Source organism: Amycolatopsis sp. NPDC102522 (assembly GCF_055584485.1).
Window position 1 is genome coordinate 287,945 of the sequence record NZ_JBVJLY010000004.1, and the last position, 226,069, is coordinate 514,013.

A 226,069-nucleotide genomic window follows, 5' to 3' on the forward strand; every position below is an offset into this window, starting at 1 on the left:
GGACCGACCGCACCGCCGAAGGACTTCCGTTGCTGCGCAGCACGATCAGCGGCGGATGCGACTCGGTCGCCCAGTTGCCGGCGGACCGGCGGCTCGGCGTCGTCGTCTCCCACCCCGGCAAGAAGGGCGATCCCTGCAAGGCCGCCGACGACATGCTGACCGCCGCCCTCACCCGGCTGCGCACGCACGAGGTCGACCGCCCCGGCGAGCCGGTCAGCATCCTCCCGCTCGACCCGTGCACGGTCGGCGATCCGGCTGTGCTCACCAAGAACATGCCCAACACGCAGCCCGCGCCGCGGACGTTGCGGATCTGCGAGTGGGTGGGCGGCGGGGACACGCTGACCGTCGAGTTGCGGCGGGGCGCATACGTGCCCGAGGGTTCGCCTGTCGACCTCGGGAGCGGCATCACCGGCGACGTCCGGGAGTTCGGCGGCTCGAACTGCGCCGTGACCTGGCAGCACCGCGCGCTCTCGGATCGCGAGGCCGAACACGTCGCCGTCCGGTTGCTCGCGCGTGAGGGAAGCGGAAGCCCCTGCGACCGGGCGAAGGAGATCGCCGGCTCGATCGCCTCGCGGCTGCCGAAACCCTGAGCCGCCTGGGCTTCCGCGGGGAAGGGGAACCCCTGTGCGAGCCCGGAACAGGGTCCGCTAAGCTATCGCCAGTACGAACAACACCATAACGCGCGTTTAGCTCAGCGGGAGAGCGCTTCCCTGACACGGAAGAGGTCACTGGTTCAATCCCAGTATCGCGCACCAGGTTCACTTCCCCAGTGAGCCGTGGTTCGTACAGCGGGCGATTAGCTCAGGGGGAGAGCGCTTCGTTCACACCGAAGAGGTCACTGGTTCGATCCCAGTATCGCCCACCGCAGTAAAGGCCCCATCCGGCAAGCGTGGGGCTTTTTCGCGTTTTGCCACCGACTTGCCGGACCCTTAGCGCAACGCCTCGATCATCGGTGTGAGCGTGTCCATGGTCGCGGCGAGGTCGGCTTGGGGGTCGGGGGAGTGGGCCAGCCAGACGGCGGCCTCGTTCATCGCGCCGGAAAGCAGGCGTACCAACGGTTCGACTGGGCGCTTCGTCAGAACGCCCTCGGTCATCAGTCCGGTCAGTGCTTCGGCGAGGTGCCGGGCGGAGGACTCGGCGTCGAGTTCGCGCCAGTCCTGCCAGCCGACCACGGCCGGACCGTCCAGCAGCATGACCTGCTGGGTTTCCGGATCGGTCGCCGCGGCGAGGAAAGCACGGCATCCCGCCAGCAGTCCTGTCCATGAGTCGGGCGCGGCGTCCGCGGCCCGCGCGATCTGCTCCCCGACGCCGTGCTGCACGACGCCGAGTACGTGCCGGAACAGTTCCGCCTTGCTGCTGAAGTGGTGGTAGAGCGCGCCTTTGCTCACGCCCGCGGTCTGCGCGATGGTCTCCAGCCCGACCTTGCCGTACCCGTGTTCGGCGAACAGCCGCCGGGCGGTGGCTGTCAGGGCCTCCATCGTCTCCTCGCGCTGCTGCTGCTTCGTGCGGCTCATGTCCGGAATCTTGACATACCGACCGTCGGTTGGCTAACTTCGAAGAAACAAACCGACGGTCGGTATTGTTCGCGAGACAAGGGGCATCATGCGTCTGACCAGCTTCTATCCTGTTCTCATGACCGAGAAGATCGCCGAGACGCGGGACTTCTACCGCGGCCACTTCGGCTTCGAGCTCACGTTCGAGGCCGACTGGTACGTCAGCCTCAAACGCGACGAGTGGGAGCTCGCGATCCTCGCCCCCGGGCACGAAACCATTCCCGCCGGGTTCGGAAAACCCGTGCAAGGGCTGTTGCTGAACTTCGAGGTCGAAGATGTCGACGCCGAGCACCAGCGGCTCGTCGAAGAGGCGGGTCTGCCCGAGGCGCTTTCCTTGCGCAGCGAGGAATTCGGGCAGCGGCACTTCATCGTCGCGGACCCCAACGGCGTGCTGATCGACGTGATCCAGGAGATCCCGCCGACGGGGGAGTACGCCGGGCAGTTCACCGAGGAGGCCCGCCTGAGCTCGTGAACCTGCGCTCGGGCAAGGTCAGCCGACGCGTTGTCGGTGAACTCCGGAGAAAAGCACGGCCAGGACGAAGAACCCGCAGGCGACGGCCGCCGACACCTGGAGCCCGGTCGTGCAGGCGGCCCGAGCGGCATCGAGCACTTCGCCGACTAAACGCGACGAAAGACCCGCGGTAGCCGCTTCAGCTTGAGCGGGGCCCGACAGGGCGAGTCGCCGGGCCGCTTCGGGCAACGCGGCCGGGACGGCCAGGTGACCCGCGTACACGGCGGCGGCCAGGGAACCGAACACCGTCGTCCCGAAACCGGCGCCCAGTTCGTAGCCGGTCTTCTCCACCGCCGCGGCGCCGCCCGCCTGGTCGGCTGACGTCGCCGAAAGCAGAGTGTCGGTGCTCGACGTGAGCGCGAGGGCCATCCCCAGCCCCAGTCCCGTCAGCCCGACACCGAGGAGCACCGGCGACGTCAGCGCCGCCGACCCCGCCGCCGGGACCAGCAACGACACCGCCGCTACCGCGAACCCGGCCGTGCGGACCCGCGCGTTGCCGAACCGTCCCAGCAGGGAAGGGGTGACCACGCTGCCGACGGCCGACGCGCCCAGCACCAGGAGCAGCCGGGCCGCCGCCGCGGTCGGGGACAGACCGAGCACCACTTGCAGGTACTGGGCGAACAGCAGGCCGAGCCCGACCAGCGTGCTCATCACCAGCAGCACCCCGCCCACCGCGGCCCGCACACCGGGCAGCCGGAACAGGGTGAGGTCCAGCAGCGGCGGATCGGTCCGGCGCTGGCGGCGCAGGAACAGTCCGATGAGCACACTTCCGATCGTGCCCGAAGCGACGGCAGGCAGCCAGGACCCCGGGTGCCCAACGGCGAAAGCGATCCCGAGGACACCGCCCGCCGCGAGGGCGGCGCTGAGCGCGTCCCACGGCCGCCGCCCCGGCGGGCTCCGGGGGAGCCACCGCAGGGCCAGCACGACCGCGGCGAGGATCACCGGCGGGTTCAGCAGGAACGTCGCCCGCCAGCCCCACGTCTCGACGAGCACCCCGCCGAGGATCGGCCCGAACACCGAGCCGGTCCCCGCGATCCCGCTGCACACCGCGATCGCCGTGCGGCGATGCCGCTGCTCGGGGAAGAGTTCCCGGAGCAGCGACATCGTCACCGGCATGATCATCGCGCCGCCGCAGCCGAGCAGCGCGCGGAAACCCAGCAGTACCGGCACGTTCGGCGCGAACGCGCAGCCGAGCGACGCGATCCCGAACACGACGTACCCGCTGACCAGCACGCGTCGCCGTCCGTACCGGTCGCCGAGGGTGCCGAACGGCAGCAGCAGCGGCGCGGCGGTCAGCGGATAGATCGCCACGATCCACACCTGGGCCGCCGCGCCCGGCCGCAACTGCCGGACGAGGTCGGGCAACGCGACATGCAGCACCGTCGCGTCGACAGCCACGAGGAAGAGCCCGGCGCCGAGCACCGCCAAGAGCGGCCAGGCGCGGTCGACCGCTCGCTCGGCCCGGGCCGTGGTCACAGGAGCCCGGCCAGATGCCACGCCACGACATCGACGTGAGGCGGGTCGACGACCGACAGGTGATGTGCCTCGACCGGCACGATCTCCAGTCCCGGGCACAACTCCGCCCAGCCCGCCGCGAGATCCGTGCGCGAGTACCGCGGTTCCATCGCCAGCCCGGCCTCGTACTGTTCGACAGCCCGGTACAGCACGACCCTGCCTTCGTAACGGCGTGGCGTGGCGCGTTCGGCCGCCAGCGTGTCCAAAAAGGACTGACGCTGATGCCGGAGCACGCCGGGGCTGAGCAAGCCCGCGTCGGCGACCCGTCGCATGGTCAGCTCGATCTGTTCCTCCTCGGGCAGCGGCGCCAGTTCCTCGTGGCCGAGCCGGACTTCGCGGCCGTAGGTCCCTTCGACGTAACCGGTGAACCGGAGGAATCGCCTGGCGGACGACGCGCGCGGATCGAGGTCCGGCTCGGGGAGCGGGAGCATGGTGTCGATCAGCGCGACGAACTCGACCTCTTCGCCTTCCTCGGCGAGCCGCGCGGCGACGCCGTAGGCCAGCGCCCCGCCGAAAGACCAGCCCGCCAGCCGGTACGGCCGGTCGCGGCGCTGTGCCCGGACCAGCGGCAAGAGGTGTTCGACGCGTTCCTCGATGCTGACTCCGGGAACGCGTTCGAACCCGACGCACGGCACCGCGGTGGGCAGCCGGTCCAGCAACGGCCGGTACACGGTGCAGGTGCTGCCGCCCGGGTGGAACAGCAGCAGCGGCGCGACCCCTGTCTCACCTGGGGCGAGAACGTGCACCGGACCCTGTTCCTCCCGCGTGTCGAGGACGGCGCGGGCGACGTCGGCGATGGCCGCGAGGGAGTCGTGCCGGCGGAGTTCGGCGGCGTCGACAGGCGTGTCGAGTTCGGTGCTGAGCCCTTCGGCGAGCAGTTCGGCCAGCCTGTCCGGTGTGGCGGTCTCGGTCAGCCGGACGTGCGTGGCGCCCGCGTCGGCGCCGGTGTGCTCCTGCCACAGACGCAGCACCAGCCGGTCGGCCGCGTCCCAAGCCCTGCCGGGCGAGGGGAGCGGATCCTCGTTTTCGCGGGGCGCTAGGTCGCGGTTCAGATCGGCGAGGGTGGCGCCCCGGAGCACGTCGGCAGTGTCGGGCTCGGTGCCGAACTCCCGGCGGACGGCCTCCCGGATCCGGTTCGCCATCAGGGAATCCAGCCCGAGGTCCACCAGCGGGACGTCGATGTCGATGCGGTCGGGACGCAGTCCCATGACGGCGGCGACGATCTCGGTCAGCCGGTCACCGCCGCTGCTCTTCGCCGGTTCGGGCTCCGGGACGCGCGCCGCGAACGACGGCGGCTCCTCGGCGGTGGTGTACCAGTGCCGTTCATGCCGCCACGGCATCGGCGGGACGTCGACCAGCCGGGCGCCGTCGTCCGGAGCGGCGGTGGTGATCCGCGTACCCGCGCAGTACAGCTCGGCCGCGGCGGCGCCCAGCGCGCGGACCTCATCCTGACCCCGGCGCAGCGTCCCGGTGACGACGGCGTCGTGGATCCCCTCGGCCGCGAGCGTCCGTGCGACCGAACCCCGCAGGATCGGATGCGGTGACACCTCGAGGAAGACGCGGTGCCCGTCCGCGGCGGCGGCCGCCACGGCTTGCCGGAATCGCACCGGACGGCGCAGGTGCGTGGCCCAGTACCCGGCGTCGAAGTCGGGCAGCTCCCGTGGATCGGCGAGAACCGTGTCGTACCAAGGCACCGCCGGGCGGCGGCCGCCCAGTTCGACGAGCGCTTCCCGGAGCGCGGGCAGCACCGGGTCGACGCGGGCGGAGTGCCCGGCGACCTCGACAGGCAGCCGTCGCGCTGTCAGCCCGGCGGCCTCGAGTTCCGCGACGAGCAGGTCGAGCACGGTCGCGTCCCCGGCCACGGTCAGCTGACCCGGCGCGGATTCGACGGCGAGTTCGATGTCCGGGTACAGCTCCAGTTCCTCCGGCGCCAGCTCCACCGCCGCCATCGCGCCGCCCGGCTCGATGGTGCCCAGGAGCCGGGCCCGGGTCGCGACCAGATGGACGGCTTCGTCCGGGGTGAGCACGCCGCTCACCACGGCGGCCGCCGCGGAGCCGAGGGAGTGCCCGACGACGGCCGCGGGCCGGACGCCGAGTGCTTCCCACTGGGCGGCCAGCGCGATCTGCGTCCCGAAGATCGCCGTCTGGGTTTCGGGCAGGGACAAGGGATCCTCGGTGGTGAGCAAGGCGCGCAGCGAGCGGCCGGTGTGCTCGGTGAACAGGTCGTGGAGCTTGTCGACCTGGGCGGCGAAGGCGGGTTCGGCGGCCAGCAGCCCCCTGCCCATCCCCGGCCATTGGGAGCCGTGGCCGGAGAAGACGAACACCGGGCCGTCGGTGCCCAGGGTGGTGCCGGTGACCGCGCCCGCGGGCAGCGGATCGGCACCGGCACCGACGGCTCGCAGCAGGACCGCCAGCTCGGCGGTGTCCCCGGCGACGACGGCGGCACGGTGCGGTCCGCCGTTGTCTCGCCGGAACAGGGTGTGGGTGACGTCGGCGAGGGAAGGTGACGGTGTGGATTCCAGCCAGCTCGCCAGTTGCGTCGCGCGTTCGGTGAGCCTGTCGTGGGTGCGGGCGGACAGCAGACCGATCCGGACGTCCGCGCGCTCCGGTGCCGGGTCCGCCGCCGGGGCCTGTTCGAGGACGACGTGCGCGTTGGTCCCGCCGAAGCCGAACGCGGACACCCCCGCCGTCGCGCGGCCGGACCGGCGTGGCCAGGGCGTCGGTTCGGTCACCACCTTCAAGCGCAGGTCGTCGAAGGGGATGTGCGGGTTGGGCGCGGCGAAGTGCAGCTGGGGCGGCAGTTCGTCACGGGTCATCGCGAGTACGACCTTGATCAGCCCGGCGATCCCCGCGGCCGCCTCCGCGTGCGCGATGTTCGTCTTCACCGAGCCGATCAGCAGCGGGGCGTCGGCCGGGCGGTCCTTGCCGAGAACCGCGCCGAGCGAGCGAGCCTCGATCGGGTCGCCCAGCAACGTGCCGGTGCCGTGCGCCTCGATGTAGTCCACGGTGGACGGATCGAGCCGGGCGCCGTGGTACGCCGTGCGCAGCATGTCCTGCTGGGCGACGGGGTTCGGCGCCGCCATGCCCTGTGACCGGCCGTCGGAGTTGACCGCGGTGGAGCGGATCACCGCCAGCACCCGGTCGCCGTCGTACTCGGCGTCCGCCAGCCGTTTGAGCACGACGACGCCGCAGCCTTCGGCGCGCGCGATGCCGTCGGCGCCCGCGGCGAACGTCTTGCACCGGCCGTCCCCGGCGAGCAGGCCCGCCGCGGCGAACGCGGCCGTCGGCCCGGGCAGCAGCATGAGGTTCACCCCGCCCGCCAAGGCCAGATCCGCCTCGCCGTCGCGCAGCGCGCGCACCGCGTGATGCACCGCGACCAGCGAAGACGAGCACGCGGTGTCCACCGCCATACTCGGTCCGCGCAGGTCGTAGACGTAGGACAGCCGGTTGGCCGAGATGCTCCCGGCCGCGCCGGTGGCGGTCCACAGGTCCACGTCGCCGCCGGACATCGTGAGGTGCCCGTAGTCGTGGGTGGAGATGCCGGTGAACACGCCGGTCCGGCTGCCGCGCAAGGAGATCGGGGCGATCCCGGCGTGCTCCAGAGCCGCCCAGGCGACCTCCAGCAGCATCCGCTGCTGTGGGTCCATTGTGGACGCCTCACGCGGGGTGATGCCGAAGTGTTCGGCGTCGAAACCGGCCACGTCGTCGAGGAAGCCGCCGACGATCGGCGCCGCATCGGCGTTCCACCGGCCCGGCGGCGCGGTCCGGACGGCGTCCCGTCCGCTGCGCAGCAGGTCCCAGAACTCGTCGAGGCCGTTCGCCCCCGGCCAGCGGCAGCCGAGGCCGACGACGGCGACCGGATCGGTCTGGCGGCGGTCCGTGCCCACCGGTTCCGGCTCCGGTTCGGCGCCGCCGGTGAGGGACCGGGCGAGGTGGTCGATGGTCGGGCTCTCCCACAGCAGGGTGGCCGGGAGCGGGGTGCCGAGCAGGTCTTCGAGATCGGCGGCGATACCGACGGCCTGACGGGAGGACAGGCCGTAGTCGCTGAGCGGGCGGTCGGCTTCGAGCCGGGTCGCTTCCACGCCGGTGTGCTCGGCGACCGTGTCGAGCAGCCAGCGGCGGAGCGCGGGGGTGTCGAACGACGGGTTTCTCATCGCGCCAAGGCCTTTCCGTAGTCGCCGGCGAGGTAACGGTCGCGGCAGGCGCTACGCGCGATCTTGCCGCTGGAGGTCCGCGGGACCAGGCCCGCCGGGACGAGGACGACGTCGCGCAGCGCGAGGCCGTGCGCGTCGGAAACCAGCCGCCGGATCGACACGGCGAGGGCTCGTTCGTCCTCCGTGGTCAGTGCGGTGTGACCGCGGTGTTCGGCGACGACGACCGCGGCTTCCGTGTCGGAGCCTTCGATGGCGAACGCGGCGACACTGCCCGGACGGATGTCACGGTCGGCCGCGGCCGCCGTCGCTTCGACGTCCTGCGGGTAGTGGTTGCGGCCGTCGACGATCAGCAGATCCTTGATCCGGCCCGCGATGTAGACCTCGCCTTCGTAGCGGACGCCGAGGTCTCCGGTGCGCAACCAAGGCCCTGCCGGGAGCCCGTCGTGGTCGCCGGTCAGCCGGGCGCCGAAGGTCTCGGTGCTCTCCAAGGGTTTCTGCCAGTAGCCGGTACCGACGTTGGGCCCGTGGACCCAGATCTCGCCGACCGAGCCGTCTGCCAGCGCGACGCCGGTTTCCGGGTCGACCAGCGCGACCTGCTGACCCACCGGGACACCGCAGGCGACCAGCCGGAGCCCGTCGTCGGCCTGTCGCGCCGTCCCCGCTCCCAGCGCGACGCGGTCGAACGTGGTGACGCGCGGCGGTACACCGGTGCCGGTGGTGACGAAGACCGTCGCCTCGGCCAGCCCGTACGAGGGGCGCGTCTTCTCCGGCAGGTAGCCGGAATCGGCGAAGGTGGTGTGGAAGCGGTCGAGGACGTCGGGGTTGATCGGCTCCGCGCCGTTGACGATCGCGGCGACGCGGTCGAGGCGGAGCTTGGCGCGGTCTTCCTCGCGTACCCGGCTCGCGGCGTAGTGGAACGCGAAGTTCGGGGCGGCGCTCCAGCTTCCGTCGAAGTCGCCGAGCAGTTCCAGCCAGCGCACCGGGCGCTCGATGAACGCCAGCGGATCCATCAGCGCCGACCGCATGCCCATCGCCAGCGGGGTGATGAGGCCGAGCACGAGACCCATGTCGTGGAACAGCGGCAGCCACGAGACCGTGGTGCCCGTCGCCGGGTCGATGCCGAGTCCGTGCACCGCCTGGCGGACGTTGGCCAGCACGTTCGCGTGGGTCAGCACCACTCCGGCCGGGCTGCGGGTCGAACCGGAGGTGTACTGCAGGTACGCCACGTCGTCCGGCACCGGGTCCGGGGCGGGCCACGCGCGGGCAGGACCTTCGGCGGGCTTGTCGGCCGCGACGACGGCGACGCGCTCGCCGCCGGGCAGTCCGGCCAGGAACTCGCGGACCGCGTCCTCGGCCGCGGCGGTGGTGACGACCGCGGTGGGAGAGCAGTCGGTCAGCACCGCGGCGAGCCGTCCGGCGTGGCCGGGCAGTCCGGGATCGAACAGCGGCACGGCGATCGCGCCGGCGGTGATCGCGCTGAGGAAGGCGACCACGTAGTCGGCGCTCTGCGGGCACAGCACGGCCACCCGGTCACCGGGCCGGACAGGCAGCGCCCCCGCGACGGCGTCGACGCGCTCCCGGAGCTGCTTCCAGGTCAGGGTCCGCCGTCGCCCGGCGCGATCGGTCGAAAAGTCGGCGAAGGTCAGCGCGGGCCGGTCGCCGTCGGTGTCCGCCCAATGCCGGAGGCAGGCGGGGAGGGTGGGGCCGGCCGTGGCGGGCAGGTTTTCGGGGGCCAGGGACATGGCTTCTCCTCGGGGGTTCAGGCGGGGGTCGTACGGGGATCAGCGGCCGAGCGGTCCGGCGGCGTGCTGCCAGGCGGCGACGGCCAGGGCGTCGAGGTCGAGGCCGGTCGTCCCGGCGTCACGAAGCACGACCAAGACGTCGTCGGCGACGATGGCGACGGTGCGCAGACGCAGTCCGGGCAGCTCGGGGGGCTGTCCGGGCAGCGTCAGGAGTTGTTCGTACGAAAGGGTTTTCGCGCCCGGAACGATGGGTGCGGGGTGGACGGTGACGGTCGACAGCGCGGTACCGGCCGCGTCGTCGACCGTCACCTTCGGGCACCGCCCCGCCTGCGCGGCCCACGCCGCCAGATCGGGCGGGTTCGTCATACGGGCGACCAGTTCGGACACCTGGCCGCCGGGCACGGCGGACTGGAAACCCTGGCCGGCGGCGTTGTCGCCGACCAGCCTGCCGTGGACGACGTCCTCGCAGCCGCCGACGTCGATCCGGCTCTCCTTGTGGTCTGAGGTGGACAGTGCCGAGGTCAGGTCGAAACCGTCGCGCGCGGACGTGTGCGGGACGGTCTCCGGAGGTAAGAGAGCAGCGGGCGGAACGGTGGGGGAAGGCGGTGCCGCGGCCGCCTGAATCGATTCCCCGGGCACGCCGGAAATGGTGGCCACGGCAGCGGCGGAGACGACGAGCGCACGAATTCGGGCAGTCATGAATAGCCCTTTCGGAAGGGTCCTGAGGGGGTCACGGTCCCTTCGGTGGGACGCAAGCACCGGGGTCGCTTCAGGGGACGCCGAACCCGGGCGGCACGACGAAGGCTACGGCGGGAAATCGAATACCGGAAGGCGTCAAGAGAACGTAAATGTCCTTCGTGTACTGGGTGTGACCTGCTGCTTCGGGACTTTTCGCAGGTGTGCGACACAGTCTGGTACTGCCGTGCCAGTGTCGTTCACTGTCCGTGAGCGATGGGTCACCCTGATGGGGGAGGTGGAAGGTTTTCTTGTTTCCCTGGCATTCACATTGTCCTCCCGGATTGTGGACAGGACAATTGCTTGGAGAGGGCTCTTCCGCTTAACGTGGCGGCACCTCCGGATTTCTTTCGCGAGTAATCGCCGTCACATTTTCGAATTCTGTCGAACGACCGGGACAAAGGATCACGTATGCGCATTACTTCGAGGCGGCCGCGGGTCGTCGCGGTGCTGGCGGCCGTGGCGTGCTTGCTGCCGAGCGTCGCCGTCGCCCCGGCGCGGGCCGAGGGCGGTGTCCCGGACGCCCGCGCGGACGACGGCTCGCACGTCGTCGCCCAGACCACTGTGGACGGTGACCCGCGGATGCTGGATCTCACCGTGCGCTCGGTCGGCGTCGGGAGCTACGCGATGGTCCGGCTGATCCTGCCGTCGCGGTGGGCCGCCGAACCGGATCGGAAGTGGCCGGCGGTGTACCTGCTCGCCGGGGAGACGCGGCTGCAGGACTATCGCGGCTGGACCGCCAACACCGACATCCGGAAACTCGCCGACGACTCCGGCGCTTTGGTGGTCATGCCGGGTTCCGGTTCCGCGGGGTTCTTTTCCGACTGGTGGAATTACGGCAAGAACGTCGTCCTGAATCAATGGGAGACCTTCACCGCCGTCGAGATCCCGCAGCTGATCGATCGCGGCTATCGCGGCGACGGGCGGCGGGTCGCGGCCGGGCTCTCGCTCGGTGGCTACGGCGCGGTGGAGTTGGCGGCTCGAAGGCCAGGGGTGTTCCGGTTCGCCGGTTCGTTCAGCGGCAACCTCAACCCCACCGGCCCGTACGGCGAGCTGCTGACCAGCGCGATCGTCGCCTCGGCCCGGCAGGATCCCGAGGCGCTCTGGGGTGACCGGCGGCGCGAGGCATCCCGCTGGGACGCGCACGATCCGCTGGTGAACGCCGACCGCCTGCGCGGCACGGAGCTGTATCTATCGACGGGCAACGGCCTGCCCGGGCCGTTCGACGGGAAGCTCCCGATCGACGTGCTGCCCGGCGCGATGCTGCTCGAATTCCTGTGCTCCGGCCAGACCACCGCGATGGCGGACCGGCTGAACCGGCTCGGCGTCCCGGTCATGACGGACTTCTACGGACCCGGCACGCATCACTGGGCGTACTGGCAGGACCAGCTGCACAAGACCTGGCCGCGGATGCTGCGCGCCCTCTCGGCGCCGGTGAAGGCGGGGGAGGCGTCGTGACCCGTCCGTCCTTTGTGGTCACCGGGGCTTCGAGCGGGATCGGCCGGGCCTGCGTGACCGAACTCGTCCGGAAGGGCGCCCACGTGTGGGCCAGTGTGCGCACCGACGCGGACGAAGCGGATCTCGCCCGCGCGTATGGCGAAGCGGTCACCGTCCTGCGGATGGATCTCCGGGACGCGGCGTCGATCGCGGCGTGCGGGGAGAAGGTCGCGGCGGCGGGGCCGGTGCGGGGTCTGGTGAACAACGCCGGGATGGCGCGGCCAGGGCCGCTGGAGCATGTCCCGCTCGAGGACTTCCGGCAGCAGTTGGAGGTCAACGTCACCGGTCAGCTCGCCGTCACGCAGGCGATGCTGCCCGCGCTGCGGGCCGCGTCCGCCGCCAGAGTGGTGACGGTCGGCTCGATGGGCGGGCGGATCGCCGGACCGATGGTCGGGCCCTATCACACGTCGAAGTTCGCACTGGTCGGCTTGACCGACAGCCTGCGCGCGGAACTGGCGCCGTCCGGGATCGATGTCGTCCTCGTCGAGCCCGGCGCTGTCGCCACCGCGATCTGGCCGCGCGCCCGCGCCGCCGCCGAAGAGGTGCGCGCGGCTTTGCCCGAAGCCGCGCGGGAAAGGTATGCGGCGCAACTGGACGAAGCCGAACGCAGCGCGGAGCGGTCCGCGCGCGACGGCGCACCGCCCGAGCGGGCGGCCCGGGTCGTGGTCCACGCGTTGACCGCCCGCCGGGTCGCGCCGCGCTACCTGGTCGGCCGGGACGCGCGGATCGCGGCGGTGCTGGCGAACCTGCCGTTCCGGCTCCGCTACCGGTTGACGGCGGCGAAGCGGTGACCCGGCTGGTCGTGATCGTCGCTCCCGGTTCGCGGGGCGACGTCCAGCCGTGCATCGCCTTGGGGCGCGGTCTCCACGGCGACCGGGTCCGCGTGCTGGCGGCCGAGCGGTTCCGGGCTTGGGTGACCGGGCACGGTCTGGAGTTCGCGCCGCTCTCGGCCGATCCCAGTGAGATCCTCGGTTCGGACGGCGGCCGGGAATGGACCGAGGGCGGGCGCAATCCCGCGACCTTCCTGCGCGGGCTGCGAGGCGCGCTGGCTCCCGTGCTGGAGCGTCTGCTGGCCGATGTCCACCAAGGAGCGACGGGGGCCGACCTCGTGCTCGCCCCGACGCTGGGTTTCCTCGGCGCGCATCTGGGCGCGTCACTCGGCCTCCCCGAGGCCGGGTGGCGCGGACCCCGGCGGGCGGAAACCCCGGTGCTGTGCGGATTTTCCGGCGCCGTCGTGCCCCGGCCGGGGGATTGGCCCGCCAGGGTCCACGTCACCGGGTACTGGTTCCTCGAAACCCCCGCCGCGTGGCGGCCGGACCCGCGGCTGCGGGACTTCCTCGCCTCAGGGCCGCCCCCGGTGTACGTCGGTTTCGGCAGCATGCGGCCGTCGGAGGCGGAGCGGACCTTCGACGCCGTCCGCACGGCGTTGCGGCGAGTGGGGCTGCGGGGCCTGCTCGGTGCCGATGTCGAGTCCGATGACGATGATTTGCTGACGGTGCAGGACGTTCCGCACGACTGGCTCTTCCCCCGTACGGCGGCGGTGGTGCACCACGGCGGCGCGGGCACGACCGCGGCGGCGTTGCGCGCAGGGGTTCCGGCGCTGGTCTGCCCGGTCTTCTCCGACCAGCCCTACTGGGGCGATCGGGTGTCCCGCCTCGGTGCCGGACCGCGTCCGCTGCCGCTACGTGAGCTCACTGCGGACGCATTGACCGCGCGGCTGCTGGAACTGTCCGGCAATCTCCTGTTCCGTCGCGGGGCGCAGTACGTCGCCGGGCGGCTACGCGAGGAGGACGGGGTGGCGCGAGCGCGTGAAGTGCTGCAAGGAGTGGGCTAGGGCGTGTTTCACAAGTCATGTTCGCGGTCTTCGCGCCCAGGTGGTTCCTGACGGCACGGGCGGATGCGCCCGAGTACGAACCCGGTACGAGGGCGATCCGCCCGCACCGCCAGGAACCACCTGGATCACGAAGCCCATCGAACAGACTTGTGAAACACGCCCTAGCTGTCGAGATCTATGCGTTTCGCATACACTTGCGGCATGGAATCGACCCTTGAGGCAGCGATCAACGAGTGGCACGAGAGCGTCAACGACGGCGACCTGAGGCGATCGGCGGGAGCCGTCGGCGATCCGGTCGTCGTTCTCGGGCCGAAAGGGGCCGGGCCGATCACGTCCGAGCAGTTCGCCGACTGGGTGCACCGCTCGGGAATCAAACTGGACCCGCGATCGTGGCATCCGGTCAGCGATCGGCTCATGGTGGTGGAGGAGGACGCGACCTGGCCCGAGAGCAAAGGGCCGACTCGGGTGGCGACCGTGTTCCGGGTGGCCGAGGGCAGGGTCACCGCGGCGCTCCGGCTTCCCGACCTGAAGTCGGCGCTCGAACTGGCCTACCTCTGTCGCGAGATGGCGGCCACGGAATGAGTACTCCGGGTCCGGGGCAGGCTCTGTTCGCCTTCGTGCGGCACTGGGCGCGCCGGTCGACGGCCGATGACGCCGCTGATCAAGGCCGGCTCGTCCTCGTCGGCGAGGCCGTCCACTCCCTGGCCGAACGCGGGGTCCCGGCGACGGTCAACGCGATCGCCGTTGAGATCGGTATCGACCAAAGCGGTGTATCTCGGCTGGTCAAGGCCGCGATCGAGGCGGGCTACCTGGCCATGGCGGCGTCCCGGACCGATGGGCGCCGTCGCGAGGTTTCACTGACCCCGGCGGGCCGGGTCATGCTCGACGAGGCTCACCGTTGGCAGGAGCAGGTTTTCGCTCAGCTGACCGTCGGATGGAGCGCGCGGCGGCGCCGCGACTTCCAGCAGGCCATGGGCGACCTCATCGAGCGCTCCCGCTCGCTGAACGCTCCGTGAGATAGGTGGAGAGGCGGCCGAAGCAGGACTGCCAGCCTTCGACGTGGCTGTCGCGCTCCGCCACGGTCTCGAAGATCGCTTGGTGGAAGGACATCTCGGTTTTGTCGTCGCGGTCGGAGAGGATGATCGTGACGAGTGTGTCGTGGCCCCGCGCGCCTTCCGGCTCCTCCCAGGCGAAGCTGAAGACGAGCCGTTCCGGCGGCACGATCTCGTGGTAGACGCCTGAGGCCCACAGGTCGGTCTCGCCGTCGCTGACGCAGATGCGCCAGCGGCCGCCTTCGGTCAGGTTGACCGTGCAGGACTTGGCGGTGAACCCGGCCGGGCCCCACCAGTGGGCGAGATGGTCCGGATCGGTCCAGACCCGGAAGGCGAGCTCGCGGGGTGCGTCGAGGAGGCGCGTGATCGTCAGGTCGGGCATCGGTTCTCTTCCGCAGCGTATTCAACCGGTTGGTTGAACTCTAGTGCCGCTGTCAACCGCGGCGTCAAGTCGCGTCAGGGCCGACGGTGTCTTCGGTGCCTGCTGGGTGCATGCCACGGACTTGCGGATCGCCACATGTGCCCCACGCGCACCATTAGTCACACCTTCCCCAGTACGTGAAGGACCCCTTCATTGCGCCTGGCGCAATGAAGGGGTCCTTCACGTACTTCAGGTGGCCGGACCCACCGCCCACCGGCAGCATGAAGCGGAAACTCGCCACAACTGTCGGTGCGGGCCCGTACGGTCGCGTGATGAACCTGCGCTCAGCACTCTGGCTGCCGATCTTCGACGAGCTCGCCGACCCGGTGATCGTCGCGCGCCTCGCCGCCGAGGCCGAAGAGGCGGGCTGGCACGGCCTGTTCGTCTGGGATCACGTCCGCTGGAGTGAGCCGGTGCGCGCCATCGCCGACCCGTGGATCACTCTCGCGGCCGTCGCGTCCGCCACCGAGAACCTCGTCTTCGGTCCGATGGTGACGCCGCTGGCGCGCCGCCGTCCGGTCAAGCTCGCCCGCGAGACGGCCACTTTGGACCGCTTGAGCGGCGGGAGGCTGATCCTCGGCGCGGGGCTCGGCAGCGACCGTTTCGGTGGAGAGTTCTCGAAGACCGGCGACGAGCTGGACGATCGCAAGCGCGGCGAGATGCTGGACGAGTCGCTGGAGATCCTCACCGCCGCCTGGTCCGGCGAGCCCGTGCGGCATCACGGCGAGCACTACACGGTCGACGACATCACCTTCCTGCCTCGTCCCGTGCGCCCGGTTCCCGTGTGGCTGGCGGGTTTCCCCGGGAAGACGAAGCCGATGCGCAGGGCCGCGCGGTACGACGGGTTCTTCCCGGTGAACCTGCCGCACGCGGACGAGTTCGCCAAGGCGGTCGAGACGATCACCGCGCTGCGTGAAGACGATGGGAAGCCGTACGACTTCGCGATCGGCGTCCCCGCGGGCACGGATCTCGCGCCGTACGAGCGGGCGGGCGCGACCTGGTGGATGGCCGAGTTCCCGTGGGACGACCTGTCCGTCGACGCGGTGCGCGGCGTGCTCAGGGAGGGGCCCGCTTGACCCGGTCTTTAATAACTCTTTACCGAGTGCGATACTGGACCGACGAGGGGAGTACTTCCCAAGGGTCTGCCCGGTCAGTACGGACGCTCCGCCAGTGTCCCCGGGAGGCCGCCCCACAGGGGTGAAGGAGACCTCGAACTTCGAGTTCGAGGAGGCTCCATGTCCGAGTCCGTGGGATCGCCGGGGTTGTGGGCGGTCAGCATCGCCGTCCTGCTGGCCCTGCTCGTCGCCGATTTCGCCGTCACCCGCAAACCGCACGAGGTGTCGATGCGGGAGGCCGCGGGCTGGTCGGTCTTCTACCTCGCGCTCCCGATGGTGTTCGGGCTCTGGCTGTGGCTCGAATTCGGTGGTGGCCAGGCGATCGAGTTCATGACGGGGTTCGTCGTCGAGAAGTCCCTGTCGGTCGACAACCTGTTCGTCTTCATGTTGTTGCTCGCCGCCTTCGCGGTCCCGTCGGTCGTCCAGCAACGCGTGCTGCTGTACGGCATCGTGGGCGCGCTGGTGCTCCGCGGCGTGTTCATCGCGGCCGGGGCCGCGATGCTTTCGGCAGGCACCTGGGCGTTCCTCGTCTTCGGCGCGATCCTGCTCGCTTCGGCGGTCAAGATCCTGCATGAGGCCATGTCCGGAGGGAGCGCCGAGAAGGATCTCTCGCAGCTGCGGTCGGTCCGGTTCCTGCGACGGCTGATGCCGGTCACCGACGACTACCGCGGCACCCGGCTGACCGTGCGCGAACACGGGCGCCGCGCGCTCACCCCGCTGGCCGTCGTGGTCGTCGCGGTCTTCGCCACCGACGTGGTGTTCGCGGTCGATTCGGTGCCCGCCGTCTACGGCATCACCGAGGACCCGTACCTCGTGTTCGCCACCAACGCCTTCGCCCTGCTCGGCCTGCGCGCCCTCTACTTCGTGCTCCACTCCGCGCTGGCGAAGCTGGTCCACCTGAACCACGGCCTCGCGATCATCCTCGCCTTCATCGGGGTGAAACTGGTCCTGCACTGGGCACACGGGATCTGGCCGTCCGTGCCGCAGGTCCCGACCCCGGTCTCGCTGGGCGTGATCATCGCCGTCCTCGTCACGGTTTCGTTCACCAGCCTCTACGCGCGCCGTCGCGAAGCGGCCAGGGCGGCGAAGGAGTGAGCGATGATCACCGGACTCGTCGTCGGCTTCCTGATCGACGTGGCGGTCGCAGCGCTCTTTCTCGGCGCGTTGCTCCTGGTGTTCGCGGCGATGCGGCCGCCCCGGCCGCCGCCGTGACCCGGCGCGGGCGCGTGTCGGCGGCGGCCGAACCGGCGGCGTGTCCGGTAAGGCCGGTACGCTCCCGGAGGTTGAGAAGACAGCCGTCTTCTGCTCACGCGCCGGGAAACCGGTGAGGAAAGGTGGCTGTCCGTGTCCAACGCCGTGCGTCACGGCGAGCAGTCCCCACCTCGTAGACCCTCACCGCAGCTGGATCGCCTGCATGTCCTGCTGGTCGAGGACGACGACGGCGACGCGCTCCTGGTCGAAGAGATGCTCGCGGACGCGGCGGAGAGCCTCGAACGGGTCGTCCTCGACAGGGCGACCACGCTCGAACAGGTCCTCGCGCGGCCGATCATCGCCGACTGCGTGCTCCTCGACCTCCAGTTGCCGGACGCGACAGGCTTGACCGGCCTGACCCGGCTGCGGCAGCACGCGCCGTCGACAGCGGTGATCGTCCTGACCGGCCGCGAGGACGAGGCGCTCGGGGTGTCCGCGCTGGGTGCCGGCGCGCAGGACTACCTGGTCAAGCACCACGTCGACGGCCAGCTGCTGGCGCGGACCCTGCGCTACTCCTGGGAACGCAGCCGCGCCGAACGCGTCGAGCAGCAGTTGATGCAGCATCAGCTGCTGGCCAGGGAGAACTCGCGGCTCGAACGCGGCCTGCTGCCGACGCCGCTGGTGACCGACCCCCGGCTCGGCCTCGCGGTGCGGTACCGGCCCGGCCGCAACGGTGCGCTGCTGGGCGGCGACTTCTACGACGCCGTCGAACTGCCCGACGGCACCTTGCAGCTGGTCATCGGGGACGTGTGCGGGCACGGCCCGGACGAGGCGGCGCTCGGCGTCGCGCTGCGGATCGCGTGGCGTTCGGTCGTGCTCGCCGGGTTGCCGATGGCGGAAACGCTGGCGCTGGTCGAAAAGATGCTGCAGCACGAGGCGCTGGGCCCGCTGTTCGCCACCGTCTGCATGATCACGGTCGCGCCGGACCGCCGGTCGCTGCGGATGAGCCTGGCCGGTCATCCCCAGCCGCTGCTGATCGACGACTCGGGCGGCAGGCTGCTGTCCAGGGAGGCGCTCGGTCCACCGCTCGGCGTCGCGCCGGGCACCGGGTGGCGGGAACTGACGGTGCCGATGGGGCCGCGCTGGTCGCTGCTGCTGTACACCGACGGCCTGTTCGAAGGACGCGTCGAGGGCAGCGGGGAACGGGTCGGGCTCGAACGGATGGCCTCCGCGGCCTTGGCGACCCTGACCGCCGGGGGCGGCTCCGCGACGGCCCTCGACCACCTGATCAGCGAGATGGACATCCTCCACGGCGGGCCCCTGGACGACGACGTCGCGCTGGCCCTGCTCACGTTCGATTCCGGGGAGCCGCCTCGATGAAGCCCGTCTGGTCGATCAGCCGCTGGGCCGCGCTGTCCGGGGTGATCACCACCCTGCTGCTCGGCGGCGCGATCGTGGCCGGGTCGCTGGCCTTGGCGAACCTCACCGATTCGCGCGCCAGGCTGCTGGACGTGACCGGTCCGCAGGTGCTGCAGTCCACTTCCCTCTCGACGGCGATGCTGAACCAGGAGACCGGTGTCCGCGGCTACATTCTGGCCGGGCGGCGCGAGTTCCTGGAGCCCTACCGGGACGGGTTGAGGGCGCAGGACACGGCCGTCGCCGAGTTGAGGCGGCTCGGGGCCGTCCCCGGCACCGTCATCGGCGATGAGCTGGACCGCGTGCTGAGCGCCGCCACGACCTGGCGCCGGGCGGTCATCGAACCCGTCCTCGCCGGCGCTCCCGCCACCGGCGCGCAGGTGGACGCGAGCAAACCGCTGTTCGACGAGGTCCGCGGTTCCCTGGGCGCGTTGCACGACCGCCTGGAAGTCGAACGGCTGGACGCGCGGGAGGACCTGTCGTCCTCGGCCGACGTGCTGCGTGCGATGTTCATCGTGATCGCGATCCTGCTCTGTGTCGCGCTGGCGTTGGTTTTTCTTGTCCTGCAACGGAAACTGGTCAGGCCGATCCGGCGGCTGGCGGTCGAGGTGCGGGACGTCGCCACGACCGACATCCACCGTGAGGTCCGGGGCTCGGGGCCCAAGGAGATGCGCGAACTGGCGTCCGATGTGGAATCGCTGCGGTCGCGGATCCTCGCGGAGGTCACGGATCTGGAGCGCGCGCAGGAGACGATCGCCGTCCGGACCCGCGAGCTGGAGCGGTCGAACTCGGACCTGGAGCAGTTCGCGTACGTCGCCTCGCACGACTTGCAGGAGCCGCTGCGCAAGGTGGCCAGCTTCTGCCAGCTGCTCCAGAAGCGCTACCAGGGGAAACTGGACGAACGTGGCGACCAGTACATCGGCTTCGCCGTCGACGGCGCGAAACGGATGCAGGCGCTGATCAACGATCTGCTCGCCTTCTCCCGCGTCGGTCGCCGTCCGGGGGAGAACGTCCTGCTGGAGACCGGGAGCCTGCTGGACACCGCGCTGGGCAACCTCGACGACGCCATCAGCGAGTCCGGCGCCCGGATCACCCATGGGGACCTTCCCGCCGTGCTGGGGGAGAAGTCCCTCCTGACGGCGGTCTTCCAGAACCTGGTCGGCAACGCGATCAAGTTCCGCGGGGAGGAGCCGCCGGAGATCGACATCTCCGCCGAACTTGCCGGCGCGGAGTGGCGATTCTCCGTCACCGACAAGGGAATCGGCATCAACGACGAGTACGCCGAGCGGATCTTCGTGATCTTCCAGCGCCTGCACGGCCGCGGCGACTACCCGGGCACCGGGATCGGCCTGGCCCTGTGCCGCAAGATCGTCGAACACCACGGCGGGAGGATCTGGCTGGACACCACCGTCGCGGCCGGGACCCGGTTCAGCTTCACCCTGCCCGCAGCACCGGCGCCGGAACCGGCGACGGCCCGGAACCCCAGCGAAGGAACCGAACGAGCATGACCGAATCCCTGGAACCGATCCACATCCTGCTGGTCGAGGACGACCCCGGCGACGTCCTCATGACGCAGGAGGCGTTCGAGCACCACAAGATCCGCAACACCCTTTCCGTCGTCTCCGATGGCGAGCAGGCACTGCAGTTCCTGCGCCGGGAAGCGCCGTACGAGGACGCGGAACGGCCGGGGCTGATCCTGCTCGACCTGAACCTGCCCCGCAAGGACGGCCGCGAGGTGCTCAGCGAGGTCAAGGCGTCGCCGGACCTGCGCAGCATCCCCGTCGTCGTGCTCACCACGTCCGAAGCCGAAGAAGACATCCTCCGCAGCTACGACCTGCACGCCAACGCCTACGTCACCAAACCGGTCGACTTCGACCGGTTCATCGACGTGGTGCGGCAGATCGACACCTTCTTCGTCACCGTGGTGAAGCTTCCCCGCTGACCTCAGGGGAAGCGGAGCACGGTGATCCCGGCCAGCACGAAGAACACCAGCACCACCAGGGTCCCGCTGTGCCCGCCGGAGGAGCTGGTCACGACCTGCTCGACGGCGCCGGTCAACCGCACGCCGCAGTCCGCGACGACGGTGTGCCTGCCCGCCTCGATCCGCGTGAACTCGACAGCCGTGGTGAAGGCCCCGGTGACGTCGGCGTAGGCGCTGCCGACGCGGTCGCCGCCCGAGGTCAGGGTGACGTGCTCACCGGGCAGACAGCCCTTGCCGGTCGCGGACAGCCTGTCGCCGGGCTGCACGCTCGACCGGTCGAGGATCAGGTCGTCCGGCTTCGGCGGGGTGCTGCTCGACGAAGGGACGTCCGTCGGCGGCGGGGGAGTGTCCGTTGTGGACGACGGGGTCGTCGTCGTGGGTGGGGTCGTCGTGGTGACCGGCGTGGTCGGCGTGGTGGTCGTCCCCGGCCTGGTCGGGGTGGTCGGCGTGGTCACCGGGACGGTCGGCTTCGTGGTCGGAGGCACCTTCGTCGTCGGGGGCACCGTGGTCACGGTCCCGGTCACGCGGAAGGTCGCGTTCCCGGTCAGCGGTCCGCCGGTCCGCGCGTTCGTGCAGGTGCCCGAGACGGTGTAGCTGCCCGGCGTCGCGTTGCCCGGCACCGTCGTCCCCACCTGTCCACTGGGGGCACTGACCGAGGTGATGGTCGCTCCCGCCCAGGTGAAAGAAATCGGTCCTTTGCACGGGGAGAAATTCCAGGAAATGGTGAAAGAACTCCCGGCGGGACCGCTCGAAGGTTTCAAACCAACCGTCGATTGATAAGGGGACTGTTGCGCGTTTCCGGCTTCCACAAGGGAAAGCAGGAACAACAAGCCGGTCACGGTGCCGAGTATCAGGCGAACCACGATACGCATTGGGACGTCCCTCTCCGGTAAGTACTCGCTGTAGCATTCCGGACCAGTCGGCTCAGGAAAACAGGGGATGCGCAAAATGGGACGTGTCATCGCGGCAGGGGTTGCGTTGGGTCTGTGCGCGGTCCTTTGGGGATCGCCACCGGCCACTGCGGACAGTGTCGATGGTGCCGGTAGCGGAAGGCTCGACCTCGCGGTCACCCTCGACGACAAGCCGATCACCAACGCCACGGTGATGATCGATCCGGCGAAGCAACTCGAACTCACCGTCACGGCGACCAACAGCGGCGGGACGTCGGTCAGGGTCCGCAGCGTGCGGGTGTCCGGCGTCGCGCTCGCCCTGACGTTCTTCGCCTACGACACCACGGCGCCGTTCGAGGTCCCCGCGCACAGCCGGGTCACCAGGATCTTCGTACTGGACATGGCCGACCTCTCCGGCCAGGCGATCGGGCTGCTCCCGTCCACGGTGGAACTGCTGGACGCCCAGCGCGGCACGCTCGGCGAGGCCGCCACGGTCGCCGACATCCGCGGCTCCTTCTGGTCCGTCTACGGCGCTTTCGGCCTGGCGATGCTCGTGCTCACCGTGCTGGCGTGGCTGACCGCCCTGCTCGCGCTCGCCCGCCATCGTCTGCCCGCCAACCGCTGGCGCCGCGGCCTGCGCTTCCTGCCCGCCGGATTCGGCACCGGGCTCGTCGCCGTCGTCTCGCTGTCCGTGCTGCGGCTCGTCGCACCGGAGCCGGCGATCGAGATCCCGGTGGTCCTCGGCGCCGCCGTCATCGCGTTCCTGCTCGGCTACCTGACCCCGCATCCGGCACCCGGGCCCGAAAGTGACGAGACTGTCCGCTTTCCCGACGCCACCACGGAATTCAAGCGATGAGCGCACCCGCCGAGGTCGTCGCCGCGCTGCCGCAGTACGAGATCGGGGCCGCGATCGGCCAGGGTGGGATGGGGGTCGTCTTCGCCGGCGTCCACCGTTCGCTGCGCCGCGACGTCGCCATCAAACAGCTGCCGTGGGACGTGCTGAACCACGCCGTCAGCAGCGAACTCTTCGACCGCGAAGCGCGTGTGCTGGCCAGCCTCGACCACCCGCACATCGTGCCCGTGTACGACTACGTGCGCACCGGCCGCGAGCACCTGCTGGTGATGGAACGCCTCGACGGCGGCACGGTGCACAGCCGCTTCCGGAGCGGGGGAGTCGGCGCGGAGGAGGCCTGCGCGATCGGGCTGGCGATGCTCGCCGGGCTCCACGCCGCGCACGAGGCCGGTGTGCTGCATCTGGACGTCAAGCCGAAGAACCTGCTCTTCACCACGCAAGGCGTGATGAAGGTGGCCGACTTCGGCATCGCGAAGGTGATCAGCGAGGGCGCCACTCTCGTCACCCACGGTGGTGAAGTCCTCGGCACGCCCGCCTACATCGCGCCGGAGCAGGCGCTGGGCAACGCGCTGAGCCCGGCGGCCGACGTCTACTCGGCGGGCACGGTGCTCTACGAACTGCTGTCGGGGAAGCTGCCCTTCGACAACACGCGGGGCGCGATCAGCATGATGCGCCAGCACATGTTCACCGATCCGCGCCCGATCGACGGCGTGCCCTCGCCGATCGCCGTGGTCGTCATGCGCGGCCTCGCGCGCGAACTCGACTCGCGGTACCGCGACGCGGAGACCTTCGCGGCAGACCTCGCCTCGGCCGCCACCGCTGTTTACGGGCAAGGCTGGCTGGAGCGTTCCCGAGTCCCGGTTCGCCACCTCACGCCGCGGGTGATCTCCGCGCTGAGCACGCCGGTCGCCGCGCCGGTCCCGGTGCCGGTGCCGGTCGGGGACGGTCCGACCCGGCCGGTGCACCGGCCCGCCCCGGATCCGACGCTGTCGGCGACCCGCGCGACGTTCGAGCCCGAGTCCCAAGCCACTGGCAGTCCAAGCGCGGTGCTCTGGTTCCGGCTGGCCGCCGCGGTCGCCGCGATCACGCTCGTGGCGCTCGCGCTGCTCACCCCGGAACGGCTGCCGCACGAAGCCACGACGCTGAAGATCGACGGCGCGGCGGCCTCCTCGACGCCCGTGGACCTCAGCAAGACGTTCGCGGTGACCGGCGAGGGCCGCCCACAACAGCTGACACTTGACCTTTCGGCGGCGGGGATCCCGCTCGGTTCCGCGTCGGGGGTGCCGAAGCCCGACGGTGACGGCTTCCGCGCCGATCTCCGGTTTCCCGGGCTGACCCGGTGGATCGTCGGCGGTGCCGTCACCGCGACGGTGACGGCGGACGGCGTTCCCCAGTCCTTCACGGTCGTCACCCGGCAGCATCCGCTCGCGAGCGCGCTCGGCGCCGGCAGCCTGATCTTGGCGCTCTTCGCCTTGGCGTACCTGGAATCCGGGCTGCGGACCCTCCGCAACGGCCATCGCTGGCGGGGCGCGCTCGTCGGCGGACCGGTGCTGGGCCTGCTGTTCGGCGCGACGGCGTGGCTGTGCGTCTCGGCGCTGCTGGTTCACGAACCCTCGGTGCTGTTCGGTGTCGGCTGCTCGATCGCGGGCGCGGTGGCGACAGGTTTCGTGGTCGCGGCCGCCCGGGCCCGGCGCACGCGCTGAAACCCAGGGGCGGCCCGTCGGCCGGGCCGCCCGCGTCCGGGTTCAGGACTTGCGGTGCTTGCCCTCGTCGTCCGTGACCTCGAACTGCTCCTTGCGGACCTTGCCGGAGATCGTCTGGTCTTCGGTGACGGTCTCGGTCTTGAGCCTCGCCCGCTCGACCGCGACGGTTTCCTTGTTCACCACCGGCTTCTCGGCGTGCAGCACGACCTCCTGCTCGTCCTCGGCGATCTCGGCCTTCCCGCCGGAGGCACCGGCGATCGGCTCCCGCTCGATCCGCACCTCTTCGTGGCTGACCGGCACGGTGACCTGCTGTTCCTCGGTGACGACGTACTTGCGCAGCCGGACGTGACCGGTCTCGACCTGCTCGGTGCCGACGTTCAGCCGCTCCTCGGAACGCGTCATGGTGTGCTCGGCGTCCTGGTCCCGCTGCTTCCCGGCGGCCGCGTCCGTTCCGGCCTTGCCGCGACCCGTGCCGCCCGTGCCGCCCTTGCCCGTCCCGGCTCCGGCGGTGTCCATGCCAGGACGGCCCTGGGTCTTGTCGTCCATTCGCCCGTCCGGCGACGTCCGCGGCATCGGCAGCCCGTAGTGCTTGTACAGCTGCGCGCTCTCCTCCTTGGACAGGTGCCCGTCGGCCTCGATGCGGGGCGCGTCGGAAACGGCATCCTTGTCGACACGGACGTGCAAGCCGTCCTGGTCCGCGTGCGCACCCGAAAGCGGCACGAAACTCTCCTTGGTGCCGAACAGGCCCGTCTTGACCGTGATCCATTCCGGCTGGTGCGTCGCGTCGGCGAGGTAGACGTTGCCGACCTTTCCGAGCTTGTTGCCGGTCGGGTCGACCACGGCACTGTCGATGAGTTCCTGCGGCTGCATGGTCTTCGCCATCGGTCCTGCTCCTCTCGAACGATGCTGCTGAGAAACCCACCGTCGGCCGGACGGATGATCACGGCAACCGTCGTGGTGCACCTGTGGGTGACCCCGGAAAGTGCGGGTTTGAAGCCGCGCTCGCGGGCTAGGACCGGCGTGTCGTCGCAGGTGGAAGCGGGTGCCCGTGGGGTGACCGGCCCGCCGGGGGGATGGTGCGAAGGTGTGGACATTCCGTCTTCCGAAAACCGGATGCGCGGATCCCGGGTGTGTCCTACTCTCGTGCTCGTGATGCAGCACCTGCTGTTCCTCTGAGGGACGACGCCTCCACCGGTACCGCGAGCCGCGGTACCGGGGTTCGTTCTTCCTGCTCATCACTTTCGCTGGAGGCAGTTCCTTCATGTCATCCCCTCTTTCGCCCGCGCTTGTGCGCACGGCGCACCTCCGCCTGTCCGGCGTCCACCTCTCCTTCGGGGGACGGCCCGTGCTTTCCGGGGTCGACCTCGTCGCCGCGGCCGGTGAGCGCGTCGCCGTCGTCGGGGAGAACGGTCGCGGCAAGACCACCCTCCTCCGGGTCCTCGCCGGTGCGCTGACCGCCGATCGCGGCGAGGTCCACCGCTCGGGTTCGGCGGGCGTCGCCGACCAGCAGATCCCGCTCGGCGCGGCGGACACCGTCGGCGCGCTGATCGACCTCGAGCTGGCCACCGTCCGCGGTGCGCTGGCGCGGCTGGAAGCCGCCACCGAGGCGCTCGGCGCCGGCCGCCCCGGTGCGGACGACTTCTTCGCCGCCGCGCTGGAGGAGGCCGAAGCCCTCGACGCGTGGGACGCGGACAGGCGGGTCGAGGTGTCACTGGCCGCCTTGAACGCTGTCGACGACCGTGATCGTCCACTCGGGACACTGTCGGTCGGGCAGCGCCACCGGGTCCGGCTGGCGTGCCTGCTCGGCGCCGGGCATCCCGTCCTGCTGCTCGACGAGCCGACCAACCATCTCGACGCCGCCGGGCTCGAGCACCTCACCGAGCGGTTGCGCGCCCAGCCGGGCGTGGTCGTCCTGGTCAGCCACGACCGGGCGTTGCTCGCGGACGTGGCCACCACGGTGCTCGACCTCGATCCGTCGAGCGACGACCGGCCACGGGTCTACGGCGGTGGCTACGCCGCCTATACCGAGGCCCGCCTGGCCGAACGCGCTCGCTGGGAATCGGCGCACGCCGAGCAGATCGCCGAGCGGCAACGCCTGGCCGACGACCTGTCGGCGGCGCGGAACCGGCTGCGCGACAACTGGCGGCCGCCCAAGGGCACCGGCAGGCATACCCGCGCCACCCGGGCACCGGGGCTGGTCCGCGCGGTCCACCGGCGGCAGGAGGAGCTGGCCGGGCACGTGGTGGCGGTCCCGCCGCCGCCCGCCCGGTTCGCCATGCCCGAACTGCCCGAACGCCGCGGCGCGACCTTGCTGCAGGCCACCGGTGTGACGGTGGCCGGGCGGCTCAGGCGTCCGGTCGATCTGGCGCTGGAAAGCGGTGACCGGCTGGTGATCACGGGTGCCAACGGCGCGGGCAAATCGACGCTCCTGACCGTGCTGGCCGGGGAGCTGGAGCCGAGTACAGGCACGGTCGCCTGCTCACGGTCTGCGCGGATCGGGCGGCTGGGACAGGAATCCGACCTGCCGGGCGGCCGGACGGCGGCCGAGCTCTACGACGAACAGCTCGCCCGGGCGGGGATTCCGGGGCCGGGCCTGGGCGAACTGGGCCTGCTCGCCGGATACGACCGGCACCGGCCGGTGGCCGAACTGTCGGTCGGGGCCCGGCGGCGGCTGGATCTGGCACTGGTGCTGGCCCGCCGTCCGCATCTGGTGCTGCTGGACGAGCCGACCAACCACCTGTCCGCCACGCTCGTCGACGAGCTGACCGCCGCGCTCGGCGCCACCCCGGCCGCGGTGGTGATCGCCACGCACGACAGGCAGTTGTCGCGGGACACGGAATCCTGGCCGAGGCTCGCGCTGTGAGCCGTCAACCGCGGTGGGCGACGGTGTAGCGCACGGTCTGCGCCAGCACCACGCTCCCGTCGGGTTCGCACAGCGGTTCGAGCTCCGCGAGCACGGCTTGGCGCACGGCGTCGAGGCGGTCTTCCGGGATCAGTTCCCAGAACATCCGCTGGCCGTGCGACCAGGACCAGGTGATCCAGTGCCCGGGGTCGGCGAACTTCACCGGACAGACACGTTCCACGGACGTGACACCGGTGAAGCCCGCCGACTCCACGGCCTGGCCGAAACTCTCGACGGTGGCGAACAGACCGGATCGGACGGCCAGGGTCCAGGCCAGCTCCGGCGGCACGAACGGTTTGAACACCTCGCGCACGGACGCCCACCGGGGATCGTCGGCGCCGAACGTGGTCACCCCCGCCCGGCCGCCCGGCTTGAGCACGCGGTGCCACGATCGCAGGCCCGCGACCGGATCCGGCAGGAAGAAGACCACGAAGGACGCGAGGACCACGTCGAAGGCGGCATCGGGTAGCGTCGGTTCTTGGGCGTCCATAAGGGAAACCGAGGCGTTGACTCCGCGGTTCTCGATGTCTTTCGCGGTGCGCTCGATCATCTCGGCGGAAAGGTCGATGCCCAGCACCGATCCGCCCGCGCCGACCTGTTCGGCGGCGGGGAACAGCACCGCGCCGCGTCCGCAGCCGACGTCCAGCACCCGCTCCCCGGGGACGAGCCCGACCCGGTCGAGCAGTTCCCTGGCGAACACGCCGAAGAAGTCGACTCCGAGGACGTCGTAGGTCTTCGCCGTCCTGTCGAACAGCAGCGCCATCGCCTGCCGGGTGTACGCGCTCATGCGCAGGACGATGGCCCGGCGAAAACGGTGTTGTCAAACGGAATCGCGGGATTTGTCACGGCGCTCCGAGTAGCGGCGGCCGCGATTCGTGCCGGGGTCTCAAGTCTCCTTCAGCCGCGCTAGAAGACGCGGGAAATCTGGGAAAGGACGATCAGTCCGCAGATGACGAGGTTCTTGATCTTGTGGTCGACCAGGATGGCCACGAACTCGCGGAGGGTGGCGCTCGGCCAGAAGTACCAGGCCGTCGGTGCGCCGATGACCTGGCCGTTCACCTTGGCGCGGCGGGTGATGAGGGCGGCGCGGAGGACGTGGAAGTTGTTGGTGACCACCGTGCACCGGTAGTCAGCCTTCCGCTCCCGCATGATCTCGGCGCTGAAGGTGAGATTCTCGAACGTCGTCCGCGACCGATCCTCCAGGAGGATCCGCTCCCTCGGCACCCCCTTCTCGACCAGGTAATCGGCCATGGCCTGGGATTCCGGCAGGTCCTCGTCGGGCCCTTGCCCGCCCGAGGTGACCACCGTCGTTTCCCCGCCGCGGCGGGCCTCCGCGTCCACGACGCGTTTGGCGCGGTTCAGGCGGCCGGCCAGCAGCGGCGGCACCTGGTGACCGTCCAGCAGTCCCGAGCCCAGCACGACGACGAAGTCCACATCCTTTTCGGTGCGGATGCGGCCGTAGACGATCGAGTACAGGAGGAAGCAGACGAAGAGGAACGAGACGTAGACGAGGATTCCGTTGAGGCTGCCCCGGAGGATGTCGAGGGGTTCCCAGGCCAGTTGCGTGACCGTCGCGTTGAACACGATCAGCGCGCAGATGCCGATCCCCGTCAGCAGGGACAGCACGTTGGCCAGCCGGCGCCCCTCGCGGCGGAGCATGGTGATCCCGTTGCAGATCAGGAAGACCGTCAACGCGAGAACTGTCGGGATGATCAGCAGGATCACGCCGAGCGCGACGAAGCCCGCCGCCTCGGGTGACACCGAGGCGAGCAGTGCGATGAAGGTGATGCCGAGGAACAGGAGCGTGAAGAAGAGGTAGAAGCCGTTCCTCAGCCGACGTCGGTCGCGAAGGAAGCTCACCAGGAACGCCGCGCAGCACAGGGCGGCGATGGCGAAGGGAATTGCGGCGGCCCTCACGGGATCTCCAGCTTCGAACGGGTTCGGCGTGGTCGCCGTCGGACGGGCACGCGGTGCGGCGGCATTGAAACACACGGCTGAGCCGCCGGAGGTGCCTTCGGTCGGCGTGTCGCCTTTCCTTGCCCGACAGTGGTTATCGCGAGTGAGGTGAAGATGTCTTGCCGGGCAGTGGGTCGGGGTGGTCGTGAGTGGCATTGAGGGGTAGGGCAAAGGTGCTGGCCTGTGTGTCGGCTTCGGGTGTCGCGAAAGCCACTTTCGGGACGTCTGGTGTCGCGAAAGTGGCTTTCGCGACACCAGCGTGGCGGTGAGGTGTCGGTCCGGGGGACGTGGGTGGCGTTTCGGGTTATTGAGGGGTAGGGCGAACGTGGCGTGCTGTTGAGGTGTGCGCCGAATGTGGCATTGGGGACGGTGAGTGTCCCCAATGCCACATTGGAGGCACTCTGGGGTTCGGTGACTTGATGTCGTGTCGTGAAGGGGGCCTTCAGGACGCTCCGCGTCGCGGTTCAGGGCGCCGGAACCCTTGCGGACGTGACCTGAAGGCCACTTTCCCCGCATGCGATGCGACGAAAGTCCCCTTCACCCCGACCGACAGGACACCTTTGCCTTACCCCTCAATAGAACCCGAAACGCCACCCACGACCACCCCGACCCACTGCTCACCCCCGGGGTCATCGCTGGCGCTGGACCGGCCGCTCGTCCCAGACCGGTTCCGGGGTTTCCCGCACCCGCCCGTCCGAGCCGAACACGAGGTACCGGTCGAAGGAACGCGCGAACCACCGGTCGTGCGTCACCGCCACCGTGGTGCCTTCGTACGCTTCCAGCGCCTGCTGCAACGCCTCCGCCGAAGCGAGGTCGAGGTTGTCGGTCGGCTCGTCGAGCAGCAGCGCGGTGGCGCCGCCGATCTCCAGCAGCAGGATCTGGAACCGCGCCTGCTGGCCACCGGACAGCTTCTCGAATCGCTGGTCGCCCTGGCCGTCGAGTTCGTAGCGGCGCAGGATGTTCATCGCGGGCCCGCGGCTCCGCGCGTGGCCGGTCCAGAGGATGTCGACGAGCGTGTGCCCGAGCAGTTCGGGATGGGCGTGCGTCTGCGCGAAATGGCCGGGGACGACCCGGGCGCCGAGTTTCCACAGTCCGTCGTGCGCGACGTCCTCACCCGCCAGCAGCCGCAGGAAGTGCGATTTGCCGGAGCCGTTCGAGCCGAGCACCGCGACCCGCTCGCCATAGAAGATCTCCAGGTCGAAGGGCTTCATCAGGCCGCGGAGTTCGAGCCCTTCGCAGGTGACGGCACGGACGCCGGTCCGGCCGCCGCGCAGGCGCATGGTGATCTTCTGCTCGCGCGGGGGAGCGGCGGGCGCTCCGGCCTCCTCGAACTTGCGCAAGCGGGTCTGGGCGGCGTGGTAGCGCGAAGCCATCTCGTCGCTGCGCGCGGCGTACTGACGCATGTCGACGACGAGTTTCTTGAGCTGGGCGTGCTTTTCGTCCCAACGACGGCGGAGCTCCTCGAAGCGTTCGAACCGCTCCGTGCGCGCCTGGTGGTAGGTGTCGAAGCCGCCGCCGTGCACCCAGACGTCGCCGCCGGCGGGCCCGGGTTCGACGCTGATGATCTTCTTCGCCGCCCGCGCGAGCAGTTCCCGGTCGTGCGAAACGAACAGCACCGTTTTCTGGGTCTCGCGCAGCCGCTCTTCCAGCCACAGCTTGCCGGGGACGTCGAGGTAGTTGTCCGGCTCGTCGAGCAGGAGGACGCCGCAGCCGCCGAGAAGCAGCGCCTCCAGCACCAGCCGCTTCTGTTCGCCGCCGGACAGCGTGCGCACCTCGCGCCAGCGCGCCTTCTCGTACGGCAGGCTGAGCGCCGCCGTCGTGCACTTGTCCCACATGACTTCGGCTTCGTAGCCGCGAGCGTCGCCCCAGTCGCCGAGCGCCTGGGCGTAGGCCATCTGGGCCGCTTCGTCGTCGCGTTCCATCAACGCGAGTTCGGTCTCGTCGACAGCGCGGGCGGCGACGCGGAGCGCTTCCGGCGACACCGACAGGAGCAGGTCCCGCACGGTCCGTTCGTCGCGCACCGATCCGACGAACTGGGGCATCACCCCGAGCCCGCCACTGATGGTCACCGAACCACCGTCGGGGGCGAGCTCGCCCGAGATCAGCCGCAGCAGGGTCGTCTTGCCGGCCCCGTTGGCCCCGACGAGCGCGCACACGGAGCCCTCACCGACCCGAAACGAGACGTCGCCGAGCAGCAGTCGCCCGTCGGGCAGGTAGTACTCGACGTGCGCGACTTCCACATGGCCCATTTCGACAGCCTGCCCGCGCCCCGGGAAATCACGCAACGCAATATTTCCGGTACTGTCGCCGACGTGGAGCGAACCTACTTCGGCGTGCGGCTCAAGCTGATGCTTGCGCTGTTCCTGCCGGAATTGTTCGTCGTGCTCCCGGTTGTCGGCGGGGTCAACCCGCTGAGCCTGGCCACCGCGGTGACAGCGTCGGTCGCGGTCGCCAATCCGCTCGGGCTGGCCGCCGCCCTGACAGCGTCCCTCGCCGTCGTCCTGCTCGCGCTCGCGGCGCATTTCCGCCTGGAACCGGCGGCCGCCGCGATGAAGGTGCGGGCCATCAGCCTGCGTGAACGCGCCCAGCTGTTCCTGAGCCTGCGCGACCCCGACGCGCGCGGCCGCGTCCGGCCACGGGCTCCGTCACCGGGCGTCGCGGCTGCCTGACCTCTCCTCGTTCGAAGGTGAGGCAGTCACTTCTGCCCACGCACCTTCAAACGACGGAGTGACCCGTTCATGTTCGATGTCTTTCTGTACCCCGTTTCCGCCATTCTCTGGTTCTGGCACAAGGTTTTCGGCGCCGTATCGAGTCCTGACTCGGGTCTGGCCTGGGTGCTGTCCATTGTGTTCCTCGTCTTCACCCTTCGCCTCCTGCTGGTCAAACCCGCGCTCAGCGCGCTGCGCGCCGGCCGCCGCATGCAGGCGCTCGCTCCGCGGATGCGAAAGATCCGGGAGAAATACGGCAAGGATCGCCGCCGGATGGCGACGGAGATCCAGAAACTGCACGCCGAAAGCGGTTCCAGCCCGTTGGGCGGTTGCCTCCCGGCACTGATCCAGCTGCCGGTGTTCTTTTCGCTGTACTGGGTCCTGCGCGATTTCACCCCGGGTGCGGAGTCGAACCACGTTTTCGACCGCGCCGGGGTGGAGTCGTTCTTGAACGCCGACCTGTTCGGCGCGAAGCTCGGCAACTGGCTTTCGCAACCGGCGGCGGAACTGGCCGCGTTCGGCACGGACCACGCCCACATGATCGCGGTCGGGGTGCCGCTGATGCTGATCGCCGGCCTGGCCACGTTCTTCTCGATGCGCTCGGGCCTCGCCCGGCAGACGGCGACCGCCCCGCAGGCCGCAGGGATCACCAAGCTGATGATGTACCTGGCGCCGCTCGGCATGCTGGTCTCGGGCTCGTTCTTCCCGGTGCCGATCGGCGTGCTGCTGTACTTCCTGGCCACCAACGTATGGGCGCTGGGCCAGCAGCACTTCCTCAGCAAGGTCGTCGACAGGGAAGAGGAGGCGAGTCAGGGACCGGTCCCGCCGGGCGGCTCTACCCTCACCGCATGACGAGCCAGACAGCGGCGCGCTTCGGAGTGACAGCGGCGGTCGCCGGCTTCCTGCTCGCGGGTTGCGGCGCCAATCCGCCGGAGCCCGCCTCCCCGCAACCCTCGGTGGCACCGTCCCCGACCGGCCCGGATCCGGCGCTGGTCTCCTGGGCGGGCGGGTACTGCGGCGCTGTCAAGGACATGAGGTTGATCGTCTACGGCCTTGCCAAGAGCTACGACATCGAGACCAAGGCGGATCTGCCGAAGGCGGCGGCGTCGCTGGAGAAGCTGGACACCGCACTGACCGCGGCGAGCTCCGGACTCGAGAAACTGCCGCAGGTCGCGCCGCCCGCGCAGGAGGCCAACACGCTCGCGTCCGGCGAGCTGGCCTTCTACCGGAAGCTGCAGGGGAAGGTGACCGAGTACCGCACCCTGCTGCCGAGGGGCGGTGTCGAGTACGCCAAAGCCGCCCTCAACCTGAGCGGGGCCGACCTGGTTACGCACGTGCCCGCGGTCAAGACAGACAAGGTGCCGGGGCTCGACCAGGCGATGAAGGCGAACAAGGCGTGCGAGCTGGTCGGCTAGATCACAGAGAATCGGTCGAGGAACTGTTCGGTACCGGCGTGTCGGGCAAAGCTCGATCGGGAATCATCTCGCTCTGCCCGGGAACTGTTCCCGGGCGGGTGGGTGTTCCCGGCGCCGTCCTGGCGCCGGGAACGCGTTTTCAGCGTTTCCGCAGATGACGGCCGGTGAGAGACGCCTTGTGCCCGGCCAAGGCTGACGGCGTGCCCTCGAATACGACCTTCCCGCCGTCGAAACCCGCGCCCGGCCCGATGTCGATGACGTGGTCGGCGTGCGCGATCACCTGCTGGTCGTGTTCGATCAGGACGAGTGTCGCGCCGTCGTCGACCAGTTCGTCGCAGAGGGTGAGCAGGCGGTCGACGTCGCTGCCATGCAGCCCGGCGGTGGGTTCGTCGAGGATCAGGCGCAGTTCGGCGGCGGCGGGACCCGTGTCGGCGAGGTGGCGGGCGAGCAGGAGCCGTTGCCTTTCGCCGCCGGAGAAGGTGTCGAGGCTCTGCCCGATCGTCAGGTAGCCGAGTCCGACCCGGTCCAGCCAGCGCAATCGCCGCGCGATCGGTGACTCTTCGCCGAACAGGGCGGCGGCGTCCGCGGGGTTCATCGCCAGGACGTCGGCGATGGTCCGGCCGTCCAGGCGCGCGGCGAGCGCTTCCGGGTTGAACCGGGTCCCGCCGCAGGCGTCGCAGGCGGTCTGGACGTCGTCCAGGAACGCCAGGTCGGTGACGATGACGCCCTTCCCCTTGCAGACCGGGCAGGCCCCTCGGCCGTTGGCGCTGAACCACGACGGGTGCTTCCCGGTGGCCTTGCCGAAGGCGTCACGGATGGGTTCGGCGACACCGAGCACCGTGGCCGGGGTGGACCGGATGCCGCCGCGCAGCGGAGCCTGTTCGACGACGACGAAATCGGGATGCTGCCGGGGGAGTTCGCCCGTGATCAGGGTGCTCTTGCCGGATCCGGCGACCCCGGAGACGACGGTCAGGACACCGAGCGGCACATCGACGGTGACGTCGCGCAGGTTGTGGTTCCGGGCGCCGGAGATCGTCACGGTTCCCCGGGCGGCGCGGGGCCGCTCCCGGAAGCGAAGCGGGGCGCGGAGGGTCCGTCCCGTTTCGGTGCCGCTCGCGATGAGTTCGGCGGGACTGCCTTCGAACTGCACGCGGCCGCCGCCTTCGCCGCCGGCCGGTCCGAGGTCGATGACGTGGTCGGCGGCCGAGATGACCGCGGGGTGGTGTTCGACCACGAGGATCGTGTTGTGCGCGTCGCGGAGCTTGGTCAGCAGTTCGAGGAGGCGGTGCACGTCGTGCGGGTGCAGGCCGGTGCTGGGCTCGTCGAACACGTAACAGACGTCGCTGAGCGCGCTGCCGAGGTGACGGACGATCTTGACGCGCTGGGCTTCGCCGCCGGACAGCGTCCTCGATTCCCTGGACAGGCTGAGGTAGCCGAGGCCGACGGACGTCAGCGCGTCGAGGCGTTCCCGGATCGCCTGCAGCAGTGGCGCCACCGTCGGATCGCGCACGGCCGCGACGACGTCGCGCAGGTCGCCGACAGGGAGCGCCGACCAGTCCGCGATGGAACGGCCGTCGATCAGGCTGCTGCGAGCTGCCTCGGCGAGGCGGGTCCCCGCGCAGTCCGGGCAAAGGCCGCTGGTGACGACTCCGTCGAGCCCTTCCTGTTCCTCGGCGGTGAGGCGCGACGGCGTCTTGCGCAGGTACGAGTCCCGTAGCCGCGGGACGATGCCGTCGAAGACGCCGTGCTTAGGGTACTCGGAGCCGGGGTCGTCGAGGGGAAGTCCTTCGGCGTGCAGCAGCGTGTCGACCGTCGACGGCGGCAACCGTCTCAACGGGACGTCCGGGTCGGCGAGTCCGGAGTGGACGAGCCGTTTCCACCGGTAGGTCCCGGGTGCGAACGTCGGGAAGCGCACGGCGCCTTCGCGCAGGCTCAGCGTGCGGTCGAGCAGCCGGTCGAGATCGATGTCGTCGACCAGGCCGAGTCCTTCACAGCGCGGGCACATCCCGCTGGGATCGTTGAACGAATAGGCGGGCGAGAAGCCTGCACCGGGCTTCCCGCGGCGGGAGAACAGCAGGCGCAGCAAGGGGGCGATGTCGCTCGCCGTGCCCACAGTGGACCGCGCGTTCCCGGTGAACCGCCGTTGATCCACGATCGTGGTGAAGATCAGCCCGTCGATCCGGTCGACGTCGGCGGGCGGATGCTGCGGGAGCCGGTTGCGGACGAAGGCGGGGTACGCCCCGGTGACCAGGCGCTCGGCTTCGGCCGCGATCGTGTCGAACGCCAGCGACGACTTCCCCGACCCCGAGACGCCGGTGAACACCGTCAGCCGGTGTTTCGGCACACGCACGGACACCTCGCGGAGGTTGTGCGTCCGGGCCCCTTCCACCGTGATCCATCGTCCGCGCTCATCTTTCGCCATGACGTCACGCTACGATGAGATGTGGCCGGTTTACGGCCACAATTAGTGAGGAGGCGCGGTGACCGCACCACGGGAACGGATGTTGCGGCTGCTGTCGCTCCTGCAGACCGGCCGGGCGTGGCCCGCCGCCGAGCTCGCGACGGCCATGGAGGTCCCGCCCCGCACCCTGCGCCGGGACATCGACCATCTCCGCGGCCTGGGCTATCCCGTGGAGAGCAGCCGAGGTCCGGGCGGCAACTACCGGCTTGCCGCGGGCGCCGCGCTGCCGCCGCTCATGCTGGAACACGACGAGGCGATCGCCACCGTGCTCGGACTGCGTCTCGCCGCCGCGGGCGGAACAGGCGTCGACCTGACCGCCGAATCGGCGGACCGCGCCGCCGCGAAGCTCCGGCGTGTCCTCCCGGCGGCGCTGCGGCGGCGGACCGACGCGATGCTCGCCGCTGTCGAGTTCGGGAGCGGTGAACAGGCGCGGGTTACTCCTGACGTTCTGAACCTCCTCGCCGCGGCCATCGCGGCTCGCCGGTGCCTCGAATTCGCGTACACGGCGAAAGAAGGCTCGTCGTCCCGGACGGTCGAGCCGATGCGCCTCGTCCAGCTCGGCAGGCGGTGGTACCTCTACGCCTGGGACGTCGGCAGGCGGGATTGGCGGAGCTTCCGCCTCGACCGGATCGCCGCGCCGAAGACGACCGAGGTGGCGTTCGAGCCCCGAGACCTCCCGTTCGCCGACGTCGCGGGTCATCTCCAGGAACGCTTCCACAGCCCGAAATCGCTCCGGATCACGCTGACCCTCGAGGTCGGCGCGAGCGAGGCCGCGGCCCGGCTGCACCGGGTCGACGGGAGTTTCGAGGCGCTCGGCGAGGACAGCTGCCGGTATGTCGCGTACGTCGATTCCTTCGAGTGGCTGGCGGTCGTCCTGACGCTCACCGACATCGAGTTCACGGTGGAGGAGCCGGCGGAGTTCGGCGAGTACCTCGCGCGGACCGGGCGGCGACTGCTGCGGGGGAGCGGGCCGCTTCGGTCTCGTGAGCGGTAAGGCTGGTTCTAACCGTCGTTGCCACTCACGAGGTCCTGGGCTCCGCACGGCGCCTCACCGCCGCATCAGGCGTCGCGAAAGCCACTTTCGCGACATCTGACGTCCCGAAAGTGGCTTTCGCGACACCCGCCAGCCCGCGCTTCGCAGCGGACCGGGCGGCGACTGCTGCGGGGGAGCGGGCCAGAACCTCGTGAGTGGTAACGACGGTTAGAACCAGCCTTGCCACTCACGAGGTCCTGGGCGTACGGCTCAGTCGTCGTCGTTGTGGGGCCACTGCTGCCCGCGCGTCCACGAGTCCAGCACCATCAGCGTCTTCGTCCCCGTCACCTGGTGATGCCGCCTGATCTCGTCGATGGTGCGCTGCAGGTGGCCCATGTCCCGGACCCGCAGCCAGACGAGCGCGTCGGGGTCGCCCGCGATGGTGAACACCGCCTGGGCCTCCGGCATCCGGGTGGTCGTGCGGACGATCTCGCCGACCTTGGTGGTCCCGGTGAACCGCAGTTCGGTGAACGCCTCGATCGCCCAGCCGAGTTTGGCGTGGTCGATCTGGACGGTGTAGCCGACGATGACGCCGTTCTCCTGCATGCGGTCGATGCGGCGTTTGACCGCCGCGGTGGACAGCGTGACGCGGGCGCCGATGTCCCCCAGGGTGCGCCGGGCGTCTTCCCGGAGCAGTTCGAGGATTTCACGATCGGTCTCGTCGATGAGCTGGTCCGCCATGAGCCAGGATGGTACGCAGACGCAACAGATATCGGCTACTGGTGAAGATAGGTCGAATTTTTTGCGCGATCGGGAGCAATAGACTGCCGCTTGTTGCGGCGGCTCGGCGAGGTCGGGTCTCCTGTCGTGACGTTGTGGGGGTGCCGAAGGAGGCAGGTCTGGTGGAGCAGTTCACGTTGGAGGACCGGTATCTGCGGGAAGACGGCACCGTCTACCTCAGCGGGGTCCAGGCCCTGGTCCGGATGCTGTTCGACCGGGTGCGGCACGACCGCGCGGCCGGGGCGTCCCCCGCGGTGTTCGTCTCCGGTTACGAGGGTTCGCCGCTGGCCGGGTACGACCTCGAACTCGGCCGCCGGTCCGTCCTGCTTGACAAGCACGACGTGGTGCACCGGCCTGGCCTCAACGAAGAACTCGCCGCGACAGCGGTCATGGGCAGCCAGCTGACCGCGTCGGTCGGCTCCTCGCCCGGCGGGGTCACCGGCTTCTGGTACGGCAAGGCGCCCGGGCTGGACCGGGCGACGGACGCCCTGCGGCATGCCAATCTCGCGGGGACCGATCCGGCGGGCGGCGCGGTGGCGTTGGTCGGCGACGATCCGAACGCCAAGTCCTCCTCGGTGCCCTGCGCCTCCGAGCTCGCGCTGGCCGACCTCGCCATGCCGGTGTTCTTCCCTTCCGATTCGCAGGATGTGCTGGACTTCGCGCTGCACGCCGTCGAACTGTCCAGGGCGAGCGGGCTGTGGTCGTCGATGAAACTCGTGGCGAACGTGGCCGACGCCGCGAGCACCGCCCGTGTCCGGCCCGGGTGGACGGCGCCGGAGCTGGCCAAGGGTTTCACGCCCTACCGGCACAAGCCCAGCTCCCGGCTGCTCGGAACCACGCTGATGGCGCTCGAACGCAGCCTCTACACCGAGCGCGTGCCGCTGGCCGTCGAGTACGTGCGGGCGAGCGGGGTCAACCGGATCGTCCAGGAAGGACCCTCGGACCGTATCGGCATCGTCACCGCGGGAAAGTCCTATTTGGACCTGATGCAGGCGCTTCGGCTGCTCGGACTGGACTCCGAGGCGTTGTCCCGGCACGGGATCCGGATCCTCAAACTCGGCGTCATCCACCCGCTCGAACCGTCGATCGTGCGCCGGTTCGCCGACGGCCTGTCCGAGATCGTCGTGGTGGAGGAGAAGCGTTCCTTCGTCGAGTCCGCGATCAAGGAGGTGCTTTACGGCACCGCCGGGGCACCCGCCGTCTACGGCAAGACCGGCCCCGACGGCCGTACACTGTGCACCGAACTCGGCGAACTCGACCCGGACGCCGTCGCCAGGGTGCTGGCCGGACGGTTGAGCGAGCACCACGAAATCCCATCCGTGACCGCGTGGCGGCAGCAGCGCCGCCGCGAGCGCATCTCGATCCCGCTGCTGACCAGGACGCCGTATTTCTGCTCCGGCTGCCCGCACAACTCCTCGACCAAGGTGCCCGAGGGCACCGTGGTGGGTGGCGGCATCGGCTGTCACGCCATGGCGCTGTTCATGGAGCCGGACCAGGTCGGCGACGTCGTCGGCCTGACCCAGATGGGCGGCGAGGGCGCGCAGTGGCTCGGGATGGAGCCGTTCGTCGAGGCCACGCATTTCGTGCAGAACATCGGCGACGGCACGTTCACCCATTCCGGCAGCCTCGCGGTGCGGGCCGCGGTGGCCGCCGGGGTGAACATCACCTACAAGATCCTCTACAACGCGACCGTCGCGATGACCGGCGGCCAGGACGCCGTCGGCGGGCTCCCGGTGGAGCGGCTGGCGTCGCTGCTCCTGGTCGAAGGCGTCGCCAAGGTGGTCATCACCAGCGACGAGCCGAAACGGTTCCGCGGGGTGAGCCTGCCCGGCGGTGTCGAGGTCCGGCATCGTGACGAACTGCTGAGCACACAAGAGGAACTGGCCGCCGTCCCCGGGGTGACGGTGCTCATCCACGACCAGGAATGCGCCGCGGAGAAGCGCCGCAAACGCCGTCGCGGAAAGCTGGAAACCCCGGCCGCCAAGGTCGTGATCAACGAGCGCGTCTGCGAGGGCTGCGGCGACTGCGGCGAGAAGTCGAACTGCCTGTCGGTACAGCCGGTCAGCACCGAATTCGGCCGCAAGACCACGATCCACCAGTCGTCGTGCAACGTGGACTATTCGTGCCTCGCGGGGGATTGCCCCTCGTTCATGACGGTGCTGCCCACCGGCCGGAAACACCGGAAGCGGGCCGGGGAGATCACCGCGGCCGAACTGCCCGAGCCGGTGACCGGCGGTACGGACTTCACCGTGCGGATCACCGGGGTCGGCGGGACCGGCGTGGTCACCGTCGCGCAGATCCTCGCCACCGCCGCCGTGATCGAGGGCAGGCAGGTCCGGACCCTGGACCAGACCGGGCTCGCGCAGAAGGGCGGTGCCGTCGTCTCGGATCTGAAGATCACCGCCGGGCCGACGCCGCAGGCCCCGAAACTCGCGGCCGGGGAATGCGACCTCTACCTGGCCTGTGACGTCCTCGTCGGCGCGGACCCGGCACATCTGGCGGTGGCGGATCCCGGCCGGACCACTGCCGTGGTCTCGACGACCGAAGTGCCGACAGGCCGGATGGTCGTCGACACCACCGTGTCCTTCCCCGACGCGGCGGCCGTGCGGGGCGCGATCTCGGAGAACGCGGCGAGGACCGTGGCGCTCGACGCGCGGGCGCTGGCGGAAACCCTGTTCGACGACGACCAGTTCGCCAACATCCTGCAGCTCGGCGCGGCGCACCAGACCGGCGCGATCCCGCTGGACGCGGCCAGCCTGGAACGCGCGATCGAACTCAACGGGGTCGCCGTCGCCGGCAACCTCCAGGCCTTCCGGCGCGGCAGGCAGCTCGTCGCCGATCCCGGCGGACTGCAGGCCGCTGTCGCCCCGCCCGCCGTCGCCGTGACGCCCGCCCCGTCGGCGGCCGCTCTCCGCGCCCGCGCGCTCGTGCACGCCGAGCCGGGTTCGGAACTCGCGCGCCTGCTGGACATCCGCGTCCCCGAACTCGTTCAGTACCAAGACGTTCGCTACGCGCGGGAGTACGCGGAGTTCGTCGAGCGCGTCCGGGTCCTGGAAGAGGACTCGACCGCCGTCACCGAAGCGGTGGCGCGCAATCTGCACAAACTGATGGCCTACAAGGACGAGTACGAGGTCGCGCGGCTTTCGCTCGATCCCGCCGTGATCGCGGGGATCGAGGCGGAGTTCGGCGTGGGCAGCCGCTACGCCTACCGCCTGCACCCGCCCGTGCTCCGCGCGCTCGGGATGAAGCGGAAGATCGCGCTGGGCCCGAAGTTCCGGCCGGTGTTCGTCGCGCTGCGCGCCGCGCGGAAGCTGCGGGGCACGCGCTGGGACCTGTTCGGCAAGGCACACGTCCGCAAGGTGGAGCGGGAGCTCGTCTCGCAGTACCGGGAAACGATCCTCACCGCGTTCGGTGCCGAGGCCGCCGATCGCGGCAGGCTCCTCGCCCTGGCCGAGCTACCGGACCTGGTGCGCGGTTACGAGGACATCAAACTGGCGAACGTCGAGGCCTACCGCCGGGAACAGTCCGCGCTCCTCGCCGATCTCGTGCCGGGGGACCGGCTCGGCGTGAGCAGGTGATCGAGGACTGAGCCGGGTTCCGGCATCGCCGCGATCCGCGCGGCGAGAGCTTCAGCGGAATCGCGGTAGGCGGGGTCGGCGAGCACCGTGCGGACGGCGTCGCGGATCCCGCTCCGGGTGGGGGAGCCCGGACCGGCGAGCACTCCGGCTCCGGCCTCGGCGACTTGGGCGGCCATGTCGAACTGATCGGTGGCCAGCGGCGAGACCACCAGTGGCACGCCGTGCGCGAGCGAGCCCAGTACGGTGCCCGCGCCCGCGTGACAGACGATCGCGTCGACATACGGCAGTATTCGTTGCTGCGGAAAGAAGTTCTCGATCCGTACTTCGGCGGGCTGTGCGCCGAACCGGTCCCGATCGCCGTCCCGGCCGATCGTCGCGATGACGTTGACCCCTTCGCCGTGCAACGCGGAGATCATCGCCTCCAGCACCCCGGGCCGGGTGTTGTGCGAGGTCCCCGCCGTGACGTAGACGGTCTTGCCGTGCGGCAGTCCTTCGAAGACGGCCGGGCGTTCCCCGGCGGAGGGGAGCACCCCCTCCGGGCGCACCGGCAGGCGAACCGGGTGATCCCAGGTGACTCCCTGCGGCCGCAACGCCTCCGGCCAGATGTCCAGATACGGGACGGTGTCGTGATCGGGGAACCGGTCGAGGCCGAAGCGCCGCACGATCGGGTCGAGAGTCTGCCAGCCGCCCGCCATGATCGAGGCGGGTTTCGGCGGCCCGATCCCGTGCACCACGTAGGGCAGGCCGGCGATCGCCGTCGCCGCGGGCGCGGCGAACTCGGCCATCACGGTGACCACGTACGCCAGCTTCTCGTCCGCTGACATCACGGCCAGTTCGGCAGGCGAGTACCTGCCCCAGGCCTGACGGGCGGCCGCTTCGTCGACCGGCCCGTCCACCCCGATCGTCGGCAAACCGTGCGCCCGCGAGTGCTCGCCCGCTTTCGATCCGGTCGCGAACACGGCGTCGTGGCCCCGGTCCCGTGCCGCCACTGCCAGCGGCAGCAAAGGGGCGATGTGGCTGTAACCCGCTCCGGCGGAGAAGAACAGACGCATCACCGAAGGCTACGGCTTGGCCGGCGGCCGGAACGCTCTTTTTGTCTTTATCGACGAGGTTTTCCGAGTCGCCCCGTTTTTTGTGTCACGAATGTGCTCGATTTCGTCGGAGCGCGGACTCGGCCTGCCCGATAGTCGCCTTTCTGTTGGGCTACAAGGACTAATGCCGCCACGGAGAGATCAGTCGGCTGTTCGTGTGGAACGCCGTCTCGGCGGGAGCTATTCGTGAAGGGATTGCATTACTGTCCACTCCGGGGGCTGCACATCGCACACCACTGGATCAGGATTGGGGAGTCATCGTGATGAGGAATCGTGTGCCCGCGGGGCGAAGACGAATGGTGTCCTTGGTGGCGGCCGTGGTCGTGGTCACCGGCGCGGTGACGGGGACCGCGCAGGCCACCCCGGTCGGACCGGTCGATCTCGGCACGTTGCCCGGCGACGACGAGAGCACGGTGCTGGCGGTCAACGATGCAGGGGTCATGGTCGGGCTGTCCTTGGTGGGCCCGACCCCGAAGCGCAGTCATCCGGTTCGCTGGGACGCCAACGGCCAGATCTTGGCGCTGCCCACGCCGGGCGGCACCGAGGGTCAGGTGCGTGACATCAACAACCTGGGGGTTTCCGCCGGCTACGTGCTGACCGCGACCACCGCCGTGCCGGTTCGCTGGGACGCCGCGGGCCAGGCGACCACGCTGCAGCTTCCGCCCGGCTATCACAACGCCACCTCGTCGGCGATCAGCGAGACCGGCGTCGTCGTCGGGAACTGGCTGACGCCGGACGAGCAGTTCCACGGCTTCCGCTGGGACCCGAACGGGGTGGCCACCGACCTGGGCGCGCTGCCCGGTGAGACCTGGAGCATGGCCGAAGGCATCTCCGACGACGGCACCATCATCGCGGGCAGCGCGAACCGCGCCGCGGCGAACCAAGCGGCGCGGTGGACGAACGGCGGCCCGCTCACCGAGCTGGCACCCCAGGGCAAGACCAGCGGGGCCAGCCGGAGCAACAAGGACGGGGTGGCCGCCGGAACCCTGCGTGAGGTCAGCGGACCCACCATCGCGGCGAAATGGGATCGGGACGGTGTGCTGCACCCCCTCGAATGGCCGAGCCCTCACCCGGTCTGGATCTACGACGTCGGCCCGACCGGTTACGTGGTCGGTTCCGGCTACCTCAACCCTCCGTCCCGGTCGCCGGTGATCTGGGATCCCGACGGTGACCTCACCGCCCTCGCCGACGACGGCCTCGGCGCCGACGTCGAAGCGGTCAACGCGCAGGGCACCGCGGTGGGCATGTTCCGGAGCAAGGCGACGGTCTGGTTCCAGAACGGGACGCGGGTGCAGCTCGGCGCGCTGCCCGGCGGTACCCGGAGCCGGGCGTACCGGATCACCGACAACGGCCGCGTGGTGGGAACAGCCTCCAACTCCGCCGGGCAGTCGCACGCGGCGTACTGGACACTGGACTGACGTCTCGGCGAACAGGTCGCGCTGGTCGAGCTGTGTCTCGGCCGGCGCGACTCGTGTCTGCACCTGCGGTGAGCGAGGACGTAACACACGTGATCAGGAACGGATCTCGCGTGATCAGAAGGCGAACACGGTGAACCCGAATGGACCGGACGTTCGGGCGTCGGAAAGTGTCCCGTGTGGACAGTCGAGACACGGTCGGCTTCGGTCTGTCAGTCCGGAGCCGCACGCCGTGAGAGCCCCTTGCCTTAAATAAGGCGAAGAAGGTCTTCACGGTCAGTAGTATCTCGGCCAGCGCGACTCACCGGACAAGTCGTGGTTCGGAAAGGATGTCGCTTGAGCAGCACGCCGGATCCCGGTCCCGTACCCCGGCGCGTCGCCGTCGGCGTCGAGCAGGTGCGCCGGTTGATCGACGACCAGTTCCCGCGATGGGCGGACCTGCCGGTCCGGCCCGTGGCCGAGAGCGGCTGGGACAACGTCACCTTCCGCCTCGGCGAAACGATGGTGGTGCGGCTGCCGAGCGCGGCCGAGTACGCCTTGGCGGTCGAGAAGGAACAGCGTTGGCTTCCGGAGCTCGCTCCGCGGCTGCCGCTGCCCATCCCGGCCCCGCTGGCGAAGGGGGATCCCGGCGCGGATTACCCCTTCTCGTGGTCGATCTACCGGTGGCTCGACGGCGAGCCCGCGAGCGCGGACCGGCTTGCCGACCCGGTCCGATTCGCCCTCGACTTGGCCGCGTTCCTGGCCGCCTTGCAGGGCGTCGATGCCGCGGGCGGCCCCCAACCGGGTAAGCACAACTGGTTCCGGGGCGCCACTCTGCGCACCTACGAAGCGCAGGTCGAGCGCGCGCTGGACAGCGACATCGACACCGGCCTGGCCCGCGAGATCTGGAAGACCGCTTTGGACTCCCCTTGGGACGGTGTGGACACCTGGTTCCACGGCGACATCGCACCGGGGAATCTCCTGCTCGACCGTGGTGAGCTGGCGGCCGTCATCGACTTCGGGACCTGCGGCGTCGGCGACCCGTCCTGCGACCTGGCCATCGCCTGGACACTGCTGACCGCCGACGGCAGGCAGGCGTTCCGCGAACGGCTGTCGGTCGACGGGGCGACCTGGGCGCGCGGACGCGGCTGGGCCCTATGGAAGGCATTGATCACCCGCGCCCGGACAGGCGAAGAAGCCGTGAACGCGCGCCGCGTCCTCGACGAGATCTTCGAGGAGTACGCGACACGCGGGTGAGGTGCACGCGGTCAGGATTCGGTGATGCGCAGCGAGGCCTGTGCGGCGTCGAGCGTCCGGGCGCATTCGCCGATCGAGCCGGCGACGGCGATGACGTAAGCGACGCGTCCCCACACCGTGCCCTTGGGCGGAGGGGAAACCACCGCGCCGGGCCGGGCGACGACGACCGCTTGGTCCACTGTGGACGGCAGGGTCGCGGGATCGAAGTGGATCGCGCCGATCGTGGTGTCGTCCCGGGCGACGTAGCAGAAGCGGATGCCCGCCACCCGGCGTCGGCCGGGGCGCACGTCCAGATCGTGGCCGCAGGCCGCCGCGGCGGCGAGGACACCGGGGTCGATGCCTGTCGCCAGCATGCCGAGATAGGGGATCATGTCGCCGCCGAGCCGCCCGTTGACCTCGATGAGCTTCGGGCCCGTCCCAGTCAGCATGTACTCGGTGTGCGTCCAGCCGTCCCGGAAGCCCAGCGCGGTGTGGGTGTCCTGCAGCAGCGCCGTGAACGTGGAGTCGGTGAGCAGCGGATCGTCCGCGTCGACATAGTGGCCGACCTCTTCGGCGTAGGGCGGGAAGCCGACCACCTTGCGGGCGAGGAAGAGCGGCGTGACCTTCCCGTCCTGGACGACGGAGTCGACGCTGACCTCCTCGCCGGTGACGCACTGCTCCACCAGGACCGGATGGTCGCTGGCGTAGAGCACCGGGTCGGGTGCCTTGGTGTCCCTGGTGAACGCGAACATCTCGCGCAGCCGCGCGGAGTCGTCGACCCGGACCACACCGAGACTGGCGCCGAGGCCGCGGGGTTTGAGGATGGCCGGATAGCCGACCTCCTCCGCCGCCACCAGCGCCTGGGCGACGGTGGCGACCTTGACCGAACGCGGCTGGGGCACGCCCGCCTCGGCCAGCGCGGCGCGCGTCTGCGCCTTGTCCCGCAGCCGCCAGATCATCGCCGGGTCGCCGCACCGCAGCCCGAGCGCCTCGGCGATGTACGCGGTGGCGTGGATCCGCCCCTCGTCCCAGCAGAGCACGCCGTCGAACGGCTCGGCCTCGTTCAGCCGGACGGCCTCGCGGGCCATCGCGGGACCGTCGATGGTGCTGGGCAGCACGGACCAGCCGGTGAGGTGCTCCCGTTCCCACTGCGGCTCGGCGGTGTGGAACAGGTGGACCCGGAACCGGGTGCCGATCGACCGCAGCAGGTATTCCCGGAACTCCCGCCACCCGCTCGCGATCAGCAGCAGGCGCGGTCGCGTTTCACTGGACATGGAACCTCTTCTCCCGTAGGCGTTCCTCCTCCGTGACGGCGATCCGGCGCACCGCGTGGCGCAGTGTCGGCGGCGCCATCAGGGACGTCACGATCGCCACCAGCACGATGATCGTGTAGGTGGCCGTGTTCAGTACGCCGAGCCGCAGTCCGACGATCGCGACGATCACCTGGATGACGCCGCGGGCGTTGAGGCCGCTGCCGAGCGCCAGACCCTCCCAGTGACTGAGCTTTCCCGCCCTGGCGCCGAGGTAGGCGCCGGTGAACTTCCCGACGACGGCGACCAGCAGTACCAGCGCGGCCGAGCCGAGCACCGCGGGTTCGCGCAGCGCGGTGAGGTCCATCCGCAGTCCGGCGGTGGCGAAGTAGATCGGGGTGAGCACGGACAGCACGATCGTGCGCAACGGCGCCAGCCGCGCTAGGTCGAGGTGCCCGGACGAGCCGATCAGGATGCCGCACAGCAGCGTGCCAAGGACCGGCTCCATACCCAGCGCGTGGGTGCCGGCGGCGGCCAGCAGGAGCAGGACCACGGCCGTGGCGATACCGGGCCCCGGGTCGGCCGAGCGTCCGGCCAGGCGTAACGCCATGGTGACCAGCGGCCGTCCGACGACGACGGTGAGCACCAGCACCACCAGCAGGCCGCCGATCGACAACGCCACCTGACCGGCGAGCAGCCCGGTGACGGCCAGCGCGGACACCACCGAGAGCAGCAGCCAGCCGATGATGTCGTCCACGGCCGCGGCGCTGACGATCAGCTGGCCGATGTCCCGGTGCAGCAGCCGCATCTCCAGCAGGGTCTTCGCGATCACCGGGATCGCGCTGACGCCCATGGCCACGCCCATGAACAACGCGAACACGGCGCGGTCGGTCCCCGCCGGGATCAGGGACGCGGGCAGCGCGAAGCCGAGTCCGACACCGAGGCCCAGCGGCACCAGCAGACCGCCCGCACTGGTCCAGGCGGCGGGCTTGCCCTTGCGCCGCACCAGCTTCAGGTCCATGTGCATCCCGGTGATCCCGACCAGCAGCAGCACGCCGAGCTGCCCGACGGCGTCGAGCAGGTTGAGCTGCGGCGCGTTGTGTGGCAGCAGCCAGGCGGACACGCCGGGTGCCAGGTGGGTGAGCACCGACGGTCCGATGAGGACACCGGCGGTGAGTTCCCCGACCACCGCGGGCATCTTCAGCCGGAGGGCGAGCCGTCCGAGGAGGAGCGCGAGGCCGAGCAGCAGTCCGAGCTGGAGCAGGAACAGCAGCATCGCATGCGCGCTGATGGGGGCGACGGGATCAGTCATCGACGTAGTACCAGTTCTCGGGACTGATCATGCCGAAAGGATTGACCGGCTCGAAGCCGCGCAGCTTGTCGGCTACCTCGAACAACCGGATCGGGAAGTTGGGGTTGAAGACGACAGGCACCTGCTCGGCGATGTAGTCCTGGTACTCGTACAGGACGTCCGGGTCGTCGGAGGTGACCGTGCGCTCGATCAGCTCGTCGGCCACCGGATCGTGGTAGTGGCCGAAGTTGCCACCCGCGTCGGTCTTGAACAGGACCTCGCCGGTCGGGTGGTGGTAGACCCAGCCGCCGTTCCAGCAGCACATCTCCCACTGGCAGGGGGTTTCGTCGGTCGGGTAGCACGGCGCGTCCTCGGCGACCAGGATCGAACCGTAGACCTCCTGCAGCCGTAGTTCGATCCCCGCAGTCGCGGCGGCACGCCGGTACTCGGTCATCAGCCGGGTCAGCGCCGGCCGTCCTTCGACGTACCGCAGCCGGAAGCTCAGCTTGGTGCCGAGCGGAATCCCTTCGCCCGCCAGCTCGGGGTCGACACACACCGCCGGTGTGACGCGGGTGTCCCAGCCGTTGTCGGCCAACAGTTTCCTGGCCCGGTCCGGGTCGAACGGCAATGGCCACGCCCGGCCGCGCTGCGGTGGTGACACCAGGTCGGTGACCGGGAGCATCGGCATCGGCCCGTTCTGCCGGTAGGCGTAACCCTGGTAGATGTCCCGGACCGCGGAGTCCTGGTCGAGCGTGCACTGCAGGGCCTGCCGGAGGTAGGTCTGGGCGAACATCCGGCCCACCACGGTGGGGTTGTTGAAGTTCAGGCTGGTGTACCGGATGCAGTACGCCACCTGCGGCACCATCGTGTAGAGCCCGGCCAGCGGGTTGGCTCCGCCCTTGGCCGGATCGTCGGTGTGCCCGGTGGCGAAGCTCAGCGGCAGGTATCCGACCTGGACCGCGTCCGGGCCGTCCGGCCCCTCCTCCAGCCGGTGGTACTCCTCCTCGTCGGAGGAGAACGGGATCTGCCGGAACTCGTCGAGATGCGGTTTGTTCGGCCCGGAGTAGTGCTCGTTGGGCACGAACGTCACGAACCCGTCCAACGTGTAGCTCTTGAGCCTCCACGGTCCGCTCACGACACTCCAAACAGGACTGTCGGCCCAACGGGTGCGGTGCTCGTTGCCCTCGTCGATGATGTCGCCCTGTTCGGCCATCAGGTAGTCGTAGACCGCTTCGACGTCGGCGACGTCGCCGGACGCGTCGGCCGGGCCCGACTCGGTGCGGTCCCAGGCCTTCGGCAGCGGGATGATCAGGCTGAGCTGGTTCATCAGCACCCAGCGTTTCGAGTACACCTTGTCGAAGGTGAAGTAGCAGGTGTCCTCGGACAACTTGCCGTAGGCGGTGCAGTTGTCGGGGAAGTAGCCGGGGGTGTACTCGCCGTACCGTTCGCCCTTGACCTTGAGCAGGTTCACCCAGAACAGCACGTTGTCGGCGCACAACGTCTCGCCGTTGGACCACTTCCAGGGCTTGACCTTGACCGTGACGGTCAGCCCGTCCTCGCTCCACACGGGCGGTTCACCGATGCTCGTGGCGTAGTCGACCTCCGGAGTGCCGTCGCTGCCGAAGAAGTACAGGGTGCGGTACATCAGGGCCTGGAATTCGAGGACGTTGCGCATGCCCATGCGTTCCGCCGGGGTGAACGGGAAGATCACCGCCGGTGGGAAGCCCGGGGCACAGGCCCAGGTGACCGTGCCGCCGCGGCGGGGCTTTTCTCCGCGAGCCGACGGCTTCGCGCTGGTCCGGGTCATCGCCGTCACCGGATCTCGTGCAGGCGGGAGACCCCGACGGACTGATGCGGCCCGTAGCGCTGCCACACCTCGTCGAGCTGGATCCGGCCGTCGTCGAGGATCTGCGGGACACTGGTGCAGTGGCCGGAGATCACCTCGCCGCTCTCCAGGACCATGCAGTAGGCGAAGTCGAGTTCGCCGTCCGGGCCGCAGGTTCCGGTCAGCGAGCCGCGCCGGGCCCTGCCCCCGGCGAACTCACCCCAGATCAGGTCGCCGTTCTGCCGATAGACAGCGACTCTGTCGCCGCCACCGTCGTCGGTGCCGTCGACGGCGACAGGGCGGAACCGCCGGCCCTCGTAGTTGATCATGATGGGTTGGGTGCCTTTCCGGTAGACGGGGTGACTCACGTGATCGGAGGCCGAAGTTCCAGCGCGCAGCATTTGGCCGCGCCGCCGGCCTTCAGCAGTTCGGAAAGGTCGACGGTGATCGGCTCGAAACCGGCCGCCCGCAGGCTTTCGGTGAGGTGGACGGCCGCCTGGGGGAGCAGCACATGCTTGCCGTCGGAGACCGCGTTGAGGCCGAAGACGGCGGCGTCCGCCCTGTCCGCCCGGATCGCGTCCGGGTACAGCTCGCGGAGCAGGGCCTGGCTGTCCGGCGAGAACGCGCCGGGGTAGTACATGATCTCCTCGTGGTCGAGGACGGCCAGCGCCGTGTCGAGGTGGTAGAAGTACGGGTCGACCAGCCGCAGGGTGACCACCGGCAGGCCGAAGTGGTCGGCCGCCTCGGCATGCGCGCGGTGGTCGGTGCGGAAGCCCGTCCCGGCGAGGATCCGCGCCCCGGTGGGCAACAGGTCTCCCTCGCCCTCGTTGACGAACCGGGCTTGCCGCACCGGGTAGCCGTGTTCGACGAACCAAGCCTGGTAGGCCGGTGCCTCCCCGAACCGTTGCGGATAGCGGTATCGGGCCGCCAGCACCTGCCCGCCGACCACGGTGGCCGCGTTCGCCGCGAACACCATGTCGGGCAGGCCGGGCCGTGGCGGCACCACGTCGACCCGGTGCCCGAGCTCGACCAGCAGGGCTCGCAGCCGGTCCCACTGCACGATCGCCAGTGGCGTGTCGGTCGGTTTTTCCGGCTCCATCCACGGATTGATGGAGTAGCTGACCTCGAAATGGCTCGGCGGGCACATCAGGAACCGCCGGGCACGGGCTGCTCTCATCGGTCGCCCTCCAAGGTGACGGTGATCTTGCCCGCCAGTTCGGTCATCAGCTCGAAAGCGTCCTCTTTGGACGTTCCGGTGGTGCCGAGGAAGCCGAAGATGGTGTTCCCGTCGGGTGGCCTGAGGATGACGTCGCCGGGGCGCGCGGTGATCTGCCGCAGGAAGACCCGGTCCGAGGAGTTCACCTCGGGGGGCACGTCGATCCTTTCGACCACGCCGCCGTCGCAGATCAGGCACATCGCGGTGATGTGCGTCCCGGTCGGCCAGTAGTGGCGGACCGGTGGCTTGACTCCCCGGCCGACGTCCACCACGGCACGGATCGGGTCGTAATCCGCGGTGATCCGGGCGATGGTGTCGAGCCCGCCGCCGCCGACCCTGGCCGCGATCTCCAGCAGGTGTGGCTTTCCGTTGTGATAGCGCACCTCGGCGTGCATCGCGCTGCGCCGCAGGCCTTGTGCGTGCGCGGCCGCCTTGACCACGTGGTGCACCCTGGCCAGCTCCTCGGCGGGCAGCGACGTCGGAGCGTGGTGCACGTCGTCGTCGAAACTGCTGCCCTCCGCGGTGATCCTGTCGACCACCGAGCCGAGATAGACCTCGTCGTCCCAGGCGAGGGCTTCCATCAAGTACTCTTGTCCGTCCAAGAAGGACTCCACGAGCAGCCCGATCGGGCCGAGGTCGACGTCGTCGGCCTCGGCGTTGATCCAGAACATGTTCCGCAGGCCCTCACTGGCCGTGGCGAAGTCCCGCATCATCTCCTCCGGACTGTCCACCCGGTACACCAGATGGCTGCCCGCGCCGAGAGTGGGTTTGAGGATCACCGGATAGCCGAACTCGACGGCCGCCGCGAGCGCGTCGTCCAGCTCGGTGACGAACCGGAAAGCGGGGATCGGCACGCCGGATCGCTCGTACGCCTGGCGCATCAGCAGCTTGTTGCGGCTGTTGCGGGCACCGTCGACACCGATACCCGGCAGGCCGAGCGCCTCGGCCACCGCCGCGACCGCGATCACCGCAGCCTCGGAGAAGGTGATCACCCCGTCGAAGTGCTCGGTGGCGTGCCACTGTTCGGCACAGGCGATCATCTCGTCGATCTTCTTCGAACCGACCAGCCGGTAGTGGTCGGCAGGCCAGAAGTCGGCAGTCCCCTCACCGTTCATCACGTACAGATCGACGCCGAACGCCTGCACCTGCCGATAGCGGGAGTGGTAGTAGGTCAGGTACTGACGCGTCTCGATGGTCAGCAGCTTCATGGCTCGCCTCCTCGGGCAGCCGGGGGAGTTCGAACACGGGAACGGAAGTGGGCGGTTCGGCGATGAGGGACAGGTCGACCCCGTCCGCGCGGGCCTCCTCGGCCGCGTCGATGAGGATCGGGGCGGCGCCGGCGAGCAGGGTGCGGGTCTCGAGCACCAGATCGCCCGCGTCGATCGCCGAAGCGGAGGCGAGGTCGCGTAGCCGGGCCAGCTGGGTGAGCACGGTTTCGGCCGCCCGGTTCATGCTGTAGCCGGGCAACTCGTAGCAGCCGCGGAACCGCTCCAGCATGGCCCCGGCGCGGCGCCGCCCGGTCGCGGTCGCCGGCACCGGGCCGGAAAGTCCGTGCAGCGCCGCCGACATCGCCTCGGCCAGCGCGTTCCACGAAGCTCCGAGCCGCCGGTACCCGTTCTCCCGCAAGCCTTCCCGGCTGAACCCGGTGCGCGCCTGTTCCGGCGCGGTGTGCGCCAGATGGAACCGGACCAGGTCGCGGGGGACCTCGGCGAGCAGATCGACGGTCCAGATCAGGTGATCGCGGCTGGTGGAGAACTTCTCCCCGGCCAGGTTGTAGAACTCGTTGCAGACGTTGGCCGACGGTGTGACGTACCGGTCGCCGTGCGCCAGCAGGAACACCAGGTCCATCAGGCCCCAGTGGTAGACGTTGTCGTAGCCGTGGAAGTAGACGACGTCGGCGCCGTGCCCGGCACGCCAGTGCTCGTCCACCGGCAGCGTGGTGTCGCCCGCCGACCACCAGGTGCTGTACATGACCGCCGGCATCGCTTCGATCCACGGGTACAGCATCTGGCCGGGGGTCTCCGGGAACGGGGCGGGAACGCCCCAGTCCGCCGGGATGGTCACCGGTACCTCCGGCAGTGGCCTGTCCAGCAACTCGCCGACCAGCTGCATCGCGTGCGGCCGCCATCGCCCCGCCTGCCCGGCGTAGTAGGCGGTCAGCCTGTCCCGGTACTCCTCCATCGGCAGCACCAGGATCTCGGTGTCCCGATAGGACACGGGGTCGTCCGGGTCCATTGTGGAGCGTGGGTCGAGCAGCTCGTCGTAGTTGTTCGGATGGCCGCAGGCCTCGCAGACCCCGCCGCTGCTGCCCGCCAGGCAGACCGGGCAGGTGCCGGCGACCAGCCCGTCGAACAGGTACGTGCCGGACAGTGTCGCGAAAGGCAACCGCACCGTGCGCTTCCGGAACCGGCCCGCCTCGTACAGCGCGGTGACGAACTCGAGCACCGTGCGCCGGTAGACGTCGTCGATCGGCGGGAGCCCGGCCATCGAGACGCCCATCGCGGAGAGCGAACGTCCGATGGCCGCTGTCGACCGTTCACACAGGGCTCGCGGCGTGGTGCCCAGCCGTCGCGCGGTGGACACCACGTAGCTCTGGCTGTCGTCGGTACAGGTCGTGTAGATCACCGACTCGCCGATGGCCCGCAGGTAACGGGCGTACACGTCGCCCGCCAGGTAGGGCCCGGCCATATGTCCGATGTGCAGGTCGCCGTTGGACGTCGGGGTCGCGGCGACCACGATGGTCGTGGACATCTACACGCCGGCCTCGTCGCGGGTGGTGAACCGCCCGGCCATGTCCTTGTCCCACCAGACCGCGTACATCCGGAACTCCTCGGCGCCGGTGTTGACCACCTGGTGGCGCGACCGCGGCGGGAAGTGCACGATGTCGCCGGCGGTGAACGGCACCCGGCGCCCGTCGCAGACGATCTCCGCGGCACCGGTCATGGCCACCCAGATCTCGTACTCGTGGTGGCTGTGCGCACCGGACCGCGCGCCCGGCGGCACCACGCACCACGAGCCCTCGAACGGCGCGTTCAGCTCCGGCCACGGCAGCAGCCGGGTGGCGGCCAGTCCGTTGTCCTGCTTGAGGTGTGCGCGATCGAACTTGCGGATCTCCATCATGGTCACTGCGCTCCTTGGGTGGCGGCGAGCGGGCGGGCGGCGGCTTCGGACCCGGCGAGCAGGCGGTGCATCCGGCGTTCGGCGAGCAGATCCGTGACGATCTCCGACGCCCGCGCGGCCAGCACGCTGAGCAGGGAGTCGGCGATGCCGTGGGTGGCCTCGTTCACCCCCTGCAGATGGCAGGTCCCGCTGAACGAGGACGGCAGGCTCATCCGGTAGCTGCGGTTGACGGTGATCTCGTCGATCCCGACAGCGGAGGCCATGTCCTTGACGATCCGCGGCATCCGCTTGGTGAAACCGGTCCCGAGCAGCACCACGTCACAGCGGTGCGTGGAGCGGTGGCCGGACTTGCGGTCGACCAGGGTGAGCACGACTTCGCGGCCGTCCATCTCGGCCTCGGCCACGTCGACCATCGGGATCATCTCGATGCGTTCGGTCCCGGTGAGCCGTTCGATGTACATCTGCCGGTACAGCGTGTCGAGCATGTCCGGGGCGAGACCGGCGTAGTTCGTCCGGTGCATCTCGCGCAGCAGCTGGGCCCTGGCTTCCGGCCGGGCGGAGTGGAATTCGTCCACAAAGGACGGGTAGTACAGCTCGTTGGTGAACTTGCTGGACTCGTAGGCGTTGAGGCCGATCGAGCGCATCACCATCGCGCAGTGCGCCCCCGGGAACGCCTGGTGCGCCGTCCAGAGCATCTCGGCCGCGCTCTGCGCCCCGCCGAGGACCACGATCCGGCGCGTGCGCCCGGGATCGAGCTCGCCGATCCGGGCCGCGAACTCGGTGCTGTGGATCAGCAACTCGCGCGGGATGGCCGCGAAGGTGTCCGGGATGTACGGATCCCGCCCGGCCGCGACCACCAGATGGCGGCACACCACGGCACTGCCGTCCGCCATCTGGACGAGCCACTCGCCGGTCCCGTCCGCGATGCCGAACGGCCGGACCGAGACGCAGCGCCGTCCGTAGTCGATGCGGACGTTCGGCAGGGATTTGGCCACCCAGCCCAGATATCCGGAGATCTCCATCCGGTACGGCGTGAAGCTGCCGAGGTTGATGAACTGGTCCAACCGGCCCACGGAATGCAGGTAGTTGATGAAACTGAAGGCGCTCCGCGGGTTCCGCTGGGTCACCAGGTCCTTGAGGAAGGACACCTGGCTCTGCGTCCACGGGATCAGCATGCCCCGCTGCCAGACCACGTCGTCCTGCTGCTCGACGATGAGCGTGTCCTTGGCCAGCTCCGGCTTCGCGAGCTCCTCGACGGCGACGCCGAGCGCGAGGCCGGACGGGCCCGCCCCGATCGCCAGCAGCTCTACTTCTTGAAATCGCACCGCATATCCTCCCCGGTTATCCGCGCGGGCCGGTGGCCGCGCTGCTCGTCGCGGTGGCCGCGACGAGGTCGATCAAGGCCGGCACCGTGTGCGCGGCGTGGTATTGGCGCAGGTCGAGCGTCAGCGTCAGCGCGCTTTCCAGCTGGGAGAGGACCTCCAGTGACGCGAGGCTGTCCCAGCCGTGGGTGGCGAGCACCGGCTGTGCCCGCAGGTCGCCGATCGGCTTGCGCAGCACTTCGCTCAGCGTGTTCAGCACGACGGCCGCCGTGTCATCCATGTCGGTCATCACTCGTTTCCGGGTAGGTGATCCAGGTGGGCAGGCAGGTCGGCGCGGTGCCGGGCACCACGGTGTACGTGCCGTCCTCGCCGGACGGGGTGAAGCCGGCCTTCTCCCAGAAGCCGTTCGCCACCGTGTTGCGGCCTGTCGGCACGTAGTGGCCGACCAGCGCGGTGGCTCCGGCCTCGCGGGCCCGCCGCACGATCCAGTCCGCGATCGCGAACTCGATGCCCCGGCCGAACACCCGGCAGCTCAGCACCAGGTTCAGCACCCGCCAGACCCGGTCACGGCACTCGATCCACGCGGCGCCGACGATTCCCTCGTCGCCGAACCGGTCCGCTACCGCGAACGAAGCGGCCAGCTGGTCCGGATCGGTGCTCATCGCCGTCGTGGCGGCCTCGTCGAACCGGCGCCCGGTCAGGTTGAACTGGTTGGTACGGGCGGAAAGCTGGGTGACCCGGCCCACCTCGAAGGCGGTGACCGGATGCGCGGTCACCCGTGTCCGCAACGCCCGCAGGTAGTCCTCCGACGAGGCGAAACCGGAGGAGAAATCGGTGCGCAGCGCGCGTGAGCGGTACAGCGCCGGACGCTTCAGGTCGGTGTCGGTCAGCTCCGGCACGTCGAACCAGCCGGGCCGCAGCAGTGAGCGCACCAGACCGGCCGGGTCGCCGTCGGCGGACACCACGGCCACCTCGGGCAGTTCGGCGGCCACGTGCCCGCGTTCGAACGGGGAGTCGTCCATGAAGACGAACGCGCTCCCGGCCAGGTTGAGTGTCCCGGCGGCGTGGCGCAGGTTGTCCGCCTTCGCCGCCCAGTTCACCGCGCGGACCGCGAAGTCCTGCTGGCGCAACACCATCTCGGGGTGGCCCGCCAGCGCCTTGTCCACCGGACCGGCGTCGTTCTTGCTGGCCAGGACGAGGATGACGCCCTGTTCGCGCAGCCGTCGCACGGCTCGCTGCAGATCCTGGTAGCAGTTCCCCGGATACAACCCGCCGAGGTGCAGCCCGGTCTCGCCCACCTCGCCGAGCACGCCGCCCCACAGCGTGTTGTCCAGGTCGAGCGCGAGCACCTTGCGTGACAGCCCCGACCTGGCCGAGACCACCCGGGCGACCTGCCGGGCCAGCGCGAGCAGCGCGCCGTCGGTGTAGGGCAGGTCGGCGTACCGGTACAGCCGCTCGTCCCGGGCCGCGACCGCGAGATCGGCGAGCTCACCGGCCAGGTCCACCACCGTGATCCGGCTGTCCTCTTCCGCCAGGCCGAGCAGGTCCGCGTTGAGCCGGTGCCAGGCCTGGCCGACCACGGCACGGGCTCGCCAGCTGATCAGTGAATCGCGCAGCTCGGCCGGGACCGGGACGGTGTGCAGCACGAGCGTGGCCGGCATGCGCCGGAGGAAGGCCAGGAGCAGCCCGCGCAGTTCGGCGAACCGGGCGGCCACGTGCGCGGCCAGCCCCGCCGGGTCGGCGGCGCTCCAGTCGCGGGGCAGGAAGTACCGCTCGTCCAGCAGACAGGTCACGACGTCGGGGGAGCCGTCGATCTCGCCGCCGGCCAGTGTCAGCTCGAAGGTGCCGTAGTCGCCGAGCAGGAGGGTGGGCTGGGTGCCGGTGGCGACCAGGGCGGCGCGCAGCAGGTGCTCGAACGGGCCGATCGTGCAGGTGGCCAGCACGGCCATCCGGATCGGCCGCAGCTCCGGCCCGGCCGGAGGGAGTTCGGCGAGGACGCGGCCCGCCTGGCGGACCACCGCCGGATCCTCGACCTCGGCGAGCCGCTGCCGCAGGCCGGGCGCCGGTGCCGAGTGATCGGCCACCGCCATCCGCAGGCCGCCGAGCAGTTCCGTGAAATCGTTCATCGCCGCCTGCCTAAATCCGCACGAGCGTGCAGTACCAGCGCATGCCGATGGAGATTCCGGCCAGCGCCACGAGATCTCCCGAATCCAGTTCGCCGCGGTCGAGGTAGGTCCCCAGCGCGACCAGCTGATCGGCGGCTCCCATGTGGCCGTGCCCGATCGCGAGTTCGTGGTTCGTCCGGACCAGTGGGATATCGATCAGCGAGGCCAGATCGGCGATGCCGTCCGGATCGTTGAGGTAGATGAACCGGGCGAGATCGGCGCGCCGCACGCCCGCCCGGCGGCAGGCCCGGTCGATCACGTCGACCACGCGCGCGTTGAGCTGGTTGCCGAATCTTTCGAGCTGCCTGGGGTCTTTTCGGAAATGGGCCTGAACACGTTCGGTTCCACTCGGCGCGGTCGCACTCGACCAACCGGGTGGCGCGACCGGAGTGACACTGCCGCCGACATCGGTGCGGAACCAGTCGCAGAAATCGGAATCCGTGAACTGTTCGGTGGCCAGCCACTCGTTTCGGCCGTGGCCGCGGCGCAGCACCACGGCGACCGCGCCGTCGCTGTGCACGGCGTTGTTGACGTTCATCCGGTTGCGGTGGAATTCACTGACCCGGTTGACGGCGGTGAACAGCACGGTGTCGAGTTCCGGGCGCAGCAGCAGTTGTCCGGCGACGGCACCGAGGCCGGTCACCCCGCAGGCGCAGCCTTCGGTCAGAAGCATCGTCTGCCGCTCCCGGATCTTCAGCTCCCTCGCCAGCGCCGCGGACGAGTCCCAGTACGGGTACTCCGCCAGCTCGGAATTGGCCAGCACCACCAGATCGACGTCCGCCGGGTCGACAGCGACCCTGGTCAGCGCGTCGCGGCTCGCCTCGGCGGCCAGCGCTGTCGAAGTCACCCCGTCTTCGGCACGATGGAAGGTCCGATAGCCCCAGCGGACGATGCGTTCCGGGTCGGCGACGTAGGTGCCGGCGGTGTGTTCCACGTCCTGATCTTCACCGAATGCGTAACCGAAACCGGCGATGCCGAATTCGGCAAGCGGTCCTGCCATTGTTTCTCCTCTTGCCGAGCCTGACGCGGCATTGGTCGATCTGCGTTTCGACAAATAATCATGACCCGGCGCCGAAAGCGGGTTCGAATCAGTCGATCGCCATTCGAATCCCGGTTCGCCCATCGGCGGACACCTGTCGTTTCGCCGGGGTTCGGTGCACCGGAATTCCGTGTGGTGCTCGGCCCCCGGGAGTGTCGGGTGGGAATACTGCCGCACGCTTCGTGCGGCGACAACTGCTCGAATGACGCCCGGTGTTCAACTGAGTATCCGGTACTCGGTTGAACACCTCGCCGTATTCACCGGCGGGGCTACGACTTCTGCGCGCCGACTCGCTGTTCCAGTTGCTGTGCGAACTCGATCCACTCGTTTGCGCAACGGCGGGCCAAGGCGGCGAGGACGTACACGCTGTGCGGGGGAACGGTGTCGACCACCTCACGCCATTCCTCTTCGGCGATCACCCGGTGGACGAGCCAGCGCAGCGTCCGGGTGCCGGTCTGGGCGAAGCGCAGGGACGGATCGCGTTCCAGGTTCCGGAGGACGGCGTTGCGCTCCTGTGTCGAGAGACGTTCGGAGCAGTCGTGAGCGGGCGAGCCGGTGTCACGGCGTTCGGACTGGCTGTCCCGGACCGCGCGGGGCCGCCGTGGTGGCACCGGATCTTCGCCGCGCTGGATCCGTTCCCGTACGTCGCGCACGGTGGCCGGGGCGATACCCGCCGCGCGGGCGATCGCGCGGAGCGACGCCTCCGGGAAGGCCGTGATCAACCTGCTCGCGACGCGCCGTCCGTCGGTGCTGTCCAGCGGGCGGACCCGGCCGTCGCGACCGAGCCGGGACGTCCCCTGTGGAAGTCCTTCGATCCGGCCGCGGACCGCGGCGACGGTACGGGGACCGAGACCGGCGGCCGCGGCGATGGCGCGATCGGACCAGTCCGGATGCGAGATGACGATGCGGGCGACCGCGGCCTCCCGGTCCGCGTAGGACAGCGGCAGGCCGTGCGCGACGTTGGCCTTGACCGCCAGCACGAACGCGTCTTCCTCGCTGCCGTCGAAGAAGACGACGTCGATGCTGTCCTGGCCGCGCAGCCGGGCCGCGCCGAGCCGGTGCATCCCGTCGATGATCCGCATGCTCGACCGGTGCACCAGGATCGGCGGGAGCGCGCGGTCCGGTTCGGCCAGTATCCGGATGTGCTCGGCGTCCTCGCCGATCAGTCGCGGAGAGTCCGCCGGTCGTAACGCGGCCACCGGAACGGTGTAGGTGACCTGGTCCGCCTTCGGGTAGCCGGTCGACGGCGACGGTTCGGTGTGGTCGTTCGAATCAGCCGGGTGCCCCTGGCTGGAGCCGTGATCAGCTTGCCCGGTCAATGGGCACCCCCGTCGGGTTGTGGATGGCAAACCTGCGACTTACTGTGAATGAGTCCTTGGCGCCAGCACCGATTACCGACTCTTGACTTTTCGCTGATTTCGGGCGTCGTCGCCTCAGACTTGAATTCGATTCAGACGGCAGTTCCAGGATGCAAAACCGTCGACCGCTTCCCCATTAAAATGTCCCCGTAGAATCCGGCGTCGTTCAACTCTTGAACTGCGTCATCACTGGTGCCCTCCCCGCTCTCCTGGTCAGAGGGTAGGTCGTCGATCGACCGTGAACTAGGTGCTCAAGCGAGTTCCGGGCCCGGGTTCGATCCTTTTCGCGCCTTGCCACACCGGGGGTTCGGCCGGACGATCGGCAATGGTGCCCGGCAAGGTCCGGGCGGCGGGACTATCGGGCGGTCCGCGGTGCCCGTTCAACTGGTCCACCGGACGCGGTTGAGCGTCGAATGCGCTGTTCGGCGGCGTGGGGGATTGTCTATTCGGCGGCTGCCTGAGCTGTTCGGAGGCCGCGATACAGCTATTTGGAGGGGTCATCGAAATGCCCAGTCTGACCCAGCTCGAAGCGAGTGGACGCGGCACATTGCTGCGGGTCCGCTCGTATCAGGTCGATCTCGATCTGACGACCGGCGACGAGATTTTCCGATCGACGACGGAAATCGTTTTCGACGCGAACGCCGGGGACGGCGGGACATTCCTCGACGTGCGTCCGCGCGAGTTGCTCTCGGTGACCCTCAACGGCCGGGAACTGGACGTGGCCGCGCTCCACGACGGACGGTTCCCGCTCACCGGCCTCGCCGAGCGGAACGAGATCGTCGTGGTCGCCGACATGGCCTACTCGCGGGAGTGCGAAGGACTGCACCGGTACACCGACCCCGCCGACGGCCGGGTCTACCTGTACGCCTTCGTGTACATCGACAACGCGCCGCGGATCTTCGCCTGTTTCGACCAGCCTGACCTCAAGGCGCCCTTCACTTTCGGCGTCACCGTTCCCGACGAGGACTGGCAGGTGCTCGGCAACGCGCCGGCGACCTCGCTCGGCGCGGGGCGCTGGCGGCTCGACGAGACCGCGCCGCTGGCGACCTACCTGACCACACTGGTCGCCGGCCCGTACGAGTCCTTCCACACCGAACACGGCGGAGTGCCCCTCGGCCTGCACTGCCGTGCCTCGCTGGCCGAGGGGCTCAAGGACGACATCGAAGAGGTCTTCGAGATCACCGGGCAGTGCCTCGACGAGTACCGGCGGCTGTTCGGCGTGCCCTATCCGTTCGGCAAGTTCGACCAGGTCTTCGTCCCCGAGTTCAGCGTGCTTTCGCTCGACCACCCCGGCTGCGTGCTGCTGCGCGAGCTGTACCTGTTCGGCTCCGCCGTACCCGCGAGCGAGCGGGAGACCAGGGCCGTGGTCATCGCGCACGGCCTGTCCCTGATGTGGCTGGCGGGCCTGGTCACCAACACGTGGTGGGACGATCTGTGGCTCGGGCAGGCCTTCGCCGACTACATGGCCCACCGGGTCACGAGCGACGTGACGAGGTTCTCCGGGCCGCTGACCACGTTCGCCGTCCGGCGCAAGGCCCAGGGCTACGTGGCCGACCAGCGGCCGTCGACCCATCCGGTGAGCCTGGCCGGACCGGACGTGCGGACGGTGCTGCTCGAACTGGACCGGATCTCCTATTTCAAGGGCTCTTCGGTGCTGCGGCAGCTGGCGGCGCGGGTCGGCACCCCGGCGCTTCGCGAGGGCCTGCGCACTTACTTCACCCGTCACGCGTACGGCACGGCGACGTTCGGCGACTTCCTCGCCGCGCTGAGCGAGGCCACCGGAACCGACCTGACCGAGTGGGCCCGCGTGTGGTTCGGCACCTGCGACGTCGGCACCCTGACGCCGGAGATCACGGTGACCGACGGGGTGATCTCGGCCGCCGCCGTACGCCAGGATGTTCCGGCCGCTCACCCGGTGACTCGGCCGCACACCCTGGATGTGGGTTGCTACGGCGACGAATCCACGACGACACGGGTCGTGATCGACGGCGAACGGACCGAGCTGCCGCAGCTGATCGGCCTGCCGGCGCCGAAGTTCGTGCTGCTCAACGACGGCGACCTGACTTACGCGAAGATCCGCTTCGACGAACGGTCACGCGCCGCGCTGCCGGAGTTCCTTCCCCGGCTGTCCCCGGTCAACCGAGCCATGGTGTGGTGCGCGCTGCTGCTGGCTGTGCAGGATGGTGCCTATCCGGCCGCCGATCATCTCGACCTGGTGACCGGGATGCTCGCCGTGGAGCCGGAACCGTCCATCGTCGTCGAGGTGCTCGAACAGGCGCGCGCCGACGTGGCCGATCGCTTCCTGCCTCCGGCGCTGCGGCCCGCCGCGCTCGCCAAGATCGCCGGCGCCCTCCGCGACCGGATGGCCGACGTCGCGCCGACGGACGAGATCTGGCTGTGCCTGTGCCGGGGGCTCGTCGAGTTCAGCGCGGACGTCGGCGAGCTGTGCGGCTGGCTCGACGGCACCCGGCTGCCCGCCGGGCTCGTGCTCGACGCGGATCTGGCCTGGCGGGCCAGGTACCGGCTCGCCGTGCTCGGCGGCCTCACCGAGGACGAGATCGCCGCGGCCCACCGAGCGGATCCCAGCACCCGGGGCGCGCAGTTCGCGGCGAAATGCCGTGCGGCCAGAGCGGATCCGGCGGCCAAGAGCGCGGCCTGGGCCGCGATCGTCGGCGACACCAGCGTGTCCAGCTACGGGCTTTGGGCGATGGCCGAGGGATTCTGGCAGCCGGAACAGGCGGAGCTGACAGACGGTTATGTGGCGAGGTTCTTCGCCGAGATGCCTGCCGCCGCCAAGCTGCGTGGTGATCTCGTGCTGGACGTGCTGGTCCGTTTCCTTTACCCGCGCTACGCCGCCTCGCCGGAGACCCTGCGGCTGGCCGGCGAACTGCTGGCCCGCACCGACGTCGAACTGCCGCTGCGCAGGCGGGTCGCGGACTTCACCGATGACCTCCGCCGGGCGGTCGCCGCCCGCGCGGACGGCGCTGTCTGAGGCGAGAGGAAGAAGTCCCATGCGGGTGGGAATTGTCGGCGGCGGTATCGCGGGCGCGCTGCTCGCTTGGCGACTGAGCCGGACGGCGCCGCGGACCGCGGTCGACGTCTACACCGCCGGACCGGCCGACGGCGACGCGACCGGCGCGTCCGGCGGTCTGGTGCGCGGCTTCGAGCGGGTCGTGCCGTTGTGCCGTCAGGCCGCCGACGGTCTCGCGGAACTGCGCGGCGATCCCGCGCTGCGGTCGGCGGCGGCGTACCGGGAGGTCGACTCGGTCTGCGTGCTGCCCGCCGGTGCCGAGGTGACCGAGCCGGTCCGGGTGCTCGAAGAGGTTCTGCCCGGCTCGGCGACGCTGCTCACCGGTGCGGAGCTGGCGGCCCGCTATCCGTTCCGCGGCCTGCCTTCCGGCGTGACCGCTGTCGTCGAGCGGCAGGCGGGTTTCCTGTCGCCCGCCCGGTTGCGGGCCGCCGCGCTGGCCTGGATCGCCGACAGCGGCGGGACGGTCCGCCGGGTGCCGGTGGTGACCGTGACTCCGGCCCCGGCCCTGTGCGGGGCCGACGGCACGGCCAAGGGATACGACGCGGTCGTGCTCGCCGCGGGTCCATGGACGCCTGCCCTGCTGAGGGCGAGCGGGCTGCCCACCGGCGGGCTGCGCGTCAAACAGATCCAGTACTCCGTGTACGAGGGCAGGCCCGCCGGGCTCGGCGTCTTCGTCCGGGAGGACACGGGGATGTGGGGCCGACCGGAGGGAGACACGGGGTTCCTTCTCGGCCTGCCGAGCGACAGGTGGGACGTCGACCCGTCCTGCCCGCGGCCGGACGCCGCACTCGTCGAGCGGGTCGCGGAGGAGGCCCGTCGCCTGCTGGGCCATCCTCCGGCCGGTCACCGTCCACTTCGGACCACGGTCTCGTCCGACTGCTATCACGACCCACCGGGCCTCGAACTGCGCGAGGTCTGCCCGGGGGTGTTCACCTTCACCGGTGGCTCGGGCGGCGCGGCCAAGACCGTGCTCGCGGCGAGCAGGGTGGCGGCGGCCGCCTTGTCTCGGTGAGCAGTAGGCACCTTCAGCTGTACTGGACGAGCTCCACCAGCAGTCCTGCGGGCCGGGCCAGGTAGAGGAAGGCGACCAGCATGCCCGGCCGGGCGCCGGTGCAGGGCTCGCGGTCGACGGGGGTGAAACCGGCTTCGCGCAAGCGGTTCAGCTCCGGAACCAGGTTGTCCACCTCGAAGGCGATGTGGTGCAGTCCGGGGCCGAACCTGGCGAAATGGCCGTCGAGCGCCGAACCGGGACCGGCAGGGGAGACCAGTTCGATCAGGGGCCTGCCACCGCCTCCGGCCGGCTGCCAGAACTCGCATGCCACCCGATAGCCGGCGGCGATTCCACTGTCCAATTTGGACATGCCGAGAGTGGTCATGGCGGGCCCGAGCGCCGAAGGATCGTCCGTCGCGAGTCCGATGTGGTCGATGCCGAGCAACATGACCCGAGGATAGCGGCGTGCCGCACGGTTGTTCCCGCACTGATTCACGCGCAGCTGACCGGAACACTTTTCGGCGGCCCGCGCCGTACGCTCCGGTCCATGACGACCGATGACGTGACAGAAAACGGATTGAGGACGGCCGTCGAACGGGAACTGCACCGGGCGCGGGCCGATCTGGAACAGCTGGTCCGCATTCCCGGTATCGCCTTTCCCGAATTCGACCACACGCACCTGGACCGCTCCGCGGAGGCGGTGGCGACGATACTGCGTGGCTGCGGATTGGACACCGAAGTCGTCCGCGCCGGTGGCCATCCGGCCGTCCTCGGCCGCAGTCCCGCGCCGCCCGGTGCGCCGACGGTGCTGCTCTACGCGCACCACGACGTGCAGCCGCCGGGCGACGAAGCGTTGTGGGACAGCGATCCTTTCGAGCCCGAGGAGCGCGACGGCAGGCTCTACGGCCGCGGCGCGGCGGACGACAAGGCGGGGCTGATGGCGCACGTCGCGGCGCTGCGGGCGTTCGGTGATGCCCTGCCCGTCGGGGTCGTGGTGTTCGTCGAAGGTGAGGAGGAGTACGGCTCGGCGTCGCTCGCCGACCTGCTCCGGATCCACCATGACAAGCTGCTGGCCGACGTCGTCGTGATCGCCGACTCGGCCAACTGGGACATCGGCGTTCCCGCGCTGACCACGTCGTTGCGGGGCATCGTCAACTGTGTGGCCGAGGTGCGCACCCTGGACGCCGCCGTCCACAGTGGAATGTTCGGGGGAGCCGTGCCGGACGCACTGACCGCGTTGGCCCGGCTACTGGCGACCTTGCACGACGACGCGGGCGACGTCACGGTGGAAGGACTCGCCGTGGGCTCCGGGTCCACCTTGGATCTCTCGGCCGACAGGGTGCGTGCCGAGGCGGGAATGGTCGACGGCGTCCGCTTCACCGGCACCGGTTCACTGGCGGACCGGTTGTGGACCAAGCCCTCGTTGTCGGTTCTCGGTATCGACGCGCCCTCGGTTCTCCAGGCGGGCAATGCCCTGGTACCGGTGGCGCGGGCGAAGATCAGTGCCCGGCTGGCCCCCGGCGACGATCCGGTCAAGGCGTTCGCCGCGCTCCGGGACCACCTCGAAGTCCACTGTCCCTGGGGTGCCGCGATCACGGTCACTTTGGACGGTGCCGGAGCGCCGTGCGTCATCGACACCACGGGCCCGCGCTACGAAGCGGTCCGATCGGCGTTGCGTGCCGCCTGGGGCGGGGTTCCGCCGGTGGAGATCGGCGTCGGCGGTTCCATCCCGGCCGTCTCGACGTTCCAGGCGGAGTTCCCGGCCGCCACGATCGTGGTGACCGGCGTCGAGGATCCGGACACCCGGGCACACGGCCCGAACGAGAGCCTGCACCTCGGCGAGTTCGCCCGGGTCTGCCTCGCCGAGGCGCTCATGCTGGACGGGCTGGCCCGGACTACCCGCTGACCGGCTCGGCGAGCATGCTCAGCGCGGCCGGATTCGCCGCGAACACCGCCGTGTCGTAATCCTCGATCATCGACGAGACCGGCCCGTCGTACTCCGCCAGCCATTCATCCGTGGCGTAAAGCGAACGAGACCGCTCGACCCGATCCTGCTCGGACGGAAAAGCGCGCAGCAGGAAATAACCGTTTTCGTTGTTCGACGACGGGCCGTGCGCGACCACCGTGATACCCAGCTTGCGCATCAACGGAATCGTGCCCTCCCGGCTGATCCGGTCGAATTCCTCGCGGCTGCCGGACTTCACGGTGAACAGTCGAATCTCCAGCAACCATGGTTTAGCGTTGTCCATCTCACACCTCGCCCTCGGTATTCCGGAAGGGCGAGTAGAGCACCGAAGAATGGCGGACGTCAATTAACGGCGAATCGAATGCGTCAACGTCACCGGTCAGGTTCCGGTTCCTGGGCCCGCTCGAGTTCTTCGACGGCACGCAGTGGGCCTCGATCGGCGCCCCGAAGCAACGGGCGCTGCTGGCTGTCCTGTTGATCAACGCCAACCGCGCGGTGTCGGCGGACCAGCTCATGGCGGAACTGTGGGGCGAGCGGCCGCCGCCGAGCGCCGCCGGCCTGCTGGCGGGCTACGTCTGGCGGCTGCGGAACAGCCTCGGCGACCCGCGAGGGCGGATGCTGAGCACCAGGGCACCCGGTTACCGGCTCGTGCTGCCGCCTGGCTCGACCGACGTCGACGAATACGAAGAGCTGGTCGCGGCGGGCCGGAAGAGCCTCGCCGAGGGCGACTTGTCTTCGGCGGTCACGACGCTGACCGAAGGACTCGGGATGTGGCGCGGGACGCCGATGGCGGACGTGGCGATGGTCCCGTCCGTCCTTGCCGAGTCCGCGCGGCTCGAAGAGGCGCGGCTGGCGGTGGTGGAGGCCCGGATCGAGACCGAGATCGGGCTCGGCGGGCACGAGGCGCTGCTTCCCGAACTGAAGCTGATGGTCTCGCAGTTCCCGCTGCGCGAACGGCTCCACGCGCATCTGATGGTGGCGCTCTACCGGTCCGGACAGCAGGCCGAAGCCCTTGGCGCGTATCGGGATCTGCGCAGGCTGCTGGTCGACGAGCTCGGCGTCGAGCCGAGCAAACCGCTGCGGGAACTGCAGGGCCGGATCCTGCGGGACGACCCGCTCCTCACGGAGACAGTCCGGCGCACCACCCCGGCGTCCGCGGTCCGGCGGCCCGCCGTGCCGCGCACTCTGCCTCCCGACGTGCCCGCCTTCATCGGCAGGGACCGCGAACTGGCCTGGATCACCTCCCGGCTGACAGCCGGGGAGCAGCGCTGCGCCGTGCACGGGATGGCAGGCGTCGGCAAGACAACGCTGGCCGTGCATGCCGCCCACCGCGTGGCCGGGTCCTTTCCGGACGGCCAGGTGTATGTGAGCCTCGGGGCGTCCTCGGCGCGCGGTCCGAGCTCCCCGGTCGAGGTGATCGGGCGGCTGCTCGCGGCGCTGGGCGTCCCGGCCGACGACCTCCCGCCGGACGAGGAGGGGGCCGCCGCGTTGCTGCGCGCCGTCCTCGCCGACCGCCGGGTGGTCATGGTGCTCGACGACGTCGCCGACTCCGGGCAGATCCGTCAGCTGCTGCCGTCGGCGCCCGGCTGCGCGGTGATCCTGACCGGCAGGCCCGCCTCCACCGCGGTGGACGGGGCCGGCCTGGTTCGCCTCGGCAGGCTCCCGGAGACGGCCGCGACGGCGCTGATCCGCCGCTACGCCGGGGCTCCCCGGGTGGACGCCGAGCAAGCCGCCACCGTCCGGCTCGCCGGGCTTTGCGACCACCTGCCGCTCGCCCTGCGCGTCGCCGCCACCCGGCTCGCGCAGCGTCCGGAGTGGACGGTCGGCGAGTTCGCCGCGCGGCTGGCCGACCCGGGGCGCAGGCTCGACGCGCTGGCCTGTGACGGACTCAGTGTCCGCGCGAGCCTGCAGGCGGGTGTCCGGCTGCTGCGGCGCTCCGCCGATCCGCTGGCGACGCGCGCGCTCGGTCAGCTCGGGATGCTGGACCAGCCGGTGGTCTCGACGGAAGCGCTCGCGGCCGCGCTCGACATACCCGTCCCCGCGGCCGAAGCGGCCGCCGAGCGCCTTGTCGACGCAGGGCTCGTCGAGACGCTGCGGATGGACTGGTACCGGGTGCCGGGATTGGTGCGCTTGTTCGCCGTCGGCGAGTACGGCCGGCTGTCGCCGGCGGCGTGGTGAAGGTTCAGCGCAGCATCGACCGGTCGGTGGGGGTCAGCAGCAGCCGCTCGACGGACTCCGGCAGATGCGGCCGGACGTCGTCCCGCCACTCGGGTAGCGCGGCCAGCCTCTCGGTGTGCTCGGCGTAAGCGTCCTGGTCGGCGAACGAAGCGAGCACGATGATTACGTGTTCTCCCGTGCGGACCGGCAGCCCCTCGAAGTCGTTCTCCGCGTATTCCGTCCGCAGCAAGGAGAGCGGAGTGGCGCCTGCCTTCTCCAGCAGCGGAAGAACGGTCTCGCCGAAGAACCGGACAAGCTGCTCGTCCGGCGCCGACGGCAGGTAGTGGATCGTGGCCGTGACCAGCGAAGACGCGGGCGTGTCCCGGATCGTGGGGTCGAGGTCCGCCAGCACTCCGTGCGTGACCGGCCGCAGTAGCAGCACGTCGTCCGTGTCGATCATGGTGGCGTTGGCCGCCGCGGCGTTCGCCTTCCAGACCGGACCCGTGTAGAAGCTCGTCAGTGACCGGAGCCTGGCCTCCATGTCCGGGAAGCCCCGCAGCCACACGAAGTGATCCGGGCGGTCCAGATCCCGGAACTGCCCCAGGACGCGCATCCCGGTGGCTTCTTGGGTCTCGACGAACTCCCGGTCGAACAGCTCGATCAGTTCCTCGCGCCGTCCGGGATGAAGGGTGTACTGCCGCAGCTCGATAACGTCGGTCACGCGAAGGACACTAAGGCATCAGGCTTGTCGTGAAAGGGCTTTTCGGCAGTCAGGCGTCGAGCAGTTTGTCGAGGGTGATGGGGAGGTCGCGGACGCGGCGGCCGGTGGCGTGGTGCACGGCGTTGCCGAGGGCGGCGGCGATGCCGACGGTGCCCAGTTCGCCGATCCCGCGGGCGCCGAGGGGGTTGAAGACGGTGTCGGGATGGTCGAGGAAGCGAACGTCGATCGGCGGGACGTCGGTGCTGACCGGGAGGACGTAGTCGGCGAGGTTCGCGTTGGCGATGCGGCCGGTGCCCGGTTCGAGGTGCGTGTTCTCCAGGAGGGCCTGACCGATGCCGAAGATCACACCGCCGACGATCTGGCCGCGCGCGGTCTTCTCGTTGACGATGGCACCGGCGTCGATGACCGTCGTCACCCGGCGCACACGGCATTCCCCGGTCCAGCGATTGACCGCGACCTCGCAGAAGTGCGCGCCGAACGAGGTGAAGGCGAAGCGCTCGCGTTCCGGGCCCAGCGCGGTGGTCTCGGTGGCGTCGATCCCGGCGAGGTCGACGATGCCGAGCAGCGCGCCGAAGCCGATCCGCCGCCCGGGCCCCACGACGTCACCGCGTTCGTAGCGCACCTTGTCCTGGCCCATGCCGTGGAACGGGGACCGTTCGTGGGTCACGGCGAGTTCGAGCAGGGCGCGCTTCGCGGACTGTGCCGCCGCGTGGACGGCCGGGGCGGAACTCGCCGTGCCCGCGGAGGCGAACGCGCCGGGATTGTCGGCCAGCGCCGAGTCGCCGAGCGCGGCGTGGACGCGGTCCACCGGGAGGCCGAGGGCGTCGGCGCCGACCACGGTCAGCACCGTCCACATCCCGGTGCCCAGATCCGACGTCGCGGTGGACACCGTCGCGGTGCCGTCGGCCTGGAGCCGGACCTTCCCCGTCGTGCGGTACCGCGAGGCCGGGTAAGCGGCCGTCGCCATGCCGGTGCCGAGCAGCCACTCGCCGTCGGCGACCGCCCTCGGCACCGAGGCACGCCGGGACCAGCCGAACATCTCCGCGCCGACGCGGTAGCACTCGTCGAGGTGCTTGCCGGACCACGGCACGCCCCGTCCCGGGTACGTGGTGGCGTAGTTGCGCAGGCGTAACTCGATCGGGTCCATGCCGAGCCGTACCGCAAGCTCGTCCATGGCGGTCTCCAGCGCGAACGACCCGGCTTCCGGCCCCGGCGCCCGCATCGGCGTCTGGGGTGGGACGTCCAGGGTCACGAGGCGCTGTCCGACGTGGATGTTGGGGGAGGCGTAGAAATAGCGCGAGGTGGTGTGCGGCCCCGCCTCGTAAAGGAACCCGTCGCCGCCGCTCGACAGGCTGGCGTAGGCGTCGTGCTTGAGGGCGACGAGGTGCCCACCGCGATCCGTGCCGAGGGAGACCGTCTGGGACATGGCCGAGCGATGACCGGTGACGCCGAAGGTCTGCTCCCTGGTGAGCACGATCCTGACCGGGCGGCCGAGTGCCTTCGCCGCGGCCGCGGCGAGCACGGGATGCCCCCAGGTGAGGATCTTGTTGCCGAACCCGCCGCCGACGTGCGGGCTGAGCAGATGCACCCGGGAAGGGTCGACGCCGACGGTGGTGGCGATCGTCCCGGCGGCCAGCTGAGGAGCCTGTGCGCCGCTGTAGAGGGTGAGGTAGCCGTCGCGCCACACCGCGATGGCGGCGTGGGGCTCCATGGCGCTGTGGTACTCGATCGGCTGGGTATAGGTGGCGGTGACGACCACGTCGCTCGCACCGAGGGCTTCGTCGATGGACGCGACCCCGTCCGCGAGCAGGTCGAGCAGCGCCGGCTCGCCGTTGACGTCGTCCGGCAGGGTGGCGCCGGGCATCCCGTCCCGCAACGACGTCCGCGGCGGGACGGCGGTGTAGTCCACGCGGACCAGCGCGGCCGCGTCACGAGCCTGCTCGAAGGTCTCGGCGACCACCAGCCCGACGATCTGCCCGTGGTAGCGAACCTGGTTGTCCCGCAACGGAAGCCAGTTGTACCCGACGCCGGATTCGGCGCCGCCGAACAGGGGCAGCGGGTCGGCGTGAGTGTAGACGGCGAGCACGCCGGGGGAGCGCCGCGCGGCCGCGCTGTCGATGGCGCGGACGGTGCCGCGCCCGACCGTGCTCAGCAGGAGGTAGCCCTCGGCGAGGCCGTCGACCGGATAGTCGGCGGAGTACCGCGCGGCCCCGGTGACCTTGAGCCGTCCTTCGACGCGTGAGATCGAGGTCATGGTCTGTCCGCCAGCTTCATCAGGGCGCGGGTGACGGTGCGCCGCAGCAGCGGCACCTTGAAACCGTTGTGAGTCAACGGACGGGCTCCTTCAGTGGCGAGTGCCGCGCCTTTCTCGACGACGTCGAGCCGCGGTGGACGGCCGCGCAACGCGTCCTCCACCGCGGCCAGGCGCCATGGCCTGGTGCCGACCCCGCCCGCCGCGAGCCGCACGTCACGCACGACGCCGTCGCGGACCGACAGCGCGGCCGCGACCGAGGCGAGCGCGAACTCGTAGGAGGCCCTGTCGCGCACCTTCACGTAGGTCGACCGGTTCGCCCAGCCGAGCTGGGGAACGGTCACCTCTGTCACCAGTTCGCCCGGCCGCAGGTCGTTCTCGAGGTGCGGGGTGGTGCCGGGCAGGCGGTAGAACTCGGCGAGCCGGACCTCGCGGGAGCCGTCCCGGCCGGTCAGCCGCACCGAGGCTTCCAGCGCCACGAGAGCCACCGCGAGGTCGCTCGGATGCGTGGAGACACAAGAGTCACTGGTGCCCAGGACGGCGTGGGTGCGGTTGGCGCCTTCGATCGCCGGGCAGCCGGTGCCGGGTGCCCGCTTGTTGCACGGCGTGGCGGTGTCCCGGAAGTACCCGCATCTGCTGCGCTGCAGCAGATTCCCGCCGATACTGGCCATGGTGCGCAGCTGTGGTGACGCGCTGGCCAGCAGGGCCTCGGCGAGCATCGGGTACCGCGAGACCACCAGGGGATGAGCGGCCACGTCGCTCATCCGCTCCAGGGCCGCGATGTGCAGCCGCTGCCGGTCCGTCCAAACACCGGTCAGGGGCACGCGGTTGATGTCCACCACCCGGCTCGGTGTCAGCACTTCGAGTTTCATCAGGTCCACCAGCGTCGTGCCGCCCGCCAGGTAGGCGGAATTCGGCGCCGCGGCGCGGTCGAGCGCCTCGGCCACGCTGTACGTGAGCGCGAAGTCGTAGGGCCGCATCAGTCCGCCGCTCCCGCTGTCTTGATCGCCTCGACGATGTTGGTGTACGCCCCGCAGCGGCAGAGGTTGCCGGACATGAGCTCCCGGATCTGCTCCGGCGAGCGGGCGCGCCCTTCGCGGAGCAGTGCCACCGCCGACATGATCTGGCCGGAAGTGCAGAAGCCGCACTGGAACCCGTCGTGTTCGAGGAACGCCTGCTGCACCGGATGCAGCCTGTCGCCACGCGCCAGCCCCTCGATGGTGGTGACCCGCCTGCCGGTCACGGAACCCGCCAGCGTCAGGCAGGACAGCACCCGCCGTCCGTCGACGTGCACCGTGCACGCCCCGCACTGTCCGCGGTCGCACCCCTTCTTCGTGCCGGTCAACCGCAACCTGTCGCGGACCGCGTCGAGCAGCGTCACCCGCGGATCCAGCCGCAGCCGCTCCACCCGCTCGTTGACCCGTAGTTCGACGTCGATGAGGCCGCCGCTCGGTTCCGCGTCTGCGGCGTCCGTGTTTTCGAGTTGCCCGCCGACCGCCAGTACCGCCGACGCCGTCGCGGTCCGGCCCAGGAAGCCGCGCCGGGAGATTCTGCCCTCGTTCGATTCATCCATGGTCTGATCGGACTCCTCCAGGATTGCCCCTCAGCGGACATCGACAGAGTTTCTCGGATCGCCTCTTGTTTCGACATCGCTCAGCTGAGCAGGAGCTCGGGTAGAGTTCGCGGCATGCTCGAGCTCCGACCCAATTGCGAGTGCTGCGATCGCGACCTGCCGCCCGCCGCGGACGCGCTTATCTGCACCTTCGAGTGCACTTTTTGCCCCGGTTGCGCGGAAGGCCGCTTCGGCGGGGTCTGCCCCAACTGCGGGGGCGAGCTTGTGCGCCGTCCTGTGCGGCCCGCGGTTTTGCTCGAACGGCACCCGCCTTCGGCGCAGCGGGTGGTCAACGCGCACGCGGCCTGTTCGCCGGCCTAGGCCGGGAGGGCGGCGGTGAGGGTGGTCGTGAGTGGGACGACCTTGATCAACGGAGGATCCGGGCTACTTGTCGAGGGGCGAGGCGAAGGTGCCCCGTCGGTCGGGGTGAAGGGGCCTTCAGGACACGACGTCGAGTCGCCGAACCTCAGGGTGCCCCCGATGTGGCACTGGGGACACTCACCGTCCCCAATGCCACATTCGGCGCACACCTCAACGGCAAATATGGCGTGATCGACCCTCGCTGTCGGCTTCAAAGAAGGGGCTTTCGCGGCGTGGGCTGAACTGACTCGCAGGGAGTCGACCGCGACCTCAACTGTCCATAAGGGACAAATGGTCTCGAAGTGTCCGCTGTGAGCGTTTGTGAAGGGGTCGTGGGTGGCAAGTGGGGTTATCGAGGACGGTGCCAGTGACTCTGCGCGACACCGGGCCGTTGGCGCCGACTGTGTGGATTTTGGTGCGTTGGACGAGCGGAAATCCACACACCCGTCACCCTGAGTGACACCTCGCGTCCTCGCTGGACACGTCGACCCGACACCTTTGCCCCGCCCTTCTTTGCAATGAAGCAAGGCGACGAGGGTCTTCGCGCGACGGTGGAGGAATCAGGACGTTGAGCGTCCCGATTCCTCCACCGTCGATCGGGCATCCGGTCGGGCAGCCGTGAGGCACCCACCCCTACTTCTGTCCCACCCGAATCCGCATCGAAGTACCGGCCTGCGAAAGCACCCGGATCGTGGTTCCGGTGGCAGGGAGGACCACACCGGCGTTCGGCTGCTCGGGGAACAGGAAGGTCCCCGTGTCGTCGAACAGGGAGACGGCGTCCTGCCCGCGGATGTAGCTCGGCTTCCCGTTGACGTGGAGCGTGAACGAGTCCGCCTTGCGGAGCGAGAACGGCATGTCGTAGCCGGCGATCCTGGATCGCCAGGGGACGCCTTCGAGGTTGTAGATCGGCGCGGGATGCGCGTCGATCGGCAGGATCAGGCCGGAGCCGAGATGCTCGCTGGTGTTGTTGTCCATTTCGGACGTATCCCAATAGGACACCACCAGCCCGCTCTGATACGGGAAGTGCTCGACGAAGGCGGGCTTGTCCGGGAAGCCGAAGTTGTAGGGACCGCTGCGCAGGTATTGGCCATAGGACTCGTACGTGCGGTTCGACGCGAGATAGAAGTTGTCGAACACGCGGGTCTCGGTGTCGGCCGCCGTCCGGAAGCCGTCGAGTGCCCAGCCGTTCGCCCCGTTCTCCGCGCCGTCGGTCAGCACCGGTGCGCCGTCCGCGGTGATGGCGATTTCGTCGGCGAAGAACCCGCTACGGGCCAAGGCGCCGTCGGTGCGGTACTGGAACCGGAGAAGGACGTTCTTGCCCGCCACCGAGTCGAGCGGCACGGTCATGTCGACCCAGTTCCCGCCGGTGCTGCTCGAAAGTCCTGGTTGACCGCCGAAATCCCGTTGGAAGGGCACGCCACCGGCGGTGCCGTTCAACGCTGTCCAGGTGACGCCGCCATCGGCCGAAACCTGCGTGTAGAGGAAGTCGAAGTCCGGCTGGATGTCGTAGCGAGCTTTGAGTGTCAGCGACGCCGACGTCTTGCCGGTCAGGTCGAGTGGCCTGGTCATCGTGGTGGACAGATTGTTGCCCTTGGTACTCCACCACTGGTTCCGGCCCGCGAACGGCTGTCCATAGTGGAACGTCTTCGCCTTGTCCGGCAGCACGACCACGACGCCTTGTGCCTTGGCCGAGTTGTACTCGTGCGGGCCGAGTTCGAGGGTGCGGGTCCGGCCCGCCACCACGACCTCGTAGTCGAGCCAGCCGAGCTGCAGTTTGGACCACGCGTCCAGGTCGTTGATGCGGGTGCCGATGACCTCGCCGGGGCCGGAGACACGCTGCTGCGCCATCGGCGACCACCAGCTGACGTTGTTCGCGCCGGCGTTGGTGTCGTACAGGTCGGGCAGGCCGAGATCGTGGGCGAACTCGCGGCAGAACACGCTGACGCCGCCGTTCTCCGGCTGGATGGTGTAGTTGCCGATCCAGAGACCGCTGTCGCCGATCTGGGTGCCGCCCCGGAGGTTGCCGTCCGGGCCCGAGGTGGTGTTGTCGAACGCGTAGGCGCTGTGGCTGTAGATCGCGTCCTCGCCGCGGATCGGATCGGCGTCGGCCTGGTCGGCGCCGGCGTGCACGATCTGGAAGTGGTCGAGGTAGCCGTCCGGCTCGTTGAAGTCGCCGTCGCCGTCGAAATCGTCACGGTCCCAGGTGTCGAAGGTGGCGAGCTGCGCGCGGATCTGCGCCGGTGTCCGGCCGGCGGCGAGCTGCCCGGCGTACCAGGAGTTGGCCGCGTCGGTCACCAGGTCGAAGGAGTTGGCGCAGACGACGCCGGCGCACGGGAATCCGTTCGAACGGCCGTAGCGGGCCTCGTTGTACGGCACCTTGGTCCAGTCGCTGACCGTGCCCTCGACCGAGTATCGGCCGGAGGACTGTTTGCGATAGTAGTCGGTGAGCGAGTTGGCGCCGGGCGCGGTGGAGAAGTACAGATCCTGGTAGTGCCGTCGATCGTAGTCGGCTTGCCAGAGGGTGGTGTTGTCGATCCGCCGGTCGGGTTCGGGGATCTGGTCGTGACGCGGACCGTCGAAGCGCACCGGGCCGGGGATGGCCGGATCGGTGTCGACGTCGGGGTAGGACGGATGACGCCGGTCGCCGAATTCGGCGAGCACCACGAAGATCCGATCGGTCTTCTCCCTCGCCAGCTCGACGTACTCGTCGACGAGGCCGTTCTTCGCTTTCGGAGCGGGCTTTCGGCCGGTTTTGACCACGGTGCTCGCGCCGCGCCGCTCGGCGACTTCGTTGCCCTTCAGTACATCCGCGAGCGCGGCCTGCCGCAGTCGCCTGCGCTGAACGTCGGCGGTGCCGGGCAGATCGTCCCCGCCTCGGGCGCCGTCGGTCACCGTGACCGACGGAGACGCGGACGCGACTGGAAGGCCGGCCGTCGAGCCGGCGACGAGGGAAGCAAGACACAGTCCCGCGCAAAGTCTTCTTAACAAAGGAAATCCCTCCCGGACAACCCGGTGGACGTGAATGGTGATTCTGGGTCCACACTGCCTACCACTCACGCCCGGCCCGGCCAACAATCCTCGCGACCGTCTACTGTCGGTGAGAGAACACCTTGCGCCACAAGCCGTTCCCCTGAACGATCGGCTCCGCCGTTCAACTGGTTCCGGAGCGGCAGTTGAACGCTTGAGGGCGCCGTTCGATTCCGAGGAGACTGACATGACCGAGAGCGGTAGCCGTTGGCGGATCATCGTCGACCAGGACTCGTGCATAGGTTCCGGGGTGTGCGTGGGAGACCTTCCGCACCGGTTCCGGATCATCGACGACAGGTCGCAGCCGGTCGACGGGGAGATCGGTGCCGACGAGGAGGTGCTCGCCGCGGCCGACTCCTGCCCACGGGAAGCGATTCGCGTCGTGGACGTGGCGACCGGCGAGGTGCTGGCGCCCCTCGACTGACCCTGACTTGAACAAGACACCGTGCCCGGCCCGCCGGGCACGTGGAGGACGTTGATGCAAAGCCGTCGAACGACGAATGTCGAGAGACTCTCGGCCGACTTCGTCCAGGATTCCTACACGTTGTACGCGCGGTTACGGGAAGCGGGCCCGCCCCGGGAAGTGATGATGCCGCACGGGATCAAGGTGTGGATGGTGACCCGCTACCACGACGCCCGTGCCCTGCTGGCGGATTCACGGATCAGCAAGGACGGGCGGCGGGTCAACGAGTTGTTCGCCCGGCACGCGGAGTCGCCGGACAAGGCTCCCGCGGCGGTCGACGACGAGCTGGCCGCGCACATGCTCAACAGCGATCCGCCGAACCACGTCCGCTTGCGCAGACTGGTCGGCAAGGCCTTCACCGAGCGGCGGGTGAAGCTGCTGCGGCCGCGGATCGAGGAGATCACCGACGAGCTGCTCGACCGGATGGCGGGCAAGCGGGAGGTGGATCTGATCGAAGACCTGGCCGCCCCGCTGACCATCACGGTCCTCGCCGAGCTGCTCGGCGTGCCGCGTGAGAACCGCGAGGTGTTCCGGGCTTGGACGAACACGCTCGTCGGGGCCAACCACACCGCGGAAGAGGTCGCCACGGCCTCGGCCGCGGTGGCGAAGTTCACCGAGGACCTGATCGACGCGAAGCTCGCCGATCCGGGTGACGACATGTTCAGCGCCCTGGTCCTGGCCACCGAGGAGGGGGACAGGCTCAGCAAGGACGAGCTGGTGGCGATGGTCTTCCTGCTCGTGGTGGCCGGGCACGACACCACGTTGAGCATGGTCGGCAACGGGGTCTACGCCCTGCTCCGCCATCCGGAGCAGCTCGCCAGGCTGCTGGCGGACCCGTCGTTGCTGCCCGCCGCGGTCGAGGAGCTGCTGCGGTACGAGGGTTCGGTCAGCCTGGCGACCTTCCGCTTCACCACCGGCGACATCACGCTGGACGGCGTCACCGTCCCCAGCGGGGAGATCGTGGTGGTGGCACTGGGTTCGGCGAATCGCGACACGGAGAAGTTCGAGCACGCGGATCAGCTCGACCTCACCCGCGGGCTCGGCAGCCATCTGGCCTTCGGGCACGGCATCCACTACTGCGCCGGTGCGCCGCTGGGCCGCCTTCAGGTGGAGATCGGGATCGGCAGGTTGCTGGAGCGATATCCGGACCTGGCGCTGGCGGCGGACCCGGAGCAGCTCCGGTGGAAGACCAGCACCATCATGCACGGCCTCGTCTCGTTGCCGGTTTCCCTGCACGGCTAAGCCGTTTGCCTGCCCCGCCACGAAAGGCTCAGCGTGGCGGGGCACGGGCGTCTTCGTGAGGCGCGGCCGGCACCCGATCGCGTGATACCGTTGCGGTATGGGCGATTTCGATTTCCTCGTAGGATCGTGGAATGTCCACAACCGCCGCCTGACGAAGCGGCTCACCGGTAGCGACGACTGGGTCGAATTCACCGCGCCCGCGAAGAGTTGGAGCCTTTTCGAAGGAAAGGCCAACGTCGACGAAATCGTTTTCCCGGACGGGGTCCGAGGGCTCACCCTGCGCCTGTTCGACCCCGCCACCGGGAAATGGTCCCTGAACTGGTCGAGCAGTGACACCGGAACGCTCTTTCCTCCTGTCATCGGCGAATTCATCGACGGGCGCGGTGTTTTCCACGGCGACGACACCGAGGGCGGCACACCCGTGCGGGTCCGCTTCGTCTGGTCGGACATCACGGAGAATTCGGCGCGCTGGGAGCAGTCCTTCTCGACCGACGGCGGCGCCAGCTGGGAACTCAACTGGATCATGAGTTTCACCCGTGCCTGACGATCATATTTCCGCGAGCGGCCGATCACGATGCGCAAGCGTCGCCGCGTGACCGAACCGCCCGCGGTCTGCTTCTCTGGCCCGCATGCAGAAGCGCATCGAAGCATCCCAACTGGTTCCCGGACGCGGCGCTCCGATCCTGGACGGGGTCGTGATCGTCGAGGGCGAACGGATCCGCTACGCCGGTCCGCGTGACGAGGCGCCGGCCACTCCCGGCGCCGACGTGACCCGCGGGCATACCGTGATGCCCGGAATGTGGGACTGTCACGGCCATTTCATGGGTCTGCGGAGCGCGGACCTGCACGATCTGATGCACGAGCCGATCGCGCTGCGGGCGGCCCGCTGCGTTTCGGACCTGCGTGCCTGCCTCGATTCGGGCTTCACCTCCATCCGCGAGGTCGGCGGTCTCGGTATCCACTTGGCCCGCGCGGTCGCCGAGGGCACCATCGAGGGGCCGACGATCTACAGCGCGGGCACGGCCTTGTCGACCACCGGTGGCCACGGCGACATCCACGGCTTCCCTGTCTCGTGGATCAACGACTTCGGCCATCTCGGCGGCGAGCTGCGGCTGGCCGACGGACCGGCCGAATGCGCGCGGGCCGCCCGCGAGCAGTTGCGCAACAACGCCAAGCTGATCAAGGTGTTCGCCTCCGGCGGCGTTCTGTCCGAAGTGGACCATCCGGTCCATCAGCAGTTCACCGACGCCGAGCTGGCCGCGATCGTCGAGGTCGCGGGCCAGGCCGATCGGGTGGTCGCCGCGCACTGCCACGGCAAACCGGGCATCATGGCCGCGCTGAAGGCTGGTGTGCGGACCATCGAGCACGGCACCTACCTGGACGAGGAGTCCGCCGCGGCGATGCGCGAGACCGGGGCGATCCTGGTGCCCGCCCGCGCGATCATCCACCTGCTGCTCACCAGCGACCTGGTTCCGCCCTACGCCAAGCGAAAGCTGGAGGGGGTGGCGGGACGCCACCTCGACGCGATCTCGCTGGCCCGCGAGGCGGGTGTCACCATCGCGCTGGGCACCGACCTGGCCATGACCGGACCGGGCCGCCCCACCCAGTGGGGAAAGGGCGGCATCGAACTCTCGCTGATGGTCAAGGGCGGCGCCACGCCGCTGGAGGCGATCGAGATGGCCACGGCCACCGCGCCCGCCACCCTGGGGCCGCAGGCGCCGCGCTCCGGCCGCTTGCTGGCAGGCTACGACGCGGACGTGCTCCTGCTGGACGCGGATCCGGTGCTGGACATCGACGTCCTCGCCGATCCGGCACACGTGACCGACGTCTGGAAGTCCGGCCGACGGGTGAAACAGTCCATTCAGGACAGTCCCGACCTCGGGGAACAACGGCCGTAGAACCCGAGTACATCAAGAGAACAACCGCGGCGGCGATGGTCTCGATGACGAAGCCCCGGCCCATGGAGAAATGCCCATGAGTGACACGATTGTCGATTTCGACGCCATCATCACGCGCTATGCGACCTTCACCTTCGACGATTCGACACCCTTGCTCGACGCGGGCCTGGAGTCCCTGGCGCTGTTGCGTCTCGCTGTCGACGTGGCCGGCGACGACGACGCCGAGATCGACGCCACCCGGCTGGTCGACCTCCACACGGTCGCCGATCTGAAGAACTGGCTGGCCGATCTGGCCGCCACCGGCCAGGACGGAGCCGCGTGATGACGACTCGCAGACTCTTCGACTGGTTCGGCGATTCGGTGGCGGGCTCCGGCTCCTCGACGGCGATCGAGGTGGCCGGGCTCTCCTTGAGCTACGACGAGCTGCGGGCCGCCGTCGAACGGATGGCGGTGCGGCTGGTGGCGGCCGCGGGCAGGCGCCCGGACAGGGTCGGCCTGCTGACGTCGCGCAGCCTCGCGAGCTACGTGGGATACCTGGCGATCCAGCGGGTCGGCGCCGCGGTGGTGCCGCTCAACCAGGGCGCGCCGGTCGCCAGGAACCTGGTGATCACCAAGGACGCCGGCCTGGACGTGACGATCGTCGACGACACCTCCGCCAAGCAGCTGCCGGAATACCCGCGGCAGTCGGGCATCCCGATCGTCGACCTGACCGGTGACCGGTGGCGGGGGCTGCTGGAGGGCGGTGAGCCGCTGCCCGAGATCGGTTGCGGCGACGGGGATGTCGCCTACATCATCTACACCTCCGGCTCCACGGGGAGCCCGAAGGGTGTGCCGGTGACGCACGGCTGTGTCTCCTCGTTGCTGGAGGACAACATCCGCCGATTCGGTTTCGCCGACGACTGCCGGGTTTCGCAGACCTTCGAGCTCTTCTTCGACGGTTCGATCGTCGAGCTCTTCGCCACCTGGGGGACCGGCGCGACCCTGTGCGTCCCGCAGCACAGCGAGGTGTTCGCGCCGGTTCGCTTCGTCAACGAGAAGCGGCTCACGCACTGGCTTTCGGTGCCGTCGATCATCTCCTTCGCCCGCAGGCTGCGCGCCCTCGCCCCGGGCAGCATGCCCGACCTGCGCCGGGGCATGTTCGGCGGCGAGCCACTGAACCTCGAACAGGTCGAGGTGTGGCGGGCGGCCGCGCCCAACGCGACCATCCACAACTGTTACGGGCCAACGGAACTGACCGTCATCTGCACCGGCTACGAGGTGCCCGCCGAACGCTCCGACTGGCCGGTCACCTCCAACCGGTCCATGCCGATCGGCGAGATCTTCCCGCATCTGGACTACGTCCTGCTCGACGACGACCTCCGGCGGTGCGAGGACGGCGAGCTGTGCGTGCGAGGCCCGCAGCGTTTCCCCGGCTACCTGGATCCCGCCGACAACGCCGGGCGGTTCCTGGCCTTCGACGGCGAACAGGGCTCGGTCTACGACGGCACCGAGCCGCTGACCCCCGGGCACTGGTACCGCACCGGTGACCGGGTCCGCCGGGAGACCGGCGAGCTGGTCCACCTCGGCCGGGTCGACGACCAGATCAAGGTCCGGGGCAACCGGGTCGAGCTGGGGGAGATCGAGTCGGCGCTGCGCAGGCATCCGTCGATCGCCGAAGTGGTCGTGGTGGCGCTCACCGCCGCCGACGGCGAGGTGGATCTGCACGCCGTCTATTCCGGCGACCCCGTGGACGAGGGCGAGTTCGCCCGGCTGCTCGAAGACCTCCCGGTCTACATGCGCCCGAGGGGCTACCACCAGCGCGACAGCATCCCGTTGGCCGCCAACGGAAAGGTCGATCGCAAGGCGTTGACCGAAGAGATTTCGCCGATCGTCCGCCGATAACCGGAAAGGAATTCCCGTTGAACGCTCCCGTCGCGACGGACACCGGCATGATCCCGGCGAGTGCCCTCATGGAAATGCTGTGGTGGATCCACCAGAGGGCCAGGAACAAGTCCGTCTACAACCAGACCTGGCCGCTGAAGGCCGACCGTCCGCTGGACTTCGACGCCCTGCGGGTCGCCTGGCAGGCCGTCGTGGACCGGTACGAGGCGATGCGCGCGAGCCTGCACCACCGTGACGGCGCGATCATGGTGTCCGTCGTGGACCACGTCGAGGTCGAGCCGCAATGGATCGAGATCGACGATCCCGGTTCCACACCGGTGGAACCCCTGCTCAGGTCGATCGCGGGGGAGATCCAGGAGCGTCCGCTCGCGCTGGACGTCGCCCCGGCGGCCCGGCTGGTGGCGGTGACCGTCGGCGATCAGCACGAGCTGCTGGTCACCGTCCACCACGCCCTCGTCGACGGGTGGGGGATGCAACTGCTGATGGACGACTTCGCCACGGCCTACGAGGCGGCGGTGGCGGGCGAGGACCCGGTGTTCCCCACGGAGCCGGTCTCGTTCCGGGAGCACATCCTCTCCTCGAACGCCGCCCGCACCGACGGCCGCTGGGACGCGAGCCTGAAGTACTGGCGCGAGAAGCTCGACGGCGCGGTGACCACGACCCTGGTCGCCGACAGGCACACCTACACCGGGACCGGCAACAAGGGCGGGATGGTGCGGTTCGTCTTCAGCCGGGAGGCCGTCGACGGCATCGGCTCGCTCGCGAAGCGGTACTTCACGACACCGTTCAGCGTGCTGTTCGCCGCGCTGCAGACGGTCCTCGCCCGCGGTGGCGCCGGACCGGAGGTGTGCACGGGCCTGGTCAGCGCCAACCGCATGACACCGCAGGACCAGGCGCTCGTCGGGTATCTGGCCAACGTCCTGGTCACCAGGACCGTCGTCGAGGACGGGGACTCGTTCGGCATGGTGGTCGAGCGGGTCCGCGACGGCATGTGGGACAGCCTCGCCCACCAGACTGTGCCGTTCTCGCTGGTGTACGGCGCGCTCACCGAATCGGCGCAGGCCCGGTTGCGGGACGCGATCCCGATCCTGGTGACCTGGTACGGATCGATCGGTGTCGGGCTGCGGCTCGGCGACGTCGCGCTGAGGCTGCAGCGCGCGCCGAACCGGGCGGCCCGCACCGACCTCGGCTTCGGGGTGTTCGACTTCGACGGCGAGTACATCGTCGAGTCCGAGTACAACGTCGGCCGGTTCGACCATTCGACGGCGCAGCGCCTGTTCCAGGACATCGACCGGATCCTCGCGGAGGGCGGCATCGACCCGGAACTGCCGGTGGGCACCATCGAGGTCCGGTCGAGGACAGCGCCCGCCTATCTGGAGCACACCATCACCACGGCGGATCTGGACACCACGGAGATGCCGGAGTCCGCGGCGCTCGACCAGGTCCGCCGGGTCTGGACGGAGGTGCTCGGCACTCCGCAGACGGGGGCGGACGAGGACTTCTTCGCCACCGGCGGCCGATCGCTCAAGGTCGTCCAGCTCGCGTCGGCCATCGAGGCGGAAAGCGGGGTGACGCTGGACATCACGAGGTGGCTCACCGAGCCGACCCCGCGGCGAGCGGCCGAGCAGCTCGCCGGCGACGCCGAGGCCGACGACGGCAGCACGCTGGTCACCCTCCGGGACGGCGACGGTCCGCATCTGCATCTACTGCCCGGCGCGGGCGGCACCGTGCGGGACTACGACGAGCTGGTGGCCGGACTGCCGCCCGGCTGGCGCGTCACGGCGTCGCAGGAACGCACCCCGCTGGACTCGATACCGGCGATGGCGGCCCGGTTCCGCGCCGATCTCGATGCCGAGGGACTGCGTCCCGACCTCCTCGGCGGCTGGTCGATGGGCGGGCAGATCGCGTTCGAGATGGCGGCCACGGGCCAGGGCGCCCCGCCGCCGGTGATGCTGCTCGACTCGACGCCCCCGGTCCGGCACGACATACCCCGCGAGGTGCGGGACGCCGTGGTGTACCAGGTCTTCGCCGAGAACATGGCCGCGACGTTCGGCGTGACCCTCGACGGCACGCCCGCCCGGACCACGCCCGGCGATCCCGAGCTGAGCATGCGGGTGCTGGCGGCACGGCTGGCCACGGCGAGCGGGCAGCCGGTTTCGGTGGCGATGCTCCTCGAACGGTGGGCGACGTTCAACCGGCACACCGACGCTGTCGGCTCGTACGTCAACGAACGGCCGCTTGAGGCTTCCGCGCTGCTCGTCCGGGCGGAGTTGACCGAGCAGCAGGTCGACCAGTGGACGGCGCAGTTCACCGAACCGCCGCGTTTGGTCCGGGTCGAGAGCGATCACTACGGCGTCCTCCGGGCCCCGGTGGTCACGGAAATCGCCCGCGCCGTCGACAGGCTCCGCGTCACCGCGACGCGCTCGACGTGATCTTGGAGGTGCTGTGTCCGAACGACCCTCGCCCGTTCCCGCCCTCGCGACAGCCGGGACCCCGCCGTCGCCGCGGCGCAACGAATGGCTGCTGATCTCGTTCACCGGAACGACCAACACCGCGGACGCGGTGATGCGGGTGGCGCTTCCGTTGCTGGCCACCACCGTCACCGGCTCCCCGGCGTTGATCGCGGCGGTGGCGATCATGCTGACGCTTCCGTGGCTGATCACCGCACTGCACATCGGCGTGCTGGTGGACCGCAAGAACCGGCGGTCGCTGATGGTAGGGGCCGAGTTCGCGCGCATGGCCGCGATGGCGGTGATGCTGCTCGCGGTCGCGGCGGACGTCGTGAACCTGCCGCTGATCTTCGGCGTGGCACTGGTGCTCGGCGTCGCGGAGGTGGTCGCGCAGCTGTCCGCGATGTCGATCATCCCGACGGTGACGCCGAAGAGCCGCTGGCAGTCGCTGAACGCGCGGCTGACCGCGACCGAGTACGTCACGTTCAGTTTCCTCGGCGCGCCGATCGGCGGGTTCCTCGTCGCCGCCGGATTCGCCGTGGCGCTGGGCACGAGCGGGGCGGTGTACCTGTTCGGCGCGTTGCTGCTGACCCTGCTGGCCGGCGACTTCACGGTGAAGCCGGGCAAGGAGCGACGGCCGGCGAGGGTGGAGATCCGCGAAGGCCTGACTTTCCTGTGGCGCCATAGGTTGCTGCGGACGATGTCCGCGCTGATCACGGTCATGGCCGGGTGCTGGGCGGCCTGGTACGCGCTCATCCCGGCGTACGCGGTCGGCGGGCCGCTCGGCCTCTCTCCCGCGCAGTACGGGTTCCTGCTGACCAGCCTCGGTGCCGGAGGTGTGCTCGGCACGGTGCTGGTCGGCCCGGTCAACCGGCTGATCGGCAGGCGATGGGCGATGTTCGTCGACATCGTCGGCACGGTGCTGATGGTCGGGGTGCCCGCGGTGGTACCCGGTACGCCGTCCAGTGTCTGGCCGGTCGGCGTCGCCGCGTTCTTCGCGGGCGTCGGCGGCACGATGTGGACGGTGAACTCCCGGGTGATCAGCCAGTCGCTGGTGCCCAATGAGCTGCTGGGCCGGTTCAGCGCGGCGAGCAGGCTGCTCTCCTGGGGCATGCTCCCGGTGGCCGCGGCGCTCGCGGGCGGTCTCGCCCAGCTGTTCGGCTTCCAGGTCGCGTTCGGCTGCTTCGCGATCGTCTGCCTGCTGATGATCTACCCGTTCCTGCGGGTGATCACCGCGGAGGCGGTCGCGGAGGCCGACGCCCCGGCCGGGGAAAGCAGCGCGAAGTGATCGATCCACAAGGGACGATGTACGGCTGGTTCCTCGACACCGTGCGGAGAAGCCCCGGCGCGACGGCGATCGACGTGTGTGACGACATGCTGAGTTACGGCGAGCTGCGGCTGCTCACCGACCGGCTGGCCGCCGGGCTGGTGCGGGCCGCGGGCAGGCGTCCGCACGCGGTCGGCCTGCTGGCCTCGCGCAGCCTCGCCACCTACGCCGGTTACCTCGCGGCGCTGCGGCTCGGTGCGGTCGTCGTCCCGCTCAACCCGAAGTTCCCGGCGAGCCGCAACCGGGCCATGTGTGTGGCGGCCGGCGTCGACGTGGTGGTGGCCGACGACTCCGGCGCGGCCGTCGCGGCGGAGGTCGTGGACGGCACCGGCGCCGTCGCGCTGCCGCTGCTCGGTGCCTGGCGAGAACGCCTGCCCGAGCCGTGGAATCCGCCCTACGACGGCGATCCCGACGCCGTGGCCTACCTGCTGTTCACCTCCGGCTCGACCGGAACGCCCAAGGGGGTGCCGATCCGGCACCGCAATCTGGCCGGTTATCTGGCGCACTGCGTCGAGCGCTACGCCGTCACGCCCGGATGCCGGCTTTCCCAGACCTTCGACCTGACCTTCGACCCGTCGGTGTTCGACCTGTTCGTCTCGTGGAGCACCGGCGCGACCCTGGTGGTGCCCTCCGACGCGGAGGTGCTCACCCCGGCGGCGTTCGTCGCCGGCAAGCGGATCACCCACTGGTACTCGGTCCCGTCCGTGGTGTCGCTCGCCGGACGGCTGCGCGGGCTGCGCCCCGGTGTGATGCCGGAGCTGCGCTGGAGCGTCTTCGCCGGCGAACAGCTCACCGTGGATCAGGCTCGGGCCTGGGCCGCCGCCGCACCGAACAGTGTGGTGGAGAACGCCTACGGCCCGACCGAGCTCACCGTCACGGTCACGGCGTATCGGCTGCCCGCCGATCCCGGGTCATGGCCGGACACCTCCAACGGCACCGTGCCGATCGGACGGCCGCACGACGCGCTCGACGCGGTGCTGGTCACCGAGGACGGCCGCGCGGGTGAGGACGGCGAGCTGTGCGTGCGCGGCGGCCAGCGCTTCGACGGCTACCTCGACCCGGCCGACGACCGCGGCCGGTTCCTTCGCGGCGAAACGTCTTTCGTCGTCGCCGAGGGCTCGCCGCGGAGGGACGACTGGTACCGCACCGGCGACCGGGTCCGCCGGGAAAACGGCGAACTCGTCCACATCGGACGGTTGGACGACCAGGTCAAGATCCGCGGCTACCGCATCGAACTCGGCGAGATCGAGGCGGTGCTGCGCGCACATCCGGGGGTGCGGGACGCCGTGGTGATCGCCGCGCCCGCACCGGGCGGGCGGACCGTGTTGCACGCCCTCTACACCGGCGAGCCGGTCGACACGGCCGAACTGACCGCCGTTGTCGCCCACCGGCTCCCGGAGTACATGGTCCCGAGCACCTTGCACCACGTCGACGCCTTCCCGGTCAACGCGAGCGGCAAGATCGACCGCCGCCGCCTCGCCGAGGAAGTGGGAGAGGACTAAACGCGGGAGGCGAAGATCGCGCACAGCGAGTCGATGTCCTGCAGCGCCTGGGGAGCCAGGTCGCCGTCCTGGAGAACCACTGCCAGCCGGGCCTCGGCCCGCTCGATGATCTCCACCAGCCCGAAGGAGTTGTAGCCGGGGAGTTCGCGCAGGGTGGTGGCGGCGCGAACGGTGGGCTCGTCGACCCGCAGCACCTCCTGGATCGCGGCGAGTACGGCGTGGCGGGCCGCGAGCCGCGCGGCGATGGCGACGTCCTCGTGGAGCAGACGGCCGAGGTCGTCCAGCACGGCCGCGGTGGGGGCGCCGGTACGGGAACGTCGCCAGGCCACAAAGCTCTTCGAAGCCAGCGTGAGCCAGGCTCGGGCCTGTTCGTCGATCTCGGGGCTCGGCCGGTCGTGCCGGGCGAGCCAGGAGCCGTGCAGCAGACGGGACCGGCCGAGCAGCCAGATGTCGAGCACCAGACCCTCGCCGTGATCCGCCGAAAGGTAGGCGTCGATGGCAGGGACGGCGTCGGCCATGGCCCGCGCGTTCGCGGCGAGGATGTCCGGCGGGGGAGCGACAGGTTCGGCGTCGAACCGCAGCACGGTGGCCGTGGGCGGCAGGGCGTCCAGTTCGGCGGGGGAGAGCCGCCAGACGCCCGGACGGCACGGGCCCCACGGGGTCTCGTCGTGATAGGCGTCCACCACGGTGTCCGATGTGGACAGAAGGAACGTGTGCTCGGTGTGACGGCGGCCGGCGTACGGCGTCCAAGTCAGGTCGTGCGCGTCGGCGATCACGTACAGCGGCCCGGCTTCGGCGGCCAGCGCCCGCAACCGGGCGCCGTCGACGCCGTCCCAGCGCCGCGTCACCCGCAGCCCCAGCAACTCCTGCGCGGCGGCCAGCCGGTACGGCAGCGAGGCGGCCACCCGCGGTCCCGGTTCGAGATCGAACCGCAGCGGCGCGCCGAGCGACAGGTGCGCGCCCGCCCCGCCGTGCCTGTCGGCCAGCACGGCGAGGTTGGCCTGGACGCAGTCCAGCGCGTCCGCGCGCACCGTCTCCAGCAGCGGCGACCAGAGCCGGTCGTAGGTCTCGGCAGGCGAAGTCACCGCGAGCCCTGCTCCCGGCCGAGGAACGCGCCGATCTCGCCGGTGAGCCGGTCCAGATGCGCCGGGTCGAACACCTCGTAGTGCCCGGCGTCCAGCGTCGCCGTCTTCAGGTCCGGCGCCAGTTCGCTCCACCGCCGCAGCGCGACGTCGCGGCCGGAGATGCCGTCGTCGGCGTCCGCGCACATCAGCAGCAGCGCCCGGCCGGGATACTCGCGATCGGCGGCGTATCCGGCGAGCGCGCGCACCTGCGCGCGGAAGGTCCGCTCCACCCGGGCGACGGTGTGCTCGTCCGGCCGGGGCCCGAGGCCCGCCACGATGAGCTTCCTGATCCGCTCGTCCGCGTCGGCCGTGGCGTGCCGGGGCAACGGTGAACTGTCCACGATCACCAGATCCGGGCGTCTGCCCCGGTCGGCCAGCCGAACACAGACCTCCCAGCCGATCGTGCCGCCCAGCGACCAGCCGAACACCAGGTCGGGGGAGCGGTCGCCGAGCGCCGACAGCGCGGAGTCGGCCATCGCCGCGATGCTGTCCTCCACCGTGTCCCCGGGCACCAGCCCGGCCGCGCGCACGGCGTAGACGCTGTAGGACCGGCCGAGGTAGGAGGCCAGCCGCAAGTACGGGTTCAGCCCGCCGCCCGCGCCGGGCAGCATCACGCACACCGGCCGGTCCTTGCGGCGTACCAGGGTGATCAGCCGGCTCGGCGGCTCTTCGCGTACCGGCTCGTTCATTGCCGGACCAGCGCTGCCAGCGTCGCCACGGTCGGCGAGCGGAAGAATTCGACCAGCTGCACGGCCACCCCGTACCGCTCCTGAACCTGGCCCACGACGGTGAAGATGTTCAGCGAATGCGCGCCGTACTCCAGCACCGGGCGGTCCCGCTCGACCTGGGGTACGCCGAGCACCTCGGCCCAGATCCCGGCCAGCTCCCGTTCCAGGTCGTCGGCGTACTCGGCGGCAGGGGCGGGAGTGGCGGCACGGTGGGCGCTCAGCTGTTCGGCCAGCGTCACCAGCGCCGCGCGGTCGGTCTTGCCGCTGCGGGAAGTCGGCACCGATTCGATGTCGATGATCTCCGCGGGCGCCATGTAAGACGGCAGCCGCTCGGTGAGGGCGGTCCGGACCCGCTCGTGGTCGGGTGTGCCGCCGGGCTCCGGCAGCAGGAACAGCAGCGGCCGCCGGTCGATCCCGTCACCCCGCACCGCGGCCACCGCCTGCCGGACGTCCGGCAGCCCGGTCGCCACGGCCTCCAGTTCGCCGAGTTCCACCCGGTAGCCCCGGATCTTCACCTGGGTGTCGTTCCTGCCGAGGAAGATCAGCGCGCCGTGCTCGTCCCGCACCACGTGATCGCCGGTGTGGTAGAGCTTTTCGCCCGGGGTGAACCGGTCGGGCAGGAACCGTTCCCCGGTGCGGTCCGGATCGTTGACGTAGCCCGCCGCGGGTGCGCGGCCCCCGAGCAGCAGCTCACCGGGAACGCCCGCCGGCGCGAGATGGCCGGTGTCGTCGACCACGTACGCGGTCACGTTCGGCAGTGGCAGACCGATCGGGACATGCCGCGACCACGGTGGGTCGCCCGCGGTCAGCCGCCAGGTGGTCGCCGCGTTGGTCTCGGTCGGCCCGTAGTGGTTGACCAGTGTGCACTGTGGATGGTCGGTGAAGAACGCGCGGATCTCGTCGTCCACCAGCAACTGCTCGCCCGAAACGCACAGGTGCCGCAACGACGGCAGGTGGGTTCGCCGGGCCCGCGCCGAGAGGACGAACGGGCGCAGCGCCGCCACCGGCAGGTACAGATGCGTCACCGCGGTGTCGGCGACCCGGCGTACCAGCTCGGGGAAGTCGCGCCGGTCGGCCGGTTCCCGGGACACCACGGTCGCGCCCGCCAGCAGCGTGGGCAGGATCTCCTGGAACGACACGTCGAAACCGGCGGGAGCGTACTGCAGGAAACGGCTGTCCCCGGTCATGTCCAGCGCGGAGATCTGCCAGGCGGCGAGGTTGAGCAACGGCCGGTGTCCCATGAGCACGCCCTTGGGCAGGCCGGTCGAGCCGGAAGTGAACATCACGTACACCGGGGACTCCGCCGTCGCCGCCACTGCTGTGTCCACATCGGACTCGAAGGCGGCGGCCGGTGCCACTTCGACGCCGTGCAGCGTGACACCGGAGCCGATCACGACCCGGCAGCGGGACTGCCGCACCATGTACGACAGCCGGTCCGCGGGCAGGCTCGACTCCAGCGGCAGGTAGGTCGCGCCGCGCCGCAGGATCGCCAGTATCGACACGACGGTCTCGGTGAGGGAGTCCAGCCGCAGCCCGACGACGTCGCCAGTGCCGACCCCTCGGGCGGCGAGTCCGGAAGCGATACGTCCGGCGGTACGGGAAAGCTCGGCGTAGGTGAGCGTCCGGCCGGGCTCGGTGACGGCGACAGCGTCCGGTGTCCGGCGCGCTGTCTCGGCGAACCACTCGTAGAGAGTCGGTGCCGGAACCCGCGCGGGATAGCCGTCGTGGCGACGGCTCGCCACGGCCGAAGCGTCGTCGAACAACTCGGCGAGGGTCAGCGAGCCGTCGGCCACCGCCCGGCGCAGGGCCGTCCGCATCGAGTTCACCAGCCCGTCGGCGACCGCGGGCGGGATCAGCGCGCTGTCGTACTCCAGTTCGAGCAGCCACCGGCCGTCGACAGGCGTGGCACCCAGCCAGAGGTCGAACTTCGCGGTGCCGTTGCCCGGCTCGTACGCGCCGACCACGGCGCCGGTACCGGTCGCCGGGTCGAACGTGTCCTGCATGGCCAGCATGCAGGAGAACAGGGGGTTGCGGTCGCTCGGCCGGTCCGGCTGCACCTGCGCCACCAGCCGGTTGAACGGGACGTCCACCGCGGACCGGCAGTGGTCCACCGCGGCGCGGACGGTCTTGTCGAGGTGCTCGTCGACGGTGCGCGTCCAGTCCACGTCGACCGTGACCGGGAGCGTGTTCACGAAGAACCCGCACAGGTCGTACGAGCCGATGGTGCGCCGCGCGGTGAACGGGCTGCCGATCAGCACCCGGGACACCCCGCCGTGCCGGGCGAGCACCGTGCCGTACACCGCGGACAGCACCACGAACGGGCTGACGCCGAGCCGTTTGCAGGTGGCCTGGAACCGCTCGGTCTCGATCTCGTCGAGGGTCCAGGAGAGCCGCTGCCCGGCGAACTCCGTCTGGTGTGGACGGTCAGGTCGCGGGTACAGCACGAGTGGCGGGACTTCGCGCAGGCTCTCGGCCCAGGCGGTGACCTGCCCGGCCGTGCGCGGTGAGCCCGAGGCCCGGTTCTGGGCGTTGAGTTCCTTGCCCAGCGCGGCTTCCCGGCCCGCTCGCAGCGTCTCCACGTCCACCGGCCCGGCGAGGGCCCGGTCCAGGTCACGCACGATCGGCCCCATGGACACGCCGTCGCCGACCAGATGGTGCCCGCAGATCATGATCGCCGCGGCAGTGTCGTCGGTGGCGCGCACGAAGCCGAACCGGTACACCGGTCCCGTCGTCAGGTCGAACGGCGCACGGCCGATTTCCCGGCCCAGCGCGGCAACCGTGGCGGCGTACTCGGCGGGCGGCACGGAGATCGACTCGAGCGGGAGTTCGTCCGCGGTGGGCGGGGGCCGCAGCACGGCGTGCATTTCCGGCTGCAGCCGGAAGACCTGGCGCAGCGCGGGCTGGACGGTGAGGAGGGTGATCAGCGCCCGGGTCACCGTGTCGGCCAGCGGGGCCGCGCATTGGGCCGGATCGAGGTCGAACTGGATGACCTGGTTGTAGATCTGCTTCGTCGGCACCAGGCTGTCCACCACCAGCAGGCCCTTTTGGGACTCGGTGAGGGGAAGCGTCGCCGTGTCGGCCGGCTGGAGTTCGGCTGTCATGCCGAGAGCGTCGCCGGGCCCGATGTACCGCCGATGTTCCCGGGATGCAAGCGTGCTGTGACGCGGGCGGAACACCGGCGGCGTATCGCGAGCACATCGGCGGTACATCGCCGGCGGTGAGCATCTGCCGCATGTCGACCAACAGCTTGCCCGTCACCGCGACGCCCGCCGACGACCTGGCGTCGCAGGGTGGCCGGGTGGTGCTCAAGATAGGCACGTCCTCGCTGATCACCGGCGGCAGGCTGGACGCGGTCAAGCTCGACAGGCTGTGCGAGACCGTCCACAGAGGACTTATCGCGGGCCTGCGCCCGGTACTGCTCGCGTCCGGGGCCATCGCGATCGGCCGCGACCTGCATCCCGCGCTGGCCGTGGACGATCCGGTGGCGCTGCAGGTGGCCGCCGCGCTCGGCCAGTCGCGGTTGTACTCGGCCATCCAGGCCGCGTTCGCCGAGCGCGGCGTGCAGACCGGCCAGCTCCTGCTCACCCCGCCCGACCTGGTCGAAGAGAGCCGGGGCGGCGGCGTCCGGCACACCCTGCACACCATGCTGGCGCTGGGCATGGTCCCGGTGGTCAACGAGAACGACGCGCTCGGCGTGCGCAACAACGACGTCCTCGCCGCGCTGCTCGGCGGCTGTCTCCAGGCCGAGCTGCTGCTGTTGCTGACCAACGTGCCCGGTCTCTACGACAGCAACCCGAAACTGGCCCCCGGCGCCCGGCACATCGAAGAGGTGCCGGTGCTGACGGCCGAGACCGAGCGCCAGGCGAGTGGCTCGATCGGCGACGGCGGCACCGGCGGCATGCTGACGAAGCTCGGCGCGTGCTGGATCGCCACGTTCAGCGGGGTACGCACGGTCATCGCGGAGAGCGCGGACCCCGACGTGCTGGTCGCCGCGCACTGCGGCCGTCCGGCGGGAACGGTGTTCCCTCCGCGCGCGGTCACCGGCGCGACGCCCGGCATCGGAACGCTCTGGCGCGCCTTCCGGACCCCGCCGGTCGGGGAACTGCACTGCACCCCGGACGGCGGGGAGGTTGTCGCGCGGGGCGAAACCGTGTGCCACCGGCACATCGCCTCGGTCCACGGCGTCCTCACACCCGGTGACGTGATCGACCTCTGTGACCAGCACGGGCGGCCACTCGCCCGTGGCCCGCTGAGCCGCGCCGTCGAGCCCGGCTGCCCGCCGACCACACCCGTGGTCGCCGCGGGCGACTACGTACAGATCAGGGAGGACCTGCCATGTCGGTGACCGACGTCTGCCGCACCGCGGCCGAGGCCTGGAGCGGGGTCAAAGGGCTGACCACCGCGCGGAAGAACGCGCTGCTGCTGGACATGGCGGCGGCGATCGAGGAGAACCGGGCGGAGATCATCCTGGCCAATGACGCGGACGTCGCCGCCGCCCGGGAGAACGGCGTCTCGGCCACGCTGGTCGATCGGCTGACCCTGACCGAGCGGCGGATGAGCGGCCTGGTCTCGGCCATCCGGGCCATCGCCGACCTGCCCGACCCGGTCGGCCAGGTGGTCGAGGGCTGGACCAGGCCCAACGGCCTGCTGATCGAGCGCGTCCGCGAGCCGATCGGGGTGGTCGCGGTGATCTACGAGGCCCGGCCCAACGTCACCGCCGAAGTCGCCGCGCTCTGCCTGAAGTCGGGCAACTGCGCGGTCCTGCGCGGCTCTTCGATGGCCATGGCGACGAACAAGGCGGTCATGGCGGCGCTGGACAGCGCGATCGCCCGGCATGACGCGGTGCCTGCGGGCGCCGTCCGGCTGATCACCGATCCGTCACGCGACGCAGCCCAGGAACTGATGCGTGCCAAGGAGTTCGTCGATCTGCTGGTGCCGCGCGGCGGTCCGGAGCTGATCGAATCCGTCGAACGCCACGCCACCGTGCCGACAGTGATCGACGGCGCCGGCAACTGCCACGTCTACATCGACCACTCGGCCGATCTGGAGATGGCCACGGCGGTCACGGTCAACGCCAAGACCTCCCGGCCCAGCGTGTGCAACGCCATGGAAACCCTGCTGGTGCACGAGGAACTGGCCCGGGACTGGCTGCCCGGCGTACTCGACGAGCTGGCGTCCGCGGGCGTGGAGATCCGCGGTGACGCGACCGTCCGCGAAGTCTGGCCCAAGGCTGTCGCCGCGCAAGAAGCGGACTGGGGTACCGAGTACCTCGACCTGGTGCTGGCCGTGCGGGTGGTGCCGGACGTGGGCGCGGCGATCGCGCACATCGACCGCTGGGGCACCTCCAACGCCGAGGCGATCGTCGCGCGGGACATCGACGTGGCCCGCCGGTTCGCCCGCGAGGTCGACTCCGGCAGCGTGTTCGTCAACACCTCGACCCGCTACTCCGACGGCGGCGAGTTCGGCTACGGCGTCGAGATCGGCGTGTCCACGCAGAAACTGCACATCCGCGGTCCGATCGGGCTGACCGCGCTGACCACCGTGAAGAACGTCGTCTGGGGCACCGGACAGACGAGAGTCGTGTAGAGGAGCCGGGGAGTCCCATGACCACCGTCCGAACCCCATCGCCGCTCCGGCCTTCGTCCCTTGTGGACGGTGCGGCGCAGGCGCTGTCCATCAAGTACAACAACCTGGTCTACGAGCTGAGCGCGGCCGGGCAGGACATCATCACGCTCTCGCTCGGCGAGGCGTTCTTCGACCTGCCGATGCCGCGGTTCGACGACCTGGCCGGGCACGGACTGCACCACTACTCGCATTCCCGCGGGCTGCCGGAACTGCGGCAGCGGCTGGCCAGGTACTGGGCCGACTTCGACGTCCCGGTCGACCCCGACACCGAGATCGTCGTCACCGCCGGCTCCAAGGTGGCGATCTACATGGCGCTGCTCGCGATCCTCGAGCCGGGCGACGAAGTGATCATCCCGGAGCCGTTCTGGCTGAGCTATCCCGAGCAGGTGCGGCTCTGCCGCGGCGTCCCGGTGCTGGTGCCGCACGACGTGAGCGTGTTCGACCTCGGCCGCTACGTCACGCCGCGCACCAGGGCCGTCGTGATCAACAACCCGAACAACCCGTCCGGCCGGGTGCACACCGACGCCGAACTGGAGTTCGTGCACGACCTGGCCGACGCACGGGGCCTGGTGGTGATCGCCGACGAGGCGTACCACGAGTTCGTGCCGCCGGAGACCCCGTTCCGGGCCTGCGGCTCGTTCGACCCGGAGCTGCGGCACACCGTCACGGTCAACTCGATGTCCAAGAACTACGGGGTTTCCGGCTGGCGGGTCGGCTACCTCATCGCGCACCGCGACCTGATCGATCAGGTGCTGAAGATCAACCAGCACCTGATCACCTGCGCGCCGACGATCCTGTCCTGGTACCTCGCCGAACACTTCGACGACATCCTGGCGATCACCCGTCCGCAGATCCGCCGGGTCGTGGAACTGCGCCGCGAGGTCGCGGGCCAGCTCGCCGACATCGGCATCGAGACCCTGCCGGGCTCGGCGACGTTCTACCTGTTCGCCTCGCTCGGCGGGTCCACTTTGGACTCAGAGGAGTTCGCCACCCGGCTGCTGCGGGAAAGCGCGGTCAGCGTGGTGGCCGGGATCGCCTACGGTGAGTCGTGCGACCGGCACATCCGGATCTCCGTCGGCACCGAGTCGCCGTACCGGGTGGCCAGGGGTATCGCCGCGATCCGGAATCTGATCGACGCCACGACCTGGGCGGGAACCACCGGATCGGGTGATCATCGAAGTGCGCCACACCCGGCGCCTGTCTTACGTTGTGTGCCTGACGTGAGGGAGACTCGATGACCACGACCGCCGAGGTCAGCAGGCCGGACGTCGCCCCGCCGGTGCTGAGCCGCAAACGCCGGAACGCGGTGTTCGCGGCGGTCATGCTCGGGATGCTGCTCGCCGCGCTGGACCAGACGATCGTGGGCACCGCGCTGCCGACGATCGTCGGGGATCTCGGCGGGGCCGGGCACCTGTCGTGGGTGATCACGTCCTACCTGCTGGCCGAGACGATCATGACCGTCGTCGTCGGCAAACTCGGCGACCTGTTCGGCCGCAAGCTCATGTTCCAGCTGTCGGTGATCGTGTTCACGGTGGGCTCGTTCTTCTGCGGGTTCGCCGACGACATGATCTGGCTGATCGTGGCCCGCGCGGTCCAGGGGCTGGGCGCGGGCGGGCTGATGGTCACCGCGACCGCGCTCGTGGCCGACGTCGTGCCCCTGCGTGAGCGGGGCAAGTACCAGGGCATCCTCGGTTCGGTCTTCGGCGTCGTCACGGTGCTCGGCCCGATGCTGGGCGGGCTGTTCGTGGACCACCTGTCGTGGCGGTGGGCCTTCTACGTCAACGTCCCGATCGCGGTCGTCGTGCTGATCGTGGCGGCGAGCGCGATGCCGAGCGTGAAGGCCGCCGCGAAACCGGTGATCGACTACCTGGGCATCCTGCTGATCGGGCTCGCCGCGACCGGGCTGACACTGGTCACCAGCTGGGGAGGCACGCAGTACGCGTGGGATTCGCCGACCATCATCGGGATGGCGATCGGCTCGGTGATCCTGCTGGTGCTGTTCGTCATCGCGGAGAAGCACGCGAAAGAACCGACGCTGCCGATGCGGCTGTTCCGGAATCCGGTCTTCACGGTCTCGGCGATTCTGAGTTTCGTCGTCGGCTTCGCGATGCTCGGAGCTTTGTCGTATCTGCCGACGTACCTGCAGTACGTCCACGGCATCTCGGCGACCAGCTCGGGTGTGCGGATGCTGCCCATGGTGATCGCGCTGCTGGTGGCCGGCATCTTCGCGGGCAACGTCGTCGGCAAGACGGGGCGGTACAAGATCTTCCCGATCGCCGGCGGGGTCGGGCTGACGCTCGGGCTGTACCTGCTCTCGCGCCTGACCCCGACGAGCGGGTTCTGGGAGATGTCCCTCTACTTCGCCGTCCTCGGCCTGGGAATCGGCTTGAGCATGCAGGTACTGGTCATCGTCGTGCAGAACACCGCCGACTACCGCGACCTGGGCGTGGCGACCTCCGGCGTGACCTTCCTCCGGTCCCTGGGTTCCTCTTTCGGCGCGGCCATCTTCGGCACGATCTACGCCAACCAGCTGGCGCCGAACATGGCCGCGGCGACCGCGGAACACCCGCTCCCGCCCGGAATCGACCCGAGAGCAGTGCAGGTCCCGAACGCGCTCCACGCCCTGCCGGATTCCGTTTCGGCGCCCTATGTCCAGGCGTACAGCGATTCCCTGCACACGGTGTTCCTCTATGCCGCACCGGTCGGGCTCGTCGCGTTGGTGCTGGCCTTCTTCCTCAAGGAGGTTCCGCTGCGGGACACCTCGCGAGCGGCCGCGCCGGACCTCGGCGAGGGCTTCGCGATGCCGGAGTCGGGCAACGGAGACCAGGACCTCGAGCGCGCTGTCGGCCGGTTGCTGGCGCGTGACGGAAAGGCGGCGTCCGCGGGAGTCCTCGCGAAGTCCGGATGCGAGCTCGACACCGGTGGACTGTGGTGCCTGGGGCAGGTCCGGCTGCGGGAACGGCGAAACAAACCCACCTCCCTTTCGGCGATCGGGGATCGCTACGGCATCCCGCCCGGGGTGTTCGAAGCCGCCTTCGCGCGCCTCGAGTTCACCGGGCACCTGGCCTTCCAATCCGGCGAATGGGCGACCACGGAAGCGGGGCGCGCCGAACTCGAAAAGCTCATCCGGGCGTGGAAGGCCTGGCTGGCCGAGCGATTGGGAGACTGGGGCCTGGAAGGTCACGACGAACTCGACGCGGCACTCGGCCGGGTCGCGAACCGCATCCTGGACCAGGCCGCCGAGGACCAGCCGAGCGGGAAGCACGCTGCCGTCGTCTGAGCGGAGCTGCGGCTTACCCCTCGACGGCTCCCCGTATCTTTCGCAGGCTGAGCCGGCAACCTTTCGTGATCGGGTGCTGCCTGCCGAGGGCCTGTTCGCACAGCTCCAGGGTGGAGCGTTGTTCTCGTTCGGCGGTTTCCCGCTGACCGAGGTGATAGAGCAGCACGCCGTGATTCACGCGGCGTCCGAGGGTGGCCGGGTCGTGCTCGCCGAGAGCGACCACCGAAGCCTCGACCAACCCCCGCTGCCTGCGCACCGCCTCGCGCATGTTGCCTGATTCGAGCAGGAGATTGGCCAGCAGGCGCTGGCCGAACAAGGTCTCCGCGTCGGTCGGGCCGAGAGCGCGGGCGCAGTCGTCCGTGGCGGCGCGGAGCTCGCGTTCCGCCTCCGGCAGCCTGCCGGCGCGTTGCAGGGCGAAACCGAGCAGGTTCCGGGCTTTCAACGTCTCCCGATGATCGGCACCGAGCCGGCTCGTGGTGAGCGCTATGGCCGCTCGGCGGGCTGGAATCGAATCGGCTTCCGACATACTGCCTCCCCTGGCGTCGAAACGTCCTCCCGATCGAAGGTACCCACATCTCAGGCCGGGGTGCCGTAGTCGCGCAGGAACAGCGCTTCGGTCAGCGCCATGGCCGAGATCTCCTGCGGTGCCACGCTTTCGTTGGGCGCGTGGATGAGCGCCTGCGGTTCCTCGACGCCGATGAGCAGGATTTCGGCGTCGGGGTAGGTCTCGGCGAAGACGGTGCACAAGGGGATCGAACCGCCTTGGCCGAGCCTGCTCATCGGGTGGCCGTACGCGGTCTGCATGGCGTCGGCCATCGCCCGGTAGGCGGGGCCGTCGGTGCCGGGGCGGAAGGGGCGTCCGCTCGCCTCGACCTCCGTCGAGAGCTTCACGCCCTTGGGCGTCGCGGCGTGGAGGTGCTCTGTCAGCGCGTGTGCCGCCTCGTGCGGCTCGACGCCGGGCGGGATCCGCAGGTTCAGCCGGGCCCGGACGCATGGCGTGATGGCCGCGGCGGAGCCCAGGACCGGCGGGCAGTCGATACCGAGCACCGTGAGCGTCGAGCGCGCCCACAGCATGTCCGCGACCCCGGCGCCGCCGAGCAGCGGCGTGCCGGGGGCGATCCCGGCGTCGGCGCGGAACTGGTCCGCCGGATACGGGGCTCCGGGCCAGAGACCGTCGTTGGGCAGCCCGTGAACGGTGGTGTCGCCCTCGTCGTCACGCAGGGTGGCCAGCACGGACACGAGCGCGGCCAGCGCGTCCGGGGCCGGGCCGCCGAACATGCCGGAGTGCAGCGCCGACGGCAGCGCCTCGACGGTGACGACCACGTTGACCATGCCGCGCAGGCTGACCGTGACGGCGGGCCGCCCGACCGCGACGTTCCCGGTGTCGCACACCAGGATCGTGTCAGCCCGCAGGAGATCGGCGTTCTCGGGGACGAAGGCCTCCAGCCCGCCGGTTCCCTGCTCTTCGGAGCCTTCGACGACCAGTTTGAGGTTGACGGGCAGGTCGTCGCCGAGCGCACGAAGGGCGGTGAGGTGCATCAGGATGTTGCCCTTGCAGTCGGCGGCGCCGCGCCCGTACCAGCGTCCGTCCACTTCGGTCAGATGGAACGGCGGCGTCCGCCACGCGTCGTCCTTCAACGGCGGCTGGACGTCGTAGTGCGCGTAGAGCAGCACTGTCGGCGCGTCGTCCCGGCCGCACGGCCGGGAACCGATCACGGCCTGGCTGCCGTCCGGGGTGTCGGCGAGCCTGGTGTCGGTGAATCCCGCCTCGGTGAAGGCATCGGCCACCCAGGTGGCGGCACGATGGCACTCCTCGGGCGGGAACTGCCGGGGGTCCGCGACAGAGCGCATCGCGACGAGCTCTGTGAGTTCTTCGTGCGCCTGCGGCATGAGTTCGCTTACCCGATCACGGAGATCCATCTCCCTCATCCTCCCGTCACGTCGGTGAAGCCTTGCTGCTTCACGTATTCCTGGAATGCAGCCAGTTTTCCGGGGCAGTAGACCTCGATGACGAGCATCTGCCCGCGGACCAAGGCGCCCACGGGGAGTACCGGGCGAGTACCGGGCCCACCGCCGGAGAGCCCGCTTTCGCTTGTCGCACGGAGGAATGCCGCGTCCGGGTCGGCGCAGATCGAGCCGCCGTCCTTGCCGAGGAGCCGGACGAGCTGGTCCCTCGACGGTGTGCGGGCGCCTACCTGGACGAGCCGCGCGATGAGCACGTCGGCCTTCGCTTCGGCCTCGGCGTTCGAACGAGCGGAGTGGTACAGCAGGTATCCGGCGAGCAGCAGTACGCCCAGCGCGATACCCACCACGACGTACACGGTCTTCCGCTGCCGGCGTGTCGATCGTTCGTCCACAGTGGTCACGACGCACCCGCCTCCGATCCTTCCGGCAGACGCCAAGACGGTTTGCGCAGGCGGTAGAACAGGAACGGCACGAGCAGGCCGAGGCCGAGCGCGCCGCCGGCGACGATCCCGAAGTACAGCCACGGATTGCCGGAACCGAATTGCGAGGGCGGGATGAACCCCACCAGCAGCGCGGCCAGCGAAGCGCAGAACCCCACCCCGCACAGGCCGAGCAGCATCGGCGCGCGGTATCCGCGCGGGTGGTCGGGGTACTTGCGCCGCAACCGCACCGCCGCGACGAACATCAGCAGGTACATGATCAGGTACACCTGGGTGGTGATCACCGAGAAGATCCAGTACGCGCTCGACACGTCCGGGATGAACGCGTAGAGCAGGGCGATGAGCGTCGTGACCCCGCCCTGGACGACCAGGATGTTCCGCTGCACGCCCTGTTTGTTGAGCCGCTGCAGGAAAGGCGGCAGGTAGCCCTCTTGCCGGGAGATCAGCAGCAGCCCCTTCGACGGGCCCGCGAGCCAGGTCAGCATCCCGCCCAGGGACGCGAGGACGAGCATGATGCCGATCAGCGGGGTCAGCCACTGGATCCCGAAGTTGGCGAAGACGGCGTCGAACGCCTGCATCACCCCGGCGGTGAGCGACAGCTGGTCGGCCGGGATGACCCAGCTGATCGCCAGCGCGGGCAGGATGAAGATGAGCAGTACGAGTCCCATCGCCACGAACATCGCCCGCGGGAACTCCTTGCCCGGCTTGCGCAGCGAGGAAACGTGCACCGCGTTCATCTCCATGCCCGAATAGGACAGGAAGTTGTTCACGATCAGCACCAGGCTGGCCAGTCCCGCCCACGCGGGGAGCAGCTCACCAGCCGACATCGGCGCGGCGGACGGGTGTCCCTGCCCGAGGAACACGAGGCCGAGGACCACCAGCAGTATCCCGGGGATGAGCGTTCCGATGACGAGCCCGCCGCCAGCGAGCCCGGCCACGCCCTTCGTGCCGCGCGAGGAGATCCAGACCCCCGACCAGTACGTCACGACGATGACCGCCGCCGTCCACAATCCGCTGTCGGCGAGGCTCGGATCGAACACGTACGCGAGCGTGCTCGCGACGTACCCGAGCAGGCTGGGGTAGTAGAAGATCGTCATCGCGAACTGGCACCAGACAGCCAGGAAGCCCATCGGTTTGGAGATCCCGAGCGCCACCCAGTTGTAGACCCCGCCGGACCAGCCCGAGGCCAGTTCGGCCGAGACGAGCGAGGTCGGCAGCAGGAACACGATCGCCGGTACGACATAAAGGAAAACGGCCGCGAGCCCGTAGACGGCCATCGTCGGGGACGGGCGCAGGCTCGCGACCGAACTGGTCGTCATGAGCGCGAGCGCGATCCAGGAGATCCACGCGGCGGGCGGCACGGTGCGGGCGCTCACGATGCGCTCCCGCCCGGTTCGGACAGCGGTCTGTTCGTGGTCGTCATGGTTCGTCGGCCTCCTCGAACTCACCTCGGTGTGCGCTCGATCGTGGTCCGCGCCGGGCCCGGCCGGGTCACCCGTTGCGGGCGAGACCGGCCAGGGGGCGCATCACCGTGACGACGTGCTTCGGCCGCTCGCCTCACCCGGATCGGGGGAGTGCGGCCGCGGTCCACCGTGTTTCTGTGACGGCAAGGCGTTCCGGCCGGCGGGAGAGCGTGGAGGGGATCATGACGGGAGAAGCGCGGCACCGTTTCGTGGTGGGCAGGCTCTGGGCGGGCGGCGGCGCGACGGCGCTGGTCGCGGCCCTGGCGGCGATCGTGGTCATCCTCGTCGCGAGTGGATTGTTCGGTGTGCCCGTGCTGGTCCCGACCGGGGAAGGCGCGTGGGGCGGCATCAGCGCCGCGGCCTACGCGGTGAGCGCCGCGGCCGCCGCGCTGGCCGCGACCGGGTTGCTGCATCTCCTCTTGCTCGGGACGCCGCGCGCCAAGTCGTTCTTCGTGACGATCATGCTGCTGCTCACGGCGATCACCGTGATCATCCCGCTGAGTATCGACGCCGATCGGGGCGCCCGGATCGCGACGGCCGCCGGGAATCTGTTCCTGGGCGTGCTGATCGCCGGCACGTTGTCAGGCGTTCTCCACTCCGCGATCCGGGCGGCTCGGCTGGTTCGCTGAGCTATTGAGGGGTAAGGCAAACCTGGCGTGTTTGTGGACGGTGTCGGGTGACTCTGTGCGACACCGGGCCTGTGGCGTCGACTGTGTGGATTTTGGTGCGTTGGATGACCAGAAATCCACACAGTCCTGTCGTGATCGGACCGGACACGTCGACCCGACACCTTTGCCTTACTCCTCACTACGTCGCGATGGTGGTGACCGTGACCGCCACGACAGCGGTGGACACCGCGATCGCCGCGGCCGTGCGGACCACGGCTGCGTTGACGGCCTCGGCACCCCAATTGCCGTTTTCGATTTCCTTCGCGCGCTTGTAGACCTTCGCCGACCACGCGAGGGTCGGCCGGAGCGCGGGCAGAGCACCGCTCGCGGACAGCAGGGCGGTCACGGCGGCGGTGCGCGGGTCGGGAGTCTTGTCCTCCACCAGCACGGCGCGGATCTCGTCCCGGAGCGCCGCCTCGTGCCGCGTGTCGGCCGCGGGCAGGCGGGTCACGGGGAACAGGCCGAGCACTCGCTTCTTCTCGCGCCGGATGAGGCCGCGTTCGACGAGCCTGTCGGTCAGTGTGTTCCAGAGGTCGCCGCCGATCGCGAGCAGCAGTGGCTGCACGCGCTGGCTCTTCTCGGCGATCTTGTCGTACGCGGCCTGAAGCACCGGGTCGGGCAGGGGGCCGTCGCCCACCGCGATGATTTCGGGACCGTTCAACGCGGAGGATTCTCCCGTCTCGACCCTGCCGAGCAGCGCGAGTTCGGCGAGCACGGCGCCGCCGAGGGTGTACGGCAGCGTGCCGGCCGCCGCGGGTGTCCCGGTCTCGTCGTCGAGCAGCAGCAAGAGCAGGTCCTCGACGATCAGGAGGTCGTTCTGCACTGTTCTCCCCGTTCTCCACCTGTCCACGGAGGTGCGGACGCCCTCCGATGTTCTTACGGGAGGGGCGACGGAGCCAGTGACACCGCGTCATACGTCGCCGATTCGCTCGAATGGCTGGTCCTCGAAGGAAGGTGCCGGGCCGGTCCTGGCGCGGACCGGCCCGGCACCGGAGGAGGTCAGGCCGGTTCCGCCACGCAGGTGCGATCGTCCTCGGGACGCTCGCCCGTGGTCAGGAACGCGGTGACCGTGTCGTTCGCGCACTTGTTCGCGCCGATCAGGTAGGCACCGTGGCCGCCCTGGTCGGCGGTGACCATCCGGGCCCGGTCACCGAGGGCGCGCCGCATCTGCTCGGCACCGGCCAACGGCGTGGCCGGGTCGCGGGTGTTCTGCGCCAGCAGCACGTTCGACGGGCCCCGGTCGCCGACCCGCACGGGCGGTTCGGCGGGCTCGGTCTTCCAGAAGGCACACGGGCGGATGTTGGCCCCGGACGCGCCGAACATCGGGTAACGCTTCCTGTCGACGGAGACGTCGTGCAGGTAGCTGCTCACCGACCTCGGCCAGCGGGAGTCGTTGCAGATCACGTAGAGGTGGCTGGCCACCTGGTTCTCCACGCTCTGCGGGGCGGCCGCGGCGGTCACCGGTGGCGGCGGCTGGTTCGTGTCGAGCGCCTTCCAGAGCGCCGCCAGTTCGGGCATCCGGCTGTCCCGGTACAGGCCTCCGAAGGTCACCAGCCGGAACAGGGCGCCGTCGAAGCTTTGCGCCGGTGTCTGGTCCAGGCGGCCGGCGAGGTCGAAGTACTTCGCGGTCACCTGCTCCGGAGTGGTGCCCAAGCCGTATTCGGGATGAGCGGCGGCGAACTTGGCGAAGTCCGGGAACCGTTTTTCCATGCCAGGGCCGAACAGTCGGCTGCTCGTCCGGTCCAGACCGCCGGGGACCAGGTTGCTGTCGAGCACGATCCGGTCGCTGCGGTGGGGGAACAGCGTGGTGTAGACCGCGCCGAGGTGGGTGCCGTAGGAGTAGCCGAGGAAGGAGAGCTTGTCCTCGCCCAGTGCCTCGCGGATCTTGTCCATGTCGCGTGCGGTGGCCGCTGTCGACATGTAGGGGAGCAGGTTCCCTGTTGTGGACTTGGCGCACTGTTCGGCGACGGTCTTGGCGTTCTTGGCCTGTTTCAGCACGTCGGCCGCGTCGCGCGCGTACGGCGGGATGTTGCCCCTGTTCTGCTGTTCCGTCGTCAGGTCGCAGGTGACCGGGGCGCTGTGGCCCACCCCGCGCGGGTCGAAACCGATGATGTCGTAGGTGTCCAGGACACTTTGCGGCAGTTTGAGGTCGACGAGCCCGCCCGGGAAGCCGAGGCCGCTGCCGCCCGGTCCGCCGGGGTTGGTCAGCAGCACGCCCCGGCGCTTGTCGGGATTCTTGCTCGCCAGACGGGAAAGCGAGAGCCGGATCCGCTGCCCGTCCGGGTCCCGGTGGTCGAGCGGGACGTCGATGGTGCCGCATTGCAGGCCGGGTTTGGTGACGTCGGCGGGGCATTCGCCCCACTTCGGCGCCTGGGCGGCCTCGCCGGTCTGAGCGAGTCCTGGTGGTGCGAGCACCACCGCGGCCGTGGCCGCGGCGATGACGATGGTCAAGGCTCTCCGCATGGCTTCCCCTCGGGTGACAAGTCGGTTGTCTGTCCGTTTTGAGTAGAGACCGTGCCCTCGGGGCATGGTCAAGAAGAGGTCCGCCGCCGGCGCCATCCGGTGATCTTTCTTGACTGTGCCCCAGGGGCATGGTGTCCACTTCGGGGGATGGCTTGGAGCACACGTGAGCTGGCGGACCTGGCCGGCACGACCCTGAAGACCGTCCGCTACTACCACCGGATCGGTCTGCTCGACGAGCCCGAACGAGGTGCGAACGGGTACAAGCGGTACCGCGTCACGCATCTGATCCGGCTGCTGCGGATCCGGCGGCTCGTCGACCTGGGCGTGCCGCTGTCCGACATCGAGGCGATGGAGGAGTCCGACGTGAACGCGGAGCGGACGCTGCGCGCGCTGGACGCCGAACTGAAGGCGAGCATCGAACGGCAGGAGCGGATGCGGAGGGAGCTGGCGCTGATCCTGGACCGCCGCAGCCTCGTCGACCTGCCGCCGGGCTTCGACGGGAACGTCACCGACCTGTCCGAGGTGGAGCGTTCGATGCTGATGGTCTTCTCGCGAGTGCTGGACGCGAAGACGATGGACGTGATGCGCGAGTTGCACGCGGCGCCTCGTCCTCCGGCACAAGGGGAGTTCGACACGCTGTCGGCCGACGCCGACGAAGCCACGAGGCAACGGCTGGCCGAGGAACTCGCGCCGGTCGCGCGCGACCAGATCGAGGCACAGCCGTCCTTGACCGACGCGAGGACGAAGGTGGCACTGACCGAACCGATGGTCCTCCGCGGCCTGGTCGAGCTGTACAACCCAGCCCAGCTGGACGTCCTGAGGCGACTGAACGTCCTCCTCGAAATCGCGCCCTGAAGGAAGAGAAAGGACCATGAAGAATCTCAAACGACGGTGGCAGCTCGGCAAAGTCAGGCCCGGCGACGGGAGCGCGCTCCCCGAATACCGACTCTGGCAGCTGTTTTCCCGTTCAGTGCTCTTCCTCGATCTGGTGACGCCGTCCGGGGAAACCCGCGTGTACGCGGTCGATGTCCGGCACATGGTCGACGCGAAAAGCAAGAAGGAGCACGAGAACGCGGTCGGGAAGAGCCCCGCCGCGCTGTACCTCGACGGGGTCCAGATCCATCGGTCGAACCTGCCGACGTCGTTTCCCGTGCCCGGCGGTGTCATCGAGGTCGCCACCAGCGCGTTCGGGCTGAAACGCATCCACTTCGTCGCCGAAGACGGCACCGAACGCGCGCTGCGCCCGCACGATCGTTCGCAGGAAGGACTGCGGGCGCGATTCGGGCTGCGTTATCCGCGGACGAGCGCCGTCGTCGGTGCGGTGACCCTCACCATCCTGCTGGCAGCGCTCGTCATCAGCCTCATGCACGGCGCGGAAGCCGTCACCCGGGCCCCGGCGATCGCCGAGCATGTCGGCAGGTTCGTGTCGCCGGTCGATCTGCCCACGTGGGGGAACGTCGTCTTGACCGTCGCCGGGGTGCTTTCCGGGGTGGAACGTGCCACGAGACTCCGCTTCAACCGGCTGATCGACACCGTCACTTCCTGACGGGGGTCACGGACTTCAAGAGGAGGGCGCGTGCCTGACTCGCCCACCTGCCGGTTTCGGGCGTGGGGGGGGGCGCCCCGCGGGGCGGCAAGATGGACGCCCCGGGGGGGGGGGCCCGGGGGGGGGGGGCGCCCCCCCCCCCCCCGGGGGGTGTGGGGGCGCCCCCAACCACCCTGTCCCAAAAATCCTCGCCCCCCCCCCGGGCCCCCCCCCCCGCTTCCGGGCCTCCGCCGCCGAGCGCCGTTCCTGGCCCGCGTCACAGGTAGTAGCGCGTCACCGATTCCGCCGCACAAGCCGGTTTCGGTGACCCTTCGAGCTCGAAAGTGAAGGCGCGCACCATCTCCACGCCGTCCCACGGCACGGCCGTCACCTCCAGCACGGACGCGCGCAGGCGCACCCGGCCGCAGACCGGGACCGGCGCGGGGAACCGGACCTTGTTGAGCCCGTAGTTCAACGCCATGCCGACGCCGGTGACGCGCAGCAGTTCGGCGAACATCGGGATGCCCCAGCTCAGCGTCATGAAGCCGTGGGCGATCGTGCCGCCGAACGGTCCCGCCGCGGCCCGCACCGGATCGGTGTGGATCCATTGGCCGTCACCGGAAACCTCGGCGAAGGTGTCGATCAAGTCCTGCGTCACCGTTCGCCAGGCCGAAGTGCCGAGATCGCGTCCCGCCAGTGCCCGGATCTCCTCGATGCCGTTCGCGGTGATCATCGGGTCACCGCCGCGGCGGCCGGCACCGGCTCGTCGGCGCGCTCGTCGTAGCTGGGCCGCTTCAGCAGCGCCAGCATGCAGCCCAGGGTCAGCAGGACCTGGAACACCGCGAACACGATCACGGCGGTGATCGAGCCGGTGAGGTTGAGCAGGAACTGGCCCACGATCGGCGTCGTACCACCCAGCAGGGTGCCGCACAGCTGATAGCACAGCGAGATCCCGGTGTAGCGCACGTGCGCGGGGAACCGGCTGGCCAGCATGCCCGCGAGCGCGGCGTAGTAGAGGCAGTGCGGGATCGTGGCGACCACGACACCGACCATCGCCGAGGCGTAGTCGCCGGTGCTGATCAGCAGGAACATCAGCGGCATCAGCACCAGTTCGGGCAGCAGCATGATCGTGACCGCGCGGCGCCAGCTGGTCATCTTCGTGACGATCACCGCGCCCCACGGCTGCACCAGGATCTGGGTGATGTTGGCGACCAGGATGATGGTGAGGAAGGAACTGCGGCTGAAGCCGATGTCCGACGTGGCCCACGAAAGCGCGAAGGTGGACTTGAAGTAGGTCGCGGACAGGCCGATGGTGCACGCGCCGATGCCGAGCACGATCAGCATCGGGTGGTTGCGGAGGACCTCGGTAAGCGGCAGCTTGGCGACCTTCTTGGCCTCGATCAGTCCCGCCATGGCCGGGGACTCGGTGACCTTCAGGCGGATGAACAGCCCGACCACGACCAGCAGCGCGGACGCGAGGAACGGGACCCGCCAGCCCCAGCTGACGAACGCCGCGTCCGGCAGCTGGCTGATGGCGAGGAAGCTGATCGTGCTCAGCGTGTTGCCCACCGGCGAGCCCTGCTGGGCGAAGGCGCCGTAGAGGATCGACTTCCCCTTGGGCGCGTGTTCGGAGGCGATGAGCACCGAACCGCCCCATTCACCGCCGAGCCCGATGCCCTGGATCATCCGGATCACCACGAGCAGGATCGGCGCGGCGATGCCGATGGTCGCGTAGCCGGGCAGCACGCCGATCAGGGTGGTCGAGACGCCCATCAGCAGCAGCGTGATGACCAGCGTCTTCTTGCGGCCGACACGGTCGCCGATATGCCCGAAGATGACGCCGCCGAGCGGCCTGGCGAGGAACCCGACCCAGAAGGTCGCGAAAGCCACCAGGGTGCCGAGCGCTCCGTCGAGTTCGGGGAAGAAGACCTTGTCGAACACCAGCGCGGAAGCGGTGCCGTAGATGTAGAAATCGAACCACTCGATGGTCGAGCCGATGAACGCCCCGATGCCCGCGCGTTTCGCGGTCGCATTCGCCGCACCCATACCGTCTCCTTGGATCGCCGTTGTTCCCGGGCACGGCGACCCCCCGGCGCCAACGTCCCTGTTCTGGCGGGAACCATGCCAGCCGTCACCGAGACACGTCCAATACTGAATCGGCCACTCAGTAAGTGTTCCTTCGTATCAATCGCCGCTGGGCACGGGCGTGGGCAGCGCCTCCTCGGCGACCGCGAGCACCGTCCGCAGCGCGGCGGACGGGTTGTCGGCGCGCCAGGCCAGCGCCGCCTGCAGGCGCATCGACTTCCCGGCGAGACGCCGGTAGACAAGCCCGGTCTGCTGGATGTGCTGGCAGGACGTCAGGGTCAGCGTCACGCCGACGCCCGCCGCGACCAGCGCCAGGATCGTGTACGAATCCGGTGCCTCCTGGACCACCTTCGGGGTGAACCCGCTCTCGGTGCAGGCCTTGACGGTGGCCTCGCGGACCGTGGAGCCCGCGTTCGCGGGGAAGCTGACGAACACCTCGGAGGCCAGCTCGTCGAGGGGCACGCGATCGAGTCCGGCCAGCCGGTGGTCCGACGGCAGCGCGCAGATCAGCTCCTCCTCGTCGATCACCCTGGCCCGCACGCCCGGCTGGGTGACCGGCAGGCGCACGAAGCCGAGGTCCAGCGAACCGTCCGCGATGCGGTCGAGCGCCACGTTGGCGTAGGTCTGCCCGCGCATCACCAGTTCGAGCCCGGGGTGCGCGGCCCGGACAGCCCTGGTCAGCAGCGGCAGCGACTCGTGGCTCGACGCTCCGGCGAAGCCGACGGTGACCCGGCCGAATTCGCCGCGGCCGGCCGCCTTCGCGGCACGGGTGGCCAGGTCGAGGTCGTCGAGCACGGTGCGGGCCGGGGCGAGGAAGGATTCGCCCGCGCTGGTGAGCCGCACCGAGCGGGTGTTCCGCTCGAACAGCGCGACCCCGAGTTCGCGTTCGAGCTGGCGGATCTGCTGGCTGAGCGGCGGCTGGGCCATCTGCAGCCGTTTCGCGGCGCGGCCGAAGTGCAGTTCCTCGGCCACCGCCAGGAAGGCGTTCAGATGACGGAACTCCATGTCACACCTCGATTATTCTCAGCTCAGTATCAATCTGACCTTAATTCGGTATTGGACTCTGCACAATGCCGCCTGGCACGGTGAACCCGTGACCGACAAGACCACCACGATGGCCGACGCCATCGCCGCCTTCGTCCACGACGGCGACACCGTCGCGCTCGAAGGGTTCACGCACCTGATCCCGACAGCGGCCGGGCACGAGATCATCCGGCAGGGCCGCCGCGACCTCACCGTGGTCCGGATGACCGCGGACATCGTCGTGGACCAGATGCTCGCGGGCGGCTGCGTGCGCAAGCTGGTGTCCTCGTTCGTCGGCAACTCTTCGGCGGGCTCGCTCGGGGAACTGCGGCGGCGGATCGAGCGCGCCGACCCCGAACCGCTGGAGTTCGAGGAGTACAGCCACTACGGCATGATCGGCCGCTACCTGGCCGGCGCGCAGCGGCTGCCGTTCTACCCGGTGCGCTCGTACGCGGGCAGCGATCTGCCGTCGGTCAACCCCGGCCTCCGCAAGGTGCGCTCGCCCTACGACGACGGCGAGCAGATCTACGTGGTGCCGCCGATCAACCCGGACGTCACGATCGTCCACGCCCAGCGGGCGGACCGGTCGGGCAACACCCAGGTCTGGGGCTTGACCGGGATCCAGGCCGAAGCCGTGTACGCGGCAAAGAAGGCCGTGGTGGTGGTCGAGGAGATCGTCGACGACGACGTCATCCGTCGCGATCCCAACCGCACGATCGTTCCTTCGCACGCGGTCGACGCCGTGGTGGCCTGCCCGCGTGGCGCGCACCCGTCGTTCGCGCAGGGCTATTACGACCGCGACAACGCGTTCTACCGCGGCTGGTCGGCGATCAGCGCGGATCCGGCGGGCCTGCGCGAGTGGCTGGCGGAATGGGTGCTCGGCACCCGGGATCACACCGAATACGTGGCGAAACTGGGGGAGAGCTACTGGGCGGGCCTCGCCGTCGACGACGCGCTGAGCCTGCCGGTGAACTACGGGAAGCGACGGGAGAACGCACGATGACGTCCACAAAGGACACTGGCACGACAACCTCGTCAGAGCTGCTCTCGGTGGTGGCTTCCCGGGAACTGGCAGGGAAACGCACGGTGTTCGCCGGGATCGGCCTTCCGACACTGGCCGCGTCGCTGGCCCACCTCACGGTCGCGCCGGATCTGGAGATCGTCTACGAGTCCGGTGTCTGCGGCGCGCATCCCTCGCAGCTGCCGGAAACCATCGCCGACGCCGTGCTGATCACCGGTGCCGAAGCGGTGCTGTCGATGCCCGCGCTCTTCGGCAACGTGCTGCAGGGCGGGCACATCGACGTCGGTTTCCTCGGCGCCGCGCAGATCGACCGGTGGGGGAACCTGAACTCGTCGGTGATCGGCGACTGGGCCGACCCGACGGTGCGGCTGCCCGGCCCCGGCGGCGCGATGGAGGTGATGGCGAACTCCGGCGAGGTCTTCGTCGTGATGCGCCGCCACGACCCCCGGTCCTTTGTGGACAAATTGGACTTCTGTACCTCGCCCGGCCCCGACCGAGCGCTGGCAGACGGCATCCGGCCGCTGGGCGCGGGGGTCACCAGGGTGATCACCGACCTCGGGATCCTCGCGCGGCCGGGGGTGGGCGAGCCCCTGCGGCTGATCGCCGTCCATCCCGGCGTGACAGCCGATCAGGTGCGCGCCGCCACCGGCTGGCCGCTGGAGGTCGACGGCGATCTGGCCACGATCGAACCACCCGCGGCCGCCGAACTCCGGCGGCTGCGCGAAGAAGTCGACCCCGGTCGCGTCTACCTGCGCTGAGGAGCGAACATGCGGATCAGGGTCATCGGAACCGGCGTGATGGGCCGGGGTATCGCCCAGTGGGCGGCGACCGCCGGGCACACCGTCGAGCTCGCCGACGCGAGGCGCGAGGCCGTCGGTGAGGCGATCGACTTCATCGGGCAGCTACTCGACCGCGCCGTCGTCAAGGGGCGCATGACGGAACCGGAGGCGGGCTCGGTCCGCGCCAGGCTCGTGCCGCTGGAGGCCGTTTCGGCGCCGGGCGAAGACGTGGACCTGGTGATCGAAGCCGTCCGCGAAGACCTGGACACCAAGGCGGAACTGTTCACCGCGCTGGAAGCGGTCCTGCCGCAGACGACGATCTTCGCGACCAACACGTCCTCGCTGCCGGTCACCCGGATCGCCGCGACGCTGGGCGATCCGTCGCGGCTGGCCGGGTTGCACTTCTTCAACCCGGTGCCGCTGATGAAGATCGTCGAGGTCGTCCCGGGCGCGGCCACCCGCCCTGACATCCCCGGCGCCCTGTCCGAGCTGGTCCGCGCGTCCGGACACCGCGCGGTGACGGTCGCCGACACCCCCGGCTTCCTGGTCAACCACGCCGGGCGCGGACTGGTCACCGAGGCGTTCGCGCTCCTGGAGGACTCGGCCGCCGAGCCGGTGGTGATCGACCGGATCGCCCGCGACGTCCTCGGCCTGCGGATGGGCCCGTTCGAGCTGATGGACCTGACCGGTCTCGACGTGACGGCCGCCGTCATCGACTCGATCTGGGCAGGGTTTCGGCATTCCGATCGGCTACGGCCTTCGTTCCTCAGCCCGAACCGGGTGACCGCCGGCCTGTTCGGCCGCAAGAGCGGACGCGGGTTCTACGACCACCGCCCCGGCGCCGAGACCACACCGGAAGAGCCGGTCGTCGCCACGGAGTGTCCACTGTGGATCGCCGGTTCGGGCCAGGACGCCGAGGCCTTGCGTGCGGCGCTACCGCACGCGTTGGACGAGCTGACTTCCGAGGCCGTTGTGCTGGTGCCGACTTGGGGCACCACGGTTTCGGCGGCGATCGCCGCGCACGGACTGCCCACGTCACGCACCTTCGGCGTGGACCCGCTCTCGCTGACCAGCCGCCGCCGCGTGCTGGCCGTGACTCCGGCGTCGGACCCGGACGCGGTCCGCTCGGCCGTCGGTGCCTTGGGCGCCGAGCTGGTCTCGGTGGTGCGGGACACCGCCGGTTCGGTCGCCCAGCGCCTGCTCGCGTCGATCGTCTCGGTCGCCGCGTCGATCGCGGAACGCTCGCTGGCCACACCGGAGGACATCGACCTGGCCGTCACGGCCGCGCTCGGCTACCCCGCCGGACCGCTCGCCTGGGGCGATCGCGTCGGAGCCGTCCGCCTGCTCGAACTCCAAAGCCGGCTGCACGAGAGCACCGGCGACCCGCGGTACCGGCCGACGCGCTGGCTGCGGGAACGAGCCGAGCTCGGCCTGCCCCTGACCGCCCCCGCCTACCCGCTGGAGAAGGAAACACCGTGATTTCACCGGATTTCGGACTGACCGAGACACAGCGCGACATCCGCGCGATGGCCGCGCGGTTCGTCGACGACGAGATCGTCCCGCACGCGGGGGAGTGGGATCGCGCCGAGCAGGTCGATCGCGGCATCGTGAAACGCTTGGGGGAGCTGGGTTTCCTCGGCCTGATGGTCCCCGAGACCTACGGCGGCGTGGACGCGGACATGCTGTCCTACGTCCTGGTGACCGAGGAACTGGGGCGCGGCGACTCCGCGGTGCGCGGCATCGTGTCGGTGTCGCTCGGCCTGGTCACCAAGACCATCGTGACGCACGGGACGGACGAGCAGCGGGAGCAGTGGCTGCCGCGCCTCGTCAGCGGCGACGCCCTCGGCTGCTTCGCCCTCACCGAGCCGGGCACCGGCTCCGACGCGGCGTCGGTCAGCACCCGCGCCACCCGCGACGGCGGCGACTGGATCCTCGACGGCGGCAAGATGTTCATCACCAACGGGACCTGGGCGCAGGTGGCGCTGACCTTCGCGCGCACCAGCGAACGCGGCCTCACCGCCTTCCTCGTGCCGACCGGCTCGCCGGGCCTGACCGCGCGGGAGATCCACGGCAAGCTGGGCCTGCGCGGCCAGGCGACCGCGGAGCTGAGCTTCGACGGCGTGCGCGTGCCCGATTCGGCGCGGCTGGGCGAGGTGGACCGCGGTCTGGGCATCGCGCTGGGCGCGCTGTCCCGAGGTCGGATCTCGGTCGCGGCAGGTGCCGTCGGGCTGGGACAGGCCGCCGTGGACGCCGCCGTGCGGTACTCCATCGAACGCACCCAGTTCGGCCGCCCGATCGCGTCGTTCCAGCTGGTGCAGGAGCTGCTCGCTGATTCCGCCGTGGACGTCCGGGCCGCCCGCCTGCTCACCCATCACGTGGCACGGATCGCCGATTCGGGTGTCTCGCCGAAGGACTACGCGACCGACGCGTCCATCGCGAAGTACCACGCGAGCGAGGCCGCGGTGCGTGTCAGCAACAACTGTCTCCAGGTCTTCGGCGGCTACGGGTTCATCGACGAGTTCCCGGTCGGCAAGTACCTGCGCGACGCCCGCGTGCTGACCCTGTACGAAGGCACCAGCCAGGTGCAGAAGCTGCTGATCGGCCGCGATCTCACCGGCGTGAACGCGATGCTCTGAGCGCGGGTGGTCGTGAGTGGTAAGTGACGTTCTAGCGACACTTACCACTCACGACCAACGCGCCCCACCACGGCCCGGCACCCCTGGCCGCCTGCAGTCCCTCAAGGGGGCCTTCACGGACCTGGCCCGCGGTCAACCGCACCAGCAGCCCTGCGCCTTCCGGCTAGTCCTTTTGGCCGACCAAAGGCGGTGGCGGAACCATTCCCGCGCTCGATGCGCGTTCACCGCGAGGTGAACAGGATGGAGATTCGCCAACAGACCGAAACAGGGGTGTCGGATGAGGAAGACGTGGTCCATCGCGCTCGCGATCGCCATCCTGGCGGCGGCCGCCGCGGCGGCGGTACCGGCGGGAGCGTCACCAGAGGCGTCACCGACGCCGGTGAAGTGGGGGCCGTGCCCGGCCGACGCCACGGCGCCCGGCCTGGAGTGTTCGACGATCAAGGTCCCGCTGGACCACCAGGACCCCGGCGGCAAGCAGATCGACATCGCGATTTCCAAGCTGGCCAGCAAGAACCCGGGGCAGCGCCGCGGCGTGCTGCTGACCAACCCGGGCGGTCCCTCGGCCGGGCTGAAGTTCCCCGCCGAACTGGCGGTGGCGAAGATGCCGCAGAGCGTGCTCGACAGCTACGACCTGATCGGGTTCGACCCGCGGGGGATGGGGCACAGCACCCCGGTGACCTGTGACCTGACGCCGGAGCAGAGCGCGGTCGGCAACGTGCCGCCGTATGCGCGCGACGCCGCCGACGTGACGAAGCGGGCCGAGCAGTCGAAGGCCATCGCCCGGCAGTGCGCCACTTCGAAGACGGCGGGGATGCTGCCGCACGTCAGCACGGCGAACACCGCGCGCGACATGGACCGGATCCGGGCCGCGCTGGGCGAAAAGAAGATCTCGTTCGCGGGCTACTCGTGGGGCACCCACCTCGGCGCCGTGTACACCACGCTGTACCCGCAGCGCAGTGACCGGATCATGCTCGACAGCAACGTGGGCCCGGACGGCTGGGACTACGCGAACGACCGGATCTACGCCCAGGGCTTCGACGACCGGTTCCCGGACTTCGCCAAGTTCGCGGCGGCCGCCTCGGCCACCTACGGTCTGGGCAGCACGCCCGAGCAGGTCACCGCGAAGTACTTCGACCTCGCCGTGCGGATGGACAAGGCCCCGATCCGCGACATCGACGGGCCGACGTTCCGGATGCTCACCTGGGGCTTCCTCTTCAGCGACGCGGGGATGCCGCTCGTGGGCAAGATCTGGCAGGCGCTCGACAACGACCAGCCGCTCCCGCCGATGGGCCCCGGCGAGGTGCCCGGGGTGGAGAACCTGGTCTCCGGCCGCTATTACATGATCTGCAACGACTCCCGCTGGCCCGGATCGGTGGGCACCTACCAGCGCACCGTCGCGATCGACAGGCTCCGCCATCCGATGTTCGGCGCCGCCGGGGCCAACGTCCAGCCGTGCGCCTTCTGGCCCGAGGCCAAGGAGCCGCCGGTGCGCGTCGGTGACCGGGGGCCGTCCAACGTCCTCATGCTGCAGAACCAGCGTGACCCGGCGACACCGCTGGCGGGTGCCAAGAAGTTGCGGAACGCGTTCGGCGACAGGGCCCGCATGGTCACCGTCGACGCGGGCGGGCACGGCGTCTATCCCTACATCGGCAACAAGTGCGCCGATACGGCGGCGACCACCTTCCTGCTCACGGGCCAGCGTCCGGACCACGACCTGGCGTGCGCGGCCGAACCACGATGAACGACCGGGTGCGCCGGACGGTCCGGCGCACCCGGCGTCCCCGCGCCCGCTGAGGCATGATGATCACCGGACCAGCGAACCAGGAAGGACGGCCGCGTGCTTCCGACCGCCACCCCGCCGCCCGTCCGCGGTCTGGTGATCGCCGAGGTCGTGGTGCTGGCCGGGCTGAACGTCGAACAGCTGGTACGGCGCCTGATCATGCAAGGTCCGCCCCCGGCGGGGGAGATCTTCTACTTCGCGGCAGGCCTGACGCTGGGCGCGCTCGCGTTGCTGCGGCGCCGTTTTCCGGCGCGGACGGCGGCGTTGACCACGGCAGGGATCGCGCTCTCGCTGGCTTGTAGCGGGGCGGGTTTCCTGTTCGAACCGCCTGCGGCGCCAAGCGGTGACGTCGAGGCGCTGGCGCTGGCGGTTCTGGTCGGGGCGGCGTGCCACCGGCTGCCGCGTGGTCACGCCGCCGTGCTCGCGGTACTCGGTGGGCTGACCATGGCCGCGGCCCCGGTCCTGCGCTTCGGCGATACGTTCACGACGCTGTCCATCGCGGTGGTGTGGGCCTTGCTGTGGGGTTGCAGCGTCATCGTCGGGCTGATCCTGCGGGACGGTGAAGCCCGTCGTGACGCGGCGCTGGCCGCGGCCCGCGATCGAGAACGGCTCGCGCTGGCACGGGAACTGCACGATCTGGTGGCGCATCACATCACCGGGGTCGTGGTCCGCACCCAAGCCGCCGGTGTCGTCCTGGCGGACGGGCCGGAACAGGAACTGATCAAGGAGATCGAGCACGCCGGCGCGGAAGCACTCGGCGCGGTGCGGCGGCTGGTCATGATGTTGCGCAGCCCCGAACTTGCGTCACAGGTCACCGTCGGCGGATTGGTGGAGTCCATCGAAGCGGCGGTCGGCGACGACGAAGGCGTCACGGTGCGGCTGGCGGACGGGCTCGCCGACCTCGCTGTCGCGCCGGAAACGGTGTCCACCGTCCACCGCGTGGTCCTCGAATCGCTGAACAACGTGCGCATGCACGCGCCCGACGCCCGCCGCGTCACTGTCGTGGTCGAGCCCACCGACGGCCGTCGGTACCTCCGGGTCGAGGTCGGCAACGACGGGCTCCGGCCCGGCCGGGTGCGTCGCTCGCCGGGTGGCTACGGCCTGATCGGGATGGCCGAGCGGATCTCGGCGCTGGACGGCAGGCTGACCGCCGGGGAACACGGAGAGCGCGGTTGGCGAGTCCTCGCCGAATTGCCCCTGCCGGGCGGGGTGTCGGCTGCCGACGCACCGGAAAGGGGGGCGGCGCGGTGACACTGCGAATCCTGCTGGCCGACGACCAGGCCTTGGTACGCACGGGTTTCCGGCTGATCCTGGAGCGGGTGCCCGGGCTGGAAGTGGTCGGCGAGGCGGAAAACGGCGAGCAGGCTGTCCGCCTGGCCCAGCGGCTGCGCCCGGACGTCACGCTGATGGACATCCGCATGCCGCTGGTCGACGGTCTCACCGCCACCCGGCGGCTGGCGGGCCCCGACGTCGAAGACCCGTTGCGCGTCCTGGTCGTCACGACCTTCGACCTCGACGAGCTGGTGCACGAGGCCCTGTGCGCCGGGGCCTGCGGCTTCCTCCTGAAGGACGCGGGCCCCGGCCTGCTGGTGGAGGCGGTGCACGCGGCCGCGAACGGTGAAGCGCTGGTCTCGCCGTCGATCACCACCCGGCTGCTGGCTCATTTCACCGCTACTTCGGCCCGGCGCCGCGCCCGACAGGCCGATCCCGCGCTGACCCACCGCGAACTCGACGTCGCCAAGGCCATCGCGCGCGGCCGGACGAACGCCGAGATCACCGACGAGCTGACGATCTCCCTCTCGACGGTGAAGACCCACCTCGCGTCGATCCAGCGCAAGATCGCGGCCCGCAATCGCACCGAAATCGCCGTCTGGGCTTGGGAATCCGGTCTGGTGCGCTGAGTCGCGGCCGGTCGTGTGGTCCGAACCGTGTGGTCCGAACGAGCCCTGACAGGGCCGACCGGGCCGGAATAGCCTTTTTTGTCATCGCACCTGTGTTTCAGGTGAATCTTCGACAGATGAGGTGGACTCCGATGGCCGAACCGAAATCGAGCCAGTCCCGGACGAAGTCGAGGCTTCGGCGCGGCGCTGTCGCATTGGCTGTTGCCGTGGGCACTCTCCCATTTCTGGCGGGTACCGCTCTGGCCGCCGCTTCCGTGCCCATTCCTTCGAATTACGTTTACGACCCGAATCGCGGCGCCTGGCACGACTACTGCACCTTGTCGCCGGACAAGCCTGTCGTCCCGCCCTGGGGTCAGGTGGACTTCCGCGGCCCGTGCGCGAACCACGACATGTGTGAGGAAGCCGGCGGAAAGAACACGCTGCGCTGCGACGATCTCTTCTTCCGGCTCATACACCAGCAATGTGACCACACCTTCGGCACGGGCCCGGGCCGTGGTCCGTGCGATTTCATCGCCGACACCTACTACAACGCGGTCCGCTCGACCGGCTGACCCCTGTAGCGGCGGAAAAGCACCTGGGCGAGTGATTCGACTTGAGTATGCCCCAGGGGCACGTTGTTCACTGGGACGGCGCCCGCGATTGTCCGTTGTGGACAGTTCGGCGGCGCCGTCCCGGAGGTGCATCGAATGCGGAAATCCGTCGTCGCCGTTCTCACTCTCGCCATGGTGGCGTCCCTCGGTCCACCGGGTGTCGCGGCCGACGCGGGCCCGAGCACCGTGAACTGGGGGAAGTGCCCGAGCGGTACGCCGCTGGGCCCACTCGAGTGCGGAACACTGAAGGTTCCGCTCGATTACCGCGAGCCCGGCGGCAAGACGATCGACATCTCGATCTCTCGGCTGGGCAGCGCGGCCCCGGAAAAGCGCCGCGGCGTGCTGCTGCTCAGCTCCGGCGGGCCGGGTGCCCCGGCGACGAACTATCCGCTGATCTTGAACTATCTCGGCCTGCCGCAGAGCGTCAAGGACAGCTACGACGTGGTGGGCATGGATCCGCGCGGGGTCGGCTACAGCACGCCGGTGACCTGCGACCTGCCGCCGGGGACGTCGCAGACCGCCAACATCCCGGACTACGCGCTCGACCCGGCCGATGTCGCCGCCCGCGCGAAGCGGATGGCGGAGACCGCCGCGAAGTGCGGATCCAGCGCGACGGCGTCACTGCTGCCGTATATGACCACGGCGAACACCGCTCGCGATATGGACCGGGTCCGCGCGGCGCTGGGGGAGCGGAAGCTCTCCTTCCTCGGCGTCTCGTACGGCACCTATCTCGGCGCTGTCTACGCCACACTGTTCCCGCATCGCGGCGACAGGATCGTGCTCGACAGCTCGATGAGCGACGAAGGCAGCGCTCCTTCGGCCTCGCGCGGCTTCGGCCGGGGTGTCGAGGACCGGTTCCCGGATCTGGCGAAGTTCATCGTCGCGCATCCCGAGTACGCCTTGGGTGCCACCGAAGAACAGGTGAAGCGGAAGTACTTCGAACTGGCCGCCCGGCTGGACGCGAAACCGAGGCCGGACGGCTTCGACGGCAGGCAGTTCCGCAAGCGCACGTTCGAGGGGTTGTACACCGACGCCGGTTTGCCCCAGGCGGCCGAGCTGTGGCGTGCCGTCGAGACCGGCAAGCCGCTGCCCGAGGTGCCGAGCGCTCCGCCGCCGCCGGATCAGCCCGCAGACAACGCGGCCGCCGCGCAGCTGGCCGTGCTCTGTGGCGACCGGAACTGGCCGGAGGCCGTCGAGTTCTACCAGCGGAACGTCGAAATCGATCGGGTCCGCCATCCGATCTGGGGCGCGGGCGCGGCCAACATCTGGCCGTGCGCGTTCTGGCCCGCCGAGCCGAGCGAGCCGCCGGTGAAGATCACCGGGCACGGGCCTTCGAACGTGCTCATTGTCCAGAATCTCCGCGACCCGTCCACCCCGCTGTCCGGTGCCCGGAAGATGCGCGCGGCCCTCGGTGACCGCGCCCGGATGATCACCGCCGACCAGGGCGGTCACGGCGCCTACCTCTACCTGAAGAACAAGTGCCTCAACGACGCCACGACGGAGTACCTCGTCACCGGGCAGCGTCCGCGGCAGGATCTCGCTTGCGCGGCGACGGGGTGAAACCCGCTACGGTCGCCGTATGAGCGAAGACGCGAAGATCGGCCCGGCCAGGATCGGGAACGTGCTGCACCCGGTGGCGGACGTCGACGCCGCCGTGCGGTTCTACTCCGCGGCCCTTGGCCTGGAAACGAAATTCGTGGACGGCGACCGTTACGCGGCCCTTGACGCGGGCGGCACCACGCTCGCTCTCGCCGGTCCCGCCGAGGACGTCACCGGTGGAGTACCCGCGGCGTCGTTCAAGGTGCCCGACGTGGCCGCGGCGGTGGCCGCCATCGTGGAGCGAGGGGGATCGGTGGTCCGGCAGCCGGAGCGCGGCCCGCACGAGGTCCGGGCCGTCGCGCGCGACCCCTGGGGCAACACCGTCGTGATCTACGGACCGCTGTAGGTCACCGTGACGCGAAAGCCACTTTCGGGACATCAGACGTCGCGAAAGTGGCTTTCGCGACACGTCTCAAGTCGTGCGGTCCGCCCGGCTTCGCTGACCGGTGACGGGCAGCCGCAGCAGCAGGCGGAAGCCGCCGTCAGGGGTCGCGCCGGTGACCACCGTGCCGCCCAGCAACGCCGCGCGTTCCCGCAGGCCGAGCAGTCCGTGACGGGCGCTCGGCAAGGTCAGTGTCGGCCGGGTCGCCGGGGTGTTGCCGACGGTCACCGTGAGATCGGTGCCGTCGCAGGCGATGTCCACGGTCGCCGTGCTCCCGGGCGCGTGTTTGCGCACATTGGTCAGGGCTTCCTGGATGGTCCGGTAGATCGTGCGCTGAACGGCCGTGTCGATACCCTCCGGCGCTGTTCCGGTCCGCCGCGTCTCGATGCCGCTTCCGGCGATCATGCGGTCGAGGTCGGACAACGTCGGCTGGGGCACCAACTCGGTGGTGGAGCTGCCGGAGGCACGCAGCAGATTCACCATGTGACGCAGCTCGTCGAGGGTGTCGACCGACAGCGTGCGCACGTTTTCGGCGGCGGTCTTCGCGGCGGGGTCCGTTGTCGAGACGCTGAGCGCGCCCGCCTGGACGGCGATCAGGCTGACTTTGTGCGAGACGACGTCGTGCATCTCGCGGGCCAGCTGGGTGCGTTCCTTGGCGAGGACGGCCTGGGCGTCCAGGACCCTTTCGTGTTCACGGGCCTGGCGGATGTCGTCCAGCCGCAGCGTGAGTTCGCGCTGGGTGTGCACCAGCCTGCCGAGGAAGATCGGCGCGGCCGGGGTGATGATCGCGTAGACGACGGTGAGCACGTCGATTTCCCCGAACTCCAGATCGAGGCCGGGGAACAGGTATCCGGCGGTGGCCGCGACGCCGCATCCGACGAGCAGGCGCCGGTTCGGGCGCAGCAGGGCCACGGAATAGAGAGCGATGAGCGTCGCGATGACCGAGCCCGAGATCGCGAGGGCGGGAAGGGTGACGACGAAGACGAAGACCGGCCACCGCCGACGGAGCGGCAGAATGCCGAGGGCCACCAGCGCGGCGCCGAACGCCAGCGGCTCGGCCCGGCCGAGTCCCGCGTCGATCGCGGCGACGGCGATCAACCCGGCGTCGACGAGCAGCGGCCGCACCCGGTTCACGGGCGGCCTTCACCGTTGCTGAGCAAGCCCGCCTGCTGCGCCACCAGTGCGGCCTGGACGCGGGTGGTGACCTGCAGTTTCGTGAGGATGGCGGAGACGTGGTCCTTGACCGTGCCGACACTCAGGTGGATCCGGGTGGCGATGTCCGCATTGGACAGTCCGTCCGTGATGAGCACGAGTACCGCGCGTTCGCGTTCGGACAGCTGACCGACCTGCGCGGCCGCCGCCGAGCCCGCGCCTGATTCGAGATAGCCGTCGACGACGGTGCGCGTCACCTTGGGGGAGAGCACGACCCCGCCGGCGGCCAGTGTCCGGACGAAATGCGCGAGCAGGTCCGGGGCGGTGTCCTTGAGCAGGAACCCGGCCGCGCCCGAACGCAAGGCTGTCGCGATGTATTCGTCGGAGTCGAAGGTCGTCAGCATCGCCACGGCCGGTGTCTTCCGCAGGCCACGCAGCTGCCGGAGGACGGTGAGGCCGTCGACGTCGGGCATCCGGATGTCGAGCAGCACGACGTCGGGACCGTGCAGGCTGATCTCCTTGACCGCGTCGGCGCCGGTCACGGTCGCCACGACCTCGATGTCGCCCGCCGCCTCCAGGATGAGGCGAAACCCCGAGCGCACCAGCTCCTCGTCGTCGACGACGACCACTCGAATCATGCGGCCCAGTCTCGTCGCATCCGCCGGGCGGGCACCACCCGAGGCCGGAAAGCCCCTGCCCGCCGATCGGGTGGACAACGGCAGCCGGTCGGCGGGTTGTTCGGGCCGGATCGCCGGTGCCGACAGGTCGCCGCGTGCGCCGAGCATGGAGGACGACGAACGCGATCGGCTCGTGGCCCGCGTTCGTGACCGGAAGACACAGGAGTGAAGCAGTGCCTGGAACAGATCCGAAGACCCCTCTTTCGCCGAGCGCGATGAGCCGACGTCGAGTGCTCCTCGGCGCGCTTCCGGTCGCCGCGTTGCTGGCTGTCGGCTGTGGCAGGCAGGCACTCGGGGACGAAGCCGGCCCCAGGCGGCTCGCGCTGGTGTACAACGGCCCGCAGGGTTGCGCGGACTGCGCGCCGGCGGTGGCCGCGTTGCTGCGCAAGGCGCCTCAGCCGTTCGAAGTCAAGTACGTGGGCCCCGGCACCGGCGTTCCCCTCACCGCCGAGACGCTGGCCGAGGCGCAGCTGTACGTCCAGCCGGGCGGCGGCGCCGATCTGGACCGGACCTGGCGGGACCTGCGTGGCTCCGCCCAGCTGATGCGCGACTGGGTCCGGGCGGGTGGCAGCTACCTGGGCCTGTGCTTCGGCGGCTACCTGGCCGGACGCGACCCGGGTTTCGGCCTGTTGCCCGGCGATACCTACGGATACGCCGGTTCTCCCGGCTCGACCGTCCCCGACGACCGCGACACCGTGCTGGAGGTGTCCTGGCGGGGCGAGCCCCGGCACATGTACTTCCAGGACGGTCCGGCTTTCCGCCTGGACGCCGGAGCGGACGCGACCGTTTTGGCGACCTACGGCAACGGAGCCGCCGCCGTCGTGGTCGCCCCGTACGGCAAGGGCCGGGTCGGGGTCAGCGGCCCGCATCCGGAGGCCGACGAGTCCTGGTACGAGGACGAAGGGCTCACCAATCCCGACGGCGTCCGCTTCGACCTGGCCTACGAACTGATCGACACGACCACCCGGCGGCCGTGAACCGGGTCGATTCACCTGCCGGGCGAGGAGGAAACGTGGAGCGAGTACGCGTGCGTGTCTGTGCCTTGGACCCCATCACGGCGGCCGGGATGGTCAGCTACCTCGAGCCCTACGCGGACATGGAAATCGTCAGCGGCCCGCGGCGCGACGAGGCCGACGTCGTCGTTGCCGCGTTCGAACGGCTTTCGGCCGACGCGATCGCGGTCCTGCGCCGGCACGCGGCCGAACCGGGAAGGCCGGTAGTGCTGATGGTCAACCGGATCCTGGAGAGCGAGGTGACTCTCGCGGTGGCGTGCCGAGTGGTCGCGGTGCTGCCGCGTACGGCGGCGACAGGCGAAGAGCTGCCAGAAAGTGTCCGTTCGGCCGCGGCGAACCTGTCGCGGGTCTCGCTCGCCAAGCTGATCGAGCGAACCGAGCGGCTCCACCGAGGTTTCCTCAGGCCACCCGAGCCGACCGCGACGGAACTTTCCGCGCGCGAGACCGAGGTACTGCGGTTGATGGCCGACGGGCTCGACACGAACGCGATCGCGGCCGCACTGTCCTATTCGGAGCGGACGGTGAAGAACATCATCTACGCCATGACCTCCCGGTTGAAACTGCGGAACCGGTCGCACGCGGTGGCATACGCCGTGCGGACGGGAGCGATCTGAGCCTGCCACACCCCTCACTTTTGCCTTGTCCCTCGACAACGACCCGAACTACTCACGACATCGCGGGCCAGCGCCGATGGTCCTCGTCGATGACGTATTCGTGACTGTGGCGCCAGGTGCCGTCCTCGCCTCGCACGGCGTCGGCGAGGTGCCCGGGGTCGACGGGGCCTCGGTGAGTGTGTTCGAGACGCAGGGGATCGTGCCGTGGCCAGGCGCGGACGGCGACGGCGAGGCCGATGAGCCCGAGAGCGCCGAGGACGAGCCACGTCGTGGTGAACCCGGCGGTGGTGGCCAGCCAGCCCGCGATGGGATAGGCGAGAAGCCAGCAGGCGTGGGAGAGCGAGAAGCGGGCGGCGAAGATCGCGGGCCGGTCGCCGGGCCTGCTGGATTTGCGCAGTACCCGGCCCACGGGGGTGAGGGCGAGTCCGGTGCCGAGCCCGATGACCGCCCAGACAGCCATTGCGGCGGCCAAGCGCCAGTCGCCGGTGTCCACGGTGGACAGTGCGATGGCGCCGGTCATCCCGGCGAGCAGGGTCCCGCCGCCGGTGAGCATGACGGTGCGTTCGGGGATCCGGTCCAAGGCGCGGGGGAGCAGGAGCGCGACCAGGATGGTGCCGAAGCCGTTGCCCGCCAGGAGCAGGGCGACGTCGGCCGGTGATCGGCCCAGGGTGTCCTGGACGTAGTTCACGGTGTTGACCATGACCACGGAACCGACCGCCGCGACCACCAGGTCGAGGCCGAGCGTGCCGCGCAGACGCGGGGTCGCGACGAACACCTTGATCCCGGCCGTCGTGCGGTCCCGGACCCCGCCGCGGCCGCTGCGGGTCGCGTCGGGGATCCGGGTGCTCAGCACCAGCGCGGCGGAGGCCACGAACCCGGCCGAGGTGCCGGTGAACAGCCAGTGGAAGGACACGAGGCTGAGCGCGGCGGCGGCCAGGAGCGGGCTGAGCAGGCTTTCCATCGTCGAAGCCAGTTGGGACAGCGACAGCGCCTTCGTGTAGTCGCGTTCGTCGGGCAGGATGTCCGGGAGCACGGCCTGGAAGGTCGGGGTGAACGACGCCGACGCCGTTTGCAGGACCACGATCAGGACGTAGATCTGCCAGACCTCGTTGACGAAGGGCAGGGCGAGGACCACCAGTGCGCGGATCACGTCCAGGGTGACGAGGAAGAAACGGCGTGGCATCCGGTCGGCGTAGGCGCCGGCGAGTGGGGCCACTGTGACGTAGGTGATCATCTTGATGGCCAGCGCGGTGCCCAGGACGGCACCAGCGCCCGCCCCCGCCAAGTCGTAGGCCAGGAGGCCGAGCGCTACGGTCGTCAATCCAGTGCCGAACAGCGCGACCAGCTGCGCCCCGAACAGATGCCGGTAATCCCGATGCCCGGACAACGACACGTTCCACCGCTCCTGTCGTTCGACGTCCTTTCCATGATAGGTGCTCATGTACGCACATGACGAATCTGGTGATCAGTGGTCCCGCCTGCCGCCGGACGACCAGGTCGAAGCCGCGTCCACGTCGCTGCGGATGCTGGCGGATCCGACCCGGATGCGGATGCTGTGGCTGCTCAGCGGCGAGGAGTACGACGTCGCGTCGCTGTCGGCGGCGGTGGCCATCGCGCGTCCGGCGGTGTCCCAGCACCTGGCCAAGCTCAAGCTGGCCGGACTGGTCACCCAGCGGCGTGACGGCCGCCGGATCCTTTACCGGGCCAGGGGAGGGCACGTCCGGCGCCTCCTGGCGGAGGTCATGAACGCGGCCGACCACCACCTGCACGGGATCCCCGACCACGATTGACCCGCGCGGCCAGGAACCGGGGAGTCCTCGGTCGAACGGCTGCCGGCCTCGGCGGAGACGTTCGGGTTGTCGGCGTACCGGCCGGACGGCGGGATCAACGGCTTCGACGCGTCCCCCGGCCACGAGGGTGAACACCGAGTGCTGGACCGGGAACAGCTGGTGCGGGGCCTGGTCGCGGGGTCCTGGAGCACCAATCTGTGGCTCCGGTCCGAGGCGGATGTCTTCCTGTCCACCAAGCCTGGCGGCTGGGACTCCGTGTCAGTGTCGCTGGACTCGTCCTACCGCACCCAGGCTGAGCCCTTTCGGGAGTTGCACCGTCTGCTCACCGAACTGTGGGTGACCATCGCCGGTGACACGGGTGCGCTTCCCGGAGTGGCTGAGCTGGTGGACTTACCTCGACGCCGACGGTTACCGGCGGCTGTCGCCCGTCCTCGCCGAGCTTGGTGCCGACGTTCGCCGGACTTCCGGGGAGGCGGCGGTGATCGCGTTGCCGGCAGACCCCGTCGCGGCCGATCCCGTGGAGTTCGCCCGCCTGCACCACGAATACCGGCGGGCAATCGTGCCCCGGTGAACCTGGTTCACCGGGGCACGACGAGCACCTCTGGGATCTACTGCGAGCGCAAGACCCAGACGTCGTTGGCGTTCACCGCGACGAGGTCCGCGTCGCCGTCTCCGTCCACGTCGGCGGTGAGGGTTTCCTTCGTGCCGGAGAAGGAACCCGCGTACCACGTTTCCGGCGCGGAATAGCTCGTACCGGTGGAGCGCATCACCTGCACGTCGGTGTCGTTGACGGCGATGAGGTCCGCGTCGCCATCGGCGTCGATGTCCGCGGTGAGCGTTTTCTTGCTGCCATAGAAAGGAGTCGTCGACCACGACACCGGAGTGTCGAACCAGCGGTTGGCGTTGCCTGTCACGACTCGTGTGCCGTTCTGATCGACGAGGATGAAGTCGGCCTTGCCGTCACCGGTCGCGTCTGCCGCCAGTGTCGCCTTCTGGCCGCGGATGGGCGGCGCCCACGCCACCAACGGCAGCGTCGTGGTGCCGTTCGACCTCGCCGCCAGCGTGGCCACGTCGAACAGGCCGATGATGTCGGTGTCCCCGTCGCCGTCCAGGTCCGCGGCCAGGTTCCCGAAATCGCCGGCGATGGTGTTGTTCAGCCACTGCGCGGGCGTCCCGAAGCGTTCTACGCCGTAGTAGTCGACGATCGACCTCGCCACGAAGATGCCCTGCGGCGTCGAAGGCGTGGGCCGCCGGACCGCGATGGCGTCGGCCCGCCCGTCGTTGTCCATGTCGCCGACGAAGTTGGCGTTACCGTTGAAGCCACTGCTCAGGAAATTGCCCGCACCCCAGTTCTGCTGTGCCTGGAAGGTGGAACCGTTCGACCGCAGCACATAGCACCCGTACAGATAGGTGTTGTAGCTGACCAGGTCATCTTTGCCGTCACCGTTGACATCCCCCGCCATGACCGCGACCTGCGCCGTGAACGGTCCGGCCGACCACTGTTCAGGTACGCCGGAGGCCGCCGCAGGCGGGGCGAGGGTCAGGGTAAGAAGTCCGGCCACACCGGCCATCACCAAAGCACGCATCACGTCCCCTTCGTGTCGGCTTGCGGTACTCAAGTCGTGATGCGCCGGGAAGTGTTACGAACGGGACATGGCGGGCGCGGACGACGAGGTTGACCTCCAGCGAACTCGAGATTCTAGGGTTGTTCCCATGACAGTGCAGCTGAACCACACGATCATCAACGCCACCGACCGGGCCGCCACGGCGGACTTCCTGGTCTCGATCCTCGGGCTGCCCGAGCCCGCCGAATTCGGCCCGTTCCTGGTGGTCCAGACCGGCAACGGGGTCTCGCTCGACGTCATGCGCAGCACCGAGCGGTTCTCCAGACAGCATTACGCGTTCTTGGTCGAGGAGGACGAGTTCGACACGATCTTCGAGCGGATCCGCGACGGTGGTCTGCCGTACTGGGCGGGGCCGGGGCACCGCGGCGCCGGTGAGATCAACACCAACGACGGCGGCCGGGGCGTCTACTTCGACGACCCCGACGGTCATGCGCTGGAGATCCTCACCCGCCCGTACGGATCTGGTGTCTCCCAGGACTGAAAGCGTGGGGGATCGCGGCCCTTGTCCAAAATGGACAGTGAGTTGCCGGAGGTTTCTCGGCCGCGTGCGATGAGTTTTACGGGCGAGGCGATATGGCGTGATCGTGGCCGCTGTCGATGCGGGGGCCGTGAGTGGTAAGTCGCGTTAGAACGACACTCGCCACTCACGACCACCCGCACGGACCCCTCGCCGCCACACCTGATGTCGCGAAAGCCACTTCCGCGACATCAGACGTCCCGAAAGTGGCTTTCGCGACACCCGAAGCCGATGGCGAGGGCCTGCCCGGCAGCGGACTCGGTCGCCCCGAGGGAAACTCGGTGGAAGTCGTTGCCGCGTGGCCATCTGCTACGGCCTCGATGGCCTAGAGTCCTGCCGCGCCTTGGAATTCACGGAGTGCCTAAGGGGGTCAGTATGCCGCGCTACGACAAGGAAGGCGTCCACGGTCGGTCCACCCCACGCAGGATCCTGATGGTGTCGATCGCTGTGCCGGCGGTTCTCGGCGCGTTGTGCGGAGCCGCGTTCATCCCCGAAGCGGCGAACCATTTCGGGTACGCCTTGCCGGGAGAAAAGGGTCTTCCGTACCGGGTCCATTACAACGGCAGGGATTACCGTAGCGGCCAGACGTGTGCCGGCGCGCGATGGTGCGAAGACGAACAGAGCGCCGAACAGCGATCAAAGCCGTACTGCATGCCTCGTGCCGGGCTGGACCTTGGAAGCGGAGACAGCGGCGCAGGGTTGGTGATGGTCGACGACGTCTTCACCTTGTTCGGATCTTCGCATCCCGTTTTCACCGTCGGCGTCATCCCGCAAGGAGAGACGACGACGAGAGTGGTCGTCGAGGCCTCCGCTGACTGTTATCTGACATATGGCCTGATGGGCGGTCCCTAGCAGGACGGTCCCCGGCGCTCGCGATGATTGCGGGCTCCAGGCTGAGCGGCTACCTTCACGGTGTTCGATATCTGGTCACCGGTGTCCGGCTATCGTGCGATCGGTCAGTCGCCAGCCCGAGGAGGAGCGAGAATGCCCGACCTGCCCACCCCGGACGACGCGGCCGTCGCGAACCAGGAGGCCGCGGTGAGCCGTTCGGCGTTCCGGCGTGTGCTGGCGGGCAGCACCGCGGGGGCCGTGCTGGAGTGGTACGACTTCGCGCTCTACGGCATCCTCGCCGCGACAGTGCTCGGGCCGCTGTTCTTCCCGGGCGGCAACGCCGTCGCCCAGTTGCTGCTGGCTCTGGCCACCCAGGGGCTCGGGTTCGTCGCGCGGCCGATCGGCGGCATCGTCTTCGGGCATCTCGGTGACCGTGTCGGCCGCAAACCCATGCTGGTCGTGACCTTCCTGCTGCTCGGTCTGTCCACCTCGGCCATCGGGCTGCTGCCCACGTACGCGCAGGCGGGTATCGGGGCGACGATCTCGCTCGTCGTCTTGCGCCTGGTCCAGGGCTTCGCGCTCGGCGGCGAGTTCGGTGCGGCCGTGCTGATGGTCAGCGAGCACGGGAGCCCTCGCCGCCGGGGATTCTGGTCCGCCTGGCCGCAGGCGGGCGCCCCGCTCGGAACCGTGCTGGCGACAGGCGTGGTGGGCGTGCTGACCCTCGTGCTGTCCAACGGGCAGTTCGCGCAGTGGGGCTGGCGTATCGGGTTCCTGCTCGCCGTTCCGCTGCTGGTCATCGGCTTCTGGATCCGTCGCCGCATCGACGAATCGCCCGCGTTCCAGCAGGCGCGTTCGCGTGCCGGTGCCGCCGAGCAGGCGCGTTCGAGCGTCTTCGAGACCCTCGCTCACCCAGGGCCGGTCCTGCGCGGCCTCGGCGTGCGGCTGGGCGAGAACGTCGCGTTCTACGTGTACACCGTTTTCGTGGTGGCCTACGCCACGACTTCGTTCGGGTACACCAAGTCAGACGTCCTCCTCGCGGTGACTGTCGGATCGTTGCTGCAGTTCGCGGGGATGCTGGCGGGCGGGCATTGGTCCGATGTGGTCGGACGGCGAATCGCGATGCTGGTCCCGGCGGCGGGCCTGGCGCTCTGGGCGCCGTTGTTCTTCCTCATGGTCCGTTCGGAGAGTCTGCCCCTGCTCTACGTCGGCGTGGGCGTCGGCGCCGCGTTGCACGGTCTCCTCGCCGGTCCCGAGGCGGCTTGGATCGCGGAACTCTTCCCGACTCATCGCCGCTTCGCCGGGGCATCCCTGGTCTTCCAGGGGTCGTCGATCATCGCCGGCGCGCCGGCGCCCTTCATCGCCGTCTGGCTCGTCGAGAACCACGGGACCACGGCCGTCGTGCTGTACCTGGTCGCGACCATCGCGGTCACCCTCGTGGCCTTGTTCTTCAGCGCCGAAACCAGGGGCGCAGACTTCGACGCCTAGGCCTGCGCGGCACTCTCCTGTCACCCGCCCGCGCGCAGAATCTGCGAACTGTGGGCGTCCCGTGGATCATGAGGGCGTTCCCTCCGCCGCAGCATCGAAGGGGTCTTGATGGCCAAGCCCAATGTCGCCGAGCAGTTCGTCCAAGTCCTGGTGCAGGCCGGGGTGGAACGGATCTACGGCGTGGTCGGTGACAGTCTGAACCCGGTCGTCGACGCGATCCGCCGTACCCCGGGCATCGACTGGGTGCACGTGCGTAACGAGGAGGCGGGCGCGTTCGCCGCGGCCGCCGAGGCGCAGCTGACCGGACGGCTCGCGGTGTGCGCGGGCAGCTGCGGTCCCGGCAATACGCACCTGGTGCAGGGGCTCTATGACGCGCACCGCACCGGCGCCCCGGTACTCGCGCTCGCTTCGCACATCCCGTCCGGTCAGATCGGGACGGGGTTCTTCCAGGAGACTCACCCGGAACGGTTGTTCGTCGACTGCAGCGGATACTGCGAGCAGATCAGCCAGCCCACCCAGATGCCCAGGGTGCTGCGGATCGCCATGCAGCACGCACTGTCCCGCGGCGAGGTTTCGGTGCTGGTGCTGCCGGGCGACGTCGCGCAGCTCGAGGCCACTTCGCCCACCGGGAGTGGGGCGCCGATCACCGAACACGGGACGGTCATGCCGCCCGAGCCTCAGGTGGCACGGCTCGCCGAGCTGATCAACGAAGCCGAAACCGTCACCGTGTTCGCCGGTGCCGGGGTGCGCGGCGCGCACGCCGAGGTGATGGAGCTCGCCGGGACGGTCCAGGCGCCGGTCGGCCACAGCCTGCGTGGCAAGGAGTGGATCCAGTACGACAATCCCTATGACGTCGGCATGAGCGGCTTGCTCGGCTACGGCGCCTGCTACCGGGCCATGCAGGACGCGGACCTGCTCCTCTTGCTGGGCACCGACTTTCCCTATGACTCCTTCCTTCCCCAGGCTCGGACCGTGCAGATCGACCACGACGCGACCCGGCTGGGCAGGCGAACCCCACTGGAACTGGCCGTGCACGGTGACGTGCGGGAGACCCTGCGAGCCGTGCTGCCGCTACTTCGGCGCAAGACCGACAGGGCCTTCCTGGACCGCATGCTGCGCGACCACTGCAAATCGCTGGAAAACGTCGTCGACGCCTACACCCGCAACGTCGAACGGCACGTCCCCATCCATCCCGAGTTCGCCGCCGATCTTCTCGACGAACTCGCCGCGGACGACGCGATCTTCACCGTGGACACCGGCATGTGCAACGTCTGGGCCGCCCGGTACCTCACGCCCAACGGGCGGCGGCGGGTCATCGGCTCGTTCCTGCACGGCACGATGGCCAACGCCCTCCCGCACGCCATCGGCGCGCAGTTCGCCTACCCGGGGCGACAGGTCGTGTCGATGTCCGGCGACGGGGGACTGGGCATGCTGCTCGGCGAACTGCTCACCGTCGTCCTGCACGATCTCCCGGTCAAGATCGTGACGTTCAACAACTCCTCACTGGGCATGGTCAAGCTGGAGATGCTGGTCGACGGCCTGCCCGACTACCAGACCGACCACCGACAGGTCGACTTCGCCGCCATCGCCCGCGGCGCCGGCCTGCGATCGGAACGGGTGACCGAGCCGACGCGGCTGCGTGCCGCCCTCAAGGAGGCGCTGAGCCACGACGGCCCCGCGCTGGTGGACGTCGTGACGGACCCGAACGCGCTGTCCGTCCCGCCGCACATCACCGCCGGTCAGCTCGGCGGATTCGCGCTGGCCGCGAGCAAGGTCGTCCTCGAAGGCGGTGTCGGCCGGATGATCGACCTCGCCCGCGCCAACCTCCGCAACATCCCCCGGCCGTGAACAGCCACCGTTTGGCGGCCGGACACCGGTTCGCCGTAGGGTGACCTTGCTGCCCGACCGTGAGGAGAAGCGATGTTCTGGACCATCCTGGGCTGGATTCTGTTCGGTCTGATCGCCGGTTTCCTGGCGCGAGCCATAGTCCCCGGGAAGGACGACATCGGCGTGCTGCGGACGATCGTGCTGGGCGTCATCGGCTCGGTCGTGGGCGGCCTGTTGTTCGGCCTGCTCACAGTCGGTCTCCGCGGCTTCCAGCCGGCCGGGTGGATCGGCTCGGTCATCGGCGCGATCATCGTCCTGGTCATCTACAACAAGGTGACCGGCCGCAAGAGCCGCACCTGACCTCCACGGCGCCTGTTCCTCAAGTGGCGTCCGGGTCGAACGGCGCTCGTTCTCCTGCGTTCAGCGGAGCGTCGGCGACACGGGGTGGGAGCGTGCCGGTCCTGTTCACAGGCGTCCCGGTGTGTGCGTCGTCGAGCAGGTAGCGGCTGACAGCGGTTTTCGGATCGAGGGATCGCAGGGCGCGGAGGTCCTGCAGTGGTTTGCGGAGTTCCTGGTACTCGGTGCCGAGTTCGGTCCGCAGCTGGTCCTGGGCGCCGGTGGCGAACTCCCGTGCCTTGGCGAGGGTCCGGGCCAGCCATCGGGCGGCTTCCGGCAGCCGTTCGGGGCCGATGACGAAAAGTCCGGCGACCAGCAGGACCAGTAGGTGCTCGAGGCTGAGACCGAACACGTCAGTTCTCCCTCACCGCAACGTCGTTGCCGCCATGGTAGACCGATACCAGGCAGCGGCGGCGGAAGGTGGCGGGGTGATGGCGGTGCTTCGACGTCGGTGTGTGCCGGCGGCATGCCTGCTCGCGGTCCTGCTCGCGGGGTGTGGCGGGCCGAACGATCACCGGCCATCGGTGACGGGAGCGACCACCGCCCCGGTGACAGCCGTCGATGGCGACTACGATCCCGCGCGGTTCGCCGCGCAAGTGAAGGCGCGAGCGGCCGAAGCCGCGGTGTCACCCCAGCTGGTGATGGCGATCCTCTACAACGAGTCTTACAAGCCGCATGATCCCGAGCTCGAAAGGCAATGGCAGGAGCTGAAGCCGGACGCGTCGTTCGGGGTGGCCAACATGCACAAGGCGGCCTACGAGCAGACCCGGCGAGGACGACCGTTCGCCGACAGGGCTTGGCAGGAGCTGCCCGGCGACCCGGACCTGGCGATCCGGGCGGAGGCCTGGTACCTGCACGACCTGGCCGCACAGCTCCCGGGCAGACGCGCCGGATCACTCACGACCGAGGAACTGCTCGCGCTGGGCTACAACACCGGGCCCGGCAACATGAAGGCCTTCGCCCGCGGGACGAAGCCAGGCACCCAGGCCCAGTCCTATCTGGACACGCTCCACTCCAACTGGGGAAAAGCCGAGGAAGCTCTGAAGCCCGGCTGAGTCACGCAGGGCCGGTTCCGCCGGTAGACGGGGCGCAGGTGGAGTGGTCGCCGCCCGATTGCACTATTGCGGAGTCCGCGTCACCCGATCGACGCAATTCTCGACCGGGTATTGACCGCAGCGCGGTTATCGAACGTCCGGATGGGTGCAAACTGGCGAATTCGGAATGCGGCCGTTCTCTTCGATAATCGTGTAGTGCACGATCCGGCGATAGTAGCGTTACCTGAAACGGGTAGAGCACCCGTTTGGTGGATCCGCCGGGGGGCCGGCCGGTCTATCCATGACCTCGATCGCGCGCGACTCCTGCCCGCGTCGAAGCCTGGGCACGATGGTCAACGCCGCGCTCTATCTGCGGCGGCCGTTGCTGGTCATGGGGAATCCGCAGGACCGGGAACTCCACCTCGCGTAACGGATCACGGCCGTATCGCCTGCCATGCCTTCCCGATCGTCATGACCAGCAACGGAGAGCAGGAGGCCCCGCTCGTCACGGAACGGATTTCCCAGTCCGATTCCGGCGACCCGTCGGTAGCTTTGTCGCAGTCGAAAGAGCGCACAGTGAGACCGGAGCACCTCCTCGAGCTTCTGTCGTCGGGGATCATGTACGCTCCCGAACTCAGGAAAGGGAAGTCCACTTGGGACACAGGTGGATCTTCGCTTTCCGAGGCAGTCCGGGAATTGCTGCTCAGTGGCGCGCGGCGGTCGGAAACGGCCAAGTTCGCCCGGGTGGCCGCCACCATTTCGGTGGCCGGATTCCGCTGCTCGGTCACCTCCGAGACGCCATCGCCGACCCGAACCACATACCGGGGCCCGTACCTGTCCCAGGCTGACCGTCTGCGGAACGCGGCACAAGACCCAGCCCCGTCGTACCCGTGTCTGAACCAACGCAGACATCCACAAGACTGTGAGCTCACCATGCCTGAGACGGCCGAACGTCCATCTGCCTCGACACCTGCGACGCAGGGACGCTCGTCTTATCTCGGTGAACCCGAAGCGAACGAGCCGACGAGCAGGATCGTTCATCCTTCGGCGTCGGACACCTCCCGGAGTTCCCCGGCCCGCCAGCCTGAGGATCCGCCGCTGGTTCTCGGGAACGTCCCGCCGCGCGACCCGAACTTCACCGGTCGTGACGAGCTGCTCCACCAGCTCACCGAACGGTTGAGCAGCGGTACCACCGCGGTGCTGCACGGTCTGGGCGGTATCGGCAAGACGCAGATGGCCATCGAGTACATCTACCGGCATCTGCGCGATTACGACCTCGTCTGGTGGATCGGTGCCGCGCACACCATCGCGGTTCCCGAGGCGCTCCGGACCGGGCGGCCGTTCCGGCGGTGGCGGCTGATCTTCGACGCCGCGGAGAGCCCGGAGGCCGTGCTGCCGTTCTTCCCGATCTCGCGCGACCTGCTCACCGGGGTCAGCCGCATTCCGAGCCTTGCTTGGCGGTTGAGGGGACTGTTCGCGCCGAGGAACGAGTCGTTGGGGAAGCATCACTTCGGGAAAGCCTCCCGGGCCGGCCTGTCCGGCAGGCCGAGAGCGGCGATGCCGGCGGAGGGCGGTTCACGACATCACTTGATCATGGTGGCCGACGTGGCGGGGTTCGGGGAACCGAGCCGGACAGGGCCGGATCAGCGGGCCGTCCGCGAGGGGCTCTACGACGTCATGGAGACGGCGTTCGCGTCGACGGGGACCGCTTGGGAGGACTGTCACCATGAAGATAGGGGGGACGGTGTACTGGTGCTCGTTCCGGGCGGAGTGGACAAGGCGGCGTTCATCCAGGCGGTACTGCCGGCGCTGGTGACGCGGCTGCGGGTCCACAACGACAGGCATACGGAAGCGCAGCAGATCCATCTGCGGATCGCGTTGCACGCCGGGGAAGTCGGGTACGACAAGCACGGGTACACGTCATCGTCGCTGACGCTGACGTTCCGGCTGTGCGACGCTCCTCCGCTGAAGGAGGCGCTCGCGTCGTCGCCCGGTGTGCTGGCGGTGATCGCGTCGGAGTGGCTGTTCGAGGACGTCGTCCGCCACACTCCCGGTGCCGCTCCCGCGACCTGGCGACAGGTGCCCGTGGAGGTCAAGGAGGCCGCCACGACCGGCTGGGTCACCCTGCCCGACCACCCCTACCTCGGTCACCCCTGATCCAGTTCCGCCGGACGCCCGCGCGGTGTACGCCGGGCGTCCAGCGGCCGGGACTTAACCGGGCGACCTCGGTGCGCGGAGCACCTGATCACGTGGGTTCGTCGAGGCGATTCAGGATGTGCGTGAGGTCGCCTTCCGCGAGGAGTCCTATGAGCACCTCGGTCATGGTGTGGATGCCCGGTACCCGGACGATGAGGCCGTCAGAGCACCAGAAGTAGCTGCCGTCCAAGGCTTCTCCTGTCCGGGCCCAGTCGGCCATGAGACGTTCGACTTCGGCGACGGTGAAGATGGTGGCGCTCCACCGGGACCCGTCCGGCAGGCGAACCTCGGCGTCGATGTTTTCCACCTCGGCCAGGTTTTCCTCCGAGGTGAGGCCCATGAACACGACCTCCAGATTTGGAGTCCGGACCCGGTAGATCGCTCCGTCCCAGCCGTGCGAGAGCACGTCGATGTTCCAGTCCATTGCTTCCCCGCCGCGACCTTTCCCCATTTCGCCCTCCCGGACACGATAGCCCATGAGGTATTCCGCTCAGGCCTTTCGGCTCTATCGTGCAACTTCGCGCCGAACCCGTGTTTCCCGATCGGTTCGACTGAATGGCTGACTTCTGGCTGATTTGTGACGCTCGCGGCGGACTCGACGACACCAGACGAGCGAACACGACAGCGAGGAGTCTGCTGATGACGGACAAACCCATTCGCACTAAAGCCCTCAGGCGTTGGATCACGACGATATTCGTCGTCGTTACCGCGCTATTCGGTGTTCAGGGTGTCGCCGCGGCCGGAACGGACGACTATCCCGCCCCATGGCGATCAGCCGCCCAGGACTCGCTTCTGGATTCCTGGGGCTATTACAACCGCGAGTGCACAAGTTTCGTAGCCTGGCGCCTGCATTCGCGCAATGGCTTCGAGATGCCGAGGGCGATCGGCAACGCCGGGGCGTGGGGTTCCTGGTTCGAGCAGCGCGGCTACTCCGTGAACGGCACTCCCGCTGTCGGCGCGATCGCCGAATCCGCGGGTCATGTCGCCTGGGTTGAGGCTGTCAACGGAGACGGCACAGTCGCCCTCGAGGAGTACAACCAGAACTTCCAAGGAACCTACGGCAGGCGCGTGGTCGCCGCAGCGTCCTACCACTACATCCACGCGAAGGACATCACCCCTTCGCCGGGCGGGGGGAGCGTCGGTACCAGCGAATACCTCGGTCGTGACCAGCTCGCTCCGGATCAGCGGCTGTCTCCGAACCAGTACCTGACCTCGACCGACGGTCGTTTTGTCTTGATCCTGCAGGGTGACGGAAATCTGGTGCTGTACGGGCCGGGCTACGGCGCGATCTGGTCCAGCGGCACGGCGGGCCGTTCGGTGCACTCACTGCTCATGCAGGGCGACGGGAACCTGGTCCTCTACGGCTCGGGGAGCCAGGGCGCATTGTGGTCCTCCGGCACGGCGGGCCATGGCGGTTCGACGCTGAGGCTTCAGGATGACGGCAACACCGTCCTCTACGCGAGCAACGGTGCGACGTGGAGCACGGGAACCGCGAGAGGGACCGCGGGGCTGACGACGGTTTCGACCGACCGGCTCGCGGCGGACGGCAAGCTCTATCCGGGCCAGTACCTGCGTTCGTCGGACGGGAGGTATCGCCTCGCCTTGCAGAGCGACGGAAACCTGGTCCTCTACTCGCCGGGCTACCGAGTGCTGTGGGCCTCCGGCACCGCGGGCAGGTCGGTGCACTCGCTGCTCATGCAAGCGGACGCGAACCTCGTCCTGTACGGGACCGGGAGCCAGGGCGCTCTGTGGGCGTCCAACCGTACCGGTGCCGGCACTTTCGCTTTCACTCTGCAAAGCGACGGTAACGGAGTCGTCTACGGCCCGACCGGTGCACTGTGGACCACCGGGACAGGAGGACTCACCTAGAGCCCGCCCGGGGAATTGGTCCGGGTCTGCCGAACGACGTCTTCCCGAAGGAATCACGACAGAAGGTGTCGTGATTCCTTCGGGAAGGTGGCCGAACGACTGCCGGGCAGGCCGGCGGTCACGGGCGAGGAGTGTTCGGATGGGATCTCAGGCCAACCCCTGCATCGTGTTCAACGGTGACGCACGGCAGGCGATGGAGTTCTACCTGGAGGTGTTCGGTGGCGACCTCGAGGTGGGAACCGCCGCGGACTTCGGTTCACCGGATTCGGGCGACGGCGACAAGGTCATGCACGCCCGGCTCGACACCGCCGCCGGGTACACGCTGATGGCATGGGACTTTCCGGAGGACCGGCCGGGCCATCCGGCTTACCGGCCGGGCAACAACGTCGCGGTCTTCCTCGGAGGAGACGATGCCGAACTCCGCGGCTACTTCGAGAAGCTGTCCGTCGGCGGTGTTGTCACGCTGTCCCTGGAAAAACAGGTATGGGGCGACGAAGCGGGTTCGCTGGTGGACCGATTCGGGATCAGCTGGATGTTCAACATCACGAACCGGCAGTGACCTACCTCGACGGCCACGCCGTCTCCAGCTATCCCCGAGGCCGGCACGCGGATCCCCGCCGGCGGTGTTCCGCAACAGTCGTCGTCAGCTCGCTGACCACTGAGGACAAGCCGCACCCGCGCAGCGGCCAGCCTGACTTCGTCTGCCGATTCCAGCCGCTACCACTGGATCGCCCACTGGCTGACCACCAGGATGCCTGGCTCGGGTTGATCGGCTCAGAACTGGCCACACGTGAGGAATTGCCTCGAAACCAAGACCGATCTCAGTACATCGCGGTGAGACGACCACGAAAGCCCAGGTCACTTATTGAGGGGTAAGGCAAACCTGGCGTGTTTGTGGACGGTGTCGGTGACTCTGCGCGACACCGGGTCGTTGGCGTCGACTGTGTGGATTTTGGTGCGTTGGATGACCAGAAATCCACACACCCCTCACCCTGAGTGACAACTCGCGCCCTCGTCGACCCGACACCTTTGCCTTACCCCTCAATAAGATCGACGCGTCACGCGCGGTGAGATCGTGCAGGTCCTCGGCCTCTGGGCAAGGGATGACCGTCGGCGCGAACAACTGACACTCACCGATCACAGCCGGAACCAGGAGCACGAGCAGACATGCCAGACCAGCACGAACCCGACGATCCGCTCGCCAGACTGTATCTGTTGGCCAATCTCGTCAGGTCCGACCTGGCCGTCGCCGGAATACCGCTGGTTCCCGATCACCTGCACGGCGGGCATCCCCTTGGTCCGGTCGGCGCGCACGTCTTCGCCGACAACCTCGGGCATTGTGGTGTGTTCGTCAGTTGGGTCAGCCATTCGATCCTGACGTCCGCGGCCCTGGATGCTTGGAGCGAGGGCCGTAGCGGTCCAGACAACCCCGCCGGGCAGTGGAAGGAGACAATCGACACCGCGATGCGGAACGCGATGGCCACGATCCTGTCCTCGATCGGCTACGAGGTAGTGACAGCCGATGCCGACTCAGGAGTCGAGCTCATCGTGACGCGGCGAGCGGCCGAAAGCCCTTGGTTCGCCTGGTACCGGGACCAAACGGACCGGGTGCAAGCCAAGTCGCTCGTGACCGCGGAACGGCTCAGGGTCGCCACCGACGATCACGGGCAGTGAATCCACGGGCGGCGGTGAGACAAGCTGCGCGATCTGCGCATTCTCGGTTGTCTCACGGTGACGTCACCGTGATCAGTCTCGAACTCTTGGCGTTTCCTCGACCGGGGTGAGCCTGCGGCTGAAGCGACCGGGCAGCGTGGGCTGGTACGGCCGCCTGCTCGAAGGTCCTCATCGCGGCATGAGAGGGCGTTTGGCGACCATACGCCCGGCCCCGCCGCAAAAGTCTGACTGGGCTTGATCAGCTGATGAGGGGAGCCCGGCCGACCCTGCTCAGCGGACCGTCGGGGCTCGCGGCGTGACCGCGTCACGCAACTCGGCGGCGGCCTGGGCGATGAGCTCGGACAAGGTCGCGTCCGGATCGGCCAGCCAGTGGGACGTGGCGCGCCGGGAGATCGCGATCGCCACGTCGATGATGAAGCGTGCCTCGCCGGACTCGACGCCGCGGCTCTCGAGCGCCCGCGCCAGTGCGCGCGCGATGTCGGCGAGCTTGATCAGGTCGCGTTCGGCCAGGGCCGGGCTGGCAGCGATCACCCCGACGCGGCGCAGCAGGAACTCGCGCGAGCGAAAGACCTCGTCGGCGGTTCCCAGCGCGGCCAGCAGCGCCTCGAACGGCATGAGGTCCGGGGCGGCCGCCTCGACCTGGGCGACGAGGTGGGCCTCCAGCTCGTTACCGGCGAAAAGGACTTCCCGCTTGTCGGGGAAGTAGCGGTAGAACGAGCGCTCGGTCAGACCGGCGGTACGCGCGATCTGCGCGACCGTGGTGCGCTCGAACCCCTGCGTTTCGAACAGCTCGAGCGCCGCGCGCTCGAGCCGGCCCTGTGCGTCGGACTCCCATCTCGGCATGACTACCAGGATGACAGCAGAGACTGTCTTCGTCCTGCTAGGGTCTATGACAACAGATGCTGTCATCACACAGGAGATCGTCATGAAGGCTCTTCAGTTCGACCGGTTCGGTTCCCCGGACGTGATCGTGCTCCGCGATGTCCCACAACCGGACCCAGGACCTGGCCAGATCCGGATCGCCGTGCGAGCGTGCGGCCTGAACCCGGCCGACTGGCACATCGTCGACGGTCTCCTCGCCGACCATCTGCCGCCGCCGCCACGTGGGCTCGGCCTCGAGGTCGCAGGCACCGTCGACGCACTCGGCGAGGGCGTCGACGACGTCCAGATCGGCGACACCGTGTTCGGCCCGGCCACCTTCGACGGCCCGACAGCCGGCGCCGCCGAGTACGCGCTGATGCCGGCCTGGGCACGTATTCCCGAGGGCGTCACCGCCGAGCAGGCCGCCGCGCTCCCGATGGCGGCCGAGACGGCGTGGCGCGCGCTCGACGACCTCGGCGTCCAGCCGGGTGAGCTGCTGCTCGTCCACGGCGCGGGTACCACCGTGGGTGAGGCGGCGGTGCGCTTCGCGCTGCACCGGGGTGTCCGGGTGATCGCCACCGCCGGGCCGGCGCGGGCAGCCGCCCTGGAAGAGATCGGCGCCCAGGTGACCGCCTACGGCGAGGGCATGACCGAACGCGTCGGCGCACTGGCCGGAGGCCACGTCGACCGTGCCCTGGACACGGCACCGACCGGCGGCCGGATCGACCGCGCCGACCAGCCCAGCCCGGCCGGCGGCTCACTGCCGACCCTGATCGAGCTCACCGGGGACCCCGACCGCGTCCTCACCGTCTCGGACTTCGCCGCCGCGGCCGAGCTGGGCGTCCGCACCACCACCGAGATCCGCTATGACCAGATGGACGAGTTCGCCCGGCTCGCCGGCGAAGGCATCCTGACCGTATCGGTCGCCCGCACCTACACCCTCGACCAGATCCACGAGGTGGCCAAGCTCAGCCAGTCCCGCCGGCCCGGCGGCAAGCTCATCGTCGTCCTCTGATCGCCTCGCCGCCTCGCCGCCTGGCCAGGAGATTTCCGCTGCCGAACAGTGCTGGAACCGAACACTCCGATAACCAAGGCAGTCTCGAACCATCCACGTGGGCAACGACGAGGGGCAATTCCAGCTCCCGATTCTCGGAATGAGCGGATGTTCGCACGGCACGGGTTTCGTTGTTCGTGACCGGTGAGATTCCTGGCGCGCGTCGAGCCCACCGGCCAACCTCGAACGACCTCAGCCCCGCGCGACCTCGGCGGTGTGCGCGGGGGTGTAGCGCTCGCCCGTCACCTGGCTGCTCAGCGGGTCAAGCGCGGCCAGCGCCACCTGGGCCGGGGTGGCACCCAGCCGGTCGGCCACCTCGCGCACGGTCTTCTCGTTGGCCTCGCAACTCTTCAATGGGCTCATGACGGCCGTTTGGCCATTGCCGGCGTGGGCCCTGCGGTGGCGGTGGTTCATAGGTCGCTGCCGGAGAACGCCTGTGCCACAGTGAGACTGTCCTCGTAGACGTGGTAGCGAGTGATCAGGCCGTTGTCGACGGTGAGGTGCAGCGCGCAGCGAGCGATGTAGGCACTGCCGGTGGCCTTCACGATCTGGCGGATCTCGCCGAGGACCACGGCGTCTGGGCCGTCGACGAGGATCCTGGGCGCGACCCCGCCGCTCTTGCCGGGCATGTGGAACGTGTCGAGCGCGTGGAAGTGGTCGGCCACGTCGGCGCGAGTCGAGCGGGGCCTGATCCATGGCACGGCTGGGTGTCCTTCGGCGGGCCAGTCCAACTGCCAGTCGATGGCATCGGCGAACATCTCGGCGATCTGCTCCGGCTTCCCTTCGGCCAGGCGGGAGAGGAACCCGGTGACGACGGCGCGGGTGGCCGCCTCGGCGCCGGTGAACTGGTAGTCCCGCTGGATCCGGCCGTCCTCGCCGAGCAGGGCGAACACGACGCCGGTCCACACGGGTTCACCGCCGACGGCGGGAACCATGTGCACGGTGAAGGTGACGGCATCGTGGTGATGTACGGCGTCGTTCGCCGCCACGAAACGGAATCCGCCGGTCGCGACGAACTGCTCGTGCGCATCGGCGACGCGGGCCTGGACAGCGTCACGCCCGCGGTAGTCGGCGGAACCGATGAACTCGACCCCGTCCTCGCCCCACAACGCGGCGATGGCCGCACTGCGCCGAGCGGTGTCGGGCTCGTTCCACACGTCGGCGTAGCGGCTGACGAACGTCTCGATGTCAATGGTGCTGGTCATGGCCGAAACGCTAACCAGCCGTCACTGCCATCTTCTGTCAGTGGGGCAGGGCATGATTCGGATCATGCGAGCCAGCCGCCTGGTGTCCCTGCTGTTGCTGCTGCAGACACGGGACCGGATGACCGCTCAGCAGCTGGCCGATACCCTGGAGGTCTCTGTACGGACCATCTATCGGGATGTGGAAGCGCTTGGCGCGTCAGGTGTACCGATCTACGGCGAACCCGGTAACGAAGGTGGATACCGGTTGCTCGAGGGCTACCGAACCCGGTTGACCGGTATGACCGTCACCGAAGCCCAGACGTTGTTTCTGACCGGATTGCCCGCGGCGGCCGCCCAGCTGGGCCTGGCGACCGAGGTGACCGGTGCCCGGCTCAAGCTCACCGCCGCGCTGCCCGGCGAGTTGCGTGACCGCGCCAACCGCGTCGCTGACCGGTTCCACCTCGACGCGCCCTCGTGGTACCACGAAGACGATCGCACTCCCCACCTGGCTGTGGTCGCCGACGCCGTGTGGAACCAGCACACCCTGCGGATCCGCTACCTGCGCTGGGCGAAACCGCAGGAGATCACCCGGATCATCCAACCGTATGGTCTCGTCCTCAAAGTCGGCCACTGGTACCTCGTGGCCAGGCACCCGGACCGGTTCCGCACCTACCGGATCTCCCGCATCCTCGACGCGCACGCCCTTCCCGATTCCTTCGACCGCGCCGAAGACTTCACCCTTGCCGATTACTGGCACGACTACCTTGAGCACTTCGACCAGCGCCGACACCAGCACCAGGCGACGCTGCGGGTCTCCTCCCGCGGCCTTGACCTGATGCCCTACTTGGTGGAACCGGCCGTGGCCCACGCCGCCCAGCGGACCGCGACAGGGCCGGACCCGCAAGGCTGGACCCAGATCACCATCCCTTTCGAGTCGGTCGAAGCAGCTCTGCCCGAACTGCTCAAACTCGGTGCCGACGTCGAAGTCCTCGCACCCGAAACTCTGCGCGCCCACATCATCCGCACTCTACGAGCAATGAATCACGTCTACGAGCAGCCAACTTCCCCGGACCCCCACCAGCCCTGACGCCGCTTCGTCGACGGGTTTGGTTGGGCGAGGCCTGTCGTTGGGTACCGCTTGGGAGTCACCCTGCGAGCGTCAGGGCGAGCCATCCGCCGACGGCCGCTGCGAGCGCGCCGAAGATGAATCCCAACCACCGCGGGTAGGTGTGGTCGTCGATGACGAGTTCACGCACCAAGGCGATGAACAGACCGGCCACGCCGAGCACGATGATGTTCACGTCCGTGTCCACGGTGTTGCGCAGATCCACGACCGTGGTGCCCTTGCGCAGGAACACGATCCCGCCGGTCGCCGTCGAGACGTGCACTACTACCGGGGTACCGGGCTCGGTGTCGGTCGCCTGTTGTTCGTTGCCGAACTCGAAGTCCCCGGCCGCGCTGCGGACGGTGATGAAGTAGGTGAAGTGCGGTTCCGTGTGCTGTGGCGGTAGGTGACTCTCTTGCCGGTGCGCGATGACCGTGCCCTCGATGCTGGAGGTCGGTGCGTCCCGCACGTTCAGGTCGTGGACAGCGTAGGTGACCATGCCAGCCGAAACACTGAACCACAGTAGAGTTGCGAGGAGCCGTATCACCAGCATCACCGCAGCGTAAGGACGACGTGTGGCGGGCGGGGAGGGCACAACCGCCCTCAGGCCCGCACCGTGCCGACCCCAGGCCGGAGGCCGTCACCCAGGGCGGTTCGCGGGTGGATCCCACCGCGGCGGCCGACAAACACGCCCTGGGTGCGCTAGGGCGGCGGGAGGAGGCGCTGGCCGCGGTCACCAAGGCGGTCGAGATCCGGCGTCGGCCGGCCGAGCAACGTCCAGACGTGCACGCTGCAGAACTCGCGGCATCCCAACGGGTACAGGATTGGCTGCTGAACAATCCCGGCGACACCTCATCGCTGTGAGGTCCATAGAAACCGTACGCCAGCTGATCGCAGACCGTCAGGAACCGCAAACGGTGGCGAACGCTCGCTCATCGGCATGAGCGGACATTTCCTTGTATGTAGCGGCGATGCCGCCTGCTGTGGCGGGTCATCGGGGTTGTTGAAGAACCCGACACCGTTGTCCGCTAAGGACACTGACTGGTGTTGCTTGGCGGCAGTGGCGACCTCGAACTCCCCGCCCGCGACCAACGGCTTACCGACCGGCCCGTCGCCGTACTGGGATTTCATTGAGGGCGACGGCGATCATGGCCATTGCTTTGCGTATCGAACATCCTCCCAGTCTGTCTGGATGCTTACCTGTGTTGATACGCAGGCGGGTTACAGTTCCCGGAGGGCTTTTGCCGCCGCCGCGAACGAGCCATGGCCGGCATCGGTAAAGGCGCACTGGCCATCTCGCCAAATCATGGCGCGTAACCCCGGCACGTATTACCTGATGAAGCCTTGATGTTTCTATCGAGGGAGGATTTCCATGCGTTTGCCTTTCCGGGTAGCCGTGTTGGCAGCAGGCGCGGTGACCGTGGGTGTCGGCATGGCCGCGCCCATCGCAGCCGCCGCGCCCGCTCCGCAGTACCGACTCGTGCTCGGCTCCGCGAAAACTTTGGATTACCGCGGGATCAACGCGCGCGGCGACATCATCGGTGTCGGTCTCGACCCGGCGCGTTTCGGGCGGGAGGAGGGCTTCGTCGTCAAGGCCGGTACGACGACACCCATTTTCCTGGCCGACCCCGGCACGAACAACCAGAACTCCGTGCCGCGGTCCATCACTGGCCAGGGCGTGGTGGTGGGGCGCTACTTGAAGAACGTCGTGGTCCCCGGTGGGGCAGTGGAGATCACCCGCCCGGCGATCTGGCCAGGGCCCGGCGGCGCCGGATCGGACCTCGGCGTGAATCCCACCGGGTCGGCGGACGCGTTCGGTATCAACGATCAACAGCAGATCGTGGGTTGGCAGGGCGGCCCCACCTTGATCACACCGTGGCAGCGCAACGGCACCACGGTGACCAACCTGCCGCCGCTCGGCGGCTCCAAGGACACCGAGGCGCTCGGCGAGAACAGCAACGGAGTGGTCGTCGGCGACGCCACGGTCCCCGGTGGCACCCTGACCGGCGGTAATCAAGTGGCACTGGAGTGGACCAACGGAAAGCTCACCACGCTCGGCCAGCTCAACGGTGGAGCCTGGAGCGAGGCGCTGGCCATCAACACCGCCGGGCAGGCGGTGGGTTCGGCGGCGCCCGCCGGCAGCTCGCTCCTCGACTCCCACGCGGTGATGTTCAGTGGCGGCAAGGCGATCGACCTGAACGTGCCGCGTGGCGTCAACCAGGGCACCGCGCACGCCACCGCGATCAACACCGACGGTGTGATCGTCGGTGACGACGCTGTATTCCCCGACGTGTCGGGCATCGGCAACGGTTTCGTGTACCGCAACGGCCACGCGACCGAGCTCAACTCGCTGATCAAACCGACCCCGAACGTGCGGCTGGGGGGCGCCACCGGCATCAACGACGCCGGAGACATCGTCGGCACCGCCGTGCTCACCGCGCCGGACGGAATGGTGTCGACCGTCGGCTACGAATTGCTGCCCATCCCGACCACATAGCTCAACTCGGTCGCTGAGGTCTGCGCATCGGCGCGGGTGGCCGAGGCGGTGGAAAGGCTCTGGGAGCCGGAGAAGAAGTTCGTCGGCTGATGCTTCCGACCGCAGAAGCATCAGCCGGCGAACGTGTTTCGCCGAGTTGTGGGCAGAGGCGATGGTATTTCGGCAGACCGGCCGGGTTCGAGGGACGAGGAGCAGGCAACCTGACCCGGTTCGGCAGTCGTGTCGAGCGCGGTGCAGTGCCTCCGCCGGCGGGCTCTTGGTGCTGTCGTCACGTGCGCGATCAGGGCCGCAGCCGATGTGTCAGGATCGTCGCGTGGACGAAGCCGAGCTCGTGATCGGACCGGAATCAGGCATACCCGTGGACGAGCTGCTGGCGCTCTACGAAGCGGTGGGCTGGTCGGTCTACACCGACTCGCCCGACCTGCTGCAGGCAGGCGTGGCCGGGGCATCCTACGTAGTGACCGCGCGCCAGAGCGGGAGACTGGTCGGCCTCGCTCGCGCGTTGTCCGACGGGGCGACCATCTGCTACCTGCAAGACGTGCTCGTGCACCCGGCCGAGCAACGCCGCGGGATCGGCCGCGCTCTCGTGAAGGCAGTGCTGGACCGCTATCGCACGGTCCGGCAGAAGGTCCTGCTGACCGACGACGAACCGGGCCAACACGCCTTTTACGAGAGTCTGGGCTACACCGAGATCCGCGACTACGGACCCGGCACGCTGCGCTCCTTCGTCCGTTTTGACGACGGCACCTGAGGCCGACGGCCTCGCCACGACCCATCCGCGGGGCACGGATTGTCAGGCGGGAGACGGTACTCGGCCAGTGCTCGCAGCCTGCCCCGCCGAGCGAAACACCGACGACGCCCGCTTCTGCCGCGATGAGGACCTTCGGGCAGGCGGCAACCGAGAACATCCAGGTCGCGCAAGATCGAGACATGTCACGAGCGGCGAGAACCTCCATGACGGGCTGGTCGGAGCAGGGCCTCGACGAGCCCGCGTGCCTGGCGCGCCGGCCCGTCGGCACCGTGCGACTGCACGGACGCGTAAACCCCTTCCATGACAAGGAAGATCTGGTCGGCGAGCACCTCGGAGTCCTTTGTGGTCAGTCGGGCGGTCAGCTCGCCGATCTTCTCGCGTACCCACGTCTTGGTCTCGACTGCCAACACGTGTGCCTTGGCCGATGCTTCCGGCAACTCGGCCATCGCCATCAGGAACGGACAACCGCGGCAGTGTTCCGGCTGTACCTGCTCGATGAGCGCGTCGAACAGCGACATGATCCGGTCAGCGGGCTCGCCATCGGCCGTCGCCGCGACGAACCATTGCTTGTAGAGCCCGCTGGCGCGCTCGACGTACGCGGCGACGAGGTCGTCCTTCGACGCGAACAGGCGGTACAGGGTCGTCGGCGCGACACCGGCCGTCGCGGCGATGGCGTCGACACCGGTGCCCTTGATGCTGTGCCAGTAGAAGAGGTCGTGCGCCACTGCCAGGACGTGCTCTCTCGTCTCCTTGGCAGTTCGCCTCATGATCGCGTAGCTTACACGTTAGGGAACGATCCCTAACATCAACGGTTTTAACATCACTGGGGAGTGAAATCGATGATTGTCGTGACTGGGGCCACTGGGAACGTCGGGCGGGAAGTGGTCCGCCTGCTGGCCGAGGCCGGTCAACCGGTGCGGGCCCTGACCAGGGATCCGGCGACCGCGTCGGTGCCGGCCGGTGCCACGGCCGTGGCGGGCGACCTGACCGACCCGGCGACGCTGCGGCCCGTACTCGAGGGGGCCACCGCGTTGTTCCTGCTCAGCGGCTACTCGCCGGACATCTTCGGTGAGGCTTCGCGAGCCGGTGTGCAGCGCGTCGTGCTGCTGTCCGGCGGCTCGGCCGAGACCGGCGACCGGTCCAACGCGGTCGCCGGATACATGATCGAGACCGAGGACAAGCTGCGGGCGTCCGGCCTGGGATGGACGATGGTGCGGCCGCGGATGTTCATGACCAACACGCTGCAGTGGGCTCCCCAGGTGAAGTCCGGTGTGGTGCGGGCACCGTGGCCGGACGTGCCGTCGGCGGTGATCGACCCGGCGGACATCGCGGCCGTCGCGGCGAAGGCGCTCGTGTCAGCGGACCACGAGGGCCGCGAATACCCGGTGACCGGCCCGGAGGCGTTACGGCCGGAGGAGCGGGTGCGGATCCTGGCCGAGGCACTCGGTCGCGAGATCCGGTACGAGGCGCAGCCCGACGACGAGGCCCGCGCGGAGATGCTCACGCAGATGCCGGAGCAGTACGTCGACGCGTTCTTCAGCTTCTACTCGGAGGGAAAGCTCGACGAGGCAACGGTCTTCCCGACGGTTCTCGAAGTGACCGGCCGTCCACCGCGGACGTTCGCGGAGTGGGCCCGGGCCAACGCGGGGCGGTTCCAGTGAAAAAGGTGATCCTCGCACTCCTGCTGCTGGTACTGGTCCCCACACCGGCGTCCGCCGCCTCGCTTTCGGTCGGGCGGCACGCGTCGCCGAATCCCGGCTCGGTCAACGTGCTGTGGATCTCCGCGCCCCGTGGCCTGATCCTGGTCGACGCGGGCCGCACGCTGTCGGAGGCACGCAAGACGGTCGACGAAATCCGTGCCGTGTACCGTCCGGTGGTCGGGATCCTGATCACGCACGCTCATCCGGACCATGTCGGCGGCCTTGGCGTGCTGCACAAGGCTTTCCCGCGTGCGCCGATGTACGCGTCGGCCGGGGCCATCCACGAGATCAAGACCGACTCGAAGGGCCTCTACGAGCTGACCAGGCAGTCCGGCGGCGGCGACTACCCGGGCCCAGGCGAAATGACCGTCCCGGATCACGTGCTCCGGCCGAACCAGTCGATCACGATCGGCGGCCTGCGGTTGGCGACCGCGGAGCTCGGCCCAGGGGAGACGGACGCGGAGACGGTGTTCTACGAGCCGGCCCGCCACGCGCTGTTCCCCGGGGACATCGTGGCGAACCGCATGACGCCGGCGTTGCTGGAGGAGCACACCTGCGGCTGGCTGTCCGACCTCGACCAGTTGCGTAGCCGCTTTCCCCAGGCGCGGACCCTGTATCCGGGGCACGGCGCACCAGGCTCCCGCGACCTGATCGACAAGCAGGAGCGGTACATCCGCGACTTCCGTGCGTTCGTGGCGCCGACCGCCGCGGTGGACTCACCGGGCGGTGCGGCGGTCACGGCCGAGGAGCTGGCGGGCGTCAAGGCCAAGGTGACGGCGAAGTATCCGAACTATCCGAGCGTGGCGTCCCTGCCGACCTTGATGGACGTCAACATCACCGCGGTGGCACACGAGATCGCGACCGGTACGCCCTGCTAGGCGCTGTCCGATGGGAGGTCGCGACCCGTCGGGCGGGTAGGAAAGACGCGCGGGCTACTCGGCGGATCGACGTCGCTTGTCGCGGATGTAGATGATCGCTGATTTACCGTCGCCGGGACTGCGGCGGTCCTGTTCGAACAGGGTGGTCGCGATGATCAGGCCGCTGAGCTTGGGATAGCCGTAGTTGCGCGGGTCGAAGTCCGGGCGTTGTTTGGTGATGATGCTGCCCACCGCGGCGAGTGCGGCCCAACCGTCGTCGTCGGAGGCTGCCTCGACCGCGTTGCGCAACTGGTTCACCAGTGCTGTGTCGGCCTTCAGCTGCGCGGCAGCCGTAACGGGTTTTGGTTTTGGGTCCGCTTCTGCCGGCGCGGTGGGGTTGTGGGGGTAGGTGAGGTTTTCGGTGTAGATGAATTTGTCGCAGGCGGCGACGAAGGGCTGGGGTGTTTTGCGTTCGCCGAAGCCGTAGACGGTGAGGCCGGACTCGCGCAGGCGCGCGGCGAGTCTGGTGAAGTCGCTGTCGCTGGAGACGATGCAGAATCCGTCGAAGCGGCCGGAGTAGAGCAGGTCCATGGCGTCGATGACCATCGCGGCGTCGGTGGCGTTCTTGCCGGTGGTGTAGGCGAATTGCTGGATGGGCTGGATCGACTGGGCGAGCAGGTGGTCCTTCCAGCCTTTGAGGTTGGTGCCGGTCCAGTCGCCGTAGGCGCGTTTGACGTGCGCGGTGCCGTACTTGGCGACTTCGGCCAGCAACCCCTCGGTGATCGAGGGTCGCGCGTTGTCCGCGTCGATCAGTACCGCGAGTCTGACAGTGTTCTCGCCGGCCATGGATCAGCTCACCCTCCGGTAAGTCGTCGGACCCTGGTGTCAGCCGGGATCGTGGATCATCCTCCCCAGCATCGCACGGCCCGAGCATCGGCTTCTGCCGTTGACTGCCTGAGCTCCGGCGAGGCGGTTGCCTGATCGGTCCGCCCCGGCTGGCCGATCGTCCCCAAGAGCGTCGGATCCAGGCAGGGGAGCCGGCGTGGGCCGTAGTTTGGTGTTCGTCGCACAAAAAGCGCGGTGGGGAGGAACACTGATGGTGCCGGGCATTGCGAGCCCTCCGTCGATGTCACCGGGGCGGGCTCGATTCGTGCGGAACTGGACCGGCAGGCTGGTCGCGTTCGGCGAGTTCATCGACGGCTACGACCTGCTCGTCATCGGCGCCGCGGTCCTGTTCCTCAAGCCGTCGTTCCACCTCACCGCGTTCCAGGTCGGGCTGGTGACCGCGACGGCGTTCGTGGGGACGGCGCTCGGCCTGGTGGTCTTCGGTGACCTCGCCGACCGATTCGGCCGCCGGGTGATCTTCATGGTCAACCTGGTGGTCTTCGTGGTGGCGTCCCTCGCCGCCGCGTTCGTCCAAGACGTGTGGCAACTGGTCGCGGTCAGATTCGTGCTCGGTGTCGCGGTGGGCATGGACATCCCGACCTCACACGCTTTCCTCACCGAGATCGCGCCCAAAGCCCGCCGGGGCCGGATCGCGGGCAGCTTGCCCAACATGATGTGGCTGTCCGGCGCCATCACGTCGGTGCTGCTCGCGCTGGCGCTCCAGCCGCTGTTCGGAAACGAGACCTGGCGGTGGCTGTTCGGCCTGGCCGCGTTGCCCGCGGCCGCGGTGCTGGTGGCGAGGCAGTTCCTGCCGGAGTCGCCCCGGTGGCTGAGCGCGCGCGGTCGCGGGGAGGAAGCACAGCGGATCTACGACGCGCTCGGGCTGGAGCCGCCGAAGCGTGAGGTCTCGGAGAAGCGCAGCTACCGGATGCTGGTGTCCGGTGGTGCGTGGCGACGGCTGGCGACGGTCACGGCGTTCTTCGCCATCCAAGCCTTCGGTGGCGCGGTGGCGACTGTCGCGGGACCGTTGATCATCAGCAGTACCGGCATCGGGGTCTCCAACACCCTGTACTTCTCCCTGCTGGGTTTCGTGGTGGGCTTGGTCGCCGTCGTGGCGGGCGCCGCGATCATCGACCGGGTCGACCGACGCCGGCTGGGCGTGTGGACGTGCCTCGGCGTGTTCGCCGCCGGGGTGGGCATCGCGCTCACCGGCGAGCGGGCAGGCGTGGGCCTGGTCGCTTTCTGGGTCGTGTACGCCATGCTGACCTGGCTCGGCCCGGGCGTGTTGTCCTGGGTGTGGAGCACCGAAGCGTTCCCGACTTCGTTGCGGGGTCTCGGATCCGGTATCGCCCAGTGCGTGACCCGGCTCGCGATCGCGCTCAACGTGTTCCTGGCGCCCATGCTGGCGCAGAAGCACGGCATCACGATCGTCGCGTGGTACGCCTGCGCGTTCTTGGTCAGCGCGGTGATCGTGCTGGTATCGCCGTGGCTGGCCACCACCGGTGTCGAACTCGAGGAGACCAACGGTGTCGAGTCCGGAAAGCCGGTGTGAAGGATGAACAACCCAGGCCTCAGCGGGACCAGGCCGCGTCAGGCCCGCCAGGCCAACACGGCCGCCGTGCTCCAGCTGCTCGTCCAGCGCGGCCCGCTGGCGCGCGGCGACATCGCGAAGGAGCTGTCCCTCAACCACGGCAGCGTCAGCAGGATCATCGAGCCGTTGCTGTCCGCCGGTGTCGTCCGTGAACTCGCCGAGCAGTCCACCCGGGTCGGCAGGCCCCGGGTGCCGGTGGAACTGGACCCGGCCAGCCGGTACGCGGTCGGCGTGCACCTCGGCCTCGAACGGACCACGGCCGGACTGATCGACCTGGCCGGTCACTGCGTCAGGACGCGTGCCGAGAACCGCGATCCGGCGGACAGCGTCGCCACCCTGCGGCACGCCGCGGACCTGGCGGCGGAGATGGCGGGCTCCGCACCGGGCCCGGTGCTGGGCATCGGGGTGACCGCCGGCGGTGAAGTGGACCGCGAGACCGGTCGGGTCGTGCGCAACGACGTGCTGGGCTGGACCGACGTCCGGGTCGCCGACCCGTTGCGGGAGCGGACCGGGCTCGACGTCGTGGTCGACGGCAACGTGTGTGCCCTGCTGGGCGCCGAGCTCACCTTCGGCGCCGGACTGGGGCAGCACAACGTGTCGTACCTTTTCGTCGGCAACGTCGCGGAGACGGGGTTCCTCAGCCGGCCGGCGGATACGAGCTCGAACGGCATCATCCAGGGCGGCTTCGGCCGCCTCCTGGTACCCGATCTCACGAATGGTGGTCACGGGCGCTTCCGCGAATGCGGGACGGACGTGGCCCTGCTCGCCGCGGCTCGAAACGCCGGGCTCACGGTGACCTCGCTGACGGACCTGATCCGCCTGGCGGACACGGATGCGGTCGCGAGCGGGCTTCTCGAGGCGCGCAGCGCCCAGGTGGCTCTGGTGGCCGACACGGTGTACGACCTGATGCGGCCGGACATGGTCATCCTCGGCGGTAGCGGCGCGCCCTCGGACCGATGGCTCGAAGTGGTGCGCGATCGCGTCGAGACGACTCCGCCGCAGGCGCTGGTCCGGCCACGGTCCCGAGGCAATCCCTTGGTCACCGCCGCGGCGGGACTCGTCGTGCGCTCCTTCTTCACCAAAGGGACGGCCGAATGGGTCGCGTGAGCGGAGTAGTGGTGCTCGGCGGCGCGGGCGGTATCGGCTCGGCCGTGGTGAGCGCGCTGCTGGCGGAGGGGCGAGAGGTGGCGGTGGTGGACATCGCGCCACCTCCGCCGGAACACGCCGAAGTGCCGTGGATCCAGGGCGACGCGACCGATCCGGCCGTGGTCGGCGCCGCGTTCGACACACTCGGCAGCGTGACCGGTCTGGTGCATTGCCTGCTGAGCGAGCACCGCGCCCCCTTCGCCGAACAGACGACGGACGCGCTGCGCAGGGTGCTGGACGTCGGTGCGGTGTCCGCGCTGGAGCCGTTGCAACAGTTGATAACCCGTGCCGAGGGAAGGCCGTGCGCCGCGGTGCTGGTCAGTTCGATCCACGCGGGCTTGGCCTGGGGCGGGCAGGCACCGTACGCGATGGCCAAGGCCGCGCTGGAGGCGCTCGGCCGCGCCGCCGCCGTGGAACTCGGACCGCGCGGGCTGCGGTGCAACGTCGTCCGGCCGGGGTTCGTCAGGGTGCCGCGTAACGCGCATCGCTGGCAGGACGCGGCGACCCGCGACGCGCTGACCGGGCTGCAGCCACTCGGCGAACTCGCCGGGCCGGACGACATCGCGCGCGTGATCGCCTTCCTCCTCGGCGATCAGGCCAGGTTCGTGTCCGGTGAGATCGTCACCGTGGACGGCGCGATGACCGCCGCGCTGCCCGAGCCGCCGGCACTGTGATCCCTCGCGATCTCAGTCGATGAGGGCGTTCTTGGAGAACAGGTTCGCTGCGCGCGAAGGACGCGGTTGTCACCTTTCCGGAGCGCGGGGTCGAGATCGGCGGCATCGATCGTCGAATTCCTTGACATCCACGACGAAATACGGTGAGGTGCGCGGAATACCGGTGCCGCGCCATCGACGATTGTCCTGCCGCTCAACGTGATCCGCACCATCGGCGTCCCCTGCTGCCTCACCTAAGTGATCGGTACCGCGACCTCCGGAAAGTTAGCTTCGACTTCCGGTTTAGGGCATCTTCAGGCGTCTCGTACATGTCCGCATCCATCTGCCGGCGTGCAAGTTGTCGCGGACCTTCAGGGTGTGCGGGTGGTCGGGTCCTGGCACCCGCAATCGATCGGTGAGTACCACCGAAATCGAGACCGAGCCGGGTTATTGAGGGTAAGGCAAACCTGGCGTGTTTGTGGACGGTGTCGGTGACTCTGCGCGACACCGGGCATGTGGCGTCGACTGTGTGGATTTTGGTGCGTTGGATGACCAGAAATCCACACACCCCTCACCCTGAGTGACACCACACGCCCTCGCCGGACACGTCGACCCGACGCCTTTGCCCTACCCCTCACTATGTCCCGCATACGAGCATCGACACCGGCCTCGCCGAGACAGCCGCTCGGTACCGCGACCATCGCGACCGGTGGGAACCACCTCCACGAGAGCAACGCGATCCTAGTCGTGGTCGAGCACCGCTTTACCAGGTCGGCTGAACATTGTCCTCGAACCGCCGACAACGGTCATAGAGCCGAATCGCCGGTGATGCCCTCGGTCGGTCGTCAAGCCGAACCGAAATCTCGCCATTCACAGGAGAGGTGACCACATGACCATCATCCGGAGCAATCCGTCGGGCGGCGGCGCGATACCGGACTCGTCGGCGATCACGACGCTGCGCGATATCTCCCTCGCCTCCGCCGCACCGGCCGCGCTGCGGGCCGCCATCCGGGTCGGGCTCCCAGACCACATCGGGGACGCCCCCGTGACCGTCGACGACCTCGCGAAGTCCCTCGACGTCGACGGGGCGATCCTCGAGCGCCTGTTGCGCGCGCTGCGCTCCTACGGCGTCTTCGACGAGAACGCCGACGGAATCGTCCATACCGCGATGTCGCGTCTGCTGCGCGAGGACGACCCGCAGCGGCTCAAGTACTGGGTTCTCTGGGTCACCGAGCCTTGGGCCTGGGAGCTGTGGCCGGACCTTGAAGACGCCGTTCGCACCGGCCGGGGCGATTTCGAGGGGAAGTACGGGGACAGGTTTTTCTCGCACCTTCACGCGCAGTGGCCGGACTCCACGGAGATCTTCAACCGTTCCCAGACCGAGCTCAGCCGCCTGACCTCGGCAGCCATCGCCAAGACGTTCGACCTGAGTGGCGTGCGGACCTTCGCCGACGTCGGCGGCGGTCGCGGCTACACGCTCTCCACGATCCTGGAGGCGAACCCGCATCTGCACGGGACCCTGGTCGACCTGCCCGCTGCGGTAGCCGAGCCGGACCCGCGGCTGCGCCCCGGCGGCGCGCTGGCCGGGCGGTCGCAGGTGCTCGAGGGCGACTGCCTGGTGGACATCCCGGTCAAGGGGGCGGACATCTACCAGTTCAAGAGCATTCTCGAGTGGGACGACGAGTGGACGGTGACGGCACTGCGCAACGCCGCGCAGGCCGGGCGGCCAGGAAGCCGGGTGCTGATGATCACCAACCTCGTCGACGACAGCCCGGAGATCCGGTACGCCACGGGGATCGACTTGCTGTTCCTGCTCAACACGAATGGGCGCCGTCACACGCGCAAAGGCGTGACGGCGCTGGTGGAGCGCGCCGGTCTCCGGCTCGAGAGTGTCACCCCGGTGCCCCCGCTCCTGCATGTGGTCGAGGCGAGTGTTCCGTCGGCCTGACGGTTGCTCGCGCGCCGCAGGCGAGTCCGTTAGAGAGGAGTCCCGATGACCGCAGACGTGACGACGATGAACTCCGTGGCCGAGCACGCTGCCAACGAGGCGTTCGCCGAGCTTCTGTTCTCCCCCGAAGGGCGGGTCGATCCGCATGCGCGCTACCGCCGCCTGCGTGAGGCCGTGCCCGTTCATCGCAGCACCCTGGGAACCTGGGTGGTATCCCGGTATGACGACGCGAACGCGTCTCTGCGCGCCAAGTACATCGGCAAGGACGTGCACACCTTCATGGCCGGGCGTTTCAGCGACGAGTGGGACCAGCACGCTGCTCTGGTCAAGCTCGGCTCGACCATGCTGTGGGCGAACCCGCCCGAGCACACCCGGCTTCGTCGCATCGTCAGTCGGGCTTTCACCTCGAAACGGGTTTTGGCGCACCGTGCCTTCATCGTGCGGCGAGTCGACGAGCTGCTGGAGCCGTTCGTCCGCGACGGCGGCGGCGACATCTGCAACGACTTCTGCTTCCCGTTGCCCCTCAGCGTCGTCGCCGGCCTGCTCGGTGTGCCCCAGGAGGAGGCCCCGTTGCTGCGGGAACCGATCAGGGACTTCCAGCGTGTGTTCGAGCTGGGGATGACCGCTTCGGAGCTGCAGGCGGCGGACCGGGCCGCGGACTTCCTGGACGAGTACTACGGCCGGCTCGTGGACCGAAAACAGCGTACGCGCGGGGACGACCTGCTCTCCGCCCTGATCGACACCGATGACGAGGCCGCCCGGCTCAGCCGGGCAGAACTCGTCCAGATGTGCCACATGATCATCGCCGCGGGGAGCGAGACGACGACGTTCTTCCTCACCAACGGCATCCGGCTCTTCATGGAGAACCCGGACCAGGCGGACCTGGTCCGGGGTGACCCGTCGCTCATGGGTTCCGCGATCGACGAAGTGCTGCGTATGGATCCGCCTGCCCATATGGTCCCGCGCACCACCGACGAGACGACGGAGATCGGGGGAGTCGCGATCCCGCCTGGGTCGCGCCTGATGGTGCTGATCGCCGGGGCCAACCGCGATCCGGAGCATTTCACGGACCCCGATCGCTTTGACATCACCCGCGCGGAAAGCAGCCCGATCTCCTTCGGGGCGGGCATCCATGCCTGCCCAGGGTGGCGGCTCGCGAAGCTCCAGGCCGAGGTCGTGTTTCCGGAGATCCTGCGACGGTTTCCACGTCTGGAACTGGCCGAGTCGTTGCGCCACCGGCCGCGAGTCGCGTTTCCCCAGGTCGAGGCCATGATCGTGAGAAATGGGACGCGAGAGGGGAAAGGGAGGGCGTCATGACCGCCGGGACGAACGCAGCGCCGACGGTGCAGTACCTCTCCGATGAGTACCTGGCCGAGCTGAGCCGGCTGACCACGGCTGCCCCGGCGCCCCCGGCGAGGGCTGACGTCCGGCTGCAGTTCCACGCGACCGATACCCCCGAAGGCGAGATCGACCACTACTGGGTGGTGCGTCGCGGCACCCTGACGCGTGCCGCACGGGGACGGCTGGAGACCCCCGACCTCACGATCACGACGACTTACGCCGACCTCGTCGCGTTCCAGACCGGCGAGCTCCATGTCGCCACCGCCCTGGTTACCGGCCGCTTCGCTGTGGAGGGCGACAAGGCGAAGCTGCTGGAGCTGATGCTGGTGCTGCAGACCGGCCACTATGCCCGCTCCGCGGCGGCGCTGTGGGCGAGGACGCAATGGTGACCTGGCAGGACATGCCGATGACCGGACCGGAGTTCAAGGAGACCACCCGATGCTGACCCACACCCTCGTCTTCTCGTTTCCCGACGCGATGTCCGGATCGGACCGCGAGCAGTTCTTCGGCGAGCTCGCCAACATCATCGGCAGCTCGGGTATCGCCGACTCGTTCACTTACCGCAAGCACGTCCCGCTCGCAGAGGAGAGCCACGCACCGGTCTTCGTCTCCTCCGCGATTGCAGAAGTGCGCTGCGCGGATCTCGGCACGCTGGAGAAGCTTTCCGTGCACGCGCCCCTTGGAGAGTTCACCCAGCGCTGGATGACCGCGTTTCCCTACCGGGTGGTCTGGGTGAACAGCGAAGACGAGGCGCGATGATCGCCCCGGGATTCGGCCGGTCCGGCCGGCCGCCTGAACGATCGCCCGGGTCCTCGCCATGCGTACGTGGTCCTGAGACGCGGGCTGCCCGCCGCGCAGCGTCACGCTGGAGGGAATCGTGAAGGGGATCGTCCTGGCCGGTGGGAACGGAACCCGCCTGCATCCGATCACGCTAGGCACCTCGAAACAGCTCTTGCCCATCTACGACAAACCGATGATCTATTATCCGATCTCGGTGCTCATGCTCGCCGGTATCACCGACATCCTGATCATATCCGCCCCCCAGTACTTGGAATCGTTTCGCCGCCTTCTCGGTGAGGGTTCCCCGCTCGGCGTGCGGTTCAGCTATGCCGCGCAGGACGAGCCGCGCGGCCTGGCCGACGCCTTCATCGTGGGCGCCGACCACATCGGCGATGAGCCGGTGGCACTGGTACTGGGGGACAACATCTTCCACGGCCCCGGTTTCGGGCGGAGGCTCCGTGACGCTGCCCGCGACATCGACGGCTGCGTGCTGTTCGGCTACCCGGTCAGCGACCCGGAGCGTTATGGCGTGGTCGAGGTCGACGCCAACGGCGACCCGGTCGCCTTGGAAGAGAAGCCGGCGGCGCCACGTTCGAACGTCGCGGTGACCGGGCTCTACCTCTACGACAACGACGTCGTCGACATCGCGGCGCACCTCACGCCCTCGTCGCGCGGCGAGCTGGAGATCACGGACGTGAACCGGCACTACCTCGACCGGGGTAAGTGCCGTCTGGTTTCTTTGGGCCGCGGCTTTGCCTGGCTTGACACCGGCACCCACGACGCGCTGATCGACGCGAGCCAGTTCGTGCAGACCCTTGAACACCGCCAAGGGGTTCGGATCGCCTGCCTGGAGGAGATCGCTTGGCGGATGGGCTTCATCGACAGGGAGACGTGCTACGGCCTCGGTCGCGATCTCTCCCATTCCTCGTACGGCCTTTACATAATGGCCGCGGCCGGCGAACCCCTGGAGGGTATGACGTCGCCGATTCCGGAGGAGGTAGTTGCAGGCGGGGGTCCCGCATAGGCAGGTATTTCCTGGTTCCTGCCCAGTGCTTGTTCACCCGTTGTCCCAGTCGATGATCGACCGCTATACCCGTTGCGCTACAACGGATGTCACTTCAGAAGTGACCACGTCGGACAAGGTGTCGGCATCGGTTTCCGAGATGGCGACGACAGGAGTGATGATGCCTTCGTTCAATACCGCGAACGAGCCGCTGGCCGCCGTAATCGGTGCTGACGGTTCTCTCGGCGCCCGGCTGGTGCGTGCGCTGTGGTGGGAGGGTGTTCCCACGCTCGGCTACACCGGCGAACGCCCGGCGTTGCGCGGCTCGATCCCCGATCCGGATCTCCTCGGGGTGGATGTGGTGTTCTTCGTGCCGGATCGGATGAGCCCCGCGGCCGCGGAACGGGACCCGGACCGGGTCGGCGAGGATATCGCGGAGCTGCGTGTGTTGCTCGCCGTGTTGTCCGTGAGCGGTCGGCGCCCCGTCGTCGTGCTCGAGGGATCGGGCGGGACGGTGTACGACGCAACGTGCGAACCGCCCTATGCGGAGCTGTCCGCGGTGAATCCGACCACTGCCTACGGCCGGGCCAAGGTGGAGCAGGAGGAGGCGTTGGCCGCGGCGGTCGACGGCGTCGCGCCGGTCGTGCTGCGGGTCGCCAACTTCTACGGACCGGGGCAGCGCACGAGCGCCGGCTACGGTGTTGTCGGGCACTGGATGGAGGCGGCGCTCGCGGGAGAGCCGCTGCGCGTACTCGGGCACGCAGGCTCGCGGCGCGATTACATCCACATCGCCGACGTCACGAGCGCGATGCTCGCGGTACTGCATCGGGCGCCCGCACTCCGTGCGGAGAAGCGGCCGGTCGTCCTGAACATCGGTTCGGGGGAGTCCACGTCGCTGGACGAACTGCACCGGCAGTTCGAGGCCGTCGTCGGCCGCGGCCTTGTGTCCGAACAGGATGTGGCGCGGTCGTTCGACCGCCAGGACTCTTGGCTGGACGTCCGCCGGGCCGCGGAGGTGCTGGGCTGGCGTCCGCGAATCACGCTCGCCGACGGGCTCGCCGACACATGGCGCTCCTATCTGGCGCGCCGCGAGTGAGACGCTCGTGCGCACATACAAGGAGTCGCGAGGCCGGCCCTCGTAGCGACCGGTGAGCAGGTGCGGCGCGGTCGAGTGGTCAGTGCTCCGGACGAGGCCGCACGCCGTCGAGGACGAGGTCGAGATGACGGCGCCAGTCCGCGGGCCCGCCCCGTGAGAAGTACATCGTCGCCATGATGCTGCTGACGAGCATCCGGAAGTCGTCGAGGCTGAAGTCGGCGCGCACCGCTCCGGCCTGGGCCGCGCGCTCGATGATCCGAGCGAGGATCTCGGCGTAGACGTGCTTCTCCTCCTCGATGGCCTCCCAATCGAAGTCGGTGGAGCCCATGAGCGCGAGCTGGAAGATGGCATCGCCGTCGGCCGCCTCGAGATACGTCCGCAGCATCTCCTCGAACGCCTCTTGCGGATCAGTGAGCTTGTCGGCGCTGCGCGCGAGTTCCGCCATTCCCTCGAAGCGTTCGCGGACCAGTGCGGTGAGCAGCGCCTCCTTGTTGGGGAAGTGCCGGTAGAGCGTGCCTATACCGAGACCGCAGTACTCCGCGATCTCATCCATCTGCACCTCTCGTCCGCGGCGCGCGAACAGCTCGCGTGCGCCTTGAGTGATTCGCTCGCGGTTGCGCCGTGCGTCGGCGCGCAGGGGGCGTGAGGTCTCGGTCATCGGTTCCTATCCTAGGCCGCCGATACAACAAGCGGAAGATTGGTTCCGCATGCTTGGAGGAAATCGAATGATGTTTCGTGACACGCGGTCCCCGCGTCCTGGGGTCGGCCGGCCAAGTCGGTCGAGCGAAAGGAGCAACCCATGACGCACGGGGGTCCACGTCGCGTGGCCACTTGCTGGACGACGGCCGGCGCCACCGTGCCCGGCGACGTCGCCGCCACGAGTCCCGAGGATATCCGTGCCCGGGTCGAGGCCGCCGCGGCGGCGGGCTTCGACGGCATCGGCGTCAACGTTCCGGATCTGGCGATCGCACGCGACCGGCACGGCGACGCCGGGATCCGCGCGCTCCTCGACGATCACGGGATCGGTTATCTGGAGCTCGATGCCCTGGGCGGCTGGGCTTCGACCGGCGAGGAGCGCGTGGCCTCGGACTCGCGGCGGCGAATTCTGCTGGACGCGGCCGACGCGCTGGGCGCGGACCTGATCAAGGTGATCCCGCCGATCGGTCCGGTCGCTGACGTCGGCCCCTTGGTAAGCGAGTTCGCGAAGCTGGCAGGCCAGGCCGCCGACGTCGGGGCAAGGATCGGCATCGAGCCCATCTCCGTGTGCAAGGTGGCGACACCGGTGCAGGCCCTCGAGTTGGTACAGCGCGCAGGTCACCCCGCCGCCGGGGTGATTCTCGACAATTGGCAGATCTCGCGCGCCGGCCTCGATGTCGACGTCGTGCGCGGATTCCCGCCGGAGTGGATCGCCTCGGCCGAGCTGTCCGACGGGACGGCGGAGCCCGGCACCGACTTCTTCACCGACTGCTTCGAACACCGCAGGCTGCCGGGGTCGGGCGAGCTCGACGTCGCCGGGTTCGTCGACGCCCTGCGCCGGAGCGGCTACGACGCGGTGTGGGGGGTCGAGGTGCTCGAGGCCGAGTACCGCCGCCTTCCACTGGACCGGGCGACGGAGATGGCGTACGAGGCGCTGGTGGCCGCCACCACCGGTCGACCGCGCCTCGACGAATGAGGGTGGACTCGACAGCGGGCGGGCCCGCGCGGTCGTACTCGACCGCGCGGGGCTCAACCCGGCCACGGCGCGGCGAGCTTCTCCAGGTCCGCGACGATCTGAGGCGGAGCCGGGAGGGCGCGGATCTCGGCGGACAGCGCGCGAGCCTGGCGCGCGAACTTGGCGTCGGCCAGTATCGACGCGCACGCACCGGCGACGACCGCCGGCGTGTTGTCCTCGCCGTGGATCACCAGGCTCGATCCGTGCTGCTCGATCAGGTCCGTCGACTTTCGGAGCAGCTTGAACCTGTCGAGGATGACCTGGGGGACTCCGGCGTCCATCGCGTTCATCGCCGTCAGGCCGCCGTTGTGGTGAACGATGACGTCGCAGGTGGGGAGGATGAATTCGAGGGGGAGCCAGTCCGCGCGGATCCCGGGGTGTCGGGTCCGTAGTTCCTCGGCGAGGGACTCGGTCGCGGCCACGACCACGTCCACTTCCAGCGAACCGAGCTGTTCCACCAGTTCGTCCAGGTATTCCCCGCCGCCGCTACCCGCTTCGCGTCGACTGCCCAGGGTGACACAGACTCGGGGGCGCGAGGCCCTGGTGTACATCCAGGGTTCGAGCTTGCGCTGTCGGTTGCCGGAAATCCAGCGCATCATCCGGGCACCGTCGTGCTCGGGCAGTTGCAGGCTGGGAGGACAGATGTCCACCAGGAGATCCGGCTGGGGGACGTGATCGAGGCCCAGCGCCGCGAGTTCGGGTGCCAGCTCGACGTCCGCATGAGGGTGGGCCTCGTCGAGGGGCATCCAGTCCCAGGCCTGCCGGACGTGCGGGACGTCCAGGGTGGCACCGAGCATGGGCGTCGCGTAGTCGAGCGTGCCGCCGATGACGACGTCGGGACGCCAGCGGCGCGAGAACTCGACCAGACCGGGGAGGCCGACCGCGGCCTGGCGTCCGAACCAGGCTCCCAGGAACCAGGCCTCCTCGTCAGGAGCTGTCGGGAAGTTGATGGGACCACCGGGCCGGTCCATCGTCATGATGCTCTTGGTGGTCTTGTCGGTCTCGAAGGAGACCGCCGGGAGCCCGACGGCCGTGATCGTCGGAGCCAGCTCGTCGAACGCGGCCATGACGACTTCGTGGCCGGCGTTGCGCAGGGAAGTCGCCAGTGGAGCCAGTGCGAATACCGACGCTGGACTGAATCCAGCGGCGACGAACAAGGTCCTCATGGGAAAGCCCGCCCTTCATCGGCGTGGTGCGGTGGGGGACGGGTGCGAAGCGGCAGGCAGTCAGAGTGGCTGCCGTGGCCCGCCGCCGTCAGGACGACCGTGGCGGCAGGCGCTCGACCGGCGCTCTATCGGCGGTGAGTTCCCGGGCATCACCGGCGACACTGTTGACGGCTAAACGGAATCGGAGGTACGGTTCCGAATAGGTCGCCCGTAGCGGATGCCTGCCCACGCAAGTGCCGTCCCGGCGTGCTGGCCCGCTTCCGGGCAGGCGATGACACCGCGGCGACATCGGAGCCGCACTTCGAGCCCAGAGGGAGTCATGACCACCAACGAGAGAAGTGATCCGGACGCCGTGGTCCTCACAGACAAGCCCGAACCCAGCGAGACTCCCGCTCGATCGAGCGATCAGGTGAGGGGCCGGACGCTGGTGCTGGTCGTGCTGTGCCTGGCGCAGTTCATGTGCGTCCTCGACGACACGATCGTCAACATCGCGCTGCCGTCCATTCAGGCCGACCTGGGCTTCTCCGGGACCAGCCTGCAGTGGGTACTCAACGGATACCTGCTGACCTTCGGTGGGCTGCTCCTCTTGGCCGGTCGCGCGTCCGACCTGTTCGTGCGACGTACGGTCTTCCTGACCGGATTGACCGTGTTCGGGCTGGCCTCGCTCACCTGCGGCCTCGCGGTGAGCCCGGCGATGCTCGTCACCTCCCGGATCGCTCAGGGGATCGGGGCGGCCATGCTGTCGGCTTCGGCGCTGGCCATCCTCACCGCGACGTTCACGGGCCCGGCCCGCGCCCGCGCGTTCGGTCTGTGGGGTGGCCTGTCCGGGGCCGCGGGTGCCACCGGCGTTCTGCTCGGCGGGCTGTTGACCAGCACGCTGGACTGGCGTTGGGTGTTCCTCGTCAACATCCCGGTCCTGGTCGTAGTGGCCGTCCTGACCCTGCGCCGCGTCAGTTCCGTCCGCTCGCCGGCGCGGCCCCCGCTCGATCTCTGGGGAGCGATCACGGTCACGGCCGGTCTCGGACTGCTGATCTTCGGCATCGTCAAATCCGAACAGTCCGGCTGGGGCTCGCCGGTGACGCTCTCGACGCTGGGCGCAGGGGTGGTCCTGCTGGTGATTTTCCTGCTGGTCGAAAGGAAACACCCCTCGCCGCTCGTCCCGCTCGGGATCTTCGCCCGGCGCAACGTGACCGGCGGCGCGATCTGCGCGCTGCTGCTGGCCAGCACGATGCTCGGCACGTTCTTCTTCCTCTCCCTGTACCTCCAGCAGGTCCTCGGCTTCAGCGCCCTCCAGAACGGTGTCGCGTTCCTGCCGTTCGCGATCGCGGTCATGTTCTCCGCCGCGGTGTCCTCGCAGCTGGTCACCAAGGTCGGATTCAAGCCGCTGCTGATGGGCGGGTTCGGTCTCCTCATCGTCGCCCTGCTCTGGCTCGCGCAGATCGGCCTCCACGGCAGCTACTGGGTCGACGTGCTGGGGCCGGCGCTCCTCGCCGGCGTGGGCTTGGGAACACTGCTGGTCAGCTCCGTGACCGCCACGACCCAGGACCTGAGCGGAGAAGGTGAGCTGGGGCTCGCCTCCGGTCTGGTGACCAGTACGAACCAGGTGGGTGGCGCGCTCGGGCTCGCCATCCTCTCGACGGTGGCCTTCGCCAGGGCCGACAGCCACTCGGCCGCGCAGGCCGCCGCGCCGGAGTCGCTGCTCGCCGGTTTCCAGCTCGCGTTCTACGTCGCGGCGGGTTTTGCCCTCCTCGGGCTCGTGGTGTCCGCGCTCGTGACCACGCGCGTCGTCGGCCAGCCTCTCAACGAAGCCCAGCAGATGGCGCGTCACTGACCACCCGACCGGCCACCGTCGTGGCCCGACGGCGTCCCTCAAACCCGATCCCCCAACGGGTTTGAGGGACGCACGTCGTCGGAGCGGTAGTTGACCGGGCGTGGATCCCGGTCGGTGACTGTGTGTCCGGCAGCCTTCCCGCCCACCGTAGGAGGAGACAACACACCGTGGAACCGACATCGGGTCGAACCCCGTCGCAGTTCTGTTTCCCGCCTGGCCAGAAGCCGACGTCGAAGCTGGTGGCTCGCCTTCGCGACATCCTCGGATCGCCGGTCATCGGCCCCGAGGATCCCGGCTATGACCGCGCCCGCGCCTCGTTCAACACGCTCACCGATCATCGCCCGCAGGCGATCGTCAGAGCCGAGTCGGCCGACGACGTGGCCCGGGCTGTCCGGCTCGCGAGGGACATCCGGATCCCGATCGCGGTCCAGACCACAGGCCACGGCATGGGAACGAGCGCCCCGGACAGTGCCCTCCTCATCGAACTCCGCCACCTCGACGACGTCGAGGTCGATCCGGACGGCCGGACGGCACGCGTCGGCGGCGGAGCGACCTGGGACCAGGTGGTCGCGGCGACGGCTCCGTGGCAGTTGGCCCCGCCGATCGGCTCGACCGGTGACGTCGGGGTCGCCGGCTATGTCACCGGTGGGGGAGTCTCCTTCCTCGGCCGTCAGTACGGGTACGCCGCCGACAACGTCCGGGAGATCGAGCTGATCACTCCGGACGGCTGTCGGAAACGTCTGACGGCGCACGACGAACCGGAGCTGTTCTGGGCTGTGCGCGGAGCCAAGAGCAACTTCGGCGTCGTGACGTCGCTGGTCATCGACCTCATGCCGGTCTCGGAGGTGTACGCGGGCGTGCTGACCTTCAGGACCGACGCCGTGGAACGTGCGTTCCACGGCTTCCTCGCCTGGACCCGTGCCGTCACGGACGCCACGACGTCGGTGGCCGTGTTCCGTCGGCTTCCCGCAGCGAACGAGCGGCCCATGGACCCACACGACCGGTGCGAGCTGGTGGTCAACGTCGTGCACGTCGGGTCGGCGTCTTCGGGCCGTCGTGAGCTCGCCGGGCTCCGCGAACTGTGTCCTGACGACGACACTGTCACCACGCACCCCGTCGCGCGGATCAACGCGCTCATCCCGGGCCCCACTCAGCCGGGCGCGTTCGTTTCCGCGAGTGGGCTGTTCGGCGGGATCGACACGGCGGGAGCGGATCGGGTCCTGCGGGCTGTAGGCCCGGCGGTGAAGTCGTCGCCTGGGTTGATCGAGGTACGCCATCTCGGCGGGCGCTTCTCGGAGGCACCCGAAACGCCCAATGCGATCGCCCACCGGGATGCCGCCTTCGCCTTGTACGTCACGAATCCCGCCACATCGGTGGTGCACGCCGAGGCGCTCGCGAGTGAACACCGGGCTCTGCTGGCCACGCTCGGACCCACTCTCACCGGCGGCCGGATCCCGACCTTCCTCGGGACGTCGGACGTCGCCCCCGACGCCGTCGCGAGCGCCTACGCCACTGCCGACTGGGCGCGCCTGCGCGAGCTCAAGCGCCGCTGGGACCCGGACAACCTGTTCCGGGTCAACCACAACATCCGCTGACGGCTCGCGCCCCCGATGGCAGGGGGCGCGAGCCGTGAATCAGTCGTAGGAGACGTGGCGTGAGCGGGTGAACAGTTTTCCCGCGATCTCGACGAGCACGTCGTGTATGACGGTGCTGACGAAGACAGGCTCCTGCTTGGGGCGAACCTTCACCACCAAACAGTAGGCGGTGGAGACGATCGAGCCGTCTTCGGCCAGCGCCACATTGATCATGTTGACCCAGTGGCGGCGCTGCATCGGGTCGTCGGTGAAGCGGTGATGGAAGTCGCGCAGGTCCTCGATGATACCCGCGCGGGTGCGCGACGGCGGCCGCCCAGGAGTGTGTGAGAACTCCGCGGCGGCGGTGAACGTTTCGGCGTAACCCTCGATGTCACACTCGTCGAGCCGCTGCATCTGCGCGGCGTAGAACCGCTGCACACGGGTGTGCAGGGTGTCCGGGTCGAGCATCGCGGCTGTGGTCATGGCCCCTCCCTGGTCGCACGTCGGTGTTGCGCAGGGAGTGTCGCCACACGCGCTCTACGGGCTATAAAGCGCCGATAGCCTCGGGGCCGGAGGGAGGCGCGGTCTAGCAGCGATCGAGCGACCCCAACGACGGTGTGGGTATGCCTGATTCCTTCGGCCCCGCAGTCTCCGGCTTACTGGAGGTTGCTGACGGCGTCTACGCCTACCTGCAGCCTGACGGCGGCTGGTGTCTGAACAACGCCGGCCTGATCGCCGCCGGCGACCACTCGGTGCTCGTCGACACAGCGGCCACCGAAGCCCGCGCCCGGGCGCTGCGCCGCGCGGTGCACCGGGTGGCGGGCGGGCCGCCGTCCACCGTCGTCAGCACCCACTCGCACGGTGACCACACGTTCGGCAATTTCGTCTTCCCTGAGGCCCTTGTACTCGGCCATGAGCGCACGCGCCATGAGGCTGAGGAGGCGGGTCTGCACCTGACCGGCCTGTGGCCGGACGTCCCGTGGGGCGCGCTCGAACTGGTCTTGCCACACCTGACGTTCGCCGGGCCGTTGACCCTGCGTGTCGGTGGGCGGGTCGTCGAGCTGCATTCGTTCGGGCCGGCTCACAGCGGCTGCGACACCGTGGCGTGGCTCCCACGCGAACGGGTCCTCTTCGCCGGTGATCTGGTCATGTCCGGGGTGACCCCGTTCGTGCTCACCGGCTCGGTTTCCGGGCTGCGCTCGGCTCTCGCGCAGCTGCGGGAGTTCGACGCCACGACCATCGTCCCGGGCCACGGGCCGGTCGGTGGCCCGGAACTGCTGGATCAAGGCGAGCGGTACCTGTCCTGGCTCATGGACCTCGCGCGCGCGGCGGCCGAGGCGGGCATGTCGCCCCTGGATGCGGCCCGGGAGGCGGAACTCGGAGAGTTTGAAGACCTGCTTGACCCTGAGCGGCTGGCACCGAACCTGCATCGGGCCTGCGCGGAACTGCGCGACGGCGGGAAGGGCGTGTTCGCCGAGGTCGACCGGATGTTCGCCGACATGGTGGCGCTACACGGCGGCATCCCCGCCTGCCATGCGTGATCAGCGTGCAGCCCGGATAGAGCGATGGTCGAGGAATCGGCCTTAATTTCTGGACACAGAAGGAAAAGAGCAGCGACACACGAGGAAGGGACGGGGATATGAACGACGAATTCGGTGCGGACTCGTGAACCGCCGGGTCGTCATCACAGGAATTGGCGTTCGCGCCCCCGGGGCACTGGGCCGCGATGCCTTCTGGGAACTGCTTTCGGAAGGCCGGACCGCCACGCGCCGCATCTCGTTCTTCGACCCCGCCCCGTATCGCTCCCAGGTCGCCGCCGAAGTGGACTTCGACGCCGCGGCGGAAGGTCTGAGCCCGCGTGAGGTCCGGCGGATGGACCGCGCGACGCAGTTCGCGGTGGTGTGCTCACGGGACGCGGTCGCCGACAGTGGACTGGAGACGGTAGCGCTGGAGCCGGGCCGAATCGGGGTGAGCCTGGGCAGCGCCGTTGCCGCCGCGACGAGCCTGGAGCAGGAGTACCTGGTGCTCTCCGATTCGGGGCGGTGCGAGGTGATGGACACTGAATACCTCTCACCGCACATGTTCGACTACATGATCCCGAGCATCATGCCGGCGGAAATCGCCTGGGCGGTCGGCGCCGAGGGCCCTGTCGGCATGGTGTCGAACGGCTGCACGTCGGGTATCGACGCGGTGGGGCACGCGTCCTCGCTGATCCGCGAGGGCAGCGCCGACGTCATGATCGCCGGTGCGTCGGACACCCCGATCACCCCGATCGTGGTCGCCAGCTTCGACGCGATCAGGGCGACGACCACCTACAACGACGAGCCCCGTACGGCGTCGCGCCCCTTCGACGGCACCCGCAACGGCTTCGTGCTCGCGGAGGGCGCCGCGGTCTTCGTGCTGGAGGAACGCGACGCCGCGCTCCGGCGTGGAGCGCGGATCTACGCCGAGGTCGCCGGGTACGCGACCCGTTGCAACGCCTACCACATGACAGGTCTCAAGTCCGATGGCCGGGAGATGACCGAGGCGATCCGCGTGAGCTTCGACCAGGCGCGGCTCGATCCCACCGCGATCGACTACATCAACGCACACGGCTCCGGGACCAAACAGAACGATCGCCACGAGACCGCGGCCTTCAAACGCAGCCTCGGCGAGCACGCGTACCGGACGCCGGTCAGCTCGATCAAGTCGATGATCGGCCACTCGCTCGGCGCCATCGGCTCGGTCGAGATCGCCGCGTCCCTGCTGGCTATCGAGAACCAGGTCGTGCCACCGACGGCGAACCTGGAGGCCGCGGATCCGGAATGCGACCTGGACTACGTCCCGAAGGTCGCACGCGAGCACGGCATCGACACCGTGCTGACCGTCGGCAGCGGTTTCGGAGGTTTCCAGAGTGCGATGGTCCTGGCCAAGGAGAAGGGGGCGGCATGAGTGTGATCACCGGCCTCGGGGTGGTCGCGCCGAACGGTGCGGGGTTGCCCGAATTCTGGGAGGCGACGCTCACCGGACGGAGTGGCATCGGTGAGCTGGATCGTTTCGAGCACCCCGGCGACACCCCGCGGTGGGCAGGGCTCGTCGACAGGCTCGACCCGGCCGAGCATCTGCCCGGCCGCCTGATTCGCCAGACCGACCTCTCGACGCAGTTCGCGCTCATCGCTGCCCAATGGGCTCTCGACGACGCGAAGGTCAACCCGTCCATGCTGACCGACTACGAGATGGGCGTCGTCACGGCGAACGCCTCAGGCGGATTCGAGTTCACCCACCGTGAGTTCCGGAAGCTGTGGGCGCAGAGCCCGGAGCATGTGAGCGCCTATGAGTCCTTCGCATGGTTCTATGCGGTGAACACCGGGCAGATCTCGATCCGACACGGTATGCGCGGCCCCGGCTTCGCCTTGGTCGCCGAGCAGGCGGGCGGTCTCGACGCGCTGGGGCAGGCTCGGCGCGTCGTCCGGTCCGGGGTGCCCTTGGTGGTCAGCGGCGGTGTCGATTCCGCGTTCGACCCCTGGGGATGGGTCTCGCATCTGTCCAGCGGACGGGTGAGTAACGGCCCCGACCCGGCCATCGCCTATCGGCCGTTTGACGAGCAGGCGGACGGTTACGTGCCTGGCGAGGGCGGTGCCGTCGCCATCGTCGAGGACGCCGACGCGGCGAGCGCTCGCGGCGTGGCCGGCCTTGCCAGGATCGCGGGCTACGCCAACACCTTCGATCCGGCTTCCGGCTCGGGGCGCCCACCCGGGCTGCGCCGCGCCGCCGAGCTCGCGCTGGTCGACGCCGGGATACGCCCCGACGAGGTCGACGTGGTGTTCGCGGACGCCGTTGGGGTCCCAGAGCTCGACAGGGCCGAGGCCCGGGTACTGCGCGAGTTGTTCGGAGTGCGTGGTGTCCCGGTCACTGCCCCGAAAGCGCTCACCGGCCGGCTGTTCTCCGGCGGCGGCATGCTCGATGTCGCCGCCGCGCTGATGAGCCTGCGTGAGCGTGTCATCCCGCCGACCTTCGCCACCAGCGCGGTGCCCGAGGAGTACGGCCTCGACTTGGTGCTCGGCACACCGCGGGAAGCCGGCCTCGACACCGCGCTCGTCCTCGCCCGTGGCCGCTGGGGATTCAACGCGGCCATCGTCCTCCGTAGCCTCGAGAACAGGAGTTGATCATGACCAAGGCGATGAGCCTGGACAACCTCGGCGCGATCCTGGCCGAATGTTCCGGTGAAGACACCATCCAGCTGGAGGGGGCCGCACGTACCCCGTTCGACGACCTGGGGTACGACTCGCTCGCCCTCATCGAGACCGCCGCCCAGCTCAAGCTGACTTACGGCGTGGTGATCCGCGACGAGCAGATCCTCGAGGTGACGACCCCTGAGGAGCTGCTCGAACTCATCAATCGTCAGCTCGCGGCAGCGTGAACCATGGAACTCACGACGCATACCCGCGTGATCGCGGCCCCGCCGGACGATGTCTACCGGGTGGTCGCCGACGTGGCCTTGTGGCCGGTGGTGTTCGGGCCGACCGTCCACGTGCACCACCTGGAGCGCGAAGAGCGCGCGGAGCGGTTCCAGCTCTGGGCCGTTGTCGCCGGGGAGGTGGCGACGTGGATCTCCCGGCGCGAACTCGACCCCGTGGCCCGGCGCATCGAGTTCCGCCAGGAGCACAGCCGTCCCCCCATCGCGGGGATGAACGGCACGTGGTCGTTCAAGCCACATCGCGACGGGGGCACCGAGGTCGTGCTCGACCATCGATTCGCAGTGACCGAGGCGAGTGCCCGCGAGACCATCCTCACCGCCGTGGACCGCAACAGCACAGAGGAGCTCGCGGCGCTGGGCCGCATCACCGAGCTCGGCCACCCGGTCGACGAAGTGGTCTCCACGTTCTCCGACACCGTCGTGCTGGACGGCGAGCTCGATGACGTCTACGACTTCGTCCACCGCAGTGACCTGTGGCCCGAACGACTGCCCCACGTGGCCCGCGTCGACCTGACCGAGACCGGGGATGGTGTCCAGCACATGGAAATGGACACGGTCACCGCGGACGGTTCGGCCCACACCACCCGCTCGATCCGCATCTGCCATACCGGCGAGAGCATTTCCTACACCCAGCTCCTGCCGCCGACGATGTTGCTCGGACACAGTGGCCGGTGGACTTTCCGCCGCGCCGGGCGCGGTGTGGAGGCCACCGCGACGCACACGGTCGCGATCGATCCTGAGGCCGCGCGAGCACAGCTCGGGGAGAACAGCACTCTCGCCGAGGCGCGGGCCTACCTGCGCAAGAACCTCGGCGACAACGGGCGCGCCACCCTCACCCACGCGGGGGCCGTTGTCGAATCGGGAGCCCAGGAATGAGCGTGGAGATCGCCGCCACCACCGTCGACGACGAGGCCGTGCAGGGCATCGTGGGCCCATCGATGGGTCCTCGGTCGTGGTGGCCTGTATGGACTTCCGGTGCCCCGACGGCAGCCTCGACCTCGCCGATCTCGATCGGCGAGGTCGAACACGGCATGACCTGACCAGCAGTCGACGCACTCGTCCGCGGCGACGTTTCCGCGCGGGGACGCACACGCACCGGCGGGCACGGATCTTCCGTGCCCGCCGGTGTCGTCGTCGGAGCGTCCGTCATCCCGCCTCGCGACGCCAGTCCATGACGACGTATCGCGTCGAGCCAGGGGACACCGGCCGGCGCAGGCTAAGCCCATCGTCGTCGACCTTGGCCTCACGGACCTGGCCCGTTCCGACCACCCGGGGATGGGAGCCGACGGCGACCTCGTGCACGACCTCGTCGCCCGCGACCCGCCACCGCCCGGTGTATCCCAGGTAGAACGACGGCGGCGGCCCCATACCGGTGTCTGCGGTGTCGGTGACGGACTCCGTCCGCATCATGCCGACGCCCATCCAGCCAGTGGCGTCGTAGATCAGCACGCCGTCCGCGGCCTCCCCGAGTGGGCCCTCGGTGACCGAGCCGTCCTCGTGGAGGTAGTAGTGCGCGGTGAGATGCCAGACCCCGATCAGGTCCTTCTCCGACAGCATCGGTCCTGCTCTCCGATCGGTCGCGGATCAGTAGTTGCCGAGCCCGCCACAGACGTTGAGAGCCTGTGCGGTGACCGAGGCGGCGCCGGGCGAGATCAGGTATTCGACCATCGCGGCCACCTCGCTCGGCTGGACGTAGCGCCCGATCGGCACCCGGTTGGTGATGCGGTCGTACGCCTCGGACTCGTCCACACCCCAGACGCCGGCGTAGTGCTCGCGCACCAGTTCGGCCATCGGCGTCTCGACGAAGCCCGGGCAGACCGCGTTGACCGTGATGCCGCTGCGGGCGAGTTCCAGCCCGAGCGCCTTGGTGAACCCGACCACGCCGTGTTTCGAGGCCGAGTACGGCGCCGCGTGCACCACGCCCTGCTTCCCGCCGGTGGACGCGATGTTGACGATCTGGCCGCGCCCGCGCTCCAGCATGCCGCCGGTGGACAGCACCTCCTTGGTGACCCGGAAGACGCTGTTCAGGTTCGTCTCCATGACGTCACACCACAGTTCGTCGGTAATCTCGGCGGTCGCCCCGGCACCAGGCCTGCCTGCGTTGTTCACCAGGACGTCGATCGGCCCGAAGCGCTTCACCGCCTGCTCCACGAGCCGGTGGATCTCCTCCGTTGACCGTACGTCGGCGTGGAAGCCGTCAACGGTGAGACCTTGACCCCGCAGGTCCTTCACGGTGGCCTCCACCGCGTCGGGCGTGCGCGAGCACAGGAACACCGCCATGTCGCGGCGTCCGAGAGCCGCCGCGATCTCCAGGCCGATTCCACTCGTGGCCCCCGTGACCAGGGCGACCGGTTGTGCGCGCTCAGCCATGAATTTCCCCTGTTCTTCGGTCGTCGGTTGCCCGGCGCGTCGTGTATTCGTCGGGCCTTACTACCGTCACAAGCACGCCTCTACCGGAGATCAAGGCGTGCTGCACGCGGGGGCACAGGAACTGGTCAGGATCTCCGCTTGGAACCGCCTGGCCTCGAATGAAGGCTCCAGTCCCAATTCCTCGTCGAGCACGCGACGCAATTCGCCGAAGACATCGAGGGCTTCGGCCCGCCGCCCCGATCCGTGCAAGGCGCGCATCAGCAGGATGTAGAACGATTCGTGCAACTCGTGGTGGGCCACCAGATAACGCAGTTCGCCGATGGTCTCGCGGTGCCTGCCGCTGGCGAGGTAGGCCTCGATGCGCAGCGTCAGAGCCTCCAGGCGCTGCTCCTCCAGGTACACCGAGAGGCCCCGCAGCCTCGGCCCGTAATCGACGTCGGCGAGCACAGGACCACGCCACAGACCCAATGCGTCTCGCAGTAGGTGGCCGGCCAGTTCCGGCTCGTTGCGTGCGAGTGCCTCCTTGCCGCTGTCCGCGAGGTGCTGGAATCGGAAGATGTCGATGTTCGTGCGTGGCAGGGCGAGGACGTACCCACCTGGCCGCGTACCGAGCAGTTCGGAGCCGTTCCCGTCGGCTGAGCTATCGGCAAGCAGCTTGCGTAGCTGGTAGATGTAGGTCTGCAGGATGGTCCGCACGGTACGAGGCGGCTCGGCCGGCCACAGTTCGTCGATCAGTTGTTCCGTGCTCACCACCGCGTTCGCATTCGCGGCCAGCAACGCGATTACCTGACGGAGCTTGGCAGCGGTGATCTTTTCGACATCGGTCACCTCCAGAGAGCCCAGGAGGTGGATCAGGACATTTGTATCCGTCATTTTATCCCCCGGAAAAGCTTGGAATGTAGCCTGATGAAATTTCCGTTCGCGACGACGGTCGCGCTACTACTCGGCTCTGCGGACGAGAATCCGCGAGTGTCACCGCGTCGGTAGTGCAGAGGGGTCGACGCAGGTGCGGGCCGCGCATCCCGACGTGGTGTGAGGACACGGAGCGTGGAAGAATGGCGCGGTGGAAGCCAGGCGATCGCTCAGGAAAATGGTTTCTTCGCGGTACGTGACTTCCTGGTTGTCACCAGTTTCAAGAAGAATCGCGTGATGTGCCGATAATGAACAATTTGACCCCAGATATTGATTTGTGAGCCGTGCGTCTCCATCCGGCGTGAAGTCGCACCCGAATGAAGACGTCAAAGCTGTATGCTTATCGAGTGTCAGGGTGGCATCGAGGTGGCGGCTCGAAACACGAAGCCGGACGGTGAAAGCCTGGAACCCGATCTTCCCCAGTGGGTGAGCCGTTGAGCCCGCGGCCTTATATTAGTTGGTGTGAGCAGGAACGATAGCAGCGTTGCTCGCGGCCCCGCTTGTGCTGTCGATGGCGCGACCGCGTTCGCCCTGGTTTCACGCCAACCCTCATCGCTCCGGAAAAGCGACGAGGGTTGCCTTGCCGACCGGAAAAGAAATCCTTGAGCTTGGTCTGCTTTCGTCGAGTTGGGCTCGACTCAGTACTTGACATAGCGCACCCCCATATTCTGCGGCTACTGCGATCAGCGTCTCGCTCGCAGGTTCTTATGCGACACCGCCAATCGAGTGATCATCGAGGCGAGGTGTTCGATAATGCCGAATGGTCGAGAAGTTCATTCGGGGCATTTCGGGCTTTCCGGTGGGCTGGATCTGTATTCGTAACCATAAGACAGGATATTGATGCTTCCTTCGTGGCCGAACACAGCTTCGACGGAAACCGCCTCTGGAAGCCGTCTTTGCCCAAATGCGCCGGAAGTACGCTGCCTTACGCGGGAATCGCAAACCCAGGACCGCGCGGCACCTACGAGCTCGGCAGCTTGGCGAAACCACCCTTGTCTCCTGGCCGCGATGTCAGCAGGCGTCGTCCCCCTGAAGACCCCCGTTCGCCCTGGCCTGCCCGCACTACCGTGACGGGCTGCGTGCGCCGGGGACACCCGGCTGGCTTCACTTCCGGACTGGAGGTTTGCCTCCATACGTAAGGTGCGGAACAGGGGGTGGTCAGTGCAGGGCCCAGGCAGGATGATCGATCGGTGACAGGGGAGAGGGCTCGGGCACCGGGAATGTGGGCGCTGGCCGTGGTGGGCGCGGTGAGTGTGGTCGTCGCGGCCGTGCTCGTACTGACGGCGCCGGGGATGCGCAACACATCGGTGGTCTTCGCTGTTCCGCTGCCGTTCTACGTGGTCGGGGCCGTGGTGTGGTGGCGCGCACCGGGGCACCCCTTGACACGCAGGTTGCTGGTCACCGCGACAGTGATGGCGGTGACCGCTGCCATCACCAACGATGTTCTCCGGATGTTCTCGGCCGAGGAGCGGGAATCCGCATCGCTGCCGCCATGGTGGGCACAGATCTATATCCAAGGTGTCGGCGTCATGCAATGCGTTGTGGTGGTGCTGGTCGTGAGCCTGGTCGCGTTACTGCCTGACGGGCGCTACCGATTCCCCCACGAGCGGATCGTGCTGCGCGCGTTGTGGGCGCTGCCCCCGCTGTACCTGCTCAACTACTTCGCCGACCGGCCGCCGCCGGTGACACAGTTCCAGCTGGGGATCTGGCTGCTCCTGCTGCTGGCCGCCGTGCTGCAGGCGATCCGGTACACGCGGCTTCCGGTCACCCAGCAGCGGACGTGGCGCTGGCTGCTGGGGATGGGCGCGCTGATCGCCGGGGTGAGCACCGCCCCGCTGATTCTGCTGCGGCGGTGGGATATCTCCATGCGCCCGCCCGACACGCTGGTCACCGGAGCAGCGCTGCTGGGCCTCGCGATCGTGGCGACCGCCTTACTGTTGGCGATCGTCCGGTACCGGCTGCTGGGGATCAACCTGGGGATGCGGTGGGCCACCCGGTACGGGATGCTCTGGCTCGTACTCGGCCTTTGGGCCGTCGGGGTCGCCGGCGTCATCGGCACGAAACTGGGAACGCTCCTGCCCGCCGCGCTCGCTGTGCTCGCTCTCGTCGCGGCCTACGCGGTGCGGCTGTCGTTCGAACTGGCCGCACGAGCGGCCCAGATTCATCTACAGGCGGGCGAGCTGGCGGCCTCGCGGACCCGCATCGTGCACGCCCAGGACATCGAACGCCGCCGGATCGAGCGGGATCTGCACGACGGGATCCAACAGGAACTTGTCGCCTTGGTCGCGAAGCTGCGGCTGGCTCGCAATAAACTGCTTTCAGGCGCCGAAAACGCCGACGCGACGCTGAACGAAGTGCAGGACGACGCCCACCGCGCGATCGAGGGTCTGCGGAAACTCGCCCACGGCATACATCCCGCCGAACTGACCGACCAGGGTGTGATCGCCGCGGTACGTTCCCGTGCCCGTCGCGCACCGATTCCGGTCACCGTGACGGCCGAGCCACCGGTGGATTCCACGCGATTCTCGGTCGATATCGAGGAGGCGGTGTTCTTTCTCGTCTCCGAGGCGCTGACCAACGTGCTCAAACACGCTGAGGCGTCGCAGGTGACTGTTTGCCTCTCGCTGGCCGACGGGTTATTGCGGGTCGAGATCGCCGACAACGGGATCGGGCTCCCGCTCGGCCATCGCGAAGGCGCCGGCCTGATCGGGTTGCGTGACCGGGTCGGGGCCGTCGGCGGTGACCTGGAGGTCACCGCCACTACGCCTGGAGGTACCACTGTGCGCGCCCAGTTGCCGGCTATGGAGGTCATCCCCGATGTCAACGCGTGAGCGCCTGCGAATCCTCATCGCTGATGACCACTACCTGGTTCGCGAGGGCACCCGCCGGCTGCTCGACGACACCGGCAGGATCACGGTACTGGCCACCGTGGGCAACGCTGAGGAACTGCTCACCGCCGTCGACTACGAACGCCCCGACGCGGTCATCGCCGACATCCGCATGCCTCCCGGCCATCATCTCGAGGGCATCACCGCCGCCCACACGATCCGCACCAAGCACCCTGGCATCGGAGTGGTCGTGCTGTCCCAGCACGCCAGTGAGCAGTACGCCTTCGCCCTGTTCCAACACGGCACCGACGGGCTGGCCTACCTGCTCAAGGAACGCGTCGGCGACCTCGACGAACTCGTCCGTGCCCTCCACGAAGTCGCCACAGGCGGCTCAGTGATCGACCCACGCATCGTCGAAGTCCTCATGCACAGCCACACTCGCACCGTTACCTCCCCGCTGGCCCAGCTCACCCCCCGCGAAGTCGACGTCCTGCGCCTGATGGCCCAAGGCCGCAACAACCGCACCATCGCCGACACCCTGGCTCTGGCCGAATCCACCATCGAGAAGCACGTCAACTCCACCTTCGCCAAACTCGGCCTCACCGAACTGGCCGGGCTTCACCACCGCGTCACAGCCGTGCTGGCCTACCTCCGCCACGACGCACCACCTGCCGACAGCCGTGGGTCTGCCCCCTGACCGCCCACCGACGGCGCCTGAGCCGCCAACGCGGCGGCCGATGCCGCCGCCTACCACACCTACCTCGCCACCGAAGCCCGTCTCAACCGGGCCGATCCCGGCAAGCGCAACACCGCCGAAAGCGGCGCCAGTACCGCGCGACCTCACCCAGCCCACCTCGGCCACGACCTGTCCGACGAACGCTACGAAGCACTCCGCGGCCTCGGCTGCACAGGCTCCCGCCACTTCGACTCGCAAGAAGCCCTCGGCCACGCACCCGACCCCACCTCGTACAGGAAACAACCCAGCTGGTCAGCGTCAAATCCACGACCATCGACTGGGAGGCCCCGTCTGGGCAGAGGTGACCGATTTCGACGGATCCGCAATTCCTGAAGAAGCTCGCCCGCTCAGCGCACCGTTTTGGATGTTACAGGCGCACGAACCCCTGAGCCTCCATAATTCGTGGGGCACGTTCACCGACGGCGCCAAGACGCCTGCCGGTCGCTCCCCGCGTGCCGATCACGGGGAGCGGCCGGCCCGGCGTTACGAAAGCTGCTCGTCGTAGTCGGGCAGTTTGAAGCCCTTTTCGTAGTTGCCGCCGGTGAAGTCACCGGGACGGTTGCCGACGTTCGCGATGATGGTGTACCCGGCCTTCACGTACTCCTTGCGGCAACGCTGTTTCGTTTCGGTCGCGTGGCCTTCCGAGCTCTTCCGGACGCAGACGCGGTCCACCGGGTACCCGGCGTCGACGAGCGCCTCCTTCGCGCCGCTCGCGCTGCTGCGGTAGCTAGCCACCAGGACGGTGACGCCCTTTTCCTTGGCGTGCTTGATGAAGGCGAGCACGTCGGCGGTCGGCTCCCCGGGGTGGTAGTAGGTTTCGAGCGCGGTGTTGTCGATGTCGGTGACGACGGCCAGTTTCGTGCCGCCCTTGGCGACCCGCTCATCGAGGTACGTCGTACCGTCTCGCATCGCCGTGTGCACGTCGGAAAGCCAGGTCCGGTAGCTCGGTACCGCACTCGCGGAAGCCGACGGCGTGGCGACACACACCACCGCGCCCGCGAGAGCGACGGCGGCCAGGGCACGTGCGGTTCTGCTGTTCACTGTGGACCTTCTTTCCGGACGGTGGTTCGAGTGCATGAGAACTGTGCGCCCCGAACGTAACCAGCCGTCTTCCCGCGGGAAAGCCTCGGCGGGAACATTCTGTAAACAGAGAAAACACTATTCCCAGGTCCACTGCAGACCGTGGACCCCTGGGGCCGCGTTCCGCCGTGTCACGTGGACGGTATGCCGAGCGTCGGGAAATGCGTCGATCCACCCGGTCGTCCGGTTTTCGGGTGTCCGGGTCCGCCATGTCCGGTATGCGACCGGTGCCGCGCCGGGCGCGAAAACGAACCGGCCGTGGTAGTGGGCGACGGGATCGACGATTCTGCGGTGGTGGCAGCCGGCGACGATCGGCCGCGGATACTCCTGCACGAATCCGACTGCCAGGCGTTCGCCGCGCCCTAGTGTCCTGTCCAGCACCAGCTCCGTCAGGGAGAAGCCCTCGTCGTCGAGGGTGAGCACCGTGCCCGGACGGCAGTGGCCGCTCTCGACCACGACCGGCGGCGGAACACCCGGCCGGCTCCTGGCCGCGACGATCATCGTGCGCGTCCGATCTTGCCGGGCTTCGATCAGCTCCCGCACCACGATCCGCCGGGCGCACCGGTCCGCCGTCACCTGGAACGTCTCACACAGATCGAGTTTGCGGACCGGGTTTTCCAGCCTGTCGCGGAATTCGTCCAGCAACGGACGCAGGAAGGCCGGGTGGCCCCACGCCCGGTGAAGGCGGTCGAGGGGTTTGGCCGACCGGACACCGCGGCCCCGCGGCCGCCGGGAACCGAGCAGCCGGTGCAGCACTCCGGCGTCGAGCGAGAGCACCTCTTCGAGGATTCCCACCGCCCGCAAGGATTCCTCCCGCTCCGGCACGCTCCGCCCGCTCTGCCAATGACTCAAGGTCATGGCGCTCACCGAGGCACCCCGGGCACGGAGGCGGTATTGCAGTTGCCGGAGACTCAGGCCGCGGCTGAGCACGGCCATCGTCAGCGCGCGGCAGAACGGCCCGGTTCGCAGCGCCTCCACGAGTTCGTCGTTGTCGGTCATGGTTCACCTCGCCGCGACAGTCTGGGGTGGATCCGCCCGCCGCGCCACCGTCCTTCGCCGGGTTGACAGCGGCCGGTGGGGTGATCTCGCAGTGCCGCGAAAGCCACTTCCGGGACAAGAGATGTCCTGAAAGTGGCTTTCGCGACAACCGGACCTTCGGCGCGGTGGTGTCGATCGCCCCCACAGGCGGGATTCTGTCCGGAGGCGACTCATCGTATGCCGGGAAGCGATGCGCTGGACGTCCATTATGGACACGATCGCGGCCGGCGGGTCTTCGGTGGTCTGTCTCACCGGGTGGCTGCTACGGTGCCGCATACCTCGTCCGCCCGTGCGCATGACTCCGTCTTCGATGCAGAAAAAGACCCGCGCCGACGCCTAGGTACCTGATGCGGTCGTGGCGGTGCCGCCGTCGACCGGGATGATGGCGCCCGTGAGGTAGGACCCGGCTCGGCTGGCGAGGAACACGGCGGTGCCTGCCATGTCGTCGTCGCGGCCGAGGCGGCGCAGCGGGGCCTTTGCCGCGATCGTGTCGCCGATGGCATCGATCGTGGCCGCCATCATCTGCGACGGGAACACTCCTGGGGCTACCGCGTTCACCGTGATGTGCTGGGGGCCCAGTTCCCTCGCAAGCACTCTGGTGAGTTGATGGAGTGCCGCTTTGCTGCCGGCGTAGGAGTAGTTGGGTGCCTCGGCGACGTGGATGGCGGCGATACTGCCGATGTTGATGATCCGCGCGGGGTCATCGGCGGTGCCCGCCCTGCGAAGTGCGGGGAGCAGCGCCTGCGTCAGCCAGAACGGCGACTTGAGGTTGAGGTCGAGCACCGTGTCCCAGGCTTCGTCCGGGAACGTCTCCAGCGGCTCGCGCCACATGGCTCCCGCGTTGTTGACGAGGATGTCCAGGCGTTCCGACTCGGCCTCGACAAGATCGGCGAGGCGCTGACACTCGTCGTGCCTGGACAGGTCGGCGGGGAATGCTTGAACGTCGCCGAATTCGGACAGCAGCCGCTGTGCCTCCGCGCACGTGTCCGCCTTGCGTGAGCTGATAGTGACGCGGGCGCCCGCCTGCAGAAGGCCGCGCGCGATCATCATCCCGATGCCTCTGGTGCCGCCAGTGACAAGTGCGTACTTCCCACTCAGATCGAAAAGGTCTGCGTGAGGGGTGGACTGGTTGTCCGCCATGGGTCTTCGTTCCTTCTGTCGTGGAAGCGTGTGCTGACACTGTCGCGCGTCTGGGAGCCGACTCAAACAGGTTGACAGGTGTCCTGGACGTCTGGGAGACCCTGGCGATACAGGTATTGTGAGAGCCTCCTTTGCCTGGAGCGCTGGGTCACGCTGCCACAGTCCCGTCCGCCGCGCTCAGCAGTCGGCCGGTTCCGAGCCGGTCATCGGCGGGCGGGACGTCCGAGCGCGTGAAAACTCCAGCCCGCCTCGTGCCACCGCCGCGCGTCCAGGGTGTCGCGGCCGTCGATGACCTGGCGCGTGGTGACCACGGCGCCGATCACCGCCTCCAGCGTGGAACTCGCGAAGGTGAGGTTCGGAAAACTCTTGTACGCGTTGTCCGCGGCCTTCGGGTCGTACACGGTCACCTCGGCGCCTGGAGTTGGATGGACGCGGCGACGCTGAGCGCGGGTGAATCGCGGACGTCGTCCGAGCCGGGGTTTAACGCCGCGCCCCAGGCGGCCACCCGTTTGCCGCGGAAGGAACCACCGCACCGCTCGCGGGTGAGGTCGACCATCCGGAAAGGCGCTTGGCGCGCCCGGTGATCGCGGAACCCATCGAGTGGCCATTGGGCTCACTCTGCCAACCGGATCCACAGCAGACCCACGCGAACGCCACAAAGATCCTATAATTCCCGGGGTGGGCCTGTGTGTCCATCGTTGACCACAAGGGGCCCTGAGACGGGTCGATCACAAAATCGGGGGAACTTTTCCGCCCGCCCGCACGACTTTTGGGTCATGTCCTCCTTTTACGGTGCCCGTCGCGCCGGACGCGTGACGGTGCGCGTGCTCATGGCCGGCGTGATGCTCGCGGTGACAGCGGCTTGCGGCATTGGCGACTCGACGACGGCCGGCCGGCAGACCGCGACCAGCGCGCCGCCGCCCGCTGTGGCCAAGCCCACCGCGTATCCGCTCACGATCGACAATTGCGGGCGGAAGGTCACGTTCGACGCGCCGCCGAAGCGGGTGGTGCTGCTCAACGGCACGTCGGTGGCCGAGGTGGAGAGCTTCGTGGTGCTGGGTCTTCAGGATCACGTCCTGGCCAACAGTCAGTCCTATGAGGTGTCGGACTACCCGGCTTTCGTGGACAAGATCAAGGCGCTCCCGAGGGCGGACCTGAAGCTCAACGAGAACTTCGAGGTTCCCCGCGAGCAGGTTCTCGCGCTCAAGCCGGATCTGGTGATCTCCACGTGGGCAGGAGGGTTCGACGACAAGATCGGCTCGATCACGCGCGATCAGCTGGACGCGGCCGGGATCAAGAGCTTCGTCACCCCGTCCAACTGCGCCAACGGTGATCCCGACGCCCGGCCGGAAGACAAGGAACGGTACGAGAAGCAATCGGTCGAATCGTCGTACGAGCTGATGTTGAGCCTGGGTGAGATCTTCGACGTCCAGCAGCGGGCCGTCGACTACGTGAACAAGGCCCGTGCCGACATCGCCGCCATCCAGAAGGAGGTGGCGGGCAAGGAACGTAAGCATGTCCTGGTCGTCTACCCGGGGATGTCGATGATGAACAACAACGGGCTGCCCGCGGTGTTCGGTGGCGGGATCTTCGACGACATCGTGAATCGTGCCGGTGGAGTGAACCCGTTCGCGGGCAAGACGAACACTCAGCTCGCCGAGATCAACGCCGAGGCGCTCGCCTCCGCTCAGGTCGACGTCCTGGTCGTCGGGCTGTTCCAGCCAGGCGAAAAACCCGATGTCATGGCTCAGGACCTGTTCGCGAAGTTCCCTTACTGGCAGGCGTCGAAGACCAAGACCTTCACCAGCGTCTCCGACAGCTTCTATCTGGGCCCGCTCAACGCGATCGCGATCCGGAAGATCGCCGATGCCGCGCGTTGAGCAACGCCGTCCTCATCTGGTCCAGGGCAAGGGTTTCGCCATTCTGATCGCCGGGCTGGTGGTCGCGCTCGCGGTGGCGGTCGCCTTCTCGGTCGGTGTCGGGACGGTCGACGTCCCGATCGACAGGGTCGTCGCCGTGGTGTGGGCTCATCTCACCGGTGACACCGCCGGGCTGGACCCGTTGACCGATCAGATCGTGTGGACCTTCCGTATCCCGCGGGTGCTGCTCGCGGCGGTGGCGGGCGCCGGGTTGAGTTTGGCGGGCCTGTGCCTGCAGACCCTGGTCCGGAATCCGCTGGCGGACCCGTACACCTTCGGCGTGACGGCGGGCGCGTCGCTGGGCGCCGTCGTGGTGATGACGACCGGGATCGCGGCCTCGATCGGTGTGGCGGGCGGCGCGTTCGTGGGCTCCTCGCTGAGCTTGTTCGTGGTGTTCGCCATGGCGCAACGTGGCGGCAGGCTGGTCGGCACCAGCCTCGTCCTCGCGGGGGTCGCCGTCGCCTACCTCGGGATGGCGGGTACCGGGTTGATGCAGTTGCTGGTCGACCCTTCCGAACTGCGCGGTGTCATGTTCTGGCTGCTTGGCTCGGTGGCCGGAGCGTCCTGGGCGGACCTCGCGATCCCGGCGGCCGCGACCGTGCTGACCGGACTGTGGTTGATGAGCCGGGGGCGGACGATGAACGCGCTCGCGACCGGTGAGGACACCGCGGCCGGGCTGGGCGTCGACGTCAACCGTTTGCGGATCTTGTTGCTGGTGGCGGCGTCCCTGCTCACGGCGACCGTGGTGAGTGTCGCCGGTGGCATCGGTTTCGTGGGGTTGGTGGTCCCGCACGCCGTGCGCCTCGTGGTGGGCCCGGACCATCGCAAGGTGGTCCCTGTGTCGCTGCTGGGCGGCGCGGTGTTCCTGGTGTTGGTGGATCTCGCGACCCGCACGGTGAACAGGCCGAACGAGATGCCGATCGGCATCTTCACCGCAGCGCTCGGCGCGCCGTTCTTCCTGATGTTGTTGCGTGGCCGGAGGAGAGCACTGCGGTGAGGATCAAGATCAACGACGTCCGCGTGGTCATCGACGACATCCCGATTCTCGGGGAGGTGAATGTCGAGGTCGAGAGCGGGACCGTCACGGGGCTCATCGGGCCCAACGGATCGGGTAAGAGCACGTTGCTGCGCTGTGTCTACCGTGCGCTCAAACCGGTCGGCGGGTCCGTCCACATCGGAGAGTCCGACGTCTGGCGCGGCACGGCCCGGGAGGCGGGTCGGCGGGCCGCGGTCGTCGTCCAGGATCATGATCTCGACAACGGGTTCTCCGTCGAAGAGACCGTCTTTATGGGACGGACGCCGCATAAGGGGATGTTGGAACGGGACAATGCCGGAGACCGCGACATCGTGCACGAGGCACTGGAACGCGTCGGCATGGCCTGGGCCGCACGAAGGGTGTTCGCGCGGCTTTCCGGCGGTGAGCGGCAACGTGTTCTGGTCGCACGGGCCCTGGCGCAGAAGACGCCGGTGCTGCTGCTCGACGAACCGACCAACCACCTCGACATCGGCGCGCAGCTGGGGCTACTGGATCTCGTCCGCGAGCTCGGACTGACCACCGTGGTCGCGTTGCACGATCTCGATCACGCGACGACGTATTGTGATCGTCTGGTTCTGCTTCAGGCAGGACGGGTGGTCTCCGCGGGAGTACCTGACGAGGTGCTGGAACCGGGGCGCGTGGCGGAAGTGTTCGGTGTGCGCAGCGTGATCGTGCCGCATCCGATCACCGGTCGTCCGCATCTCGTGACCGCTGCGACGTCTGCCGACGAAGCGGCACGGCTCGTCGAATGACCAGCACGGAGTGGGAGAGGACGCGCCCAGCGGTGACCTGGCCGCCCACCCGGCCACATCAGTGCTCCGTCTTCGCGGATTGCCGGTTTACCTGACAGCGCCGTCGAACCGCAGCGGGCCCTCCTGGCTGACCGCCTTCAGGTCGCTGTTCGGCACTGCGGTTCTGCTCGTGGTCGCCGGGATGCCGCGTCCAGTTAGCGGTGCACGTTCAGGAACACGACGCGGGCCACGTCCGATCCGATACGTTGGCCCGAGACGTGATCGAGGCGGCTGTGCACGCCGGCGAAGATCCGGCTTTCCCCGGCCTCGTCGGCCGCCTGCTGGAACGTCTGGAAGTGCCGGACGGTCCCCGGCAACGCATCGGACGTCACCGACAGCACTTGGTGAGAGCCGAGTTCGTGTCGCAGGATCGTCGCGCCGGCTTGGGAGATCACGCTGTGCGCACCCGGGTACGCCGGATCTGCCGGGGTGGTCGCCAGGCTGTTCCAGGCCGGGTCGGCCGTGGTCGCCGGATTGCCGTCGGTGTCGGCCAACCGGACCGCGGTGATCGGCCGCCAGAGACGATAGTGGTATTTGGCGTCGTAGAAGGCGATCACGGCGTCGGCGAACGCGAGGTTGAGCCGGGCGAACACCTGCGCGGCTCTCGCCGTGGAGGCGGTGGCCAGCGCGGACTGGGCGATCTCGTTCCAGAGGTTCCAGATCGGCGCGGCCCAGAACTTCGCCTGCACGGTCTGGTCGGCGGTCCGGGTTGTGCTGGTGTCCTGTCCCAGCGAGGCGACTTCGTTCGCGGCGGTCGCGTACCGCGCGCTCGTGAGGTCCGGGTACCGGCCGGGCCGGAAAACACCGGCCCGGACCAGCACGAACGGCCGCACGGCGGACCAGTGGGTGAACACCGCCGGCGCGAACCCGGGCGGGGTGGGGCGGTACTGGCCTGGTTCGGTGGCCGGTGGGATAGCGGGTGGGGTGGCCGTGGAGCCGTCATCGGCGCGTGCTCGGAGGACCTGCTGGGCGGCTCGCTTGCCGACGCGGATTCCGGGCGCCGGGTCGTGAGCAGTGGCCAGTTCACCGGCCAGTTGGGCAGCGAAGTCCGCGGCCATCGCCGGATACAGGCTCACCAGCACGTCGTGCGCTGCTTGGGACGCGGCGGCCGCTTGCGACCGGGTGGCGGACACGGCGTCGTGCACGGCCGCGTGCATCATGGCGAAACTGCGCGTGGGATGCACGGTCGGCGGATGTGCCCCGGGAATCCGGACAATCCGCAGCAATGTGCGGTTCCAAGCGATGACCGGCGTGCTGGTGGCCGGTTCGGCGAGGGCGGGAAGGCCGGTGACGGCCAGCGCGGCGGTCGTGCCGCCGATGACGAGAAAGCGCCTGCGGGAAAGTGGTGTGGTCACGCAAGGGGATACGGGCGGAGGTTACGTGTAACCCGGCCGCGTATCCATGGGCGAGGGTTGGGAGGGTGACACGTGGCTCAACGGTTCCGTGCCCGGCGCGACGCGTCCGCAGACGCCGAGCACGATTCACCGCGCCTGCGTGTAGTCGAGATGGACGCATATCCAGACTGGGATGCCATCTACCGGGACAACGTCGAGCGCGTCTACCGGTTGATGTACGCGAAAGTGGGCAATCGCCCGGATGCCGAGGATCTCACCACGGAGGTGTTCATGACCGCTTTGCGGCCCATGCGTGCCTCAGCGAGCGTGGGCGAGGTTCGCGCATACCTGCTGGCGACCGCACGTACGGTTCTGGCCACGTTCTGGCGGCGCACACTTGGCCACGAGATCACCACTTTGCACGAGGAACAGGACGTCGATCTGCCGACCGACGACCGGCCCCTGGATGACACCGGGGAATCCGAGGTGAACCGGATCCTGGCCGAGCTGCCCGACCGGTACCGGCGCATCCTGCGGCTGCGCTTCCTGGACGGCTGCTCCATCAAGGAGGCCGCGGTGGAGCTGGGGGTCAGTGTCGGCAACGCGAAAGTGTTGCAGCACAGAGCCTTACGCCAGGCGACGGCGGTGGCGGAGAGGATGCGGACGTGAGCCCGGCACGGAAGTTCGTCGAGGACATGCTCGCCCGGCGACGGGTCCGCCGTGCCCGGATCACCGAGGACGACGCGGCCGACATTCGCACGGCGATCCTGCTCAATTCGGCCCGGTCCGGCGGCGACCGACCGGACGAGGCGTTCGTGGCCGAACTCGGCGCCCGGCTCGCGGCCGAGGCGGACGGCAAACCGAAGGTCGACAACCGCCGCAGGTTCGTCCAGGCCACCTCGGTGGCCGCGGCCGCCGCCGCGGTGGGTGTGACCGTGGATCACCTGCTCCGACCGTCTCCGTCCAAGCCCGAGGCGACCCTCGTGCCCCACGATGGTCAGTGGCAGGCTGTGGTGTCGTCCACCGAGTTGGTGGAGGGCGCGGTGCGGCCGTTCGACTTCGGCACGGTCACCGGGTTCGTGCGACGGGCCGGTGGCGAGGTGCACGCCGTGTCCGGGATCTGCACGCACCTGGGGTGCAGACTCGCGTTGGACATCGCGACCCTGCGGCTGAACTGCCCGTGCCACCGGACGGCGTTCGCTGTGGACGGCGCGGTCGTGTTCCACCAGTTGCCCTTGGCGCCGCCGTCGTTGCCCCGGCTGGAGGTCCGGGAGAACGCGGGGCACGTCGAGGTCCTGGTGCCCCAACGGCCGGTGTGAGAAGCGGCTGTGAGGGTCGCCAACGGTCCCTCGATCGCAAGGGACGAGCGTTAGGGTTCCAAGCCGGCGCCGCGCGAACGCCTGCTGGAACCCCGCGACCGGATCATGGACGCCCGACACGATGATGGCGTCGTGGCCTAGCCGCAGCCAGGCGGGGCGAAGGGCAGGTCGACGAAGCCGTCGACGGTCTCACCGGTGTCCAACCGCTTGGCGTGTACCGACATGCGGTTGGTCTGGTTGTGCTTGGCAGGGTTCGGATGGACCTCCCTGATCCCGCCTGCCACGGAGACGTCATCCGGGTTGCTGAAGAACCCGACACCGTTGTCCGCGAAGGACACCGACCAGTGTTGCCCGGCGGCGGTGGCGATCTCGAACTCCTCGCCCGCGACCAACGGATTGCCGACCGGCCCGTCGTCGTCGTACTGGGACTTCAGTTTCCACGAAGTCCCCAGTGTGCCGACGCCGTCGGTCTTCACCGCCGGACCGCACCTCCGATTACTCGCTTGCGCGATGCCACCACCTGTCACGCTGCTGACGACCGCCAGTCCACTGAGGACGATGGCGATCCCGACCATTGTCTTGCGCATCAAACATCCTCCTATTCTGTCTGGATGCTTACACGTGTTGATACGCAAGCGGGTTACAGTTCCCGGAGAGCTTTCGCCGTCGCGGTGACGGGCTTCAGCCCCGGTCTGGCCTGTAAGCGATCAGGAGGATTCGAGCCGGGTTTGAGCGAGATCGTTCGCGGCCTGGTTCGTCGTGACTCTGTTGGTTTCCGCGCGCGCGAGCAGTGTGGAGATCGTCGTGCCGACTCCCTGAACCTGGTCTCGTGCCGTTTCCTCACTATGGCCCCGAAGCTGGGACTGAAGGAAGATCACGCCGCCCGAGTTCACACAGAAATCCGGTGCGTAGATGATGTGCCGTTTCCGCAGTTCGTCCGCGAGTTCCGGGACGGCCAGGACGTTGTTGGCGCCGCCGGCGATGATCCGGCACCGAAGCGCGGGCACTACGTCCGGTGTGACCACTCCGCCCAGTGCGCAAGGCGCGAAAACGTCCAGCTCGCTCGTGGGCAAGGTGTCGGGGTCGACCGCCGTCGCACCGGTCTCGGCGGCGAGCGAGACGGCGCGTTCCTCCTCCACGTCGCTCACTGTGACATCCGCGCCTTCCCGGACGAGCAGTCGTACCAGCGCGCTGCCCACATGCCCGGCACCTTGCACGCCGATTCGTGCGCCTTTCAGGTCGGTGCGGCCGGAAAACTCGGCGCAGGCCTTGATACCGGCCGCGACGCCCAGCGCGGTCCAGGGTGACGGATCGTCCTGCGCGCATACCGGCGAAGTCACCTTGCCGATCTCTCGCAGGTCGGCTTGGTCGGTGCCCACGTCGTTCACCGGGATGAACCGGCCGTCGAACGTGGCGATCGCCCGTCCGTGGGCCAGCAGTCGTTCCGGTGTCTTGTCGGAAGTGTCCGCGGGAATGATGCTCCAGCCGCCACCGAGGTCCAGTCCGGCCGCGGCGGCTTTCACCGTCATCGCCTGTGCGAGCGCGAGACATTCCGAGACGGCATCGCTCTCGTTCGGGTATGGGCGCATCCGTACACCGCCGAGTGCCGGACCGAGGCGGGTGTCGTGCACCGCGATGATCGAGCGCGCTTCGCCGGCTGGGTCCCGGTCGATGACGACCCGTTCGAAGCCGTCGACAGAAACCTCTTCCACGGTCACGTTTCTTCCACCTTTTCTCGGGGTGTGCGTCGGGACACCGCCACGCCGATCAGGCACAGCGCGCCACCGGCGAACGACAATGCCGCGGGGATCTCGTCGAGCACGACCCAGCTCATGAGGACTACCAGTACCGGGACCAGGTAGGTCGTGGCGCCGAGTTTCCCGGCCGTTGTCCGGGAGAGCGCGTAGGCCCAGGTGGAGAAGGCCAGGGCGGTCGGGAACACGCCCAGATAAACGATCTCCAGCAGAGCGCTCGGGGGAGCCGCCGCCACTTCCTGGATCAGCGATCCGGCGAAGGGCAGGCACACCAGTGCGCCGATCGCGTTGCCGAAGAGCGTCACCTGCAAGGCCGTCGCGTACCGCAGTGCCGGTTTCTGAGCGATCACGCCGACTGCGCTGCCCACCGCGGCGAGACCGCACAGCAGTACACCGATCAGACTCGCGCTTCCGCCATCGGAGGAGGCGAAACCGACCAGGACCGCGCCGGCGAAACCCAAGGCCAGGCCGACCATCAGCTGTGGCGGGAAACCCTCCTTGAGCAGCCAGCCTCCCAGCGCCGCCATCAGGATGGGGCCCAGGTTGATCACGAGTGAGGCGGTACCCGCGTCGATGCGTTGTTCACCGGCGTTCAGCGCGACCATGTACACGCCGAACCACGCCACCCCCGAGACCAGGATTCCCGGCCATGCCGCTCTGGGCGGGATGCCTTGCTTGCGTACCATCAGGAACGCGCCCAGCACCAGCGCTCCGGTCGCGAGCCTGCCCAAGGCGAGCGCTCCCGCGGAGATGTGTTCTCCGGCGTCTCGGATCACCACGAACGCCGACGCCCACAGAACGATCGTGATGCCTGCCGCGGCGAGCGCTCGGTAGTCGGTTTCCTGGCGTGTGATGGCCATGTCCGGCTTCGGTCCCCTCGCGCCCTTCCGGGGCCGTCGTTTCTCGTCGCGTTCCGACATCCTGGCTCCGGCCGCGCTCGCGGCCCGGTTTTCGATCATAACGGCGAGACGGGGAGTCGGCAGCCCAGCGCGGCCAGCCGCGAGGCGGCTTCGTCCCGCCGATCCGGGAGCAGGTCGAGGGTGCAGGCCAGTTCGAAACGGGCACCGATCGCCTGCCAGCCGATGATGGCCTCTTCCAGCGCCGCGCGGTCGTCGTGCATTCTGCCGCGGGCGCGGGCGAGGCACGCCGCCGCCCAGAGGTTCTCCGCCGCGGCGGGTTCCGCGGCTGCCAGCAATTCCCCGGCCCGGGGATCGCCCGCGACGACCGCGCTTTCCGCGGCCACGGCCCAGGCATAGGCGTCGTAGAACTGATGGGTGCTGTCGTACCAGCCACTTTTCGGTGTCAGCGATGTGGACATCGCGACTTCTGCGTCGCCCTGGTGCAAAGCGACCCGGGGGAGGACGAAGGCCTCGAAACTTTCCCTGAGTCCGCTATGCACACCGGGTTCCGACAACATCAGCGCCCGCGCGGCCCAAGCGTCGTACTCGGGGACGTTTCCGCGAAGGGCGTGCGCCATACCCGCCGCCAGGGCGGCGGGGGCCATCCAGCGCGCGGGTGGCCTGTCGAGGCGCTGCCAGGAGTCCCAGGAGATCTCCGCGTATTCCAGAGCTTTGTCGAGGTGACCGGTGAGGAGCAGCGGGACGACGAACTTGCCCGCCCGCATGTAGAGACCTCGAAAGGGGTCCTTCCAGGACGCCTCGGCCGCGAGTACCGCCTCCGGAAGTCTCCCGGCCGCGAGCGCGACCAGCGGTACCACGTGCAGCGTGTCGACGATCTCGACACCGATGTTCGGCTCGTGCCTGGGAAGCTTTTCCAGAAGTGACAGCCGTTCCCCGCATGAACGGTGTGCGCGCGCGAAGCGGCCGGCGGCGCCGTCGGCACTGGCCACCGCGTCCAGCGCGGCCGAGATCAGCACCGGCTGATCGGTGACGCGTGCGGCGTCCAGCGCGATCGAGGTCAGGTCCAGGTCGGGTGTGGTCTTTTCGCCGGTGGCGTTCCAGGCACGCGCGGCCGCGAGATAGGCCTCGGCGACAGGGTCATGCTCCGGCGCGAATCGTTCGGCCTCGATCATCAGCTCGACGAGTCGTTCATGCGGGACCAGTTCGGTGAACGTGGCGGGAAACCGGTTCCCGACGCAGACCGCGTACGCGAGAGCGATCGCCGCCCCCGCCTGGTCCCCGCCCCGCCCCGCGCGTTCCGCGGCCTGCTGGAGCAGCGCGAACGCCGGCTCGCCCCGGTGCTCGGCCATGGCGACGTCGGCGGCCGAGCGCAGGTCACGGGACGCGGCGCGGTCGTCGGGTGCCAGCGTCGCCGCCAGTTCGAAGGTGATGCGCGCTTCGGCGAGCAGTTGCCGCGCGTAGAGAAGTCCGGCCAGCGTGCGGGCGATGCCGTGCTGACGGACGTCCGGGTCCGGTCCGGTCCGGTCGCGCACCGTGGCCCGGAGATCGTCGGCGACGAAGTCGAAGCGATCACGCCAGGCGCCGCCGGTTTCGACGAGGGTGCGGAGCTCGGCGGCTTCCCGGGAAGCCCAGCGGACGCGACGTTCCATGGCCTCGCTTTCCGGCCGGGGGAGGAGTTCGACGACATCCGGTGGGAGACGCCAGCCGTCCTCGTCCCGCTGGATCAGGCCTTCCCTCGCGAGCCTGGTCAGCATGGTCTCGGCGTCTTCCAGGCTGATCCCGGCCAGCGCCGCGGCCATCCGGGTGTCGAAGGTACGGCGGTGGAGGGAGAACCTCGCCACCCGCGCGACTTTCTCCGCGTCGAAAGGAGCGGGTGCCGAGGGCAGGGCGACGACCTGCTCGCCGGGCACGCCGAGCGGTGCCGGCGCCTCGGCGAGCACGGTCAAGGCAGGGCAATGACGGAGCAGGTCGGCGATCGTCCCGGCGATGTCCGTGTTCCCGTGCCTGCCCCCTCGGACGACGAGCAAGGGGTTGCCCTGCCGCAGCCGCGCGCGCAGCGCGTCGGACAGGGGGTCGGCGGGTCGTTCCACGACGTTCAGCGCCGCGGCGGCAGCCTGCGGAAACGTGTCCGGGAGATGGCCTGCCGTGACCACCGTGATGTCGGAGATGACGCTTTCCGCGGCTCGGATCGCTTGTCCGAGCGCGTCCGCCCGGTCGGACGGTGATAGTCCCGTGATTGTCGTCATCCGGTTTTCTGTCAGGCTATCGATGATCTCCTCCGCTTTCCTCACCGGTCCAGCTTGTCAGGTTGTGAGGAACTGACAACCCGGGAAAGTATCTTCACACGTTCGGCGCAAGACGAATGCCGGGTGTGGCGTTTTGCTTTTTCGTCCATAAAGGACGGACTGTGGTCGGAATGGGCGCGGCAATCGTCGGCCATGTGGCGGCGTGGCGGGCGGCGGACGGTGCAGCGAGCGGGCGTTTCCGCAGGGTTTCCGTTGTGCAATAACGGAAAATCACCGCTTGGCGTGCGGTGTCGGTGAATCGCGTGCTAGCGTCATTGGGGACACCGGAGAAGACGTCGATAGGGATGTGCGCGCCTGGCGCTGATGGTGTTCGGTCCTGGTTCTCGATGGATTAATCGCGGTGGTGGGGCCTGGGGAACGTCGCTCAAATGAGCGCATTCAGCTGGATTTCGGGGACAGGTCGAATTCGGCGTGTCCTCGAGTTGAAGTCCTGATTAATCGCACTGGCGGGCATCGATCGTCCGTCGGGTGATTCGTCCTGGGGCGAGCATGGCCGTGACAAGTGGCGGAGGTACGGGAAGGGATCCCGATGTGCGAGAAGAACGAGCCGGCCGCAAGGCGGCAGCCGGCTACGGCCTACGAGGGGAGAGGCGAGTGGTGACAGCTCCGTTGCCGCGTCAGCGAGGGCACGAGACAGCCCACTACAGGTGCCTCGGAGTCGGCGTAGGGCCCGCCAATCTCAGCTTGGCGTCCCTGCTGCACGACCGGAACGAGGTCGCGAACCTCTTCCTTGACAGGGAGGAACGGTTCGGCTGGCACGACGGACAGCAGATTCCGGGGGCGACACTGCAGGTGTCGTTGTTGAAAGACCTGGTCACGATGTCCGAGCCGACCAACCGGTTCTCGTTCCTGTCCTATCTGCACGATCAGGGCAGGATCTACCACTTCATCAACGCCCAGTTCGACGCTGTGCCACGACAGGAGTTCCGCAACTACCTCGAATGGGCGAGTCAGGGCAACACGAATGTCCGCTTCGGTGAAGAAGTCCGTGAGGTCGATTTCGACGGGACGTCTTTCGTCGTGCGCACCAGTAGGCGGACGGCCACGGCGGACAACGTCGTGGTGGGGATCGGCACCCGGCCGTGGGTGCCTGAACCGGCTCGCGGAAAACTGGGCGGATCGCAGTTCCACGTGAGCGATTTCGTCTCGCGTGATCGGGACTTCGCGGGCAAACGGGTCGCGGTGGTCGGTGGCGGGCAGTCCGGCGCCGAAGTCTTCCTCGACCTGATTTCCCGCCCGATCGAACGACTTCCCCGCCGCGTCATCTGGATTTCGCGGCGGCACAACTATTTCCCGATCGACGACACGCCTTTCACGAACGAGTACTTCGTCCCCAGCTATTCCGACTACTTCTTCGACCTCGACAGGCCTGCACGGGTGGCGCTCAACGCGCAGAACGTGCTGACCAGCGACGGGATTTCCGAATCCACCCTGCGGGAGATCTACCAGCGTTGCTACGCGCGCCGATTCGTCGACGGCGCCGACGACCTCTTCGCCCTCTTGCCCAACCGGACCGTCACCGGCGTGACAGCCGATCACGACGCGTGGGACCTGACGGTCGAGGGAAACGACGACCCCGGCCTGATCGAGCACGTCGAGTCCGACTTCGTCGTCTGGGCCACCGGCTATCGCCCGGCGACGGCGGACTTCCTGTCGCCGTTGGAGGACAAGCTCGCCCGCGAAGGCGAGGAATACAACGTGGACAAGGACTTCGCGATCCGCTGGGACGGCCCCCGTGACCGCTCCGTGTTCCTGCAGAACGGGGCCCGCGACCAACGCGGCCTGGCCGACCCGAACCTGAGCCTGGTCGCCTGGCGCAGTCAGCGGATCAGGGACCGGCTGCTCGGGGTGCACTCCAACGAACAGCTGGAACCGTTCATCGACTGGGCGGGCAAACACACCACCGACCTGCTGGACCAGGCGTGAGCGCGGTGACAGCGCCGGGGATCTCCGGCGTCTCGCCGCGGAGTGCCCCGGCCAGGACGGACATCGCCGTGCTCGGCGGGGGCATCATCGGCTGCCTCACCGCTCGCGAGATCGCGCGCCGGGCACCGGACGCCTCGGTCGTGCTGATCGACCGCGATCTGGTCGGCGGCGGCGCCTCGCTGCGGTCGGCGGGGTTGCACACCCCACGTGGCGCCACCCCGGCGGTGCGCGAGATGGCTCGCTTCAGCCAGCGGTATTACACCGAGTTGCGCCGGAGCCACCCCGGACTGCCCATCCACCCCGTGGCCATGCGCGTGGTGGGCACCGCCGCCGACGAGCCCCGTCTGCGCTCGGACTACCTGCCCGAAGCCGGCCTCACCGCCGCCGATGACCTGCCGGACGGGGTACGCCCTCCGGCGGGGTCGGCCGCCTGGTCCGTCCAGGGCGCCCAGTACGCCGACGTGGCCGCCGTGACCCGTGCCGTGACCGCCTCCCTGCGCACCGAGATCGAGGTCCGCGAGGCAGTCCGGGTCGAGGAGGTGTCCGAGGACGTGGACGGGGTAGGGCTGCGGCTGGGCACCGGTGAGGAACTGACCGCGGGCCGGGTCGTGCTCGCGCCCGGCCCGTGGCTGGGAGCTCCCGCGTGGCGATCCCTGGTCGCTCCCTTGGCGGCCAGGGTGAAGAAGATCGTCGCGCTGCACGTCGGCGGGCGGCCTGGCCCGGCCGACGCGGCGGTGATCTTCGAACGAGAGGACGCCTTCCTGTTGCCGTTGCCCGGCCGCGGGCACTGGCTGTTCAGCTACACCTGTCCGGAATGGGACGTCGACCCGGACACGCCGTCGGCCGGGCTGACCGGGCGGCACCTGGACGACGCGCGGGAGATCCTGCGGCGTCACATCCCGGGGATGGCGGTGGACCGCCTCTCCGGCCGGGTCTTCTGCGACGCCTACAGCGGCACCGGGGAACCCTTGGTACGCGCACTCGGCAACGGGCGGATCGTGTTCGCCGGCGCCGCGAACGGCTCCGGCTACCGGCTCGCGCCCGCCATCGCCGCACGTGCCGCCGACCTGCTCGAATCGGGAGGAAGTTGATCGTGGAGATCAGTACGTTCACCGGCGAAGGGCTGAGCCGCGCGTTCGGCATCGACGTCGCCGCACTGGATCCGGGCGCCGCCGGTGACCTGGGCGTTGGCGCGTCCTGGGGCCGGGTGGCCCCGGGCGTGCGGTCGCTGACCCATCAACACGACGAGACCGAGGTATGGGTGCTGGTCGCCGGCGGAGGTGACCTCGTCGTCGATGGTGCCGAACACCGGATCGAGGCCGGAGCCGTCGTGCGCTTCGACCCGTTCGAAACCCACTACGTCACCAACACCGGCGAAACCGATCTCGTGCTGGCGTCGTTCTTCTGGCGTGACACCGCCCGTGCGAGCGCCGCCGCCGGGCGTTCGGTGCGCCGCCGCTTCGGGGAGCGCCCGGTCTTCGTGTTCTCGTCCGCGCCCACCCCCAACGGCGACCTGCATCTGGGACATCTGGCCGGGCCGTTCTTCGCCGCCGACGCCTACACCCGGTTCCAGCGGATGAACGGGGTGCGGGCCTGGCACCTCTGCGGCAGCGACGACTACCAGAACTACGTCGAGGCGGCCGGGGCCAAGGAAGGCCGCTCCGCTCTGGACACCGCGGCGCACTACAGCGGGCGGATCCGCGAAACCCTCGCGGCCATGGACATCGAGGTCCACCAGTTCACCGCGACCAGCGCCGAGGATACCTACCCGGACGGCCTGCGCGGCTTCTTCGGCAAGCTGATCACGTCCGATCCCGTCCGGCTGGCCGAGGCCGACGCGCTGTTCGACCCGGAATCCGGCAGGTACCTCTTCGAATCCGGAGTCAGCGGCAGCTGCCCGTCTTGCGGGGAGACCACCGGCGGCAACATCTGCGAGGGCTGCAAGGAACCCAACTCGGTCGCCGACCTGGGAGACCCGGTCTCGGCGGAGTCCGGTACCGCACCCCGGCGCGGCACCGTGCGCCGTTATCAGCTGTCCCTGCACGAACTCGCCGATTACGTCCGCGACCACCACCGCACGGGCCGAGTGCCGTCGTCGGTGAAGGAACTGGCCGCACGGGTCCTGTCGCGCGGCCCGGTCGAAGTCCCGCTGACCCATCCCGCAGACTGGGGCCTGACCCCCGCCGAGTCCGAAGTGGATGGACAGGTGATCTGGTCGTGGATCGACTACGCCTACAGCATCTTGCACGGTGTCGGCGCGCTCGGAGCACGCACCGGCGAGGAATGGCGTGCCGACGAGCCGGACGCCGACTGGAAGATCGTGCACTTCCTCGGCGCCGATGGGAGCTTCTTCCACCCGATCGTCGTGCCGGCGCTCTATCGGGCGGCGCATCCGGACTGGGCGCCCGACATCGACTACCACATCAACGAGTTCTACCTCCTTCAGGAAAGCAAGTTCTCCACCAGCCGCCGCCACGCGGTCTGGGGTCGTGACGTGCTCGGTCCGGAGACCGCGGACGCGTACCGGCTCTACCTGGCGCTCACCCGCCCGGAGGGCAGGCGCACCAACTTCGACCCCGACACGTTCGACACGTTCGTCCGTGACACGCTCGAAGCCCGATGGCAGGGCTGGCTCGCGGACCTGGGAGAGCGACTCGCCCGCGTTCACGGCGGCGAGGTTCCCGACGCCGGTGTCTGGACCCCGGAGCACACCGCGTTCCTGGCCCGGCTCACCGAGCGGCTGGCCGCGCTGACCCGGTCACTGGGCGCCGACGGGTTCTCCCTGAACTCCGCCGCCGCCGAACTGCTGGGCCTGGTCGAGGACACCCGCGCGTTCGCGGCCACGGAGTCGGCCGCCGCGCACGTCGAGGACTGGGCCGACGAGGCGCGCACCGCCCTCGCGCTGGAGCTGGCCGCCGCCCGGTTACTGGCCACGTGCGGCACGCCGGTCATGCCGCGGTTCGCGAGCACCCTGGCGGACGCACTGGGGCTGCCCGCGGAACGCACCTGGCCGCACACCGTGGAACTGGTGCCGGCGGGAACCGCCGTCACCCTCGCCGGTCGTGTCTTCTTCGGCGCGAAACGGGAAAGCGCAGCCGAATCCCCGCTGCTTCCCTGGCTGTCCGGCGTGGTCCGCGAGGTGCTCAGGCTGCCCGCCGACGAGCCGGTGGCGCATCTTTCCCTGACCGAGCTGGGCATGCAGTCCATGCAGGCCGTCGCGCTGCAGTACCAGTTGACCGACCGGCTGGACGCCGACGTCCCACTGGAGACGCTGCTCAACGGCGGCGACGTCGCCGGGCTCGCCGACACACTGGTGAAAGACCTGCCCGAAGACGTGGTGCGCAAGCACGCGGAGGTGGGCCGATGACGACGACCGAACAGGAAACCCCAGCCCAGGTGGTGCGGGAACTGCGCTCGCGGGGGCTCACCGTGAGCCTCTCGGGGACCGACCTGAAACTGCAGGGCCCGCGTGAGCGGATGGACGCCGATCTGATCGCGAAGATCAAGGCGCACAAGGCCGGACTCGTCGGGTACCTGGACACCCCGCCCGGCACGCCCCTGACGGCGTTGCAACGCGGCTACCTGATCGGCCGCGACCAGCAGGTGGAAATCGGCTCCGCCAGTCACGTCTACCACGAGATCTCCGGCTGCTGGGACATCGACGGGCTGGAACGCGCGTTGAACACGGTGGTGGCGCGACACGGCATCCTGCGCACCCGGTTCACCGAAGACGGGACCCAGATCGAGCAGCGTTCCGTGCCCGTCCGGATCCTCCGGTACGACCTGCGCGGCAAACCCGCCGAGGAGCAGGACGAGCACCGGGAAGCGGTGCGTGCCGAGCGGGCTCACCGCAGCCTGCCCGCCGACGAGGCGCCGTTGCTGGCCGTCGCGGTCACCTGGCTCTCCGACGAGGAGATGCTGCTGCATGTCGACCACGACGGCCTGATCCTCGACGCGATCAGCATCTTCCTGTTCTTCCGGCAGTGGCACGCCGAGTACCTGGGCGAGCCCGCGGAGGAGGGGGAGGAAGCGGCGTTCGCCGACTTCGTCTCCGCCCAGGAACGAGCCCGCCACCGCGCACCGGCGAAGCGGTCCCGTGAGTACTGGCTGGCGCGCCTGGACGACCTCGCACCGCATCCGGATCTGCCGCTGCGCACCAGTCCGTCTTCGATCACCGAACCCCGGTTCACCACGCGATTCGCCCGCCTTGATCGTCCACAATGGACTTCGCTGAAGGGGCTGGCCGCCGGATACGGGCTGACACCGTCCGGCTTGCTGCTGGCCGTCTACAGTGAAGTGCTGGCCTGCTGGGGCGCGGGGGAACGGTTCACGCTGAACACCACCGTGGCCAACCGGCCACCGATCCACCCGCGGATCCACACCGCGCTGGGGAACTTCGGCGAGACCATGCTGGTGCGGGTGGAACCGGACGCCGGCGCGGCGTTCGCCGACCGGGCCCGCGCGATTCAGGCGTCGCTGCGCGAATCGCTGGACAACCGGCACTTCTCCGGCATCGACGTCCTGCGCGAACTGGCCAGGACGGGCGGCACGGACGCCCGGATGCCTTACACCTTCAACAGCGCCATCGGCTACGACGGCGCCGATGGTTCGGCGATGGACCTGTTCGGCCCGGAGGTGTACACCGAGAGCCAGACCCCGCAGGTGTGGCTGGACGTGTCACCCTACGAGCAGCACGGCGGGCTCGTGGTGCAGTTCGACAGTGTCGACGAACTGTTCCCCGAAGGACTGGTCGACGCCGTCGTCGACGGGTGCCGGCGGCTGCTCGGTGAACTGCTCGGACCTGACGCCTGGTCACGGCGGATCTTCGACCTGCGCCCGGACGACCAGCGCGCCCGCCGCACGGAAGTCAACGAGACCGCGACCGAGATCCCCGACCCTGTTCTGCCGCAACGCTTTCTGGCACAGGCCGAGTCCACTCCGGACGCCCCCGCGGTGATCACCGGAACGGCCGAGATCAGCTATCGCGAGCTGCTCGCCCATGTCCAGCGGGCGGCGCGCTGGCTGCGGGACCGGGGGGTACGTCGGGACGAGCCGGTCGGGCTGGTGATGACCCGCGGTCCCGAGCATGTCGCCGGGATCCTCGCCGTCGTGCTCGCCGGCGGGGCGTACCTGCCTGTCGACGCCGGGCTGCCCGGGGAACGATGTGCGCTCATGCTCGCCGACGGTGGTACCAGGTTCGTCCTCACCAACGCCGGCCACACCGATGACGAGCGCGCCGTGCTGGACCTGGACCTCACCCGTCCCGCCGAATCCGCGCGACCCGTGGAGCCCCTGCCCGACGCCCATCCGGACGACCTGGCCTACGTGCTCTACACCTCCGGCACCACCGGCAGGCCCAAAGGCGTCATGGTCACCCACGGCGCGGTCGCCAACGTCGTGGCCGACTGCAACAGCCGGTTCGGCGTCGGACCCGGTGACCGGTTCTTCGGCATCAGCATGTTCTCGTTCGACTTGTCGGTCTACGACGTGTTCGGCGCGCTGTCGGCAGGGGCGGCCGTCGTGCTGCCGGACGCCGATCAGGCGGCCGATCCGGGGCACTGGTTGTCGTTGTGCGGCCGGACGGGCGTGACCGTGTGGAATTCGGTCCCCGCCATCGTCGGTCTGCTGCTCGAACAAGCCGAGGCCGACGGCGCCGAGGCGCTGAAGACGCTACGGCTGGTCATGATGAGCGGCGACCGGCTGCCCCCGGCACTCCCGGCCGCGCTGCGGGCGACGCTTCCCGGACTGGACGTGATCTCGCTCGGCGGGCCGACCGAGACGACCATCTGGAACATCTCGCATCCGGTCGGCATTCACGAGGACGGCTCGGAGTCGATTCCCTACGGCAGGCCCAACGCCAACAACCGGGCCTACGTGCTCGACGCGGCGGGCCGTGACCTGCCGGACTGGGTCACCGGCGAGATCTGCGCGGCGGGTACCGGCCTGGCGCGCGGCTACTGGAACGACGAGGAGCGGACCGCCGAGCGGTTCGCCGACGACCCCGTCCGCGGCGAACGGATCTACCGCACCGGTGACCTGGGCCGCTGGCTGCCCACCGGTGAGATCGAGATCCTCGGCCGTACGGACTTCCAGATCAAGGTCAACGGCTATCGCATCGAGGCGGGCGAGGTCGAGACCCGGCTGGTCGCACTGGACGAGGTCCGCCGGGCCGTGGTGGCCCGCGAGTCCGCCGGGCGGGGAGACCGCCTCGTCGCGCATCTCGTGCCCACCGGGGACGAACGGCCCACCGCCCACGACCTCGGCGCGCGGCTGCGCGAGGTGCTGCCGCAGTACATGGTGCCGTCCGGGGTCTCTTGGCATGACGCGTTTCCCTTGACCCGCAACGGAAAGGTCGACCGCGCGAAGCTGCAGGACCACAAGCCCGGCCAGGCGGCCGCCGTCGAGGCGCCACCGGACACCGAACTGGAGCACGAGGTCGCGCTCCTGTGGGCGGAAGTGCTCAAGGCCGGCGTGCCCGCCGCCACCACGACCCTGTTCGACCTCGGCGGTGACTCGCTGGTCGCGGCCAGGATCCTCGCCGGTGTCCGCAAACGGTTCGGCGTCGGCTTCACCTTGGACCGGTTGCCCGAACTGGACACCGTGCGCCGCATGGCCGCGATGATCGTCGCCGCCCCGAAGAGGAAGGGGGACCGCTGATGACCACCCTCGAAACCAGGATCCCGGACGGGCTGCTCAACGCCATCATCGCGGCCCCGCCCGAACCCGGTCACCGGTTGCGGGTCGCGAGACTCGACAAGACCGAGGAGTTCGAGCTGCGCGAGGTGTACGAGATGGCGGGCCGGGTCGCCCGCGCCCTCGCCGACCTCGGTGTCCGGCGCGGCGACCGCGTCGGCGTGCTCGCGCCCAACTGCCTGGAGTGGGTACTGCTGGACCTCGCCGCCCTGCGCGTCGGCGCGGTGACCGTGGGGTTCGACCCGGCGAAGTTCGACGCCGATCCGGCGCTGGCCGTCCGGTACGGCCTGGCGGTGCTCTTCGCCGACGGGGAAGGCGACCGGGTCCATCCGCTGACGGACGTCCGGGCCCTGGCCGCGGACCGGGACGCCGTCGCGCCCAAGCCGGTGCGCTACGAGCCGGAGGACGTCACGACCCTGAAGCTCACGTCGGGCAGCACCGGCGAACCCAAGGGCATGACCGCGTCGGTCGGCAGCATCGACGCCGGGATCGCCGCCGTGCAGGAGATCTTCCGGCACGGCACCGACGACGACCTGTTCGTCTTCCTGCCGCTGGCGGTCCTGCAACAGCGGTACTGGGTCTACTCGGCGTTCCGCCACGGACATGACGTCACTTTGAGTACCTATGAGGCCGCTTTCCCCACGCTGCGGCGGGTCGCGCCCACCGTGGTGATGGGGGTGCCGGGGTTCTTCGCCACCGCCAAGGCCTTCATCGAGCGCCAGGTCGCCAGGACGGGCCCGGAGACCCCGCCGTCGGAGGCGCTGGCCCACGGTGCTCGCCGGGTGTTCGGTGACCGCGTCCGCTACCTGTGGACCGGTTCCGCACCGGCGGCCGAAGACGTCCTGCGGTTCTTCACCGACGCGGGACTGCCCATCTACGAAGGCTACGGGCTCAACGAGACCTGCGTCGTGACCAAGAACCACCCCGGCGCGCATCGCCAGGGGAGCGTCGGAAAGGTGCTCCCGCACAAAGAAGTCCTGATCGGCGATGACGGCGTCGTGAGCGTCCGCAGCCGGTTCCCGGTGTGCGACCGCTACGAGTTCGCGCCGCCCGGCGCGTCCGAACGGGTGTTTCCCGAGCCTGACCTGGTTCGCACCGGCGATCTTGGGGAAGTGGACGACGACGGCTTCCTCTACATCAAGGGGCGGGCCGACGACGTGATCGTGCTCGAGAACGGTCGGAAGGTGGTGGTGCGCCCGGTCGAAGACCATATGCGCACCAGTCCCGCCATCGCCGAATGCGTGCTGTTCTGCCCTGCCCAGAGCTATCTGGTGGCGGTGGTGTCCCCGGCTTCGCGGCCCGCCGACGAAGCGGCCATCACCGAACAGCTCACCCGCACCAACGCGGCGTTCGGCGCCGACGAGCAGATCCGCAAGGTGGTCGTCGCCGACGAACCGTTCAGCTCCGCCAACGGGCTGCTCACCTCGCAGTTCAAGCCACTGCGGTCGCGTATCGCCGATCGCTATCACGACGAGATCCACGACGACCAAGGGAGCGTGCATGTCTGCTGACCTGTCCACCATCGACGACGCGGTGCGGGACAACCTGTCCCGCGTGCTGAGCAAACCGGTCGACCCCGCCGACTTCGACCCGGACCGTGATCTCGCCGACGGCTACGGGCTGACCTCGATGCAGAAGGTGATGTTCCTGATGTCCGCCTGTGACGACACCGGGGTCGCGCTGGAGACGTTCACCGAGCCGGACGTGGCCGCCATGAAGACTCTCCGCGACGTCACCGACGCGCTCGCCGGGGCGGTGGCCGGATGACCGGGCCGCGCTGGGCGGACGCCGCCCGCGTCGAACTGTCCGACGAGCACGTGCTGCTGCGGCCGATCGCCGAGACCGATCGCGAACCGCTGCGCACGCAGGCACTGGATCCGGCGATCTGGCGCTACTTCGTCCAGCTCATCGAGACCGACGAACAGTTCGACGCCTTCTTCGACGCCGCCGTCGCCGACCAGGCCAACAGCGACCGGGTCGTGTACGTGATCACCGACCGGACGTCCGGGCTGATCGCGGGCAGCATGAGCTTCTGCAGCATCAACCAGGACGCGGGGCGGCTCGAGATCGGCTGGTCCTGGCTGGGGACGAAGTTCCACGGCAAGGGTGTCAACCACTGGGCCAAATACCTCATGCTGCGCGAAGCCTTCGAACGGCTGGGCGCCGAGCGGGTCGAGTTCAAGACCGATGCGCTGAACAAACAGGCCCGCCAGGGGCTGCGCAACATCGGCGCTGTCGAGGAGGGCATCCTGCGCAGCTTCAACCCCATGCCGGGCAACCGGCGCCGCGACGCGGTCTACTACAGCGTCCTGCGCGGCGAATGGCCCGAGGTGGCGGCCACCCTGCTGGCGGGCAAGAAGGGCGAGGAGCGTGGCTCGTGACCATCCCCTTGGTCCGTGCCCACGGTGACCCCCGCACCCGTGGCCGCGCTCACGGCGAGGCACTGAGGAAGGAACTACGGGCCTTCCTCGGCGACCGGTTCGCCCGGCTCAACGCGCTCTCACCCGACCCTTTGGACCTCGACGCTTTACGCCCGGACCTCATCGAGTACGCCCATGCGATCGACGCTCAGCTCCCGGACCTGGGCGAGGAGATCCGCGGCCTGGCGGACGGCGCCGGCATCTCCCACCACGAAGCGGTGCTGCTGCAGATGCGCCGTGAGGTGCTCGGCTACCGGAAACTGCCGACGATGGGCGACTGCACGACGTACGCCCGGACAGGATCCGAACCGGTGCTCGCGCAGACGGTCGACCTCAACGGCGATCTCGACGACCACATCGCGGTGCTCGACGTCCGGGCGGGATCGCGGCGGTCGCTGGTGCTCAGTTTCGGCGGCCTGCTCGGCTATCTCGGGGTCAACAGCGCCGGGCTCGCTGTCGGGCTGAATCTGGTGCTGGCGGGGAAATGGCGGCACGGGCCGTCGCCCTACCTCGCGATCCGGCATCTGCTCGACACCTGCGACAGTGTCACGGAAGCCCTCGACGCCGTGCGTGACCTGCGGCTCGCCAGCTCACGGTCGCTGACCCTGTGCGACAAGGAAACAGCCGCGTGGGTGGAGATCGCCGACGACGATCTCCGGGTAAGCGCGGGAGCGGAAGTGGCGCACACCAACCATTTCCTGCATCCGGACCTCGTCCCGCGGGACGAGCTGACCGTCTTCGCGCGCAACTTCTCCGTCCGACGGCTCGACGCCTGCGTCGAGCGGCTGTCAGCACTGCCGGCGCGAGCGTCCACAGAGGACCATTTCGCGTTGCTGTCCCGCGATCCTGTGCGCGTCGCGGGCGACGGCGACATCCGTCGCGACCGGACCGTCGCCGCGGTGGTGCTCCGCCCGGATCGCGGGGAACTGCACGTGCGCCCCGGCGACCCGGCTGCCTCGTCCACCGAATCCTTCGCGCTGTGACCCGAGAGGAGACACCCGGTGCCCGACTGGTTCCTCGCCCGCGGCGGTGATCGCCCCGCCAGAGTCTTCTGCTTCCCCTACGCCGGTGGAGACCCGCGTACCTACCTCGACTGGCAGCCGCTGCTCGACGGCCACGCCGACGTCGTCGCGGTCTGTCCTCCGGGCAAGGCGCACCGCGCGCACGAACCGCTCCTCGTGTTCGACGAACTCGCCGATCGGATCGCCGAGGCGATCGCCCGTGAAGTCGAGCGGGATCCGCGACCGGCGCAGCTGTTCGGCCACAGTTTCGGCGGGTTGCTGGCCTTCGAAGTCGCTCGCAGGCTACGGGAAGTTCCCGCCGTCGGTCATCTGATCGCGTCCGGCATCTCCGCCCCCTCGCTGCTGCCTTCGGAGCGGGTGCGCGGCATCGCCGGGCTGGACGGCGCCGAATTCGCCGAGGCTCTGGTGTTCTTCGGCCAGTTCCCACCCGACGCCGTCGCGGACGAGGACGTCCTGGCTCTGCTGCTTCCCGGCCTCAAAGCCGATTTCGACCTGGCCGTGGGCTATCGCTACCGGACGGCGCCACCGCTGGAGATCGGTGTCTCGATCATCGTCGGCACCGAGGATCCGCATGTCGGCTCCGCGCAGATCGCGCCGTGGGACATCGAATGCGCCGGGCCACCGGAGCACGTCCGCGTCCCCGGTGGTCATTTCTACTTCGATCCCGACCCGGGCCCGGTCGTGTCGGTGCTGAGCGCGCACGCCGAATCCGTGACACACGTGGAGGTGATCTGATGCCGGTCTTCCTCGGCGAACCTCGCTACGTACTCGGCGAGCAGGAGATCGACCACGCGGACCTGCCCGGCCTGGAGACCAAAGCGGAGCAGTACGGGCTTGCCCTCGAACCCGCTTTGTGGGGCTGGGGGAGCGTGTTCCGCACCGAACGCGGACTCGACGATCTCGCCGTCGACGCGGGCACGGAAGCACTGCACGCCGGTGGAACCGACCCGGAAACGGTCGAGGCCCTGGTGCTCTGCTCGACCTACATGCCGGGACCGCCGGAAGGACACGGCACCTTCATCCGGGGCGTGCTGACCCGGCTCGGCCTCGGTGACATCCCCGTCTACGGCACGAGCATGGGCCGGTGCGTCAACCTGCTGTCCGGTTTGGACGTCGCCACCGCTCTGGTCGCCGCCGGGCGGTTCCGGCGCGTCCTCGTCGTCACGGCGGACCGGGTGTTCGACGAAGACACGCGGATCACCGGTTACGCGCTGTTCAGCGACGGCGGCGCCGCCTGCCTCGTCGACGCCGACAGTGGCGCCTACGAAGTCCTCGGATGCTCGTCCGCCCAGGAGACGGCGTCGCTGGACTGGTCGTCCGAGATCAGCTCCGACCTCGCCAAACGGGTCAACCAGCGACTCCTCGGTGCGCGGGGGATCGACGTCGGGGAGCTGGACGCCCTGCTGCACAGCAACATCTACCTGCCGCTGCTGGTGATGAAGGAGCGGCAAGCCGGTTTCCGTCCCGGCCAGCTCGACACGACGAACATCAGCCGCGTCGGACACTGCTTCGCCGCCGACCCGCTGATCAATCTCGCCGACCGCGAAGCGGCGGGCCGCATCCGCCCCGGCGGGCACTACCTGCTGGCCTCCAGCGTGCCCGGCTCCCGGATCGGGGTCCTGGTGCGCACACCGGAAGGAGCGATCGATGGCCGTTGAGCCGACTCTCGTCCCCGACGACACCACGACTTCCCTGCCGTACCGGCCGTTCCGCTTCACGCCCGGCACCGGCAGCGCCGTCGACGCGATCATCGCCGCCGGCCCGCGCGAGATGTTCCGCGCGCTTCTGCAGGAACGCGAATCCGAAGCGACTCTGCTCCTCGCCCGTCGTCTCCTGCACGCTTTCCTCGACCACGCTCGCGAACCGGTCGACGACCTGCCCGGTACGGTCCGCGGGCTGATCGACCAAGCCCGCGCCGAGCTGGCCCCCGCGCTGGAATCCCTCTCCGCCGCCGAACCGGGGATCCGTGCCGACCTGCTCCGCCAGCGCGGGGTGATCGCTCTGCTCGATGGCTGCTGGCTCGACGCCGTCTCCCAGCCCGCCACGCAGCCCGCCGTCGTGGTGAACCGTTTGTTCGCCCATCACTTCGCTCTGGCCGGGGGCGGCGAACCGCTCGAATCCGCGCAGCACCGCCGGGCGCGGGCGTTGGAAGACGCGGGGGCGGCGCTACCGGACGTCGCCGCCGCCGATTTCCTCGACCGCGCGGATGCCCGCCCCGCGACGATCCTGCTCGCCTGTCTCCCGCTGTCGCTCGCGGTGCTGCCGGGCAACTTCCTGCCCGAGGTCGTCGGCCTGCACCACGCCTTCCATCGCCTCGGTGTCGACGACCTGCTGCTGGGCACCCTGCCGCCGATCCCGGCGGGCGATCTCGACGACCTGCTCGCCGAATACGCCGCCCATGCGAGCCCGGACGACCGCGAGCGGGTGCTGGCCGCTGTCGCGCTGACACTGTCGTGTGAACGCGAGCACGTGCGGTTGCTCACCGAACTCGCCGAGTTCCGTCGTACTCAGACGCTGGAGTCGCGGGCCGCCGAGGTGATCTCCCGGCACGCGCCGCTGGCCGGACGGCAGCACGGCCGGGTCTCGCTGGGCGATCGGCAGCTGGTGGACGTGTTCGCCGGATTCGGCCGCGCCGCCGGCGGCGCGGACCCCGACCTGCTCGCCGCGTTCCTCACCGAGTTCCGGGAGTCGCCGTATCTGGCGGAGCGCGACGACGGCGACTGCTGGTTCCTCGCCGCGATCCGGTTCGGCGGGCCGATGTTCGGCATCTTCGACGAAGCCGAAGCCGCGGTGCTAGCCGAATGGGCCGCCACCGTGCACAAGGGTGACCGGCCGCCGATCACCGTGCGCCTCACCACGGTCGGCGACGAACTCGCCGCCCGCTGGTCGGGCGCGTTCGCCGCGGCCGCTCCCGGCGACGTGGTGTTCGACGACTCGCCGCCCGCCGACGAACGCGACCTTTTCTTCCGGCTGGTCAATATCGAGAACCACGCCAACACGCTGCCGGTGGCCATCGAGCGCGCGGAGCGCTGTTTCGCCGACGCGCGGGTGCTGTTCGAACACGGCGCGGGCGGCCGCTACACCGACGCGAGTTTCTTCGAGTACGACGCTGACGCGCTCTACGCGCGGGCGGAGAAGATCTACTGGGAAAAGCTGGTGGACCCGTACGAGCCGCTGCGCGAGGTCCCGGACGTGGACGAAGTGCTGTTCCGGCAGAGCACCTACCAGCTGACCTACCTGATCGACGGCGCCTGGCTGCACCGCGTCGGCAGGTTGGGCCGCCGGGAACGCGAAAGCGACGGCATGTTGTTCCGCATCCACGCCGACGAGATGGGCAACGGGGACCTGCGCAAGAACCACCTCACCCTGACCCGCCGCGCGATGGTCAGCCAGGGCAGGGACCTGCCGCACATCCGCACCGAGGAGTTCGCCGACCAGGACGAGCTGCCCGACGACATGTACGGCTTCGCGTTGCAGCAGCTGTCGATGTGCCTGTTCCCCGACCGGTTCTACAACGAGATCCTCGGCTACAACCTGGCGATCGAGATGTTCGGCTCCGGCGAGATGCGGCTGCACGAGATCCAGAAGCTGCGTCACCACGGTTTCGACGACTGCTACGAACAGGCGCACCTGACCATCGACAACTTCTCCGCGGGGCATGCCAAACAGGCCGCCGATATCATCGTCGCCTACCTGGATCGGGTGCGGCGCACCAGCGGCGAAGCGGCTCTGGCGGGGGAGTGGCACCGGATCTGGCGTGGGTACGCCTCCTTCGCCTACTTCCTCGAACAGCCGTTGCTTCGTGACGTCGCGGTGGCCGCATCCACCGAAGACGACAGTGCGGAGCTGGTGTTATGACCGAGTTGACGTTGCTGATGCGCGAAGAGTCCCGGCCGACCGAGCGGCGCGCGCCGCTGTCCCCGGAAACGGCCGGGAAGCTGCTCCGCGAGGGCATCGCCATCAGCGTGGAGCGCTCATCACGGCGCGTGTTCGGCGACGAGGAGTACGCGGCCGCGGGCTGTGCGCTGATCCCGCCGGGCAGCTGGCCGGACGCCCCGGAAGACGTGCACGTGGTGGGCCTGAAGGAATTGCCCGACCGGCCCGACCTTTTGCGGCACCGGCACATCTTCTTCGGGCACGCCTACAAGAACCAGCCGGGAGCGGCGAATCTGCTGCGCAGGTTCGCCGAGGGCGGCGGAACGCTGCTGGATCTGGAAAGCCTCGTCGACGAGCGAGGTCGCCGGGTCGCCGCTTTCGGATACTGGGCAGGCTACGTCGGCGCCGCGCTCGCCGTCCTGCGTCACCGCGGTGGCCTCGTCGAACCCTTGACGCCGACCACCCGCGGAGACCTTGACAAGGCTCTGGCCGCGGACGGGGAACCCTTGCGGGCCTTGGTCATCGGAGCCCTCGGCCGATGCGGGAGCGGGGCAGGGGACGCGCTCGTCGCGGCGGGCGCGGACGTGACCCGATGGGATCTCGCGGAGACCGGAAACCTCGACGTCGCGACCTTGCTCGACCACGACATCCTCGTCAACGCGGTCCTCGCCACGGGGGCCATCTCGCCGTTCTTGACCGCCGAGACGCTCCGGCACCCCCGGCGGCTGTCCGTGGTCGCCGACGTCACCTGCGACGTCGGATCGCCGTGCCACGCCCTGCCGATCTACGACCGGACCACCACCTGGCAGGACCCGGTGCTCCGGCTGGACGGACTCGACGTGATCGCGATCGACAACCTGCCGTCGCTGCTTCCCCGCGAAGCGACCGTGGACTTCGCCGCGGACCTGGCGCCGCATCTGGCCGTCCTCGGCGATTCCGGCGTCTGGCGCCGCGCCGAAGCCGCGTTCACCGCGGCCTGCACTTCCCATGACCTCCATCGGAAGGAAGACCATGCCTGACACCCCGACCGTGCACTGGGTCGGCACCGGCCTGTCCACCGGGCCCGGTCTCACCGCCCTCGCCGAGCGAACCCGCGTTTTGCTCTGGGGCCGCACCGAAGCCAAAGCGGCCGCCTGCCTCGCTCGTCTGGGAGCCGCAGGTGAACCCCGGCGCTTCACCCCGGAAGCACTGGCCGCGGCGGTCACCGAAGGAGACGTCGTCGTCTCGATGCTGCCGGGCACCGAACATCCGCGGCTGCTGCGTCTCTGCCTGGACAACGGGGCGCACTTCGCCTGCAGCAGCTACGCCTCCGACGAGATCCGGAACGGTGCCGAGGAGGCGGCCGCGGCCGGGCTCACAGTGCTCACCGAAATCGGGCTGGATCCGGGAATCGATCACCTCTTCGCCGACGTCCTGGTCGAGCGGGCGGCACGGGCACTGGGACCGGGCACGAGAGCCACCGCCGCGTTCACCTCCTACTGCGGCGGCGTGCCCGCCGAGCCCAACGACTTCCGGTACCGGTTCAGCTGGGCACCCCGCGGTGTGCTGACCGCCCTGCTCACACCGGCGCACTACGTCGAGGCGGGCGACAAGCTTGTCGCGGACCATCCGTGGGAGGTAGCGCGGCCGCTCGATCTCGACGGGGAACGATTCGAGGTGTACCCGAATCGGGACAGCCTGCCTTACATCCGCCAGTACGGGGTGCCGGAGAGCTGGCAGCTGGACACGTTCGTGCGTGGAACCCTCCGCCTGAACGGCTGGCTCGACGCCTGGGAGAAGGTGTTCACCGAGCTGCGTGAGGGCGACCCCGACCGGATCACCGAGCTCGCGGGGGAACTCGCCACCCGCTACCCGACAGGTGCCCAAGACCGGGACCGGGTGGTGCTCGCGGTCGAACTGTCCGTCCGCGGCGAGGACGGCCGAACCTGGTCCGGCCGGTATTCGCTGGACCTCATCGGTGAGCCCGGTGCCAGTGCCATGGCCCGGTGCGTTTCCGTTCCGCTCGCCCTCGGCATCGGCGAACTACTCGACGGTGCTCTGCCGGCGGGGCTCGTCCAGGGCGCCCCCGACCCGGCCACCGCCGGGCAGTGGATCGAGAAACTCGCCTCCTGGGGCCTTCCGATCCGCATCGCCGGTACCGACAGCTGAGACCGACCAGAGGAGGCAGCATGACCCAGCGGACCGGTAAGCCCGGCGCCGTCATCCTCACCGGCTCGTTCCCGGTGATCCGGCGCAACCCGCTCTATCTCGACGAGGTGACCCGGCGCGACCTGCGGGTCCTGGTGATCACCGCCGAGTCCTACCGCGACCAGGCGACCGCCGCGATCGGCGACCCGGGCAACCCTGCCTCGCAGATCACCGAGATCGGCTACGTTTCGGGTGATTTCACCGTGCAGGGCGCCTTTCTCGCCGGTGCGATCGCACAGGCCACCGCGTGGCGGGCCAAGTACGACATCGTGGGCGCCTACGCCGTCGGGGACTACCTGGCCGAGCCGACCGGACTGCTCTGTGACGCGCTCGGCGTCCCGTCACCCGGCCTGCGCGCCAGCCGCGCCTGCCGCAGCAAGTTCCTGCAACGCTGGTACGCCCCCGAGCTCAGCCCGCCGTCACTGACCATCCCCGCGGGAGACCGGGAAACCGCGAATCTGTCCGGGGTCACCTACCCGGCGGTGGTCAAACCAGCGGGTCGCGCGTCGAGTTCCGGAGTCGAGACCGTGCACGGGGAAGAAGAGCTGCGCCGCCGCCTCGCCGAGTATCCCGGCCATGAAGTCGTTTTGGTCGAGGACAAGGTCGACGGCCCCGAGTACTCGGTGGAAAGCCTCGTACAGGGAGGAGAAGTGATCTTCGCGTCGGTCACCGGCAAGGAAACCACCGACTCGCACGCCCGGACGTTCGTCGAACTCGCGCACAGCGTTCCCGCCGCCGACGACGACGTCCGCGATACCGTCCTCGACGCGAACCGGGCACTGCTCGGCACCTTGGCGTTCGCCGACGGCATAGCGCACTCCGAATGGCGCGTCGGGCAGGACGGGGTGCCCCGTCTGATGGAGATCGCCGGCCGCACTCCCGGTGACGGTCTTCTGGTGCTTTACCACCTGGCCACCGGCGCTCCGCTGGAACCGGAGATCATTCGCATCGCCCTCGGCGAGCGTGCCTCGTACCCGCGGCCGACCCGCTACGCCCGGCAGGTCTACCTCGAGCATGTGCCCGGGAAGCTGGCCGACGTCACCGTCGAGTGGCCGGACGTCGAACCTGTGTGGATCGGCGCCAGCGGCGTGTGGCCGGACATCCTGCCCGGCGACCCGGACGACGCCCCGACCCTGCGCGCGGTGCTGGTACACCAGCCACGGGGAACGAAACTGGTGCCACTGGCCAGTTCCGATGACCGGTCCGTCAGCTTCTTCATCGACGCGCCCACGCCTGGCGACCTGGACGAACTGGAGAAGCGAGCGCGCGCCGCGATCTCGATCGACGTCATGCCCGATTGACGCCTCGTCGATACCGGACCCCGCTGCTGCGGGATCGGAGGCGGCAGGCCCCGCTACCGCGGCAGTTCGCGCGGAAGCCGTTGCCTTCCCTTGACAGTGAAAGGCGCTGTGGGGCCTGTCGTCTCGATCCCGGTCTCCGGTACTCGAAGGGTGAACCACTGTTCCGCGCTCCCGGCTCACGAGCGGCGAGTAAGGCAGCAGGCTCGAGGTGTGTTCGTGCACGCGCGGACCGCGGGACCGCCGACCTCTCGCGATGCGGCAGCCCGGGGAGACGGGTGAACCAGCGGTAGCGCGTGTTCGGCGTAGCGAACAGAACCGCCGACCTCGCGGCACAGCGCGGCGAGCACGCCGGCGCTCACCGCGATCTGACTCCCCCTCCCGACAGTCCTGGCCAGACTCTGGCGAGGGCCGCCGGGGCGTCGAAGACGGAGTGCCGAGCCCATGGGCCGGGTGTCGGCGACCGTGACGAGGAAGACGTGATCGAGACGGTGGTGATCCTTGCCGCAGTAGGTGAAGCGGCTTTCCCGGGTCCACAACTTTTGTTGGTGGCCCGTTTGAACTCCCCGCTGGCGGCCAGTTAGCGGGGAGTTATTTGGCCGTGCGCCCGGTTACGTAGCGTGGCTCTCGACAGACGTGGCCGTAGCCCGTGGAGAGCTGCCCGCGCGTCGACTGGAGTGGCTTCGATCTGTCGGTTACCCAAGGCCGAGGAGTCACCATGTCGCCAGTCGTGGGAGCACCGACACCAGCGCAGATGTGGAACTGGTTGTTACGCGGTTCGTTGAGTCGCCGTTGCGTTCCTGAACGCCGCTCGGCGGCTCGAGAGGGCGTTCATGTCGGGAAGGGTCAGTCGATGAGACCGTTGGCTCGAGCTTTCGCCAGTTCGTCCCGCGCCGGTTCGGTATCGAGCAGCTCCAGGCCGCTCACAGCCCAGGATCGCAGCCATTCGTCGTCGTTGTGGAGATCGGCCTGCTCTTGATCGAACTCGGCGATGAGCTGATCGAGGTGTTCCGCCGCGTGGGGAAGTAGAAGCTCAAAGCCGTCTTCTTTGTCCTGTGGGGCGGGTTTGCGCATGAGACTCATGGCTTGCTGGAAACGTTCGGTCACTCCGTCGAGGTTAGCGGCCGGGTAGTGCGACAACGATGCCGAGCCGCAAGGTGGTCCTATCGCTGGCGATACGGTGGTTCCTGACCTTGTCAACTGACGGATCTCCGTGCTCCAGGGCCGGCCGACGCTCCCCGCTGCGATCACCGACAGTTCAACTGGCCGCCAGCGGGGAATCGAACTGGCCGTCCGCGGGTGGCCGTCCACGGGGGATTCCGACTGGCCACTGACAACAACTTTCGGCCCACGGTGATCTCAGTGATGCCGGATTCCTCCGCGACCTCACGGCGAGCAGTCTCAGGAAGGTGAGGTTCACCCCGGGTAGTGGACACCGAGTTAGCAGGACTAGTCGTCCTGTTGAAAGGATGTCCTCATGCCTCCTCGCAAGCGTCGTTCGTACACGGCCGAGTACAAGGTCGAGGCTGCCCATCGTGTGATCGATTCCGGCCGCACGATCTCCGAGGTCGCCCGTGAGCTGGGAATCGATCCGGGCATGTTGAGTGTCTGGGTCAAAGACGAACGCCGCCGGGTGGCCGCGGCCGAGGTTCTCGGGGACAAACCCCTGGAGGCAATGCCATGTAGCTTAAGTTGATCATGCTGTGTGGGTGAGTCCACGCAGCATGATCGTGGGTGGGCCGGGGTGGCGGGTGCTGGCGGGTTCGGTGCGTTTCTTGGCGCGGTATGCGTTGTGGCGTAAGCGTTTCACGGCGCGTGGGCAGGTGCGGTGTCGTCGTGGCGGGAGAATGCGGCGGGTGATGTCGGCCAGGATGGCGGGGAGGGCGTCAGTCCAGTCCTGAGGGGGAAAAGCCCGGATTCAGCTGGCGGATCGGCCTCTCGTTCTCGAGTTTCAGCGAGCGCTCAGTCGTCGTCGGGCACGTCGTCGTGTCCGATCGATCGGCCCGCCAGTGTTCGTCTCGATCACTACACAACTGTTACGCACCGACGTCGGTGGGTTTGAGGGGTCTCGAAATCTCGGGCGCTCTGCCGGAAGAGTTCATCACGGGTACGGCCGGAGCGCCTGGCTGTGCCCGTTGCGCCTACGGGTCAAGCTCAGCGCCGGTAACGTCGTCATTGGCCGATGGTTCCTACCGCCGAGCGGTGCTGAACACTCGATCGAACGCCGATGGGCCGAGCTGTGACAGGAAGCGGAACTGGCGATGCAAGACCTGGTCACTGGGTGGGCGAAGAGTTGTGCGCGGGTTTATTGTCGGGAGTGTTCCACAAGGTTCCGAAGGGCTAAGAAGTCGCGCCCAGCTTGCTTCACTCGCACAAAGTCCCGCAGATCATCCCCATTGTCGGGGATGTCCTTGATGTTACTGATCTCGACGTAGCCCAAGTTGAGTAGATGCTCGAGTTCTCGCATAAGACCATGGCTGCGATTGTATTCGAATCTCTCGGTGCTGTCTAATTTGTTGAGGTTTTTCAACATTGAACTGGGCATCGACAGGGTCATCAGGTGTGTGAGGCGATTGCTTATTTCATCTATCTCCTCTCCTTGTCGTTGAATGGTTTCATCATGCTGTCGGACCTTCGCCCGGAGTTCCGCTTCGATGCCTTTGTGAGAGGCGGAGAATTTTTCCAAATCAAAGGTTCTGGGTGCGATCGCCGCGCCAAGAGTCAGGATCACGACAGCGACGGTCGTCTCTGTATTCGGCTGCCAAAACAACCTGGCAACGAGGACTAGATCTACGGCAACCAGCAAGGCGAAGATCGCAACAGTCCATGCACGCTCATTCGTATCGCTACGGGGCTTCTTGTCCACCGCGTTCACCCTCCTGTGCGGCTTGTCGCAGCCGCAGCGACCGACTGCATCGGTCGGCGAGCCGATTGCCGCACCGTTGCAGTGAGTCGCCGTCGAGCACGCCGACGTTACCGCTGCACATTCGACACGATGGGCCTGCGCCGTACGCCCTTGGTGCTCGGGCACGCGCCGACTCAAGTGCCTTCTGACAACTCTCCTGCTCACGCCCTCACCTGCCGAAGCTGGACTTCTAGTGTCGTGTGTCTGAGATCTTTTTACGTGTGATCTTGGTGATGAGTTCGTCGGCGGTTTTGGTCCAGGTGAAGGGTTTGGCGCGGTCGTTGTAGGCGTCGATAAAGGTGCGGATGGCGTCTTCGAGATCCTGGACGTTGAGGAAGCTGCCGCGGCGGATGGCTTGACGGGTGATGATGCCGAAGAAGATCTCGACCATGTTGAGCCAGGAGCAGCTGGTCGGGGTGAAGTGCAAGGTGATCCGCGAGTGTTTGGCGAGCCAGGCGTTCACGTTGTCGTGACTGTGTGTGCCGTAGTTGTCGCAGATGACGTGCAGTGTGACCCTCGGGTGGGCTTTGGCGACCTGCTTGAGGAAGGCCAGGAACTCTTCGTTGGTGTGCCGTGGGTAGCAGGCGTCGGCGCTGATCCTGCCGGTCGCGACCTCCAGCGCGGCGAACAGGGTGGTGGTGCCGTGCCGGACATAGTCGTGGGTCTGCCGGGCGGGGAGCCCCGGTCGCAGCGGCAGCATCGGCTGGGTGCGGTCCAGTGCTTGGATCTGACTCTTTTCATCGACGCTGACCACCACCGCACCCCGGGGTGGGTCCAGATAGAGACCGACCACATCGCGGAGTGTGGGTTCCAGTTCGGGATCGGTGGAGAACTTGAATGTCTCAACCCGGTGTGGCTGGATGTTCCACTTCCGCCAGATCCGGGCGACGCTGGCGAAGGAAATCCCCAACCGTGTGGCCATCAGCCGGGACGACCAGTGCGTCACACCCAACTCCGGCGGCGGCTTCCCCTTGTCCGCCAACGTTTCCGCCAGCACGGCAACCTCGTCGATCTCACGCTGACGTCCAGGACGAGGCAAGTCCACCAGCGCGTCAATACCCGCCTCGGCGTACCGGTCACGCCATTTGATCACCGTCGGCCTGCTGCTCCGTGTCCGCTCCGCGATCTCGGTGTTCGCCACCCCGTCCGCGGCCAGCAACACGATCCTGGCCCGCGCCACCACCCCAGCCGGCGCCGTCGACGCACGCGTCAACGCCTCCAACCGAGCCCGATCACCATCGCGAAGCCGCAACGCCTGAGCCACATACATGACCCCATTCTCCAACCCACCCAGACGTAAACCTATCAACGACACGCGACACTAGGGCTGGCCCAGCGGCTGCCGGTCGCGACGGGTGCTGTCCGATGTCGACGTTGTCGTCCACATCGGACACGTGATTGACGGGCAGTACGTGGCCGAGAAGCTCAGTGTTCCCGCCGTGCTCGCGCTCCCGGTGCCGATGTATGTGCCGACGAGCGAGTTCTCCGGCCTGGCCAGGACGTTCCGCAGCCGCTGCCGCGCTGGCTCAACCGGGCCACGTTCGGCGGGTATGCGGAGGCCGGCGCTGCTGTTCGGGCGGGTGGTCGACCAGTTGTGCACTGAGCTCACCGGTCGAACCTCCCTGACCTTGTGGGTGGCGGGACCGAAGGGGTCCGGAGGTTGCTTCAGGAGGTGGATAGCTCGCCGGGTGAGGTGCCGAAGAGCCAACGGTTTCCTTCGGGGTCTTGGAGTTCGCAGTCGCGGGTCCCGTGAGGCGTGTCGTAGGGCTCGCGGACCACGTCGGCTCCGGCGGCGACGGCGCGGGCGAAGAGCGCGTCGGGGTCGGGTTCGACGACGTAGCACCGAACCGGCGCCACGGGCATCCGCTGTCGTGGATCGACGTAGTCGTTGCCGTCCAAGCCCAGCATGATGCCGCCGCCGCGGGGGCCGGCGAGTTCGGCGTGAACGAGTTGCCCGGTGTGGTCGGGATAGGCGACCCCGACCTTGAAACCGAATGCCGTTTCGTAGAAGTCGATCAAAGTGCGAAGGTCACGGCATCGCAGGGTGGGCCAGATCTGAGGGCCGGCCGGGGTGAGCCCGGCCGTGTTGCTTGTCGTCATGAGGACCAGACGGTAGGAGGCGACCCCGCTGCGGGGGAAGACCTGGGCCTGGTGGCAACCATCTCACAAACTCACTAAGCTAGTTAGTGACTTATCTAGTAGTCTACTGGTCATGACTTCCTCTGCTCGCGGCTCTCGTCGCGCCGACACGACGCCCGCCGCCGGGCCGGACCACCTGCCTGGTCGGCGGACGGTCGAGTCCCCTGGCGTGGGCAACGCGGTGATGGAACGCCTGCAAGAGGTGGGGACGTTGACGCGGGTGATCGAGCAGCGCCTAAGCGGGGCTCTGGGGATCAACGCCACGGATCTGGCGGCAATGGAGCACCTCACCACCGACGGCCCGTTGACCGCCAAGGAGCTCGCGGACAGGCTGCGGGTCTCGACCGCGGCGAGCACGCACGTCGTGGACCGGCTGGAGAAGGCCGGGCACATCGTCCGCCGTCCGCATCCCACCGATCGCCGCAAGGTGATGGTCGAGCCGGTCGCGGAGTCGGCGGACCGGCTCTTCGGTCACCTGCGTCCGCTGCTGCGCGGCGTGGAGGGCCTCGTCGAAGCGCTGGCCCCCCGCGACCGGGATGTCGTGGAGGCCTTCTTGACCGGAGTCGTGCAGATCTACACGGACACAGCGGACTCCTTCCCCAAGCGCTGACTTTTCTCGCCGCGGCAGGCAAGCCGCCACACATGCCACCGGGGGGCGTTCGTTCCGCACGGATGTCCTCCGGCGTGCGAACGCGCCTGGAAACGGGCGCTACCACCAGAATCTGGAGAAAATCATGTCTATACCCGAGAAGAAGATATCGCTGCGGGCGGTGTGGTCGCTGCTGGCCACCGTGCTTGTCGTCGAGTTGATGGATCTGATCGACTCGACGATCGTCAACGTGGCGGGCCCGTCGCTCGAGCGGTCCCTGGGTTCGAGTCCGGTCGGCTTGCAGTGGGTGATCGGCGGCTACGCCCTGACGCTCGGCGCGGGCCTCGTGCTGGGCGGGCGGCTCGGTGACCGCTTCGGCCGCCGTCCGATGTTCCTGTTCGGGCTCGTGGCCTTCACCCTCGCGTCGCTGCTGTGTGCGGTCGCGCCGAGTGTCGGACTGTTGATCGCCTTCCGCCTGGTCCAGGGCGTGGCGGGGGCGATGATGCTGCCGCAGGGCCTCGGCATCCTGCGCGACAACCTGACGCCCCGTGATCTCACCAAGGCCCTCGCGATTTTCGGGCCGGTGCTGGGACTCGGCGGTGTGCTGGGCCCGGTATTGGGTGGTGCGCTGGTCGACTGGGATGTGTTCGGCCTCGGCTGGCGGCTGGTGTTTCTGGTCAACGTCCCGGTCGGTCTCGTCGCACTGGCGTTGGCCTGGCGGCTGGTGCCCCGCGGCGCCGGGGTCCGGACTCTGCGCGTGGACATCGTCGGCGCGGCGCTCGTCGCCGCCGCGTCCGCGCTGCTGGTCCTGCCGCTCAACGAGGGGCAGGCCGCAGGATGGCCGTTGTGGACTTGGCTTTCGCTGTCCGCCGCCGCGCTCGGCTACGTCGGATTCGCACTGTGGCAACGCCGTGTCGTGCGCCTGGACCGCGACCCGCTGGTCACCCCCGCCCTGTTCGGCAAACCCGCGTTCACCGTCGGGCTGGCCGCGGTCGCGCTGTTCTTCGGCGGCCTGATCGGCACCCAGCTGGTGCTGACGTTCTTCCTGCAGATGGGTCAGGGTTTCACCGCAGGGGAGGCCGGGCTGGGCAATCTGCCGGTCGCGCTGGGAACCGCCGTTGGCGGCGGGATCAGCGGGGGATTGCTCGCCGCCAAACTCGGCAGGGCCGTCCTGCAAGCCGGGGCCATCGTCCAGTTCGCCGGTGTCGCCTGGCTGTGGATCGCTCTGGCCGACACCACAGGCTTCACGATCTGGCAGATCTTGCCTGGCAGCGCCGTCGCTGGCATCGGTGCGGGCATCGTGATCGCCGCGGTGTTCAACACCGTGCTCGGCGCCGTCGACGACGACGAGGTCGGCTCCGCCTCCGGCGTCCTGTCCGCCGTCCAGGCGATCGGCGGCTCGGTCGGTGTCGCGGTGTTCAGCACCGTGTTCTTCGCCGACGTCACCCAGCCCACCGAAAGCTTCCGCGACGCCCTCGTAGTCCAAACGATCGTCATCGGACTGTTCCTGCTCATCTCACCGCTGTTCCCCCGCCGCGCCCGCCCCGACGACACGGACCTCGCCGCCGATACCGACACCACCACACCGGCGGACATCGTGGACGCGGACACCACGGTGGCGAGCGCAGCGCCCGCCTCCCGGACCGCCGACGGCTCCCGCTGATCATGGGCACCTGGCACCCCGCCCGGTGCCCATGATCAGGCACCCCAGCATCCCGCTCCGTAAGGAGGACACCCATGTCCCGCACCATCTTGATCTCCGGCGCCAGCATCGCCGGGCCCGCGCTCGCCTACTGGCTCCACCAGCACGGCATGACCGCGACCGTGATCGAACGCGCGCCGGAACTCCGCCCTGGCGGGCAGACCGTCGACCTGCGCGGCGCCGGCCGCACCGTCATCGAACGGATGGGCCTCGAACAGGCCGCCCGCGACCGCATCACCCACGAGGAGGGAATGCATTTCGTCGACGCCCGCAACCGGATCCGCGCGTCGTTCGGCACCGATTCCCTTGACGGCGACGGGTTCGTCACCGAACTGGAACTCCTGCGCGGCGAACTCGCCAGCCTGCTTCACCAGCACACCCGAGACGACATCGGCTACGTCTTCGGCGACGAGATCACCGGGCTGACCGACACCGGCGACGGCGTGGACGTCACCTTCCGCAACGGCGCGGACCGGCGATTCGACCTCGTCGTCCTCGCCGACGGCCTCCGATCCCGCACCCGCGACCTCGTCTTCGCCGACATCGCCCGCACCCGCTCGTTCGGCCTTTACACCGCCTACTTCACCATTCCCCGCGCCGAGTCCGACGGCCGCTGGGCCCGCTGGTACAACGCCCCCGGCCGCCGCGTCGTCCTCCTGCGCCCCGACAACCAAGGCACCACCCGCGCCTCACTGTCCTTCCTGTACCCGCAACCCGGACTCGAACGGCTGCAAGCCCCCGCACAACAGGACTTCCTGCGCCGCCACTACGCCGACGCCGGCTGGGAAACCCCACGCGTCCTCGACACCATGGCCGACTCACCGGACTTCTACTTCGAATCCATCGGCCAGATGCACCTCAAGCACTGGTCACGCGGCCGGATCGCGGCCGTCGGCGACGCCGCCTACTGCGCCTCCCCGCTCAGCGGCATGGGCACCAGCCTCGCCCTTGTCGGCGCCTACGTCCTCGCCGGCGAACTCAGCCGACACACCGACCACCACGACGCCTTCCACGCCTACGAAACCATCATGCGGCCCTACGTCGCACAAGCACAGAAAGTCCCCTGGATCGCGCCCCGTCTGGCCTCCCCGAAAACCCACGCCGGCATCCGCCTCCTCAACACCATCGCAAGCCTCGCCACCAACCCCAAAATCAGCCGCCTCGCCACCCGATTCACCAACCCGCCCTCAGACGCCATCGACCTCCCCACCTACGCCCGTTGTCAGCGGACATCCAGCTAATGGCGCACTGACCTGCTTCCAAGCCTTTGGCCAGAGTTGGGTGAACAACAGGTAACACTTGCCAGATAACCGTAGCTGTAGACCCACAGGAAGTTGCTGGGTGGATCCGGCTCGATCAACCGCTTGAATCGAAGGACTTCCTTGGTATAGGCATAGAAAGTCACGTCCGGGCAGGCGTGCATGACGCGGCACCATGCGCGCGTGTAGGGGTCGTCGAAGAAGTCTCCGGCGTCGTGGACGCGGATAAATTTTCCGGTGAACCGTGGCGCTGAGAGTTCGCGGATCATGGCCGATTCCCAGCTGTGCAGGTCGTCGAGGACGAAGGCGAGATTGGCTTGGTGGCGGGCTTTCACGGCAGGGAAGCGGTAGGTGCCGTTGCGGGCGTAGCAGATCTGCGCGCAGGCCGAGGCCGCAGGACAGGTCACCTGTGTCCGTCCGTCGGGCAGCCGGGCCGCGAGCGCGGGCAGTGTCTAGTTCCAGACGCCGATGGCGCGCATCGCCCGGTTCTGCGTCAGCAGTCGCGCGGGCCGGCCGGGGTTAGCTGATTTCGTAAGGGGTAAAGACATGGCACCTCGCACAATGCAGGCGGAGCAAGGAAAAGAGAGCGCCTAAGCTGTGCTTAGCGTTAGGCGTCGAGGTCGATGTGATGGTTGGCGTCCTCGTCGTACGGCGTCTCGGTGATGTCGTCGAGGTCGACGAACGCGCTGTCGTCGACCTCGCCGGGCTCGGCGTACGCGGCGAGCTCGGCCGGGTCCGTGGTGATGAGGGCGTTCTCTTGGGGCGAGGCCAGGGCTTGGAACGCGACTCGCTGTGTCCCGGTGCTGAGTAAGCCTTGTCCTTTGTCCGCGGAGACGAGGAACTGTTTCTCCCCGTCGGACAGGTTGAACGTCGCCACGATCTCGTCGATCGCTTGTGTCGCTTGGCGGAGTAGAATCTGTGTGGCGGCGTTGGCGATGATCGCCTTGCCTAGCTCGGTGCCGAGGACGTCGCCGACATCTTGTGTCGCGATGGTCAGGCCTGCCCAGTGTTTCCGGGCGGCTTTGGCCATGCGGTGCAGGAACCGCGCCCCGCCCCGGACCTGACCCTCAACGCCGAGAACCGCCTCACCTCGCTGTCGGTGACCCTTCCGGGTGGGGTCCTGTGCACCAGCAAGGTCGGCAACGACGGCGCGTTCACCCCGTCGTATGACCACCCTTCGGTCCGGGGTGACCTGGTCCTGTCCACCGACGCGGCCGGGCACCAGGTCGGCGACCTGCGCTCGTACGACCCGTACGGCCAGCCGCTGACCACCGCGGGTGCTGTCGATCCGCAGAACGTCCCGGACAACTCACCGGGTTCGATGGACTACGGGTGGCTTGGCCAGCACCAGCGGCCCTACGAACACACTGGGGCCCTGGCCCTGGTGCAGATGGGTGCACGCCCGTACAGCCCACTGCTCGGGCGGTTCTTGTCCGTCGACCCCGAGGAGGGCGGCTCCGCCAACGACTACGACTACGTCGCCGGCGATCCGATCAACAGTGTTGACCTTGACGGTCATGGGTTCTGGGGCTCGCTCTGGAATGGTGTCAAGGCGGTTGCCCGGGTGGTGACCCCCGTCGCCGAATGGGTTTCCTGGGTGCTGGGCCCGATCGGGACTGTCGCCGCGGGGATCGCGGCCGCTGGGAACGCGATCCAAGGCAACTGGGGCCGGGCCGCCAGCTTCGCCGCCGTTGCGCTCACCCAAGGCGTCTCTCGTTACACTCGCATCGTCGGCAGTGTCGTGTCGCGCTCTCGAAGGCTCGGGTTCGTGAGCAAGCGGTTCGGCAACAGCAGTGCCATGCCGAACCGTGTTCGTCAGTCCATGCACAAGTTGCTTCCCGGCGGAAAGTGGAACAACAAGAACCGTAAGTTGCGGATCGGCTGGAGCGTCGGCAAGAAGCCGAAGAACGCGACGTTCCGTATCTCGTACTCGAGGCTGCCGAAAAGGTTCCGGCATTACCACATCATGAAGGGGCCGAGGCGTTACTGAGATGAGCGACGAAGAGTTGACGCTGGCCGAAAGGTCGCGTTCGTGGGCTGAAGCGCTGGTCCGGGTAGTGAACGCACAGGCGCGTGCCGCTGATGGGCTGTTCGAAGCGGACCTCACGAGTGGGCCCTCGGATCTTCCACAGACTGTTCGAGTCAGCTCTGCGCATCGAGATAATCCGTCTCTGACGATTCTGGTTGAAGAGGTGCAGGCGTTCTTGTCGATCGACGCCGCTCCTGGGGTGTTCGTGGCCTATGAGTTCAAAGGATCGTCGGCGGCTCTGGAGAAGGAAGTCGAAAGCCGCGAACGTGGCCTTGAGCGTGATGGGGTCCATGCTCTGAGTGAAGTGGACTTGGTCGAGCACGTCGACGCTTTCACGAGGTTCGGATTCTCGCTCGTAAGGTTTCCGTTGTTCGAGCGGCTCAAGATCTTCAGAGATAACTCGGGTGTCGCGTTGAGCTGGGTCACTTTCGATTTTTCTTGGCCCTTGGTGCTCGTGCGGAAGTGGAGGCCGTAGATCCGCCGCAGAGAGGGGTTTCCAGGTAAAGGGACCGGTCGTGGCGCAGAGGAGGATCGCTCACCTGGCAGCGATCGACCGTCGGTACGAAGGACGCGGAAATGAAGTCGTCGCCCTGCCCAGAATGGTCGTTGGGCTGACTGAAAGTCGGGCACGGTTCACCGCTCAGTACGCTGCCCGGACCGCCATTAGCACCCCGGCCCGCCTCGCTGGAATCGGTGTCGCCGCCCACCATGTCACCAGCTGGAGCTCCGACGCCGAACTCACCCAGGCCGACCTGCTGGTCCTGCTCGACGACATCGTGTGGGAGCGACGGACCGAAATCTGGGACTGCGTCGCCGGGCGCCGGACCGCGTCCGGCGGGATCACCTTCGGCGGCGGGGTCAAGGACTCCGGCGGCCGCGTCGCCGACGCGATCCTCAACCCCGGCCGCCAGATTCGGGGCCTCGCCCCGGCCGACACCGCGACGGCATAACCCCATCGACGACGGCCCGGCCCGCCACCACCGAGGGCGGGCCGTCCCTGTCTTCACTGGCGTCTGGGACCGCCGGAGATTTGTCGGGTGGCCAAGCTGCGGCCGATCGCCGGTACCCCGGCCTGTCCGGAAGCCTCGCTTCCTCATCCGGTCGCCACCCGTGCCTGCGGGCTTGGGGATCCGGAGAACTGCGGGCGCATCCGGAAAGGCCAGCGAAGCACCCCTGTGTCCGGGCGAGCTCGAGTTGAGGAAGAATGACAGGGCGGCTTGTCTGATCCGCACCCGAAGCCGCCCGCGTTCGTCCGATTCGTCTGCTGAGTGATTCTCCATTCCTCTCGCTGTCGCCAGGTGGAGCATAGTCACGAAGAAGCGATTGCCGGACCAGCGCGGACGCGATTTCCGTCGGTCGGGAGTCGATCAAGTTCGATAGTGTGAAGCCGAGATCCAAGCGCGGCGAGGAGCGCTTCATTCGGTATCGAATCACGGCGAGTCCGGACACGGGCTCACAGGAGCCGGGAGTTCGCGGGCCCGTGCGACGGCTTCGGTGCGGTTGCTTGCTTGAAGGCGGCCGAAGGTCTGGTTGAGGTGCCATTTGGTGGTGCCTGCTGTGATGAAGAGCTTGTCCGCGACCTGCTGATTGGACATGCCGATGGCGATGAGTTCGAGGATGCGGTGCTGCGTTTCGGTCAGCGATTCGGCGACGCCGACACCTTCCACGGTACGTAGTTCGGCTGTTCGCCGACGGCGTGCAGCACCGGGATGAGCGCCGCGCCTTCGTTGAGAAAAGTGCGGCGGTATCCGCGGCACAGTCACAGCACCTGGCTCGCGGAGGACGGTATCCCCGAAGTCGCCCGTCGAGCGCGGCTCGGGCAGAAGATGAAGGGAATCGCGAAGGTCTACGACCACGTGACCCCGTTGATGCGCCGTCAGATTCTGCAAGCGCTCGAGACCCGGTGGATCGGCTCGCTGGTCGCACTCACGCCGAGCGAGCGGACGAAGCTGGGGGAGTGGTTCCCGCACCTGCACGCCACGTTCCGTGACGGGCAGTTGGAGACGGCCCCGAGGGCCATCGCCATTTCATCGCCTTTTAACGACTGAAGCCCCGCCCCTCCGAGGAGGAGCAGGGCTTCAGACCTGCGAAAACAGATGGTGCGCGATACTGGGATTGAACCAGTGACCTCTTCCGTGTCAGGGAAGCGCTCTCCCGCTGAGCTAATCGCGCGAGGTGGAGACGGGATTCGAACCCGTGTACACGGCTTTGCAGGCCGTTGCCTCGCCTCTCGGCCACTCCACCGTGACAGGCCTGAGAAGACCTTCCGAGCGGATGACGGGATTCGAACCCGCGACCCTCACCTTGGCAAGGTGATGCGCTACCAGCTGCGCTACATCCGCACATCCTCGGTTTGGCTGAGGTCAGAACCTCGCGGTTTTGTCCCTCACCCCGTCGCCGTGGTGTGTGTGAACACTATCCGACCCTGAAAACGGCTTTGCAACCGGGGTGCCACTTGCTGTTCGCAAGCCTGTCATCAGGCCAGATCGTTGGGGATCAGGTGGGTCAGGGCGTCATCGACGTCGACCCACAGGTGTTCGTTGCCCGGGAGCACGACGTCGTAGGTCCTGTCGAGGAAGTCGGCCAACTCTTGGGCGGACGCCTCGAACATGGCGTGCCCGGAGGGCGAGTTCAGTTCGATGAGGACGGACTCGGGGTCTTCGACGGAGGGGCGGATGCGTACGTCGCCGTCGCCCGCGTCGGCCAGGAGGCCGTCGGCGAGGAGATCGCGCGCGTAGACCCACTCGACCCAGCCGGCGCGGCCGGTGCGGAAGGCGGCGACGACCGCGTAGGGGTCGCGAGTGTCGTATCGCAGTTCCACCTTGACCGGAACCGCGGGTGTCCGCGGCGCCAGGAGGTCGAACACCGCCGTCGAGCGGAGCGTCACGTGATCGTTGCGCATCGTCCTACCCTTCGTCTCCTTCCCGGCCCGGTCGAACCGAGTGGCGATGATGTGACGTTCCGGCCGGCCGATCGGAACGCGGTTTTGCCGCAGATCACCCGGATGGGGTCATCGACCCCGAGTTCCCACTCCCGTCACCCCATCATCACCCGCGCGACGCGCAGCCCTACATGCGCCCTGCAGGCAGTCCACATGTACATACTGCGCGGTTTAGTCGTCACGCGATAGCACCGTCGCACGAATGTCGAAACGCGTCGCAGGCGGCCCCCGGCCAGGACAGCCCCGGCTAGCTCGTGGTTGTTCGCTCCGTATTTACCGGTGAGCGGAGTGTGGTCGGAGGGAACCACCCGTTTGCAGGCCCTCTAAAGTTGTGAGGTAGAGTCTGCCGGACACCGCGAGCGGGGCGATTAGCTCAGCGGGAGAGCGCTTCGTTCACACCGAAGAGGTCGCTGGTTCGATCCCAGTATCGCCCACCGGATGAAGGCCCTGGACCATCGGTCCGGGGCCTTGATTCATTCTCGGACACGGTTGGCTGCGAGCCGTCCGGTGGCATTCGATCCCCAGGTCGGACGCGGGTTATGTGGGGGCGGTACTTCTACCGTCGCGGACCGGTTCGCCGGCCCGGCTGAATGCATCCGGAGCGACTGGGGTGGCGGGGTACCGCCGGTTCGGAGATCCCCGAGGCCTGCCGTCGAGACCGGTGTGGACATTCGTCAGAGGTTTCAAGTCGCGTCGTCAAAACGTCATATGATCCGCCCATCGAGACGACATTGTGATCCTCGGCACTGTGTCTTCCGGCGAAAGGTCCAGACCATGGTGCAAGTGATGCAGGGCATGGGCGAGCGGCTCACCCGTCCGGCTCCGGCGACGGGGCCGCCGTGACGCTGACGTGATGTGACGAAACGCCACTCCGGTGACCGATTGACAAGGTAGATCGGCCCGCGGTGAGCCCGCCTTGCGACTCCGGGTCCTCCGGGGGCTTGAAATCCACAGTGGACCGGCCGGTGATCGACTTTCGCGGACCGTCCACTGTGGAGTTTTCGGGGCTGTTCGGCCGATCGTGGACGCGGTGCCCCGAGTGGCCGGGAGGGCTGCGAATTCGTGACTACTTTGAGTAGTTGTTCGGGGGATACGGTCTATTACTCATCGTCATCATCTTGTTATCAACGCGGCATTCATTTGCCGGAAGCTCGCGCAGGATGTGGCTGGAAATCCTTGTAACGAAGGCCGGAGAGCCGCCGATACCTTGGCGTGTGTCGCCCCATCGGCCGCTGAAGGATCTTGAGAATCGATCACTCTTCGAAATCGCTCTCATTTACTCAGCGTGTTGATCCGGCGTTCGGGAATCCCCACTCCGGGAGGTCTGATGGAAGAGTCGGTGCGGCCGTCGTCCACCGTTAACGGGACGCCGCAGCACATCGACCTTCAGTCGATCCCGCGTCCCCCGCAAAGGGATGCGGGCAACGCCGCGGCGGTCGACACGACGTCGGCGCGGCCGCCATACGCGGCCTGGGAATCGCGCTACCGTGCCTGGGTCATCGGTAGTGACGTTTTCACGGCCTTCGTGCTCATCTTGATGAGCGCGTTCTTGATCGATCGATCCGATCCGCACGACATGCACGCGCTCGGTACCGCCGCGGCCTTCTTGTTCGGGTTGTCGGTCTGCCGTGCCTGGAGCCCGCGGGTGCTGGGCGAAGGCGCGGAGGAGTACCGGACGCTGGGCCGGGGCCTGGTGGCCACCGCGGTTCTCGTCGCGCTGGGCGGCCTGCTCTTCGGCGCGCTCGCGGTGCAACCGTGGGTCTTCATCGTCGTCCCGATGATCTCGGTCTTCATGTTCCTGCAGCGGTACGCGCTGAGACAGGTGCTTCACCGGCGAAGACGGCTCGGTGAATGCCTGCTGCCGGTGCTCGCGGCGGGAAGCCCCGACACGGTCGCCGATCTCATCGCCCGCACCAAGGCCGATCCCCATGTCGGCTGGCGGGTGGAAGCCGTCTGCACGTACTCCGGCGCCGGCGCGGAGCGGGGGAGCGGCGAGGTGGAGGGCGTCCCGATCGTCGGGAAGCTCGACGACCTCGCGGGCCACGTCCGCCGTGGCGGCTACCGCGTGGTCGCCGTGACCGCCGATCAGCACTGGAACCCGAAACGCCTGCAGCGGCTCGCCTGGGACCTCGAAGGGACCTCCGCCGAGATGGTGGTCGCCCCGATGCTGATGGAGGTCGCCGGTCCCCGGCTGAACGTCTCCGGTGTGCTCGGCATGCCGCTGCTGCGGGTCAGCGCGCCGATGTTCACCGGCGGACGCCGTCTGGTCAAGGAAGCGCTCGACAGGTTCGGCTCCGCGCTGCTCCTCACCCTCTTTTCCCCGCTGTTGCTGGCGATCGCGGTCGCGATCAAGCTCGACGACCGCGGCCCGGTGATCTACCGGCAGCGCCGCGTCGGCCGCGACGGCCACACCTTCACGATGCTGAAGTTCCGCACGATGGTCACGAACGCCGACAAGCTCAAGCAGGACCTCCAGTCGGACAACGAGGGCGCGGGACCGCTGTTCAAGATGCGCAAGGATCCGCGGGTCACGCGGGTCGGCGGCATGCTTCGCCGGTACTCCCTCGACGA

204 protein-coding genes, 6 tRNA genes and 2 pseudogenes (2 of these 212 cut by a window edge) are annotated in these 226,069 nt (G+C 68.9%); 127 read left to right on the top strand and 85 right to left on the bottom strand.

Going from position 1 to position 226,069, the window contains the following annotated elements:
* The 3 genes from ACZ6YV_RS14120 to ACZ6YV_RS14130 form a co-directional block, all read left to right on the top strand.
* On the top strand, nt 1-590 hold the 3' portion of the coding sequence (locus tag ACZ6YV_RS14120; protein WP_465509956.1) for a serine/threonine-protein kinase. 1,258 nt of this gene lie to the left of the window's left edge; 590 of the gene's 1,848 nt are visible here — the last part of the coding sequence; the start codon falls outside the window, past its left edge; the stop codon is at nt 588-590.
* Between the two features lie 90 nt (nt 591-680).
* Nucleotides 681-755, top strand: a tRNA-Val gene (locus ACZ6YV_RS14125).
* A 35-nt stretch (nt 756-790) separates the two neighbouring features.
* Nucleotides 791-862: transfer RNA gene (locus ACZ6YV_RS14130), tRNA-Val, on the top strand.
* A gap of 67 nt (nt 863-929) precedes the next feature.
* Here ACZ6YV_RS14130 and ACZ6YV_RS14135 read toward each other — a convergent pair.
* Complete coding sequence (locus ACZ6YV_RS14135; RefSeq protein WP_465509957.1) at nt 930-1,514, bottom strand: TetR/AcrR family transcriptional regulator; 585 nt, start codon at nt 1,512-1,514, stop codon at nt 930-932.
* A gap of 118 nt (nt 1,515-1,632) precedes the next feature.
* On the opposite strand from ACZ6YV_RS14135, the gene ACZ6YV_RS14140 reads away from it, so the two are divergent.
* On the top strand, nt 1,633-2,025 hold the full coding sequence (locus tag ACZ6YV_RS14140) for a VOC family protein (protein ID WP_465509958.1): 393 nt from the start codon (nt 1,633-1,635) through the stop codon (nt 2,023-2,025).
* An 18-nt stretch (nt 2,026-2,043) separates the two neighbouring features.
* Here the strand turns inward: ACZ6YV_RS14140 and ACZ6YV_RS14145 are convergent, their stop codons facing one another.
* Genes ACZ6YV_RS14145 through ACZ6YV_RS14160 form a run of 4 tightly spaced genes read right to left on the bottom strand, consistent with a single transcriptional unit; the run spans nt 2,044 to nt 10,174 of the window.
* A complete protein-coding gene (locus tag ACZ6YV_RS14145; protein ID WP_465509959.1) occupies nt 2,044-3,540 on the bottom strand; it encodes an MFS transporter in 1,497 nt (498 codons plus the stop codon).
* Nucleotides 3,537-7,733: a beta-ketoacyl synthase N-terminal-like domain-containing protein gene (locus ACZ6YV_RS14150; protein WP_465509960.1), complete on the bottom strand. Its 4,197-nt coding sequence runs from the start codon at nt 7,731-7,733 to the stop codon at nt 3,537-3,539. The genes ACZ6YV_RS14145 and ACZ6YV_RS14150 overlap by 4 nt, the downstream gene beginning before the upstream one ends.
* Nucleotides 7,730-9,475 (bottom strand): fatty acyl-AMP ligase, encoded by a 1,746-nt coding sequence (locus tag ACZ6YV_RS14155; RefSeq protein ID WP_465509961.1) that lies wholly within the window; start codon nt 9,473-9,475, stop codon nt 7,730-7,732. The genes ACZ6YV_RS14150 and ACZ6YV_RS14155 overlap by 4 nt, the downstream gene beginning before the upstream one ends.
* A gap of 39 nt (nt 9,476-9,514) precedes the next feature.
* Nucleotides 9,515-10,174 (bottom strand): hypothetical protein, encoded by a 660-nt coding sequence (locus ACZ6YV_RS14160; protein WP_465509962.1) that lies wholly within the window; start codon nt 10,172-10,174, stop codon nt 9,515-9,517.
* Between the two features lie 447 nt (nt 10,175-10,621).
* On the opposite strand from ACZ6YV_RS14160, the gene ACZ6YV_RS14165 reads away from it, so the two are divergent.
* The 5 genes from ACZ6YV_RS14165 (at nt 10,622) to ACZ6YV_RS14185 (ending at nt 14,557) form a co-directional block, all read left to right on the top strand.
* Nucleotides 10,622-11,668: an alpha/beta hydrolase gene (locus ACZ6YV_RS14165; RefSeq protein ID WP_465509963.1), complete on the top strand. Its 1,047-nt coding sequence runs from the start codon at nt 10,622-10,624 to the stop codon at nt 11,666-11,668.
* The gene (locus ACZ6YV_RS14170) at nt 11,665-12,498 is read left to right on the top strand and encodes an SDR family NAD(P)-dependent oxidoreductase (protein ID WP_465509964.1); all 834 of its coding nucleotides are present in this window, start codon (nt 11,665-11,667) and stop codon (nt 12,496-12,498) included. The genes ACZ6YV_RS14165 and ACZ6YV_RS14170 overlap by 4 nt, the downstream gene beginning before the upstream one ends.
* Complete coding sequence (locus ACZ6YV_RS14175) at nt 12,495-13,541, top strand: glycosyltransferase (RefSeq protein WP_465509965.1); 1,047 nt, start codon at nt 12,495-12,497, stop codon at nt 13,539-13,541. The genes ACZ6YV_RS14170 and ACZ6YV_RS14175 overlap by 4 nt, the downstream gene beginning before the upstream one ends.
* Before the next feature lie 201 nt (nt 13,542-13,742).
* Nucleotides 13,743-14,123 carry a hypothetical protein gene (locus ACZ6YV_RS14180; RefSeq protein WP_465509966.1) on the top strand — a complete coding sequence of 127 codons (381 nt, stop codon included), beginning with the start codon at nt 13,743-13,745 and terminating at the stop codon, nt 14,121-14,123.
* Nucleotides 14,120-14,557 (top strand): MarR family winged helix-turn-helix transcriptional regulator, encoded by a 438-nt coding sequence (locus ACZ6YV_RS14185; RefSeq protein ID WP_465509967.1) that lies wholly within the window; start codon nt 14,120-14,122, stop codon nt 14,555-14,557. The genes ACZ6YV_RS14180 and ACZ6YV_RS14185 overlap by 4 nt, the downstream gene beginning before the upstream one ends.
* On the opposite strand, the gene ACZ6YV_RS14190 is transcribed toward ACZ6YV_RS14185, so the two are convergent.
* Nucleotides 14,523-14,975, bottom strand: a complete 453-nt coding sequence (locus tag ACZ6YV_RS14190; RefSeq protein WP_465509968.1) for an SRPBCC family protein — start codon at nt 14,973-14,975, stop codon at nt 14,523-14,525. The genes ACZ6YV_RS14185 and ACZ6YV_RS14190 overlap by 35 nt on opposite strands.
* Before the next feature lie 311 nt (nt 14,976-15,286).
* Between ACZ6YV_RS14190 and ACZ6YV_RS14195 the strand changes: the two genes are divergently transcribed.
* The 5 genes from ACZ6YV_RS14195 (at nt 15,287) to ACZ6YV_RS14215 (ending at nt 20,678) form a co-directional block, all read left to right on the top strand.
* Nucleotides 15,287-16,090, top strand: coding sequence for an LLM class flavin-dependent oxidoreductase (locus tag ACZ6YV_RS14195; RefSeq protein WP_465509969.1), 804 nt, complete (start codon nt 15,287-15,289; stop codon nt 16,088-16,090).
* Between the two features lie 159 nt (nt 16,091-16,249).
* Nucleotides 16,250-17,224 carry a TerC/Alx family metal homeostasis membrane protein gene (locus ACZ6YV_RS14200; protein WP_465509970.1) on the top strand — a complete coding sequence of 325 codons (975 nt, stop codon included), beginning with the start codon at nt 16,250-16,252 and terminating at the stop codon, nt 17,222-17,224.
* A gap of 249 nt (nt 17,225-17,473) precedes the next feature.
* Nucleotides 17,474-18,700, top strand: coding sequence for a PP2C family protein-serine/threonine phosphatase (locus ACZ6YV_RS14205; protein ID WP_465509971.1), 1,227 nt, complete (start codon nt 17,474-17,476; stop codon nt 18,698-18,700).
* The gene (locus ACZ6YV_RS14210) at nt 18,697-20,244 is read left to right on the top strand and encodes a sensor histidine kinase (protein ID WP_465509972.1); all 1,548 of its coding nucleotides are present in this window, start codon (nt 18,697-18,699) and stop codon (nt 20,242-20,244) included. The genes ACZ6YV_RS14205 and ACZ6YV_RS14210 overlap by 4 nt, the downstream gene beginning before the upstream one ends.
* On the top strand, nt 20,241-20,678 hold the full coding sequence (locus tag ACZ6YV_RS14215) for a response regulator (protein ID WP_465509973.1): 438 nt from the start codon (nt 20,241-20,243) through the stop codon (nt 20,676-20,678). The genes ACZ6YV_RS14210 and ACZ6YV_RS14215 overlap by 4 nt, the downstream gene beginning before the upstream one ends.
* 2 nt (nt 20,679-20,680) lie before the next feature.
* Here ACZ6YV_RS14215 and ACZ6YV_RS14220 read toward each other — a convergent pair whose 3' ends face one another.
* On the bottom strand, nt 20,681-21,349 hold the full coding sequence (locus ACZ6YV_RS14220) for a hypothetical protein (protein ID WP_465509974.1): 669 nt from the start codon (nt 21,347-21,349) through the stop codon (nt 20,681-20,683).
* A gap of 316 nt (nt 21,350-21,665) precedes the next feature.
* On the opposite strand from ACZ6YV_RS14220, the gene ACZ6YV_RS14225 reads away from it, so the two are divergent.
* A complete protein-coding gene (locus tag ACZ6YV_RS14225) occupies nt 21,666-22,463 on the top strand; it encodes a hypothetical protein (protein WP_465509975.1) in 798 nt (265 codons plus the stop codon).
* On the top strand, nt 22,460-24,163 hold the full coding sequence (locus ACZ6YV_RS14230; protein WP_465509976.1) for a serine/threonine-protein kinase: 1,704 nt from the start codon (nt 22,460-22,462) through the stop codon (nt 24,161-24,163). Before ACZ6YV_RS14225 ends, ACZ6YV_RS14230 begins: the two co-directional genes overlap by 4 nt.
* A 42-nt stretch (nt 24,164-24,205) precedes the next feature.
* Here ACZ6YV_RS14230 and ACZ6YV_RS14235 read toward each other — a convergent pair whose 3' ends face one another.
* Nucleotides 24,206-25,045 (bottom strand): DUF2382 domain-containing protein, encoded by an 840-nt coding sequence (locus ACZ6YV_RS14235; RefSeq protein ID WP_465509977.1) that lies wholly within the window; start codon nt 25,043-25,045, stop codon nt 24,206-24,208.
* A 379-nt stretch (nt 25,046-25,424) separates the two neighbouring features.
* On the opposite strand from ACZ6YV_RS14235, the gene ACZ6YV_RS14240 reads away from it, so the two are divergent.
* The gene (locus tag ACZ6YV_RS14240) at nt 25,425-27,026 is read left to right on the top strand and encodes an ABC-F family ATP-binding cassette domain-containing protein (RefSeq protein ID WP_465509978.1); all 1,602 of its coding nucleotides are present in this window, start codon (nt 25,425-25,427) and stop codon (nt 27,024-27,026) included.
* A gap of 4 nt (nt 27,027-27,030) precedes the next feature.
* Here ACZ6YV_RS14240 and ACZ6YV_RS14245 read toward each other — a convergent pair whose 3' ends face one another.
* The 3 genes from ACZ6YV_RS14245 to ACZ6YV_RS14255 form a co-directional block, all read right to left on the bottom strand.
* The gene (locus tag ACZ6YV_RS14245; RefSeq protein ID WP_465509979.1) at nt 27,031-27,852 is read right to left on the bottom strand and encodes a class I SAM-dependent methyltransferase; all 822 of its coding nucleotides are present in this window, start codon (nt 27,850-27,852) and stop codon (nt 27,031-27,033) included.
* 119 nt (nt 27,853-27,971) lie between these two features.
* Entirely contained in the window at nt 27,972-28,982 is a 1,011-nt protein-coding gene (locus ACZ6YV_RS14250; protein WP_465509980.1) for a YdcF family protein, read from the bottom strand.
* Between the two features lie 668 nt (nt 28,983-29,650).
* Nucleotides 29,651-31,270 carry an ABC-F family ATP-binding cassette domain-containing protein gene (locus tag ACZ6YV_RS14255; RefSeq protein WP_465509981.1) on the bottom strand — a complete coding sequence of 540 codons (1,620 nt, stop codon included), beginning with the start codon at nt 31,268-31,270 and terminating at the stop codon, nt 29,651-29,653.
* Between the two features lie 63 nt (nt 31,271-31,333).
* On the opposite strand from ACZ6YV_RS14255, the gene ACZ6YV_RS14260 reads away from it, so the two are divergent.
* The 3 genes from ACZ6YV_RS14260 to ACZ6YV_RS14270 all read left to right on the top strand — a co-directional run bounded on the left by ACZ6YV_RS14260 (nt 31,334) and on the right by ACZ6YV_RS14270 (nt 33,144).
* The gene (locus ACZ6YV_RS14260) at nt 31,334-31,690 is read left to right on the top strand and encodes a DUF6412 domain-containing protein (protein WP_465509982.1); all 357 of its coding nucleotides are present in this window, start codon (nt 31,334-31,336) and stop codon (nt 31,688-31,690) included.
* Nucleotides 31,691-31,759: 69 nt separating this feature from the next.
* Complete coding sequence (gene yidC, locus ACZ6YV_RS14265; RefSeq protein WP_465509983.1) at nt 31,760-32,581, top strand: membrane protein insertase YidC; 822 nt, start codon at nt 31,760-31,762, stop codon at nt 32,579-32,581.
* Nucleotides 32,578-33,144 carry a hypothetical protein gene (locus ACZ6YV_RS14270; RefSeq protein ID WP_465509984.1) on the top strand — a complete coding sequence of 189 codons (567 nt, stop codon included), beginning with the start codon at nt 32,578-32,580 and terminating at the stop codon, nt 33,142-33,144. The genes yidC and ACZ6YV_RS14270 overlap by 4 nt, the downstream gene beginning before the upstream one ends.
* Before the next feature lie 139 nt (nt 33,145-33,283).
* Here ACZ6YV_RS14270 and ACZ6YV_RS14275 read toward each other — a convergent pair whose 3' ends face one another.
* Nucleotides 33,284-35,566, bottom strand: a complete 2,283-nt coding sequence (locus ACZ6YV_RS14275) for an excinuclease ABC subunit UvrA (protein WP_465509985.1) — start codon at nt 35,564-35,566, stop codon at nt 33,284-33,286.
* Between the two features lie 58 nt (nt 35,567-35,624).
* Between ACZ6YV_RS14275 and ACZ6YV_RS14280 the strand changes: the two genes are divergently transcribed.
* Nucleotides 35,625-36,599, top strand: coding sequence for a helix-turn-helix transcriptional regulator (locus tag ACZ6YV_RS14280; RefSeq protein WP_465509986.1), 975 nt, complete (start codon nt 35,625-35,627; stop codon nt 36,597-36,599).
* 249 nt (nt 36,600-36,848) lie between these two features.
* On the opposite strand, the gene ACZ6YV_RS14285 is transcribed toward ACZ6YV_RS14280, so the two are convergent.
* A complete protein-coding gene (locus tag ACZ6YV_RS14285) occupies nt 36,849-37,319 on the bottom strand; it encodes an Lrp/AsnC family transcriptional regulator (protein WP_465509987.1) in 471 nt (156 codons plus the stop codon).
* Between the two features lie 161 nt (nt 37,320-37,480).
* Between ACZ6YV_RS14285 and ACZ6YV_RS14290 the strand changes: the two genes are divergently transcribed.
* Nucleotides 37,481-40,936: an indolepyruvate ferredoxin oxidoreductase family protein gene (locus ACZ6YV_RS14290; protein ID WP_465509988.1), complete on the top strand. Its 3,456-nt coding sequence runs from the start codon at nt 37,481-37,483 to the stop codon at nt 40,934-40,936.
* Here the strand turns inward: ACZ6YV_RS14290 and ACZ6YV_RS14295 are convergent.
* Nucleotides 40,867-41,988 carry a glycosyltransferase gene (locus ACZ6YV_RS14295; protein WP_465509989.1) on the bottom strand — a complete coding sequence of 374 codons (1,122 nt, stop codon included), beginning with the start codon at nt 41,986-41,988 and terminating at the stop codon, nt 40,867-40,869. The two genes, ACZ6YV_RS14290 and ACZ6YV_RS14295, sit on opposite strands and share 70 nt — an antisense overlap.
* 302 nt (nt 41,989-42,290) lie before the next feature.
* Here ACZ6YV_RS14295 and ACZ6YV_RS14300 point away from each other — a divergent pair, with 302 nt between their 5' ends.
* Complete coding sequence (locus ACZ6YV_RS14300; RefSeq protein WP_465509990.1) at nt 42,291-43,445, top strand: HAF repeat-containing protein; 1,155 nt, start codon at nt 42,291-42,293, stop codon at nt 43,443-43,445.
* Between the two features lie 333 nt (nt 43,446-43,778).
* Nucleotides 43,779-44,678, top strand: coding sequence for an aminoglycoside phosphotransferase family protein (locus tag ACZ6YV_RS14305; RefSeq protein WP_465509991.1), 900 nt, complete (start codon nt 43,779-43,781; stop codon nt 44,676-44,678).
* A gap of 11 nt (nt 44,679-44,689) precedes the next feature.
* Here ACZ6YV_RS14305 and ACZ6YV_RS14310 read toward each other — a convergent pair whose 3' ends face one another.
* From ACZ6YV_RS14310 to ACZ6YV_RS14370, 13 genes are all read right to left on the bottom strand, one after another.
* Nucleotides 44,690-45,931 (bottom strand): ATP-grasp domain-containing protein, encoded by a 1,242-nt coding sequence (locus tag ACZ6YV_RS14310; RefSeq protein ID WP_465509992.1) that lies wholly within the window; start codon nt 45,929-45,931, stop codon nt 44,690-44,692.
* Entirely contained in the window at nt 45,921-47,219 is a 1,299-nt protein-coding gene (locus tag ACZ6YV_RS14315; protein ID WP_465509993.1) for a cation:proton antiporter, read from the bottom strand. Before ACZ6YV_RS14315 ends, ACZ6YV_RS14310 begins: the two co-directional genes overlap by 11 nt.
* Entirely contained in the window at nt 47,212-49,005 is a 1,794-nt protein-coding gene (locus ACZ6YV_RS14320) for an ABC transporter substrate-binding protein (protein ID WP_465509994.1), read from the bottom strand. The genes ACZ6YV_RS14315 and ACZ6YV_RS14320 overlap by 8 nt, the downstream gene beginning before the upstream one ends.
* A gap of 5 nt (nt 49,006-49,010) precedes the next feature.
* Nucleotides 49,011-49,352, bottom strand: coding sequence for an avidin-fold protein (locus tag ACZ6YV_RS14325; protein ID WP_465509995.1), 342 nt, complete (start codon nt 49,350-49,352; stop codon nt 49,011-49,013).
* Between the two features lie 35 nt (nt 49,353-49,387).
* Nucleotides 49,388-50,200, bottom strand: a complete 813-nt coding sequence (gene ddaH / locus ACZ6YV_RS14330) for a dimethylargininase (RefSeq protein ID WP_465509996.1) — start codon at nt 50,198-50,200, stop codon at nt 49,388-49,390.
* Nucleotides 50,197-51,447: an ATP-grasp domain-containing protein gene (locus ACZ6YV_RS14335; RefSeq protein WP_465509997.1), complete on the bottom strand. Its 1,251-nt coding sequence runs from the start codon at nt 51,445-51,447 to the stop codon at nt 50,197-50,199. Before ACZ6YV_RS14335 ends, ddaH begins: the two co-directional genes overlap by 4 nt.
* Nucleotides 51,344-52,990 carry a class I tRNA ligase family protein gene (locus ACZ6YV_RS14340; protein WP_465509998.1) on the bottom strand — a complete coding sequence of 549 codons (1,647 nt, stop codon included), beginning with the start codon at nt 52,988-52,990 and terminating at the stop codon, nt 51,344-51,346. The genes ACZ6YV_RS14335 and ACZ6YV_RS14340 overlap by 104 nt, the downstream gene beginning before the upstream one ends.
* Nucleotides 52,991-53,359: a cupin domain-containing protein gene (locus tag ACZ6YV_RS14345; RefSeq protein WP_465510190.1), complete on the bottom strand. Its 369-nt coding sequence runs from the start codon at nt 53,357-53,359 to the stop codon at nt 52,991-52,993.
* 2 nt (nt 53,360-53,361) lie between these two features.
* Nucleotides 53,362-54,684 (bottom strand): lysine N(6)-hydroxylase/L-ornithine N(5)-oxygenase family protein, encoded by a 1,323-nt coding sequence (locus ACZ6YV_RS14350; protein WP_465509999.1) that lies wholly within the window; start codon nt 54,682-54,684, stop codon nt 53,362-53,364.
* A gap of 16 nt (nt 54,685-54,700) precedes the next feature.
* Nucleotides 54,701-54,970 carry an acyl carrier protein gene (locus ACZ6YV_RS14355; RefSeq protein ID WP_465510000.1) on the bottom strand — a complete coding sequence of 90 codons (270 nt, stop codon included), beginning with the start codon at nt 54,968-54,970 and terminating at the stop codon, nt 54,701-54,703.
* Nucleotides 54,954-56,807 carry an HAD-IIIC family phosphatase gene (locus tag ACZ6YV_RS14360; protein ID WP_465510001.1) on the bottom strand — a complete coding sequence of 618 codons (1,854 nt, stop codon included), beginning with the start codon at nt 56,805-56,807 and terminating at the stop codon, nt 54,954-54,956. The genes ACZ6YV_RS14355 and ACZ6YV_RS14360 overlap by 17 nt, the downstream gene beginning before the upstream one ends.
* A gap of 10 nt (nt 56,808-56,817) precedes the next feature.
* Entirely contained in the window at nt 56,818-57,846 is a 1,029-nt protein-coding gene (locus tag ACZ6YV_RS14365; RefSeq protein WP_465510002.1) for a 3-oxoacyl-[acyl-carrier-protein] synthase III C-terminal domain-containing protein, read from the bottom strand.
* Nucleotides 57,847-58,154: 308 nt separating this feature from the next.
* Nucleotides 58,155-59,204, bottom strand: coding sequence for a ParB/RepB/Spo0J family partition protein (locus tag ACZ6YV_RS14370; protein WP_465510003.1), 1,050 nt, complete (start codon nt 59,202-59,204; stop codon nt 58,155-58,157).
* A 544-nt stretch (nt 59,205-59,748) separates the two neighbouring features.
* Between ACZ6YV_RS14370 and pepN the strand changes: the two genes are divergently transcribed.
* Nucleotides 59,749-62,235, top strand: a complete 2,487-nt coding sequence (gene pepN, locus ACZ6YV_RS14375; RefSeq protein WP_465510004.1) for an aminopeptidase N — start codon at nt 59,749-59,751, stop codon at nt 62,233-62,235.
* A gap of 19 nt (nt 62,236-62,254) precedes the next feature.
* Nucleotides 62,255-63,286 (top strand): FAD-dependent oxidoreductase, encoded by a 1,032-nt coding sequence (locus ACZ6YV_RS14380; RefSeq protein WP_465510005.1) that lies wholly within the window; start codon nt 62,255-62,257, stop codon nt 63,284-63,286.
* A gap of 13 nt (nt 63,287-63,299) precedes the next feature.
* Here the strand turns inward: ACZ6YV_RS14380 and ACZ6YV_RS14385 are convergent, their stop codons facing one another.
* Nucleotides 63,300-63,713 carry a VOC family protein gene (locus ACZ6YV_RS14385; RefSeq protein WP_465510006.1) on the bottom strand — a complete coding sequence of 138 codons (414 nt, stop codon included), beginning with the start codon at nt 63,711-63,713 and terminating at the stop codon, nt 63,300-63,302.
* Nucleotides 63,714-63,812: 99 nt separating this feature from the next.
* Here ACZ6YV_RS14385 and ACZ6YV_RS14390 point away from each other — a divergent pair, with 99 nt between their 5' ends.
* Nucleotides 63,813-65,171 (top strand): M20/M25/M40 family metallo-hydrolase, encoded by a 1,359-nt coding sequence (locus ACZ6YV_RS14390; protein WP_465510007.1) that lies wholly within the window; start codon nt 63,813-63,815, stop codon nt 65,169-65,171.
* Here ACZ6YV_RS14390 and ACZ6YV_RS14395 read toward each other — a convergent pair.
* Nucleotides 65,161-65,514, bottom strand: coding sequence for a hypothetical protein (locus ACZ6YV_RS14395; protein WP_465510008.1), 354 nt, complete (start codon nt 65,512-65,514; stop codon nt 65,161-65,163). The genes ACZ6YV_RS14390 and ACZ6YV_RS14395 overlap by 11 nt on opposite strands.
* 152 nt (nt 65,515-65,666) lie before the next feature.
* Here ACZ6YV_RS14395 and ACZ6YV_RS14400 point away from each other — a divergent pair, with 152 nt between their 5' ends.
* Nucleotides 65,667-67,409 (top strand): AfsR/SARP family transcriptional regulator, encoded by a 1,743-nt coding sequence (locus ACZ6YV_RS14400; protein ID WP_465510191.1) that lies wholly within the window; start codon nt 65,667-65,669, stop codon nt 67,407-67,409.
* A 4-nt stretch (nt 67,410-67,413) separates the two neighbouring features.
* On the opposite strand, the gene ACZ6YV_RS14405 is transcribed toward ACZ6YV_RS14400, so the two are convergent.
* The 4 genes from ACZ6YV_RS14405 to ACZ6YV_RS14420 are packed head-to-tail and all read right to left on the bottom strand — an operon-like array spanning nt 67,414 to nt 71,933.
* Complete coding sequence (locus ACZ6YV_RS14405; RefSeq protein WP_465510009.1) at nt 67,414-68,109, bottom strand: NIPSNAP family protein; 696 nt, start codon at nt 68,107-68,109, stop codon at nt 67,414-67,416.
* Between the two features lie 49 nt (nt 68,110-68,158).
* Nucleotides 68,159-70,363 (bottom strand): xanthine dehydrogenase family protein molybdopterin-binding subunit, encoded by a 2,205-nt coding sequence (locus ACZ6YV_RS14410; RefSeq protein ID WP_465510010.1) that lies wholly within the window; start codon nt 70,361-70,363, stop codon nt 68,159-68,161.
* Nucleotides 70,360-71,340 (bottom strand): FAD binding domain-containing protein, encoded by a 981-nt coding sequence (locus ACZ6YV_RS14415; RefSeq protein WP_465510011.1) that lies wholly within the window; start codon nt 71,338-71,340, stop codon nt 70,360-70,362. Before ACZ6YV_RS14415 ends, ACZ6YV_RS14410 begins: the two co-directional genes overlap by 4 nt.
* On the bottom strand, nt 71,340-71,933 hold the full coding sequence (locus ACZ6YV_RS14420; protein ID WP_465510012.1) for a (2Fe-2S)-binding protein: 594 nt from the start codon (nt 71,931-71,933) through the stop codon (nt 71,340-71,342). Before ACZ6YV_RS14420 ends, ACZ6YV_RS14415 begins: the two co-directional genes overlap by 1 nt.
* A 114-nt stretch (nt 71,934-72,047) precedes the next feature.
* On the opposite strand from ACZ6YV_RS14420, the gene ACZ6YV_RS14425 reads away from it, so the two are divergent.
* Nucleotides 72,048-72,293: a DUF1272 domain-containing protein gene (locus ACZ6YV_RS14425; RefSeq protein WP_465510013.1), complete on the top strand. Its 246-nt coding sequence runs from the start codon at nt 72,048-72,050 to the stop codon at nt 72,291-72,293.
* Between the two features lie 672 nt (nt 72,294-72,965).
* Here ACZ6YV_RS14425 and ACZ6YV_RS14430 read toward each other — a convergent pair.
* On the bottom strand, nt 72,966-75,224 hold the full coding sequence (locus ACZ6YV_RS14430) for an immune inhibitor A domain-containing protein (RefSeq protein WP_465510014.1): 2,259 nt from the start codon (nt 75,222-75,224) through the stop codon (nt 72,966-72,968).
* A 322-nt stretch (nt 75,225-75,546) separates the two neighbouring features.
* Here ACZ6YV_RS14430 and ACZ6YV_RS14435 point away from each other — a divergent pair, with 322 nt between their 5' ends.
* The 9 genes from ACZ6YV_RS14435 to ACZ6YV_RS14475 all read left to right on the top strand — a co-directional run bounded on the left by ACZ6YV_RS14435 (nt 75,547) and on the right by ACZ6YV_RS14475 (nt 86,122).
* Complete coding sequence (locus ACZ6YV_RS14435) at nt 75,547-75,783, top strand: ferredoxin (RefSeq protein ID WP_378244795.1); 237 nt, start codon at nt 75,547-75,549, stop codon at nt 75,781-75,783.
* A 54-nt stretch (nt 75,784-75,837) separates the two neighbouring features.
* Nucleotides 75,838-77,064: a cytochrome P450 family protein gene (locus ACZ6YV_RS14440; protein ID WP_465510015.1), complete on the top strand. Its 1,227-nt coding sequence runs from the start codon at nt 75,838-75,840 to the stop codon at nt 77,062-77,064.
* A 97-nt stretch (nt 77,065-77,161) separates the two neighbouring features.
* On the top strand, nt 77,162-77,608 hold the full coding sequence (locus tag ACZ6YV_RS14445; RefSeq protein WP_465510016.1) for a hypothetical protein: 447 nt from the start codon (nt 77,162-77,164) through the stop codon (nt 77,606-77,608).
* Between the two features lie 85 nt (nt 77,609-77,693).
* The gene (locus ACZ6YV_RS14450; RefSeq protein ID WP_465510017.1) at nt 77,694-78,962 is read left to right on the top strand and encodes a metal-dependent hydrolase family protein; all 1,269 of its coding nucleotides are present in this window, start codon (nt 77,694-77,696) and stop codon (nt 78,960-78,962) included.
* Nucleotides 78,963-79,038: 76 nt separating this feature from the next.
* The gene (locus ACZ6YV_RS14455; RefSeq protein WP_465510018.1) at nt 79,039-79,284 is read left to right on the top strand and encodes a phosphopantetheine-binding protein; all 246 of its coding nucleotides are present in this window, start codon (nt 79,039-79,041) and stop codon (nt 79,282-79,284) included.
* Nucleotides 79,284-80,843: an AMP-binding protein gene (locus ACZ6YV_RS14460; RefSeq protein ID WP_465510019.1), complete on the top strand. Its 1,560-nt coding sequence runs from the start codon at nt 79,284-79,286 to the stop codon at nt 80,841-80,843. The genes ACZ6YV_RS14455 and ACZ6YV_RS14460 overlap by 1 nt, the downstream gene beginning before the upstream one ends.
* A gap of 17 nt (nt 80,844-80,860) precedes the next feature.
* A complete protein-coding gene (locus ACZ6YV_RS14465; protein ID WP_465510020.1) occupies nt 80,861-83,275 on the top strand; it encodes a condensation domain-containing protein in 2,415 nt (804 codons plus the stop codon).
* 13 nt (nt 83,276-83,288) lie between these two features.
* Nucleotides 83,289-84,581, top strand: a complete 1,293-nt coding sequence (locus tag ACZ6YV_RS14470; protein WP_465510021.1) for an MFS transporter — start codon at nt 83,289-83,291, stop codon at nt 84,579-84,581.
* Complete coding sequence (locus ACZ6YV_RS14475) at nt 84,578-86,122, top strand: amino acid adenylation domain-containing protein (protein ID WP_465510022.1); 1,545 nt, start codon at nt 84,578-84,580, stop codon at nt 86,120-86,122. Before ACZ6YV_RS14470 ends, ACZ6YV_RS14475 begins: the two co-directional genes overlap by 4 nt.
* On the opposite strand, the gene ACZ6YV_RS14480 is transcribed toward ACZ6YV_RS14475, so the two are convergent.
* From ACZ6YV_RS14480 to ACZ6YV_RS14490, 3 genes are read right to left on the bottom strand one after another with little or no spacing between them, the layout of a single operon-like run.
* Nucleotides 86,119-87,207 carry an acyl carrier protein gene (locus tag ACZ6YV_RS14480; RefSeq protein WP_465510023.1) on the bottom strand — a complete coding sequence of 363 codons (1,089 nt, stop codon included), beginning with the start codon at nt 87,205-87,207 and terminating at the stop codon, nt 86,119-86,121. The two genes, ACZ6YV_RS14475 and ACZ6YV_RS14480, sit on opposite strands and share 4 nt — an antisense overlap.
* The gene (locus tag ACZ6YV_RS14485) at nt 87,204-87,935 is read right to left on the bottom strand and encodes an alpha/beta fold hydrolase (protein WP_465510024.1); all 732 of its coding nucleotides are present in this window, start codon (nt 87,933-87,935) and stop codon (nt 87,204-87,206) included. The genes ACZ6YV_RS14480 and ACZ6YV_RS14485 overlap by 4 nt, the downstream gene beginning before the upstream one ends.
* Nucleotides 87,932-91,075 (bottom strand): non-ribosomal peptide synthetase, encoded by a 3,144-nt coding sequence (locus tag ACZ6YV_RS14490; protein WP_465510025.1) that lies wholly within the window; start codon nt 91,073-91,075, stop codon nt 87,932-87,934. Before ACZ6YV_RS14490 ends, ACZ6YV_RS14485 begins: the two co-directional genes overlap by 4 nt.
* A gap of 131 nt (nt 91,076-91,206) precedes the next feature.
* Between ACZ6YV_RS14490 and proB the strand changes: the two genes are divergently transcribed.
* The 4 genes from proB to ACZ6YV_RS14510 are packed head-to-tail and all read left to right on the top strand — an operon-like array spanning nt 91,207 to nt 96,879.
* The gene (gene proB, locus ACZ6YV_RS14495) at nt 91,207-92,319 is read left to right on the top strand and encodes a glutamate 5-kinase (protein ID WP_465510026.1); all 1,113 of its coding nucleotides are present in this window, start codon (nt 91,207-91,209) and stop codon (nt 92,317-92,319) included.
* Complete coding sequence (locus tag ACZ6YV_RS14500) at nt 92,310-93,560, top strand: glutamate-5-semialdehyde dehydrogenase (protein WP_465510027.1); 1,251 nt, start codon at nt 92,310-92,312, stop codon at nt 93,558-93,560. The genes proB and ACZ6YV_RS14500 overlap by 10 nt, the downstream gene beginning before the upstream one ends.
* A gap of 17 nt (nt 93,561-93,577) precedes the next feature.
* Nucleotides 93,578-94,837: a pyridoxal phosphate-dependent aminotransferase gene (locus ACZ6YV_RS14505; protein WP_465510028.1), complete on the top strand. Its 1,260-nt coding sequence runs from the start codon at nt 93,578-93,580 to the stop codon at nt 94,835-94,837.
* The gene (locus ACZ6YV_RS14510) at nt 94,834-96,879 is read left to right on the top strand and encodes an MDR family MFS transporter (protein WP_465510029.1); all 2,046 of its coding nucleotides are present in this window, start codon (nt 94,834-94,836) and stop codon (nt 96,877-96,879) included. Before ACZ6YV_RS14505 ends, ACZ6YV_RS14510 begins: the two co-directional genes overlap by 4 nt.
* A gap of 13 nt (nt 96,880-96,892) precedes the next feature.
* Here the strand turns inward: ACZ6YV_RS14510 and ACZ6YV_RS14515 are convergent, their stop codons facing one another.
* Genes ACZ6YV_RS14515 through ACZ6YV_RS14530 form a run of 4 tightly spaced genes read right to left on the bottom strand, consistent with a single transcriptional unit; the run spans nt 96,893 to nt 100,660 of the window.
* Nucleotides 96,893-97,405, bottom strand: a complete 513-nt coding sequence (locus ACZ6YV_RS14515) for a tetratricopeptide repeat protein (protein ID WP_465510030.1) — start codon at nt 97,403-97,405, stop codon at nt 96,893-96,895.
* Between the two features lie 50 nt (nt 97,406-97,455).
* The gene (locus ACZ6YV_RS14520; protein WP_465510031.1) at nt 97,456-98,808 is read right to left on the bottom strand and encodes a M20/M25/M40 family metallo-hydrolase; all 1,353 of its coding nucleotides are present in this window, start codon (nt 98,806-98,808) and stop codon (nt 97,456-97,458) included.
* Nucleotides 98,805-99,245 (bottom strand): hypothetical protein, encoded by a 441-nt coding sequence (locus ACZ6YV_RS14525; RefSeq protein WP_465510032.1) that lies wholly within the window; start codon nt 99,243-99,245, stop codon nt 98,805-98,807. Before ACZ6YV_RS14525 ends, ACZ6YV_RS14520 begins: the two co-directional genes overlap by 4 nt.
* A complete protein-coding gene (locus ACZ6YV_RS14530) occupies nt 99,242-100,660 on the bottom strand; it encodes an APC family permease (protein ID WP_465510033.1) in 1,419 nt (472 codons plus the stop codon). The genes ACZ6YV_RS14525 and ACZ6YV_RS14530 overlap by 4 nt, the downstream gene beginning before the upstream one ends.
* Nucleotides 100,661-100,929: 269 nt before the next feature.
* Here ACZ6YV_RS14530 and ACZ6YV_RS14535 point away from each other — a divergent pair, with 269 nt between their 5' ends.
* Nucleotides 100,930-101,376 (top strand): DUF6069 family protein, encoded by a 447-nt coding sequence (locus tag ACZ6YV_RS14535; RefSeq protein ID WP_465510034.1) that lies wholly within the window; start codon nt 100,930-100,932, stop codon nt 101,374-101,376.
* Nucleotides 101,377-101,554: 178 nt separating this feature from the next.
* Here ACZ6YV_RS14535 and ACZ6YV_RS14540 read toward each other — a convergent pair whose 3' ends face one another.
* Both ACZ6YV_RS14540 and ACZ6YV_RS14545 read right to left on the bottom strand, forming a co-directional pair.
* Nucleotides 101,555-102,238, bottom strand: coding sequence for a GOLPH3/VPS74 family protein (locus ACZ6YV_RS14540; RefSeq protein WP_465510035.1), 684 nt, complete (start codon nt 102,236-102,238; stop codon nt 101,555-101,557).
* Between the two features lie 176 nt (nt 102,239-102,414).
* The gene (locus ACZ6YV_RS14545; protein ID WP_465510036.1) at nt 102,415-103,878 is read right to left on the bottom strand and encodes an alpha/beta hydrolase; all 1,464 of its coding nucleotides are present in this window, start codon (nt 103,876-103,878) and stop codon (nt 102,415-102,417) included.
* Between the two features lie 147 nt (nt 103,879-104,025).
* Here ACZ6YV_RS14545 and ACZ6YV_RS14550 point away from each other — a divergent pair, with 147 nt between their 5' ends.
* Complete coding sequence (locus ACZ6YV_RS14550; protein WP_465510037.1) at nt 104,026-104,733, top strand: MerR family transcriptional regulator; 708 nt, start codon at nt 104,026-104,028, stop codon at nt 104,731-104,733.
* 16 nt (nt 104,734-104,749) lie between these two features.
* Nucleotides 104,750-105,424 carry a hypothetical protein gene (locus tag ACZ6YV_RS14555; protein ID WP_465510038.1) on the top strand — a complete coding sequence of 225 codons (675 nt, stop codon included), beginning with the start codon at nt 104,750-104,752 and terminating at the stop codon, nt 105,422-105,424.
* A gap of 256 nt (nt 105,425-105,680) precedes the next feature.
* Here ACZ6YV_RS14555 and ACZ6YV_RS14560 read toward each other — a convergent pair whose 3' ends face one another.
* The 3 genes from ACZ6YV_RS14560 to ACZ6YV_RS14570 all read right to left on the bottom strand — a co-directional run bounded on the left by ACZ6YV_RS14560 (nt 105,681) and on the right by ACZ6YV_RS14570 (nt 108,493).
* Entirely contained in the window at nt 105,681-106,136 is a 456-nt protein-coding gene (locus tag ACZ6YV_RS14560; RefSeq protein ID WP_465510039.1) for a MaoC family dehydratase, read from the bottom strand.
* Entirely contained in the window at nt 106,133-107,449 is a 1,317-nt protein-coding gene (locus tag ACZ6YV_RS14565; RefSeq protein ID WP_465510040.1) for an MFS transporter, read from the bottom strand. The genes ACZ6YV_RS14560 and ACZ6YV_RS14565 overlap by 4 nt, the downstream gene beginning before the upstream one ends.
* A gap of 138 nt (nt 107,450-107,587) precedes the next feature.
* Nucleotides 107,588-108,493, bottom strand: coding sequence for a LysR family transcriptional regulator (locus ACZ6YV_RS14570; RefSeq protein ID WP_465510041.1), 906 nt, complete (start codon nt 108,491-108,493; stop codon nt 107,588-107,590).
* Nucleotides 108,494-108,602: 109 nt separating this feature from the next.
* Here ACZ6YV_RS14570 and ACZ6YV_RS14575 point away from each other — a divergent pair, with 109 nt between their 5' ends.
* The 10 genes from ACZ6YV_RS14575 (at nt 108,603) to ACZ6YV_RS14620 (ending at nt 119,163) form a co-directional block, all read left to right on the top strand.
* The gene (locus ACZ6YV_RS14575) at nt 108,603-109,514 is read left to right on the top strand and encodes a CoA transferase subunit A (protein ID WP_465510192.1); all 912 of its coding nucleotides are present in this window, start codon (nt 108,603-108,605) and stop codon (nt 109,512-109,514) included.
* Entirely contained in the window at nt 109,511-110,290 is a 780-nt protein-coding gene (locus ACZ6YV_RS14580; RefSeq protein ID WP_465510042.1) for a CoA-transferase subunit beta, read from the top strand. Before ACZ6YV_RS14575 ends, ACZ6YV_RS14580 begins: the two co-directional genes overlap by 4 nt.
* 9 nt (nt 110,291-110,299) lie before the next feature.
* Nucleotides 110,300-111,790 carry a 3-hydroxyacyl-CoA dehydrogenase gene (locus ACZ6YV_RS14585; RefSeq protein ID WP_465510043.1) on the top strand — a complete coding sequence of 497 codons (1,491 nt, stop codon included), beginning with the start codon at nt 110,300-110,302 and terminating at the stop codon, nt 111,788-111,790.
* Nucleotides 111,787-112,947, top strand: a complete 1,161-nt coding sequence (locus ACZ6YV_RS14590) for an acyl-CoA dehydrogenase family protein (RefSeq protein ID WP_465510044.1) — start codon at nt 111,787-111,789, stop codon at nt 112,945-112,947. Before ACZ6YV_RS14585 ends, ACZ6YV_RS14590 begins: the two co-directional genes overlap by 4 nt.
* Nucleotides 112,948-113,224: 277 nt before the next feature.
* On the top strand, nt 113,225-114,688 hold the full coding sequence (locus ACZ6YV_RS14595; protein WP_465510045.1) for an alpha/beta hydrolase: 1,464 nt from the start codon (nt 113,225-113,227) through the stop codon (nt 114,686-114,688).
* A gap of 96 nt (nt 114,689-114,784) precedes the next feature.
* On the top strand, nt 114,785-115,978 hold the full coding sequence (locus tag ACZ6YV_RS14600; RefSeq protein WP_465510046.1) for a sensor histidine kinase: 1,194 nt from the start codon (nt 114,785-114,787) through the stop codon (nt 115,976-115,978).
* A complete protein-coding gene (locus tag ACZ6YV_RS14605; protein ID WP_465510047.1) occupies nt 115,975-116,628 on the top strand; it encodes a response regulator in 654 nt (217 codons plus the stop codon). Before ACZ6YV_RS14600 ends, ACZ6YV_RS14605 begins: the two co-directional genes overlap by 4 nt.
* A gap of 131 nt (nt 116,629-116,759) precedes the next feature.
* Nucleotides 116,760-117,179 (top strand): hypothetical protein, encoded by a 420-nt coding sequence (locus tag ACZ6YV_RS14610; RefSeq protein WP_465510048.1) that lies wholly within the window; start codon nt 116,760-116,762, stop codon nt 117,177-117,179.
* A 135-nt stretch (nt 117,180-117,314) separates the two neighbouring features.
* Complete coding sequence (locus ACZ6YV_RS14615; protein ID WP_465510049.1) at nt 117,315-118,778, top strand: alpha/beta hydrolase; 1,464 nt, start codon at nt 117,315-117,317, stop codon at nt 118,776-118,778.
* Between the two features lie 19 nt (nt 118,779-118,797).
* Entirely contained in the window at nt 118,798-119,163 is a 366-nt protein-coding gene (locus ACZ6YV_RS14620; protein WP_378244716.1) for a VOC family protein, read from the top strand.
* Between the two features lie 66 nt (nt 119,164-119,229).
* Here ACZ6YV_RS14620 and ACZ6YV_RS14625 read toward each other — a convergent pair whose 3' ends face one another.
* Nucleotides 119,230-120,333, bottom strand: coding sequence for a sensor histidine kinase (locus ACZ6YV_RS14625; protein WP_465510050.1), 1,104 nt, complete (start codon nt 120,331-120,333; stop codon nt 119,230-119,232).
* On the bottom strand, nt 120,330-120,989 hold the full coding sequence (locus ACZ6YV_RS14630) for a response regulator (protein ID WP_465510051.1): 660 nt from the start codon (nt 120,987-120,989) through the stop codon (nt 120,330-120,332). Before ACZ6YV_RS14630 ends, ACZ6YV_RS14625 begins: the two co-directional genes overlap by 4 nt.
* On the opposite strand from ACZ6YV_RS14630, the gene ACZ6YV_RS14635 reads away from it, so the two are divergent.
* The 3 genes from ACZ6YV_RS14635 (at nt 120,988) to ACZ6YV_RS14645 (ending at nt 122,655) form a co-directional block, all read left to right on the top strand.
* Complete coding sequence (locus tag ACZ6YV_RS14635) at nt 120,988-121,197, top strand: hypothetical protein (RefSeq protein ID WP_465510052.1); 210 nt, start codon at nt 120,988-120,990, stop codon at nt 121,195-121,197. The genes ACZ6YV_RS14630 and ACZ6YV_RS14635 overlap by 2 nt on opposite strands.
* 4 nt (nt 121,198-121,201) lie before the next feature.
* Nucleotides 121,202-122,005, top strand: coding sequence for a BPL-N domain-containing protein (locus ACZ6YV_RS14640; protein WP_465510053.1), 804 nt, complete (start codon nt 121,202-121,204; stop codon nt 122,003-122,005).
* A gap of 89 nt (nt 122,006-122,094) precedes the next feature.
* Complete coding sequence (locus tag ACZ6YV_RS14645) at nt 122,095-122,655, top strand: helix-turn-helix transcriptional regulator (RefSeq protein WP_465510193.1); 561 nt, start codon at nt 122,095-122,097, stop codon at nt 122,653-122,655.
* A 52-nt stretch (nt 122,656-122,707) separates the two neighbouring features.
* Here ACZ6YV_RS14645 and ACZ6YV_RS14650 read toward each other — a convergent pair whose 3' ends face one another.
* Nucleotides 122,708-124,096, bottom strand: a complete 1,389-nt coding sequence (locus ACZ6YV_RS14650) for an MFS transporter (RefSeq protein ID WP_465510054.1) — start codon at nt 124,094-124,096, stop codon at nt 122,708-122,710.
* Between ACZ6YV_RS14650 and ACZ6YV_RS14655 the strand changes: the two genes are divergently transcribed.
* Entirely contained in the window at nt 124,095-124,445 is a 351-nt protein-coding gene (locus ACZ6YV_RS14655) for an ArsR/SmtB family transcription factor (RefSeq protein WP_465510055.1), read from the top strand. The two genes, ACZ6YV_RS14650 and ACZ6YV_RS14655, sit on opposite strands and share 2 nt — an antisense overlap.
* Before the next feature lie 349 nt (nt 124,446-124,794).
* A complete protein-coding gene (locus ACZ6YV_RS14660) occupies nt 124,795-125,016 on the top strand; it encodes a hypothetical protein (RefSeq protein ID WP_465510056.1) in 222 nt (73 codons plus the stop codon).
* Nucleotides 125,017-125,053: 37 nt separating this feature from the next.
* On the opposite strand, the gene ACZ6YV_RS14665 is transcribed toward ACZ6YV_RS14660, so the two are convergent.
* Entirely contained in the window at nt 125,054-126,031 is a 978-nt protein-coding gene (locus ACZ6YV_RS14665; protein WP_465510057.1) for an FG-GAP repeat domain-containing protein, read from the bottom strand.
* A gap of 127 nt (nt 126,032-126,158) precedes the next feature.
* Between ACZ6YV_RS14665 and ACZ6YV_RS14670 the strand changes: the two genes are divergently transcribed.
* The 5 genes from ACZ6YV_RS14670 to ACZ6YV_RS14690 all read left to right on the top strand — a co-directional run bounded on the left by ACZ6YV_RS14670 (nt 126,159) and on the right by ACZ6YV_RS14690 (nt 131,090).
* A complete protein-coding gene (locus tag ACZ6YV_RS14670) occupies nt 126,159-126,551 on the top strand; it encodes a VOC family protein (protein WP_465510058.1) in 393 nt (130 codons plus the stop codon).
* 411 nt (nt 126,552-126,962) lie between these two features.
* Complete coding sequence (locus ACZ6YV_RS14675) at nt 126,963-127,439, top strand: hypothetical protein (protein WP_465510059.1); 477 nt, start codon at nt 126,963-126,965, stop codon at nt 127,437-127,439.
* Between the two features lie 132 nt (nt 127,440-127,571).
* Nucleotides 127,572-128,903 (top strand): MFS transporter, encoded by a 1,332-nt coding sequence (locus ACZ6YV_RS14680; protein WP_465510060.1) that lies wholly within the window; start codon nt 127,572-127,574, stop codon nt 128,901-128,903.
* Between the two features lie 108 nt (nt 128,904-129,011).
* Entirely contained in the window at nt 129,012-130,751 is a 1,740-nt protein-coding gene (locus tag ACZ6YV_RS14685; RefSeq protein WP_465510061.1) for a pyruvate dehydrogenase, read from the top strand.
* Between the two features lie 72 nt (nt 130,752-130,823).
* The gene (locus ACZ6YV_RS14690) at nt 130,824-131,090 is read left to right on the top strand and encodes a GlsB/YeaQ/YmgE family stress response membrane protein (protein ID WP_465510062.1); all 267 of its coding nucleotides are present in this window, start codon (nt 130,824-130,826) and stop codon (nt 131,088-131,090) included.
* A 19-nt stretch (nt 131,091-131,109) separates the two neighbouring features.
* Here the strand turns inward: ACZ6YV_RS14690 and tatB are convergent, their stop codons facing one another.
* The gene (gene tatB / locus ACZ6YV_RS14695; RefSeq protein ID WP_465510063.1) at nt 131,110-131,478 is read right to left on the bottom strand and encodes a Sec-independent protein translocase protein TatB; all 369 of its coding nucleotides are present in this window, start codon (nt 131,476-131,478) and stop codon (nt 131,110-131,112) included.
* A 79-nt stretch (nt 131,479-131,557) separates the two neighbouring features.
* Between tatB and ACZ6YV_RS14700 the strand changes: the two genes are divergently transcribed.
* The 3 genes from ACZ6YV_RS14700 (at nt 131,558) to ACZ6YV_RS14710 (ending at nt 134,317) form a co-directional block, all read left to right on the top strand.
* Entirely contained in the window at nt 131,558-132,181 is a 624-nt protein-coding gene (locus ACZ6YV_RS14700; RefSeq protein ID WP_465510064.1) for a lysozyme family protein, read from the top strand.
* Nucleotides 132,182-132,461: 280 nt separating this feature from the next.
* The gene (locus tag ACZ6YV_RS14705; RefSeq protein ID WP_465510065.1) at nt 132,462-132,590 is read left to right on the top strand and encodes a hypothetical protein; all 129 of its coding nucleotides are present in this window, start codon (nt 132,462-132,464) and stop codon (nt 132,588-132,590) included.
* A 503-nt stretch (nt 132,591-133,093) separates the two neighbouring features.
* Entirely contained in the window at nt 133,094-134,317 is a 1,224-nt protein-coding gene (locus ACZ6YV_RS14710) for a nucleotidyl cyclase domain-containing protein (RefSeq protein ID WP_465510066.1), read from the top strand.
* An 88-nt stretch (nt 134,318-134,405) separates the two neighbouring features.
* Here the strand turns inward: ACZ6YV_RS14710 and ACZ6YV_RS14715 are convergent, their stop codons facing one another.
* A complete protein-coding gene (locus ACZ6YV_RS14715) occupies nt 134,406-134,807 on the bottom strand; it encodes a hypothetical protein (RefSeq protein WP_465510067.1) in 402 nt (133 codons plus the stop codon).
* A 188-nt stretch (nt 134,808-134,995) separates the two neighbouring features.
* Between ACZ6YV_RS14715 and ACZ6YV_RS14720 the strand changes: the two genes are divergently transcribed.
* The 3 genes from ACZ6YV_RS14720 (at nt 134,996) to ACZ6YV_RS14730 (ending at nt 137,899) form a co-directional block, all read left to right on the top strand.
* Entirely contained in the window at nt 134,996-136,225 is a 1,230-nt protein-coding gene (locus tag ACZ6YV_RS14720) for a CHAP domain-containing protein (RefSeq protein WP_465510068.1), read from the top strand.
* A 139-nt stretch (nt 136,226-136,364) separates the two neighbouring features.
* Nucleotides 136,365-136,784: a VOC family protein gene (locus tag ACZ6YV_RS14725; protein WP_465510069.1), complete on the top strand. Its 420-nt coding sequence runs from the start codon at nt 136,365-136,367 to the stop codon at nt 136,782-136,784.
* 608 nt (nt 136,785-137,392) lie between these two features.
* Complete coding sequence (locus ACZ6YV_RS14730; RefSeq protein WP_465510070.1) at nt 137,393-137,899, top strand: hypothetical protein; 507 nt, start codon at nt 137,393-137,395, stop codon at nt 137,897-137,899.
* 270 nt (nt 137,900-138,169) lie between these two features.
* On the opposite strand, the gene ACZ6YV_RS14735 is transcribed toward ACZ6YV_RS14730, so the two are convergent.
* Nucleotides 138,170-138,742 carry a TetR/AcrR family transcriptional regulator gene (locus ACZ6YV_RS14735; RefSeq protein ID WP_465510071.1) on the bottom strand — a complete coding sequence of 191 codons (573 nt, stop codon included), beginning with the start codon at nt 138,740-138,742 and terminating at the stop codon, nt 138,170-138,172.
* 82 nt (nt 138,743-138,824) lie between these two features.
* Here ACZ6YV_RS14735 and ACZ6YV_RS14740 point away from each other — a divergent pair, with 82 nt between their 5' ends.
* Nucleotides 138,825-139,775, top strand: coding sequence for an NADP-dependent oxidoreductase (locus ACZ6YV_RS14740; RefSeq protein ID WP_465510072.1), 951 nt, complete (start codon nt 138,825-138,827; stop codon nt 139,773-139,775).
* 231 nt (nt 139,776-140,006) lie between these two features.
* Here the strand turns inward: ACZ6YV_RS14740 and ACZ6YV_RS14745 are convergent, their stop codons facing one another.
* Together ACZ6YV_RS14745 and ACZ6YV_RS14750 are read right to left on the bottom strand one after the other, a co-directional pair.
* The gene (locus ACZ6YV_RS14745; RefSeq protein WP_465510073.1) at nt 140,007-140,177 is read right to left on the bottom strand and encodes a hypothetical protein; all 171 of its coding nucleotides are present in this window, start codon (nt 140,175-140,177) and stop codon (nt 140,007-140,009) included.
* Nucleotides 140,178-140,224: 47 nt separating this feature from the next.
* Nucleotides 140,225-141,019 (bottom strand): nuclear transport factor 2 family protein, encoded by a 795-nt coding sequence (locus ACZ6YV_RS14750; protein WP_465510074.1) that lies wholly within the window; start codon nt 141,017-141,019, stop codon nt 140,225-140,227.
* Nucleotides 141,020-141,083: 64 nt separating this feature from the next.
* On the opposite strand from ACZ6YV_RS14750, the gene ACZ6YV_RS14755 reads away from it, so the two are divergent.
* Nucleotides 141,084-142,085 carry a helix-turn-helix transcriptional regulator gene (locus tag ACZ6YV_RS14755; RefSeq protein ID WP_465510075.1) on the top strand — a complete coding sequence of 334 codons (1,002 nt, stop codon included), beginning with the start codon at nt 141,084-141,086 and terminating at the stop codon, nt 142,083-142,085.
* Between the two features lie 58 nt (nt 142,086-142,143).
* Here the strand turns inward: ACZ6YV_RS14755 and ACZ6YV_RS14760 are convergent, their stop codons facing one another.
* Entirely contained in the window at nt 142,144-142,602 is a 459-nt protein-coding gene (locus ACZ6YV_RS14760; RefSeq protein ID WP_465510076.1) for a hypothetical protein, read from the bottom strand.
* A gap of 161 nt (nt 142,603-142,763) precedes the next feature.
* On the opposite strand from ACZ6YV_RS14760, the gene ACZ6YV_RS14765 reads away from it, so the two are divergent.
* From ACZ6YV_RS14765 to ACZ6YV_RS14775, 3 genes are all read left to right on the top strand, one after another.
* Complete coding sequence (locus tag ACZ6YV_RS14765) at nt 142,764-142,967, top strand: hypothetical protein (protein ID WP_465510077.1); 204 nt, start codon at nt 142,764-142,766, stop codon at nt 142,965-142,967.
* Nucleotides 142,968-143,475: 508 nt separating this feature from the next.
* Nucleotides 143,476-144,600, top strand: coding sequence for a hypothetical protein (locus ACZ6YV_RS14770; protein ID WP_465510078.1), 1,125 nt, complete (start codon nt 143,476-143,478; stop codon nt 144,598-144,600).
* Nucleotides 144,601-144,913: 313 nt separating this feature from the next.
* Nucleotides 144,914-145,351 carry a GNAT family N-acetyltransferase gene (locus ACZ6YV_RS14775; RefSeq protein WP_465510079.1) on the top strand — a complete coding sequence of 146 codons (438 nt, stop codon included), beginning with the start codon at nt 144,914-144,916 and terminating at the stop codon, nt 145,349-145,351.
* Between the two features lie 182 nt (nt 145,352-145,533).
* Here ACZ6YV_RS14775 and ACZ6YV_RS14780 read toward each other — a convergent pair whose 3' ends face one another.
* Nucleotides 145,534-146,118, bottom strand: coding sequence for a TetR/AcrR family transcriptional regulator (locus ACZ6YV_RS14780; RefSeq protein WP_465510080.1), 585 nt, complete (start codon nt 146,116-146,118; stop codon nt 145,534-145,536).
* Between the two features lie 72 nt (nt 146,119-146,190).
* Between ACZ6YV_RS14780 and ACZ6YV_RS14785 the strand changes: the two genes are divergently transcribed.
* A complete protein-coding gene (locus ACZ6YV_RS14785) occupies nt 146,191-147,012 on the top strand; it encodes an NmrA family NAD(P)-binding protein (RefSeq protein WP_465510081.1) in 822 nt (273 codons plus the stop codon).
* 5 nt (nt 147,013-147,017) lie between these two features.
* Complete coding sequence (locus ACZ6YV_RS14790) at nt 147,018-147,929, top strand: MBL fold metallo-hydrolase (RefSeq protein ID WP_465510082.1); 912 nt, start codon at nt 147,018-147,020, stop codon at nt 147,927-147,929.
* Nucleotides 147,930-147,983: 54 nt separating this feature from the next.
* Here ACZ6YV_RS14790 and ACZ6YV_RS14795 read toward each other — a convergent pair whose 3' ends face one another.
* A complete protein-coding gene (locus tag ACZ6YV_RS14795; RefSeq protein WP_465510083.1) occupies nt 147,984-148,754 on the bottom strand; it encodes an NYN domain-containing protein in 771 nt (256 codons plus the stop codon).
* A gap of 304 nt (nt 148,755-149,058) precedes the next feature.
* Between ACZ6YV_RS14795 and ACZ6YV_RS14800 the strand changes: the two genes are divergently transcribed.
* From ACZ6YV_RS14800 to ACZ6YV_RS14840, 9 genes are all read left to right on the top strand, one after another.
* Nucleotides 149,059-150,345 (top strand): MFS transporter, encoded by a 1,287-nt coding sequence (locus ACZ6YV_RS14800; protein WP_465510084.1) that lies wholly within the window; start codon nt 149,059-149,061, stop codon nt 150,343-150,345.
* Between the two features lie 3 nt (nt 150,346-150,348).
* Entirely contained in the window at nt 150,349-151,491 is a 1,143-nt protein-coding gene (locus ACZ6YV_RS14805; protein ID WP_465510085.1) for an ROK family protein, read from the top strand.
* Nucleotides 151,488-152,204: an SDR family NAD(P)-dependent oxidoreductase gene (locus tag ACZ6YV_RS14810; protein WP_465510086.1), complete on the top strand. Its 717-nt coding sequence runs from the start codon at nt 151,488-151,490 to the stop codon at nt 152,202-152,204. The genes ACZ6YV_RS14805 and ACZ6YV_RS14810 overlap by 4 nt, the downstream gene beginning before the upstream one ends.
* 868 nt (nt 152,205-153,072) lie before the next feature.
* Nucleotides 153,073-154,131 (top strand): methyltransferase, encoded by a 1,059-nt coding sequence (locus tag ACZ6YV_RS14815; protein WP_465510087.1) that lies wholly within the window; start codon nt 153,073-153,075, stop codon nt 154,129-154,131.
* A 45-nt stretch (nt 154,132-154,176) separates the two neighbouring features.
* Complete coding sequence (locus ACZ6YV_RS14820; RefSeq protein ID WP_465510088.1) at nt 154,177-155,448, top strand: cytochrome P450; 1,272 nt, start codon at nt 154,177-154,179, stop codon at nt 155,446-155,448.
* Nucleotides 155,445-155,861: an SCP2 sterol-binding domain-containing protein gene (locus ACZ6YV_RS14825; RefSeq protein WP_465510089.1), complete on the top strand. Its 417-nt coding sequence runs from the start codon at nt 155,445-155,447 to the stop codon at nt 155,859-155,861. The genes ACZ6YV_RS14820 and ACZ6YV_RS14825 overlap by 4 nt, the downstream gene beginning before the upstream one ends.
* Before the next feature lie 49 nt (nt 155,862-155,910).
* Nucleotides 155,911-156,231, top strand: a complete 321-nt coding sequence (locus ACZ6YV_RS14830; RefSeq protein WP_465510090.1) for a hypothetical protein — start codon at nt 155,911-155,913, stop codon at nt 156,229-156,231.
* A gap of 118 nt (nt 156,232-156,349) precedes the next feature.
* Nucleotides 156,350-157,276 carry a glucose-1-phosphate thymidylyltransferase RfbA gene (gene rfbA, locus ACZ6YV_RS14835; RefSeq protein ID WP_465510091.1) on the top strand — a complete coding sequence of 309 codons (927 nt, stop codon included), beginning with the start codon at nt 156,350-156,352 and terminating at the stop codon, nt 157,274-157,276.
* Nucleotides 157,277-157,436: 160 nt separating this feature from the next.
* The gene (locus tag ACZ6YV_RS14840; RefSeq protein ID WP_465510092.1) at nt 157,437-158,351 is read left to right on the top strand and encodes an NAD-dependent epimerase/dehydratase family protein; all 915 of its coding nucleotides are present in this window, start codon (nt 157,437-157,439) and stop codon (nt 158,349-158,351) included.
* Between the two features lie 79 nt (nt 158,352-158,430).
* On the opposite strand, the gene ACZ6YV_RS14845 is transcribed toward ACZ6YV_RS14840, so the two are convergent.
* The gene (locus ACZ6YV_RS14845) at nt 158,431-159,009 is read right to left on the bottom strand and encodes a TetR/AcrR family transcriptional regulator (RefSeq protein WP_465510093.1); all 579 of its coding nucleotides are present in this window, start codon (nt 159,007-159,009) and stop codon (nt 158,431-158,433) included.
* 141 nt (nt 159,010-159,150) lie between these two features.
* Here ACZ6YV_RS14845 and ACZ6YV_RS14850 point away from each other — a divergent pair, with 141 nt between their 5' ends.
* Nucleotides 159,151-160,023 carry a sugar phosphate isomerase/epimerase family protein gene (locus ACZ6YV_RS14850; RefSeq protein ID WP_465510094.1) on the top strand — a complete coding sequence of 291 codons (873 nt, stop codon included), beginning with the start codon at nt 159,151-159,153 and terminating at the stop codon, nt 160,021-160,023.
* A 53-nt stretch (nt 160,024-160,076) separates the two neighbouring features.
* On the opposite strand, the gene ACZ6YV_RS14855 is transcribed toward ACZ6YV_RS14850, so the two are convergent.
* Complete coding sequence (locus ACZ6YV_RS14855) at nt 160,077-161,228, bottom strand: nucleotide disphospho-sugar-binding domain-containing protein (protein WP_465510095.1); 1,152 nt, start codon at nt 161,226-161,228, stop codon at nt 160,077-160,079.
* Nucleotides 161,229-161,547: 319 nt separating this feature from the next.
* On the opposite strand from ACZ6YV_RS14855, the gene ACZ6YV_RS14860 reads away from it, so the two are divergent.
* Together ACZ6YV_RS14860 and ACZ6YV_RS14865 are read left to right on the top strand one after the other, a co-directional pair.
* Nucleotides 161,548-163,059 (top strand): MFS transporter, encoded by a 1,512-nt coding sequence (locus ACZ6YV_RS14860; protein ID WP_465510096.1) that lies wholly within the window; start codon nt 161,548-161,550, stop codon nt 163,057-163,059.
* A gap of 167 nt (nt 163,060-163,226) precedes the next feature.
* Nucleotides 163,227-164,654 carry an FAD-binding oxidoreductase gene (locus tag ACZ6YV_RS14865; protein ID WP_465510097.1) on the top strand — a complete coding sequence of 476 codons (1,428 nt, stop codon included), beginning with the start codon at nt 163,227-163,229 and terminating at the stop codon, nt 164,652-164,654.
* A 39-nt stretch (nt 164,655-164,693) separates the two neighbouring features.
* Here the strand turns inward: ACZ6YV_RS14865 and ACZ6YV_RS14870 are convergent, their stop codons facing one another.
* A complete protein-coding gene (locus tag ACZ6YV_RS14870) occupies nt 164,694-165,116 on the bottom strand; it encodes a nuclear transport factor 2 family protein (RefSeq protein WP_465510098.1) in 423 nt (140 codons plus the stop codon).
* A gap of 140 nt (nt 165,117-165,256) precedes the next feature.
* Here ACZ6YV_RS14870 and ACZ6YV_RS14875 point away from each other — a divergent pair, with 140 nt between their 5' ends.
* The 6 genes from ACZ6YV_RS14875 (at nt 165,257) to ACZ6YV_RS14900 (ending at nt 170,129) form a co-directional block, all read left to right on the top strand.
* On the top strand, nt 165,257-166,174 hold the full coding sequence (locus ACZ6YV_RS14875; RefSeq protein ID WP_465510099.1) for an MBL fold metallo-hydrolase: 918 nt from the start codon (nt 165,257-165,259) through the stop codon (nt 166,172-166,174).
* A gap of 124 nt (nt 166,175-166,298) precedes the next feature.
* A complete protein-coding gene (locus ACZ6YV_RS14880; protein ID WP_465510100.1) occupies nt 166,299-167,564 on the top strand; it encodes a beta-ketoacyl-[acyl-carrier-protein] synthase family protein in 1,266 nt (421 codons plus the stop codon).
* Nucleotides 167,561-168,778 carry a ketosynthase chain-length factor gene (locus ACZ6YV_RS14885; protein ID WP_465510101.1) on the top strand — a complete coding sequence of 406 codons (1,218 nt, stop codon included), beginning with the start codon at nt 167,561-167,563 and terminating at the stop codon, nt 168,776-168,778. Before ACZ6YV_RS14880 ends, ACZ6YV_RS14885 begins: the two co-directional genes overlap by 4 nt.
* Before the next feature lie 2 nt (nt 168,779-168,780).
* Complete coding sequence (locus ACZ6YV_RS14890) at nt 168,781-169,032, top strand: acyl carrier protein (protein WP_465510102.1); 252 nt, start codon at nt 168,781-168,783, stop codon at nt 169,030-169,032.
* Nucleotides 169,033-169,035: 3 nt separating this feature from the next.
* Entirely contained in the window at nt 169,036-169,965 is a 930-nt protein-coding gene (locus tag ACZ6YV_RS14895; protein ID WP_465510103.1) for an aromatase/cyclase, read from the top strand.
* Entirely contained in the window at nt 169,962-170,129 is a 168-nt protein-coding gene (locus tag ACZ6YV_RS14900; RefSeq protein WP_465510104.1) for a hypothetical protein, read from the top strand. The genes ACZ6YV_RS14895 and ACZ6YV_RS14900 overlap by 4 nt, the downstream gene beginning before the upstream one ends.
* Before the next feature lie 106 nt (nt 170,130-170,235).
* Here ACZ6YV_RS14900 and ACZ6YV_RS14905 read toward each other — a convergent pair whose 3' ends face one another.
* The 3 genes from ACZ6YV_RS14905 to ACZ6YV_RS14915 all read right to left on the bottom strand — a co-directional run bounded on the left by ACZ6YV_RS14905 (nt 170,236) and on the right by ACZ6YV_RS14915 (nt 172,287).
* On the bottom strand, nt 170,236-170,646 hold the full coding sequence (locus tag ACZ6YV_RS14905) for a lipocalin-like domain-containing protein (protein WP_465510105.1): 411 nt from the start codon (nt 170,644-170,646) through the stop codon (nt 170,236-170,238).
* A gap of 27 nt (nt 170,647-170,673) precedes the next feature.
* Nucleotides 170,674-171,459: an SDR family NAD(P)-dependent oxidoreductase gene (locus ACZ6YV_RS14910; RefSeq protein WP_465510106.1), complete on the bottom strand. Its 786-nt coding sequence runs from the start codon at nt 171,457-171,459 to the stop codon at nt 170,674-170,676.
* A gap of 90 nt (nt 171,460-171,549) precedes the next feature.
* Complete coding sequence (locus ACZ6YV_RS14915) at nt 171,550-172,287, bottom strand: AfsR/SARP family transcriptional regulator (protein ID WP_465510107.1); 738 nt, start codon at nt 172,285-172,287, stop codon at nt 171,550-171,552.
* A gap of 1,274 nt (nt 172,288-173,561) precedes the next feature.
* On the opposite strand from ACZ6YV_RS14915, the gene ACZ6YV_RS14920 reads away from it, so the two are divergent.
* Nucleotides 173,562-175,202: a sensor histidine kinase gene (locus ACZ6YV_RS14920; protein WP_465510108.1), complete on the top strand. Its 1,641-nt coding sequence runs from the start codon at nt 173,562-173,564 to the stop codon at nt 175,200-175,202.
* Nucleotides 175,189-175,896: a response regulator gene (locus ACZ6YV_RS14925; protein WP_465510109.1), complete on the top strand. Its 708-nt coding sequence runs from the start codon at nt 175,189-175,191 to the stop codon at nt 175,894-175,896. Before ACZ6YV_RS14920 ends, ACZ6YV_RS14925 begins: the two co-directional genes overlap by 14 nt.
* A 522-nt stretch (nt 175,897-176,418) precedes the next feature.
* On the opposite strand, the gene ACZ6YV_RS14930 is transcribed toward ACZ6YV_RS14925, so the two are convergent.
* The 5 genes from ACZ6YV_RS14930 to ACZ6YV_RS14950 form a co-directional block, all read right to left on the bottom strand.
* Nucleotides 176,419-176,976: an HAD family acid phosphatase gene (locus ACZ6YV_RS14930; RefSeq protein ID WP_465510110.1), complete on the bottom strand. Its 558-nt coding sequence runs from the start codon at nt 176,974-176,976 to the stop codon at nt 176,419-176,421.
* A 117-nt stretch (nt 176,977-177,093) separates the two neighbouring features.
* Entirely contained in the window at nt 177,094-178,014 is a 921-nt protein-coding gene (locus tag ACZ6YV_RS14935) for a hypothetical protein (protein ID WP_465510111.1), read from the bottom strand.
* A 375-nt stretch (nt 178,015-178,389) separates the two neighbouring features.
* Nucleotides 178,390-179,193, bottom strand: a complete 804-nt coding sequence (locus tag ACZ6YV_RS14940) for an SDR family oxidoreductase (RefSeq protein WP_465510112.1) — start codon at nt 179,191-179,193, stop codon at nt 178,390-178,392.
* Nucleotides 179,194-179,396: 203 nt separating this feature from the next.
* Nucleotides 179,397-179,600, bottom strand: coding sequence for a hypothetical protein (locus ACZ6YV_RS14945; RefSeq protein WP_465510113.1), 204 nt, complete (start codon nt 179,598-179,600; stop codon nt 179,397-179,399).
* Entirely contained in the window at nt 179,597-179,749 is a 153-nt protein-coding gene (locus ACZ6YV_RS14950) for a hypothetical protein (protein WP_465510114.1), read from the bottom strand. Before ACZ6YV_RS14950 ends, ACZ6YV_RS14945 begins: the two co-directional genes overlap by 4 nt.
* A 220-nt stretch (nt 179,750-179,969) precedes the next feature.
* Between ACZ6YV_RS14950 and ACZ6YV_RS14955 the strand changes: the two genes are divergently transcribed.
* From ACZ6YV_RS14955 to ACZ6YV_RS14965, 3 genes are read left to right on the top strand one after another with little or no spacing between them, the layout of a single operon-like run.
* A complete protein-coding gene (locus tag ACZ6YV_RS14955) occupies nt 179,970-181,073 on the top strand; it encodes an ABC transporter substrate-binding protein (RefSeq protein WP_465510115.1) in 1,104 nt (367 codons plus the stop codon).
* Nucleotides 181,060-182,109, top strand: coding sequence for a FecCD family ABC transporter permease (locus ACZ6YV_RS14960; RefSeq protein ID WP_465510116.1), 1,050 nt, complete (start codon nt 181,060-181,062; stop codon nt 182,107-182,109). Before ACZ6YV_RS14955 ends, ACZ6YV_RS14960 begins: the two co-directional genes overlap by 14 nt.
* Nucleotides 182,106-182,900: an ABC transporter ATP-binding protein gene (locus ACZ6YV_RS14965; RefSeq protein ID WP_465510117.1), complete on the top strand. Its 795-nt coding sequence runs from the start codon at nt 182,106-182,108 to the stop codon at nt 182,898-182,900. The genes ACZ6YV_RS14960 and ACZ6YV_RS14965 overlap by 4 nt, the downstream gene beginning before the upstream one ends.
* Before the next feature lie 194 nt (nt 182,901-183,094).
* Here the strand turns inward: ACZ6YV_RS14965 and ACZ6YV_RS14970 are convergent, their stop codons facing one another.
* The gene (locus tag ACZ6YV_RS14970; protein WP_465510118.1) at nt 183,095-184,294 is read right to left on the bottom strand and encodes a vanadium-dependent haloperoxidase; all 1,200 of its coding nucleotides are present in this window, start codon (nt 184,292-184,294) and stop codon (nt 183,095-183,097) included.
* 150 nt (nt 184,295-184,444) lie between these two features.
* On the opposite strand from ACZ6YV_RS14970, the gene ACZ6YV_RS14975 reads away from it, so the two are divergent.
* On the top strand, nt 184,445-184,942 hold the full coding sequence (locus ACZ6YV_RS14975; RefSeq protein WP_465510194.1) for an RNA polymerase sigma factor: 498 nt from the start codon (nt 184,445-184,447) through the stop codon (nt 184,940-184,942).
* Nucleotides 184,939-185,592, top strand: coding sequence for a QcrA and Rieske domain-containing protein (locus tag ACZ6YV_RS14980; protein ID WP_465510119.1), 654 nt, complete (start codon nt 184,939-184,941; stop codon nt 185,590-185,592). The genes ACZ6YV_RS14975 and ACZ6YV_RS14980 overlap by 4 nt, the downstream gene beginning before the upstream one ends.
* A gap of 137 nt (nt 185,593-185,729) precedes the next feature.
* Here ACZ6YV_RS14980 and ACZ6YV_RS14985 read toward each other — a convergent pair whose 3' ends face one another.
* The 4 genes from ACZ6YV_RS14985 to ACZ6YV_RS15000 form a co-directional block, all read right to left on the bottom strand.
* On the bottom strand, nt 185,730-186,179 hold the full coding sequence (locus ACZ6YV_RS14985; RefSeq protein WP_465510120.1) for a hypothetical protein: 450 nt from the start codon (nt 186,177-186,179) through the stop codon (nt 185,730-185,732).
* A gap of 120 nt (nt 186,180-186,299) precedes the next feature.
* A complete protein-coding gene (locus ACZ6YV_RS14990; RefSeq protein ID WP_465510121.1) occupies nt 186,300-187,310 on the bottom strand; it encodes a Glu/Leu/Phe/Val dehydrogenase family protein in 1,011 nt (336 codons plus the stop codon).
* A complete protein-coding gene (locus ACZ6YV_RS14995; RefSeq protein ID WP_465510122.1) occupies nt 187,307-188,206 on the bottom strand; it encodes a DMT family transporter in 900 nt (299 codons plus the stop codon). Before ACZ6YV_RS14995 ends, ACZ6YV_RS14990 begins: the two co-directional genes overlap by 4 nt.
* A 95-nt stretch (nt 188,207-188,301) precedes the next feature.
* The gene (locus tag ACZ6YV_RS15000) at nt 188,302-190,452 is read right to left on the bottom strand and encodes a hypothetical protein (RefSeq protein WP_465510123.1); all 2,151 of its coding nucleotides are present in this window, start codon (nt 190,450-190,452) and stop codon (nt 188,302-188,304) included.
* A gap of 657 nt (nt 190,453-191,109) precedes the next feature.
* Here ACZ6YV_RS15000 and ACZ6YV_RS15005 point away from each other — a divergent pair.
* The 14 genes from ACZ6YV_RS15005 to ACZ6YV_RS15070 are packed head-to-tail and all read left to right on the top strand — an operon-like array spanning nt 191,110 to nt 209,937.
* On the top strand, nt 191,110-192,438 hold the full coding sequence (locus ACZ6YV_RS15005) for a lysine N(6)-hydroxylase/L-ornithine N(5)-oxygenase family protein (protein ID WP_465510124.1): 1,329 nt from the start codon (nt 191,110-191,112) through the stop codon (nt 192,436-192,438).
* Nucleotides 192,435-193,529 carry an NAD(P)/FAD-dependent oxidoreductase gene (locus ACZ6YV_RS15010; RefSeq protein ID WP_465510125.1) on the top strand — a complete coding sequence of 365 codons (1,095 nt, stop codon included), beginning with the start codon at nt 192,435-192,437 and terminating at the stop codon, nt 193,527-193,529. Before ACZ6YV_RS15005 ends, ACZ6YV_RS15010 begins: the two co-directional genes overlap by 4 nt.
* A 2-nt stretch (nt 193,530-193,531) precedes the next feature.
* Nucleotides 193,532-195,805: a class I tRNA ligase family protein gene (locus ACZ6YV_RS15015; RefSeq protein WP_465510126.1), complete on the top strand. Its 2,274-nt coding sequence runs from the start codon at nt 193,532-193,534 to the stop codon at nt 195,803-195,805.
* A complete protein-coding gene (locus ACZ6YV_RS15020; protein ID WP_465510127.1) occupies nt 195,802-199,095 on the top strand; it encodes a non-ribosomal peptide synthetase in 3,294 nt (1,097 codons plus the stop codon). The genes ACZ6YV_RS15015 and ACZ6YV_RS15020 overlap by 4 nt, the downstream gene beginning before the upstream one ends.
* The gene (locus tag ACZ6YV_RS15025; protein ID WP_465510128.1) at nt 199,095-200,642 is read left to right on the top strand and encodes an AMP-binding protein; all 1,548 of its coding nucleotides are present in this window, start codon (nt 199,095-199,097) and stop codon (nt 200,640-200,642) included. Before ACZ6YV_RS15020 ends, ACZ6YV_RS15025 begins: the two co-directional genes overlap by 1 nt.
* Nucleotides 200,632-200,898, top strand: a complete 267-nt coding sequence (locus tag ACZ6YV_RS15030; RefSeq protein ID WP_378237232.1) for an acyl carrier protein — start codon at nt 200,632-200,634, stop codon at nt 200,896-200,898. The genes ACZ6YV_RS15025 and ACZ6YV_RS15030 overlap by 11 nt, the downstream gene beginning before the upstream one ends.
* Nucleotides 200,895-201,512 (top strand): GNAT family N-acetyltransferase, encoded by a 618-nt coding sequence (locus ACZ6YV_RS15035; protein ID WP_465510129.1) that lies wholly within the window; start codon nt 200,895-200,897, stop codon nt 201,510-201,512. The genes ACZ6YV_RS15030 and ACZ6YV_RS15035 overlap by 4 nt, the downstream gene beginning before the upstream one ends.
* Entirely contained in the window at nt 201,509-202,534 is a 1,026-nt protein-coding gene (locus tag ACZ6YV_RS15040; protein WP_465510130.1) for a C45 family autoproteolytic acyltransferase/hydolase, read from the top strand. Before ACZ6YV_RS15035 ends, ACZ6YV_RS15040 begins: the two co-directional genes overlap by 4 nt.
* 18 nt (nt 202,535-202,552) lie before the next feature.
* On the top strand, nt 202,553-203,308 hold the full coding sequence (locus tag ACZ6YV_RS15045; protein WP_465510131.1) for a thioesterase II family protein: 756 nt from the start codon (nt 202,553-202,555) through the stop codon (nt 203,306-203,308).
* The gene (locus ACZ6YV_RS15050) at nt 203,308-204,231 is read left to right on the top strand and encodes a beta-ketoacyl-[acyl-carrier-protein] synthase family protein (RefSeq protein WP_465510132.1); all 924 of its coding nucleotides are present in this window, start codon (nt 203,308-203,310) and stop codon (nt 204,229-204,231) included. The genes ACZ6YV_RS15045 and ACZ6YV_RS15050 overlap by 1 nt, the downstream gene beginning before the upstream one ends.
* Nucleotides 204,221-206,431, top strand: coding sequence for an iron-containing redox enzyme family protein (locus ACZ6YV_RS15055; RefSeq protein ID WP_465510133.1), 2,211 nt, complete (start codon nt 204,221-204,223; stop codon nt 206,429-206,431). Before ACZ6YV_RS15050 ends, ACZ6YV_RS15055 begins: the two co-directional genes overlap by 11 nt.
* On the top strand, nt 206,428-207,468 hold the full coding sequence (locus ACZ6YV_RS15060; RefSeq protein WP_465510134.1) for a saccharopine dehydrogenase: 1,041 nt from the start codon (nt 206,428-206,430) through the stop codon (nt 207,466-207,468). Before ACZ6YV_RS15055 ends, ACZ6YV_RS15060 begins: the two co-directional genes overlap by 4 nt.
* Nucleotides 207,461-208,597, top strand: coding sequence for a saccharopine dehydrogenase family protein (locus ACZ6YV_RS15065; RefSeq protein WP_465510135.1), 1,137 nt, complete (start codon nt 207,461-207,463; stop codon nt 208,595-208,597). The genes ACZ6YV_RS15060 and ACZ6YV_RS15065 overlap by 8 nt, the downstream gene beginning before the upstream one ends.
* A gap of 20 nt (nt 208,598-208,617) precedes the next feature.
* Nucleotides 208,618-209,937, top strand: coding sequence for an ATP-grasp domain-containing protein (locus ACZ6YV_RS15070; protein WP_465510136.1), 1,320 nt, complete (start codon nt 208,618-208,620; stop codon nt 209,935-209,937).
* Nucleotides 209,938-210,780: 843 nt separating this feature from the next.
* Here the strand turns inward: ACZ6YV_RS15070 and ACZ6YV_RS15075 are convergent.
* A complete protein-coding gene (locus ACZ6YV_RS15075; protein ID WP_465510137.1) occupies nt 210,781-211,041 on the bottom strand; it encodes a hypothetical protein in 261 nt (86 codons plus the stop codon).
* A 370-nt stretch (nt 211,042-211,411) separates the two neighbouring features.
* Here ACZ6YV_RS15075 and ACZ6YV_RS15080 point away from each other — a divergent pair, with 370 nt between their 5' ends.
* Entirely contained in the window at nt 211,412-211,630 is a 219-nt protein-coding gene (locus ACZ6YV_RS15080; protein WP_465510138.1) for a transposase, read from the top strand.
* A 609-nt stretch (nt 211,631-212,239) separates the two neighbouring features.
* Here ACZ6YV_RS15080 and ACZ6YV_RS15085 read toward each other — a convergent pair.
* From ACZ6YV_RS15085 to ACZ6YV_RS15095, 3 genes are all read right to left on the bottom strand, one after another.
* Complete coding sequence (locus ACZ6YV_RS15085) at nt 212,240-212,800, bottom strand: hypothetical protein (protein ID WP_465510139.1); 561 nt, start codon at nt 212,798-212,800, stop codon at nt 212,240-212,242.
* Nucleotides 212,801-213,029: 229 nt separating this feature from the next.
* A complete protein-coding gene (locus ACZ6YV_RS15090; RefSeq protein WP_465510195.1) occupies nt 213,030-214,109 on the bottom strand; it encodes an IS630 family transposase in 1,080 nt (359 codons plus the stop codon).
* A gap of 395 nt (nt 214,110-214,504) precedes the next feature.
* Complete coding sequence (locus tag ACZ6YV_RS15095) at nt 214,505-214,939, bottom strand: VOC family protein (protein ID WP_465510140.1); 435 nt, start codon at nt 214,937-214,939, stop codon at nt 214,505-214,507.
* A 112-nt stretch (nt 214,940-215,051) separates the two neighbouring features.
* On the opposite strand from ACZ6YV_RS15095, the gene ACZ6YV_RS15100 reads away from it, so the two are divergent.
* The 3 genes from ACZ6YV_RS15100 (at nt 215,052) to ACZ6YV_RS15110 (ending at nt 218,510) form a co-directional block, all read left to right on the top strand.
* The gene (locus ACZ6YV_RS15100; protein ID WP_465510141.1) at nt 215,052-215,588 is read left to right on the top strand and encodes a MarR family winged helix-turn-helix transcriptional regulator; all 537 of its coding nucleotides are present in this window, start codon (nt 215,052-215,054) and stop codon (nt 215,586-215,588) included.
* 124 nt (nt 215,589-215,712) lie between these two features.
* A complete protein-coding gene (locus ACZ6YV_RS15105) occupies nt 215,713-217,230 on the top strand; it encodes an MFS transporter (RefSeq protein ID WP_465510142.1) in 1,518 nt (505 codons plus the stop codon).
* Nucleotides 217,231-217,304: 74 nt separating this feature from the next.
* Entirely contained in the window at nt 217,305-218,510 is a 1,206-nt protein-coding gene (locus tag ACZ6YV_RS15110) for an FAD-dependent monooxygenase (protein WP_465510143.1), read from the top strand.
* A 68-nt stretch (nt 218,511-218,578) separates the two neighbouring features.
* On the opposite strand, the pseudogene ACZ6YV_RS15115 reads toward ACZ6YV_RS15110, so the two are convergent.
* Nucleotides 218,579-218,977, bottom strand: a pseudogene (locus tag ACZ6YV_RS15115) (GP88 family protein); the annotation flags it as partial.
* A 158-nt stretch (nt 218,978-219,135) separates the two neighbouring features.
* A pseudogene (locus tag ACZ6YV_RS15120) lies at nt 219,136-219,579 on the bottom strand (TraG/VirB4 family ATPase); the annotation flags it as partial.
* On the opposite strand from ACZ6YV_RS15120, the gene ACZ6YV_RS15125 reads away from it, so the two are divergent.
* The 3 genes from ACZ6YV_RS15125 to ACZ6YV_RS15135 all read left to right on the top strand — a co-directional run bounded on the left by ACZ6YV_RS15125 (nt 219,535) and on the right by ACZ6YV_RS15135 (nt 221,507).
* Nucleotides 219,535-220,518: an RHS repeat-associated core domain-containing protein gene (locus tag ACZ6YV_RS15125; RefSeq protein WP_465510144.1), complete on the top strand. Its 984-nt coding sequence runs from the start codon at nt 219,535-219,537 to the stop codon at nt 220,516-220,518. The pseudogene ACZ6YV_RS15120 and the gene ACZ6YV_RS15125 sit on opposite strands and share 45 nt — an antisense overlap.
* 1 nt (nt 220,519) lies before the next feature.
* Nucleotides 220,520-221,032: a hypothetical protein gene (locus ACZ6YV_RS15130; protein ID WP_465510145.1), complete on the top strand. Its 513-nt coding sequence runs from the start codon at nt 220,520-220,522 to the stop codon at nt 221,030-221,032.
* A gap of 124 nt (nt 221,033-221,156) precedes the next feature.
* Nucleotides 221,157-221,507 (top strand): hypothetical protein, encoded by a 351-nt coding sequence (locus ACZ6YV_RS15135; RefSeq protein ID WP_465510146.1) that lies wholly within the window; start codon nt 221,157-221,159, stop codon nt 221,505-221,507.
* 480 nt (nt 221,508-221,987) lie between these two features.
* On the opposite strand, the gene ACZ6YV_RS15140 is transcribed toward ACZ6YV_RS15135, so the two are convergent.
* Nucleotides 221,988-222,224, bottom strand: a complete 237-nt coding sequence (locus tag ACZ6YV_RS15140) for a helix-turn-helix domain-containing protein (RefSeq protein WP_465510147.1) — start codon at nt 222,222-222,224, stop codon at nt 221,988-221,990.
* Between the two features lie 69 nt (nt 222,225-222,293).
* Here ACZ6YV_RS15140 and ACZ6YV_RS15145 point away from each other — a divergent pair, with 69 nt between their 5' ends.
* Nucleotides 222,294-222,605: a hypothetical protein gene (locus ACZ6YV_RS15145; protein WP_465510148.1), complete on the top strand. Its 312-nt coding sequence runs from the start codon at nt 222,294-222,296 to the stop codon at nt 222,603-222,605.
* A gap of 49 nt (nt 222,606-222,654) precedes the next feature.
* On the opposite strand, the gene ACZ6YV_RS15150 is transcribed toward ACZ6YV_RS15145, so the two are convergent.
* The 4 genes from ACZ6YV_RS15150 to ACZ6YV_RS15165 form a co-directional block, all read right to left on the bottom strand.
* Nucleotides 222,655-222,729: transfer RNA gene (locus ACZ6YV_RS15150), tRNA-Val, on the bottom strand.
* Nucleotide 222,730: 1 nt separating this feature from the next.
* Nucleotides 222,731-222,801 (bottom strand) — tRNA-Cys (locus ACZ6YV_RS15155).
* Nucleotides 222,802-222,826: 25 nt separating this feature from the next.
* Nucleotides 222,827-222,899: transfer RNA gene (locus ACZ6YV_RS15160), tRNA-Gly, on the bottom strand.
* Between the two features lie 134 nt (nt 222,900-223,033).
* Nucleotides 223,034-223,459, bottom strand: coding sequence for an SsgA family sporulation/cell division regulator (locus ACZ6YV_RS15165; RefSeq protein WP_005159130.1), 426 nt, complete (start codon nt 223,457-223,459; stop codon nt 223,034-223,036).
* Nucleotides 223,460-223,860: 401 nt separating this feature from the next.
* Here ACZ6YV_RS15165 and ACZ6YV_RS15170 point away from each other — a divergent pair.
* Nucleotides 223,861-223,932 (top strand) — tRNA-Val (locus tag ACZ6YV_RS15170).
* Nucleotides 223,933-224,825: 893 nt separating this feature from the next.
* Nucleotides 224,826-226,069, top strand: the 5' portion of a protein-coding gene (locus ACZ6YV_RS15175; RefSeq protein ID WP_465510149.1) for a sugar transferase. It continues 283 nt past the right edge of the window; the window shows 1,244 of its 1,527 coding nt (coding positions 1-1,244); its start codon is at nt 224,826-224,828; its stop codon lies beyond the right edge, outside the window.

Coding starts and splice junctions, on each gene's coding strand:
- ACZ6YV_RS15080 (WP_465510138.1), top strand. CDS start 211,412: ATGCCTCCTCGCAAGCGTCGTTCGTACACGGCCGAGTACAAGGTCGAG.
- ACZ6YV_RS14555 (WP_465510038.1), top strand. CDS start 104,750: ATGAAGAATCTCAAACGACGGTGGCAGCTCGGCAAAGTCAGGCCCGGC.
- ACZ6YV_RS15000 (WP_465510123.1), bottom strand. CDS start 190,452: ATGACGACAATCACGGGACTATCACCGTCCGACCGGGCGGACGCGCTC.
- ACZ6YV_RS14165 (WP_465509963.1), top strand. CDS start 10,622: ATGCGCATTACTTCGAGGCGGCCGCGGGTCGTCGCGGTGCTGGCGGCC.
- ACZ6YV_RS14760 (WP_465510076.1), bottom strand. CDS start 142,602: ATGGTCACCTACGCTGTCCACGACCTGAACGTGCGGGACGCACCGACC.
- ACZ6YV_RS14190 (WP_465509968.1), bottom strand. CDS start 14,975: ATGCCCGACCTGACGATCACGCGCCTCCTCGACGCACCCCGCGAGCTC.
- ACZ6YV_RS14195 (WP_465509969.1), top strand. CDS start 15,287: ATGAACCTGCGCTCAGCACTCTGGCTGCCGATCTTCGACGAGCTCGCC.
- yidC (WP_465509983.1), top strand. CDS start 31,760: ATGTTCGATGTCTTTCTGTACCCCGTTTCCGCCATTCTCTGGTTCTGG.
- ACZ6YV_RS14795 (WP_465510083.1), bottom strand. CDS start 148,754: ATGGCCGGCGAGAACACTGTCAGACTCGCGGTACTGATCGACGCGGAC.
- ACZ6YV_RS14700 (WP_465510064.1), top strand. CDS start 131,558: ATGGCGGTGCTTCGACGTCGGTGTGTGCCGGCGGCATGCCTGCTCGCG.
- ACZ6YV_RS14615 (WP_465510049.1), top strand. CDS start 117,315: ATGCGGAAATCCGTCGTCGCCGTTCTCACTCTCGCCATGGTGGCGTCC.
- ACZ6YV_RS14885 (WP_465510101.1), top strand. CDS start 167,561: ATGAGTGTGATCACCGGCCTCGGGGTGGTCGCGCCGAACGGTGCGGGG.
- ACZ6YV_RS15135 (WP_465510146.1), top strand. CDS start 221,157: ATGGTCGTTGGGCTGACTGAAAGTCGGGCACGGTTCACCGCTCAGTAC.
- ACZ6YV_RS14840 (WP_465510092.1), top strand. CDS start 157,437: ATGCCTTCGTTCAATACCGCGAACGAGCCGCTGGCCGCCGTAATCGGT.
- ACZ6YV_RS14570 (WP_465510041.1), bottom strand. CDS start 108,493: ATGGAGTTCCGTCATCTGAACGCCTTCCTGGCGGTGGCCGAGGAACTG.
- ACZ6YV_RS14745 (WP_465510073.1), bottom strand. CDS start 140,177: ATGAGCCCATTGAAGAGTTGCGAGGCCAACGAGAAGACCGTGCGCGAG.
- ACZ6YV_RS14300 (WP_465509990.1), top strand. CDS start 42,291: ATGAGGAATCGTGTGCCCGCGGGGCGAAGACGAATGGTGTCCTTGGTG.
- ACZ6YV_RS14735 (WP_465510071.1), bottom strand. CDS start 138,742: ATGCCGAGATGGGAGTCCGACGCACAGGGCCGGCTCGAGCGCGCGGCG.
- ACZ6YV_RS14215 (WP_465509973.1), top strand. CDS start 20,241: ATGACCGAATCCCTGGAACCGATCCACATCCTGCTGGTCGAGGACGAC.
- ACZ6YV_RS14645 (WP_465510193.1), top strand. CDS start 122,095: ATGGTCAGCTACCTCGAGCCCTACGCGGACATGGAAATCGTCAGCGGC.
- ACZ6YV_RS14320 (WP_465509994.1), bottom strand. CDS start 49,005: ATGACCCGGACCAGCGCGAAGCCGTCGGCTCGCGGAGAAAAGCCCCGC.
- ACZ6YV_RS14440 (WP_465510015.1), top strand. CDS start 75,838: ATGCAAAGCCGTCGAACGACGAATGTCGAGAGACTCTCGGCCGACTTC.
- ACZ6YV_RS14820 (WP_465510088.1), top strand. CDS start 154,177: ATGACCGCAGACGTGACGACGATGAACTCCGTGGCCGAGCACGCTGCC.
- ACZ6YV_RS14445 (WP_465510016.1), top strand. CDS start 77,162: ATGGGCGATTTCGATTTCCTCGTAGGATCGTGGAATGTCCACAACCGC.
- ACZ6YV_RS15030 (WP_378237232.1), top strand. CDS start 200,632: ATGTCTGCTGACCTGTCCACCATCGACGACGCGGTGCGGGACAACCTG.
- ACZ6YV_RS14315 (WP_465509993.1), bottom strand. CDS start 47,219: ATGACTGATCCCGTCGCCCCCATCAGCGCGCATGCGATGCTGCTGTTC.
- ACZ6YV_RS14655 (WP_465510055.1), top strand. CDS start 124,095: ATGTACGCACATGACGAATCTGGTGATCAGTGGTCCCGCCTGCCGCCG.
- ACZ6YV_RS14960 (WP_465510116.1), top strand. CDS start 181,060: ATGCCGCGCGTTGAGCAACGCCGTCCTCATCTGGTCCAGGGCAAGGGT.
- ACZ6YV_RS14925 (WP_465510109.1), top strand. CDS start 175,189: ATGTCAACGCGTGAGCGCCTGCGAATCCTCATCGCTGATGACCACTAC.
- ACZ6YV_RS14225 (WP_465509975.1), top strand. CDS start 21,666: ATGGGACGTGTCATCGCGGCAGGGGTTGCGTTGGGTCTGTGCGCGGTC.
- ACZ6YV_RS15105 (WP_465510142.1), top strand. CDS start 215,713: ATGTCTATACCCGAGAAGAAGATATCGCTGCGGGCGGTGTGGTCGCTG.
- pepN (WP_465510004.1), top strand. CDS start 59,749: ATGCCCAGTCTGACCCAGCTCGAAGCGAGTGGACGCGGCACATTGCTG.
- ACZ6YV_RS15060 (WP_465510134.1), top strand. CDS start 206,428: ATGACCGAGTTGACGTTGCTGATGCGCGAAGAGTCCCGGCCGACCGAG.
- ACZ6YV_RS14160 (WP_465509962.1), bottom strand. CDS start 10,174: ATGACTGCCCGAATTCGTGCGCTCGTCGTCTCCGCCGCTGCCGTGGCC.
- ACZ6YV_RS14500 (WP_465510027.1), top strand. CDS start 92,310: ATGTCGGTGACCGACGTCTGCCGCACCGCGGCCGAGGCCTGGAGCGGG.
- ACZ6YV_RS14770 (WP_465510078.1), top strand. CDS start 143,476: ATGCGTTTGCCTTTCCGGGTAGCCGTGTTGGCAGCAGGCGCGGTGACC.
- ACZ6YV_RS14550 (WP_465510037.1), top strand. CDS start 104,026: ATGGCTTGGAGCACACGTGAGCTGGCGGACCTGGCCGGCACGACCCTG.
- ACZ6YV_RS14155 (WP_465509961.1), bottom strand. CDS start 9,475: ATGTCCCTGGCCCCCGAAAACCTGCCCGCCACGGCCGGCCCCACCCTC.
- ACZ6YV_RS14520 (WP_465510031.1), bottom strand. CDS start 98,808: ATGAGGGAGATGGATCTCCGTGATCGGGTAAGCGAACTCATGCCGCAG.
- ACZ6YV_RS14340 (WP_465509998.1), bottom strand. CDS start 52,990: ATGTCCACGACCATCGTGGTCGCCGCGACCCCGACGTCCAACGGCGAC.
- ACZ6YV_RS15020 (WP_465510127.1), top strand. CDS start 195,802: ATGACGACGACCGAACAGGAAACCCCAGCCCAGGTGGTGCGGGAACTG.
- ACZ6YV_RS14650 (WP_465510054.1), bottom strand. CDS start 124,096: ATGAGCACCTATCATGGAAAGGACGTCGAACGACAGGAGCGGTGGAAC.
- ACZ6YV_RS14710 (WP_465510066.1), top strand. CDS start 133,094: ATGCCTGAGACGGCCGAACGTCCATCTGCCTCGACACCTGCGACGCAG.
- ACZ6YV_RS14490 (WP_465510025.1), bottom strand. CDS start 91,075: ATGACAGCCGAACTCCAGCCGGCCGACACGGCGACGCTTCCCCTCACC.
- ACZ6YV_RS14680 (WP_465510060.1), top strand. CDS start 127,572: ATGCCCGACCTGCCCACCCCGGACGACGCGGCCGTCGCGAACCAGGAG.
- ACZ6YV_RS14815 (WP_465510087.1), top strand. CDS start 153,073: ATGACCATCATCCGGAGCAATCCGTCGGGCGGCGGCGCGATACCGGAC.
- ACZ6YV_RS14455 (WP_465510018.1), top strand. CDS start 79,039: ATGAGTGACACGATTGTCGATTTCGACGCCATCATCACGCGCTATGCG.
- ACZ6YV_RS14955 (WP_465510115.1), top strand. CDS start 179,970: ATGTCCTCCTTTTACGGTGCCCGTCGCGCCGGACGCGTGACGGTGCGC.
- ACZ6YV_RS14595 (WP_465510045.1), top strand. CDS start 113,225: ATGAGGAAGACGTGGTCCATCGCGCTCGCGATCGCCATCCTGGCGGCG.
- ACZ6YV_RS14435 (WP_378244795.1), top strand. CDS start 75,547: ATGACCGAGAGCGGTAGCCGTTGGCGGATCATCGTCGACCAGGACTCG.
- ACZ6YV_RS14380 (WP_465510005.1), top strand. CDS start 62,255: ATGCGGGTGGGAATTGTCGGCGGCGGTATCGCGGGCGCGCTGCTCGCT.
- ACZ6YV_RS14565 (WP_465510040.1), bottom strand. CDS start 107,449: ATGGGTGCGGCGAATGCGACCGCGAAACGCGCGGGCATCGGGGCGTTC.
- ACZ6YV_RS14535 (WP_465510034.1), top strand. CDS start 100,930: ATGACGGGAGAAGCGCGGCACCGTTTCGTGGTGGGCAGGCTCTGGGCG.
- ACZ6YV_RS14675 (WP_465510059.1), top strand. CDS start 126,963: ATGCCGCGCTACGACAAGGAAGGCGTCCACGGTCGGTCCACCCCACGC.
- ACZ6YV_RS14345 (WP_465510190.1), bottom strand. CDS start 53,359: ATGATGGAGATCCGCAAGTTCGATCGCGCACACCTCAAGCAGGACAAC.
- ACZ6YV_RS14560 (WP_465510039.1), bottom strand. CDS start 106,136: ATGATCACCGCGAACGGCATCGAGGAGATCCGGGCACTGGCGGGACGC.
- ACZ6YV_RS15070 (WP_465510136.1), top strand. CDS start 208,618: ATGACCCAGCGGACCGGTAAGCCCGGCGCCGTCATCCTCACCGGCTCG.
- ACZ6YV_RS14460 (WP_465510019.1), top strand. CDS start 79,284: ATGACGACTCGCAGACTCTTCGACTGGTTCGGCGATTCGGTGGCGGGC.
- ACZ6YV_RS14950 (WP_465510114.1), bottom strand. CDS start 179,749: ATGGTCGACCTCACCCGCGAGCGGTGCGGTGGTTCCTTCCGCGGCAAA.
- ACZ6YV_RS14825 (WP_465510089.1), top strand. CDS start 155,445: ATGACCGCCGGGACGAACGCAGCGCCGACGGTGCAGTACCTCTCCGAT.
- ACZ6YV_RS14505 (WP_465510028.1), top strand. CDS start 93,578: ATGACCACCGTCCGAACCCCATCGCCGCTCCGGCCTTCGTCCCTTGTG.
- ACZ6YV_RS14995 (WP_465510122.1), bottom strand. CDS start 188,206: ATGGCCATCACACGCCAGGAAACCGACTACCGAGCGCTCGCCGCGGCA.
- ACZ6YV_RS14425 (WP_465510013.1), top strand. CDS start 72,048: ATGCTCGAGCTCCGACCCAATTGCGAGTGCTGCGATCGCGACCTGCCG.
- ACZ6YV_RS14210 (WP_465509972.1), top strand. CDS start 18,697: ATGAAGCCCGTCTGGTCGATCAGCCGCTGGGCCGCGCTGTCCGGGGTG.
- ACZ6YV_RS14830 (WP_465510090.1), top strand. CDS start 155,911: ATGCTGACCCACACCCTCGTCTTCTCGTTTCCCGACGCGATGTCCGGA.
- ACZ6YV_RS14390 (WP_465510007.1), top strand. CDS start 63,813: ATGACGACCGATGACGTGACAGAAAACGGATTGAGGACGGCCGTCGAA.
- ACZ6YV_RS14620 (WP_378244716.1), top strand. CDS start 118,798: ATGAGCGAAGACGCGAAGATCGGCCCGGCCAGGATCGGGAACGTGCTG.
- ACZ6YV_RS15050 (WP_465510132.1), top strand. CDS start 203,308: ATGCCGGTCTTCCTCGGCGAACCTCGCTACGTACTCGGCGAGCAGGAG.
- ACZ6YV_RS15165 (WP_005159130.1), bottom strand. CDS start 223,459: ATGCGCAACGATCACGTGACGCTCCGCTCGACGGCGGTGTTCGACCTC.
- ACZ6YV_RS14235 (WP_465509977.1), bottom strand. CDS start 25,045: ATGGCGAAGACCATGCAGCCGCAGGAACTCATCGACAGTGCCGTGGTC.
- ACZ6YV_RS14715 (WP_465510067.1), bottom strand. CDS start 134,807: ATGGGGAAAGGTCGCGGCGGGGAAGCAATGGACTGGAACATCGACGTG.
- ACZ6YV_RS14665 (WP_465510057.1), bottom strand. CDS start 126,031: ATGCGTGCTTTGGTGATGGCCGGTGTGGCCGGACTTCTTACCCTGACC.
- ACZ6YV_RS14860 (WP_465510096.1), top strand. CDS start 161,548: ATGACCACCAACGAGAGAAGTGATCCGGACGCCGTGGTCCTCACAGAC.
- ACZ6YV_RS14940 (WP_465510112.1), bottom strand. CDS start 179,193: ATGGCGGACAACCAGTCCACCCCTCACGCAGACCTTTTCGATCTGAGT.
- ACZ6YV_RS14895 (WP_465510103.1), top strand. CDS start 169,036: ATGGAACTCACGACGCATACCCGCGTGATCGCGGCCCCGCCGGACGAT.
- ACZ6YV_RS14135 (WP_465509957.1), bottom strand. CDS start 1,514: ATGAGCCGCACGAAGCAGCAGCAGCGCGAGGAGACGATGGAGGCCCTG.
- ACZ6YV_RS14230 (WP_465509976.1), top strand. CDS start 22,460: ATGAGCGCACCCGCCGAGGTCGTCGCCGCGCTGCCGCAGTACGAGATC.
- ACZ6YV_RS14870 (WP_465510098.1), bottom strand. CDS start 165,116: ATGACCACAGCCGCGATGCTCGACCCGGACACCCTGCACACCCGTGTG.
- ACZ6YV_RS14630 (WP_465510051.1), bottom strand. CDS start 120,989: ATGATTCGAGTGGTCGTCGTCGACGACGAGGAGCTGGTGCGCTCGGGG.
- ACZ6YV_RS15035 (WP_465510129.1), top strand. CDS start 200,895: ATGACCGGGCCGCGCTGGGCGGACGCCGCCCGCGTCGAACTGTCCGAC.
- ACZ6YV_RS14245 (WP_465509979.1), bottom strand. CDS start 27,852: ATGAGCGCGTACACCCGGCAGGCGATGGCGCTGCTGTTCGACAGGACG.
- ACZ6YV_RS14670 (WP_465510058.1), top strand. CDS start 126,159: ATGACAGTGCAGCTGAACCACACGATCATCAACGCCACCGACCGGGCC.
- ACZ6YV_RS15065 (WP_465510135.1), top strand. CDS start 207,461: ATGCCTGACACCCCGACCGTGCACTGGGTCGGCACCGGCCTGTCCACC.
- ACZ6YV_RS15100 (WP_465510141.1), top strand. CDS start 215,052: ATGACTTCCTCTGCTCGCGGCTCTCGTCGCGCCGACACGACGCCCGCC.
- ACZ6YV_RS14515 (WP_465510030.1), bottom strand. CDS start 97,405: ATGTCGGAAGCCGATTCGATTCCAGCCCGCCGAGCGGCCATAGCGCTC.
- ACZ6YV_RS14270 (WP_465509984.1), top strand. CDS start 32,578: ATGACGAGCCAGACAGCGGCGCGCTTCGGAGTGACAGCGGCGGTCGCC.
- ACZ6YV_RS14310 (WP_465509992.1), bottom strand. CDS start 45,931: ATGTCCAGTGAAACGCGACCGCGCCTGCTGCTGATCGCGAGCGGGTGG.
- ACZ6YV_RS15055 (WP_465510133.1), top strand. CDS start 204,221: ATGGCCGTTGAGCCGACTCTCGTCCCCGACGACACCACGACTTCCCTG.
- ACZ6YV_RS14410 (WP_465510010.1), bottom strand. CDS start 70,363: ATGACCTCGATCTCACGCGTCGAAGGACGGCTCAAGGTCACCGGGGCC.
- proB (WP_465510026.1), top strand. CDS start 91,207: ATGTCGACCAACAGCTTGCCCGTCACCGCGACGCCCGCCGACGACCTG.
- ACZ6YV_RS14805 (WP_465510085.1), top strand. CDS start 150,349: ATGAACAACCCAGGCCTCAGCGGGACCAGGCCGCGTCAGGCCCGCCAG.
- ACZ6YV_RS14975 (WP_465510194.1), top strand. CDS start 184,445: ATGGACGCATATCCAGACTGGGATGCCATCTACCGGGACAACGTCGAG.
- ACZ6YV_RS14690 (WP_465510062.1), top strand. CDS start 130,824: ATGTTCTGGACCATCCTGGGCTGGATTCTGTTCGGTCTGATCGCCGGT.
- ddaH (WP_465509996.1), bottom strand. CDS start 50,200: ATGAGAGCAGCCCGTGCCCGGCGGTTCCTGATGTGCCCGCCGAGCCAT.
- ACZ6YV_RS15110 (WP_465510143.1), top strand. CDS start 217,305: ATGTCCCGCACCATCTTGATCTCCGGCGCCAGCATCGCCGGGCCCGCG.
- ACZ6YV_RS14285 (WP_465509987.1), bottom strand. CDS start 37,319: ATGGCGGACCAGCTCATCGACGAGACCGATCGTGAAATCCTCGAACTG.
- ACZ6YV_RS14850 (WP_465510094.1), top strand. CDS start 159,151: ATGACGCACGGGGGTCCACGTCGCGTGGCCACTTGCTGGACGACGGCC.
- ACZ6YV_RS14185 (WP_465509967.1), top strand. CDS start 14,120: ATGAGTACTCCGGGTCCGGGGCAGGCTCTGTTCGCCTTCGTGCGGCAC.
- ACZ6YV_RS14890 (WP_465510102.1), top strand. CDS start 168,781: ATGACCAAGGCGATGAGCCTGGACAACCTCGGCGCGATCCTGGCCGAA.
- ACZ6YV_RS14180 (WP_465509966.1), top strand. CDS start 13,743: ATGGAATCGACCCTTGAGGCAGCGATCAACGAGTGGCACGAGAGCGTC.
- ACZ6YV_RS14325 (WP_465509995.1), bottom strand. CDS start 49,352: ATGATCAACTACGAGGGCCGGCGGTTCCGCCCTGTCGCCGTCGACGGC.
- ACZ6YV_RS14355 (WP_465510000.1), bottom strand. CDS start 54,970: ATGACCGACATGGATGACACGGCGGCCGTCGTGCTGAACACGCTGAGC.
- ACZ6YV_RS14420 (WP_465510012.1), bottom strand. CDS start 71,933: ATGGATGAATCGAACGAGGGCAGAATCTCCCGGCGCGGCTTCCTGGGC.
- ACZ6YV_RS14755 (WP_465510075.1), top strand. CDS start 141,084: ATGCGAGCCAGCCGCCTGGTGTCCCTGCTGTTGCTGCTGCAGACACGG.
- ACZ6YV_RS14900 (WP_465510104.1), top strand. CDS start 169,962: ATGAGCGTGGAGATCGCCGCCACCACCGTCGACGACGAGGCCGTGCAG.
- ACZ6YV_RS15130 (WP_465510145.1), top strand. CDS start 220,520: ATGAGCGACGAAGAGTTGACGCTGGCCGAAAGGTCGCGTTCGTGGGCT.
- ACZ6YV_RS15095 (WP_465510140.1), bottom strand. CDS start 214,939: ATGACGACAAGCAACACGGCCGGGCTCACCCCGGCCGGCCCTCAGATC.
- ACZ6YV_RS14360 (WP_465510001.1), bottom strand. CDS start 56,807: ATGAACGATTTCACGGAACTGCTCGGCGGCCTGCGGATGGCGGTGGCC.
- ACZ6YV_RS14780 (WP_465510080.1), bottom strand. CDS start 146,118: ATGAGGCGAACTGCCAAGGAGACGAGAGAGCACGTCCTGGCAGTGGCG.
- ACZ6YV_RS15025 (WP_465510128.1), top strand. CDS start 199,095: ATGACCACCCTCGAAACCAGGATCCCGGACGGGCTGCTCAACGCCATC.
- ACZ6YV_RS14240 (WP_465509978.1), top strand. CDS start 25,425: ATGTCATCCCCTCTTTCGCCCGCGCTTGTGCGCACGGCGCACCTCCGC.
- ACZ6YV_RS14740 (WP_465510072.1), top strand. CDS start 138,825: ATGAAGGCTCTTCAGTTCGACCGGTTCGGTTCCCCGGACGTGATCGTG.
- ACZ6YV_RS14785 (WP_465510081.1), top strand. CDS start 146,191: ATGATTGTCGTGACTGGGGCCACTGGGAACGTCGGGCGGGAAGTGGTC.
- ACZ6YV_RS14365 (WP_465510002.1), bottom strand. CDS start 57,846: ATGGCAGGACCGCTTGCCGAATTCGGCATCGCCGGTTTCGGTTACGCA.
- ACZ6YV_RS14730 (WP_465510070.1), top strand. CDS start 137,393: ATGCCAGACCAGCACGAACCCGACGATCCGCTCGCCAGACTGTATCTG.
- ACZ6YV_RS14545 (WP_465510036.1), bottom strand. CDS start 103,878: ATGCGGAGAGCCTTGACCATCGTCATCGCCGCGGCCACGGCCGCGGTG.
- ACZ6YV_RS15090 (WP_465510195.1), bottom strand. CDS start 214,109: ATGTATGTGGCTCAGGCGTTGCGGCTTCGCGATGGTGATCGGGCTCGG.
- ACZ6YV_RS14845 (WP_465510093.1), bottom strand. CDS start 159,009: ATGACCGAGACCTCACGCCCCCTGCGCGCCGACGCACGGCGCAACCGC.
- ACZ6YV_RS14610 (WP_465510048.1), top strand. CDS start 116,760: ATGGCCGAACCGAAATCGAGCCAGTCCCGGACGAAGTCGAGGCTTCGG.
- ACZ6YV_RS14720 (WP_465510068.1), top strand. CDS start 134,996: ATGACGGACAAACCCATTCGCACTAAAGCCCTCAGGCGTTGGATCACG.
- ACZ6YV_RS14725 (WP_465510069.1), top strand. CDS start 136,365: ATGGGATCTCAGGCCAACCCCTGCATCGTGTTCAACGGTGACGCACGG.
- ACZ6YV_RS14335 (WP_465509997.1), bottom strand. CDS start 51,447: ATGAAGCTGCTGACCATCGAGACGCGTCAGTACCTGACCTACTACCAC.
- ACZ6YV_RS14485 (WP_465510024.1), bottom strand. CDS start 87,935: ATGAACGAGCCGGTACGCGAAGAGCCGCCGAGCCGGCTGATCACCCTG.
- ACZ6YV_RS14985 (WP_465510120.1), bottom strand. CDS start 186,179: ATGCGCAAGACAATGGTCGGGATCGCCATCGTCCTCAGTGGACTGGCG.
- ACZ6YV_RS14510 (WP_465510029.1), top strand. CDS start 94,834: ATGACCACGACCGCCGAGGTCAGCAGGCCGGACGTCGCCCCGCCGGTG.
- ACZ6YV_RS14415 (WP_465510011.1), bottom strand. CDS start 71,340: ATGCGGCCCTACGACTTCGCGCTCACGTACAGCGTGGCCGAGGCGCTC.
- ACZ6YV_RS14200 (WP_465509970.1), top strand. CDS start 16,250: ATGTCCGAGTCCGTGGGATCGCCGGGGTTGTGGGCGGTCAGCATCGCC.
- ACZ6YV_RS14705 (WP_465510065.1), top strand. CDS start 132,462: ATGACCTCGATCGCGCGCGACTCCTGCCCGCGTCGAAGCCTGGGCACG.
- ACZ6YV_RS14905 (WP_465510105.1), bottom strand. CDS start 170,646: ATGCTGTCGGAGAAGGACCTGATCGGGGTCTGGCATCTCACCGCGCAC.
- ACZ6YV_RS14150 (WP_465509960.1), bottom strand. CDS start 7,733: ATGAGAAACCCGTCGTTCGACACCCCCGCGCTCCGCCGCTGGCTGCTC.
- ACZ6YV_RS14140 (WP_465509958.1), top strand. CDS start 1,633: ATGACCGAGAAGATCGCCGAGACGCGGGACTTCTACCGCGGCCACTTC.
- ACZ6YV_RS14635 (WP_465510052.1), top strand. CDS start 120,988: ATGCGGCCCAGTCTCGTCGCATCCGCCGGGCGGGCACCACCCGAGGCC.
- ACZ6YV_RS14750 (WP_465510074.1), bottom strand. CDS start 141,019: ATGACCAGCACCATTGACATCGAGACGTTCGTCAGCCGCTACGCCGAC.
- ACZ6YV_RS14935 (WP_465510111.1), bottom strand. CDS start 178,014: ATGACCGACAACGACGAACTCGTGGAGGCGCTGCGAACCGGGCCGTTC.
- ACZ6YV_RS14450 (WP_465510017.1), top strand. CDS start 77,694: ATGCAGAAGCGCATCGAAGCATCCCAACTGGTTCCCGGACGCGGCGCT.
- ACZ6YV_RS14875 (WP_465510099.1), top strand. CDS start 165,257: ATGCCTGATTCCTTCGGCCCCGCAGTCTCCGGCTTACTGGAGGTTGCT.
- ACZ6YV_RS14855 (WP_465510095.1), bottom strand. CDS start 161,228: ATGAGGACCTTGTTCGTCGCCGCTGGATTCAGTCCAGCGTCGGTATTC.
- ACZ6YV_RS14275 (WP_465509985.1), bottom strand. CDS start 35,566: ATGGCGAAAGATGAGCGCGGACGATGGATCACGGTGGAAGGGGCCCGG.
- ACZ6YV_RS14395 (WP_465510008.1), bottom strand. CDS start 65,514: ATGGACAACGCTAAACCATGGTTGCTGGAGATTCGACTGTTCACCGTG.
- ACZ6YV_RS14685 (WP_465510061.1), top strand. CDS start 129,012: ATGGCCAAGCCCAATGTCGCCGAGCAGTTCGTCCAAGTCCTGGTGCAG.
- ACZ6YV_RS14585 (WP_465510043.1), top strand. CDS start 110,300: ATGCGGATCAGGGTCATCGGAACCGGCGTGATGGGCCGGGGTATCGCC.
- ACZ6YV_RS14385 (WP_465510006.1), bottom strand. CDS start 63,713: ATGTTGCTCGGCATCGACCACATCGGACTCGCGACGGACGATCCTTCG.
- ACZ6YV_RS14295 (WP_465509989.1), bottom strand. CDS start 41,988: ATGCGTCTGTTCTTCTCCGCCGGAGCGGGTTACAGCCACATCGCCCCT.
- ACZ6YV_RS14910 (WP_465510106.1), bottom strand. CDS start 171,459: ATGGCTGAGCGCGCACAACCGGTCGCCCTGGTCACGGGGGCCACGAGT.
- ACZ6YV_RS14255 (WP_465509981.1), bottom strand. CDS start 31,270: ATGGGCCATGTGGAAGTCGCGCACGTCGAGTACTACCTGCCCGACGGG.
- ACZ6YV_RS14575 (WP_465510192.1), top strand. CDS start 108,603: ATGGCCGACGCCATCGCCGCCTTCGTCCACGACGGCGACACCGTCGCG.
- ACZ6YV_RS14580 (WP_465510042.1), top strand. CDS start 109,511: ATGACGTCCACAAAGGACACTGGCACGACAACCTCGTCAGAGCTGCTC.